This is a genomic window from Plantactinospora sp. WMMB782 (assembly GCF_049179135.1).
In the GTDB taxonomy this organism is placed as follows: domain Bacteria; phylum Actinomycetota; class Actinomycetes; order Mycobacteriales; family Micromonosporaceae; genus Plantactinospora.
The window spans coordinates 6,750,669-6,981,354 of sequence record NZ_JBMHMC010000007.1 but is presented as its reverse complement, the minus strand read 5'-3'; the positions used below and the strand labels follow the sequence as shown (position 1 = coordinate 6,981,354).

Genomic DNA, 230,686 nt, shown 5'->3' with positions numbered 1-230,686 from the left:
TGCCGCTGACCGTCAGCGCCACGGCGCAGGCGGCACCGAAGAGCAGCCGGATACGGCGCCTTCTCGGTCTGGTGGGGGTGTCGTTCATCTAGCTGCTTCCTCCTCGTGGTCGCTGGCCGCGGGCCAGCGGCGCGGTACGACCCGGCAGGGTTGTCAGCCCCCGGTAACGGGCACCGGGCGCCGGCGTCGTACGGCGCGGTGGTGGTGGGCCGGTCGTCGCGCGGTCGACAACCGGAGGAGCGGTACGTGGTGGTAAGCCATCGACAGTGGTGGAGGTCTGCCGATGGCGACAGTATTGGTCCGGTTCCGTTCACATGTCAACGCTTCCCGGAAATATTGCGGAAACCTTCTCATGGCAGGGATTTCCCCAGGAGTCGTTTCGGCTGGCCAGCGACTTGTCGACCCGATCGGTCCGATGATCTGTCGATCGGCACCTCGGTCGGGTACCCGGTCTCCGGGGTGGGGCCGCCGAAAGTTACGGAGAACTTCCGGACCATGGGGCCGGCCGATCAGGCGCGTTCGGTGGCGGTGCTCTCGTCGTGGCGGCGCCGGGCGGCCCGGATGTCGTCCCGGTGTGCGCTGGCCCATGCGTCGAGCGCGACCAGCGGCACCAGCAGGGTGCGACCGAGGTCGGTGAGCGCGTAGTCGACCCGGGGCGGGACGCTGGCGTGCACCGTACGGCTGACCAGGCCGTCCCGGACCAGGGCGCGCAGGGTCAGCGTGAGCATCCGCTGGCTGATCCCGTCGATCGCCCGGTGCAGCTCGGTGAACCGGTGGGTGCCCCGGCCGAGCAGCACCACGACCAGCACGCTCCACTTGTCGCCGACCCGGTCCAGCACCTCCCGGACCGGGCAGTCGCCGTCGGCGTCCGGGGTGAAGGGCACACGGCTGTGCGTAGCCGACATGGAAGTGCCTCCTTACCGCTGGCATCATACTGACGCACAATGGGGTTACGAACAAGGAGTAACTAGGGAGCCGAAATGAGTCTGACCAGGTCGGAGGCGGAGTCGGCGGCAGCCGGGTCGGCCAGCCGGGCGGCCACCGAACCGGACGTACCAGGTGACAAGCCGACAGAGCACGCACCGTTGCCGGCGGTCCCGGGCCTGGTGATGCTCGCCGCAGCCGAGGACGCCCCGGTCTGCGCGGACGGCGCCTGCCTTTAGAGCGAGGAGAAGACCAGTGCAACTCGAAGTATGGTCCGACATCGTCTGCCCGTGGTGCTACCTGGGCAAGCGGAGGCTGGAGACGGCACTCGGGCAGTTCGCGCACGCCGACGAGGTCGAGGTGGTCTGGCGCAGCTTCCAGCTCGACCCGTCGTACCCGAAGGGGGAGCCCCGGCCGGTGCCGGAGGCGCTGCGGGCCAAGCTCGGTGCCTCGCCGGCCCAGGTCGCCGCGATGCAGGGGCACGTGACCGCGCTCGCCGCCGAGGAGGGGCTGGACTACCAGCTCGACAAGTCGATCATGGCGAACACCTTCGACGCACACCGGCTGACCCACCTGGCCCGGGAGTACGGGCTCGGCACCGAGTTGCACGAGCGGCTGATGCGGGCCAACCTGGTCGAGGCGGAGAACGTCGACGACGCCGACACGCTGGTCCGGCTCGCCACCGAGGTCGGGGTGCCGGCCGACGCCGCCCGCCGGGTGCTGTCCGGCGACGAGTACGCCGCCGCGGTCGAGGCGGACATCGCCCAGGCCAGGGCGTTCGGCGCGAACGGTGTGCCGTTCTTCGTGCTGGACCGCAGGTACGGCATCTCCGGCGCGCAGCCGGTCGAGGCGTTCCTGCGCGCGCTGGACACCGCCCACCAGGAGTCGGCGGCCGGAGCCCGCTGAACCCGTCGGATCGCAGGGCGGGGCGGATCGCACGGCGGGGCGGCGCGGGGCGCACGGCGGTGCGACCCGGGGCTGCCCTGGGCGGGGTGACCTACTAGGGTCGACGGCCATGGGCGCTCTCAAGCCGTGGCATCTGCTGGCTCTGCTCTGCTGCATCGCCTCGATCGCGGTCGTGGTGGCCGTCGCCGCGTGGTTCGCCATGCGCCGTCGTTGACCGCCGGGCACCAGCGAGGACACGCGTCGAGCCGGTCACCAGGTCGAGGAGGCACCGTGCAGTCCCGCCGCCGCCCACCTGCCGCCACCGAGCGGCTGGCCTTCGCCGAGATGACGGCGGACGACCTGGACGACATAGCCGCGCTGCTCGGCGACCCGGGCGTGATGCGGTACTACCCACGTCCGAAGGACCGGGCCGAGGCGCTGGACTGGATCAGGTGGAACGAGGGCCTCTATCGGCGGGAGGGTTTCGGGTTGTGGGTGATCAGGTCGCGGGCGACCGGCGAGTTCGTCGGCGACTGCGGCCTGACGCCGCAGGAGGTCGACGGGGTGGTCGACGTCGAGGTCGGTTACCACGTCCGGGCCGACCTGCAGGGCCGGGGATTCGCCACCGAGGCTGCCGCCGCCTGCCGTGACCACGCGCGCGAGCTGCTGGGTGTCGATCGGCTGATTGCGATCATCCATCCGGAGAACATCCCGTCACAGCGGATCGCGGAGAAGATCGGCCTCCGCTTCGAGCGGACCACCACGTCGCGCTCCGGCGATCCGGTACGCGTCTACGCGGCCCGCCTGTCGACCTGACCGTCCGCCGCCTGTCGACCTGACCGTCCGCGGTCCGCGGTCCGCGGTCCGCCGTCCGCCGTCCGCCGCCCGCCGTCCGCCGTCCGCCGTCCGCCGCCCGCGGTCCGCGGTCCGAGAGGCTGGTCCGGGCTGACTCCGTCCTGGTGTGAACGCTAACCTACGGAAACCGGCGCTGGTCTATGCCAGGCCGGTCGAAGGTCCACACAGGAGTGCGGAGAACGCGGCGCCCGCCCCGCCGGTTACCCCACGCCGTGAGCACCCCGAGGAGCAGTTGGTGCTTCGATCCCCCAGTCTCGTCGCGGCCGTCGTGGTCGTGACCGTCCTGGCCGGCGTGCCGGCCCAGGCCCACCCAGCCCGGCCCGGCATCGGCCTCGACCGTGCCGAACGGCACCAGAAGATCGACGGTTTCGGTTACTCGATCGCGTTCCAGCGCACCACGCTGATCCACAACCTGTCGGAGCAGAACCGGGAACAGGTCCTCGACCTGCTCCTCGACCGCCGGACGGGCGCGGCCCCGAGCATCCTCCGGCTCGGCATCGGCTCCTCCTCGACCGACCCGTACGACTGGATGCTGTCGATCCAGCCGACCGACCCGGGCGGGCCGGACGCCACCCCGAACTACCAGTGGGACGGCTGGGACGGCGGCCAGGTCTGGTACGTCAAGGAGGCGCGCAAGCGCGGCATCGACCGGTTCTACGCGGACGCCTGGAGTGCGCCCGGCTACATGAAGGACAACGGAACCGACACCAACGGCGGTGCACTCTGCGGACTACAGGGCGTCACCTGCGCCAGCGGCGACTGGCGGGAGGCGTACGCGCGTTATCTGGTCCAGTACGCCAGGTTCTATCGGCAGGAGGGGATCAGGCTCGACGAGATCGGGTTCACCAACGAACCCGACTGGACCACCTCGTACGCCTCGATGCGGTTCACCCCGGCCCAGGCCGCCGAGTTCATGAAGGTGCTCGGGCCGATCGCCAGGCGGGCCGGGGTGGGCGTGGCCTGCTGTGACTCGTTCGGCTGGCAGCAGTCGGAGGCGTACGCGCAGGCGATCGAGGCGGATCCGGAAGCCCGGAGACACCTGAAGGTCTTCACCGGGCACGGTTACGCCAGCCCGGCCGAGCATCCGTTGCCGACCACGGCGCCGACCTGGATGTCGGAGTGGGCGGCGTCGAGTGTCCAGGACGGCTGGAACGAGGCGTGGGACAGCGGAAAGGGCACCGACGGCATCAGGCTCGCCGAGCGGATCCACGACTCGCTCGCGCTGGCCGATGCCAGCGCCTTCCTCTTCTGGCTCGGCGGTTCCCGGGGCGCGACGGCGGCACTGGTCCAGGTCGACGACGCCAACGACACCTACCGGGTGTCGTCCCGGCTCTACGCCTTCGCCGCGTACAGCCGGTTCATCCGTCCCGGCGCGGTCCGGATCGGCGTCGACAGCGGCGTGGCCGGGCTCAAGGTGTCGGCCTACCGGAACGCCGACGGCAGCGAGGTCGTGCAGATCATCAACACCGGCGAGCAGACGGTCACCACCGAGGTCGACCTGAAGCGGCCCACCGGGTACGTCACCGACGCCACGCACAACCTGGAGAGGGTGCCGGGAGTCGTCGCGGGGAAGGGCCGGCACTCGACGGTCACGCTGGCGCCCCGGTCGCTGACCACCCTGGTCAGCGAACGCCCAGGCCGGCACTGACCCGGCTGGTACCGACCCCGGCCGGCACTGACCCGGCTGGTACCGACGCCGGCCGGCACTGACCCGGCTGGTACCGATCCCGGTCAGCACCGACCCCGGCTGCCTCGGCCCGGACGGCATCGTCCGCTCGGGCCGGGGCAGCCCGGCGTTCCGGTACTACCGCGGGCGCCCAGGCGACATCGCGAAGGCTCGACCGGGGCGGTCCTTGTTGGTTAGTGTGCCGAGATGCCCCCTCGGCGTACCCTCCTGCCACGCTCGACACCGGCTGCCTCGGGGGTGTCGTCCCGTGCGATCTCCGCACTGCTGGACCGGTTCGAAGCGCAGTCCGTCGAGTGCCACTCCCTGATGATCGTGCGGCACGGCCACGTCGTCGCCGAAGGCTGGTGGGCGCCGTACTCGGCCGGGCGTCCGCACCTTCTCTACTCGGTGACCAAGTCGTTCACCTCGGTCGCCGTGGGTCTCGCGATCGCCGACGGGCTGCTCTCGCTGGACGACCGGGTGGTGGACGTGCTGCCCGACCACGTTCCGGCCGACATCTCCGAGCAGGGGCGTCGGCTCACCGTGCACCACCTGCTCTCCATGACGGCCGGGCATCGCACGGACAGCCTGGACGCGGCCTGGCGGCTGGAGCCGGGCGACCTGGTGAAGGGCTTCCTGCGGGTACCGTTCACCGAGCCCGAGGGCACCTGGCACGCGTACGACAATCCGACGACCTTCATCCTGGCCCGGATGGTCGAACGGGTGACCGGCCGGGGCCTGCCGGCACTGCTCGAAGACCGCCTGTTCGGGCCGATGGGCGTCGAGCACGCCGAATGGGACCGGGTGGCCAGCGGCGCCGTCCCCGGATTCACCGGACTGCACCTGCCGACCGAGGCCGTCGCCGCCTTCGGCCAACTGCTGCTGCGGGACGGGCGCTGGGGCGACCGGCAACTCGTCCCGGGCGAGTGGGTGCGGCTCGCGACCAGCCGGCACGTCGGGACGACCCAGATCGAGGGCTGGTCGGAGAACCCCGACTCGCTCTGCGGGTACGGCTACCAGTTCTGGATGTCCCGGCACGGCTATCGCGCCGACGGCGCCTTCGGCCAGTTCTGTCTCGTCGTCCCGCCGCACGACCTCGTGGTCGTGGTGACCGCCGCCGTGACGCAGGGCGAGGCGGTACTCGACCCCGTCTGGGAGTGCCTGCTGCCCGGTCTGGACGAGGCGGCGAGCACCCGGGACGACGGGATCCTCGCCGAGCGGCTGCGGCGGCTGTCACTTCCGCCGGTGCCGGGTTCGGCCGTCCCTGAGCGTGCCGTCAAGGCGGAACTCGACGCCTCTGCCGAGGACTCGGCGCTACCCGCCGGAACCACTGTGGTCGTCGATCCTGTCGACGGTGGCTGGCACCTGCGGCTCGGGTCGTCCCTCACCGTCGAGGTCGGCCACGGCACCTGGCGGGAAAGCTCACCGCTCGGTCGCCCGGTCGTCGCGACCGGCGCCTGGCAGGGCAACACCTTCGTCGCCGACCTCTACGTCATCACCACTCCGCACCGGGTCCGGCTGGTGGTCGACGCCGCTGCGGGAACGGCGGTCGCGAGGTGGCACATCGTGCCCCTGACCAGTCCCAGTCTGGAACTGCACCTTCGGTCGCCGTTGATGACCAGGCCCGATGTCGCGTAGACGGCGGCACCGTGCCGGCCGTCGGGCGATCCCGTGCCGGCCGCCGGGCGATCCCGTGCCGGCCGTCGGGCGATCCCGCGCCGGCCGCCTGGCGATCCCGCAGGCGACCGGATCAGGCGGGCCTGGATCAGGCGGGGGTGGTGAATCGAACTCGCCGTCCTTGGCACCGATTTAGGAACGCGTCCCACTCCTGTCGGGTGTAGACGATCACGGCTGCCTCCGGGGCCTTGCTGTGCCGTACGGCCACCCGGCCCGAGCCGTCCAGCAGCGGGCCGGCCTCGACACAGCTTCCGCCGTTGCTCGCGCTCTTCGTGCTGATGTGCCAGGCAACCGCCGGCAGGGATTCGCTCATCACAGCTCCTCCGCGATCGTCTCGATCAGCTTCGCCGACCGGACGGGTCGAGTGCGATGTCTCGCAACCGAGCGTACGCCTCCGCGTACCGTTTGGATTTCGGCGCTTCCATGAACAGTCTTCCGCCGAGGTGTTCGGCGTAGGCCACGTCCGGATACGGCTTCGGCATCTTGAATAGCCAGAACGAGCCGTCGAGGCCGGGGTGCAGGCCGATGGTGGCTGGCAGGACCCGGACCTGCACGTTGGGGCGGCGGAGCAGTTCGCCGAGGTGTGCGAGCTGGCCGCGCATCAGCGCCGGGCTGCGTGAGTCCGGTACGCGCACTGCGATCGATCGGCGGCACGATTCCGGAGAAGCGCCGGACACCGCCGAACCGGATCGCCGACCGGGTCTTCGAGGGACTACCCCGGGACGGCGTACCGGTGTCTCCCGAGCCGCCCGCCCCGGCACCCCGGTACGTCATCCAGCTACCCGCGACAAGTGCCGACCTGGCCGGCGCGGTCGACCTGGCGTACGCGCTCGCCCGGTCGCTCGGCTTCCTGCCGCAGGTCGACGCGGAGGCGGCCACGGTCTGCGCGGAGGACACGCCGCACGTACGCCATCGGGTCTGTTGTGGTCGGCCGCTCCCGGCACCCGGCCCCCGCTGCCTCCTCCGCACCGACCACGACGGTCCCTGCGCTCCCGACCCCACCGCCTGACAGAGCAGCGACCGCCCCGGATCGTCACGGCCGCCCTGGCGCGTCACGGCCGATGGTCACCTGGACACCAGAGGCGTTACCCCGGCCGGATAACGCCTCTGGTGTCCAGGTCGAGCTCGCCGACTACGTCGGGCGGTCAGGGGCGGGGGAGTGGAGGGGAGGGGGAGGGGGTGTGGGGAGAAGGGGCGGGCGGGGGGAGGGGGCGACGATTTGTTCGTAGGTTCGGGAGAGGCCGTCGATCAGCGCGTCCAGGCCGAGTGCGAAGGCGCCCTCGTCGACGCTGCGCTGGTGCTCGGCGAGCCGGTGCGCCTGGCTCAGATGCGGATAGTGCGCGGCGTAGAGCTGCGGGTCCTCGACGAAGCCCCGGGCGAACGAGCCGAGCGCCGAGCCGGCGACGAAATAGCGCATCAGCGCACCGATGTGGGTGGCCCGAGCCGGCGGCCAGCCCGCCCTGACCAGCCCGCCGTAGACGGCGTCGGCCATGGCCAGTGCCGCCGGGCGCCGCCCCGGCCCCTGGGCGAGGTACGGCACGATGTTGCTGTGCGCGACAAGCGCCCGCCGGTAGGAGTGCCCCCAGAGGCGCAGCGCGTCCCGCCAGTCGTGGGTGGCGAAGTAGGAGACGTCGACCTTCGCCGTGACGGCGTCCGCCACGGCGTCGAGGATCTCCTCCTTGTTGGCGAAGTGGTTGTAGAGCGACGGCCCGCGCACGCCGAGCGCGGTGGCCAGCCGGCGGGTGGAGAGCGCGGCCAGGCCCTCGGCGTCGATCAGCGCGGCGGCCGCGTCGACGATCCGTTGCCGGCTCAGCAGCGCCTGCCGGGGTCGCGGCATGCTCGCTCCGCCCTCCTTCTCACTGCGCTCAGGGGCTGGCTCACTGCGGTCGGGGGCTGGCCGCCTCGGTGCGTGCGGTCGCGGGGTTGGCGCCGCACTACCGTCGCGACGGGCGGCTGACTCGATCGGGGCTGGCGCGGGAAAACTTCCAGCGATAGTTTAACTGGCGACGGCCGGTCGTAAGGTCGTCCGGCCGTACGGGCTCGGGCTCAGGGTTACCAGGGTCGGGGCTGAGGCAGGCGTCGCAGAGCGAGGAGTGCAGCGTGGGCGTGGGTAGATTCGCCGATCGGGTCGCCGTGGTCACCGGGGCGGCCCAGGGGATCGGCGCGGCCACCGCCCGCCGGCTGGCCGCCGAGGGGGCCACGGTAGCCGTCCTCGACCTGGTCGCCGAACGGGCGCGGCAGACCGCCGACGAGATCAGCCAGGCCGGCGAGACCGTCCAGGCCGGCGGGACCGCTGTCGGGTACGCCTGCGACGTGACCGACGGTGCGGCGGTCTCGGCCACCTTCGACGAGATCGCCCAGGCGTACGGTCGGCTCGACGTGCTGGTGAACAACGCCGGGATCACCCGGGACAACCTGCTGTTCAAGATGCCGGCCGACGAGTGGGACGCGGTGATCACCACCAACCTGACCAGCATGTTCCACTGCTGCCAGGCGGCACAGCGGCACATGGTGCCGGCGAGGTACGGCAAGATCGTCAACCTCAGCAGCCGCTCCGCGCTCGGCAACCGGGGCCAGGTCAACTACGCGGCGGCCAAGGCCGGCGTGCAGGGGCTCACCGCCACCCTGGCGATCGAACTCGGTCCCTACAACATCAACGTCAACGCGGTCGCGCCCGGCTACATCGCCACCGCGATGACCGCCGCCACCGCCGAGCGGGTCGGCGCGACCCCGGCCGAGCACCAGAAGTACGCCGCCGAGCAGACCCCGCTGCGCCGGGTCGGCCTGCCCGAGGAGGTCGCCGCGGTGATCACCTTCCTGGCCAGCGACGACGCCTCCTACGTCAGCGGCCAGACGCTCTACGTCAACGGCGGCGCCCGCTAGCGCGGCGGTGCGGGAACGACCAGGCAGCGTCCGGTAGCAGCCGGCGAGGGAGGGACGGGACAGCACATGGACTTCTCGCTCGGCGACGAGGAACGGGCGATCCGGGACACCGCCCGCGCCTTCATCCGCAACGAGGTGATGCCGCTGGAGGCGGAGGTGCTGCGCCGGGAACGGGCACACCAGCCCGGACTGAGCGGCGACGAGCTGCGGGAACTCCAGCTCAAGGCGAAGGCGTTCGGCTTCTGGGGCCTGGACACCCCCGAGGAGTACGGCGGGATGGCGCTGCCGGCCGTCACCCAGTCGCTGATCTGGACCGAGATCGGCCGCAGCTTCGTGCCGTTCCGGTTCGGCGGCGAGGCGGACAACATCCTCTTCGAGGCCGACGCCGCGCAGCGCGAGGAGTTCCTGCTCCCGACCATCGCCGGTGACCGCACCTCCTGCTTCGCCCTCACCGAACCGGGCGCCGGGTCGGACGTGGCCAACATCCGGCTGCGGGCCCGGCGCGACGGCGACGACTGGGTGCTCAACGGCGAAAAGACGTTCATCACCAACGGCAACGAGGCGGACTTCGCCATCGTCGTCGCGGTGACCGACCCGGACCGCAAGGTGCACGACGGCGGCGCGACCGCGTTCCTGGTGGACCGGTCGATGGGCTGGACCTCCGCACCGATCCAGACCATGGGGGAGGGCGGGCCGGCGTCGCTGGTCTTCGAGGACGTACGCGTGCCGCACCGGAACATCCTCGGCGAGCTGGGCCAGGGCTTCACCCTCGGCATGCGGTGGATCGGCAAGGGCCGCTACCTGATCCCCTCGCACGCCCTCGGCATCGCCGAACGCGCCCTGACGATGGCGATCGAGTACGCCAACACCCGGCAGACCTTCGGCCGGCCGATCGGCGCCAACCAGGCGATCCAGTGGATGATCGCCGACTCGGAGACCGAGCTGGAGGCGGCCCGCTGGCTGGTGCTCCGGGCCGCCTGGACCGTCGACACCGGGCAGGACGCCCGACACGCGGTCTCGATGGCGAAGCTCTACGGGGCGGGCATGGTCAACCGGGTGGTCGACCGGGTGATGCAGGTGCACGGCGGCATGGGCTACACCAGGGAGCTGCCGATCGAGCGCTGGTACCGGCAGGTCCGGCTGCTGCGCATCTTCGAGGGCACGGACGAGATGCAACGACTGATCATCTCGCGGGATCTGCTCCGCGGGTACACGAAGCTCGGAGGGCACCTGGCATGAGGAAGTTCGCCTCGCTTACCGAACTCGCCGGGGCGGTCGGCGAGCAGCTCGGCCCCGGCCCGTGGCACCGGATCGAGCAGGACCGGGTGAACGCCTTCGCCGAGGCGACCGGCGACCACCAGTGGATCCACGTCGACCCGGAGCGCGCGGCCGCCGGCCCGTACGGCGGGACGGTGGCGCACGGATTCCTCACCCTCTCCCTGCTGCCGGTCCTGGTCCAGGATCTCTACCAGGTCGAGGGGATCCGGATGGGGATCAACTACGGGCTGAACCGGGTGCGGTTCCCCGCGCCGCTGCGGGTCGGCGAAGCGGTCCGGGTCAGCGCCGAACTGCTCCAGGTCGAGCCGGCGTCCGGCGGCGGGACGCAGGTGGTCACCCGGGTCACCGTCGAGCCGGAGCGGGGCGGCAAGCCGTGCTGCGTCGCCGAGACCGTCACCCGGCTCTACGCCGAGCAGTAGCCGCCAGCCCGGTGAAGAGGCCCAGCGAGCCGGCCAGCGGGTGAAGAGGTCGGTTCAGGCGTGCTCACCGGGTGAAGAGGTCGAGCAGGTCGCCGATGCTGTGGTCGGACTCGGCCGGGTGCCGGAAATGTCCAGAGCGGTGGACGGTGTACTGGTTCCGGCGCCCGACCCGGGCCCGTTGCAGGTAGCCCGCGGCTTCCAGGTCGGCGACGATGGCCTGGGCGGCGCGTTCGGTGATGCCGACGGTCTCGGCGACGTCGCGTAGCCGGGCGGTGGGGTCGCGGGCGATGGCCAGCAGTACGTGTGCGTGGTTGGTCAGGAACGTCCAGCTCCGTACGGCGGGCGTCGAACTCTGCTCCCCCGATGCCACCGACATGTGCTCTCCCGTGGTCGTCCGTCCCGGACGTCATCCGATCGACGTTCTGTCCCGTCTCGCGTCGGGACAGCTCCCATGCTCGCACGCACGCACGGCGAGACGCGAAAAGGAAATCGTATATTCCGGATCCGGTCGGTGCGACCGGCCGGATGAGCTGCGGGTTCCGGTTGACGGACGAAGCATGCTTCGTGAATACTGGAGCGTAGTTCGAGGGGGAGTACCCGACGCTCGACGCGCCGCCGTCAGTACGGACCCGGACCGATCCGGGTCTCGGTGGTGCAGCCACCCGATGGCCCGGGGAGACCTTCGACCAGTCGCGCCGCCCGCTGTCACGGGTCGGCCGGGTCGAAAGGTGCCTGCCGTTGTCTGTCTCCTGGTGGGTCTGGGCGGTTCTCATGCTGGCGGTCGCCGCCATGCTGGCCGTCGACCTGTTCATGCACCGCGACAACCATGTCGTCGGGTTCCGTGAGGCCGCCGCCTGGTCCGGGATCTGGATCGCCGCAGGGCTGCTGTTCGGCGTGATCCTCTGGGCGTGGCAGGGCGGTGAGGTCGCCGGCACCTACTACGCCGGTTATCTCATCGAGAAGGCGCTCTCGATCGACAACGTCTTCGTCTTCGCGTTGATCTTCAGCTACTTCGCCGTCCCCGCCGCGTACCAGCACAAGGTGCTGTTCTGGGGTGTCGTCGGCGCGCTCGCGTTCCGGCTGGTCTTCATCTTCGTCGGGGCCGAGCTGCTGGAGACGTTCTTCTGGACCGCCTACCTGTTCGGCGCCTTCCTGATCTACACCGGCTACAAGATGGCATTCCGGCACGGCGAGGAGAGCCCACCCGACCGCAACCCCGTGGTACGGCTGGTCCGCCGGGTCATCCCGACCGACCCGGATTACCACGGCGACAGGTTCTTCACCCGGGTCGACGGCAGGCGCCTCGCCACGCTGCTGTTCGTCGTCCTGATCACCATCGAGGCCAGCGACCTGATCTTCGCCATCGACTCCGTCGCCGCGATCCTGGCGATCACCACCAGTACGTTCATCGTCTGGACCGCAAACGCGTTCGCCATCCTCGGCCTGCGCAGCCTGTACTTCTGCCTGGCCGGGTTGCTGCGCCGGTTCGTGCACCTGCACTACGGCCTGGCCGTACTGCTGGCCTTCGCCGGCGTGAAGCTGATCCTGTCCGAGACACCGGTCGGCAAGCTGCCCATCCCGGTGACCCTGGGCGTCATCGTGGTCACCATCGCGGTCTCGATCGCCTGGAGCCTGCGCAGCACCCGGGACGGCAGCAGGGATCAGGAGGTCTCCCGGGCCGACGACCCGACGGACCCGCCCACGGCAGTGTCGCTACGCGGCTGACCAGGTCGTCAGGTCGTGGGGCGGTCGCGTTTGGGCAGCTTGGCGACGACCGCCGTGTAGGAGGCGTCGACCGCCTCCCGCAACTCGTCGTCGGGGATCCCGGCACCGAGCCGCAGCGTGTTCCAGCCGGAGCGGCCGATGTAGGCCATCACCGAGGCGTCCTCGGGATAGCGGTGCAACCACTCGTCGGCCACCTCCCGGTTCGGGCCGCACTTGACGCCGACGGTGGACCGCGACTCCTGGCCGAGGAAGGCGAAGATCTTCGGCCCGACCTTGACCACCACGTCGCCCTCCCACGGCTCGTCCTGCCAGGCGCCCGGCTTGGCCAGGCAGTAGGCGAGCATCTCCGTCCAGGTCACCGGCACCCTCCCCGTGGATCGGTCGGGTGTACATCCTGACAGACGATCCGGCCCCGGTGGGGCGTCCGGACCGTTTCGCGGCGCGGCCCGGCTCGGGCCGGAGTTCGGACCGTTCCGACGCCCGGCCCGGCCGGAATCAGTCGAGGAGCTTGTCCAGGGTGATCGGAAGTTCCCGGACGCGCCGGCCGGTGGCGTTGTAGACGGCGTTGCCGATCGCGGCGGCGACCCCGACCGTGCCGATCTCGCCGATGCCCCGGGCGCCCAGCGGGTTGAACAGCAGGTCCGGGTGGTCCAGGAAGTGCACGTCGATCGGCGGGACGTCGGCGTTCACCGGCAGCAGGTAGTCGGCGAAGTTGCCGTTGGCGATCCGGCCGCTGTCCGGCTCGACGACGGCACCCTCCAGCAGCGCTTGGCCGATACCGAAGACCACCCCGCCGATGATCTGGCTGCGGGCGGTCTTGGCGTTGATGATCGCGCCGCCGTCGATCACCGTGGTGATCCGGGTCAGCCGGGGCTCACCGGTCCAGCGGTTGACCCGTACCTCGCAGAAGTGGGCGCCGAACGAGGTGAAGGCGTAGCGGCCGTGATCGGGACCGGGTGCCGCGCTGCCGGTCGCCCCGACGCCGGGTGAGTCCACAGTGCGCAGCAGCTCGGGGAAGCCGATCCGCCGGTCACCGGCGACGAGTTCACCCCGCTCGTAGCGGACCTCGGCGGCGGGCCGGCCGTGCAGGGGCGAACGCTCGTCGGTCACCGCGAGGTCGATCAGCGCGGTCGTGGCGGCCTGCGCGGCGGCGGCCACCGCCGGGCCGGTACTCGCGGTCGAGGCCGAGCCGAACGAGCCGATGTTGGCCGCCAGGATGGAGTCGCCGAGATCGCTGCGGATCCGCGAGACGGGCAGGCCGAGCGCCTCGGCGCCGAGTACGGCCAGCACGGTCCACATTCCGGTGCCGAGGTCGGCGGTGGCGCTGGAGACCGAGACGTCCCCGTCCGGCCGGAACCGTACGTCCACCGAGGCCGGGAAGCGTTCGCCGGGGTAGTTGGCGGTGGCCGTACCCATCCCGACCAGCCACTCGCCCCGCTGCACCGCGCCCGGCGTCGGGTGGCGGCGGGCCCAGCCGAAGCGCTGCGCGCCGACCCGGTAGCACTCGTCCAGGTGCTTGCTGGACCACGGCACGTTCCGGCCCGGATAGACCGTGGCGTCGTTGCGCAGCCGCAACTCGACCGGGTCGATGCGCAGCTCGGCGGCGAGTTCGTCGAGCGCGGTCTCCAGGGCGAACGAGCCGGACTCCTGGCCGGGCGCCCGCATCCAGGTCGGCGGCGGCACGTCCAGCGTCACGATCTTCTGGTCCAGGTGCAGGTTCTCGGTCCGGTAGAGGTAGCGCGAGGTGGTGTGCGCGGAACTCTCGAAGATGCCGCCCGAGCCGGACTGGCTGGCCCACACCTGGTGCTTGACCGCGACCAGGGTGCCGTCCCGGCGGGCGCCCAGGCTGACCGTCTGCCGGACGGCGGAACGGTTTCCGGTGACGGTGAAGGTCTGCTCCCGGGTCAGCACCACCTTGACCGGCCGACCCAGGGTACGCGCGGCGGCCGCGGCGAGCAGCGAATGCGCCCAGGTGGCGACCTTGTTGCCGAAGCCGCCGCCGACATGCGGGCTGACCACCCGCACCTTCGCCGTCTCGACGCCGAGCGCCGCCGCCATCGCCCCGACGGTGAGCGAGGCGCTCTGGGTGCCGGTGTAGAGGGTGAGCGAACCGTCCTGCCAGGCGGCCACGCAGGCGTGCGGTTCCATCGCGCTGTGGTGCTTGCCCGGCTGCTGGTAGGTGCCGGAGACGGTCACCTCGCTGGCCGCCAGCGCCGCGTCGATCGAGTCGACCCCGTCGGCAAGGTATTCCAGCCGGGCCGGCTCGCCCATGATCGGGCCGGGGTCGGTGGCCGACGGGATGCCGTCGGGAAAGGAGACCGCCGCCGGCCGTACCTCGTAGTCCGCCCTGACCAGCGCGGCGGCGTCCCGGGCCTGCTCGAACGTCTCCGCCACGACCAGCCCGATCGCCTGGCCGTGGTAGTGCACCCCGGCGTCCTGCAACGGCAGCCAGCTGTGCCCGACGCTGAACGGGGTACCGCTGCCGAGCAGGGCCAGGGTGCGGAACGGGGTGTAGACCGCGAGCACTCCCGGGGAGGCTTCGGCGGCGGTGGTGTCCATCGCCCGGACGGTGCCCCGGGCGACCGTGCTGAGCAGCAGACAGCCGTGCGCCAGCCGCTCGGCGGGCTGGTCGGCGGCGTACCGGGCGCCGCCGGTGACCTTGAGTCGGCCGTCCACCCGGTTGACCGAGACCGTCCGTGCCGCACCGCTCATCTCGACTCCGCCAGGTTCGTCAGGGCGCGTACGACGGTGCGCCGGAGCAGGGTGGTCTTGAACCGGTTGTGCGCCAGCGGGCGGGCGCCCTCGACCGCCAGCGCGGCGGCCGACTCGAACACCTCCGGCCGGGCGGCCCGGCCGCGCAGCGCGTCCTCGACCGCCGGCAGCCGCCAGGGCCGGGTGCCGACCCCGCCGACCGCCAACCGGACGTCCCGGATTACGCCACCGCGCAGGTCCAGCGCCACGGCCGCCGAGGCGAGGGCGAACTCGTACGACTGCCGGTCCCGGATCTTCAGGTACGCCGACCGGGTGGCCCAGGGCAGCGCCGGCACGGTGACCCGGGTGACCAGTTCGCCCGGACGCAGGTCGTGCTCCCGCTCCGGCGTGTCCCCGGGCAGCAGGTAGAAGTCGGCGAGCCGGACCTCCCGGCTCGTTCCGCTCCGGCCGACCAACCGGACCCGGGCGTCGAGGGCGACCAGGGCCACCGCCAGGTCGCTGGGATGGGTGGCGACGCAGGAGTCGCTGGTGCCAAGGATGGCGTGCCCCCGGTTCTCCCCGTCGACCGCCGGGCAGCCGGAGCCGGGCCGGCGCTTGTTGCAGCCGGCGGCGGTGTCCCGGAAGTAGCCGCAGCGGACCCGTTGCAGCAGGTTGCCGCCGATGCTCGCCATGTTGCGCAACTGCGGCGAGGCGCTGCGCAGCAGGGCCTGGGCGAGCACCGGGTAGCCGTCGGCCACCAGCGGGTGTGCGGCGACGTCGCTCATCCGTTCCAGCGCACCGAGGTGCAGCCCGGTCCGGTCGGCCGAGACGCCGCGCAGCGGCAGCCGGTTGATGTCCACCACCTTGCCCGGGGTCATCACCTCGAGCTTCATCAGGTCGACGAGGGTCGTCCCGCCGGCCAGGTACGCCGTGCCGGCGCCGCCGCCGGCCAGGGCCTGCGACACGGTCTGCGCGGCCGTGTAGTCGAACGGCTTCATCGCCCCGCCCCGTCGTGTCGACCGGCCCCGTCGCGTCGGCCCGCCCCGTTCCGTCCGGCGGTCCGGACGGCGGCCACGATGTTCTCGTACGCCCCGCAGCGGCAGATGTTGCCGGACATGTGTTCGCGGATCTCGTCGTCCGAGCCGGTGTGACCCTCGGCCAGCAGGGCTACCGCCGACATGATCTGTCCCGAGGTGCAGAACCCGCACTGGAACGCGTCGCAGTCGACGAACGCCTGCTGCACCGGATGCAGCCGGTCGCCGTCGGCCAGCCCTTCGACCGTGTCGACCCGGCGACCGGCGGTGGCCGCGACCAGGGTCAGGCAGGAGAGCACCCGGCGGCCGTCGACGTGCACCGTGCAGGCGCCGCACTGGCCCCGGTCGCAGCCCTTCTTCGAGCCGGTCAGCCCGAGCCGTTCGCGCAGCGCGTCGAGCAGGGTGACCCGGGTGTCGAGTCGGAGCCGCTCGGTGCGGCCGTTGACCGTGACGGTGACCTCGGTGGTCGCCGCGCCGACGGGTTCGGGAGCCGGTGCCGCCATCGCCGGTCCGGCCGAGCCGGCGGCGACCGCCGGACCGGCAGCCGCGCCGACGGCCAGTCCGGCCGAGGCGACAGCGGTCCCGCGCAGCATCCCGCGCCGGGAGACCCCGGCGGGTGGGACGTCGTCAGGGGGCGAGTCCGATCCGGACCCACTGCTCATGGCACACCTCCGGCCGTGCCGCCGGCCGGTGCGGGAGCGCGTAGGGTTACGCGCGGTGCGCGGTGGGGCACCGGAACGCGGCCGGGGCCTCCCAGTAAATCAAAGATGATCGTCGATGTCGACGGTTGTTCGGGGTGGGTCGGCCAGGCTGGCGGTGCCCCGAGGGCTCCCCGGGGATTCCCCGGGTGGCGGCAACCATCGACATCTGTCATGCTCTTGCGCCATGGCCCGGCTGACTAAACGCCTTCCCCTCGTCCTCCTCACCGCCGTCGCGGTACTCGCCAGCGGCGGCGCCGCACAGGCCGGCGGCGGCCCGTCCGGACATGGCGGCGGTCAGTCGGGACACGGCGGCGGCCCCGGTGGCTGCGGTCCGCGTACGCTGCTGTTCTGCGAGGACTTCGAACGGCTGCCCACCGGTGGTGCCGCCTCGCTGGCCTGGGGAATCGACACCAGGGACGGCATCCTGACCGTCGAGCGGCACCGGCGCGACAAGGTGCTGCGGGTGCACACCGAGGGCAACGGCCGGGCCTTCCTCAAGGTGGACGACTTCGCCGCACCGGGAAACAGCTTCTACGGCCGGATCCGGTTGAAGGTGGACGCCTTCCCGACCGCGCCCGACTGGGCACACTTCACCCTCGTGGAGGCGACCGGCACCGGAAGCGCCGAGGTGGTCCGGCCGATCGGCGGCCAGTGGGCACCACCGCTGGCCGGGTCGTTCTGGGGCGTCGGCGCCGACGGCGGTCCTACCGGCGACTGGACGAACTGGCGGGAGTCGGCGCCCACCGTCGAGGACCGCTGGCAGTGCTTCGAGTGGCAGTGGGACGCCAGCGACAACCGGATCGCGGTCTGGATCGACGGCGTCGCCCAGCCGGAGATGACGACCAGCACCACCGAGCACGGTGGCAACCCGGTCGACTTCGTGCTGCCCCGGGCCGACACCGTGAAGATCGGCTGGCAGCTCTACCAGGGCAACCCCACCCCGGACCACTTCGACGTGTGGCTCGACGACATCGCCCTGGCCCCGCACCGGGTGGGCTGCGCCGGCTGAGCACGACACGCGTTCCGCCTCGACAGGGGCACCAGGGAAAGTCGATGGACGGGCTAACCTGAGGAGTCCGTCCCTCGACAACTACGGAGAGCTGACCCCGTGACCGCCCCCAACGACGGAGGGTATCCCGCCTTCCCGATCGACGTGCCGACCTCGGCCCGGATGTACGACTACTCGCTCGGTGGCAAGGACAACTTCCCGGCGGACCGGGCAGCCGTACTCTTCGTCAACTCGCAGGCCCCGTCCAGCCTGGACGTGACCCGGGAGAACCGGCTCTTCCTCTACCGCGCCGTCCGGTTCCTCGCCCGTGACCTGGGCATCCGGCAGTTCCTCGACCTCGGCAGCGGGCTGCCGACCCAGCAGAACGTGCACGAGGTGGCGCAGCGGTTCCAGCCCGGCGCCCGGGTGGTCTACGTCGACTCCGACCCGATCGTGCTGGCGCACGGACGCGCACTGCTGGCCGACGACGAGACGACCCGGGTGATCGCCGCCGACGTCACCGAGCCGGAGCACATCCTCGCCGATCCCGACGTCCGCAAGATGATCGACTTTTCCCAGCCGGTCGCCGTGCTGCTCCTGTCGGTGGGGCACTCCATCGTCGACGACGACAGGATCCGGCACATGCTGGCGGTGCTGCGCGAGGCGATGACGTCGGAGAGCTACCTCGGCTACTCGCAGTTGGCCGGCACCGACCAGGCCGGGGTGGACGCCGGCAACGAGATGGTGCACAAGATGGGCATCACCTGGAAGAACCGCATGGTGCACGAGGTGGCCGACTTCCTGCGCGACTGGGAGCCGGTCGAGCCGGGGCTGGTCAACGTCAAGCACTGGCGCCCGGATCCGACCCAGCCGCCGCTGGCGCCGGTCGACGAGGCGCTCCGGCCCTATCTGGGCAGGGGCGCCGAGGAGACCCGGTTCTACGAGTACGGCGGAGTCCTGCGCCGACCCTGACCCGGTCACCGGCCGGCAGGCGGCCGCACCAGGCCACCCGGCCTGCCGAGCCGGGTAGGCCACCGGCCGCAGCGGGGCCGCGACGTTCGGCCGAGCGTGCGGGGACGATGCCGGAGGGCCGTCCCGGCACGCTCGGCCGGATCAGAGCCGGGCGCAGTCGCCCGAGCGCTGCCCCCGGATCTCGTTGCGGGCGCCGAAGTCGGCGACCCTGCCGTTTCCGGTGCAGGTAAGCGACCCGGTGATCCGGTTGCCGACCAGCGCCAGCCCGTACTCCCCGGCGGCGTTGCCGGTCAGCCGGACGGCGCCGCTGAAGGTGCTGCCGGCACTGGTCACCGAGCCGGTCGTGCCGAGCAGCCGCACCGAGCCGCTGACCGTGGTGCCGAGGAACTGCACCACCGCCGCCCGGTCGGCGCTGATCCCACCGGCGACCGACCCACCGGAGACCACGAGCGAGGCACCGGGACGTACGGTGATCCGGCCGGCCACCCGGGCGCCGTCCAGGCAGGTCACCCCGGCCTGCACGGTCAGGTCGCCGGCCCGCTCGCCGGAGATCGTCCGGGTGCAGGCCGGCGCGGATCCGGGTAGTACGGTGGCCCGGAACTCGTCCGCCGGGCCGATGTTGCCGGCCGCGTCGATCGCCCGGTGCTCGACGGTGTGCGTGCCGTAGCCCGGTTCGGTCCGCTCGAAGACCGCCCGGGAGAGCCCGCCGGAGCCGAGGTTGCCGTAGACGAGCGACTTCACCACCGTGCCGGTCGGGGTGAACAGGAACGGCGTACCGGCCGGGGCGTCCGGCCAGCCGAAGTAGTTGAACCAGCCGTCCCGGTCGAGCCGGAACTCGCCGACGGTGAAGCCCGGCCGGTCGTCGGTCGGGTCCAGCCCCATGGTGAACCGTTCGAAGTAGACGTGGTGCGGAGTCTGGCCGGCCAGCGTGGCGACCGGGGTGGAGAGCGTCGCGGTGGTGCCTCCGGCCACGTTGTCGACGGTCCAGGTGAGGGTCTGCGTGCCACCGCCCGGGGCAACCGGGTCGGTCACCGGGGCAACCGGGTCGGTCACCGTGGCGGTCAGCCGGTAGCTGCCCGGGGCCAGCCGCAGCGCCCCCAGGTCGAGGTTGCGGCTGTTGTGCGGGTTCGGCAGCACCTTGCCGTCCAGCCGCCAGGTCACCGCCAGCACCCGGTCGACCGGGTGGGTCGGCTCGACGTACACCACGTCCTGGCCGCCGACCGGGCGCTCGGTCGGGGTGGCGGCGGTGAACCCGACCTGCACCGGCGTCGGCGGGGTCGGCTCGGCGCCGACGGTCCACTGCCGGCTCTGGGTCAGCGCCGGCCCGTTCCGGATCGCCGGGTCCCGGACGAATTCGGTCGGGTCCGAGACCGTCACCCGTACGACGTCGCCGGCCCGCACGTCGAGGTCGGCGAGCGGAAGGTTCCGGCTGTTGTGCGTGGCCGGCACGGCCACCCCGTTGACCTCCCAGTGCACGTCGAGCTGGTGGTGGACCGGGTGCTGCGTCTCCACCCAGAGCACGTCGGTGGGTCCGACCGGCCGGTCGGTGCGGGTCGAGGAGAGCGCCATCGCGTCGGTGTCCCGGCGGCCGGAGATCCGCTGTGTCATGATCTCCCGGCTCACCTGGTCGTAGTGGAAGCCGAGCCAGCGCATTATCGAGTGCTCGCTGGGCCGCCAGACGCCGGAGCTGGCGTACATGCCGCTCTCGTAGCGGCCGATCGTGCCGCCGGACTCGCTCTCCTCGCCGAGCCAGCGCCACCACTTCGCCTGCTGGGCGACCATCTGCTGCTCGGTGAGCCGGGTGTGGTGCCGGGAGCCGGGCTCGGCGCAGTCGTCGGTGCAGTACGGGCCGCCGGGGTCGGGCCGGTTGGAGTACGGGTACTCGTCCTGGAGCTGACCCAGCGAGTGACCCAGCTCGTGCGGGCTGATCAGCGGACCCTGCGGGGCGCCGCCCGAGGTGGTCGCGTTGGTGCCGCCGATCCCGCCGTACGTGTCGGTGTTGGCGATCGCCAGGATCTGCCGGTTGCTGGCGGTGACCCCGAGCGGGGCGACGAGCTGCTGGAGATAGCGGTTCAGCGCCTGCGTGCCGTACGCCTGGAAGGTGATGCCCCGGGCCAGCGGGTTGGTGCAGCCGTCCGCGTAGTGCAGGCCGAGCGGGGTGATCCGGTCCGGGTCCGGCGGGTCGTCGTCCGGGTCGCAGCGGATGCCGGACTCGCCGGAGACGATCTCGATCACGTAGACGTTGAAGTAGTTCCGGTAGCCGCGGTACGGCTCGATGCTCCACTGCACGTTCAGGTGCCGGTCCACGTCGGCGTGGAACTTCGGCAGCTCGGCCGCGGTGTAGCCGTCGCCGAGCAGGATCAGGTTCAGCCGCTCGCTGGCCGGGCCGGTGACCTGGAGCGGGACGAGCCGGGCGCTGCCCACCTCGGGATCGGCGGCGGCCGGGCCGGGTTGGGCCAGGCCGAGCAGCCCGGCCAGCAGGGTCAGCGGGGCGAGGACGGCGAGCCTCCGCCGGCCCACGCCGGCCCGACAACGATCGACATGGATCATCGGGGAAGGCTAACCCGGCACCGGTCGGCCGGTCATCCGTCAACTGCCGCAACCGAACCCGCTCGATTTCCTCCGCCGGTTCCTCCGCGACTAGCATCCACTGGTCGTCGTGAACGTCTGAGCTGCTGGAAGGGCCGATGAGCCGGTACGCCTTGTTGATCTCCCCGTCGTCGAACCGGGTCTACGCGGACGCATCGGTCGCGCTGACCCGGGCCGAGTTGGCGGTCTTCGACCGGGCCGTGCTCGGCGGTCGGCTCACCGACATCGCCGAGACCGTCTTCGGCGGTGCCCGCTACGTCACCTTCACCGCCGACGGGCTGACCGACCGCGACCTCGGATACCTGGCCAACCTGTCGTCGATCTACGTGCTCTTCGAGGTCACCGGCGACCTGCTCCGGCCGGTCGAGCTGCACCCGCTGGACCGGTTCGACGACGACCTGCTGACCATCCCGAAGTACCCCGGCAAGACCAACGAGCAGTTCACCAAGCTGCTGCTCAACGTGACCCTGCTCGCCTCGGACTTCGCCACGGAGATGCTGGAGCGCCGGTTCCGGGTGCTCGACCCGCTCTGCGGCCGGGGCACCACGCTGAACCAGGCGCTGATGTACGGGTACGACGCCGCCGGGGTGGACCACGACCGGGCGGACTTCGAGGCGTACGCGACGTACATCCAGACCTGGTGCAAGCGCAAGCGGATCAAGCACCGCGCCGAGTCCGGACCGGTACGCCGGAACCGGCAGGTGGTGGCCCGGCGGTTGCAGCTCGAACTCGCCCCGGACAAGGAGTCCTACCGGGCGGGCCGGACCCAGCGGCTGGACGTGGTGCAGGTGGACACCCTGCGCAGTGCCGAGTTCTTCCGCCCCGCCAGCCAGGACCTGCTGGTGGCGGACGCCCCGTACGGCGTACAGCACGGCAGCCGCAGTGCCGGGCGCGGGTTGGCGCGCAGCCCGCTGGCTCTGCTCGCCGAGGCGGTGCCGGTCTGGGCCGGGCTGCTCCGGCCGGGTGGGGCGCTCGGGATCGCCTGGAACACGAACGTGGCCCGCCGGGAGGAGGCGGCCGGGATCCTCGCCGACGCCGGCCTGGCGGTGCTGGCCGACGGCCCGTACCTGGACTTCGCGCACCGGGTCGACCAGGCGATCGTCCGGGACGTCCTGGTCGCCCGCCGCCCCTGACGCCTCCGGCGGTGTGCGGAAGGACCCCTGCTGCGACAGAAGACGACAGGAAGGGACCCTTCCTTACAGCTCAGTAGCTGCAGCCGGTGGTGGGCAGGCTGCTGGCTGCGGGTGGGGTGACACCGTCGTAGAGGGCGAGCAGGAAGTTCTGCGGGCAGCGCCGGGTGCTGCCGGTCCGGATGCCGAAGTGCAGGTGCGGGCCGGTGGAGTTGCCGGTGTTGCCGGTCGAGCCGATCCGCTGCCCGGCCGTGACGGTGGCACCTGACGCCACCGACCAGGCGGAGAAGTGGCAGTAGGTGTAGATCGCCCCGTCGGTGCCGGTCAGGTTGATGCCCTGCCCGCAGCTGCTGTCGTCGATCCGGACCACGGTGCCGGCCCGGACGGCGTACGCGGCGGTGCCGGTCGGCACCGGCAGGTCGATCGCCGGATAGTCGTGGTGCGGGTCGTCGTACTCGCTGCGCGGCAGCGCGGTCCGGGGCAGCGGCAGCGAGAAGGTGGTGCCGCCTCCGGTGGCGGTGGTGATCCGGACCGCGTCCGCGACGACGTAGCCGGTGCCGCTGGTCCACCGGCTGACCCCGACCGCGTTGTAGTCGCCGGCCGCCAGCGGGAAGGTGCCGAGGGCGACCCACCGGCCGCCGTTGCCGCGCTGGTCGACCGGGACGCTCTGGTGGCCGCCGGTGGTGGCGACGATGAACGGGGTTGCGTTGTTGTAGCCGGAGTCGGCGGGATAGAAGACCTCCACCAGATAGTTGCCGGCACTCGGCACGTTGACCTTGAACCAGGCCGCGTCGCTGGCGGTGGTGTCCGGGGTGGCGAACCGGTAGTCGGGGCCCTGCCGGTCGGCGGACCAGGTGGACGTACCCCAGTTGGCGCTGGCGGTGAAGCGGCCGGCGGTGGCGTTGTCGACGGTGACCGTCGCGGCGCTGGCGGGGGTGGCCGTGCACAGGATCGGGGCGGCGAGTGCCGCCGCGGCGAGGATTGCCAGGCTGCGGGCGTGTCCGGTTCTCATTCGGGATCCTCCGACGCGGGCGGGGCGGGCGGGGGTGGGGGATAGTTGAAGGTATTTAACCAATGCTCCGCCAGATTGGAAAGACTTCTACATCGACGTCCGACTGTGCCGCGCGGGCGCGGAGGCGGCGAATCGAATATGGCGCCAAATCTGGCTATCTCGGCATCCGGTGCCGGCGCTCGGCTTACAGTGGCGGGGTGGTCGGGCCGGTCACCGGCTCGACCGGTCGGCGTGCGGGCGGGGCCACGGGGGGCCGGATGAGCGACGAACTGACCAGCGAGGAGCCGGTCGGCCGGCTGGAGACCGTGCACACCTTCTCCGGCGCCATGCCCACCGGGGTCACCGTCTCCCGGCAGAGGCGCATCTTCGTCAACTTCCCGCGCTGGGGCGACCAGGTGCCGGCCACCGTCGCCGAGCTGCGGGACGACGACTGCGTGCCCTATCCCGACCAGGAGTGGAACACCCCGGACGGCGACGGCGACGCCGGCTCCCTCGTCTCGGTGCAGAGCGTCGTCGTCGACCCGACCGACCGGCTCTGGATACTCGACACCGGCAGCCCGATGTTCCGGCCGACCAGCCCCGGCGGCCCCAAACTCGTCTGCGTCGACCTCGACACCGACCTGGTCACCCGGACCATCGTCTTCCCCGCCGACGTGGCACTGCCCACCTCCTACCTCAACGACGTCCGGTTCGACCTGCGCCGCCGCTCGGCCGGGGTCGCCTTCATCACCGACTCGTCCAACTCCGGTCCGAACGGGATCGTGGTGGTGGACCTGGCCAGCGGCACCGCCTGGCGCCGGCTGCACGACCATCCGTCCACCAAGGCCGAGGGGTTGGCCACGTTCCGGCCGCTTGTCGAGGGGCGGCCGTTCCTGATGTGCCCGCCGGACGGGCCGCCGAGCCCGGTCAGCATGGGCGCCGACGGGATCGCGATCTCCGCCGACGGCAGCCGGCTCTACTACTGCCCGCTCGCCTCCCGCCGGCTCTACAGCGTCTCGACCGACGCGCTCGTCGACCGGGCGGTCGACGACGCCGAGGTGGCGGCGACGGTCCGGGACGAGGGGGACAAGGGCTCCGCCTCCGACGGACTGGAGAGCGACGACGCGGGCCGGCTCTACCTCACCGCGTACGAGCAGAACGCGGTGCTGCGCCGGCACCCCGACGGGCGCTTCGAGACCCTGGTACGCGACCCGCGGCTGCTCTGGCCGGACACCATGAGCATCGCCGCCGACGGGTACCTCTACGTCACCGCCAACCAACTGCACCGACAGGCCGACTACTCCGGCGGGGTCGACCGGCGGCGCCGCCCGTACGCCCTGTTCCGGATCGGCATCGACGCCGGCCCGGTGGCGCTGCTGCCCTGACCGGCCGCGTCCCGATCATCCGGCAATGATCAACGACAATGTCCACACCGGAACCGTTCATCGTGCGACATCGCGGGACCGTCCGGTGGCGAGACCGGCCCTTCCGATCCGGACCGACCTGATCGGATTGCGGTAACGACCTGTTCGGTCGGAGCGAACAAGCTCTTCGGTCGCATCTCCGGTGATTCCCGCTTCGTTTCCTTCCTGGAAAACTTCACTGTGAGCCCACCCGCAAATTCCACGAAAAGTGGTCGGCGGTGATCGGGAAGGGAGCCGGACTTGGCACAGCGAGACACCGTGTCGGCCGCCGTCCTGCGGGACCTGGCGGCGGAGATCTTCGAGGTCAACCCGGACGAGGTCACCGAGGGGGCGGCCTTCTACGAAGACCTCGGAATCGACTCCGTGCAGAAGGTCGAATTCGTCGTCCGGATCGAGCGGCAGCTCGGCGTACGGCTGACCGACGAGGAAGCGGCCGGCCTACAGGACTTCGGCGACACCCTCGCCGTACTCCGGGATCGGGGCATCTCCGTTGGACCGTGACCGGGCCGGCCGCCCGGCCGTGGTGGTCTCCGGAGTCGGCGCGGTCTCCGCCGCCGGCCTCGGCGCGGACGCGCTCTGGGCGGCGGTGACCGGGCGGCAGGTGCTCACCGGCCCGGTCACCAGGTTCGACATGTCCCGCTATCCGGCCCGGTGCGGTGCGGAGGTGCCGGCCGGCGCGGTGGCCGACCTGGACGGGACGGTGCCCGGGCACGAGTCGCTGGCCGCCCGGTTCCTCGCCGCGGCCACCCTGGAGGCGCTGCGGCACGCCGGAGTGCCGGAACGCGACCGGACACGCCGGTTGGGCGTCTTCACCGGCACCGTGATGGCCACCCGACCGCTCCTGGACCGGGGCATCGCGGCGGGTCGGCTGGACGTGCCGGGCAGTGGCTGGGCGACACCCGACCGGCTGCTGGACACCCTCCGCGAGGTGGTCGCGGTCACCGGCCCGACGGTGCTCTTCGCACCCGGCTGCGCGGCCGGGAACAGCGCGGTCGCCGCCGGGGTCCGGGCGGTCGCGACCGGCGAGGTCGACCTGGCGGTCTGCGGCGGCGTCTCCGAACTCTCCCTGGAGATCCTCGCCATGTTCACCTCGCTGCGTGCCCTCGCGGTCGACACCGTCCGGCCGTTCGACGTCAACCGGCGCGGCACCATCCCCGGCGAGGGCGCCGGGGTGCTGGTGCTGGAACGCGCCGACCGGCTCGCGGCCCGGGGCGGGCGGCCGCTGGCCCGGGTCCTCGCCTGCGCCGCCGCGGCCGACGCGCACAACCCCACCCAGCCGCACCCGGACGGCAACGGCCTGGTCTCGACAATCCACGGCTGCCTGGACCGGGCCGGGCTGACCGGCGACGACGTGGACTGGGTCTGTGCGCACGGCACCGGCACCCGGGCCAGCGACGGGATCGAGGCACGGGCGGTGGCGAAGGCGCTGGCCGGCCGGCGCCGTCCGGTGGTCTCCTCGGTGAAGGGGCAGTTCGGGCACGCCGAGGGGGCCGCCGCCGCCCTGGAGGCGATCGTCGCGGTGCAGGCGCTCGCCGCCGACGTGCTGCCGGGCAACGTCACGCTTGTCGAACCCGACCCGGCCTGCGGCGGCATCGACCTGGTCGAGCCGGCCGGTCGGCGGGCACCGGTCGGGGTGGTGCTCAGCCAGGCGTTCGGCTTCGGCGGCGGGGTGTCGACGGTACTGCTCGGAAAGGACTGACGTGTCCCCGGTCGACGACTGTCTCGCCGTACGCGGCCTGGGGCTGCGACTGCCCGGCGTGGCCGGGGCGGCGGAACTGGCCACGCTGGTGGCCGGGGCAGCCCCGCCACCGGCCCCGGTACGCCGCTTCGTGGCACCGGAGACCGACCTCGCCCCGCTGGACCGGCGCACGTACGCCCCGGTCGCGCCCCGGATCCCGGCCTCGGTCGCCGGCCGGGGGCTGCGCGCCCTGCCGGCGGAGTCCCTGCTCGCCCTCGCGGCGGCCGCCGACGCCGACGCGATGGCCCCGGGCGGTCCACCCGTCCCGTGGCCCGGCACCTTCCCACCCGACCCCGCGGGGGCCGACTCCGTCGAGCCCGATCCCGTCGGGGCTGGGCTCGTCGAGGCCGGGCCGGCGGCGGTGCTCTGGGCCAGTTCGAGCGCGGGCCTGGCCGAGTACGCCACCATCTGCGTCCAGGCCGCCACCATGGAGCCGGGGCTGAGCAGCCCGATCATCGGTCCCGCCTCGGCGTTCAACGGTCCGGCCGCGACCGTCTCCATCCGGCTCGGCCTGGACGGCCCGAACGAGACCACCACCGGAGGCTGCGCCGCCGGGCTGACCGCCCTGGTCGAGGCGGCCCGGCTGGTCGCGGACGGCGAGGCCGGCCGGGCGCTGGTCGGCGGCTCGGCGACGGTCAGCCGGTGGAGCCTGGCCGGACTCGCCGAGGAGTTCGTCGCCGCCGAGGGCGCGGCCTGCCTCGCCGTGGCACCGTGCCGGGACGGCGAGCCCGGCATCCGGCTGGGCCGGTTCCGCCGGACCAGCCTGGACCGCTCCGACCTGGCGGCACAGTGCCGCGCCCTGGTCCGGGCCGCCCGCCCCGCGGGATCGGGCAGGACGGCCGGACCGGTCCCCGCGACACCGCCGGCCCGCCGCACGCCCGAGCGGGCCACCCCGGCCGGCGGTGTCGCGGGCGGACCCGCCGGTGTCGCTCCGGTCGTCGTCTCCACCGTGGACAGCGAGCTGGTCGAGGCGCTCGCCGGGGAGGCCGGCCGGCAGGTCTGGCACCTGGAACGGTCGCTCGGGGACTTCGGGGCAGCCGGTGGCCTGCTGGCCGCCGCCTGTGCCGTGGCCTACTGCGCCAGCGTCCCGGCACCGGCGAGCCTGCTCGTGCTTGCGGTCGAACCATCCGGCAACGCAGCCATCCTGGAGGTCTTCTCATGGTCAGCGCCAACCTCGTCGAGCGGCTGGTGGGGCGGGCACTCGCCTCCGGTGGAGGCGAGCGGCTCGCATACCTGACCGGGGCGGGGGAGCGGCTCGGGTACGCCGAGCTTTACCGCGCGGTCCGCAGCTACGCGGCCCGACTGGCCGAGGCCGGAATCGGCCCCGGGACCCGGGGGCTGGTGGTGGCCGACGACGATCCGGCGACCGTGGTGGCGATCCTGGCCCTGTGGTGGCGGGGCGCCGTGGCGGTGCCGGTGAGCCCGATGCTGACCGGGGCGGAACTCGGCTTCATCGCCGGGGACTGCCGGGCCGGCTTCCTGCACGCCGACGACACCGGTTCGGCGCGGGCGGACCAGGCCGGCCTCGAGCTGCCCCGGGGCGGTCCGGAGTGGCTCTCGCCCGGCCCGACACCGTCACCGCCGCCGGTCACCCAGCCGCCGTCCGAGATACTGCTGATCCAGTACACCTCGGGGAGTACCGGCAAGCCGAAGGGAGTGTTGCACAGCGGGGCCGGAGTCGCCGGGGTGCTGGCCGGCTTCGGCCGGGTCCTCGACCTGCGCCCCGACGACCTGGTGCTCTCCACCGCCAAACTCTCCTTCGGGTACGGCTTCGGCAACTCGCTGCTCTTCCCGCTCGCCGCCGGAGCCGGGGTACTGCTCAACCAGGGGCCGCCGGACGTCTACCGGCTGGCCGCGACGATCGCCAGGCACCGGCCGACGGTGCTCTGCGCGGTGCCCCGGATCTACGCCGCACTGCTGGACCGGGCCGGGCAGGGCGACCCGACGGACCCGTCCGGCGTCCCCGACCTCGGCTCGCTCCGGCTGGCAATCTCGGCCGGCGAGCACCTGCCGGCCGGGCTCTGTGCCGACTTCACCAGCACGTTCGGGGTGCCGCTGGTGAACGGGCTGGGCGCGACCGAGGTGCTGCACATCGTGCTGGCCACCCGGGGCAGCCAGCCCGGCTCGACCGGCCGGCCGGTACCCGGCACCACCGTGACCGTCCGGGACGACGCCGGCCGGGCCGTGCCGGACGGTACCGACGGCCGGCTGCACGTGTCCGGCCCGTCGGTGGCCGCCGGCTACCTGGACCGTCCCGAGTCGGCGGCCCGGACCTTCGCCGACGGCGGCGCCTACACCGGCGACATCGTCCGGCGGGAGCCGGACGGGGAACTGCGGTACCTGTGCCGGCACGACGACCTGATCAACATCGGCGGCTACAAGGTCTCACCACTCGACGTCGAGGCGGCGGTCCGGGATCTCGACGGGCTCGCCCAGTGCGCGGTGGTCGGTGCCCGGGACCGGGCCGGGCTGGAGCAGGCGGTCGCCTATCTGGTGCCGGCGCCGGGCGTCGACCCGGGCGCGCTGCGCCGGTCCGCCCGGACGGCGTTCCGGGCCGGGCTGCCGCCGCACAAGCGCCCCGCCGTCGTCGAGGTGGTCGAGGCGCTGCCGACCACCTCGACCGGCAAGCTCGCCCGCTTCCAGCTGCGCAGCCGGGCCGGCGAGCCGGTCACCGTCCGGATGCGGGTACTGCGCGACGGTCCCGGCCGGACCCTGGTCTGCATCCCGTACGCGGGCGGCTCCTCCGGGGCGTTCACCCGGCTGGCCCGGCACCTGCCCGGCTCGTGGCGGGTGGTGGCCGGCGAGGCGACCTACTCCGACGGTGCCACCATCGCCGACGCCGCCCGCGCCTGGTGGCAGGCGGGCACCCCCTACCTGTCGGACGGTGCGGTGCTGTTCGGGCACAGCCTCGGTGCGGTGCTGGCCGCCGCGGTGGCGGACACCGCCGGGGACGGGCTGGCCGGGACCCAGGTGGTGCTCTCCGCCCCGCCGGTGCTGCCCGGTGCCGACCGGCCGGCCCTGGTCTCCACCGACGACGGGACCCTGCTGGCCGGGCTGCGCAGCACCGGGCTGCTGCCGGCCGGGGCACTCAGCTCGGAGGAGATCACCCGGCTGCTGCTGCCCCGGTTCCGCCGGGACATCGCGCTCGCCCCGGACGGCTTCCAGGGGGTACGTTCCCGGGCCGTGCACGTGCTGCTCGGCACCGACGACGGGCTCTGCACCCGGGACGCGGTGACCGCCCGGATCCCGGTCGACCGGCTGGCCAGCCTGCACATGGTCCCCGGCGACCACTACTTCGTCGCCACGAACCCGGCCCGGACCGCCGAGGTGCTGGCCACGATGTTCCGCGACTGACCACGCAGGAGCCCGTTGGCAAGCAAGCCGGCCTGTCCCACCAGGGAGGACGGTGCTCGAGCTCAGGCCGTCGCATCCCTCGAGGACCTCCTACGGCGCCGCCGGCAGGCGCTCGGCCCGCCGGGCGGCGTCCCGGGGCGGGTCAGAGCGCCGAGGACGTCAGGTCGTGCCGTTCAGCTTGTCCCGGATCACGGCTGCCTGCTGCTGGTCCAGCTCGTTGTAGATCTCCAGGGCCGAGTGCCACTCGGCTTGCGCGGCGGTCGGGTCGCCGGTGGCCTCGTAGGTGTCGCCCAGGCGGTCCTGCACGCCGGCCTGAAGAAAGCGTTCACCCACGTCCCGGCACAGATCGACCGCGCGCCGGCCACATGCGATCGCCCGGGCGTGGTCGCCGCGTTGGTGGTTGATGTGCGCCAGGCTGTCCCAGGTGTACGCCTCGCCGTGCAGGTCGCCCAGGCGTTGCATGAGGCCGACGGCGCGTCCGCAGTAGTCGAGCGCGCGACCGTGGTCTCCGAGCAGGCTGTGATACCAACCGATCGCGTTGAGTGCGCTGGCCTCACCGGATTCGGGACCGGCCTGTCGGTGCAGGTACAGCATGTGTCGGGCGTGTGCCAGGGCGTCGCGGTAGTGGCCCTGGCGCTCCGCCAACCAGCACATGTTGCTGTGCACGTGCGCCTGCCCGATCCGGTCCCCGACCTCGGTGTAGAGGTCCAGGGCATGCTCGTGGTGGTGTCGGGCGAGGTCGTAGTGCCCGAGCCGGGTGTGGGCGTTGGCGAGCGCGCCGTGACAGCGGGCCTCGGCCCTGCGGTCGCGCAGGCGTTTCGCGGCGGCCAGTCCCGTGCCTGCGACCGCGGCCCACTCGCGCCATCGGCCGCGCCGGTTGAGGAAGGTGGTGAGCGTCCAGGCGAGTTGCCAGGCATGTGTGTCGAATCCGTTCGCGACCGCCACGTCGACGGCCCCGAGGAGGGCACGACGCTCGAGGGTGAACCAGGCCAGCGCGGCGGCACTGTCCGTCGGTACCTCTGTGGTCACACCGGTCTGCGCAGCGGCGAGGTCGATACGGTCACGCCGGTGCGGATAGATCGTGCGGTCGCTGACGTAGGCGGTGTGGAGGTAGTGGTCGAGCATCCGTCGCTGTGCGGCGCGTAGGTCCTGCTCGGTCTCTTCGCTACGGAGCAGTTGGCGGGCATATCCGCGCAGGAGGTCGTGCAGCGCGTACCGGTCGTTCGAGCGCCGCTCGACCAGGTGAATCCGTACCAGGTCGGTGAGCCGCGGGTTTACCTGGTCCGGTGGAAGCCCGATCAGACTCGCGCAGGTCGAGGCGGCGATCTCCGGGCCGGGGTGCAGGCCGAGCAGGCGGAACAGGCGGGCGCGTCCAGGGCTGAGCGCGCGGTATGAGCCGGAGAAGACGGTCCGGAGGTCGGACCTCGGGTCTTCCTCGGCGAGGACGTCAAGGTTCTCCTCGGCACTGGCAAACGACGCGGCGATGGTGCCCAGCGAGAGCTGGGCATCGGTGGCCGCGCATGCCGCCGCGATGGCCAGGGCCAGCGGTAGCCCGGCGCAGCGCCGGACGATCCGATCGATGGCGTCCGGGTCGTCCGTGATCCGCTCGACGCCGAGCCGGCGGACCAACAACTCACGCGCATCCTCCTCGGTCAGCATGCCGAGTGACAGCGGGTGCGCCCCGTCGTTGGCGACGAGTCCGGTAAGCCGGTTCCGGCTGGTGACCACGACCAGACAGGACGGGTTGCCTGGCACCAACGGCCGCACCTGGGCCGCGTCGCGGGCGTTGTCGAGCACGACCAGGATCCGTCGATCGGCCAGTACGCTGCGGTAGAGGGATATCTGGGCGTTCAGCCCGGCGGGGATCCGGTCCGGTGGAATGTGGAGGGCGTCCAGGAAGTCCCGTAGGACGTCGGTGGGCTTCAGCGCGGCCGTTCCGTCAGGTTCGAAACCGTTCAGGTTCACATAGAGCTGCCCGTCCGGAAAGCGGTCGCGGATACGGTGCGCCCAATGGACGGCCACCGCCGTCTTGCCGACGCCGGCCTGGCCCACGATGGACAGGATCGTGCTGACCGGAGGGCCGGCCGAAGCGGTCGACAGGACCCCGTCGAGTTCGGCCAGGATACCGGCGCGGCCGACGAAGAAGGCGCCCGGCGGAGGAAGCTGGGCCGGAGGCATGGCGATCGCACCGGCGCCGGCCGGCAAAGTGGCGGCCTGGACGGTCGTCGAAGGGTCGAGCGGCTGGTCGTGGCGCAGGATTGCCTCGTGGGTCCGCCGGAGTTCGGTGCCGGGGTCGAGACCGAGTTCGTCGGCGAGCGTGGTGGCGACACGGTGGTACGCCTCAAGCGCCTCCGCTTGCCGACCACTCTGGTAGAGACCGGTCATCAGCATGGCCGCGAGACGTTCGCGCAGCGGATGTTTCGCCGCCAAGTCGGTCAGCTCGGCGATGACTGCTGGCCCACCGCCGCCGGCCAGCTCGCACCCGAGACACTCCTCGAGGGCGTCGAGCCGCAACTCCTCCAACACGGCTGCCTCACGCTCCAGCACGCTGCCTGTCAGGTCAGCCAGCGCCGGACCTCGCCACAATGACACCGCCGGACGCAGCACACGGGAAGCGGCAGTCCTGTCACCCAGCGCCACGAGCCGGCGCCCCTCGGACAGGGCATCCTTGAACCGGGCGAGGTCCACCCGGTTCGCATGAACCCGGAGCCGGTAGCCGCCGCGCTCACTGCCCAGCAGGTCCGCCGCGCCGTATCGGGCCAGTGCCTGACGCAACTGCCACACGCCACCGTGAATCTGGCGGCGCGCGGTCGCGGGTGGATCCTCATCCCAGATGACAGCGGTCAGTCTTGCCGTGGAGACCGTCTGGCCGGCGTGGAGCAGCAGCCCCGCCAGAATCCGTCGCTGCCGTTCGCCGCCCAGCTCGATGCTTCGACCGCCCGCGTGGACCTCCAGGGGCCCGAGTAACCCGAAGTCGATCGGTGCCGCCACGATGGACACACCCCCGTCGGAACAAATCGGCCCATATTATAGCCATAATAGCTAGAAGTGTCAATGTGTGCCTTCCATACACTTCGGAGACCGTTCGCGGACCGGGTACGCGCAAACTGGTATCCGCCAGAGACGGGGATAATGATCGAAGGAGTGCGACAGTGAGAACAAACAGAGCCGGGCGAATGGCAGTGGTCACTGCTGCGGGCATCCTTGCTTCAGTGGGACTGTTCGCCTCTCCCGCCTATGCCGTGACTTCTGAATGCACCTTCAGCGACCCTTCCTATGCCTGCCAGACGGGCAACATCGTCGCCAATTCGACCTACCACGCCGTCGCCGCGACCGCCACCGCCTACGCGTCCCCCGTCACCTGTTACGTCTACGACAGGATCACGCAGGCCGAGGTGGGCATCGTTCGGGATGACAACAAGGGCCTCTCGACCACCATCGTCATCCGCGGTCTCTACGGGACCTACTGGATGAACTGCGTTTCGTCGGGCGCCCAACGCTATGCCAGCGGCGCGCTCTCGAACGACAGCTGGAAGGTCGACTAGTCGTGGCGGGCGTCGACAGAAGACTGTCGACGCTCCGTGTGATCGCTCCGGACCGGGAACGGCAGCCCGTCCACGGTTGCCAGGTGGTCGAGCGGTCGACGAGGACCCGGCGAACCTCCGGCTCCCGCCGCTACACAGTGCGGGCGAGTCGGTGACATTCATTTCGGCATTGGGAGGAAACAGTGGCTCTAAACAGGAGGTCGGTCCGGATCCTGGCTGTCTCCGGCAGCTTCGTGCTCGCCGCGGCGCTCTGGGGATCACCGGCGCAGGCGCACGAGATGCGCGGCTACCACGGTCTGGACGAGGCCTGGGTCTACGCGAGTCATCTCGAGATGGAAGTCCGGGACGACGAATGTGACGGCCACAAGGTCTTCGCGGTGGTGAATCTCCGGGACGGGCGCAGCACCAGCATCGTCGACGACGACGGGTGCAGTGGCAACACCGGTGGCGGCCGCTGGTCGGTGGAGGTGGCCAGCTTCTACGTCTGTGAGGACCGGGAGGGGTGCGGTACCACGGTCCGGGTGTCCTGACGGCGACGACCGCGAACCCCCTCGCGCCCAGCGTGAGCCGACCGACGGAGCCGGACGACGGCGACCCGCCGCTGCGGCCCGTCGTCCGGCTCCGTCTTGTGGCCTCGCCACGCGCGCAGAGCAGCCGGGCCGGGGGTACGCCGTCAGTCGACCTCCTCCCGGACCCGGGCGACCAGCTGGGTCGGGTTGACGAACCGCAGCGCGACGACCAACAGCACCAGCATCATCGCGGTGTACATCACCGCCATCGCGTCGATCGACTGCTGTGCCCGGATGCCGGCCGCCGACATCGAGTAGTACAGCGCCACCACCAGGGTCTGGGAGTCCGGCCCGGCGGTGAGGAAGGTCAGCTCGAACATCCCGACCGTGCGGACCAGTACCAGGATCGAGGCGGCCAGGATGCCCGGGGTGAGCAGCGGGGCGAGGATCCGGACGAAGATCTGCCGGGTGCCCGCCCCGCACATCCGGGCCGCCCGCTCCACCGCCGGGTCGATCTGTTCGATGAACGGGGTCATGGTGAGGATCACGAACGGCACCGACGGCACCAGGTTGGCCAATACCACCCCGGAGAGGTGCCCGGCGAAGCCGTACTTGTAGAGCACCGTCGCCAGCGGGATGCCGTAGGTGATCGGCGGCATCAGGATCGGCAGCAGGAACAGCAGGTAGAGCAGCCGCCGGCCAGGGAAGGAGCGGCGGGCCAGCACGTATGCGGCGGGCACCCCGAGCAGCACCGAGATGCCGACCACCAGCAGCGACACCTCCAGGGTCACCAGCAGCACCTGGAACAGCCCGAACTCCCGCCATGCCTGGCCGTACCACCCGGTGGTGTAGCCCTGCGGCAGCCAGGTGTCGTACCACCGCTCGCCGAACGAGCTGACCAGCACCGAGCCGATCACGCCGGCGAGGTTGACGAAGAAGAACGCCACCACGCCCCAGACCAGCCAGGCCGCCGGCCGGGCGACCAGACGTCGTCGACGCCGCACCGGGTTCGGGCCGGGGCCGGTCGTCGGACTCGGGCTCGGGGCGGTTCCGGCAGCGGCCATCAGCCCTTCCCTCCCGCCGTCGACCCGGTGTAGAGCAGCGCCCGCCAGCCGAGCACAGCCGCGATGACCAGCAGCTCGACCAGCCCCATCAGCACCGCGATGGTGGCGGCCATCGGGTAGTCGTACCGGACGTACGCCGCGTCGTAGGCGGCGATCGAGATCACCCTCGTGGTGCCGGCCGGGTCGCCGACAAGCACCGCCGACGGAAAGACGCTGAACGCCAGCACGAAGGTGAGGCAGAACGTGGTGGCCAGGCCGGGCGCCAGCAGCGGCAGGGTGATCCGGCGGAACCGCTGCCACCAGCCGGCCCCGAGGGTGGCGGCGGCCCGCTCCAGCGACGGGTCGATCCCGGACAGGTACGACAGCACCAGCAGGAAGGCGAACGGGAAGCCGGTGATGACCAGGGAGAAGAAGACGCCCCAGTAGTTGTTGGTGAGCCGGACCGGTTCGTCGGTCAGCCCCACGTCGAGCAGGATCCGGTTGAACCATCCGGTCGGGCCGAGGAAGTTGAGCAGCCCCTGCGCGGTGAGCACCGTGCCGAGGGTGATCGGCACCACCAGTACCGTGGTGAGCAGCCGTTTTCCCCGGAATCGGCCGCGCATCCGGTAGGCGATCGGCACCGACGCGGCGACGTTGAGCAGCGCCGCCGGCAGCGACAGCCGCAACGTCGTCCAGATGGTGTCCCGCTGGTACGGGTCGGAGAAGAACTCCTGGTACGCCCCGAACGGCCCGCCCTCGGTCGGCTGGAACGACAATCCCACCCCGTACCCGAAGGGATAGATGAACAGCACCAGGATGAAGAGCGCGGCCGGGACGAGCAGCAGGAGTTGCCGGTCGATGCCACGCTCGGCCAGCCGGTGCCGCAACGCCACCCGGCCGGACGACCGCGACCCGGCCGGCCGCCCGCCGGGCCGGGGCGGGCTGGCGGTGCCGCTCACCGGGAGCCTCCGTCGGTGAGCGGAAAGACCAGCAGCCGGGCCGGGTCCACCCCGATCCCGATCCGGTCGCCCAACCCGGGACGCCGGTCGGTACGCAGGTTGAACTGCACCCCCTCGGCGGTACGTGCCTCGACCGCCACCTCCCGGCCCTGGTACTCGACCACCTCCACGGTGGCCGGCACCCCCTCGTCCGGCCCGGTGATCCGCAGGTCCTCCGGACGCACCCCGGCGACCACCTCGGCACCGTCGGCCACCCGACCGACCGGGGTGCCGACCAGCCGCATGCCCTGGCCGGTCACCACCACCTCGGCCCCACCGCCCACCTCGGCTCCACCGCCCGGCCCGGCCCGCAGCCGCAGCAGGTTGCGGTAGCCCATGAAGTCGGCGACGTGCCAGTTCGCCGGCCTGGTGTGCAGCTCCTCCGGGGTGCCGACCTGCTGGACCCGCCCCTCGCGCAGCACGACCAGCCGGTCGGCCAGGGAGAGCGCCTCCTCCTGGTCGTGCGTGACGTAGACCGTGGTCAGCCCGAGCGACTGGTGCAGCCGCCGGATCTCGGTACGCATCTCCAGCCGCAGCTTGGCATCCAGGTTGGACAGCGGCTCGTCCATCAGCACCAGCGCGGGCTCCAGCACCACCGCCCGGGCGATGGCGACCCGCTGCTGCTGGCCGCCGGAGAGCTGTCCGGGCAGCTTGCCGGCGTGCTCCTCCAGCCGGACCAGCCGGATCGCCTCCTCGGTGCGGCGCCGGACCTCGGCCCGGGGCAGCCGGCGCATCTGCAGGCCGAACGCGACGTTGCGGCGTACCGACATGTGGGGGAAGAGGGCGTAGTTCTGGAAGACCATCCCGAAGCCGCGCCGTTCGGCCGGCACCGTGTCGAGCCGGGTGTCGTCGGACCAGATGCTGCCCCGGGTCAGCGGGAGCAGGCCGGCGAGGCAGTTCAGTGCGGTGGACTTGCCGCAGCCGGACGGCCCGAGCAGGGCGATGAACTCGCCCCGCCGGACCGTCAGGTGCAGGTCGGCAAGCGCGTCGTGCCCGGCGAAGCTCCGGCCCACCCCGTCCAACCGCAACTCCGCGAAGCTCATCTGGCAACCTTGGCGCCGCCGATTTCGCGGTCCCACCGGCTGAACGCCTCGACCAGCGCCTTGGCGTCCAGCGGCACCTCCAGCGGGTTGCCGGCGATCAGCTGCTCGTACTCCGGTCGGCCGTACCGCTCGATCGCCTCCCGGCTGGCCTGCGGCGCCATCGACAGCGGTACGTCCCTGATCGCCGGCCCCGGGTAGAAGTAGCCCTGGTCGTACGCCTTCGCCTGCTGCTCCGGGGTCAGCATGTGCTGCAACAGGGCCAGGATCGCGGCCTGCTTGTCCGTGGAGACGCCCTTCGGCACCACCGCGTAGTGCGCGTCGGTGACCCAGTGGAAGCCCTCCAGGGTGCCGATCTTCGCTTCCTCCGGCACGGTGCCGAGCACCCGCGGGTTGATGTCCCAGCCCGTCGTCGAGACGATGATCTTCGCCGACCCGTTCGCCAGGTTCTTCATCGTCTCTCCGGTGCCGGACGGGTAGAGCCGGACGTACCTGTTCAGCTCGGCGAGGTAGGCCCAGGTCTTGGTCCAGCCGTTGACCGGGTCCTTCGGGTTCGAGTCGCCGAGCAGGTACGGCAGTCCCATCAGGAAGGTGCGGCCCGGTCCGGAGTTGGACGGCCGGGCGTACTGCACCGCGCCGGGGTTGGCCTTGGCGTAGTCGAGCAGCCCCTGTGCCGTGGTCGGCGGGTTCGGCACCTTCGACGGCAGGTATTCGATAAGCGGGCCGGAGGGGTAGTAGGTGACTGTCACGCCGTGGTCGCCGGCCAGCTTCTGCATCGCCGCCGCACCCGGCAGGTAGTTCGCCATTCCCGGCAGCCGGTCGGCGTGCGCGGGCAGCAGCGGAGTCCAGAGGTCCTGGTCGATACCGGCGGCGAGCCCGTCCACCCCGGTCAGCACCAGGTCGATCTCGACTCGGTTCGCCTGTTGCTGGGCCTTGACCTTGCCGACCAGTTCCGGCGCGGGCGACTTGGAGTACGTCACCTTCGACACGGTGTCGGAGTTCTTCCCGACGAAGTCGTCGATCATCGACTGGGTGAGTTGCAGGTTGCCGGCGACGTCGAGGATGTTCAGTACGACAGGCGAGCCGGGCTTGTCCGGCACCGCGCCGCCGGTCGGTCCCGGTGCGGCGCTCTCCGGCGCACCGCAGCCGGCGGCGACCAGGCTCAGCGCGGTCAGGGCCGTGGCGGCGAACGGTCGGCGTTGGCTTCGACGCATGGGCATTCCTCTCTCTCGCTTCGGTGATCTTATGCCGCGGCCGGCGATATCCGAGGGCGTCTGATGAACCTTTTCAACGGCTCGCCGTAGCCCGTCGTGGCCGCAGGCGGAGGCCTGGCCCCGGCGTCGAGGCGATCAGGATTGAATAGATTCAGCGAGTGTCCGGTGGTCCGCCCCGACCCCTTGCGGGCCGGGGCGGACCACCGGTGCGGCGGGTGTGCCCGGACCCGCCGCTCAGTGCCCGGTCCGCCGGCTGGCCGGCGGACCGAGATAGCTGTACGGCTGCTCGGCGGTCTCCACCACGAGCTGCTGCAACACGACGGTCGGATCGACCATCCAGAACTTCAGGGTGTGTACGCCCGGCGCGTCGACGGCGTGCGTGGTCGTCGTGACGTTGACGTTCTGCGAGGTGTTCCGCTCCCACTGCCGGTTCATCGAGGTGTCGTTCGCCCCGGTGGCGGCCGTGACGTTGACGACCTGCGGCGCGGCACCGTCGATCGAGACCGCGTAGCGCAGCCCCTCGGTCGGCAGCACGTTGTTGCGCGGCGACAGGTACGCCGAGACCTTCACCGGGCCGGGGGAGGTCAACGTCAGCTCGTACTCCAGGCGCGGGCCGTCTCCGCCCGGCGTCCGGCTGGCGGCGGTGACGGGGAACGGGGTCAGTCCGTCACCGGTCCGGCCCAGGTCCGGGATCCGCTTCCAGTACACCCCGCCGGTGTGCACGGCCCGGCTGTGCTGTTCGGCCGGGATCGAGACGTACCCGTTCGCCTCGACATGCCCCCTCGGACGCGGGCCCCGCGGATTGTCCACCACCGCCTCGACCTCGACCGTGGCGCCGTCCGGGCCGGTGACGGTGATCGGCACCGTGCTGCGGCCGGCCGGCGCGTGCCGCCAGTCGACCCGGACCTCGATCCGGACCTGGTCGGTGACCCGGCCGCCGGACCGGCTTAGCTTCAGCCACGGCGCCGCCGCCCGGACCGTGTAGTCGAACGGCACCGAACCCCGGTTGAAGACCTCGACGTACTGTCCCGGTTGGCTCTGGTACGGGCTGAACGTCGGCAACACCGCCGGCCCCGGCCCGGCCGGCCAGTACCGGTCCGAACCGTCGACCGCGACACCCAGCTCGGCGGTGGCCGGCAGCTCGATCCGGCGCAGGTGCGGATAGAAGGCGTCCGGCAGGGCCTGGTGGTTCAACTCGGGCTGCTGCCAGGGCGCGTTCGGGCCGTAGCGCGCGACGTCGCCGTACCCGATCTTGGGTTGGGTCTGGAAGCCCCGCCACTTCCCGCCGGCCAGCGTGTTGTTGTAGTAGTCGGACATCGCCTGGTCGGTGTCGAAGTGGCGCTGCGCGAGGTCGGCCATCGCGTTGGTGGCGGCCCGGCCCTGCGCGGCGTACAACAGGTTGGTGAACTGCGCCTCGCGCAGCGCGTAGAGGTTCGCCGTCGCCGCCACCTGGTAGTGCACGAGCTGGTAGTAGGCGTCGTCGTAGCCGTCCGGCAGCCGCTCGCGGACCCGCTGCGCCCGGGCGTGAAGCTCCGCCCACTCCGCCACCACCCGGCGCATCTCCTGGTAGGCGGTCAGGCTGTACGGATTGTCGTCGGTGTAGACCACCGCCGAGGAGTCGGTCGCCGGGTCCTTCGCCGGGTCCAGGGTGATCCGCCGGTTCAGCAGCTCCGGCTTGCGCCGCGCCTGGAGCCGGCCGTACTCGTGCAGGATCTCGCCGATCTCGTCGGCGTACCGGTCCGGGAAGTTCTGTGCCGCGTACCCGCGCTGCCAGTCGTCGAGCTTCTCGATCGGCAGGGCGTCCGGGTTCCAGGCGTAGTCGAGGAAGAACTGCAACGGCAGCTCCTCGTTCTTCATGTCGCCGACGTTCACCACCCAGAGCCGGTCCACCCCGTAGCGGTAGCTCAGGTGCAACTGCTCCCAGGTGCTGGCCAGGTTGATGGTGTCGACCCACTTGTAGTTCCGGCCGCCGCCGACGTAGTCGAAGTGGTAGTACATGCCGTAGCCGCCCGCGCGGGCCGGCAGGCTCCGGTCGGGCAGCTTGCGCATGTTGCCCCAGTTGTCGTCGCAGAAGACCACCGTGACGTCGTCGGGTGGACGCATGCCCCGGTCCCAGTAGCGCTGGACCTCCTTGTAGAGCGTGAAGACCTGCGGGATCTCGGTCAGCTCCCGGCCGCCGGACTCGGCGAGGATCTGCCGCTGGCTGGCGATGATGCTCTCCATCAGGTCGATTCCGTCGCCGTCGGGCAGGCTCACGTCGCCGTTGCCGCGCATGCCGAGCGTCACCACGCCCTCGAAGTCCTGCTCCGCCATCCGCTCGACGCCGTCCCGCCAGTACTCCTTCAGCGCCGTGCTGTTGCGCCGGAAGCTCCACTCGCCGGTCCCGCCGTACGGGTCGGTGCCGCCTGCGGCGTGCCGGTTCCACTCCTCGATGCCGCGCATCATCGGCGCCTCGTGCGAGGTACCCATCACCACGCCGTACTCCTTGGCGGTGGCGTGGTTGGCCGGGTCGTCCTCCGCGAAGGCCCGGCCCCAGACCGCCGGCCAGAGGTAGTTGGCCTTCAGCCTGAGCATGGTCTCGAAGACCTTGGCGTAGAAGTGCCGGTTGAACCCGCCCGGATAGCCGGGGGCCAGGCCGGGGCCGAAGAAGTTCGGTGCCCAGGTGCCGAGCGCCGGGTTCTCGTCGTTGATGAAGAAGCCCCGGTACTTCACCGCCGGGGTGCCCTGGCCGTGCCGGCCGGGCAGTACGTGCAACTCGTCGGTGCGCCGGGGCGGCACGTCGTCCCACCAGTACCAGGGGGACACGCCGATCTGCTTCGACACCTCGTACGTCCCGTAGATCGTGCCGCGCTGGTCGCTGCCGGCGATCACGAGGGCCCGGCGTACCCCGGGCAGCGGGTCGGTGACGATCTGCTGGAGCGACGTCTCCCACCGGCCGGCGACGCCGCGCACGTCGAGCCGGCCGGTGGCGACCAGCCGGTCGATCAACGGGCTCTTCCCGATGGTGCCGACCAGCACCACCTCGCCCCGGCTCGGCGCCTCGTCGGTGACGGGCGCCGGGCGTACCCCGGTGACCCGCTCGACGTCGGTGCGCAGGTCGCCGACCGCCCGGACCACGCCGGGATGGTCGCTGGTGCTCACCACCAGGGTGGCGGCCCGGCCCCGCTCGACCAGCGGCAGGCTGCCCGGCCTCGACCGGGTGGCGACGAAGGTCCCGGGCGCGGGCCGCCGATCGGTGCCGTGTCGGGCGTCGGTGCCGTGCCGCGCCTCGCCGCCGTGCCCGCCGGACGCGGCGGCGGAGGAGGCCGCGACGGCGGGTGCGGCCGTGACGGCCAGGGTCAGCGACAACAGCAGCCGCCAGGCCACCGGGCTGACGGGTCGACGGGGGAGGAGTGCCGGTGGTTTGGCGGGGGTGCTGGAGGACCTGCTCATTCCACTCTCCGGACCGTGCGGACGGGCGTGACCGGACCTGTGCCTGCGGAACATTTCGGGACTGTTCCGGAAGGGGGAATCTAACAGGTATCGATGTATGGTCGCAGCACCGGCCGTCAGTCGCTGCTGTTGGCGATCGCCTCCTCGAACTCGCCGCGCACCTTGTCGCCGCCGGTGCTGCGCCACCGCTTCACGACCTCGTCCCAGGCCGACACCGGCTTGCGTCCGCTGAGGATGTCCATCTGGGCGTCGTTGACGATCGTGCCGAGCTGCCCGGAGCGCCGGGACCAGGTGTCGGAGAAGAGCCCGAGCGTGGGGTCCTTCACCGCGGTCGGGATGATCGACTTCTGGTACTCGTAGGACTTGCGGGTCGCCTCCGGCTCACCCGGGACGAAGATCACGTCAGGGGCGTCCACGATGTAGCGGATCCCGAGTACGGTCTGGCTGACCCCGGCCTGGGTCAGCTCCGGCCCGCCGTCGGTCATCCGGTAGTGCACCCCGGCGACGCCGTACCGGCGCAGCAGCCACTCCTCGGTGCCGAACGGCGCGGCCAGCCAGTTGCAGACCTTCAACAGCGCGCGGATCCGGTCCTCGTCGGCCTTCTTGAAAGCGGTGAAGTTGTTCGTCGCCTGGGCCTGCCAGGTGGCCGCGAACCCGCCTCCGCCGTGCCGGGGCGGGCGCATCCCGCCGATCTCGAAGTCCGGCCCGGCGATGTTCTCGGCGAAGAACTGCGGCCAGGCGGTGTACCGGTCGGTGATCATCAACGCGCTGCCCGCGTTGAACCACTTCTTCGTCGGGGCGTTGTTGCTGAAACTGTCCGGATGCACCACTCCGTCCTTGACCAACCGGGCGGTGTCGGCGAGCGCCTGGCCGAACTCGTCGCTCTCGTACGCGCTGACCAGCCGACCGCCCTCCAGCCGCCACCGCCACGGGTTGCCGAGCATCTGCCGGACGAAATCCAGCGGTGCCTGTGCCAGTGCCCAGCGGTTCGCCCCGGCGTCGGTGACCTCCCGGCAGACGTCCCGGAACTCGGCGTAGCTGCCCGGCTGGAGCTTGACGTCGAGCTTCTTGAACAGGTCGTCCCGGCGCATCATCATGGTGCCGCCGATGCCCCGGGGCACCGGCAGGCCGTAGATGCCGCCGTTGTAGCGGCAGTCCCGCCAGGCTTCGGCGGGCAGGTTCGCCAGGAACGGGTAGTCCAGCACCGCGTCGCCGCCGAGGTACGGGGTGAGGTCCTGGCACTTCGCGGCGAGCCAGGCCGGCAGGTTCGCCGTACCCGCCGGCAGGCCGTTCGGGGTGAACAGCGCCGGCACGATGATGTCCGGCAGGTCGTCCCCGGCCACCAGGGTGGCGAACTTGGTCGGCATGTCGGGGTTGGGGACGATCGTCAGCCGCAGGTCGACGCCGAGCCGCCGGTTCATCTCCTGCCAGAACGGGTTCTGCCCGACGGCGGGCGGGACCGGCGAGTTGGTCAGCACGAAGGCGGAGAGTTCGCCGCCGTCGCCGGGCGGTCCGTCGGTGGCCCGCACCGGCGGGTCCGGATATTTCAGGAAGGCGTCCAGCAGACCCTGCCGGTTGCCCTTCAGGTCCGGGGTCACCCCGGTGTACGGCAGGTAGCTCGGCAACGGGGCCGAGCCGCTGGCCCGGTTCTGGTCACCGTTGCCGGTGGTGTCGCCGTCGCCGCAGCCGGCGAGCAGCCCCGGGGTGGCGATCATGGCGGCGGTGCCGAGCGCACCGGTGAGGAACTGTCGGCGGCCGATCGCCGGATGACTGGTCATCATGTGCTCCTTGGCATTCTGCCGGGGGAATCGGGGGAGGAGGAGCGGTTTCAGCCCTTGACCGCGCCGACCAGTACGCCCTTGGTGAAGTGCCGCTGCACGAAGGGGTAGACGACGAGGACAGGGACGATGGAGAGCACCAGGATGGCCATCTGGATCGCCTCCTGGGGCGGCAGTGCCGCGCCGGCCGAGCCGAGCTGGTCGACGCCGAGCTGGGTCTGGTTGACGACGTGGGTGCGGAGCACGAGCTGCAACGGCCACTTCGCGGTGTCGTTCAGATAGAGCAGGGCGCTGAAGAACGCGTTCCAGTACGCCACCGCGTAGAACAGCCCGATGACCGCGAGCACGGCCTTGCTCAGCGGCAGGACGATCCGGAACAGGATGGCGGCGTCACCGGCACCGTCGATCCGGGCACTGTCGACCACCTCCCGGGGCAGCTCCATGAAGAACGCCCGCAGGATGATCACGTTGAACGCGTTGACCGCGACCGGCAGGATCAGCGCCCAGTAGCTGTCCAGCAGGCCGAGACTCTTCACCACCAGGTAACTCGGGATGATCCCCGGGGCGAAGAGCAGGGCCAACAGCACCACCATCAGCAGCGGCCGGTGCGCCACCGACCGGGGACGGCTGAGCCCGTACGCCAGCAGGATCGTGGTGGCCATGCTCAACGCCGTACCGGCGACGGTCACGAAGATGCTGACCACTGTCGCCCGGGTCACCACACCACCGGAGAGGATCGCGGTGTACGCGGCGAAACTGACCTCGTCCGGCACCAGCACGAAGCCGCCGTCCCGGGTGATCTGGGCGTGCGTGGCGAGACTCGTCGAGACGATCCCGAGGAACGGTACGACCACCGCGGCGCAGCAGAGCGCCAGGACCACGCCCTTGAGCGCGCGTACCGGTCTCGACGGGGCGGCGACGCCCGCGATGGTGACCCGCCTGCTCATCGCTGGTAGACCCCCTGCTCTCCGAAGCGGTGGGCCAGCCGGTTGGCACCGAGCACCAGGAGCAGCCCGACCAACCCCTTGACCAGCCCGACGGCCGCGCTGACCCCCCAGTCACCGGCGAGGATTCCGTTGTTGTAGACGTACGTGTCGAGCACCTCGCTGGCGTCCGCCCCGACCGCCGGCTGCTGGAGCACGATCTGCTCGAAGCCGACGGTGAGCGCGTCGCCGAGCCGGAGGATCAGCAGCAGCACGATCAGGCCGCGCAACCCGGGCAGGGTGATGTGCCACAGCTGCCGCCAGCGGGTGGCACCGTCCACCGCGGACGCCTCGTAGAGTGTGCCGTCGATCCGGGCGAGCGCGGCCAGGAAGAGGATCGTCGCCCAGCCGGCGTCCTTCCAGAGCACCTGGCCGGTGACCAGGGCGAAGAAGGCGTCCGGGTTGCTGACGATGCTCACCGTGCCGAGGTCGTGGTCCCGGAGGAAGTTGTTGAGCAGGCCGCCGTCGCCGAGCAGCTGCATGAAGATCGCGACCACGATCACCCAGGAGAGGAAGTGCGGCAGGTAGAGGATGCTCTGCACGGTCCGCTTGAGCCGCTCGGACATCAGGCTGTCCAGCAGCAGGGCCAGGGCGATCGGGGCGGGGAAGACGACAAGCACCTGGAGCAGGGTGATGATCAGCGTGTTCGTCAGCGCGTTGAGGAACGCCGGGTCACCGTTGACGATGATCCGGAAGTTGGCCAGGCCGGTCCACGGGCTGTCGAGAATCCCGACGTACGGCTGGTAGTCCTTGAACGCGATGACGTTGCCGAGCCACGGCAGATAGTGGAACGTCAGCAGGAGCGCGACGCCGGGTAGCGCGGCGAGCAGCAGGATCCGGTCCCGCCGCACGCGGTCCCACCATGACAAGCCGGCCCACCCCATTCAGTTCCGCCGGATTCGACGCGTGGACACGATGGATCGCGACAGTGGCGGAAGTCGGCTGTGATATCCCGGTAAACCTAGGGTCGGCCCCGGTGGCCGTCAAGAAGTTGATCAATGCCGAGCCTGCCGGACAACCGCCGACCGTTCCCGACCGGCAGGGACATGTCGCTCGACCGTGATACCACGGTGTCATCACGACGACACCGTGGTATCACGGCTCAGGGGTATGTGCCCGCCAGCGGCCGGCAGATGCCCTGTCTCACGGCGCCGCGAAGTGACGGCAGCGCGGGTGGGTCGTCGCTATCGGACGATTCCACTCAGCGGGTCAGCACCGAGATCGCGGCGAGCAGGTAGAGGCAGCCGCCGAGGCTGACCGCGATCCCGGCCACCGCCGGCAGCCAGGCGGTCGCGGTGGCCGCCACCGGCCAGCGCCGGGCCGTGCCGGTCAGCAGGGCGAAGCCGCGGATGGTGAGCACGCCGACCCCGGTCAGTGTGCTGGCCATCCCGACGCCGAAGGCGAGCACCAGGACCAGCGCGTCCAGGGCCCGCCCGGTCAACAGGCCGCTGACCAGCACCAGGAACGCCGACGGCGAGGGCAGCAGGCCACCGGAAAGAGCCAGCACTGTCAACCCTCGCCGCGACCACGGATCGGTCGGCGCCGGTACGCCGTGCGCATGGCCGTGCCCGTGCGCATGGCCATGCCTGTGCCCATGCCCGTGCCCGTGCGCATGGCCGTGCTCATGCCCGTGACCGACGAGTACCCGGCCGTGGTCGTGCCCGTGGCTGTGGTCGTGATGGTGGGCGGCGCGGCCGGTCAGGTGACGCCAGCACAGGTGTGCACCGACGCCGATCACCAACAGCCCCGCCAGCACCTGCATCCAGGCCGTCAGCGTCTTCGTGCCGAGGCTCGCGGCGCCGCTGAGGCCGACCCAGGCGAGCGCCAGCACCAGTACCGAGCAGGTGTGCATCGCCGCGACGATCACACCGAGCCGGACGGCGTCCCGGTAGCGTCCCCGGGTGCCGACCAGGTACGCCGCCGTCACGCTCTTGCCGTGCCCGGGAGCGACCGCGTGCGCGGCTCCGACCCCGAGCGCCACCAGCAGGGCGAGCCAGAAGACTCCCCGGCCGTCGAAGAGCGCGACCAGCCGGCTCTCGAACCCGGTCACGACCGGCTCCGGGTGCCGTCGGGTCGCGCCGGGCGGATGCGGCCGGACCGGCGCAGCCGTACCGTGACCAGGGCCGCCGCTCCGACCAGCAGGGCGATGCCGACGCCGGCCAGGGCGCCAACTGTGCCGCGTGGCGGGCCGCCCGAGCCGGGGGTGAAACGTACCCGGTGGGTCTGCTCGGCGGCGGTGAAGAGCGCCCGCTCCGGGGCGGCCGGGGTGCGGCTGGTCAGCATCGTCCGGTACGCCTCGTCCAGGTCGGTGAGGGCCGCGACGGTGACGTCGAGGTCGACCACCTCGGCCGGGCAGTCGAAGCGCAGCCGGGCGCCCTCGTCGAGCAGCCGGTCCAGGGTGTCGAGCCGACCCCGGCACCGCGTGCCGTCCTGCCGCACCGAGATCCGTTCCAGCAGGTAGTCGTGCACCCGGGGGGAACGCTGGAGCTTCTGCTCCCCGGTCAGGTCGGTGGCGACGGCGCCGGGTGCCGGGTCCTCGAAGGCGCCGAGGGACTGGCCGAGCGCCACCCAGTCGTCCTCGGCGGCGACCCAGGCGAGTTCGACCCGGGAGCCGTGCACGCTTATCCGCGCGGTGGAGGGTGGGCCGAACGGGTGTGCGGCGGCCGGCGCCGCCGGGACGGCCAGCACGGCCAATGCGGCCAATGCGGCCAGGGCGGCCAGGGCGGCGGATTCGGCGGGCACCGCCAGCCGGGTGGGCCGGTCGGCCGGCGACGGAGTGCGGGCGATCAAGAGTTCTCCTGGGATACGGACCGGGCCCGGACCGCCACCGACGGCGACGGTCCGGGCCGACGGGCGGAACTACCTGGTCACCGTGATGACCGGAGAGGTGATCTGCTGGTTCTCGCTCTCCAGGTAGACCACGTGGGTGGTGTTCTTCCTGGCCGACGGCGGCAGCGCGAAGCTGTACCCGAGCCGGCCCAGCTCGTCGGCCTTCCGGTAGCCGATGAAGACACCCTTCCTGCCCGCGCCGTCCTTCGAGTCGCGCAGGTAGACGGTGACCTCCTCGCCCGGGTCGTAGCCGTAGGCGTCGACCCGGACCCTGCCCTTCGCCTCGACGACGGTCCTGTTCACCTTGACCTGCTCGCCGACGGTGTTCTCCGGAGTACGCAGCTCGTTCACGGTGCGCTCGCCGGCCGCGTTCTTCCGGATCACGACGCCGTCGTGGTGCTGGCCGTTGGCGTACCGGGCCTCGTAGCGGATGCTGTCGGAGGTGACGTCGACGAGCTGGTAGAGCTGCTTGTCCTCGGCCCGGCTCATGATGTCGGCGGCGTTGTCGGTCCAGACCGAGCCGTCGACGTCGTACATCTTGCCGCCGGAGACCGAGACCGCGTACACGGTGCTGTCGTGCACCGTCACCGACCGGCGCGACGCGCTGACGCTGCCCCGGCCGTAGGTGTGGTCGTGGCCCTGGAGCACCAGGTCGACGCCGTACTTCTCGAACAGCGGCCCCCACTGGGCCCGGACCACCGGGTTGTCGCGACCCTCCGCCGTGGAGTAGACCGGGTGGTGGAAGGTGACCACCGTCCACTTGTTCGGGTTGTCCCTGAGCAGCCCCTCCAACCAGGCGGTCTGTGCCGCCATCACGTCCGGGATGCCCTGCACGTTGGTGTTCAGCCCGATGAACCGGACACCCTGGTAGTCGACGGTGTACGCGGTCTTCGCCAGCTCCGCCGGCCAGCCCGCCGGCCCGTTGTCCGGGTACGGGAACTGCGGTGTCCAGAACTGCGACAGCACGCCACCGCTGTACTCGTGGTTACCGGGGATCGAGATGTTGTTGATCTGGCTGTCGACGAAGCCGCCGGCCTGGTACCACTGCCCCCACTGCTCCTCGCTGTTGGCGGAGTCGATGAGGTCACCGGCGTTGACGATCAGCCTGGCCTGCGGGCGGTCCGCGAACGCCTGCCGGAACACCCGGGGCAGCGCCGAGTCGAGATAGTTCTGCGCGTCGCCGTAGTAGATGAACGAGAACGGCCGCGCGTCGGAGGTGGCGGTGGTGAAGTCGGTCCAGGCGCTCCAGTTGGTGCCGTCGCCGACCCGGTACGTGTACCGGGTGCCCGGCTTCAGGCCGGCGAACTCGACGGTGTGGTAGGTCGAGGCGTACCCGAGGGAGGTGTTCACCGACTTCGTCGACATCGCCCTGACCACCGAGACGGTGCCGGCGGCGGGCACCACAGAGCCGAGCGCGGCGGGCGCCTCCAGGATCTCGGCCTGGGCCCACTCGCCGGTGGCCTCGGCCCGCCAGGTCACCCGCTGTGAGGTGGCCGGGGTGGTGGTCGGGGTGAGGATGATGCGGTCCGGCATCGGGGACGGCCGGTGGATCTCGGCCGCCGGGTGCTTGCCCGGTGCGGCGTCACCGAACGCCACCGGGCTGACGGCGAAACCGCCGACGAGCATGGCGGCGGCGCCGATCGCGGTGAGCCTGGCCCGCCGGGAGCCGGGAATCCAGGGTCTCTTTACGTCACTCACTACAGGAATCACCTTTCGGGTGAACGTGCGGACTGCCGCCGGGTGCGCAGCCGGTGGCCAAGCGCATTCACCCAGAGCCGGACGACCGGCGGTCGGCCGTCGACTGGCCGTCGGGTGAACGGGCCTGACCAGCGGATGAACTCATGATCAACAGGTCTCGGCCGCTGTCGGGCTTCATCCGGCGGAGACCGTCCGGCCACCCGCCGGGAACCACCAGTTCACCGTGCCCCACCTACCATCCGACCAGTCGAAGCCGCTGACCCGTACGGAGTGCGATGAAACTGCCGTCCCGCCGCTGGGCGGTGGTCGCCACCGTCGGCACCCTGGCGGCACTCGCCGCGATCGAGCCGACCGTCCCGCCCCCGGTCGCCAAGGGGGACGGTTTCGTCACCGCCCAGACCGCCGGCCTGCTCGGCATCGAGGGCGGCGAGTGCTTCTCCGACCCGGCGTACTCCCGCCGGGCCGCCGAGGTGGTCGTCCGGTACGAGCCGTGCGAGTCCGGCGCCGACAACCAGTCGTACGGCTTCCTGCGCGCGACCGACGGGCCGTGGGACCGGACCCGGCTGGCGGAGTTCGCCTGGCAGGGCTGTCGGGGGTACTTCGACCGGCGCTGGCCGGACCGGGCCGGCGGGACCCTCGACTTCTATCCGGTGCTGCCGACCCGGCAGACCTGGGCGGACGGCGACCGCACCGTGATGTGCGTGGTCTACCGGCCGCGCGGCCGGCTCACCGGATCGGTGCTGCCGGTGCGCTGACCGGACCGCCACGACCCGCCGGCATGCCGGAGGCGGCTGTTCAGGCGCGGAGGCCGCCGTCGACCGGCAGGCAGACGCCGGTGACGAAGGAGGCGCGGTCGCTGAGCAGCCAGGCGGCGGCCTCGGCGATCTCGTCCGGCGCGGCGGCCCGGCGCAGCGGGGTGAGCGCGTTCAGCCGGTCGACGGCGGCCGGCTCGTCGTCGGCCCACTGCTGGACCATCCCGGTCATCGTGGTGCCCGGTGCGATGGCGTTCACCCGGATCCCCTCCGGGCCGTACTCGACGGCGGCGGTCTCGGTGAGGCTGTTCACGGCCCGCTTCGCCGCCGCGTACGGGCCGAGTCCGGGTGCGCCGCGCAGGCTGCCGACACTACTGACGTTGACGATCGCCCCCGAGCCGGCGGTGGCCCGGATGGCCCGGATCTCGGCGGTCATCGAGAGGAACAGCCCCCGGAAGTTGACCGTGCTGACCAGGTCGAAGTTCTGCTCCGTCGCGTTCACCATCGGGCTCTGCGGGATCGAGACGCCACCGTTGTTGAGCGCCACGTCCAGCCGGCCGTGCAGTCGGATCACGCCCTCCACCGCCGACTGGATGCTCGCCCCGTCGGTCAGGTCGGCGAGCACGTAGTCGGCGGTCCCGCCGGCTTTGCGGATCTCTCCGACCACGTCGGCGAGTTCGGGCTCGGTCCGGGCGGCCAGCACGACGGCGGCGCCCTCCCGGGCGAAGAGCCGGGCGGCGGTCGCCCCGATGCCGCGACCCGCGCCCATCAGGAACGCGACCTTGTCACCGAGCAGGCCGGCCTTGCCGTCCGGGGCGTTCGTTCCGGTCATGAGGTCACTCTCTCATCACGCAACGGTGATCCGCAGGTACGCTCCGCATCTGCCCGCCTCGGATGCCCCGCCGCTGCCCGTCCCGGGGCCGGGCCGGTCATCCGGTTGTCAGCCGTACGTGGCCCTGGTCGCCGATCGCCTCCAGGTCCCAGCACTTGCCGAAGGCCTGCAACCGGCTGAGCCTCATCCGCCCCAGCTCGGCCGGCAGGTGCGGGTCGAGCCGCACCTCGCCGTTCCGGGCCTCCAGCCCGAGCAGGGTACGCAGGAACAGCGCCGGAGCGGCACTGGCCCAGGCCTGCGGGGTGCATGCGGTCGGGTACGGCACCGGCTTGCGCCCGTACGAGCGGTCGTAACCGGCGAACGCCTCCGGCAGCCGGTGCGCGGAGAAGTCCGCCGCCTCCAGCATTCCCAGGATGACCCGGTTCGCCTCCTCGCGGAAGCCGTACCGGGCCAGCCCGTACGCGATGAGCGAGTTGTCGTGCGGCCAGACCGTGCCGCTGTGGTAGCCGATCGGGTTGTAGCACCGGTCGGTGGTGGAGGTGGTCCGGATGCCCCAGCCGGAGAACATGTGCGGGGAGAGAAGTTGCCCGGCGATCACCCGGGCCCGGTCCGGCGGCACGATGCCGCTCCAGAGCAGCTGCCCCATGTTGGAGGTCATCGAGTCGATCGGGCGTTTGTCGCCGTCCAGGCCGACCGCGTAGTACCCGCCGCGCCCGTCGAGCCAGAAGTCCCGGTTGAACCGCTCCCGGAGCTGGTGTGCGTCGGCGCGCAGCCGCTCGGCCAGCTCCGGGTCGCGCAGCGGGCCGTCGGCGAGTTCGGCGACCCGCAGTTTCGCGTCGTAGGTGTAGCCCTGGATCTCGCAGGTCGCGATCGGCAGTACCGGAATGGCGCCGTCGGAGCAGGCGATCCCGTCGGCGGAGTCCCGCCAGCAGTGGTTGCCGAGCCCCTGCGGCGATCGGGTGGCGTACTCGACGTAGCCGTCCTGGTCCAGGTCGCCGTAGTGGTCGATCCAGCGCAGCGCGGCGTGCACGTTGTCCCGGAACCGGCGCACGAAGTCGTCGTCGAGCGTCCAGCGCCAGTACTCGGAGAGCACGATCAGCCAGAGCTGGGTGGCGTCCGAGGTGCCGTAGTACGGGTTGTGCGGCTTCTCGCCGGTCCGGGTCAGCTCGCCGCTGCGTACCTCGTGCAGGATCTTCCCGGGCTCCTCGTCCCGGAAGTCGTCCACCCGGCTGCCCTGGTAGTTGGCCAGCGACCGGAGGGCGCCCCGGGCCAGCCGGGGCCCCAACGACAGCGACTGGTACGCCGTGACCAGCGAGTCGCGGCCGAACACGGTGAGGAACCACGGCAGGCCGGCGGCCGGCAGCACGATCGTCTCGCCGCCGATGCGCTGCTCGATCCGCAGCGCCACCAGGTCCATCTTGGACTTGTGTAGCACCCGGTCGAGCAGGTCGGAGTCGAGCTGCTGGTCGGGGCAGTCGGCCTGCCAGCTGTGCGTCGGATCCTCGCCGACCAGGTCGAAGCCCCGGCCGAACCGGCGGTGCAGGGACGCCAGCTCGGTCGGCCGACGGGGCAGCGCCACGGCCAGCTCGGCCTCCCAGCGCAGACCCGGCTCCAGCCGCAGGTCCCAGATCAGGTCGTTCTCCTCGATCCGGTCGGCCGGTGGCGACACCAGGATCTCGGTGATCGCGGTGAACCCGGCGTTGCGGTAGCTGAAGCAGAGCCGGGAGCCGTCGGTCGAGTGCTCGCGGACGATGCTCGCCGAACGGTCCCGTACCCGCTGCTTGATCTCGAACAGGTCCGCGAAGTCGGTGCCGACCCGCAGCCGGAGCTGCACCGACGGCACCTCGTTGGCGAAGCACTCCAGCTCGATCCGCTCCCGCATCACGTCGCTGACGAACCGCTGCCGGCGTACCCCGACGCTGTTCGTCGGCACCTGCGGCAGGTCCGAGTTGGTCAGGAAGAAGGCCGCCGAGTCGTCGTCGACAAGTCCCGAGCTGAGAATCAGCAGCGGCGCCCCACCGAGGGTCAGCTCCCACTGGTTCAGCAGCCGGGTGTCGTCGTGCACCAGGCCGCCGATGGTGCCGATCGGTACGTCCCCGGCGGCGTTGCTCACCATGAACGACCGGCCCTCGACGACCGCGACCGCGTCCGGGCCGAGTTCCGGCGGCTGGGTACGCATCACCGAACTCGGGACGTCCGCGCTGTTCGCCAGGTGCGGGGCCGGGTCGGCCGGGGTGGGACGCCGGACAACATTCGTCACGGCAGCCCCCTTCGCCTCCGACCCAGCGCGGCCATGCTGTCGACGCCAGCCTAGGCACAGCCGGGTCGGCGGCGGTGCCGAACGCCGGAACCGACCCGCCGGGGCCGTCCGTCCGGGTACCGGCCGGGCGGATCCGGCCCCGACGTCCTGTTCGATCCCGTACGACCGGTCGTCCCCGTACTTCCGGGCCGGATCGCTTGTGGACGGTCAATAGCATCGGCCCATCCGACGGCCGCCGGCCGGGAACGCCGGCCCGTCACGACGGAGAGGACGCCGATGCGAGATCCCGAGTTCGTCGACGGAGGTATCCCGAGGGGCGGCGGTGCGGTGCTGTCCCGCCGGACCATGTTCCGGGCCGGCGCGGTCGCCGCCGGCGGTACCGTGCTGGCCGCCACCGCCGGGGACCCGGCGCAGGCCGCGCGGGCGGTGCCGGGCCGGGTCCGGACGCCGGTCCGGGCCAGGGCGTTGGTTCCCGGTGACCGGGTCCGGGTGGTGTCGCCGGGCGGCACCCCGAACCCCACCCTGATGGCCCGGGGGATCGAGATCCTGCGCGGCTGGGGCCTGGAGGTGGAACTGGGCGAGCATGTCTACGCCCGGTACGGCTATCTCGCCGGCACCGACGAGCAGCGGCTGGCCGACCTGGACGACGCGCTGACCGACCCGGGGATCCGCGCCGTCTTCGCCGCCCGGGGCGGCTACGGCACCCAGCGGATCGTGGACCGGGTCGACCTGTCCCGGTTGCGACGTGACCCGAAGGTGGTGGTCGGGTTCAGCGACATCACCAGCCTGCACGGCCGGCTGTGGCGGGAGGCCGGCCTGGTCGGCTTCTACGGGCCGATGGTCAACTGGAACGACGCCCGCACCGGGCCGGAGTCCGCCGAGGCGCTGCGCCGGGCGGTGATGACCACCGAGCCGGTGGTGGTCAACCGTGATCCGGCCGAGACCGCCGCCCCGGTGCTGGTGCCGGGCCGGGCCACCGGCCGGCTGCTCGGCGGCTGCCTGACCCTGCTCTCCACCTCGCTGGGCGCGAAGGACTTCCCGGACCTCGACGGTGCGATCCTGTTCTTCGAGGACGTGGACGAGGCGCCGTACAGCTACGACCGGATGTTGACCGAGCTGCGCCGGGTCGGCGTGCTGGACCGGGTTGCCGGGGTGGCGATCGGACAGGCCACCAACAGCGTCGGCAACCCGGGGGAGTGGAGCGTGGCGGAGGTGCTCACCGACCGCCTCGCCGACCTCGGCGTACCGGTGCTGGGCGGGCTCCGCCTCGGGCACGGCAACGGACAGCTCACCGTCCCGCTCGGCGCCCGCGCCACCATCGACGCCGTGGCCGGGACGTTGACAGTGGAGCCGGGCGTCCGGTAACGCTTTGTCGGCGAGTGCCGCCGACGGCCGGTGGCGGTCGTCCTCGGGGAGCGCGGGAGTGTCCGAGGACGCCGCCACCGGCGACCGGTCTTCGACTCCGGGACCGGTCCGGTGGGCCGTGGGGCTTCCGGTGGGCCGTCGGGCTAGAGCCGGCCGTCCGGATAGCGGGTCAGGTAGCCGCCCATGGTCCGGAAGTAGTCGTTGGCGGCGTACTCCCGGTCGTCGTCGGTGCGTACCCTGGTGACTGCCAGGCCGGGTCGGTGGCCGCGTCGCGCGTCGGCGCCGGCCACGATGACCACGCCGTCGCCCTCCCGGTAGAAGATCCGGCCGGGCGTGCCGCCGTAGCGCCCCTCGGAGACCCGGGCGGCCACGATCCGCAGTCGCGCACCGTCGTGGTGGGTGAAGGCGTTCGGGTACGGGTCGGACTGCGCCCGGACCAGCCGTTCGATCTCCTCGGCGGGCCAGCTCCAGTCGATCCGGCTCTCCTCGATCGAGCGCTTGTGGAAGAAGCTCGCCCTGGAGCGGTCCTGCGGGGTCCAGTCGGTGCGGCCGGAGGCGATCAGCGCCAGCCCGTCCACGGTGATCGGGCCGAACAGCTCCAGCGTGCGGTGGAACAGGTCGGTGGTGGTGTCGGTCGGGCCGACCGGTACGGCGCGTTGCAGCACGATGTCGCCCGCGTCCAGGGTCTCGTCCATCAGGTGCGCGGTGACCCCGACCTCACGCTCGCCGTTGAGCAGTGCCCAGATCAGCGGACTGAATCCGGCGTACGCGGGCAGCAGCGAGTCGTGCACGTTGAGCGTGCCGTACCGGGGCAGCGTGAAGATCTCCGGCGGGATCCAGGTGCGCCAGTTCGTCGCCACGATCACGTCGGGTGCGGCCTGCCGGAGCCGCTCCATCAGCTCGGGGTCGCCGGGGCGCTTGCGCAGCAGCACCGGTACCTCGTGCTTGCCCGCCAGTTCGGCCACCGAGTCGTCCCAGATCTTCTCGTAGGCGTGCTCGCTGGGCGGATGCGTGACGACGAGGGTCACCTCGTGCTCGGAGTCCAGCAGCGCCTGAAGGGTGCGGTGCCCCCAGGTCTGGTAGCCGAACATGACAACCCGCATCGACGGTCTCCTCTTCGCTGCACTGGCCGGGTGGTCGCTGCACCGGCCCTGTGGTCCATATTGTTCTTGACCTTGGTGTAGGTTAGCCTAACCTAAATGCCACGGATGGTCGACCGTCCGCGCCAGCCGCACCGGGTCCGAAGCGGGATCCAGTCCTCCACCACGCCGCCGACCGGCCGGCAGACTGATGGGACAGGTATGTCACTAACCAATCGCAGCGACGATCCGCACGTCCACGACCTCCTCGGCATCGGCTTCGGTCCGTCGAACCTCGCCCTGGCCATCGCCATCCGGGAGGGCACCGCCGGCCCCGGCGGAGTCGACAGCGCGGTCTTCCTGGAGCGCCAGCCCCGCTTCGGCTGGCACCGGGGAATGCTGCTCGACGACGCCACCATGCAGGTGTCGTTCCTCAAGGACCTGGTGACGCTGCGCAACCCGGCCAGCGGGTTCAGTTTCCTCTGCTACCTGCAGAGCCGGGGGCGGCTGATCGACTTCATCAACCACAAGAACCTCTTCCCGTCCCGCGTCGAGTTCCACGACTACCTCGAATGGGCGGCGGCGCAGGTCGACGACATGGTCCGGTACGGGCACGACGTGGTGGACGTACGCCCGGTCTGGCGCGACGGCGAACTCGACCACTTCGAGGTACTGGCCCAGGCCGGACCCTGCTCCGCCGCGCCGGTCAGCTACCGGGCCCGCAACCTGGTGCTCGGGGTGGGGCTGCGGCCGTACCTGCCGGACGGGATAACCGCCGACACCCGGGTCTGGCACAGCCGGGACCTGCTGTCCAACCTGCGTGGCCTGGTGCCGTCCGAGCCGACCCGGTTCGTCGTGGTCGGCGCCGGCCAGAGCGCCGCCGAGGCCGTCGACCACCTGCACCGCGAGTTTCCCGCCGCCGAGGTCTGCGCGGTCTTCTCCCGGTACGGCTACAGCCCGGCCGACGACAGCTCGTTCGCCAACCGGATCTTCGACCCGGCCGCCGTGCAGGAGTACTTCACCGCCCCGCCGGAGGTGAAGGAGATGATGCTCGCCTACCACGGCAACACCAACTACTCCGTCGTCGACGCCGAACTCATCGACGAGCTGTACCGGCGCGTCTACCAGGAGAAGGTACGCGGCGTCGAACGGCTCCGGATGCTCAACCTGACCCGCCCGGTCGAGACCGTCCGTACTCCGGACGGGGTGCGGATGGTGGTCGAGTCGCTGGTCAGCCGGGAGAGGACGGTGCTCGACGCCGACGTGGCGGTCTTCGCCACCGGATACCGTCCGGTCGACCCGTTCGACCTGCTCGGCGAGGTGGCCGAGGTGTGCCTGCGCGACGACACCGGACGGGCCCTGGTGGACCGGGACTACCGGCTGCGGACCCGTCCCGAGGTCCGGGCCGGCATCTACCTCCAGGGCGGCACCGAACACAGCCACGGCATCTCCTCGTCACTGCTCTCCAATACCGCCGTACGGGCGGCCGAGATCCTCGACTCGATCTCCAGCCGCTCCGCCGTCCCCGCCCCGCATCCCGAGTTCGTATAGGCACCGGGCCGGGCACCGGGCCGAGCCGCCGTCGCGGAACGTGCGGGTGTCGGCTCGCGCCGGGCGTGCGGGTGTCGGCTCGCGCCGGGCGTGCGGGTGTCGGCGGAAGTTCGCCGGGAGGTAGGCCGGAGCGGGGTGGGCGTTCACCTGCCCGGGTGAGCCTGCGCGGATGCGCGAGCACCTGGCACCGGTCCGGCCGCGGCGGAGGCTGTCACCGGCCCGGCTGCGCGGGTGGCTGTCACCGGCGCGGTCGTGGGGAGGGCTGTCGTCGGCGCGGCTGCGCTGGGCCGGGCTGCTCGGCGGTGTGCTGACGGCGGCCAGCGCTCACCTGGCCGGGCCGGCCGCCGGGCGGGGAGCCGGCTGGGCGGTCGGGGTCGGGCTGTGGCTGGCCGGTGCCGGTGGACTCACCGCCGCCTGGTGGCGACTGCGGCAGGCCGACGTCACCCCGGGCTGGCTGCTGGGCACCGGAGCGCTCTGGGCCGTACCGCTGCTGCTGGCGCCACCGCTGGGCAGTACCGACGTCTACGCGTACGCCTGCCAGGGGGAGATCGTCCGGGCCGGGCTGGACCCGTACGCCGTGGGGCCGGCGGAGCTACCCTGCCGGTGGCTGGAGTCGGTCTCGCCGATGTGGCGGGACGCGCCCGCGCCGTACGGCTCGCTCTGGCTGGCCGTCGAGGGCTTCGCCGCCAGCGTGGCGGACGGGGTCCTGCCGCTCGCCGTCACCCTGCTCCGGCTGGTGGCGGTCGCCGGGGTACTGCTGGCCACCGCCGCGGGTGCCCGGCTGGCCCGGCACTGCGGCGGGAACCCGGCCCGGGTGGTCTGGCTCGGCGCGATCGGGCCACTGCCGCTGGTACACGTCGTCTCCGGGGCGCACAACGACGCCTTCCTCGCCGGGCTGGTCGTACTCGGGCTGCTGGCCGCGGTCGAGCTGCGTACCGTCGCCGGCCGGATGGCCGTGGCCGGTGCCGCCTTCGGCGCCGCCGCCTCGGTCAAGGCCACCGCCCTGGTGGTGCTGCCGTTCGCGATCGCCGTGGTCCCCTGGGCGCGGACCGCCCGGCGCCGGGTCGCGGCCGGCGCGGTCCTGGCCGGGGCGATGATCGGCACCGTCCTGCTGCTGGCCGGCGTCACCGGGTACGGCCTCGGATTCGTCCGGAGCTGGCCGGCGACCGCCGGCAACGTCCAGTGGTTGTCCATCCCGACCGGGGTCGGGATGGCGGTCGGCTACGGCCTGCGGGCGGCAGGCCATCCCGAGGCGTTCGACGGCGCGGTCCAGATCGCCCGGCTGGCGGGCCTGCTGGCGCTCGGTGCCGTCCTGCTGCTCGCCTGGCGCCGGGCGGTGCTCGGCGGCGTCGCGGCCGCCGTACCCGCCGCCGGGGTGGCCCTGCTCGCCACCGCGCTGCTCGGCCCGGTCTTCTACCCCTGGTACGCCCTCGCCGCGATCGCCGTGCTCGCCGCCACCCGCACACCCCGAGGACGGCTGGGCACCGTGCTCGACGCCGGCTCCGCCGGGCTGGTCTTCCTCACCCTGCCGGACAGCCTCGGCCTGGCCACCAAGACCAAGGTCCCGGGTGCGCTGTTCGACCTGGCCCTGACCGGCTGGCTGCTGACCCGCCGGGCACGCCGGTTGCCGACCGGTCGGACACGTTGGTTGCCGACCGGTCGGACACGTTGGTTGCCGACCGGTCGGACACGTTGGCTGCCGACCGGTCGGACACGTTGGTTGCCGACCGGTCGGACACGTTGGCTGCTGGCCCGCCGGGCTCGGCGCGGTGGGCGACAGGTCAGCCGGTAGGGCCGGACGGGGACGCCTCGGTCGACGGGGACTCCCGCTCCGGGCTCCCTTCCCCGGCGCCGCTCTGCTCGGATTCGCTGCGGACCGGCGCCGGTGCGGCGGCACGGTTCCACTCGAAGGTGACCTTCATGTGTGCCTCGCCGGTGGTCTCGGCGACCACGAAGCCGCCCTTTGCGGCGACCTTGAGACCGAATTCGATCGCCACCCGGTCCGCCCCGCCCGCGTCCCGGGCCTGCGCCGCCGCGCTCCTGGCCAGCCGGTGGAACCGGTCGAACGCCTCGCCGAAGGTCTCCGTCAGCCGGGTCACCACCTCCCGGGGCCGGCCGGCCGGCGCGACCCCGGTGACCTGGTGGGTCACCTCGACCAGCACCGTACTGTCGTCGTCGACCGGAATCTCCACGTAGTAGGTCACAACGCCGTCCTCACCGGTCGCCCAACCAGGGACGGCCCAGTCTAGCGGCGCCGCGCCGACCACCCCGATGCGTTCCCGGTGGCCATCCCGGGCCCGACCGTCATCGAACGGGCGACTTGTCCGAGGTGGATACCCTCGAAGGTCCAGTTCGCCAACGCTGGAGTCCAGACCGGAAGGGACCGGATGCCGCGAGTACGGTCGTACACCCGCCGGGACGGCACGCGGGTGCGCGGACACTACCGGTCCCGCACCCGACGCTTCCGCACCCGACGCCCCCGCCCACGACGCCCGTACGCCCGCCGGGCCGCCAGCCGGACGCCGGACCGCTCGGGCTGGTGGCTCGGCGGTACGGTCGGCGGGCTGGTGCTCGGCTGGCTGGTCGTCGACTTCGTCCAGCGTCAACCGGTCTGGTCGGTTGTCGTCGCGGTGACCCTGCTGGCGGCCGGAGCGACGATCGTCGTCCTGCTGGTCCGGGCACGGTTCCGAGCCGACGCCGACGCGGCGGTACGCGCCTGCCGGGTCGAGGCGACCGACACGATGACCGGTGCGGAGTTCGAGGGCTGGGTGGCCGCGTTGCTGCGCAGGTCGGGCTTCTCCCGGGTGGCGGTCTGCGGTGGTGCCGCCGACCGGGGCGCGGACATCACGGCGATCTCCCCGGACGGCCGCCGGATCGTGGTGCAGTGCAAGCGGCACAGCCCGGCGAACCGGGTGGGCAGTGCGGCGATCCAGCGCTTCGCCGGCACCTGCCGCAGCATCCACCGGGGCGAGATCTGCGTGATCGTCACCAACGGGTTCTTCGCGGCCGGTGACGGGTTGCGGCTGGCCCGCGAGCTGGGAATCGGGCTGGTTGACCGGTCGGCGCTGGGGGAGTGGGCGTACACCGGGCGTCCGCCGGAGCCGCTGGGCCGGCATCGGGCGCGGTGACCTGTCGAGGCCGGCCGGAGCCGCTGGACCGGCAACGGGCAGGGTGACGTGTCAGGTCGGCCGACAGGGGGTGGCCAGCCGGGGCCGACCGGTGGCAGGGACATCGCCGTACGCCTGCCGCCGGTCCGGACAGCCCTCGACACCTCCGTCAGTCGGTGACCCAGTTCATGTGTTCGATCCAGTGGTCGAGCAGTGCCCGATCGCCGTGGATCTCCAGCTCGGTGGCCGCCGCCAGCGGACGACGCCTGCTGAGCACGAGCAGTAGTTCGGCGGCCGGGCCGCGTACCGCGACGTCCGCCTTGGTGTGGGCGCGTTCCAGGACGACCATGTCCGCTTCCCGGCGGGCCAGCCACTCTCCGGGGGCGTCGGTCGCGTGGAAGTGCAGGGTCTGGCCGCTGCCGCGCATCGCGGTGGCGAAGTCCGGCCTGTTCTCCCAGTAGCCGGGAGAGGTCATCGTGTCCAGCCAGTCCTCGATGGCCGCGACGGCGTGCTCCGGCGCCAGCTCGTACCGCAGGCCGAGCGCCGCAGCCGCGTCCGCGCGATGCACACACGCCTCGCCGAATAGCCGACGCGACCAGAACAACACGCCTGCGGCGGCACCGGACGGATCCCACACCGGCGTGTCGTCGGTTACCGATTCGAACGCCTGCTTCGCCTCCGCCGCGCCGTCGGTCAGCCACCCGCGCCACCGGGCCGAATCGGTCGGTGCCGGGGTGTAGCCGGCGAAAGCCCTGCTCGGCTCGGACATCCGCTCCGCCACGAGCATCGCCACCATGCGCTGCGTCGCACCGACGTGGTCGACAAGGTCGGCCAGCGTCCACTTCGGACAGGTTGGCACCGGGGTCGTCGCGTCCCTGCCCTGTACCCAGTCGGCAAACGTGTGTGTCTGTTCCACAACGGCGTTCAACAGCGCGGATTTGGCCATGCCGGTGAGGCTAGGAGCCCGTCCGCCACGCTCGCAAGTGCCGTGCCTGCCGGCGGGATTGCACCTTGGGCCATCCGGAGCGTCTAACGGAAAGATATTCAACAGACCACTTGTGCAAGGGATTGGTTGCGCATACTGTTCCGAGACGTGACAGTCGCCGACCACGTCGAGGACGAAGTCGAGCTGGACGCCGTCTTCGCCGCCCTCAGCCATCGGACCCGGCGGGCGATCGTGGCCCGGCTCGCCCGGGGCGACGCGACCGTGGGCGAGCTCGCCGAGCCCTTCGACCTGACGCACCAGGCCGTCTCCCGGCACGTCGGCATCCTCCGGCGCTCCGGGCTGGTCCGGCAGTGGGTCGACGGCCAGCGCCGGCCGTGCCGGCTGAACGTCGAGCGCATGCGGGAGCTGACCGGCTGGATCGACGAGCAGCAGCGGGAGTGGGAGTCCCGCCTCGACCGGCTGGCGGAGCACCTGGCGTCGGTGCGGACGGGGCAGCACCGATGACGACCGAGGTGAGCCTCGACGGCGACCAGTTGATCGCCCGTCGACATCTCGACGCCGAGCCCGCGCTGGTGTGGGAGGTGTTCACCACCCCGGAGCACCTGGCAGCGTTCTGGGGTGGCCGGCACGCCACGGTTCCGCGCGCCTCGGTGGTCGTCGACCTCCGGGTTGGCGGCACGTTCGAGCTGGAGACCGAGGGCGCCGACGGAAGCAGGCGGGCGCTCTGCTTCCGCTACGAGATCGTCGAGCCGCCGAGCCGGCTGGTGCTCGCCGAGTCACGCACCGGCATCACGACCGACATCCGCCTGCGCCCGAGCGGGCCCGGCACCACGCTGCTGGTCCACCAGCGGCGGCTGCCCCCCGGACTCCGGACCGAGCAGGCCCGCGGCGGCCTGGCCGGAATCCTCGAACGGCTCGACGCCGTGCTCCGCGAACTGCGCGGCTCGGCGAACTGAGCGCAGTTCGTGAGTTGACCAGCACCACCGACAGGGAGCGAACAGCAGTGACCCGACAGACGCAGCTCGTGCACCGCTACATGGACGGCTTCCGGCGCAGCGACCACGACGCGGTCCTCGGTTGCCTGGCCGACGACGTCGTCTGGCGGATCCACGGATTCCGCACCACGCGCGGCAAGGTCGAGTTCGACGACGAGATAGAGAATCCCGCGTTCGAGGGCAGCCCCGAGCTGACCGTCGAGCGCACCGTCGAGGCCGGCGACGTGGTGGTGGTGACCGGCACCGGCATCGGGCGGCACCGTGCGAACGGCCGGTTCCGGTTCGCCTACAGCGACCTGTTCACCTTCCGGGCCGGCCTGATCGCCGAGGTCGACTCCTACGTGGTCCCACTTCCCTGACCGCGCACCCCACCGGCCGCCCAGGCGCCTGCCCAGGGCGGACCGGAGCGGCGGACCGGACGCGGTCAGGTGCCGGCGGGCGGTCAGGTGCCGGCGGACACCATCGGTCGGGGATGGTGCCGGCTGGTCGGGATCACCAGCGGGGTACCGGTGAGCGGGTCGAGACTCACCTCACACCGTACGTCGAAGACCTCGTCGACCAGTTCGGCGGTGACCACCCGGGACGGCTCACCCTGGGCGACGATCCGGCCACCTTTCATCGCGATCACGTGGTCGGCGTACCGGCACGCCTGGTTGAGGTCGTGCAGCACCATCACCACGGTCCGGCCGTCCCGCCGGTTCAGGTCCACCACCAGGTCGAGTACGTCGATCTGGTGGGACAGGTCGAGGAAGGTGGTCGGCTCGTCCAGCAGCAGTACCGGGGTCTGCTGGGCCACCGCCATGGCGATCCAGGCCCGCTGGCGCTGCCCACCGGAGAGCTCGTCGACCGGCCGGTCGGCCAGTTCGGTGACGCCGGTCGCGGCGAGCGCCTCGGACACCGCCCGCTCGTCGTCGGTGGACCACTGCCGCCACCACGTCTGGTGCGGCGAGCGGCCCCGGCCGACCAGGTCGAGCACGGTCAGCCCGTCCGGTGCCACCGGTGCCTGCGGCAGGATCCCCACCTGCCGGGCCACCTGGCGGGTGGGCAGCGAGTGGATCGCCCGGCCGTCGAGCTGGACGCTGCCGGCCGTCGGGTTGAGCAACCGGGCCAGCGCCCGGAGCAGGGTCGACTTGCCGCAGGCGTTGGCGCCGACGATCACACTGATCCGGCCGGCCGGGACGACCAGGTCCAGGTCGTCCACGACGACCCGCTCGCCGTACGCCAGGCGCAGCCGTTCGGCCCGCAGCTCGGGGTGGCCGGCAGCGCTCGGCGGCGGGGTGTCGAGCGCGGTGTCGACGACGGTCAGGTCCAGGGTCATTGTCAGCCTCCAGAACCGGCACGATTGGTTCGGACGAGCAGCCAGAGCAGGAACGCCGCGCCGAGCGCCCCGGTGACCACGCCGACCGGCAGGTCGACGTCCGGGATCAGCCAGCGGGCCACCAGGTCGCTGGCCGAGACCATCAACGCCCCGGTCAGCGCGGACGCCAGCAGCGGCGGCGCGGAGAGCCCCACCAGCCGCTGCGCGATCTGTGGTGCGGCAAGTGCCACGAAGAGCACCGGCCCGGTGGCGGCGGTGGCGAACGCGACCATCGCGACGCCGACGACCACCAGGCAGAGCCGGGCCAGTTGCACCGGCGTACCGAGCCCACGGGCCACCTCGTCGCCCAGGTGCAGGGTCCGGGTCCACCGCCCGAGCAGCATCCCGGCGGGCAGCAGGATCAGCACCGCGACGGAGAGCGGGCGGACCGCCTCCCAACCGCGCCCACTGAGGTTGCCGACCAGCCAGCCGAGCGCCGCCTGCGCCTCGGCCAGCTGTGCCCGGGTCAGCAGGTAGTCGGTGGCGCTGGCGCACATCCAGGAGACGGCGATGCCGACCAGCACGATCCGGTAGCCGGTGGCACCCCGCCGCCAGGCGAGCAGGTAGATCAGGGCGGCGGTGCCCATCCCGCCGGCCAGCCCGAGCACCGGCAGGCTCAGCCCGGCACTGCCGAGCACGATCCCGGCCACCACGGCGGTGGTGGCGCCGGCGTTGATGCCGATCATGTCCGGACTGGCCAGCGGGTTGCGGGTGATGGTCTGGAAGACCGCCCCGGAGACGGCGAACGCGGCACCGGCGAGGACGCCGGTGAGCGCCCGGGGCAGCCGCAGTTCCCGCACGATGAAGACCTGGGCCGGGTCGCCGGAACCCCAGAGCGCGGGCACCACCCGCAGCGGGCTGACCGGGTAGTCGCCGGTGGCGATGCCGACGCAGAAGACCACGAACGTGGCGGCGACCAGCCCGAGGCAGCAGACCAGCAGCCGCCCGCGGAGTACGCCGGAGACGGGCGGCCGGCCCATCCGGAACGCGGTACGGCCGCCGGTGCGGCGCAGGTCGAGCAGGGTCACGGCGATCAGAGCTCCGCGAGCCGGCGGCGCCGGACCAGCATGATGAAGAACGGACCGCCGATGAACGCGGCGATGACGCCGACGCCGACCTCGCTGGGGCGGGCGACGACCCGGCCGACGATGTCGGCCAGCAGCAGCAGGCTCGGCGCGAGCACCATGGTGAACGGCAGCAGCCAGCGGTGGTTCGGTCCGGTGATCAGCCGGGCGACGTGCGGCACCACCAGACCGACGAAGACGATCGACCCGGCGACCGCGACCGCCGCCCCGGCGAGCAGGGTGACGGCCAGGGTGCCCTGTAGGCGTACCAGACCGACCCGGCGGCCGAGCGCGGCGGCGACGTCGTCGCCGAGGGCGAGGCTGTTCAGTGCCGGGGCGGTGGCCAGGGCGAGTACGGCGCCTACCGCCAGGAACGGCAGCAGCTGGCCGATGGTGCCGAAGTCCGGTCCGGAGAGCGATCCGGCCGCCCAGAACCGGTAACGGTTGAGCGCGTCCGGGTCCCGCAGCACGATCGCGCTGGTCACCGAGTTGAGCAGGAAGGTGACCGCCACCCCGGCCAGCGCCACCTTGACCGGGGTGGAGCCGCCCCGGCCGAGCCCGCCGAGCAGGTAGACCACCATGCTGGCCAGCAGCGCGCCGGCGAAGGCGAACCAGATGTAGCCGTAGAGCGTGGCGATGCCGAACGAGCCGATCGCGACGACGATGCCGAGTGCGGCACCGGCGGTCACGCCGAGCAGGCCGGGATCGGCCAGCGGGTTGCGGGTCAGCCCCTGCATCAGGGCGCCGGAGAGCCCGAGGGCCATCCCGACCAGCAGGCCGAGCACGGTGCGCGGCAGGCGTACGCCCCAGACGATCGCGTCGATCTGCGGGTCGGTGCCGCCTGCGGCCCGGTCGAGGAGGATCCGGACCACCTGGTCCAGCGGGATCTGCCGGCTGCCCACCGCGACGGAGAGCAGGCAGAGGACGACCAGGACGGTGCTGGCGACGGCGAAGAGCCCCACCGGACGGGTGGGTCGGCGGCGACCCGTCGCCCGGATGGGTGTGGGTCGGCGCGCCGGTGCTGCCTGCTCCGTTGTCACGCAAGCCTCATGTCTGGTCCGCCGTCGCCTCGTCCGTCGTCGTCGCGCTCACCGTCGTGTCCCGCCCTTGTCCGCCGTCGTGCTCGTCGTCGCCGAAAGCTCGTCCCTGATATGCAGCGTATTCGCTTCTTAGGGTAGGTATACCTTAGTTCACGGCGTCGATGCACGGCAGGTCCGCGCCGGGCTCGCGGGGAGTCCGTTCGGAGGTGGGGGCGGGACCGTTCCGGCGAGACGGTTGAAGTTAGGTAAGGGTTACCTTACTATCACCGTCATCGGAACCGGACGACGGTGCCGTACCCGACGCCCGGGCGCCGTTGCCCGACGTCGCGCGACCGCAGCCGACCCGCCGCGTCGCGACGGACGCACCGGAACCGCTCCGCCCACCAGATCCGCCCGACCGCCGGTACCGCGCGACGGGACGCTGAGAGAACCCGAAGAGGAGCCGATGTCCACGACACCTGCCCGCACCACGCGTTTCCGGCCGGTCGGCCGACTGGCGGCGGCGCTGGCCGTCCTCGTACTCGGCCTGGCCGGCTGCGGCGGTGGTGACGACGACGCGGAGCCGACGGCGTCGGCCAGCACCGGCGGCACGTTCCCGGTCACGGTCGAGCACAAGTACGGCAGCACCGAGATCACCAAGGCGCCGACCCGGGTGGTGACGCTCGGCCTCAGCGACCAGGACCCGGTGCTCGCCCTCGGCGTCGTACCGGTCGGCGCGATCGACTGGTTCCTGGAGCGGCCGTACGGCAAGTGGCCCTGGGCGCAGCCGCTCTGGGGCAGCACCCCGCCGGAGATCGTCGGCGAGCGGGACGACTACAACCTGGAGAAGGTCGCCGCGCTGCGACCGGACCTGATCATCGGGCTCTACTCCGGAATGTCCCAGGAGCAGTACCAGAAGCTCTCCCAACTCGCCCCGACCGTCGCCCAGCCGAAGGGCTTCGCCGACTACGCCGCGCCCTGGCAGGAGATGACCCGGCAGGCCGGCCGCGCGCTGGGCAAGGCCGAGCAGGCGGAGAAGCTGATCGCCGACGTCGACGCCCGGTTCGCCAGGGCCCGGCAGGAACACCCCGGCTTCGCCGGAAAGAGCGTCGCGGTGGTCGACCCGTACGAGGCGGGCAAGTACGCGGTCTTCGCGCCGAGCGACCCGAAGGTGGTCTTCATGACCCAGCTCGGCTTCACCGTGCCGGAGAACATCGTGCAGGCGGCCGGCAAGGAGTACGCCGCCGAGATCGGCTCCGAGCGACTGGACCTGGTCGACGTCGACAAGCTGCTCTTCCTCACCTCGGACGCCGGCGCCGAGCCCCGGGTGAAGTCGGACAAGGTCTACGCCACCCTGGAGGTGGCCAAGCAGAACCGGGCGGTCTTCCTGCCCTACGAGAACCCGCCGCTCGGTGCCGCGCTCTCGTTCAGCACCGTGCTCAGCGTCCCGTACGCGCTGGACCAGATCCTGCCGCTGCTCGGCGACGGCTGACCACCCGACCGGTTCCCCGGCGTCCACCCGCCCCGCTCGCCCCGCCCGCCCCGTCCGCACCGTTCCGACCCGCTCGCGAGAGGCGGTACTTCGTCGTGCCCACAAGTGACCTGAACCGCGCCGAAGCGGCACCACGTGCGGATGGCGACGCGACCGCCGACCCGACGACCGTCGAGTCGACAGCGGCCGGACCGGCCGGGGCGGAGCGGCACCGCATCCTCGTGGAGTGGAACGAGACGGCCCGGCCGGCGCCCCCGGCCACCTGGCCGGAACTCTTCGCCGAGCAGGTACGCCGGGCACCCGGCGCGATCGCGGTGGTCTGCGAGGACGTCGAGCTGACCTACGCCCAGCTCGACACCCGGGCGAACCGGCTGGCGCACGCGCTGCTCGCCCGGGGGGTCGGGCCGGAACGGGTGGTGGCGCTCTGCCTGCCCCGCTCGGTGGACATGATCGTGGCCGAGGTGGCGGTGCTCAAGGCCGGCGGCGCCTACCTGCCGGTGGACCAGGACTACCCGGCCGAGCGGATCGGCTTCATGCTGGCCGACGCCCGCCCGGTCTGCCTGGTCAGCACGGCGGAACTGGCCGGTGAGCTGCCGGCGAACCCGGACCTGCCCAGGCTGCTGCTCGACGAACTGCTCGCGGGCGACGGGACCGGTCCCGAACCGCTGGCGGGCGGCGGGACCGGGCCGGAGCTGCCGGCGAGCGATCCCACCGACGCCGACCGGGGCGGACCGCTGACCCCGGCCAACGCGGCCTACGTCATCTACACCTCGGGCTCGACCGGCCGGCCCAAGGGCGTCGTCGTGTCGCACGCCGGGGTGGCCAAGCTGGTCGCCACCCAGCGGGCCCGGCTCGGCGTCGGGCCGCACAGCCGGGTCCTCCAGTTCGCCTCGCCCAGCTTCGACGTGGCGTTCTGGGACCTCTGTCTCGGGCTGCTCTCCGGCGGCCGGCTGGTGGTGGTGCCGGCCGAGCGTCGGGTGCCCGGACCGGCGCTGACCGAGTACGCGCACCGGCACGGCGTGACGTTCATGATCCTGCCGCCGGCCCTGCTCGCCGCGATGCCCCGGGAGCTGGCCCTGCCGGCCGGGGCGACCCTGCTGGCCGGTACCGAGCGGGTCTCCCCGGAACTCGTCGCCCGGTGGGCACCGGGTCGGCCGATGTTCAACGCGTACGGGCCGACCGAGGCGACGGTCAACTCGACGCTGGGGGAGTGTGACCCGGACACCCCGGCCGGCGGGGTGGTGCCGATCGGCCGCCCCGACCCGGGCACCCGCTGCTACGTGCTGGACGCGGCCCTCCAGCCGGTGCCGGTCGGCGCCACCGGCGAGCTGTACCTCGGCGGCACCGGGCTGGCCCGGGGCTACCTCGGGCAGCCGGGGCTGACCGCCCAGCGCTTCGTCGCCGACCCGTACGGTCCGGCCGGCGGGCGGCTCTACCGCACCGGTGACCTGGTCCGCTGGCTGCCGGACGGGCGGCTGGAGTTCCTCGGCCGCGCCGACGACCAGCTGAAGATCCGGGGATACCGGATCGAGCCGGGCGAGATCGAGTCGGTACTCGCCCAGCATCCGGCGGTCGGCCAGGTCGCCGTACTGGCCCGGCCGGGGCGGGACGGCCAGCCGCGGCTCGTCGCCTACGTCGTACCGGCAGTGGACCGGCCGGGGGACGCCGGGGTCGAGTCGGCCCGGGTGGACGACTGGCAGCGGCTGCACGAACTGCTCTACACCGCCGGGCGTACCGAGCGGTTCGGGGAGAACTTCACCGGCTGGAACAGCAGCTACGACGGGCTGCCGATCCCGCTTGCCGAGATGCGGGAATGGCGGGACAGGACCGTCGAGCGGATCCTCGCGCTGCGCCCGCGCCGGGTGCTGGAACTCGGTGTCGGCAGCGGCCTGCTGCTGGCGAAGGTGGCACCGCGGGTGGAGTCGTACTGGGGTACCGACCTCTCCCCGGCGGCGATCGAGGCGCTGCGCGAGCAGGTGGCGGCGGTGCCGGAGCTGGCCGGCCGGGTCGAGCTGCGCGCCCAGCCGGCAGACGTCGCCGACGGGCTGCCGACGGGCTTCTTCGACACCGTCGTGCTGAACTCGGTGGTCCAGTACTTTCCGAGCGTCGACTACCTGGCCGAGGTGCTGCGCCGGGCGGTCGGGCTGCTGGCGCCGGGCGGCACGGTATTCGTCGGCGACGTGCGCAACCTGCGGCTGCACCGCACACTGCGCGCCGCGGTCGAGGCGGGCCGCCGCCGGCCGGATGCCGACGGCCGGCGGGCCGCGCTGGCCGCCGTCGAGCAGAGCCTGCACTGGGAGGGTGAGCTGCTGCTCGACCCCGATCTCTTTCCGGCGCTGGCCGGCGGGTTGCCGGCGATCGCCGGGGTCGACCTGGTGGTGAAGCGCGGCCGGGCGCACAACGAACTCACCCGCTACCGGTACGACGTGGTGCTGCGTACCGCAGCCGACGGCGACGCACTTCCCACAGTGGAGCAGACGGCCGTCGGGCAGCCCTGGGACGGCGACCTCGGCGGGCTGGCCGAGCGACTCGACACGCAACGGCCGGCCGCGCTCCGGGTGACCGGGGTACCGAACGCCCGGCTCGACGCCGACCTCGCCGCCTACCGGCAACTCACCGCCGCCCCGTCCTCGCCCGTCGCCCCGCCTTCGCCCGTCGACCCGCCTCCGGCCGCCGCCCCGTCCTCGCCCGGGGCGGCGGGAGGTGTGCCGGGCGTCGATCCGGAGGCGGTTTACGAGCTGGCCGCCCGGCACGGCTACCAGGTCGAGGTGACCTGGTCCGCCGGTGCCGACGACGGCCGTCTCGACCTGCTTCTCACCCGCCCGGGCGCGGCACCCGCCGGCCCGGCGTACCGGTCGGACGGTGCCGAGCCGACCGACCTGGCCCGGTACGCCAACCGGCCGGCGCCGTTCCGGGACGTCACCGCACTGCTGTCCGAGCTGCGCTCGTACGCGCGCAGTTGGCTGCCGGACCACATGGTGCCGGCCGCCTTCGTGCCGCTGCACGAACTGCCGGTGCTGCCCAGTGGCAAGCTGGACCGGGCCGCGCTGCCGGCGCCCGACTTCGCGGCGCGCAGCACCGGTGCCCGGCCCCGGGACGCCCGGGAGGAGGTGCTCTGCGCCCTCTACGCCGAGGTGCTGGGGCTGCCCGAGGTGGGGGTCGAGGACGACTTCTTCGCCCTCGGCGGGGACAGCATCGTCTCGATCCAACTCGTCATCCGGGCCCGGCAGGCGGGTCTGGTGGTCACCCCGCGCCAGGTCTTCCAGCGGCGTACCGTCGCCGAGCTGGCGCCGGTCGCCGAGCCGCTGTCCCGCGAGATCGTCGACGATCCCACCGCCGGGGTCGGCGAGTTCCCGCTCACCCCGATCATGCGCTGGCTGGACGGCTGCGGCGGGCCGATCGACGCGTTCGCGCAGTGGCTTGCGGTCCGGGTACCGGCCGAGGTGACCGCCGAGCGGCTGGCCGCCGCGTTCCAGGCGGTGCTGGACCGGCACGACGTACTCCGGTCCCGGCTGGTCCGGGCCACCCCGCAGGCCCCGGGCCGGCTGGTGGTGCCGGCGCCCGGCACGGTGCGGGCGGCGGACCGGCTGCACCGGGTCGACGTGACCGGGCTGACCGACGAGGTGCTGCGGGACCGGATCGGCACCGCGGCCGAGTCGGCCGGCGCTCGGCTGGACCCGCAGGCCGGCGTGATGGTGCAGGCGGTCTGGCTGGACGCCGGCCCGGACCGGCCCGGCCGGCTGGTCGTGCTGGTGCACCACGCGGTGGTCGACGGTGTCTCCTGGCGGATCCTGCTGCCCGACCTGGCCTCGGCCTGGTCCGACGTGCTGGCCGGCCGGACACCCCGGCTGGAACCGGTCGGCACCCCGCTGCGCCGCTGGGCCGAACTCGTGCACGCCGACGCGGCGGAGCGGACCGCCGAGCTTCCACTCTGGACGGAGCTGCTGCGCGGCGACGACCCACCGCTGGCCGACCGCCCGCTGGACCCGGTCGGCGACCTGGCCAGCGTCCGCCGGCTCACCCTGCGGCTGCCCGCCGAGCAGACCGCGCCGCTGCTGACCAGTATCCCGGCGGCGTTCTCCGCCGGGGTCAACGACGTGCTGCTCACCGCGCTGGCGCTGGCGCTGACCGACTGGCGCCGGCGCCGGGGGACCGGGACGCCGGGACCCGCGCTTGTGGCGCTGGAGGGGCACGGCCGGGAGGAGCAGGTCGGTGACGGTGTCGACCTGTCCCGCACCCTCGGCTGGTTCACCAGCATCTTCCCGGTCCGGCTCGACCCCGGACCGGTCGATCTCGACGAGGCGCTGGCCGGCGGCGACGACGCCGGCCGGGCACTGAAGCGGATCAAGGAAGGGCTGCGCGCCATCCCCGACCACGGACTCGGGTACGGGCTGCTGCGCCACCTGAACCCGGAGACCGCGGCCGTACTGGCCGGGCTGCCGCAGCCACAGATCAGCTTCAACTATCTCGGCCGGTTCGGGGTGGACTCCTCGCCGGACGGCTGCTGGACCGCGCTGCCCGGTCTCGGCCTGCTGGCCGGTGGCTTTGACGCGGGCATGCCGGTGGCGCCGTACACGCTGGAGGTGAACGCCTTCACCGAGGACCGGCCGGAGGGACCCGGGCTCGGCGTGACCTGGGCCTGGCCGGCGACGCTGCTGTCCGAGGCAGACGTGGCCGAGCTGGCGCAGGGCTGGTTCTCCGCGCTGGAGGCGCTGGTCCGGCACGCCGCCCGGCCGGGCGCCGGCGGGCCGAGCCCGTCGGACTTCCCGCTGCTGGCGCTACGCCAGTCCGACGTGGACACGCTGGCCGCCAGTGTGCCGGCGATCGCCGACGTGCTGCCGCTGACCCCGTTGCAGGAGGGGTTCTACTTCCACGCGGTCGCCGCCGGGGCGGAGCGGGACCCGTACCGGGTGCAGCAGGTGGTCGAGCTGCACGGGTCGGTGGACGCCGCCGCGCTGGGCCGGGCCGGGCAGGACGTGCTGGACCGGCACGCCCCGCTGCGGGCCGCGTTCCCGCAGCTCGCCGACGGGCGGCCGGTGCAGCTGGTCGCGGACGGGATCGCGCTGCCATGGCGCGAGGTCGACCTGACCGGGTACCCCGAACCGGAGCGGGCGGCCGAGTTCGAGGCGCTGGCCGAGGCGGAACGGGCCGCCCCGTTCGACCTGACCCGGCCGCCGCTGCTGCGCTGCGTACTGGTCCGCTGGGCCCAACGGCGGCACAGCCTGCTGCTCACCCACCACCACATCGTCACCGACGGCTGGTCCGCCGGGGTCACCCTGCGGGACCTGTTCGCCCGGTACTCACCGGACGGCGAGCCGGACCGGTTGCCGCCGGTCACCCCGTACCGGCGCTATCTGGAGTGGCTGGCCGGGCGGGACCGGTCGGCGGCGGAAGGCGCCTGGCGGAACGCGCTGGCCGGGCTCGACGGCCCGACCCGGATCGCCGCCGAGGCGGCGGAGGGCTTCGACGGGATGTTCCATCCCGAACGGGCCGCCGTGGAACTGCCCGCCGAGGTGGCCGCCGGGCTGGCCGGTCGGGTCCGGGCGGCCGGGCTCACCTTCGGCAGCCTGCTGCACGCCGCCTGGGCGGTGGTACTGGGCCGTCGGCTCGGCCGCCGGGACGTGGTCTTCGGCAGTACCGTCGCCGGCCGGCCGGCCGAACTCGACGGTGTCGAGGCGATGGTCGGGCCCTTCATCAACACCGTGCCGGTCCGGCTGCGCTGGAATCCGGCCGAGCCGCTCGTCGACCTGGCGGGCCGGCTCCAGCGGGAGCAGGCCGAGCTGCTCGACGCGCAGCACCTCGGGCTGCCGGCGATCCAGCGACTGGCCGGCGGCGGCGAGCTGTTCGACAGCCTGGTGGTGCTGGAGAACTATCCGGTCGACGCTGGTCCGGGTGGTCCGGGTGGTCCGGGTGGTCCGGGTGGTCCGGGTGGTCCGGGTGGCCTGGCGCTGGCCGGTGTGGAGTTCCGGGAGGCGACGCACTATCCGGTCACCCTGCTGGTCTCGCCGGCCGGCGAGACGGTGGCGCTGACCCTGGAGTACGACCCGGAACGGGTGGACCCGGCGACCCTGCGACTGCTGCGTACCGGCCTGGCCGAGGTGCTCGGCACCTTCGTCGCCGAGCCGGGCCGACCGGTCGGGCGGATCGACCTGCTGCCGGCGCTCGAACGCGGCACCGCGCTGTCCCGGCTCACCGGTCCGGACGCGCCGGTGCCGCCGCAGACCCTGCACGGGATGGTCGCCGCACAGGCGGCCCGGACCCCGGATGCCGTCGCACTGCTGGACGGCGAGCGCCGGATCGGCTACGCCGAGTTGGACCGGCGGGCCGCCGGACTGGCCCGGCGACTGGCCGACCGTGGGATCCGGCCCGGTGACGTCGTCGCCGTGGCGGTGCCCCGGTCGGCCGAGCTGGTGGTGGCACTGCTCGGCGTACTCAAGGCGGGTGCCGCGTACCTGCCGCTGGACGTCGGGCATCCCCGGGAGCGGCTCGCCGCCGTACTCGCCGACTCCGGTGCGCGGGCGATCATCAGCACGGTGGAGGTACTGGCCCGGCTGCCCCGGCCGGCCGGGGTGGCGCAACTGCTCGTGTCGGCCCCGCCCGCAGACCTCGCCGAGCCCGCCGAGCCCGCCGAGCCCGTCGAGCAGGGGCGGCGGTCGGAGCCGACGGGCGCGGTCGGCCGGGACGCCGGCACCGGACCGGACGGGCCGGCCTACCTGATCTACACCTCGGGCTCCACCGGCCGGCCCAAGGGGGTACTCGTCGGCCACCGCGCGATCGTCAGCCAGCTCGCCTGGTCGCAGCGGCGGTTCGGACTCGGCACCGCGGACCGGATGCTGCAACTCGCCCCGGCCAGCTTCGACACCTCGGTCTGGGAGATCTTCTGGCCGCTCTCGGCCGGTGCCGCCGTGGTGCTTCCCGGCGAGGACGCCGCCGGCGACCCGACCCGGCTCGCCGGGCTGGTCCGCCGGCACCGGGTCACCGCGGTCACCTTCGTACCCTCGCTTGTCGAGGCGTTCCTGCTGGCCGACGAGCTGACCGCCGACCCCGGCTGGGCGGCCACCCTGCGCTGGGTCTCCTGCGGCGGCGAGGCACTGTCGCCGGAACTGGCCCGGCGCTGGCAGGCGGCCACCGGCACCGCGCTCGACAACTTCTACGGCCCGACCGAGACGGCGGTGCAGGTCACCTGGTGGGCCAACGACGGCGCCGCGGAGCGGACCGTGCCGATCGGCCGCCCGGTCGCCAACACCCGGCTGTACGTACTCGACGACTGCCTCCGGCCGGTCCCGCCCGGCGTACCCGGCGAACTGTACGTCGCCGGCATCCAACTCGGGTACGGCTACCACGCCCGGTCCGGGCTGACCGCGCAGCGATTCGTCGCCGACCCGTACGGGCCGGCGGGGCAGCGCATGTACCGCACCGGTGACCTGGTGCGGTGGCGTACCGACGGGGTACTCGAGTATGTCGGCCGGGGCGACGACCAGGTCAAGATCCGGGGGCACCGGATCGACCTCGGCGAGGTGGAGGCGGTGCTCCGGACGGCGCCGGGGGTGGCCCAGGCGGTCGCCGCCGCCCGTGCCGACGCCCGGGGGCGGACCGGGCTGGTCGGCTACCTGGTGCCGGTCGCCGGGGTCCGGCCCGATGTCGAGGCCGTTCGCGCGGCGGTCCGTGCCGGGCTGCCCGAGTCGATGGTGCCGGGCCAGTTCGTGTTGCTGGACGCGTTGCCGCTGACCTCGAGCGGCAAGCTCGACCGGGCCGCCCTGCCGGCACCACAGCCGCTCACCGGCAGTACCGCGGCCAGTTCCGCACCAACCCCGTCCGGTGTGGAAAGTCCGACCGCTCGGGCCGGCGCGTCCGAACCGGACCCGGCCCGCTGGGACGACCGGGGCGGGGCGGCCGAGCGGCTGCTCCGGGAAGTCTTCGCCGAGGTGCTCGGCCTGCCCGAGGTCGGTGCCGACGGGGACTTCTTCGCCCTCGGCGGCGACAGCATCCTCTCCATCGCGGTTTCCAGCCGGGCCCGCCGGCACGGCCTGGCGCTCACCCCGCGCGACGTGTTCCGGCACCGCACCCCACGGGCGCTGGCCACGGCGGGCGGCGGCGACGCCGCCCTGTCCGACAACGGTTCGCCGGCCACTCCCGCCTCGACCGGGGGCGCGGCGCCCGCCGGTCCGGTCGTCGGTCCGGAGGCCACATCGGTCGCTGGTTCGGAGGTCGGTCCGGTCGCCGGTCCGGTCGTCGAGTCGCCCGGTGATCCGGACGAGTTGGGTGAGGTGCCGCTGCTGCCGATCGTGCACTGGCTGCGAGAGACCGGACTGCCGATCGACAGGTTCACCCTGAGCACCCTGCTGGTCGTACCCGCCGAACTCGACCTCGGGTCGCTGACCGCCGTCCTCGCGGCGGTGCTGGACCGGCACGCCGGGCTGCGGTTGCGACTGCGCCGGATCGCCTCCGTGCTCTGGACGCTCGCGACGACTCCGGCCGGCACCGTTCAGGCGGCCGACCTGGTGCACCGGGTCGACGTGGCCGGACTGGACGACGACGCCCTGCGCACCGTGCTGGCCGCCGAGTCGGCCAGCGCCACCGGTCGGCTCAGTCCGGACGAGGGGCGGATGCTCCAGGCGGTCTGGTTCGACGCGGGCGACCGGCCCGGCCGGCTGCTGCTGGCCGCGCACCACCTGGCGGTCGACGGCGTCTCCTGGCGGATCCTGCTGGCCGACCTCGTCGCCGCCTGGACGGCGGTACGGGCCGGACGGCCACCCCGGCTCGCCCCGGTCGGCACCTCGCTGCGCCGGTACGCCCGAGCGCTCGGCGAGCACGCCCAGCGCCCCGAACGGCTGGCCGAACTGGCGCACTGGGCCGGGACACTCGCCCCGGGCGCCGAACTGCTGCCGGCACGGTCCGGCCCGGCGGCGGCCACGACGGCGACCGAACAGACCGGCGTCGGGTCGCCCCGGCAGCACGTCGTACACCTCGATCCGGCGCGGACGCTGCCGCTGCTCACCGCCGTACCGTCGGCGGCGGGTGCCGAGGTCACCGCGGTGCTGCTCACGGCACTGCAGCTCGCGGTGACCCGTTGGCAGGACCGGCACGGCCGCGACGGTGCCGCCGAACTGCTCGTCGACCTCGAACGGCACGGCCGGGAGGAACTCGAACCCGACCTCGACCTGTCCCGCACGGTCGGCTGGTTCACAAGCGTGCAGCCGGTACGCCTGCCGACCGGCACCGACCCGCTCGCGTTGCTGCGTGCCGTCGACGAGCGGCTGCGGGCGGTCCCGGACGGCGGCCTCGGGCACGGGCTGCTCCGGTACCTGAACGCACAGACCGCGCCGATCCTGGCCGGGCTCTCCCGGGCCCAGGTGCTGTTCCACTACTACGGCCGGTTCCCCGGCGGCACGGGACAGGAATGGACGCCGGCCGCCGAGTCCGACGCGATCGCCGTGCCCAACGGCGGGCTGGGCCTGGCCCACCTGCTCCAGATCGACGCGGTCGCCACCGAGACCCCGGCCGGTCCGGCGCTCACCGCGACCTTCAGCTGGCCGGAGGGCGTGCTCGGCGAGCGCGAGGTGGCCGGGCTGGCCGCCGAGTGGCTCGACGCGCTGCACCGGCTCACCGCCGCCACCACCGTGGCCACCGATGTCGACCTCGGCGAAACCATCGGTCCCAGCGCCGGCCCCAGCGCCGGCCCCAGCGCCGGCCCCAGCGCCGGCCCCAGCGCCGGCCCCAGCGCCGGCCCCAGCGCCGGCCCCAGCACCGGCCCCAGCACGGGCGCCGTGCACGAGGGCACGGGCACGGGCGCAGTGCGTGACGGGAACGGCCCGGTGGTTGCCGGCGGGCTGTCGCTCGGTGCGGACGAGATCGAACGGGTCGAGCGGACCAGCCCGGTGCCGGTGGCCGAGATCTGGCCGCTCTCGCCGTTGCAGGAAGGGCTCTACTTCCACGCCAGCTACGACACCTCGGCGCCGGACGTCTACACCGCGCAGGACGCCTTCGACCTCGGTTACCGGCTGGACCTTCGGCGGCTGCGCCGGGCCGGCGCCGCGCTGCTGGCCCGCAACCCCGGGATGCGGGCCGGGTTCGCCAGCGTCGGGCTGCCCCAGCCGGTGCAGTTCGTCGGGGTCGCCCCCGAGCTGCCGGTGACCGAGGTGGACCTGACCGGCCTCGACCCGCAGGCCCAGGATGCCCGGGTGACCGAGCTGATGGCCGAGGACCGGCGTACCCGGTTCGACCTGACCCGGCCGCCGCTCTGCCGGCTGCTGCTGCTCCGGCTCGGCGACGACCGGGACCGGCTGGTCGTCAGTCACCACCTGGTGCTCTGGGACGGCTGGTCGGAGGAACTCTTCGTCGAGCAGCTCTTCACGCTCTACGAGAGCGACGGCGACGACCGGGGCCTGCCGCCGGCCGGCTCCTACCGCGACCACCTGGAGTGGCTGGCCGGGCAGGACGCCGAGCGGGCCGGCGCGGCCTGGCGGGACGCCCTCGCCGGGCTGGCCGAGCCGACCCTGGTCGCCCCGGAGGCGACCCTGGCCCCGGTGGTCCCGGACCGGGTACGCGCCGAACTGCCGGCCGCGCTCGGCGACCGGCTGCGCGGACTGGCCCGCCGGCACGGGCTGACCCTGAACACCCTGCTCACCGCCGCCTGGGGGCTGGTACTCGGCGGCCACCTCGGCCGTACCGACGTGGTCTTCGGGATGACCGTCGCCGGCCGGCACGCCGACGTGCCGCACGTGGAGAACATCATCGGGCTCTTCCTGAACACCGTGCCGGTACGCGTCACCGCCGAACCCACCGAATCCGTGCTCGGCCTGCTGCGCAGGCTGGGCGAGCAGCGGATCGAGTTGATGCCGCACGACCACCTCGGACTCGGTGCGGTGCAGCGGGCGACCGGGCACGCCCGACTCTTCGACACGCTCTACGTGTTGCAGAACTTCGTCGACGAGGCGGAGTCGGCCCGGCTGCGGGACCGGCACGGGATCGCCGCCGTCGACGGGGTGGACGCCACGCACTACCCGCTGACCCTGGTGGTCACCCCGGCCCAGCGGCTCCGGGTGGCCCTGGACCACCGCCCGGACGTGATACCCGGCATGGTGGCGCGCGGCCTGCTGGACCGGTTCGTGGCGCTGCTGGCCCGGCTGGTCGCCGAGCCCGAGACCCCGGTCGGCCGGCTCGACCTGCTGACCTCGGCGGAACGGGCCGAACTGGTCGGGGAGTGGGCGGCCACCCGGCATCCGATCGGCACCGAGTCGGTCGCCGACCTGCTGGCCGCGCAGGCTGCCCGGACCCCGGACGAGATCGCCCTGGTCTTCGCGGGGCGGACCCTGACGTACGCCGAGTTCGACGCCCGGATCAACCGGCTGGCCCGGTTGCTGGTGGCCCGGGGTGCCGGACCGGAGCAGGTGGTCGCGCTGGCCCTGCCCCGCTCCATCGAGATGGTGGTCGCGCTCTTCGCGGTGCTGCGCACCGGTGCCGCGTACCTGCCGCTGGAGCTGGACCATCCGGCCGAGCGGCTGGCCTTCGTGCTGGCCGACACCGCGCCGATGTGCCTGCTGACGGTCGCCGGAGTCCGGTCGGGGCTGCCGGCCGCCGACACCCCGGCGGTGCTGCTCGACGACCCGGAGGTACTGGCCGAGCTGGCCGATCTCGACGGCGGGGCGCTTCCCGACGCCGAGCTGCCGGCCGGATTCGCCCGGACCGATCCGGCCCGGCTCGAACATCCGGCGTACCTGATCTACACCTCCGGTTCCACCGGCCGGCCGAAGGGGGTGGTGACGCCGTACCGGGGGTTGACGAACATGCAACTCAACCACCGGGAGGCGATCTTCGACCCGACCGTGGCGGCGGCCGATGGCCGGCGGCTGCGGATCGCACACACCGTCTCGTTCGCCTTCGACATGTCCTGGGAGGAGCTGCTCTGGCTGGTCGAGGGGCACGAGGTGCACGTCTGCGACGAGGAGCTGCGCCGGGACGCGCAGGCGCTGGTCGGCTACTGTGACCGGCACCGGATCGACGTCGTCAACGTGACCCCCAGCTACGCGCACCACCTGATCGAGGAGGGCCTGCTCGACCGGGACGGCGAGTCGGACGCTGCGCTCGGCCGGGACGGCGAGCCTGCTGGTGTACCCGGCCGGGACGGTGCCGGGGGCGCGGGTGGCCGGCACCGGCCGGTGCTGGTGCTGCTCGGGGGTGAGGCGGTCTCCGACGCGGTCTGGAGCCGGCTGCGGGACACCGAGGCGACGACCGGTTACAACCTCTACGGGCCGACCGAGTACACGATCAACACCCTGGGCGGGGGCACGCTGGACAGTGCCACCCCGACCGTCGGGCGGGCGATCTGGAACACCCGGGCGTACGTGCTCGACGCGTACCTGCGGCTGGTGCCGCCCGGTGCCCCCGGCGAGCTGTACATCGGCGGGATCGGGCTGGCCCGGGGTTACCACCGGCGGCTCGGGCTGACCGCCGAGCGTTTCGTCGCCGACCCGTTCGGTGCGCCGGGGCAGCGGATGTACCGCACCGGCGACCTGGTCCGGCGCCGGCCGGACGGTAACCTGGACTTCCTCGGCCGCACCGACGACCAGGTGAAGATCCGGGGATACCGGATCGAGCTGGGCGAGGTGGAGAGCGCACTCGCCGAGCACCCGATGGTGGCGCACGCCGCCGTGGTCGTCGACTCCTCGACCGACCCGACGGTACGCCGCCTCGCCGGCTACGTCGTCCGGTCGACACCGTGGACGGTGCCAGAGGGCGGCGGTGCGGGGGTGCCGGACGACGACGCGGTGCTCGCCGGGATCCGGGCCGATCTGAAGCGGCGGCTGCCGGACTACATGGTGCCGGCCGTGCTCGTGCCGCTGGACCGGTTGCCGCTGACCGTGAACGGCAAACTCGACGTGGCGGCGTTGCCGGCTCCGACCGTGCGGTCCGGCGCGGCCGCCTCCCGCCCGCCGGCCACCGCCGTCGAGGAGGCGTTGCGCACCCTCTTCGCCGACCTGCTAGGCGTGCCGGAGATCGGCGTCGAGGACAACTTCTTCGACCTCGGCGGGCACTCCCTGCTGGCGATCCGGCTGGTCAGCCGGGCCCGGGTGGTGCTCGGTGCCGAGCTGGCGATCCGCGACCTGTTCGAGGCGCCGACCGTCGCCGAGCTGGCCGCCCGCCTCGACGCCGCCGACCCCGTCAGCACCACCGGCTCTCCCGGCGCCGCCGGCGCTTCCAGCGCCACCGGCTCTTCCAGCGCCACCGGCTCTTCCAGCGCCACCGGCTCTTCCAGCGCCACCGGCTCTTCCAGCGCCACCGGCCCTTCCAACGCCACCGGCCGGCTGGACGCCGCCGGTCGCCTCGACGCGACCGCCCGGTCCGGTGCCGGCGGGACCGACGGTGCGTCCGGTGGGACCGGTCGAGTCGAGCCTGTCCGGGCCGCACTGGTCCGGGTCGAGCGTCCGGCCGAGCTGCCGCTCTCCTTCGCCCAGCAGCGGCTCTGGATGATCCAGCAGCTCGCACCGGAGTCGGCGGCGTACAACTTCCCGATCGCCGTACGGCTGCGCGGGAGGTTGGACGTGTCGGCGTTGCGTACCGCACTCGCCGATCTGGCCGGGCGGCACGAGACACTGCGGACCGTGATCGGGGCGCGGGACGGCCGGCCGTACCAGCGGGTGCTGCCGGTGGACGAGACCCGACCGGGGTTGGCGACCGTCACCGCCGCTCCGGACGAGGTGGCCGGGATCGTCCGGGACGCGGTGCGCCGACCGTTCGACCTGACCGCCGAACCACCGCTGCGGGCCACGCTCGTCGCCGTCGGCCCCGAGGCGGGGTACACCGAGGAGCACGTCCTGGTGCTGGTACTGCACCACATCGCCACGGACGAGTGGTCGGACCGGCCGTTCCTGCGCGACCTCGGCACGGCGTACGCGGCCCGGCGGGCGGGACGGGCACCGGACTGGGCGCCCCTGCCGGTGCAGTACGCCGACTACACGCTCTGGCAGCGCCGGCTGCTCGGCGACCCGGCCGACCCGGGCAGCCTGGCGGCGCGGCAGCTCGACTACTGGCGTACCGCGCTGGGCGGGGCGCCGGAGGAACTGCTGCTGCCGACCGACCGGTCCCGTTCGGGGCGGCCGGATCCGGCCGGGGCGGAACTGTCGGTGGTGCTTCCCGCCGAGCTGGGCGCGGGGCTGCGCCGGCTCGCCTCGGCCAGCGGTACCAGTCTCTTCATGGTGGTGCACGCGCTGGTCGCGGCGCTGCTGCACCGGCTCGGCGCCGGCACCGACATCCCGCTCGGCGCCCCGATCGCCGGGCGGGGCGACGAGGCCCTCGACGACCTGGTCGGGTTCTTCGTCAACACCCTGGTACTCCGCACCGACCTGACCGGCGACCCGAGCTTCACCGAGCTGCTCGCCCGGGTCCGGGAGACCGACCTGCACGCCTTCTCCAACCAGGAGGTGCCGTTCGAGGCGGTGGTCGAGGCGGTCAACCCGGCCCGATCGGTCGCCCGGAACCCGCTGTTCCAGGTGATGGTGGTGCACCGGAACCGGACCGCCGGCTGGAGTGGGCTCGCCGGGCTGGCCGTCACCGACGAACCGGTCGACACCCCGGCCGCCAAGTTCGACCTGGTATTCGACTTCGCCGAGGCTGACGAGCCGGATGCCACGGCCGGTGCCGCCGGCTCGATCGCATCTGGTGCGGCCGAACCCGGCGCGGCCGGATCCGGCGGCGACGAGTTGAACTGCCTGCTGAAGTACCGGACCGACCTGTTCGACTCCGAGACCGTGGCGCTGCTGGGGGAGCGGCTGCTCCGGCTGGCCCGGGCGGTGGTCGCCGACCCGGGGGCGCCGCTCGGTCAGGTCGACGTCTTCGTCGGCGACGAGCGGGACCGGGTGCTGCGCGACTTCAACGCCACCGGGCGGGCGGTGTCCGAGGAGACCCTGCCGGCGATGTTCGCCCGCCGGGTGGCGGAAACGCCGGACGCCGTCGCCGTGGTCGACCGGGATCGCGTCGTGTCGTACGCCCGGCTGGACGTCGAGGCGGACCGGATGGCGGAACTGCTCGCCGGGCACGGCGTCGGGCCGGAGAGCGTGGTCGGGGTGGCGGTGCCGCGCTCGCTGGAGACCGTGGCGACGGTCCTCGGGGTACTGCGGCTCGGTGCCGCCTTCCTGCCGTTGGAGCTGAGCCATCCGGGCGACCGGTTGGCGTACATGGTGCAGGACTCCGGAGCCGGAACGGTGGTGACGACGCCGGAGGTTGCCGAGCGGCTGCCGGAGCTGCCCGGGGTGACCCGGCTGCTGGTCGAGCCGATCCGGCCGGAGTCACCACCGACCGCGCGGACCGCACCGGCCGCACCGACCGCGCGGACCGGGTGGACCGCACCGGCCGGGCTCGACCACGCGGCGTACGTCATCTACACCTCCGGCAGCACCGGCCGGCCCAAGGGGGTCGTGGTGTCGCACGAGGGGATCGGCAGCCTGGTGGCGACCGCCGTGGACCGGATGGGAGTGGACGCCGACGCCCGGGTACTCCAGTTCGCCTCGACCGGCTTCGACGTCTTCGCCTTCGAGCTGTCGATGGCACTCTGCGCGGGTGGCCGGCTGGTGGTGGCCCCGGACGAGACCCGGGCACCCGGCCGGCCGCTCGTGGAGTTGCTGGAACGGGAACGGGTGAGCCACGCGATCCTGCCGCCGTCACTGGTCTCCGCGCTGCCGCCGGACTGCCAGCTGCCGGCCGGGCTGGTCGTGCTGGTCGGCACCGAGACGGTACCGCCGGACCTGGTTAGACGGTGGGCGCGGCGGTTGCGGCTGCACGCCGCGTACGGGCTGACCGAGGCGACCGTCAACTCGACACTCTGGCCGGCCGAGCCGGACTGGTCCGGTCCGGTGCCGATCGGGGTGCCCGACCCGAACACCCGGGCGTACGTCCTGGACGAGCGACTCCGCCCGGTCCCGCCCGGGGTGGCCGGCGAGCTGTACGTCGGCGGGCGTGGTCTCGCCCGTGGCTACCTGGGCCGTCCGGGGTTGACCGCCGGGCGCTTCGTCGCCGACCCGTTCGGCCCGCCCGGGGCGCGGATGTACCGCACCGGCGACCGGGCACGCTGGCGGCCGGACGGCATCCTGGACTTCCTCGGCCGGGTCGACGACCAGGTGAAGATCCGGGGCTTCCGGATCGAGCTGGGCGAGGTGGAGGCGGTGCTGGCCCGGCACCCGGGCGTACGCCAGGCCGCGGTGGTGGTGCACCGCACCGCCGACCTGACCCGACTGGCCGGATACGTCGTGCCGGCCGCCGGACCGCTCGCCGGACCGCTCGACCCCGCCGAGGTACGCGCGCACGCCGCCGGACTGCTCCCCGACTACATGGTGCCGAGCGCCATCCTGGTGCTGGCCGGGCCGCTGCCGCTGACCCCGAACGGCAAACTGGACCGGCGTGCCCTGCCGGCGCCGGACTGGGCGGCGCTGACCGGCGAGGACGCCCCGGTCACACCGGCACAGCAGGTCCTCGCCGACCTGGTCGCCGAGGTACTCCGGTTGCCGAGGGTCGGGATCTCGGACGACTTCTTCGCCCTCGGCGGGCACTCCATGGCGGCGATGCGGCTGCTCGGCCGGGTCCGGGCGACCCTCGGCGTCGACCTGGCGGTCCGGGACATCTTCGAGGCGCCGACGGTGGCCGGGCTGGCCGACCGGCTCGCCGGGGCGGTGGCGGAGCGCCCGCCGCTGCGCCCGGCGGAGGACGCCACCGCGCCTGTCGCGGCCCCGGTGCAGCGGATCTGGTGGGACCTGCACCGAGCCGCAGCCGGGCGGGACGCCGCCGACCGGACCGGCTGGGACCTCGCGCTCGTGATCCGCCCGGACACCGGCCCGGCCGACCGGACGGACCGGGGACCGGACGAGCAGACGGACGCTGGACCGCGCGACCGGACGGAGCGGGGACCGGCTGGGCAGCCGGATGCTGGACCGGCCGACCGGACGGGTCGTGCACCGGGCGAGACGCCGGAACTGGACGTACCGGCACTGGCGGCGGCACTGGCCGACCTGGTGCGGCGGCACGAGCCGCTGCGTACCGCGCTGGCCGGCGGTGTCGACGGCGAGCCGGTACCGGTGCCGGTGGCCGAACGCACGCTGCTGGAGGTGCTGCCGGCGAGCCGGGTCCCGCTGGACGACCTCGTCGCCGAGCTGGTCGGCGGCGGTGTGGACCCGACCCGGGAGCCGCCGCTGCGGGCCCGGCTGCTGACCGGCCCGGACGGCGACCGGGTACTGCTGCTGACGATGCACTATCTCGGCGTGGACGAGTGGTCGGTGGTGCCGCTGGCCCGGGACCTCGGCACCGCGTACGCGGCCCGGGTGGCGGGGCGGTCGCCACAGTGGACGCCCCTGCCGGTCGGCTATCCGGACTACGCCCGCTGGGCGGGCACCCTGCTCGGCGATCCGACCGACCCCGGCAGCCGGTACGCCCGGCAGTTGGACTGGTGGCGGGAGGCGCTGGCCGGCGTACCCGATCGGCTGGCGCTGCCGGCGGACCGGCCGCGACCGGCGGTGCTCTCCGGACGCGGTGGCCGGATCGAGTTCGTGCTCGACGAGGCGGCGCACCGGGCCGTCGACGAGTTGGCCCGGCAGACCGGTACCAGCATGTTCATGGTCTTCCAGGCCGCCCTCGCGGCGCTGCTGCACCGGATCGGGGCCGGACCGGACCTGCCGATCGGCACCCTGGTGGCGGGCCGGACCGAGGCGGCCCTCGCCGACCTGGTCGGCTGTTTCGTCAACCCGCTGGTGTTGCGCACGGACGCCGGTGGCGATCCGACCTTCGCCCAGCTGCTCGGTCGGGTCCGGGAATCGGACCTGTCCGCCTTCGACCGCCAGGACGTCCCGTTCGACGCGGTGCGCCGCCTCCTGCCGGCCGGCTGGGCGCTGCCGCAGGTGATGCTCGTGCACCACGAGGAGGCCCGGCTGGACGGCGACGGCCCGGACGGCCCGGCGGTGCTGCGGTTCGCGCCGGTGCCGACCGGGACGACCCGGACGGAGCTGACCGTCAGCTTCTACGAGCCGGTCGGCGACGGCCCGGTGCACGGCGAACTCGAGTACGCGGTCGAACTCTTCGACCCGGCGACCGCGCACCGGCTCACCGAGGACCTGCTCGGGCTGCTCGCCTCGGCGGTAGCCCGACCGGACCTGCGTCTCTCGGCACTCGGACCGGACATCGCCGCCCAGGCATCTCCGCCGCCCACCCGACCCGGCGGCGCTGCCGCCGACAGTCCTGAAAGGATCGCGAAATGACCACCAACCCGTTCGAGGACCCGGACGGCCTGTACCTCGTACTCGTCAACGACGAGGGGCAGCACTCGCTCTGGCCGTCCTTCGTGGACGTTCCGGCCGGCTGGACGGTGGCGTTCGGCGCGGACGGGCCGCAGTCCCGGGATGCCTGCCTGGCGTACGTGGAGGAGAACTGGACCGACCTGCGGCCCCGCAGCCTTCGGGAACGGATGGCGTCCGCCACCGCCGAGCCGGAACGCTGACCGGTCGGCGCTGTCGGAGGCGGCAGCGGTCCGCCGGCCCGGATGGTGCCGCTCAGCTCCGCGTTCCAGCAGCGGCGAGGACACAGAACTCGTGGCCGTCCGGGTCGGCCAGGCAGGTCCACGGGACGTCGCCCTGGCCCGCGTCGAGGTCGGTGGCGCCGAGAGCCCGCAACCGGGCCACCTCCGCCACCCGGTCGTCCCCGGAGGACGGCAGCAGGTCGAGGTGGACCCGGTCCGGCCCGGTCTTCACCCCGGGCGTCCGGAGGAACTCGAGGTACGGCCCGACGCCGCTGGCGGAGCGCAGCACCGCATGATCGTCGGCGGCGTCGTGCAGGGTCCACTCCAGCGCCTCGTCCCAGAACCGGGCCATCGCCCGGGGCTCCGTGCAGTCGACCACCACCGCGGCGATCGGTCCGGTGTCCCGGTAGACCTCCCGAGGCTCCAGTACGCAGAACTCGTTGCCCTCCGGGTCGGCGAGGACCGTCCACGGCACGTCCTGCTGGCCCACGTCGACGGGCGTCGCACCGAGCGCCCGGAGGCGTGCGGTCAGCTCCGCCTGGTGCGCCACAGAGCTGGTGGCAAGATCGATGTGTACCCGGTTCTTGGTCGTCGTCCTCGGGTCGGGAACGGGAACGACGTTGACACCGACGGCGACCGGGTCCGGCCAGACGAGCCCGCCGCCGGGGCCGACGTAGGTCGTCTCGCCGGAGTAGGCGGTCCAGCCGAGCGCCTCGGCCCAGAACCGGCCGACCGCCGGGGCGTCGAGAGCCTTGATGTTCACCTGGACCGGTCGCAGCGCCATGCCGGCGATCCTATGCGCCGCCGTGCGCCGGCGGATGGTGATGGCAAATGCGGGCCCGCGAACCAACGTCGATCAGCACGCCGCCGTGCGCCCCACAATCGGCAAGGGTTTTGTGGCTTGATTTTGATGACCGAGCGGCCAATGCGATCATGCGCCGACGCATCGAAGAATCTCATTATCCCGCCAGAGCTAACTTGTTGCCGCAGGGAGAAGCATGCGAAAAGTCAACTGGCTCCGCCGGCTCGGCGTCGTCTCGGCGGTGGTGGCGGTCGGCCTGTCGACCGCGCCCACAGCCGCACGCGCCGATGGATACGACACCCCTCGCAGCGCCACTGCCGACGGCGCGGGCAACACCTATGCCGCCGGGGTCAGCTCGGCGCAACAGCGGGCCCGGGCGGCCGTACTCGCGGCCGGAACGGACTGTACGCCCGGGGACTACTACAACCAATTGATCTATATGTCTCCCGGCGGCGGGACATGGGTCTTCAGATCGACTCACCAAGCGATGTGCGTCGACTGATCAGGTTCGAACGCGACTTCGGGGCGGGCGGCGGTCAGCGGTCCGCAAAACCTCTTGGTCCCACAGCTTGCTGGAAGCCCGATCGACGGTGTCGGGCGTCGGCGGCCCGGGGAACGGGCCGCCGACGCCCGGGGCTCAGTCGGCCCGAGTCAGCCGGATCATGTTCCAGGACAGCGCCGGCAGCACGACGTTCAGCCGTCCGCCTTCGACCCTGGGCTCGGCCAGCCGGCTCGGCGTCACCCGCTCGGGCGCCTCCGCGCTGTTCGTCGCCTCCGGGTCCGGGTCGGCCAGCACGACGTGCTCGCCACCGACCAGGTCGCCGCAGGCCCGCAGGTCGACGTCGAGGGCGAGCGGTTCGCGCTGGTCCCGGTTGACCGCGAACAGCGTGACCGCGCCGGACTCCTCGTCCCGGACGGCGGTGGCGGTGACCGTAGACACCTCGCCGTGCCGGGTGGTGTCGTGCCGCGGCCCGGTCGGCTCGACCCGGAGCACCGTGCCGCGCCCGTGCCGGGAGGTCAGCGCGAACGGGTGGTAGGTCGGCTGCACCCAGGCCGCCCCGCCCGGCTCACTGCGGATCGGCGCGATCACGTTGACGAGCTGGGCCAGGCAGGCGATCTTGACCCGGTCGGCGTGCCGGAGCAGCGAGATCAGCAGGTCGCCGACGACCACGGCGTCCACCACCGAGTAGGTGTCCTCGATCAGCCGGGGCGCCTCCGCCCAGTCGAGCTTCTCCTGGCCGACGAACCGGCTCTGGTACCAGACGTTCCACTCGTCGACCGAGAGGTTGATCCGCTTGCGGTGCTTGCCGACCGCGCGTACGTGGTCGCAGGTGGCGACCACCGACTCCACGAACCGGTCCAGGTCGACGGCGCTGGCCAGGAAACTGGCCCGGTCGCCGTCGTGCTCCTGGTAGTAGCTGTGCACCGAGACGTAGTCGACCAGGTCGTACGCCTCCTCCAGGACGGTCGCCTCCCAGCTGCCGAAGGTCGGCATCCCGCTGCCGGAGCTGCCGCAGGCGACGAGTTCGATGGACGGGTCGACCTGGCGCATCGCCTGGGCGGTCTGCGCGGCGAGCCGGCCGTACTCCCGGGCGGTGGTGAACCCGGTCTGCCACGGGCCGTCCATCTCGTTGCCGAGGCACCAGAGCTTGATGTCGTACGGGTCAGGGTTGCCGTGCTTGCGTCGCAGGTCCGACCAGTACGTCCCGGACGGGTGGTTGGTGTATTCCAGCAGGGTGCGGGCGGCGTCCACCCCTCGGGTGCCGAGGTTCACCGCCATCATCGGCTCGCTGCCGACCCGGCGGGTCCAGCCGACGAACTCGTCGACGCCGATCTCGTTGGTCTCGATCGACCGCCAGGCCAGGTCCAGCCGGCGGGGCCGGGACTCGCGCGGCCCGATCCCGTCCTCCCAGTTGTAACCGGAGACGAAGTTGCCGCCCGGATAGCGCAGCACCGGTACCCCGAGCTGCCGGACCAGCTCCGCGACGTCCCGGCGGAACCCGTGCTCGTCGGCGGTCGGATGGCCCGGCTCGTAGATCCCGGTGTAGACGCAGCGCCCGAGGTGCTCGACGAACGAGCCGTAGAGCCTCGGATCCACCTCGTCGATCCGGAACGCGGGATCGATTGTCAACGCGGCCTGGTGCACGAAACCTCCAACAACCTTCGGAGCGGGTGCATGTTAACGATCACACTGGCCCGATTGTGGCCGTTGGACCTGCGCAGCGTCAATCGCCCGACGGCCGTCCGGCCGGCTCAGGACGCAGCGTCCGCAGCCGGGCGCCCCGTGTGCCGCCGGCGTCAGGCCGCCTCGTCCGCCGGCGTCAGGCCGCCTCGTGCGCTGCCGGCCTCAGGGCGCCTCGTCCGCCGGCGGCCGGGTGCCGGTCCAGGCCGCCCAGAGCGCCGCGTACCGGCCGCCGGCGGCGACCAGCTGGTCGTGCGTGCCGGTCTCGGCCACCCGTCCGGCCTCCAGCAGGATGATCCGGTCCGCGGCGGCCGCCTGGGTCAGCCGGTGCGCCACCACCAGTCCGGTCCGCCCGTCCAGCGCCCGGGCGGCCGCCGTCTCCAACTGACGGGCGCCGGCACTGCCGGCCTCGGCTGTCGCCTCGTCCAGGATCGCCACCGGCGGCGCGGCCAGCACCAGCCGGGCCAGCGCGAGCTGCTGGGCCTGTGCCGCCGTCAGTCGGTGCCCGCCGTCGCCGACGACCGTGGCCAGTCCGTCCGGCAGCGCGCGCACCCAGCCCAGCGCGCCGACCCGGTCCAGCGCGGCGAGCAACTCCTCGTCGTCGGCGTCCGGCCCGGCCAGCCGCAGGTCCTCGGCGAGCGGACCGGCGAAGACGTGCACCTCCTGGCTGACCAGCGCGACCGTGCGGCCGGCGACGGCGGTGCCGAGGTCGGAGATGGGTACGCCGCCGAGCCGGATGCTGCCACCACTCGGCGGATGGATCCCGGCGATCAGCTTCGCCAGCGTGGTCTTGCCGGCCCCACTCGCCCCGACCAGCGCGACCCGCTCCTCCGGCGCGACGCTGAACGTGACGTCGTGCAGTACGTCGTGCCCCGGCAGGTACGCGTGCCGCAGCTCCTTCGCCTCGACCCCACCGTGCACCGGCACCGGCCGCTGCTCGGGCTGCCGGGGCGCCGGCAACCGGGTGACACCCACCAGCCGGACCAGGCTGGCGGCGGCCGACTGGGCGTCGTCGACCAGGCTCAGCGCGGCGTTGAGCGGGCCGAAGAGGTTGTGGAAGTAGAGGGCGGCGGCGGAGGCCGTGCCGACGGTGACCGCGTCCGCGCGCACCAGCAGGAAGCCGGTCAGCAGCACGGCGGTGAGCCCGACGAACTCGGCCAGGTTGAGTCGCCCGAAGAAGCCGGTCATCAGCCGGATCCCGCGCAGCGTCAGCTCGACCGCCGCCGTCGAGCTGCCGGAGACCCGGTCCAGGTGCGGCTCGGTGAGCCGGAAGGCGCGTACCGTCCGGGCACCGCCGACGGTGTCCAGCAACTGCTGCTGCTGCGCGCCGTGTGCGATCCGCTGGCTGGCATAGAGCGGCTGGGCCCGGCGGGCGTACCAGCGGGCGGTGTGCAGTTGGATCGGCACCGCGAGCAGCGCGGCGAGCAGGAACCGCCAGTCGAGTACGGCCAGCCCGACCAGGGTCAGCCCGATGGTCAGACCGGAGCGGGCGAGCTGCGGCAGCGCGGTCCGGACCGCCTCGGCGATCACGGTCACGTCTCCGGTCACCCGGGCGGTCAGGTCGCCGGAGCCGGCCCGCTCGACCTGGTCCAGCGGCAGGTCCAACACCCGGTCGATGAACCGTTCCCGCAGGTCCGCCAGCATCCCCTCGCCGAGCCGGGCGACCTGGGAGAGCCCGAGCGCCAGCGTGATTCCCTGGACGACCGCGACCAGGCCGAGCAGTACCGTCGGGGTGGTGATCGCGCCCGGCGGCCGACCGGCGACGACCAGGTCCACGATGTGCCCGAGCAGCGGCGCGGTGAGCAGCCCGACGGCGGTGGAACCGACCAGCAGGCCGAGGGCGCGGACGGCGAGGAACCGGCGCGGCCGCAGCAGCTCCGCCAGGGTGGCCCGGACCTGGCGCCCGGTCGCCGTCGGCAGCAGCTGCCGGGCCGGTCGACCCGCTCGGGCGGCTTCGCTCATCGGTGGGCTCTCCCTGTCAGCCGGCACCCTGCCACGGCGGCGTGCACCGCAGCGCCGATGTCCTCGACACGTGCGACGGCGGGGCTCACCGGAGCGCCGATGTCCTCGACCGGTGCGACGGCGGGGCTCACCGGAGCGCCGATGTCCTCGACCGGTGCGACGGCGGGGCTCACCGGAGCACCGATGCCCGGTAGCCGTCGTCCCGTCGGGCCAGGTCCGGATGGCTGCCCTCGGCCCGCACGGCACCGCCGTCGAGCAGCACGACCCGGTCGGTGACGGCCAACAGCGTCGGGCTGGTGGTAACCAACAGGGTGGTCCGGCCCTGCCGCAGCTCCCGCAGCCCGGCCGCGATCCGGGCCTCGGTGGCCGCGTCGACGGCCGTGGTCGGGTCGTGCAACACGAGTACCGGTGCGTCGGCGGCCAGTGCGCGAGCCAGGGCCACCCGTTGGCGCTGCCCGCCGGAGAGCGAGCGTCCCCGCTCGGTGAGCAGGGTGTCCAGCCCGTCCGGCAGGGCGCGGGCAACCTCGTCCACGTCGGCGGCGCCGAGCGCCCGGCGTACCCCCTCGGTCCCGGCGAGTGCCGGGGCCGCCACGTTCTCCCGCAGGGTGCCCTCGAACAGGTCGGCGTCGTGCGGCGCGACCAGGATCGCGGCGCGCAGCCGCTCGGGGGCCAGGGTGTGCAGCCCGACACCGTCCAGCTCGACGGTGCCGGCCGCCGGGTCGACGTCCCGGGCCAGGCAGCGCAGCAGGTCGTCGGCGACGGCCGGATCGGTCGCCACCACGCCGAGCAGTTCTCCCGGAGCGGCGTGCAGGCTGACGCCGCGCAGCGTCCCGTGTCGGACGTCCCGCAGCGCGACCCGGCCGACCACCGGAGTGGCGGGGGAGCCGTCCCCGTCGGGCGTCGAGGCTGCCGCGCCGAGTACCGAGGCGATCCGGTCGGCGGAGGCGCGGCCCTGGGCGAACTCGGCGGTCACCCAGCCGAAGGTGGCCAGCGGGCCGAGCAGGAAGAGCGCCAGACCGACCGCCGCGACGAGCTGCCCGACGGTGAGTTCGCCGGCTGCGGCCAGCCGGCCGCCGAGCAGGCCGACGGCGGCCACGAAGAAGCCGGTGATGACGAGCAGGGTGCCGTCGTACCACGCCTGGGCCTGGGCCGCCCGGACGGTGGCGGCCAGCGCCTCCCGGCTGGTCCGCCGGTAGCGCCGGGCCGCCGCCGGTGCCGCACCGAGACCCTTGAGCACGCGCAGACCGGCCACCAGGTCCGCGGCCACCCCGGAGGCGTACGCCGCCTTCTCCTGTTCGGCGTGGCTGCGCCGCTCCAGCGGCCGGCCGAGTCGATGGGCGAGCCAGAGCAGCAGCGGTGCGCCGACCAGCACCAGGAGCCCGAGCGGCACCGAGACCACCAGCAGGGCGACGCCGCCGACCAGCAGACCTGTCGTCGCGCCGATCGCGGTGGCGAGGGCCCGGTTCACCGCACCGACCCGGTCGGCGTCCCCGGTGGCGGTGGCGACCAGCGCGCCGGGCAGCCGACCGGTCTCCGCGCCGCCCCGATGGTCGAGAATTCGTCGGGTGAGTGCGAGCCGCAGCCGGTGCGCGGCCTGCTCGACGGCGCGTTCGCCGGTACGGGCGCTGAACCGGAAGCTTGTCGACAGCACCGCGAACACCACGCCGAGTACGCCGATCCAGCCGATCAGGTCGACCAGGCCGCCCCGCCCGACGGCCCGGTCGATCACGACACCGATCAGCACCGGTACGAGCGCCTCGCCGGCCTGGTGACTGGCGCTGAGCCCCGCACTGGCCAGTACGTGCCGGAGCTGACCGGTGATGGCGCCCGTCAGCACGGTACGCGCCGTGGGGCTGCCGGTCCGCACGCTCGGCTCCTTCGCTCGACGGGCCTGGAGTAGTCAGGACGGTTGGAGGTTAGGCTAACCTATCGCCTGGCTCGTCCCGACTTCCGTGACCCGTCGCCGCCACCGGATCGTCGGGCGGCGACCCTCGCCCGGACCGTCGGGCCGCCGCCACCGCTGCCGGATCGTCAGGCCAGGAAGAGGATCGTGATGCCGATCACCACGTCGACGACCCCGCACCACTCGGAGAAGCCGCGCGGGACCACCCGGTTGGCCCGGTGGTGGGCGTAGTCCCATCCCGCGTGGGCGAGCCAGCCGGCGCCGACGAGATAACGGCCCAACTCGTCCGGCGTCAGCAGCGCCGCACCCACCAGGAGTAGGTAGAAGGCCAGCCCGGCGAGTTGCAGCGCGAGGACCCGCCGGTCACCGAACTGCCGGCGTACCGCACCGATCACCAGGTAGGCGACCGGGAGGATCAGCATCACCCAGGCGTCCAGGACGGCGGGACCGGTCCAGTTGTCGATGGTGAACAGCAGGGCCAACCAGGTCGGCCAACGCCGCTCCAGCCAATCCACGACCCGCCCCGTCCGGCCGGCGGCCGCGTGACCGGCACTCGCGTGACCGGCGGCAGCGTGACCGGCAATCGTGTGACCGGCGGCGTGCGCGCCGGTGTACTCGGACAGCCGGCGGAGCATCACGAGCAGCATGGCGGGCAGCATCAGCAGGTGACCGGCCATCGTCACGAACCCACCGTCCACCACCCCGGCCCAGTACGGCGGCAGGAAGAGCAGGAACGGCAGGTACATCGCGGCGCCCATCTCGGCGACCGGAGCCCACCGGTGGCCCCGGTGACGCATCCAGACGGTCATCGCCAGCGTCATGTTCGTGGCCATCACCAGCGCGTCGACGTCGGGGCGGTCCAGCATCCGGGTCATGTCGAGTCCGGTGGCGGCGTCGACGGCGCTGGCCAGCACCTCCCACGCCGGACCGAGCAGCAGCATCCCGAGGACCATCGCGACGACCATCTCGGCGAAGTGTCGGAGAAAATGCCAGGTGGAACGCCGGCGGGACGCACCTGAGGTGCCGGCCGCCTCGGGTGCGGTGGCGGTGGTTTCGGTTGTCCGGACCGTGCCGTCCGGGATCGTCGATGTCATGGATCCAGGCTGTCGGCGCCGCGGCTCGACCGGCAGGCGTGCGCCGCACGGTTCGACCATGCGGATCGCATGGTCCGACCATGCGGCACCCGCCGGCGATCTGGGGCCGGGCGTGCGCCCGGAACCGGTGCCGGTCGGGCGGGCGCGTCGGCTCTCTCGGCAGCCAAGCCACTGCTTTACTATGATTCTAGTGAAGCAGTAGGGAGCTACCGTGTTCGTCTTCCGGCTCGACACCCACTCCGGCGTACCGCCGTACCTGCAACTCGTCCAGCAGGTCCGCCAGGCGGTGCTGCTGGGCTTTCTCCGACCCGGTGACCGCCTCCCGCTCATCCGCGAGGTGGTCGAGGACCTGGCGATCAATCCGAACACCGTCGCCAAGGCGTACCGGCAGATGGAGCAGGAGAACCTGGTCACCGGCCGGCCCGGTCAGGGCACGTTCGTCAACGAACAGCAGTCGGCCGCGATGTCGGCATCGACGTACACGTCGCTGCGCCGCGGCCTGGCGACCTGGCTGCGCCGCGCCTACGCGGCCGGCCTCGACGAGCAGGCGGTCGACGCGCTTTTCACGTCCGTCCACCAGCAGACGAGGAATGAGGAAGTGGCGTGACAGCGACCGGGTTCGCGCTGCGCACCGACGGTGTGGGCAAGCGGTACCGGAGGGGCTGGGCGCTGCGCGACTGCACCCTGGCCCTGCCGGCGGGCGGGGTGATCGCCCTGGTCGGGCCGAACGGCGCGGGCAAGACCACGCTGCTGCGCCTGGTCGTCGGGTTGCTGGCCCCGAGCACCGGCACGGTGGAGGTCCTCGGCCACGACGTCACCGCCAGCACCCCGCAGACCCTGTCCCGGGTCGGGTTCCTGGCCCAGGACCACCCGCTGTACAAGCGCTTCACCGTCGCCGAGATGCTCCGCTTCGGCCGGGCCTGCAACCTGCGGTTCGACCAGGGGCTGGCCGAGCGCCGGCTGGCGAAGCTGGGCATCCCGCTCGACCGCAGGGCCGGCACGCTCTCCGGCGGCCAGCAGGCCCAGGTCGCGTTGGCGCTGGCCCTGGCGAAGCGGCCGGACCTGCTCGTCCTCGACGAACCGGTGGCCAGCCTCGACCCGTTGGCCCGGCACGAGTTCCTGCAGGTCCTGATGGGCGCGGTGGCCGAAGGCGGGGTGACCGTCCTGTTCTCCTCCCACGTCGTGCACGAGCTGGAGCGCGTCTGCGACCACCTGGTCGTGCTCAACCACGGCCGGGTCACGCTCACCGGTGACATCGACACCCTTCTCGCCGAGCACCGGCTGCTCGTCGGCCCGCGCACGGGCACCGACCTCGACCGGGCCGGCACCGTCGTGCAGGCCGTGCACAGCGACCGGCACACGACCCTGCTGGTACGCGACGGCGCGATCCCGGCCGCGCCCGGCTGGCAGGCCCAGCCGGTCGCGCTGGAGGAGCTGGTGCTGGCGTACCTGCGCCGGCCGTCCGAGCCGAGCGCCGCGGTCGGATCTGGGGTGGCGGCATGACGTGGTTGATCTGGCGCCAGCACCGGACCGAGGTCTGCGTCCTGGGGCTGCTCGTCGGCATCTTCGGCATCGCCCTGCTCGTGCTCGGGACGCAGGCCCACGACCTGTTCCCCGGTGGTCCCGCCCGGTGTGCGGGAGAGGCCGGTGTCAACGAGGCATGCGCGGCCTCCTTCCGCCGGCTCGACGAGGAGTACGGGTACGTCGAGAACCTCCTGGCGGGCTTCTTCCTGGTCCCCGTCGTCATCGGTGCGTTCCTCGGTGCGCCGCTGCTCGCGCGGGAACTGGAGGACGGCACGTGGCAGCTCGCCTGGACGCAGGCCGTGCCGCGGATGCGCTGGCTGGCGGCCAAGCTCGCGGCACTGGCCGCCGTCACAGTCGTGCTCACCGGGATGTTCACCGCGGTGCTCACCTGGTTCCGTCAGCCGTTCGACGCGTGGGAAGGGCGGTTCCAGTACGACGCCTTCGACGTGGAGGGGCTTGTTCCGGTGGCGTACGCGCTGTTCGCGTTCGGCGTCGCCACCGCCGCCGGGGCGATCCTGCGGCGCAGCCTGCCCGCGTTCGGCGTCGCGTTCGGGGCGTTCCTCGCCGCCCGGATGCCGGTGGCGCTGTTGGCCCGTCCCGCGTACGCCACCCCGCTCACCACCATGGAGCCGGTCCCCGTCGGGGGCTCGGACGACCAGGCGGGCCACCGGCCCGTGCCCGGCAACGCTTCCTGGACAATCGAACACGGCTACGCAGACGCCACCGGGCGCAGGCTGAGCTGGACCGAGTACCACGAGCTGGAGGACGCCGCCAACCGGGCCGGCAGCAACCTCAACCAGTTTCTGCACGCGCGGGGCATCCAGCAGTTCGGGGTCTACCACCCGGCCGACCGGTTCTGGACGTTCCAGCTCATCGAGGCGGCCCTGTTCGTCGCCGTCGCGGCGGTCCTGATCGGTGTGGTGGCGTGGCGGGTACGGCGCCGTGTGATCTAGCTTGAGCCTGACCTGTGGACCCCGCCCTGGCCGGGCTGGCCGGGCTCGCAGGCCGGGCCGGGTTCGTCGGCCTCGGGCTCGTCGGGGCAGCCGACCGCGTCCAGGTAGGAGTTGACGAGTTCGGTCGGCGCGCCGGCCTCGAGCAGCAGGTCGACAGCGTTGATCGCGAACCAGTTGTCGGCGACGGCGTGCATGGCTGCGGCCCGGGCGAGCAGGTCGGGGTCGGCGGCGAGGTCGGCGAGCTCGGCTAGGGCGGTGGCCCGGACCAGGCCCTCCCGATAGCCACCGGCGTAGTCCGTGGCGATCCGGTGCACCCGGGCGAGGACGAGTCGGCGGTCGGTGGGCTGGTGGGCGGCGAGGCGGGCGGGGCCGCCGGCCTGGTCTCGGCTGTCGTACACCTCGATATTCTATCGTACATGTGTTCGAATCGGGTGCCCGGAAGCGGCGGCGGCGCACCGTGTCCACACTGGCCCCGAGGGCGTCGAGGCACAGCTCAGAGCCGCTGTCGCAGCCGCTCGACGAGTTCGGTGAAGCGCTCCGGTGCGGCGCCGTCGTCCGGCGCGGCCACCTGTAGGGCCAGCATGTCCGGGCGGAGTCGGTCGACCAGCGATCGGCAGAAGTCGAGGAGTTGCCGGGGCTCGCCGATGCGCCGATAACCGGCCAGGATCGCCTCCCGGCCCATCCGGTCGGCCCGCTGGCGCAGCTGCTCGGGGCTGGACGCCGACAGCCGACCCGGAGTACGCAGCCCGCGCCAGGGGCGGAGCGCCCGGATCGCCTCGTCGTCGTTGTCGGCGAGTACGACGAAGGTGCTCAGCACCACCCGCGGTGGCGTACGTCCCGCCGCGTCGGCCGCCGCCCGTGCCACGTCCACCACCTCCCGGCCGGTCCGCTCGGGGTCCTTGACCGAGCTGACCACCCCGTCGGCAAGCCGGCCGGCGGTGGCCGCCGAGCGGGGACCGGCCGCCGCCAGGTACACCGGCACACCGGTCAGCGGCGGACTGTGCAGCCGGAACGACGGGACGGGATAGTACGACGCGTCCGGCCGCCGGACGGTCTCGCCGGCCAGCAGCGGCCGGAGCAGTCCGAGCGCCTCGGTCATCCGGGCCAGCCGCTCCGGGTACCCCGGGAACCGGCCCAGCGGCGCCTCGTTGATCCCCTCCCCGGTGCCGACCCCGAGGGCGAACCGGCCGCCGGAGAGCCGGTCGAGCGTGGCGGCGGCCTGGGCCACCAGCACCGGATGCTGACGGAACAGCGGGCAGGCGACCGCGGAGACCAGGGTGGCCCGCCGGGTCGCCGCGGCGATCGCGCCCAGCGTGGTCCAGCCGTGCCCGGCCGACCCGACGTCGTCCACCCAGGGCTGGAGATGGTCGGAGACGAGCACGGCGTCGAAGCCCGCCTCCTCGGCTCGCCGGGCCTGGGTCACCAGCGACTCGGGTTGCCACTCCTCGTGGCCGAGGAACCAGCCGAACCTGGTCACCATGCTCCTTCAGTCGCAGTCGCAGTCGCAGTCGCGGTCGCGGTCGCGGTCGCGGTCGCAGTCGTGCTCGGCGGTGGCGGTCGTGGTCGCAGTCGTGGTCGGCGGTGGCGGGCACGGTCGGCGGTCGGGCCAGCGGTGGCGGGCACGGTCGGGGCCAGAGATGGCGGTGGCGGTCGGCGGTCGCAGTCGCGGCAGCACGGCGATCCGGGCCCGGCGGCGGTGTCGCGGTGCCCGCGAACGGCTCGGGCGACCTCGGATCCCGACGGCAGCGTCCCGATGTCGCGCCGGTTTCCACCGTCCATGGTCGAATCGCTGCCGGAACGGGCCGGACGGCCGGGACCGAAAGCCGGATCGAAACCATATCATCATCGATGTAACAACCTCGGTGAGTGGCGTCGGCGTGGTGCATCGGCCGGGCACGGGCCGGTTCGGCAGCCGCCTACCCTGGACCTACCTTGATCAATGCAAAGTCCGGGAGCAGACCATGAGATCCCACAGCCGCGACCTCGGAAGGCCCACCCTGAGCGAGGTCGCGGCTCGCGCGGGCGTCGGGCGGGGCACCGCGTCCCGGGTGGTGAACAACTCCTCACAGGTCAGCCCGACGGTCCGGGCGGCGGTGTTGGCGGCGGTTCGCGAGCTGGGGTACGTGCCGAACCGTGCCGCCCGGGCTCTGGTCACCCAGCGGACCGACTCGGTCGCGCTTGTCATCTCCGAGTCCGGTGAGCGGGCCTTCGGCGAGCCGTTCTTCGCCGGTATCGCCCGAGGAGTCAGCGCCGGCCTGGCCGACACCCCGCTGCAACTCTGGCTCTCCTGGATCCAGTCGCCCGGCGGGCGGGAAAAGATGGAGGACCAGCTCACCGACCAGCACGTCGACGGGGTGATGCTGATCTCGCTGCACGACGCGGATCCGCTGCCCGGCCTGCTGATGCGACGCGGGCTGCCGACCGTCCTGGGTGGACGTCCGGCCCGGATGCTCGCCCCGGACGCCCAACCGGCGTACTTCGTCGACGTCGACAACGCGGGTGGCGCCCGGCAGGCGGTCGAGTACCTGCTCGGGATCGGCCGGCGGGCGGTCGCCACGGTGGCCGGGCCGCAGGACATGGGCGCCGGGGTGACCCGGCTGGTCGGTTACCGGGAGGCGTTCGCCGCGCACGGTCGCCCGGTCCGCGAGGACCTCATCGAGTACGGCGACTTCAGCGCGAACAGCGGCCTGGCCGCGATGCGCCGGCTGCTGGAGCGCCGGGCCGACCTGGACGCGGTGTTCGCCGCTTCCGACCTGATGGCCCTCGGGGTGATGAAGGCGCTGCACGAGGCCGGCCGGCGCATTCCGGAGGACGTGGCGGTGGTCGGCTACGAGGACTCGTCGCTGGCGCGGCACGCGAACCCGCCGTTGACCTCGGTGCACCAGCCTGTGATCACGATGGGCACGGAGATGGCGCGGCTGCTGGTGGCGCAGATCCGGGGCGACGAGATTCCTTCGCCGGCCGTCTTCCTGGACACCCACCTGGTCCGCCGGCAGTCGGCCTGAACCGGCCGTGCCGAAGGGGTTTCCGGGGATCGGTTACCGTCGGGCGATGATTCCGGACGTGGACGCCTGGCAACCCTGGCCGCCGTCCGTGGTCGCCGACCGGTTGGCCGACCTGGACGTGCCCTGGTGCGTCGCGGCGGGCTGGGCGATCGACCTCTGCCGGGGTGAGCCATCCCGGCCGCACCACGACCTGGAGATCGCCGTTCCGGCGGACCGGTTCGACGAGGTGCGGGAACGTTTCGCCGACTGTGACTTCGCGGTACCGCAGGACGGCCGGCTGATCCCGCTCACCGCCGAGTCGATGCGGACCGGTCACCAGACCTGGGCCTACGAGCGGGGGATCGGGCGTTGGCGGGTGGACGTGTTCCGTGAGCCGCACGACGGGGAGGTCTGGATCTGCCGGCGCGACCCGCGTATCCGCCGCCCGTACGCCGAGATCGTCCGGCGCGATCCGGCGGGGATTCCGTACCTGGCGCCGGAGGTGGTGCTGCTGTTCAAGGCGAAGGCCGCCCGGACGAAGGACGAGCTGGACTTCGCCACCACCCTGCCGCTGCTGGACGACGCCGCCCGGCGCTGGCTCGACGACGCGCTGACCCTGGTGCACCCGGTCCATCCGTGGCGGGCGAGACTCCGCACCGGCTGACTCACGCTCGCCGACCCCGCAACCTCGTGTTGGCCGACCCCGTAACCGACTGACCCGCACCGACCGGCGTCGTACCGGACGGCGGCGGACGGCCGAGCGCCGGCCCGTGCGGTGTGGTGCTACCACACGGGCCGGCGCGGGATGGTCGGTCGCTATCCGGCGGTGCAGGATCTGACCTGCGGTCGGGCGCCGGAGTTGCCGTTCATCATGGTGGTGAAGCCGAACGTACTGCCGCTGCCGTTGGAGCGCATCGTCAGCACGGTGTTGTTGCTGCTCAGGCTGGCACTGCCGCTCCAGGTGGTGCTGATCGACTGCGGCGAGGTGACCGCCACGACCACGGTCCAGCTGCTGGCACCGCTGACCGTGACCGAGGTGTTGTAGCGGTCGCCCCAGACGGTGCCGGCGGTTACCGAGGTGGTGCAGCCGCTGCCGCCCGGCGGAGTGGTCGGGTTGCCGGTGGGCGGGGTGGTGCCGTTGTTCAGCGCGGCGAGCACCGCGTCGTACGCTGCCTTCTTCTGGCCGCTGCCGTTGAACAGCAGCGGGCTCTCGCCGGAGCGCCACGAGTCCGAGTCGCGGATGCCCCACACCGTGATGCCCTTGCAGCGGGACACCGCGAGGCAGTCGTTCGTCACGTTCCGGTACGCGTCGGACGGCGCGTTGCGGATGTCCAGCTCGGTGATGTGCACGTCGACGCCGAGGGCGGCGAAGCTGGACAGCGTGGTGCGGTAGTTGCTCGGGTAGTTCGAGCCGCCGGTGAAGTGCGACTGGAGGCCGACGCAGTCGATCGGTACGCCCCGGGACTTGAAGTCCTGGACCATCCGGTAGACGGCCTGGGTCTTGGCGTCGTTCCAGTTGTCGATGTTGTAGTCGTTGTAGCAGAGTTGCGCGTTCGGGTCGGCGGAGTCCGCGGCCCGGAAGGCGGCCTCGATCCAGTCGTTGCCGGTGCGCTGGAGGTTGGAGTCGCGGCGGGCACCGCTGCCGCCGTCGGCGAACGCCTCGTTCACCACGTCCCACCACGCGATCTGGCCGCGGAAGTGGGTGGCGACCTGGGTGACGTGGTTGACCATGGCCTGGCGCAGGGTGCTGCCGGACATGCTCTGCATCCAGCCCGGCTGCTGGGCGTGCCAGGCCAGGGTGTGGCCCCGCACCTGCCAGCCCCGGCTGCGGGCGTACTGGACCATCTGGTCCGCGGTCCCGTAGTTGAACCGGCCCTGCTGCGGCTGCAGGGCGTCGATCTTCATCTCGTTCTCGGCCGTGATCTGGTTGAACTCGCGGTTCAGGATGGTCGTGTACGCGCTGTCGTTGAGCTTGCCCGCCGCCACGGCGGTACCGAAGTACCGGCCGCGCTCGGCGGCGGAGGCGCCGAGGGTGCTGGCGGCGCTGGCGGTGTTGGGCAGCGCGATGGCACCGGCGGTGGCGAGCATGCCGACCATGCCGAGGACGAGCGCGAGTCGGGTCCGGTAGCGCGGTCTCGGGCTCCTGGCGCCGTCGGTGGAACTCCTGATCATCTCTGCCCTTTCTGGCGAGTGGCCGGACGGGCACATGGTGGTGGATCCGTCCGGGCGGCACGGTGTGCGAGGGTCGAAGTCACCTGGCTCCGCCGCGCGATCTCTGACGGGCGGTGTGGTGTCAAATCGACCTTAATGGATTTATAGTTTTACAGCAGTCGTCCCGGAGGGTCAATGTTTCCGGAACGGTTCCGGAGTGTTACCGCGCATCCGGATTGGCTGGAGCATCGCCTTTTACCAGGGCATTCACCGTACGTTCGAGAGGTGAGCGCTGACCGAGCGAGAGGATCGCAGGTCAGGGCGGAGTGCGGGATCCCGAAATTTACGGTGCCGGTCGACCGGTCCCGGTCCCGGTCTCGTTCCCGGTCCCGGTGTCCCGGGTGGTTCGCCGGGCGGCGAGCAGTGCGCTGCGGACGACCGCCGTCGCGACCACCGCGGTCGCCACCGCGGAGAGCGCCAGCGGACTCAACAGCGGTCCGAGCGGACCCAGTGCGACCAGCACGCCGACGGCGACGAGGAGGACGCGGGAGCGTATCCCGAGGATCGCTCTCTTGAACAGCAGGAAACCGGCCAGGAAGAGCGCCGGACCACCGAGTACGGTGCTGATCACCGCCACGTCGGCCGTCCCGGTCGGTTCGTGCAGGGTGAGGTCGTCCCCGACCGCCGTGACGATGATGCCGGCCACCATCGGGATGTGCAGATAGGTGTACGCCGACCGGCCGAGCCGGCCCGGCTCCTCGGCCGCGACGATGACGGACCGGGCCGCCTCGGCGCTGCGGTCGAAGTAGATCCACCACAACGCCACGCTGCCGAGGAAGGCGCTGACCAGCGCGGCGAGGGGGGCCCAGCCGTGCCGCAGGGCGCCGAAGTCCGTTCCGGCGACCAGGATGGACTCGCCCAGCGCGATGATCACGAATAGTCGGGCGCGCTCGGCCAGGTGCGAACCGTGGATCACCCACTCCGTCGGTCTGGACCGGCCCCACCCCGGCACGTAGAAGTCGCAGGCGGCCGCGCTGGTGTCCACGACCACTGCCGCCACCCACAGGCCGAGCCGGAGCGGACCGGAGGCGAAGCCGCCGGCCAGCCAGAGCGGCGCGGAGGAGGTCCGCCAGACCAGCACCCGCTGGAAGTTGCGGTGCAGGCTGGAGCGGGGGGTCAGGGCCGACGCGACGAAGACCGTACGCCCCACCGCCAGTGCCACGTACGCCACGGCGAACCAGAGCCCCCGGTCGCCGTACGCCTCGGGCACCGCCGAGGACATCACCAGGCTGATCCCCATCAGCGCGATCAGGAGTACCCGTACCCGCGGCTGGTCCGGGTCGAACCAGTTGGTGATCCAGGCGGTGTCCACCCAGGCCCACCAGACGGCGAGCAGCAGCACGGCGGCTCCGGCGGCGCCGGCCGGGTGCAGCCGGTGCAGCAGCAGTTCGGTCAACTGGGTCACGGCGAGCACGTAGACCACGTCGAAGAAGAGTTCGATGGCGGTGACCCGGGAATCCTCGGGCCTGCGCAGGACGTCCGGCCGGCCGGACGGGCTGGTCAACCTGCCTCCATCCGATGAATCGTCCGGCTCGCTGCACCTGGCCGGGAGCGGATGCCGACGAAGACACCAGGAATCTACCTGCTTTAACGATGAAATGGGCGACTATGGGATGAGTCGGACTCTCCGGACAGCCGGTGCACCGGCTCGTCGGGCGGTGCCCGGGCCGGAGCGCGCGCGTCGTTTGGGGTCGGTCCGGACGGGGATGCGAGCACTCGATCGCCGGAGTACGCCAACTCTCGTGACACCGGGGCTCCAAGAGGTCGTACGAGACGGGGGAGGCCCCAGCGGAGGAGACATGCCCGTACTTGCCAAGAAGGTCCTCACCTGGCTCTTCGTGGGTTTCCTGATTTTCTTCGTCGCGTTCCGGCCGGACGGCGCCGCCGAGCTGGTCGAGACGATCGGGGCGATCCTGATGGCGATCGCACAGGGAATCGGCGACTTCCTGACCCGCCTGATGGCCTGACCCGCGCTCGGCCGGACCGATCGGGTGGCTCCCTGCGGCCTCAGCCCAGCGTCGCCAGTGTCTCGGCGGCGACTTCCAGATCCTCCCGTGGTCGCACGACCAGCACCGGCACCCGGGCGTCGGCGGCCGAGACGATCGCGTCGGCGTCCGGGTTGCCACCCCGTGGCGGCGTCACGCCGAGCAGGCCGAGCCCGGCGCAGACGTCGTGCCGCACCTCGGGCTGGTCCCAGCCGATCTCGCCGGTGAAGACCAGCGCGTCCAGCCGGTCCAGGCTGGTGGCCGCGGCGGCCAGTTCCCGGCGTACCCGGTGGGCGTAGACCGCCAGCGCCAGCGCCGCCGCCGGATCGTCTCCGGCGGCGGCGACCAGGTCGCGGGTGTCGTCGGAGCGACCGCCGGAGAGGCCGAGCAATCCGGAGCGGGAGTTCAGCCCCTCGGTCAGCTCGGCCAGGCTGAGCCGGTCGTCCGCCAGCAGCCAGAGCAGCATCCCCGGGTCGACCGCCCCGGAACGCTTCGACATCGGGATGCCGTCCAGCGGGGTGAAGCCCATCGAGGTGTCGACGCTGCGGCCGTCGCGCACCGCGCAGACCGAGGCGCCGCCGCCGAGGTGGGCCAGCAGGAGCTGGAGCCCGCCGGCCGGCCGGTCGAGCAGCTCGGCGCCGCGGCGGAGGGCGTACGAGTACGACAGGCCGTGGAAGCCGTACCGGCGCAGTCCCCAGCGTTCCCGCCACGGCGCGGGCAGCGGATAGGTGGCGGCCGCCGTCGGCAGGTGGGCGTGGAAGGCGGTGTCCGGGCAGAGCACCTGCGGCACATCCGGCAGTTGTTCCCGGAGCCGGTCCAGCAGGTGCAGCGCGGGCGGCAGGTGCAGCGGGGCGAGCGTGGCCAGCGCGTCGAGCCGGGCGCGGAGCGTGTCGTCCACCCGGGTCGGAGTGCGGACCAGGTCACCGCCGTGCACCAGCCGGTGACCGACGGCGTGCGGCGGGTCGTGGGCGGCGAGGAAGTCGCGTACCGTCCGATCCCCGTCGGCCGAACCGGGTGGCTCGGCGCGGGCCAGGCCGTCGACGACCTCGCCCGCCCTGACGTAGTCGAGCCGGAGGCTTGACGAACCCGCGTTCACGCTCAGTACCACCGGCGGGCCGCCGCCCGGCCCCCTCGTTCCGGTCGGCATCCCTGCCCCTTCCGCCGGTCCGCGTCGTCGGTGCCTACCGTTACCCGGCCCGCCGGGGTCCACGCCCGCGCGATCCGCCGATCAACGCTCTCCGGCCCCGGTCACTCGAATACGGCCGTTACGAACGTTACGAACGTTCCGGCCGGTACGACCGGACGGCCCCGGCCCCGCCGGAGGTCTGCGGTTGGTGCCGGGGCGGGTACCCAGGGGTACGGGTTGTCGGTGGTGCCGCCCCGTGTGTGACCATTGCCGCCGGAGCAGGGAGGCGCACCATGACCGAGCAGTCGGACGAGCGATCGGACGCACGGTCCGACGTGCGGTCGGGCCCGGAGGTGGGCGGCGACGATCGGCAGCAGGCCTGTTCCGGCGAGCATGTCCGGGCCTGCACGGTGCGCGAGGTGCTGGACCGGGTGGGCGGCAAGTGGAGCATCGGGATCATCATCCAGGCGAGCCGGGGCCCCGTCCGCTTCACCGAGCTGGAGCGCTCGATCGAGGGGATCAGCCGGCGGATGCTCACCCTCACCCTGCGCAACCTCGAACGCGACGGGCTGCTGGTCCGGACCACCTACCCCACCGTCCCGCCCCGGGTCGAGTACGTCGCCACCGAGATGGCCCGGGAACTCTACGACTCGCTGCTGGTGCTGACCGGCTGGGCGGAACGGCACCGGCAGGCGATCGCCGCCGCCCGGGAGGCGTACGACAGGCGCACCGCCGGCACCGCCTGACCCACCCGCCGCAGGAGCGCCCGTCCCGTCCGCTCGCCTCCGGTGCCCCCCGCGCCCGGCCAATTCGATGCCCGCATCCGGCCAATTCGATGTCCCGCGCTCGGCCGGTCGGTGCCTCAGCGTTCGTTCGGGTCGATCCGGGCGCGTACCTCGGCGTGTTCGGCCAGCAGGTGCAGCAGGTTGGAGCCGTCGATCAGCTCCAGCGGCTTGCCGGAGGCGAACTCGAACGAGTCCGGCCCGTAGCCACTGGTGGTCACCAGGATGCCCTTGGTGGCCCCCTCGCCCAGCACCGTGCCGAAGAGGTCCCGCACCGCCGAGACGTCCATGCTGCCCCGGTGCCGTCGGGCCTGGATGACCACCTTGCCGCCGAAGATCGGCCGCGGGTCGAAGGCGACGCAGTCGATGCCGCCGTCCGGCGCGGCCCGGGTGGTCCGGATCTCCAGGCCGAGTCGGCCGAAGAGGTTCCGGATCAGGTCCTCGAACTCGGTCCGGCTCAACTTGTGCAGGTTGGGGCGCTGGTCCAGGTCGGCCAGCACGTCAACCTCGTCGACGAAGCGCTTGTCGACCACGTCGAACTCCAGCACCGGATGCACCGGGACGAGTTCCTCCGGCCGGGATGACAGGGTGGCCCGCAGGTGCCGCAGGCAGGCCGCCGGGTCGACCTTGGCCAGGTTGATCGCCGTGAAGGCGTCCCGGCTGGTCCGCAGGGTCACCAGGCAGGGCCGGACCGCCTGTCCGGTGCCCGGGTGGGTGGTCTCGACGATGCCGTTGAAGACGATCGTCTCCACCAGCCGGGTACGGTCGGCCTCGAACAACTCGTGCACGGTACGCAGCGCCACCTGGGTGATCACGTCGGCGTACCGCCGCTGGACCTCGTCGGCCGAACGGGCAACGGTCTGCACCTCGTCACCCGCCTTGTCGTAGCGGTACTCCCGCACCTTCGGCACCACCGCGACGGTCGGCAGCAGGTACTCCACGACGATCAGCCGGGAGTCCGGGACGTAGGCGAGCCGGTAGCGCTGCGGGAAGTCCTCCGGGTACACCGAGTTGCCGAGTACCAGCCCGAAGTACTTCACCACGGCGTTCGGCTCGGCGGCGGCCAGCGCGGCGCCGAAGCTGTCGATCTCGGCGTTGTGGCTGGTGACCTGGGCGTCGAGTTGCTGACAGTGCTTGTCGTACTTCCGCCGTGCCTGGGCCAGTCGCTGCTGCCGGGCCGCCTCGCCGGCCGCGTGCTTGGCCTTGGCCTTCTCGAACGCCTGTTCCGCCTCGGTCAGCAACTGCTGGTAGCGGCCCTCGCCACCGAACATCTTGCCGATCGCGTTCGGCTCGGGCGGGGCGAACCGGCGCCAGTCCGGCGCCCGCAGCGGCATGCCCAGCTCCCCGGGGTTGAACTCCGGATAGTCGGCCTGCTTCTTCAGCCGTTGCAGGTCGATGTGGTCGTCGATGGCGAGGGTGGTCCGGAGCAGGTTGTCCAGCTCGTCCAGCTGGGACTGGAGGTTGGCGTTGGCGGCCTTGACCCGGGCCGTCCGGGCTTCGACGTAGAGCCGCCGGCGTTCCCGCTCGTCCGCCTCCGCCGCCCGCTCGGCGGCCCGCCGGGCGTGCTCGGCCTCCCAGAGCATCTGCTGGTGCTGCTGGTACGGGGTGGTGGATGCGCGTTGCCGCGCGTGCACCTGCTGTGCGTGCGCCCGCTGCATCTGCCCCATGATGCCCATGTACGTCCCCGATCAGCGTCCAGCACCGTTCACCATGGGTGATCGGTGGCGTCCCGTCCCCCGAGCTGACGTTTCTCTGCTGCCTTCCTGCCGTCGACGACCGTCGCTCGATGCACATTTTGGTCCCAACGCGACGGCCGCGTCCAGCGGGGAGCCCAGGGTAGCGTGCCGGGCGAAACGCCGGTCCGGGGCGGAAACGGGCCTGGTGACGGCGGGGTGGTCGGACCCGGTGGCCCGGGTGGGCGGTGCTAGGGTGCCCCGGGTGACCGACGCAGATGTGCACCTCGTCGCCCAGCCACGCCTCGACACCGTCGTGACGGAGTTCGTCACCGACGCGCGGCGGCTGCGCAGCGACTACGCCGGGATGGCCTGGATCGGCGACCGGCCCGATCCGGAGAGCGGCCAGCTGGGCCCCGACTACCGGCAGCGTGGCGTGGACTCGCAGCTCTTCCTGCCCGACACCCACTGGTACGACGTCGACGCGCTCGACGACGTCGAGGTGCAGGTTAGCGTGGGTCTGCTCCAGGTCGCGGGTACGGCACTGCGGACCCAGGGCCTGGTCGGGGCGATCGCCGACCCGGTGGTCGAGTTCTTCGAGCACCCGGAGGGCCTGCCCGGGGTGGGCCTCTGCCTCGGCCTGACCGGCCAGATCTTCTCCAACCTCGGCCTTGCCTACCGGGTGACCGTGCTCTGCGCGCCCGAGGCCGTGCTCCGACGCGGCGACACGGCACAGCCCGACACGCGGTCCGACGCGCAGGGCGACCCGGGACAGGCCGACGCAGAGCCCGGCGACGGGTAGCTCTCCGCACACCAGGCCGGGTCCCACCGCTCCGGCACGGCCACCCGTCGACCGCGACGACGTGCGGATTGTCCCCCTCTGTGGCGGACCTGACGGGGTGGTCCGCGCTTCGACGGCGGGCGTTCACCTGGGCACCGGGCTCCGGTCAGGACCCGTCGTTACGTTCCTCGGACCCCCCACACGAAGGAGCGTCACGATGGATCGACGGAACATGCTACGCAGCACGGTGCTCGGCGCCGGTGCGCTGGCGCTGCCGTTCACCACCTGGTCAGCGGCGTACGCGGCGCCGGCGCAGAACGCCACCGGCCCGTACGGTCCGCTCCAGGCGGCCAACGCGCACGGCATCCAGCTTCCGGCCGGCTTCACCAGCCAGATCGTCGCCCGTTCCGGCCAGGTCGTGGCCGGCACCTCGTACACCTGGCACAACGCGCCCGACGGTGGCGCGGTGTTCGCCAACGGCAGCGGCTGGATCTACGTGTCCAACTCCGAGACCAGCGCCGGTTCCGGTGGTGGTGCGTCCCGGATCGTCTTCAACTCCAGCGGAGCCGTCACCGGGGCGTCCCGGATCCTCTCCGGCACCAACAACAACTGCGCGGGCGGCAGGACGCCGTGGAACACCTGGTTGTCCTGCGAGGAGGTGAGCCTCGGCCGGGTCTGGGAGACCTATCCGCTCGGCGGCACCGCGGTGGTCCGTCCGGCGATGGGCCGGTTCAAGCACGAGGCCGCCGCCGCCGACCCGGACCGGAAGGTCGTCTATCTGACCGAGGACGAGAGCAACGGGAAGTTCTACCGGTTCATCCCGAACACCTGGGGCGACCTCTCGGCGGGCAGGCTGCAGGTCCTGGTCGCCGGCAGCGGCACCGCCGGCTCGTTCAGCTGGGCCGCCGTCCCCGACCCGGACGGCTCGCCGACCGCGACCCGTTCGCAGGTCTCCGGCGCCAAGTCGTTCAACGGCGGGGAGGGCTGCCACTACGCCAACGACACGGTCTGGTTCACCACCAAGGGTGACAACCGGATCTGGCAGCTCGACCTCGTCGACAGCACCTACGAGCTCGCCTACGACGACAGCCTGGTCAGCTCCGGCTCGGCACCGCTGACCGGCGTCGACAACATCACCGGTTCCGCCTCCGGCGACCTGTACGTCGCCGAGGACGGCGGCAACATGGAGATCTGCCTGATCACGCCGGACGACAAGATCTCCGTGTTCCTGCGGATCAGCGGCCAGGGCTCCTCGGAGATCTGCGGACCCGCGTTCACGCCGGCAGGGAACCGGCTCTACTTCTCCTCCCAGCGCGGGACCTCGGGCTCCTCCTCCGGCGGCATCACGTACTGCGTAACCGGCCCGTTCCGCTGATCCCGGGCCGGCGGAGCTACTCCCTCAGCCGCCAGGCCCGTCCGCCGCCGGCCGGCCGTCCGCCGCTGGCGGCCCGGCTACCGGCTCGTCCGTCCTGGGCCGCCGGCCGGCCGCTGCCACCCGCCGACTCGCTCGCCCCGTCCGGACCGCTCGCCTCGTCCGGCCCGCTCGCCCCGTCCGGACCGCTCGCCCCGTCCGGACCGCTCGCCCCGTCCGGACCGCTCGCCCCGTCCGGACCGGTCGCCTCCTTCGGACCGCTGGAGCCGGCACTGTCCGACGCGTCGGGTCCGGCGGCCCGGGGGCGGCGCAGGTAAAGCCAGGCGGCGACGGCCAGGCCGAGGATCAGCCCGGCGACCAGACCGGTGGTCAGCGAGCCGAAGCCGGAATCGCCGTCGTCGTCCGCCGCCTCCCGCTCAGGTACCGCCGCCCCGGGCGCCGCCGGCCCGGCGGGGTCCGGCACGGCGGCCGGCGGGGCAAGGGCCAGCACCGGGGCCGCGAACTCCGGCTGCGGGACCTCGGCCGAGGGCGGCTGGTTCCAGTTCGTCACGTGACCGTCGGAGTACGTCTGGACCAGGTGGAACGTCATCTGGTCGGTCTGCGGCATCGGGCCGAGCGAGACGACGAGTTCCGCCGGCCCGCCGCCCGGTGCCGGTGCGCCGGCCCGGGTCCAGACGATGCTGGCCACCACCTCGGTGACCTGCCCGTGGTGGATCCCGCCGAGCGACTGGTCGATCTTCCGCATCGTCATCCGGGGCGCCCACTGCGGGTCGGACATCGGGTACGTCTCCGCCACCGGCGCCGACTCCGGCATCAGCAGCTCGATCCTGGTGGTGTACGCCGGTGCCCGGTCCTCGGTGACCCGGAAGGTCAACTTCGCCGGACCACCCTGTACGGCCTCTTCCGGCGTCATGGTCACGTCGGCGCTCACCGCCTGGACGCCGAGGGTGGCGCCCGCGAGCGTGGCGGTGACCAGGGCGACGATCCAGCACACTGCCCGGTGACGCACAGCGAAGTCCCTTCGTTTGGCCGCTACCTGTGTAGTTCGGAGTCCAAGCGAGAAAGGTTCAACCAACGGGCCGGTATGTTACGCCGTCGGCCCGGGGTGACCCGGCGGCCGGTCGGCAGTTATCTTCCAATAGACCCGACTTCATCGGATAGTTGCCGGTCAGCCCGGATCCTGGGCGGAGGCCCGACGTTATGAAGAACGTGCATCGACGTGTACGCCGCTTCGGCATCGTGGCCGCCTCGCTGGCCACCATCCTCCTCGGCACCTCCTGCGGGGCCGATCCGGACGCCGGCTCCGTTCCGACGCCGCGGACCTCGTCGGCCGACCCGCACGGTGCCGGGCACGGCACCGTCGACGTCCCACCGGCCGCGCCGCTGCGCTCCGGCGAGCGGTTCGTCGAGCTGGGCATGCCGCGGCCGTACCGTCCGTCGGCGCGCGACGGGGGCACCGACGAGTACCGCTGCTTCCTGGTCGACCCGGGCCTGACCGAGCCCGCGTTCCTCACCGGCAGCCAGTTCCTGCCGCAGAACGGCGCCATGGTGCACCACGCCATCTTCTTCCGGCTGGACGCGGCGGCGGTGGCCTCGGCCCGCGAACTCGACGCGGCTACCACCGGCGACGGCTGGACCTGCTTCGGCGACGCCGGGATCGGCGACGCGGCCTGGGTGGCGCACTGGGCGCCGGGCGCGAACGAGACGCTGCTCGCCCCCGGTGTCGGCTATCCGATGCCGCCCGGCAGCCAGCTCGTGATGCAGGTGCACTACAACCTGATCGACGTGCGTCCCGGTGACGACACCGATCGGTCCGGCATCCGGTTGCGCCTCGTCGGCGGCGGCGAAGACGTCGATCCGCTGCACACCGAGCTGCTGCCGGCCCCGGTCGAGCTGCCCTGCGCGGCCGAGGAGCGTGGGGAACTCTGCCGGCGCGAGGCGGCGCTGCGGGACCTGGGGCGCCGGTTCGGTGCCGAGTCCGGCGGGCAGCCGGAGCGGCTCAACCGGTACTGCAACCGGGGGCGTGCACCGGTTGCCGGCAGTACCCAGCACTGCGACCGCCCGGTCACCGAGGCCGGCCTGGTGCAGGCGGTCGCCGGTCACATGCACCTGCTCGGCAGGGCGATCCGGATCGAGCTGAATCCCGGCACCCCGAGGGAACAGGTGTTGCTCGACATCCCGACGTACGACTTCGACGAGCAGGCCAACCGGGTGCTGCCGCGACCGGTCGCGGTCCGGCCCGGTGACGTCTACCGGGTCACCTGCACCCACGACGTGACGCTGCGCCAGCGGGTGCCCCAGCTGCGTAACCTGCCGCCCCGGTACGTCGTCTGGGGCGAGGGCACCAGCGACGAGATGTGCCTCGGCATCGTCGTCCTGTCCCGACCGGACTGACCCGCCGGCCCACCACTCAGGCACCGACCCGCCCGCCGACGCACTGGCCCACCCACCGCCGGGGCGCGACGGCGGGGGCGTCGGAACCCGGCGAACGCCGTCCGGTGTAGCCGGTCCGGCGACGCGTGACCGGTGGTGGGTTTCCTACCATGGTGGGGATCTGCCGCCGGACGGGCGGTGTCGGAGGCGGCGAGCGGATGTTACGGACCAGGGGACAGACGGCACCCAGCGGCGGCGACGGGCGTGCGCCCGGGCGATCCACCCGGCTTCCGGCCGAGCCGGCGGCGGGCGACGGCGGGTTCGAGCGGGCAGGTCGGGTCGTCCGGCCCGGCCAGCGGCTCGGCCAGCTCGTGCCGCGCCGGCCCGAGGGGATCACCGGTAACCAGTGGAACGCGGCCAGCCGGCACACGTTCGACTTCGTGGTCTCCGATCCGGCCGGTCCGGCGGCGCCGTTCGCCGTCGAGCTGGTCGACGCGAGTGTGCGGACCGCGCAGACGCAGCGGGACGACCGGGCGAGGCACGCCGTCTGCGAGGCGGTCGGCCTGCAACTGTTCCGGATCTCCTCGGCGACGTTGCAGCCGGCCACCCACGGCCGACGGATCGTCGAGTACGTCGTGGACGCCCGCGCCTTCCTGGCCGCCACCGGCGATCCGGCCGAGTACGCCGAACTCGCCCCGGACGCGCCGCGCAGTTACCGGGACATCGTCGGCCGGCTGCCGGACGGCAGTAGCGGGCACGTGAACGACCTCGGTGCGGGCGCCCGGACGATCGCGGTGGACGCCTACGTCAACCGGGAACTTGTCGACCCGATCCTGCGCAGCCTGCGCCTGGACTGGCGGGACGGCCCGGCCGAGGGCTGGGCCTGGCTCCAGGTGCGCCCCGGGGCATATCTCTTCGAGCGGGTGGTGATCTGGCAGCACCGCTTCTCCTGCGGCGTCGAGCCGGGCCGGCTCGCCGAGGATCTGGCCACGATGGCGGTGGGGGAGCGGCTCCGGCTGCGCGAGAGCGTCGAGTTGCCGTTGACCGACCGGGACCGGCTGGCCGGCGAACTCGACGGGTTGCACCGCCGCCGGGGCGAGCTGGTCAACCCGTACGCCTTCGCACACGTCTCGTTCGACTGAGACCGGGCACCATCCGGCGGTCCGGGCCGGTCCACCGTGCCCTCCGGGACGCGCACCCGGCCGGGTCGGCGAGTGCACGCCGCCCGGCCCGGTGCCCGGGCGCCAGCGCCAGGGGTCAGGTCGCGGTGCAGGTCAGTGATGGTACGGCGTTGCTGCCGGTCTGCGACGCGAGGAACCCGAAGGTGGTGCTGCCGCCGGCACCGAGACTGCCGTTGTAACCGGCGTCCCGGGCGGTGACGCTGGATCCGCTGGTCGTGATCGTCGCCCCCCAGGAGTTGCTCACCTGTTGACCGTTGCCGAACGTCCAGCTCACCGTCCAGCCGGTGATCGCGGCGCTGCCGGCGGCGACCCGTACCTCGGCCTGGAACCCGCCGGACCAGGTGCCGGTCACGGTGTACGTCGCCGAGCAGCTGCCCGGGCCACCCGCCGGCGGGGTACGGGTCGGCGTGCCCGTCGGCGGCGCGGCGGTCCGGGTCGGCGTCGGGGTGGGGGTACGGGTCGGGGTGGCGGTCGGCTGCGGGTTGCCGGTGCCGCCGAAGTTGACGTCGCTGCACCAGTAGTAGTTCTGGTCGGAGTGGCTGGCCTTCCAGATCACGAAGACGATATGCCGGCCGGAGCGTCCGGGCGCGCTCACCGGCATGGTGATGGAGACGCCGTTCAGCACCGGGTCGCCGGTCTCCCGGGTGCCCTCGCCCGGGGCGTACCGGCCGGTCTCCCGGACCAGTTCGAGGTCGCCCCAGCCGAGTCGTTGGGTCAGCGGGTTGAACCCCTGCCGGGTGACGTAGATCCGGAAGTAGTCGGCCCCGTGCAGTGCCTGGTCGTGCACCGTGACGTTGAAGTTGGTGCCGACGTTGGTGGCCTGCCAGTTGCCCGGGTTGTCCAGTGCGGCGTACCGGACGCCGCCGGTCTCGCCGGCACTGCACAGCTGGCCGTTCGGTACGGCGGCCTGGTGGTTACCGTTCACGCCCTCCCGGAAGAGGCCGTTCCAGTTCCACATGGCGCTCGGGTCGGCCTGCCAGGCCTGCCAGCACATCGGGTCCTGGGTGGCCATCGCCGGGTTCTGGAAGTCGTTGCCCCAACGCTTCCAGCAGCCGTAGTTGCGGGAGGCCGGGTTGATCGTGGAGCCGTGCGCGTCCGCGGCGTCCCGTGAGACGGCGAGGGCGGTGGCGAGGAGGACGGCGGCGGTTGCCGCGACCGCGAGGATCCGCAGGACCATCGGGGCGCGGCCGCGAGCCGGATTCGGATTTTGGGCGAGTAAAGACATGGGATCCCCAGACGTCGGTTGCACGAGCGAGTACGCGGGAGGCTTGCCCGGTGCTCCCGCACCAACCACCCGGCTCCGGCGGCGGTGTCCCTGGACAGAGATTCACATCGCTGGGTAGTGCTTGTCAATAGTTTGGGTGTCCAACTAAGGCCCCAACTGGCCGGCCGGTGGCCGGGTCGGCGTATTCGGTTCGGGGGCGGGGCGGGCACGGTCTCGGCGGATCCGCTCGCGTACCTCGTCGAGGTGCTCGTTCATCGCCTCGACCCGGGCGGCGAGGGCCGGATGGTCGGCCCGGAGATGCTGCTCGGCGTCGGCGAGCGGCCGGAGCAGCGCGTTCGGATCGGCGCCGCCGAGGGCGTCGTGCAACCGGTCCAGGCTGGGGCGTGCCGCCGTGTCGAGGTCGGTGAGTGCGGCGATCTGCCCGGCGAGCTGGCGCAGGTCGGCGCCGTTGTCCCGGGCCCAGCGGGCCGTCGCGCGGTCGCCGGCCCGGCGGTCCCGCTCGGCGCGCACCCGGTCGTCCCGGGTCCCTGCGCCGGCATTCTGCCCGGCGGGGCGCAGTCGCAGGTAACGGCGTTCGGCGGCCTGCCGGCTCGCCACCCCGAGCGCGGGCGCCAACTCGGCCCAACTCGCCCCGCGCTGCCGGGCGGCGGCGATCAGGCGCGGCTCCCAGGACTCGAGTTCGGCGCGGAGCTGCCGGAGCAGGACGAGGGCGTCGAGCACCTGGTCGACGGTCGCGTCGGTATCCTCCGCCGGCACCCTGCCGACGGACGGCACCGGCTGGCCGGCGCCACGCGGTGCAGGGGCACTGGAGACGCCGACCTGGCTGGCGACCGCCTGGACGCGGTCGAAGGCCGTGCCGGCCGGTGTAGCCGTGCCGCCCGCCGTGGCGTTGCCCGGTGTCGTCGTGCTGTTGGCCGCCGTCGCCGTCGCCGTGGCGCTGGCCGCCGTCGCCGTGGTGTCGGCCCGGGTGGGCGCACGCGGTGGCCCGGACTGCTCCCGCTGGTCCATCCGTACCCCATCTCCGACATCCGTCGTCAGTGTGATGACGCATCTTCTTGTCATCGTTCCGATGACATGGTACAACCGAGGTGTCGCGCATTGACAACCTGTCGACCAGGCACGGAAACCGGTCCGGCGGTTCGCCGGACCCGGGAACGTTCGACGGCGGGGGGTGCAGCGGATGCCCAGCGGCGTACTGGACGAGGTCTCGACGACCCGGTCGGTCCAGGAGGCGTTCCTCGAACTCCTCGTCCGGGACGACGAATTCGTAAGGGCGGAGTTCGAGGCGCTCGTCGACGCGTGCTGGAACCAGCCGCCACCCCCGCCACCGGCCCGGCCACGGCCGGGGCCACGGCCTCCGCAGTGGCCGGTCGGGCCGCCCGACGGCGTCCGGTTCGTCGCGGTCGAGGCGGCTTCCACGGGTAACCGGTGGTGCCGGCAGCGCGGCCCTCCGGGCGAGCCCGCGTCCGGCATCCGTACCGGCCCGGCCCGCGATGCGTAGGCCGGGCCGGTACCTGTCCGCCCGGTGTCGAACCCGGCCCACGATGCGTAGGCCGGACCCGCACGTGTGCGCCCGGTGCCGAGCGGCCGTGCCGGAGGTTCCGCCACCGCGGGCTGGCAGGTGCGCCGACCGCCACGGAGCGGGCGGAACCGATAGGGTGGCAACGTGCGCCTGGTGCTGATGGCGGACACCCATGTGCCGAAGCGGGCTCGCGACCTGCCCCCGCAGCTCTGGGCGGCGGTCGACGAGGCGGACGTGGTAATCCACGCCGGTGACTGGGTGCACGAGCCGCTGCTCGACGTCCTGGAGTCCCGGGCCGCCCGGCTGGTCGGGGTGCACGGCAACAACGACGGCCCACGACTGCGGGCGCGGCTGCCGGAGGTGGCCCGGGTCGAGCTGGCCGGCCTGCGGGTCGCGGTGGTGCACGAGACCGGCCCGGCCGCCGGCCGGGAACGCCGCTGCGCGGAGCGGTTCGGCGACGCCGACCTGCTGGTCTTCGGGCACTCGCACATCCCCTGGGACAGCGAGGCGCCGGGCGGGCTGCGGTTGCTCAACCCCGGCTCGCCGACCGACCGGCGCCGCCAGCCGTACGCCACCTACCTGACGGCGGAGATCTCCGACGGCCGGCTGCACGACGTCGTACTGCACAGGCTGCCGCGCCGGTCCTGAACTTCCGAGGGCGGCACCCGCGGCGGTGACCCAGGGGGAGGACACATGCGCGACGACCTGGTCGGGTACGCACGGCAGGTGCTCGGACCGGTCCGGGTGGTCGCGGACCGGTCCTGGCCGCACGGGGTGGCCGGCGTGCTGGAGGTGCGCGACGGCGAGGGTGTCACCTGGTTCGTGAAGGGGCACGGCGATCCGGAGCGCTACCGGCAGGAACTCTCGGCATACCGCCGCTGGGTGCCGGGGCTCGGCGGGCGCGCACCGAGGCTGCGGGCGTACGACGACGGGCGGCTCGCACTCGTGCTCTCGGCGGTACCGGGTGGGTCCGGCCTGCCGTACGCCACCGACCCGGAGGTGCAGTACCGGGCCGGCGTACTGCTGCGCCGGCTGCACGACAGCGGGACGCTGCCGCCCTGGACCGACCTGGCCGCCGAGAAGCTCGACGAACTCGACCGGCTCGCCGCCCCGGCGCGGGAACTGCTCGAACCCCGGGAGCTCGACTTCGTCCGGGCCGGGCTGCGCGCCCTGGCCGGCGTCCCGGCACCGGCCCGGGTGCCGTGCCACCTCGACTACGGCCCGCGCAACTGGTTGGTGACCGGCGACGGGCGGGTGCACGTCGTCGACTTCGAGTGGGCCGGTCCGGAGGTGTGGGTCAACGACCTGAACCGGCTCTACTTCGGCCCGTGGCGGGACCGGCCGGACCTCGCCGAGGCGTTCCTGGCCGGCTACCGGCGTACCCTCGGCGACGCCGACCGGGCGGTGCTGCACGCCTGCGGGGCGCTGACCGCGGTCTTCGTCGTGGTCTGGGCGCACGGTCGCGGCGAACCCGGTTTCGCGCAGGCGTGGCGGCAGAACCTGCACCGGTTGATGGACGGACGTCGGTGAGTTCGGGACGACCTCCGGTAACCGGCCGATCGGCCCCGCGCGGTCCGATCTCCGGCCTGCCAGACTGGTGGGGTGCATGACTTCGACGTGCTCGTGATGGGTTCGGGGCCGGGTGGTCAGAAGGCGGCGATCGCGGCGGCCAAGCTCGGCCGCCGGGTGGCGGTGGTGGAACGGCAGCACATGGTCGGCGGGGTGTGCATCAACACCGGCACGGTGCCGTCCAAGACGCTGCGCGAGGCGGTGCTCTATCTGACCGGGCTGAGCCAGCGGGAGGTGTACGGCCAGAGTTACCGGCTCAAGGACGACATCACCGTCGCCGACCTGACGGCGCGGACCTCACACGTCATCGGCCGGGAGGTCGACGTGGTCCGCAGCCAGCTGGCCCGCAACCGGGTACGCCTGATCACCGGGACCGCCCGGTTCGCCGACCCGCACACGGTCGCGGTGACCGACCCGGCCGGCCGGGAGTCGAAGGTCACCGCCGAGAAGATCATCATCGCCGTCGGCACCCGGCCGGCCCGACCGGCGAGTGTGGACTTCGACGAGCGGACGATCATCGACTCGGACGGCATCATCAACCTGGAACGGGTGCCGAACTCGATGGTCGTGGTCGGCGCCGGGGTGATCGGTATCGAGTACGCCTCGATGTTCGCCGCGCTCGGCACCAAGGTCACGGTGGTCGAGCGGCGCGACCACATGCTCGAGTTCTGCGACCTGGAGATCGTGGAGGCGCTGAAGTACCACCTCCGGGACCTCGCGGTGACCTTCCGGTTCAGCGAGGCGGTCGCGGCGGTGGAGCGGCACGCGCGGGGGGCCATCGCGGTGCTGGAGAGCGGCAAGCGGATCGCCGCCGACACCGTGATGTACTCCGCCGGCCGGCAGGGGCTGGGCAGCGAACTCGACCTGGAGAACGCCGGGCTGGCCGCCGACAGGCGGGGTCGGATCGAGGTCGACCCGGACTTCCGGACGACCGTGCCGCACATCTACGCGGTCGGGGACGTGATCGGCTTCCCGGCGCTCGCCTCCACCTCGATGGAGCAGGGCCGGCTGGCGGCGCACCACGCCTGCGACGAACCGGCCCGGGCGCTGTCCGAGGCGCAGCCGATCGGCATCTACACCATCCCGGAGATCAGTTTCATCGGGCGTACCGAGGACGAGCTGACCCGGGACAAGGTGCCGTTCGAGGTGGGCATCTCCCGGTACCGGGAACTCGCCCGGGGCGCGATCAGCGGCGACTCGTACGGGATGTTGAAGTTGCTCGTCGCGCCGGAGAGCGGCCGGCTGCTGGGAGTGCACATCTTCGGCACCGGGGCCACCGAGCTCGTGCACATCGGACAGGCGGTGATGGGCTGCCACGGCACCGTCGACTACCTGGTCGACGCGGTCTTCAACTATCCGACCCTGGCCGAGGCGTACAAGGTCGCCGCCCTGGACGCGATGAACAAGATGCGGCACCTCGCCCGGCTGCGGGACTGACGACGGCGAGGCGGATCGTTCCGGCTGTACGCAACTACTCTCTGTCCACGATCCGTCAGCCGACTGTCGTGCCCCGGCTGGCGTACGCCCAGTTGAACCGGGTGACGGGCATCGGCCGGGTTGGACCGGGGAGGCGCGATGATGATGATCCGACGATGGTACGGCGCGGTGGCCTCGGTGGTCGCCCTTCTCGTCGCCGGAGCGGGAACGGCCAGGATCGCCCTCGAGAACGCCGACCGCAACGAGGACGAGCGGGACCGCTGGGGAGTCGTCCGGGAACGGCTCAGCGGTTACCAGGAGGACCCGCTGGCGATCTCGACCACCGGCAACGGCGGCTTCAGCCTGGCCATCGACGAGGAGGACGCGGAACTGACGTACCGGCTCAGCTACGACGCGCTCGCCGGCGACGTCACCCAGGCGCACATCCACTTCGGCGGCCGGGCCCAGAGCGGCGGGATCAGTGCCTTCCTCTGCACCAACCTCGGCAACGGGCCGGCCGGCACCCGGCCCTGTCCAGCCCCGCCGGCCATGCTCAGCGGGACCATCCGGCCGGCCGACGTGATCGGGCCGACCGCGCAGGGCATCGCGCCCGGAGAGTTCGGCGAACTGGTCGCGGCGATCCGGGCCGGTACGGCGTACGTCAACGTGCACAGCTCGCGCTATCCCGGTGGCGAGATCCGCGGCCAGCTCGGCCGGCACTGGCACTGAACGCCGGGACGCCGACCCAGGTGCCGGAAAGGGTCGGGCTGCGCCGATCGGTCCAACCCGGACCCCGACCCGGTCCATCTCGGCCAGCAGCTCGGGAACCGACAGCCGTGAGTGCTCTCCGCCGCCAGCCGACCCGGTGCGGATCGACGGTCGCCGGCCCGATGCTCTTGACGGAACGTTGCGCCCTGGTTAATGTCCGGTAACTTTGTGAGCCGCGCCACAACCGGAAGCCGGGGGTTCCCGGATGCTGCAGGTGCGCAATCTCGAGGTCGTCTACGACGACGTGATGCTGGTGCTGCGCGGGGTGAGTCTCGCCGTACCGCCCGGCGGGATCGTCGCACTGCTCGGCGCGAACGGCGCCGGCAAGACCACCCTGCTGCGGGCGATCAGCGGCCTGCTCGACGTGCACGACGGCGCGGTCACCAAGGGCACCGTCACGCTCGACGGGGAACCGATCCACCGGCTGCGACCGGCCGCCGTGGTCCGGCGGGGCGTCTGCCAGGTGATGGAGGGCCGCCGGATCTTCGCCGAGCTGACCGTCGAGGAGAACCTGCGGCTCGGCGGCCACACGGCGTACCGGCAGATCCCCGCCCGGCTGGACCACGTCTTCGGGCTCTTCCCGGTGCTGGCCCGGCGCCGCCGGGACGCCGCCGGATACCTCTCCGGCGGCGAGCAGCAGATGCTCGCGATGGGCCGCGCGCTCATGGCCCAGCCGCGCTACCTGCTGCTGGACGAGCCCAGCCTCGGTCTGGCACCCCGACTGGTCGACCAGGTCCGGGAACTGATCACGGCGGTCAACGCGACAGGTGCCGGAGTGCTGCTGGTCGAGCAGAACGCCACGATGGCGCTCTCGCTGGCCACCCACGGCTACGTGCTGGAGACCGGGCAGGTGGTGCTGGACAAGCCCGCCGCCGACCTGCTGGCCGACGACGACATCCGGGAGTTCTATCTCGGTCTCGGTGCCGCCGCCGCTGGCCGGCGGTCGTTCCGGGAGGTCAAGCACTACCGGCGGCGCAAGCGGTGGTTGTCGTGACGGCGACGGCGCCGGCCGGCTCCGCGACCGGGCGGGACGGCGCGGACCCGATCCTGTGGTTCGAGGACGTCCGGCTGCACTTCGCGGGCGTACGCGCCATCGACGGGGTGAGCTTCACGGTCGGCCGGCACGAACTCTTCGCCATCATCGGACCGAACGGCTCGGGCAAGACCTCCATCTTCAACGTCCTCTCCGGCGTCTACCGGCCGCAGACCGGTCGGGTCGTCTTCGACGGAGTGGACCTGGTCGGGCGCCGGCCGCACGCCATCGCAGCGCTCGGGATGGCCCGGACCTTCCAGAACGTCGAACTCTTCGGCAACCTCACCGTGCTGGACAACCTGCTGCTCGGCCGGCACCACCACATCGGCTACGGACCGCTCGCCGCGATCGGCTGGTTCGGGCGGGCACGCCGGGCCGAGATCGCCAACCGGGCCGCGGTCGAGGAGATCGTGGACTTCCTCGAACTGGAACGCTGGCGGCGGATGCCGGTCGGTCTGCTGCCGTACGGGGTGCAGAAGCGGGTCGAGCTGGGCCGGGCCCTGGCGATGGAACCGAAACTGCTGCTGCTGGACGAACCGGTCGCCGGGATGAACCTGGAGGAGACCGAGGACATGGCCCGGTTCGTCCTCGACGTCCGCGACGAACTGGACATCCCGATCGTGCTGGTCGAGCACGACATGGGCCTGGTGATGGACCTGGCCGACCGGGTGCTGGTGGTCGACTTCGGCCAGGTGGTCGCGACCGGCACCCCGGCGGAGATCCCGCACAATCCGGACGTCGTGCGCGCCTACCTCGGCGCGAACCCGCCAGTGGCGGAGGGAAGGCCGTCCGCACGGTCCGGCGGTGAGGCGCGGTCCGGCGGTGAGGCGCGGTCCGGCGGTGAAGCGCGGTCCAGCGGTGAAGCGCGGTGGGACGGCGAAGCGCGGTCGGGGGACGGTGGGCAGCCGGGGGACCTGGCTCGACGGGAGGAGCCGCGATGACCGAGTCGGCCGCGACCGCCGCCGGCACCGCGAGCGGCGTCGGCTCGGTGGGTGTCGGCCCGGGCGGCCCGGCGGCGGAGCTGCCGGCAGGTGCGGAGCCGGTCCGCACCCTCGCGGTACGGGTCCGCGACCGTGCCCGGGAAAGTCCGGACGCGGTGGCGATGCGGGAGAAGGACCGGGGCATCTGGCAGGAGGTCACCTGGGCCGGCTACTGGGACACCGTGCAGACCGTTGCGCACGGGCTGCTGGCGCTCGGCGTACAGCCGGGCGACCGGGTGGCGATCCACGCCGAGAACCGTCGGGAGTGGCTCTTCACCGACGTGGCGACCGTGGCGCTGCGGGCGGCGACGGTCGGGCTCTACCCGACCAATCCGGCCCCGGAGGTCGGCTACCTGCTCCGGCACTCCGGTGCCCGGGTGCTGGTCGCGGAGGACCAGGAGCAGGTCGACAAGGCGCTGGCAGTGCTCAGCGACTGCCCGGAGCTGGAGCGGATCGTCTATCTCGAACCGCGCGGCATCCGGCGCCGCTACCAGCATCCCGCGCTGCTCGGCTGGGACGAGCTGCTGGCGGTCGGCGCCGAGCACCGGGCGGCCGAGCCCGGCGCGGTCGCCGCCCGGATGGCGTCGGCGACCGCCGAGGACGTGGCCACGCTGATCTACACCTCCGGCACCACCGGCCCGCCGAAGGGGGCGATGCTCAGCGTCGGCAACGTGGACTTCGCGATCCGGACGCTCGTCGACGGCGGCGGCTTCACCGATCCACCACCGGGGCCGTACGACCTGCTGCTGTCGTACCTGCCGCTCTGCCATGTCGCGGAACGGATCTTCACCACCTGGTTCAACGCCGGTGCCGGGGTGCAGGTGGCGTTCGCCGAGTCGATCGACACCGTGCAGGCGAACCTGCGCGAGGTGCAGCCGACGATCCTGTTCGGCGTACCCCGGATCTGGGAGAAGATCCTGGCCGGCGTGACCATCCGGCTGGCCAACGCCTCCCCGGCCAAGGGGTGGAACGCCCGGCTCTGGCTGACGGTCGCCGACCGGATCGCCGGCACGCTGGTCCGGACCGGCGGGCGGCACACCGTCGGCACCCGGCTCGGGTACGCGCTCGGCTGGCTCTGCTGCTACCGGGCGCTGCGGGTGCGGATCGGGATGCGCCGGGTCCGGTACGCCGCCTCCGGTGCCGCTCCGATCGCCCCGGACGTGCTGCGCTTCTTCATGGGCATCGGCGTGCGGATGCACGAGGTGTACGGGATGACCGAGAACACCGCCGTGGCCACCGGAAACCGGCCGGGCCGGGTCCGGCTCGGCACGGTCGGCGAACCGCACCCCGGCGTCGAGCTGCGGATCGACGAGTCGACCGGGGAGATCCTGACCCGGCATCCGGGCGTCTTCGCCGGCTACTACCGCGATCCGGCGGCGACGGCGGCGGCGCTCGACCCGGAGGGCTGGCTGCGCACCGGCGACATCGGCGAGTGGGTCGACGGCACCCACGTGCGGATCACCGACCGGGCCAGGGACATCATGATCACCGCGGGTGGCAAGAACGTCGCCCCCTCCGACATCGAGAACGCCCTCAAGACGTCGCCGTACGTCAAGGAGGCGGTCCTGGTCGGCGACCGCCGGCCGTACCTGACGGCGCTGATCGGGATCGAGCTGGAGACGGTGGGGGAGTGGGCGCAGCGCCGGGGGCTGGCGTACACCACCTATCGGGACCTGGCCGGCAAGCCCGAGGTCCGGGCCCTCGTCGAGGGGCTGGTCGCGGCGGTGAACGCGGGACGGGCCCCGGTCGAGCAGGTCCGGCGGTTCACCCTGCTGCCCAAGGAACTCGACCACGACGACGGCGAGCTGACCGCCACCCAGAAGGTGCGCCGGGCCGCCGTCGCCGACCGTTTCGCCGACCTGATCGACGAGCTGTACACCGGCGCCGCGCGCCCGACCGGCTCGACGCAGCCCGGCTCGACGCAGCCCGGCCCGGCGACGTCCCGTCCCGGGGAGGTGGCCAGATGACTGAGCTGGCCGAGAGCCTGCTGCGCGGGCTCGGCACCGGCAGCGTCTACGCCCTGCTGGCCCTCGGGTTCGTTATCGTCTACAAGGCCACCAGGGTGATCAGTTTCGCCCAGCCGGCCTTCATGCTGGCCGGCGCGGTACTCGTCACCTACCTGGCCGGTCCGCTCGGCTTCTGGCTCGCGCTGCCGGTCGCCGCCGTCGGAACCGCGGGGCTGGCGCTCGGGGTGGAACGGGTGGCTGTCCGCCCGATGGTCGGCCGGCCGGCGTTCACGGTCGCCATCATCACCCTCGGGGTGGACGTCGCCGTCCGGGTGGTGGTCAACGGGTTCATCGGGCTGGACGTCCGGCACGTCGGCGACCCGTGGGGGCTGCGTACCGTGCCGCTGCCCGGCACCGGGATCGACATGCAACAGCGGCACCTCGCGGCACTGCTCGCCACCGGTGTGCTGGTCGCCGGACTCTTCGCCTTCTTCCGGTACACCCGGATGGGGCTGGCGATGCGGGCCGCCGCGTACGACCAGGAGGCGGCACTGGCCCAGGGCGTCTCGGTCGGTGCGGTGTTCGCGCTGTCCTGGGCGCTGGCCGGCGGGCTGGCGGCGGTGGCCGGCACCTTCGCCGCCGCCGGAGCCAGCGTCGACGGTGCGCTCTGGCTGGTCGCGCTGACCGCCCTGCCGGTGATCATCCTCGGCGGACTCGACTCGCTGCCCGGTGCGGTGGTCGGCGGACTGGCGGTCGGGACGATCCAGGAACTCGCCGCCACCTACCAGCAGCACGCGCCCTGGCTCGGCGGCAACGTCTCGGTGATCAGCCCGTACGTGCTGATGCTGCTGGTCCTGCTGGTCCGCCCGTACGGGCTGTTCGGCACCCGGGAGGTGGAACGGGTTTGAGGACCACCGGCAGGCGTACCCGACCGCGCGGGCGACCCGGGTTGCACACCTCGTACGCCGACGAACTGGCCCTGTTCGACACCCCGACGAAGCGGATGGCGATGGCCGGGCTGCTCGCCGTCGCTCTCGCCCTGCCGCTCCTGCTCACCGACGAGGTGCTGCAACTGCTGGCGCTGGGCTGCGTGGCGGCGATCGGGGCGATCGGGCTGGGGCTGGTCACCGGCTACGCCGGGCAGGTCTCGCTGGGGCACGCGTTCTTTCTCGCCGTCGGCGCGTACACGGCGGCGGCGATCTCCGGCGACCCGGACGGCCGGGTGATCGGTTTCGGGGTCACCGACATCCTGGTCTGGTTGCCTGCCGCCGGTCTGGTCGCCGGGCTGGCCGGGGTGCTGGTCGCCCCGCTGGCCACCCGGTTGCGCGGGCTCTACCTGGCGATCGTCACCCTCGGCCTGGTCTTCATCGGACAGCACGTGTTCAGCGAGTGGTCGGCGCTGACCGGCGGTGCCGGCGTCGGCCGGCCGGCGGCCACCCTTGAGTTCTTCGGCCGGCCGATCGCCGTCACCGGTCCGCTCGGCACCCGGGACCAGAAGCTCTACTGGCTGATGCTGCTGCTCCTGCTCGGCTTCGCGCTGGCCGCCGCCAACCTGGCCCGCTCGAAGGTGGGACGGGCGTTCACCGCGATCCGGGACCGGGACATCGCGGCCGGGGTGATCGGGGTGAACCTGGCCCGCTACAAGACGATCGCCTTCGCCGTCTCGTCGGCGTACGCCGGCTGCGCGGGTGCACTGCTCTACACGATCACCGGGTTCTTCGACCCGGGCTCGTTCAGCCTGCTGCTGTCGGTGCAGTACATCGCGATGGTGCTGATCGGAGGTGCGGGCACGATCTCCGGCGCGATCGCCGGGGCGTTCTTCCTCACCCTGCTGCCCCGGTTCATCCGGGAACTACAGGCGTGGCTGCCGTTCCTGAACGCCCAGCCGAACGAGGTACCGAACGTCTTCCAGGTGGAGACGATCCTCTACGGCGTACTCCTGGTCGTCTTCCTCATCTTCGAGCCCCGGGGCCTGTTCGGCATCTGGATACGGGTCCGCAACTACTGGAAAACCTGGCCGTTCTCCTACTGACCGCCGTTCTCCTGTTGCCGCTGCTCCCACCGACCTGCGAGGTAGCCATGGGAAGGAACAGACCGTCCGGACCCGCACCGCGCCGGATCGCCGCCGCGACCGTCGCCCTGCTGCTCTGCGCCGCATCCGCCGCCTGTCGCGGCGGGGACACCGAGACCGACGCCTCCGGGGTGAAGACCGACGTCGGGGTCACCGCCGAACCCTGCCCGGAGGCGGTGGACCGGAACAAGGGATGCATCTACCTCGGCATCATCTCCGACCTGACCGAGGGACCGTTCCGGGCGCTGGCGGTGCCGATCACCGACGCACAGAAGGCGTTCTGGAAGCGGGTGAACACCGCCGGCGGGATCGGCGACTACGAGGTCGACGTGACCCGGTGGATCCGGGACAACAAGTACAACCCGCAGACGCACAACCAGGTGTACCAGGAGATGAAGCCGAACGTGCTGGCCCTGGCCCAGACCCTCGGCTCGCCGACCACCGCCGCGATCCTGGCCGACATGAAGGCGAGCAACGTGGTCGCGGCGCCGGCCGCCTGGACCTCGGCGTACGCCTTCGAGGACGTGATCGTCGAGTCCGGCGCCAACTACTGCCTGGAGTCGATGAACGCGCTCGACTACGCGCGGGAGGCGCACGGGGTGAAGTCGGTGCTGGCGGTGCACCTGGCCGGCGACTACGGCGACGACGCGGCGGCCGGCGCCAAGCTCGCCGCGCAGAGCCTCGGGATGAGCTTCACGGCGGTGAAGACCGACTCCGGCGCGGACAAGCAGGCCGGTGCGATCCAGGCGGTCCTCTCCGGCCGGCCGGACCTGGTGATCCTTACCATGGGACCGGCCGACGCGGCGGCGATCGTCGGCCAGGCCGCCGCCCGGGGCTTCACCGGCCGGTTCATCGGCACCAGCCCGACCTGGAACCCGGCCCTGTTGCAGAGTGCCGCCGCGCCCGCCCTGCTGGCCCGCTACGAGCAGACCGCGCCCTGGGACGCGTGGGGCAGCGACACCCCCGGGCACCGGGCGCTGCGCGAGGCACTCGGCGAGATCACCCCGAACGACGGGTACACCGCCGGCTGGGTCTGGTCGTATCCGCTGAAGGCGGCGCTGACCAGGGCGGTGGCCGACGGTGACCTGACCCGGGCCGGGCTGCTGGCCGCCGTGAAGTCGCTGACCTCGGTCGACTACGAGGGCATGCTGCCGGCCGGTGCCGGCAACTACGCCGCCGGGCCGGCTGACGGTGCCGTGCGGGTCTCCGCGGTGTACCGGCCGGACCGGGCCGCCCCGACCGGGGTGGTCCAGGTGCGGCCGTTGACCGCCGGCCCGACCGCGCAGGCGTACAACCTGGACCGGCCCTGCTACGAGAAGCTCTGACGGTCGCGGTCGCGGTCGTGTCTGCGGTGGGGGTCGCGGTCGCGTCCGCGTCTGCGGTGGGGGTCGCGGTCGCGTCCGCGGTCGTGTCCGGAGTCGCGTCCGCGGTCGAGATCGGGTCGTGACCGTGGGACCGGCCGACCGACCGGGATTCCGGGGTGGGCCGGGGAGGGGGTGAGCAGCCGCGGTCGGCCGGTCAACGGGCCAGCCGGTCGACCGCGGCCACCACCGCGCCGGCGCCGTCCTCGGTGGCCAGCCGGTCGGCGAGGCGGCGGGCCCGGCGCCGCAGGCCCGGTTCGGTCACCGCGGCCCGGATCGCGTCGGCCAGCCCGGCCTCGTCGAGCCGGCGCAGCGGCAGCACTCCGGGTGCGGCGCCGACGGCGGCCAACCGGGCCGCCCAGAAGGGCTGGTCGGCGAGGACCGGCACCGGCACCGCCGGCACCCCGGCCCGCAGGCCGGCCCCGGTGGTGCCGCAGCCGGCGTGGTGGACCAGCGCGGCCATCCGGGGGAAGAGCCAGTCGTGCGGTACGTCCCCGACGGTGAGCACGTCCCCCTCCCGGTCCGGGCCCACGCCGGCACCGGGGCGTCCCTGCAACACCCCGCGTACCCCGGCCCGGCGCAGCGCGCCGACGACCAGGGCGTGCAGTCCGTCCCCGGTGTCGGTGAGGCTGCCGAAGCCGACGTAGACCGGCGGCGGGCCGGCGGCGAGGAAGTCGACCAGTTCGCCCGGCGGACGCCAGCCGGCCCGGCTCACCGGCCACCAGTAGCCGACCACCTCCAGCCCGGCCGGCCAGTCGGGTGGCCGGGGCAGCACGGCCGGGCTGAACCCGTGCAGCACCGTCCAGCCGTCGGCGGTGGCCAGCCGCTCCAGCCGGCCGAGGCCGACCGGCGGCAGACCGAGCCGGGCACGCAGCCGGCGGGAGGCGTCGGCGTAGACCCGGTCGGCGAGCCTGCGGCCGAGCCACCCGGCGAGCCGGTTCCCCCAGCCGCCGAGCGTGCGCACCCCGAGCACGACCGGCGGGAACGCCCGGGTGGGTGCGGTCGGCTGGAGGAAGACCCCGAGGCACGGGATGTCGTGGTACTGCGCCACCGAGTAGCCCAGCGACGCGGTCGTGCTGGACAGCAGGAGGACGTCGGTCCCTGTGCCGGCCGCGGTCACGATGCCGGTGCCGAGTTCGCCGACGAACCGGCGGCCGAGCCGGACGAAGTCGAGCAGTCCGGGGGCGCCCGGAACCGACCACCCGGGACGGCGTTCGGCGGTGCCGGCCCGGAGCGCGGCCAGGTCCCCGCCGATCGGCCGGAACTCCAGGCCCGCTCCGGAAACCAGGCCCGCGTAGGCCGCCGGGGCGGCGATCGTCACCCGGTGCCCGGCGGCCCGCAGCCGGGCACCGAGGCCGGTGTAGGGCGCGACGTCACCGAGCGAACCGGCGGTGACGATCAGGACCCGCATGGCGCCCTCCCGCCGGGCCGGGGCTGTCGGTGCGGAGGCGGCGGGCCGGCCGCGACCCGGCACCCGACCGGGCCGTGTGCCGCACCCGAGTCGTCCGTCGACCCCGACCCGGCACGGGAGCGGGTGTCGGCCGGCCGTCGCGGGGTACCCGGAGTCTACGTCCGTACCGGCGTCGGGCCGGGCCGGTTGTCCGGAAGCGGGCCCGGCGAGCTGGTCCGCTCCCGGCCGTGGACGAAGCAGTACGGCGCTTCGAGGATTCTTCGCACCTCCTGCGGGTAGATGGCCGGATGACGTTCAGATCCGGACGGTACGACGCGAACCGCGGGGAGGTGTCCGAGCCGTCTGCCAGCCGGCTCGGTGAGCGGCGTCCGCGCGTGGTGATCATCTACGCCAGCGCGGGAGCCGGGCACGACGGCGCGAGCCGGGAACTCGCCGGCCGGCTGCGCGACCGTGGCCTGCTGGCGGAGTGTGTGGACCTGGCCGACATCTTCCCCTGGGGACTGGGCCGGCTGCTGCGCGGCACCTACCACGGGATGCTGAGCCGGCTGCCGTGGATCTACGGGCTGCTCTTCGCGATCGGCGGCAACTTCAGCCGGGCCGCACCGATCACCCGGGCACTGCTGCGACCGGTGTGGTCCCGGGTACTCCGGACGCTGCCCCCGGACACCCGGGCGGTGGTCTCCACGTACCCGGTGGTCAGCCAGATCGTCGGGCCGCTGCGCCGGGAGGGGCGGCTCGCCGTACCGGTGATCACCTATCTGACCGACTTCGCGGTGAACCCGATCTGGGTCTCGCCCGGCATCGACGTGCACTGCGCGGCGCACCGCACCACCCGGGCCGAGGCCAGGGCGCTCGGTGCCGGTGAGGTCCGGGTGGCCGGCCGGTTGGTCTCGGCCGGTTTCCGTCCGGGCTCCGCGGCGGAGAAGCGGCGCGCCCGGGAACGCCTGGGGCTGCCCGTCGACGCCCGGCTCGCCCTGCTGGTCGCCGGCTCCTGGGGGGTGGGCGCGGTGGCGCGGACGGCGGCCGAGATCGCGCGTACCGGTGTGGCGGTGCCGGTGGTGGTCTGCGGGCGGAACGAGGCGCTGTTCCGCAGGTTGAGCCGGCGCGGCACCGGGCACGTCTTCGGCTGGGTCGACGACATGCCGGAGCTGCTGCGCGCCGCCGACGTGCTGGTGGAGAACGCGGGTGGGCTGACCGCACTCGAGGCGATGGCCTGTGGCCTGCCGGTCGCCACCTACCGACCGATCCCCGGGCACGGCCGGGCGAACGCGGCCACCATGGCCCGGGCCATGGTGGCGAGCTGGGTGCGCCGGGCCGCCGACCTGGGGCCCACCCTGGTCGAGTTGGCCGAGGGTACGGTCGGCGAGCGGCAGCGGGCCGCCGGGCTGGCCCTGTTCGAGACCGATCCGGCGGCGGTGGTCGCCGACGTCGCCCGGGGCGGCGCACCGACCGAAGCGGCGACGGTGACGGCTCCGGCCGGCTACGGTCCGCCGACGCCCGGCGGCCCGGTCGGGCTCGCCGGGCGGACGGTGCCGGTCGGTCCGGAGCTGCCCGCCGAGGTCCCGGCGGGGGTGGCCGCCGTGCCGTCCCGCCGGACGCTGACCCGGTGGGTGGGGCTGCGGGCCGGCGTGGCGAGACTCCGGATCGGTGCGGACCGACCCCGGACCGACGGCAGTCGCCCGGGGAACCGTCCGGACCGGCAAGGCTGAGGTGCCGATCCGGTCTCCTGCCGTCCGGACCGGCAAGGCTGAGGTGCCGATCCGGCCTCCTGCCGTGCGATCCGTCCTGGGGACGCCGCCCGGGTGGCTCGGCACCAGGCCGGTCCGGCGGGCCGATCCGAAAGGTACGACCCGGTGAACGGCATCGCCATCGCGCTCGGACTCGCCTCGGCCGGCTTCTTCGCGGTGAGTTCGGTGCTGGAGCAGCAGGCCGCCAAACGTGAACGGCCGACCCGGACCATCGACCCGCGGCTGCTGATCCGGCTGCTGCACCGGCGGCTGTGGCTGTTCGGCTCGACCGCGGACGCGTTCGGCACCGTGCTCCAGGCGCTGGCGCTGCGGTTCGGCGCACTCGCCCTGGTCGAACCGCTGCTGGTAAGCGGCCTCTTCATGGCGATACCGCTGGAGGCGGCGATCGAGCGGCGCCGGCCGCACCGCCGGGACATCCTGGTGGTACTGCTGGGGGTGATCGGGCTGACCGGATTCCTGCTCGCCGCCAACCCGCGCGGCGGGGTGGCGGAGCCGAAGACATGGGCCTGGGCCGCGGTCGGCGCGGCGGTCGGCGCGCTTGTCACCATCTGCCTGCTGGTGGCCTGGCGCACCCAGGACGCGACCCGGGGACTGATGCTCGGCATCGCCACCGGACTGCTCTACGCGATGGCGGCCGCCCTGGTCAAGACCGTGATCGAGAAACTGCCGGAGCAGCCGGGCGAGATCTTCACCGACTGGCACGTCTACGCCCTCGTCCTGGTCGGCGGCACCGCGTTGACCTTGAACCAGAACGCGTTCCAGGGTGGCCCGATCGCCGCACCGCTCACCGCGATCGCCCTGCTCGACCCGTTCGGCGGCGTGTTGATCGGAGTCTTCGCCTTCGAGGAGAAACTCTCCCTGGAGGGGCCCCGGCTCCTCCTCGGCCTGGTCGCCGTGGCGGCGATGGTGATCGGCATCTGGATGGCCCGGCGTACCCGGTCAAGATGACACGCCGACCGGTGACGATCGGCTCTCCGTGCTGGTCGGCCCGGTCGGGGCCACCCCGACACGGGCCGTCGAACACGCCGAGAGGAATTCGGCAGGCCGCACCGCCCAGCGTGGGAATTTCGGTACTCTCGGTGAAGATTACTGAGCGCGAGTGGTGGGTTACGACCGATCCGGCGCGGCGGTCTGGCGCGGCCCCGCTGAGCCGACTGGACCTCGCGAGAGGCGGCAGCGTGCTTCATCTGACCGACGATGCCTCCGACCATCCGTCCGCGGACCGGCCGGGTGGGCGGCGGCAGCCGGACACCGTACTGGCCGGCGAGAACTTCCCGGTCGCGCTCCGCGTCCTGCCGGCCCGGATCCGCCGGCACCTGCTCGCCCTCTACGGGTACGCCCGGTACGTCGACGACCTCGGCGACGAGCCGGACGCCTCCGGGCGGGACGAGACACCGGCGGCCCGGCTCGCCGGGCTGGACCGGTTCGACCGGGAGGTACGCGCCCTCTACCACGGTCGGCTGCCCCGGCATCCGGTGCTGGTCCGGCTGGCGCCCACCGTCGTCGACTGCCGGCTGCCGGTCGACCCGCTGCTGCGGCTGATCGAGGCGAACCGCCGCGACCAGGTGGTGAACCGCTACCCGACCTTCGGCGCCCTGGTCGACTACTGCCATTACTCCGCCGACCCGGTCGGCGAACTGGTGCTGCACGTCTTCGGTGCCGCCTCGCCGGACCGGATCCGGCTCTCCGACCGGATCTGCACCGCGTTGCAGGTGGTCGAGCACCTCCAGGACGTCGCCGAGGACCGCCGCCGGGGCCGGATCTACCTGCCGACCGAGGAGTTGGCGGCGGCCGGGGTGGCCGAGGAGGACCTGGACGCGCCCCGGGCCGGCGACCGGCTCCGCGCGGTGGTCCGGCGCCAGGCACGGCGGGCCACCGACCTGCTCGACGCGGGTGCGCCACTCGTCGGCGACCTGCACGGCTGGGCCCGGCTGGCGGTCGGCGGCTACCTCGCCGGTGGCCGGGCCGCGCTCGCCGCCCTGGCTCGGGCCGACCACGACCCGCTGCCCGGCCCGCCGAAGCCGACCCGGGCCGGCGTCGCCGCCGCGTGGCTGCGGTCGTACCGGCCGTTCCGGGTCGCGCTGCACCCGAGCGGGGCGCGCGGATGACCGCCGACGCCGGGCTGGAGCGCGCCTACCGGGAGTGCGCCCGGGTGACCCGCAGCCAGGCCCGCAACTTCTCGTACGGGATCCGGCTGCTCCGCCCCGACCGACGCGCCGCGCTCTGCGCGGTGTACGCGGTCGCCCGCCGCATCGACGACATCGGCGACGGGGACCTGCCCGCCGCCACCAAGCTGGCCCGGCTCGACCAGGTCCGGGCGGCCCTGCACCGGCTGCCGGAGACCGGCGGCGACCCGGTACTCGTCGCCCTGGCCGACGCCGCGGCCCGGCTGCCGATCCCGGTGGCCGCCTTCGACGAGCTGGTCGACGGCTGCGTGGCGGACGTCCGGGGCGTCGACTACGAGACCTTCGAGGAACTGGTCGGCTACTGCCGCTGTGTCGCCGGGTCGATCGGCCGGCTCTCGCTCGGCGTCTTCGCGCTGCGCCCCTCGGTGGACCGGGCGGCGGCCGCCGAACTCGCCGACACGCTGGGCATCGCGCTGCAACTGACGAACATCCTGCGGGACATCGTGGAGGACGCTGCCGCCGGCCGGACCTACCTGCCCCGCCGGGACCTGGAGCGGTTCGGCTGCACCCTGGAACTCGGTCCGGACGGCGGGCTCACCGACCCGCCGGACCGGCTCGCCGGACTGGTCCGCTGGCAGGCCCGCCGGGCCGAGCGGTACTACCAGACCGGGCTGCGCCTGTTGCCCCTGCTGGACCGGCGCAGCGCGGCCTGCGTGGCGGCGATGGCCGGCATCTACCACCGGCTGCTGGCCCGGATGGTGGCCGACCCGCTGGCGGCGACCCGGCAGCGGATCTCGCTGCCCGGCTGGGAGAAGGCGTACGTCGCGGCGCGGGCGATGACCCGGAGCGCGTCGTGACCGACGGGGGGGTCTGCGTGGTCGGGGGTGGACTGGCCGGCATCGCCGCCGCGGTGCGGCTACTGGACGCCGGGCACCGGGTCACCCTGGTGGAGGGCCGTCCGGCGCTCGGCGGCGCCACCTACTCGTTCCGGCGCGGCGAGCTGACCGTGGACACCGGGCAGCACGTCTTCCTCCGCTGCTACCAGCAGTACCGGGACCTGCTCGTCCGGCTCGGCAGCGCCGACCGGGCGGCCGTGCAGGACGGCTTCGCGGTGCCGATCGTCCGGGTCGGCGGGCCGCCGCACGTACTGGCCCGCAACCGCCGGCTGCCGGCTCCGGCCCACCTGCTGCCGGCGCTGCTCGGCTACCGCCCGCTGCGGGTCGGCCAACGGCTGGCGGCGGTCCGGGCGGCGGCGGCGCTGCGCCGGATCGAGCCGGACGACCCGGCCGCCGACCGGGTCAGCTTCGGCGCCTGGCTGGCCGCGCACGGGCAGGACGCGCCGACCGTCGCCCGGCTCTGGGAACTGATCTGCACCGCCGCCCTGAACGCTCCGCCGGAGCGGGCCTCGCTGGCGCTGGCCGCCCGGGTGTTCCGGACCGGCCTGCTCGACCGGGCCGACGCGGCCGACATCGGCCGGCCGACCGCGCCACTCGCCGACCTGCACGGTGCCCCGGCTGCCGTACTGCTCCGGCGACGCGGTGCGACGGTCCGGACCGGGGTGCGCGTCCAGCAGATCCGTCCGGACGGCGGCCGGTTCCAGGTCACCGGGGACGGCGTCGAGCTGACTGCCGACGCGGTGGTACTCGCCGTGCCGCATCCGCAGGCGGCCCGGCTGGTGCCGGCCGAGGCCGCTCCGGACCGGGCGCGCTGGGCCCGCCTCGGTGCCGCGCCGATCGTCAACGTGCACGTGCACTACCAGCAGCGGGTCACCGAGCTGGAGTTCGCGGCCGGGCTGGACACCCCGGTGCAGTGGGTCTTCGACCGGACCCCGTCGGGCGGCTCCGGGCAGTACCTGGTGGTCTCCATCTCCGCCGCCGAGCAGGTCCTCGCGGTCCGGGCGAGCGACCTGGTGCGGACCCACCTGACCGCGCTTGCCGAACTCTTCCCGGCGGCCCGGCGGACCCGGGTCCGGGACGCGTTCGTGACCCGGGAGCCCCGGGCGACGTTCCGGCAGGGGCCGGGGTCCCGCAGCGCCCGGCCGCCGGCCCGGACCCGGGCACCGGGGCTGGCCCTGGCCGGCGCGTGGACCGACACCGGCTGGCCGGACACGATGGAGGGCGCGGTACGCAGCGGCCACCGCGCCGCCGACGTGGTGCTCGGCCACCTCGGGTCGACATCGAATTCGGCGGAGGCACCGGCATGACCGAGCGCAGCGAGGAGACGACATGACCGTGATGCTGCCCAGCGCCCTCGCCCAGGTGGACGAACTCGTCCAGCCCGAGATCCGGGCGGCGCTGGAACGGATCGACGAGCGTACCCGGCTGGTCGCCGGCTACCAGCTCGGCTACTGGGACGCCTCCGGTGAGCCCGCCGGCCGGGGCGGCAAGGGGTTGCGACCGGCGCTGGCGCTGCTCTCCGCCCAGGCCGCCGGCCAGCCGGTACGCCGGGGCCTGCCGGCGGCGGTCGCGGTGGAGCTGGTGCACAACTTCTCGCTGCTGCACGACGACGTGATCGACGGCGACCGGGAGCGGCGGCACCGGCCGACGGCCTGGGCGGCGTTCGGGGTCGGGCCGGCGATCCTGGCCGGGGACGCCATGCTCAGCCTCGCCGACGAGGTACTCGCCGACGACCCCGACCTGGACGTCCGGGCCGGACTGACCACGATGCACACGGCGGTACGCCGGCTGATCGCCGGCCAGGCGGCCGACGTGGCGTTCGAGTCCCGTTCCGACGTCACGCTCGACGAGTGTCTGTCGATGGCCCGGGACAAGACGGCCGCGCTGCTCTCCTGCTCCGCGACCCTCGGGGCGGTGCTCTGCGGCGCACCGGCGGCGCTCGTCGACGGCCTGGCCCGGTACGGCGAACGGCTCGGCCTGGCCTTCCAGCTCGTGGACGACCTGCTCGGCATCTGGGGTGAGCCGGCGGTGACCGGCAAGCCGGTGCTGGCCGACCTGCGGGCCCGGAAGAAGTCCGTGCCGGTGGTCCGGGCCCTCACCTCGGGCGGTCCCGCCGGGGAGCAGCTCGCCGACCTGTACGCCCGGCCGGACGAACTCTCCGACGCCGACCTGGGCCTGGCTGCCACGCTGATCGAGGAGACCGGCGCCCGGGACTGGACCGAGAAGCAGGCCGACCGGCTGCTCACCGAGGCGCTGGCCGAAATCGAGGCGCTGGCCGAGCTGGACCGGTTGGCTGAGTCCGGCACGGCCGGGGGCCGCTCCGGCGTGCACGCCGACCTGGTGGCGGTCGCGCACTTCATGACGGGACGGGACCACTGATGGCCTCGACACTCTCCACCGACGACGGCAGCCAGACCCTCGCGCCCGAGGGGCCGGCCGGAGGCACCGTCCGCCCGGCGGACGCCCGGCGGGGGACCCTCTCGTCCGTCGCGGCGGCCCTGGAGCGGGCCCGGGACCTGCTGCTGGCCCGCCAGCAGCCGGGCGGCTGGTGGCAGGGCGAGCTGGAGACGAACGTGACGATGGAGGCCGAGGACCTGCTGCTGCGGGAGTTCCTGGGCATCCGTACCGAGCTGGAGACCGCGCCGACGGCCCGGTGGATCCGGTCGAAGCAGGGCGCGGACGGTGCCTGGGCGACCTTCCACGGCGGGCCGGGCGACCTCTCCACCACCATCGAGGCGTACGCGGCGCTGCGGCTCGCCGGTGACCCGCCGGAGGCCGAGCACATGTGCCGGGCCCGGGAGTTCGTACTCGCGCACGGCGGGATCGAGCGGAGCCGGGTCTTCACCCGCCTCTGGTTGGCGCTGTTCGGAGAGTGGCCGTGGCAGCGGCTGCCGGCGATCCCGCCCGAGGTGGTTCTGCTGCCGTCGTGGTTTCCGCTGAACGTCTACGACTTCGCCTGCTGGGCCCGGCAGACAATCGTGCCGCTGGCGGTGGTCCGCTCCCTGTGCCCGGTACGCCCGCTCGGCTTCTCCCTCGGCGAGCTGCGTACCGGGCTGCCGGCGGAGCGGGCGACGGCGACCGGCAGGACGCGCTGGATGCACCGCCTGGACGGTGTACTACGCGGCTACGAGCGCCACCCCGTCGGCCCGGTACGCCGCAACGCGCTGCGCCGGGCGGCCGAGTGGATCGTGGCCCGGCAGGAGGCGGACGGCTCCTGGGGCGGCATCCAACCACCCTGGGTCTATTCGCTGATCGCGCTGCACCTGCTCGGCTATCCGCTCTCCCATCCGGTGCTGCGCAGCGGGCTGGCCGGGCTGGAGCGGTTCACCGTCCGGGAGGAGACCCCGGCCGGCCCGGTACGCCGGCTGGAGGCGTGCCAGTCCCCGGTCTGGGACACCGCGCTGGCGGTGGTGGCGCTCGCCGACGCCGGGCTGCCGGCGGAGCATCCGGCGCTGGCCACCGCCGCCGACTGGCTGCTCGCCGAGGAGGTCCGGGTGCCCGGCGACTGGTCGGTCCGCCGGCCCCGGCTCGCACCGGGCGGCTGGGCGTTCGAGTTCGACAACGACGGCTACCCGGACACCGACGACACCGCCGAGGTGCTGCTGGCGCTGCGCCGGGCCGGTGCCCCGCCGGCCATGCGGCCGGCGATGGAACGCGGCGTCCGCTGGTTGTGCGGGATGCAGTCCGCCGACGGCGGCTGGGCGGCGTTCGACGCCGACAACACCCGGGGGATCGCCCGCGACCTGCCGTTCTGCGACTTCGGCGAGGTGATCGACCCGCCGAGTGCGGACGTCACCGCGCACGTGGTGGAGGCGCTCTGCGCGGAGGGGCTGGCCGGGTCGATCCCGGTCCGCCGGGGGGTGGCCTGGCTGCTGCGCCACCAGGAGGCGGACGGATCCTGGTTCGGCCGCTGGGGGGCCAACCACGTCTACGGCACCGGCGCGGTCGTTCCGGCGCTGGTCGCCGCCGGGGTACGCCGGGACGACCCGAGGATCGTCCGGGCGCTCTGCTGGCTGCACCGGCGGCAGAACGCCGACGGCGGCTGGGGCGAGGACATGCGTTCCTACCGCGACCCGGCCTGGCGCGGGAAGGGCGCCTCGACCGCCTCGCAGACCGCGTGGGCGCTGCTGGCCCTGCACGCCGCCCGCTCCGGCGACTCGGCGTCGATCCGGCGCGGGGTGGACTGGCTGGTCCGTACCCAGCGGCCGGACGGGGGCTGGGACGAGCCGCAGTACACCGGCACCGGCTTCCCCGGCGACTTCTACATCAACTACCACCTGTACCGGCTGGTGTTCCCGGTCAGCGCGCTCGGCCGGCTGCTGCACGATCCGGCCGACGTCGCCGGGCTGCGCGAGCCTGCTGACGTCGCCGGGCTACCCGGGCCGGGCGAGGCGGCCCGGTCAGGTACCGAGCCCGGAGCGCCCAGTTGAGCGGGGACAGCTGGGTGCTCTTCGCACCGATGCGGGCGGAGGCGCACGCGCTGCGCCGCGGCCTGCCACCGGGCGCACCGCTGCGGCGTACCGGCAGGGGACCGGCCCGGGCCACCCGGGTGGCCGCCGGCCACCACGACACGGCCGCGCTGGCGGTCGCCGGCATCGCCGGCGGCCTGGTGCCGACGCTGCGCACCGGAGACGTGGTGGTGGCCACCGAGGTACGCCGGGCCGGCGTGCTCGGCGGCGCCCCGGTGCTCTGCCCGGCCGCCCCGATGATCGCGGCGGCGCTGCGCCGGTACGGCCTGACCGTCCACCTCGGACCGGTGGTGACCAGCCGGCGGATCGTGGACGGCACGGACCGGATCCGGCTCGCCGGCACCGGCGCGATCGCGGTGGACACCGAGTCGGCCGCGCTGCTGGCCGGTGCCGCCGGCCGCCCCGTCGCCTGCGTACGGGTGATCGCCGACGTGCCGCCGCACCCGCTGTACCGGCCGGCGACGCTCGGCCGGGTGATCGCCGCGCTGCGGGTACTGCCCCGGCTCGGCCCGGCCCTTGTCGAGTGGGCGGCGGCGACCACCGCCCGGCAGGTGGTGCTGGCCGCACCGCGGTCGTTCTGCGCCGGGGTGGAGCGGGCGATAAGCGTGGTCGAGCAGGCGCTCGACCGGCACGGTCCGCCGGTCTACGTCCGCAAGCAGATCGTGCACAACCTGCACGTCATCGCCGATTTGCAACGCCGGGGCGCGATCTTCGTCGACGAGCTGGCCGAGATCCCGGACGGCGCGACCACTGTCTTCTCCGCGCACGGGGTGGCGCCGGCCGTCCGGCAGGCCGCCGCCGACCGGAAACTGCCGGTGATCGACGCGACCTGTCCACTGGTGACCAAGGTGCACAGCGAGGCCCGCCGGTTCGCCGGCCGGGGCAACACGGTGCTCTTCATCGGGCACGCCGGACACGAGGAGACCGAGGGCACCCTGGGCGAGGCGCCCGGCCGGATCGCCCTGGTGGAGTCGGTCCGGGACGCCGAACGGGTCGAGGTGGCCGACCCGGACCGGGTCTCCTACCTGGTGCAGACCACCCTGGCCGTCGACGAGGTGGCCGGGGTCCTCGACGTGCTCCGGCGGCGCTTCCCCGCGCTGACCGGACCGGGCTCGGACGACATCTGCTACGCCACCACGAACCGGCAGGCGGCGTTGCGCGAGGTGGCCGCCGTCGCCGACGTGGTGCTGGTGCTCGGCTCGGCCAACTCCTCGAACTCGCGGCGCCTGGTCGAGGTGACCGAGCGCGGCGGCACCCCGGCCCATCTGGTCGACGACGTCGGGCAGGTCGACCTGCGCTGGCTCGCCGGGGTGCGGACGATCGGCGTCACCGCCGGAGCCTCGGCGCCGCCCTGGCTGGTCGACCAGACGGTGGCGGCGCTGGCCGGGCTCGGCGCCGACGCGGTACGGGAGCACACCACCCGGACCGAGGACGTGCACTTCACCCTTCCCAAGGAGATCCGAACGCCATGACGGGGACCAGTACGCGCAGCGTCGCGCGGGACGGCCGCGCGCCGATCGACAGGCCGACCGGGAAGGGGTGCTGAAGATGGGCATGCCACTGCGCCAGAGCCTGCGGGTCGGCCGCTACCTGATGGAGCAGAAGCTGCGCCGGCGGGCGTACTTCCCGCTGCTGGTCGAGCTGGAGCCGCTCTTCGCCTGCAACCTCGCCTGCGCCGGCTGCGGCAAGATCCAGCATCCGGCGGACGTGCTGAAGCGGCGGATGCCGGTGGAGCAGGCGCTCGCCGCGATCCAGGAGTGCGGGGCGCCGATGGTCTCCATCGCCGGTGGCGAGCCGCTGATGCACCCGGAGATCGACCGGCTGGTCGACGAACTCGTCAAGCGCCGCAAGTACGTCTTCCTCTGCACCAACGCGGCGCTGCTGCGCAAGAAGCTGCACAAGTTCACCCCGTCCCGGTACTTCTCGTTCGCGGTGCACATCGACGGGCTGCGGGAGCGGCACGACGCCTCGGTCTGCAAGGAGGGCGTCTTCGACGAGGCGGTCGAGGCGGTGAAGGAGGCGAAGCGGCGCGGTTTCCGGGTCACCAGCAACACCACCTTCTTCTCCACCGACACCCCGCAGACCGTGATCGAGGTCCTCGACTACCTCAACGACGACCTGGGCGTCGACCAGATGATGCTCTCCCCGGCGTACGCCTACGACAAGGCGCCGGACCAGGAGCACTTCCTCGGGGTGGCGGAGACCCGGGCGATGTTCCGGAAGGCGTTCGGCGAGGGCCGTCGGAAGAAGTGGCGGCTGAACCACTCGCCGCTCTTCCTGGACTTCCTGGAGGGCAGGGTCGACTTCCCGTGTACCGCCTGGGCGATCCCGTCGTACTCGCTCTTCGGCTGGCAGCGCCCGTGCTATCTGCTGGGCGACGGCTACGCGCAGACGTACCGGGAGTTGGTCGAGACGACGGACTGGTCGGCGTACGGCCGGGGCCGGGACAGCCGCTGCGCCAACTGCATGGCGCACTGCGGCTACGAGCCGACCGCCGTACTCGCCACGATGTCCTCGCTGCGCGAGTCGATCCGGGCGATCCGCGCCAACTGACCCACACCTCAGCCGAACCGGTCGGCGAGCCGGCGGTAGGTGGCCGGCAGGGTGGCCCGGACCGCGATCGGCAGCACCGTCCAGCGGGGCAGGTAGACCTCGTGCCGGCCGGTGAGCATGCCGGTGAGCAGGGCGTCGGCGGCCCGTTCCGCCGGCACGGGCCGGGGTCGGCGGCGGGGGTACGGCCGGCCCCGCCGGTCGAAGAACGGGGTGTCCACCACGGCGGGGACGAGTTCGGTGACCACGATGCCCCGGCCGGTGGTCTCCTTGCGGAGGCTGTCGGCGAAGACGCCCAGCCCGGCCTTGGTGCCGGCGTAGACCGCCTCCTCGCGTACGCCGAGCCGGCCGGCGATGGAGCCGACGAAGCCGAGCCGGCCGTTGCCCCGGGCCAGCATTCCGGGCAGCACCGCCCGGGCGAGCAGCATCGGGGCGGTCAGGTTGGCCGCCACCAGCGCCTGGATCTGGGCGTCGGTCATCCCGGTCAGTGGCCCGGCGAAGCCCTGGCCGGCGTTGTTGACCAGGAGGTCCACCCGACCGGCGGTGTCCAGCACCCGGGCGGCGAGTTCGGCCGTCCGGTCCGGGTCGGTGAGATCGCACGGGATCGCCGTACCGCCGGAGTCGGCGGCGACCGCTGCCAGCCGGTCGGGATCGCGGCCGGTGAGGAAGATTCGGGCGCCGGCTCCGGCCAATCGGCGGACCGCGGCGGCGCCGATTCCGGAGGACGCGCCGGTGACCAGGGCGACGGCGCCGGCCAGGCGACGGGAAGTCATACCGGTAGTGTCACCCATCCGAGCCGCCCGAACCGGGTGCAGCGCTGAACCGGGTGCAGCGCCGGGCGCGGGTCAGGACGTGAGGTCGGCCAGGATGGCGCGGAGGAAGGCCGGGGTCTCGGTCGGCGGCACGGCCTCGACGCAGAGGCGTTCCATCGCCGCCGCGTAATAGTCGACGTCGTCGCGCTTGTCCAGGTAGAGCGCGCTGGTGAGCTGTTCCATGTAGACGACGTCGGGGAGTTCCTGGTCGGGGAAGCGGAGCAGGCTGAACGCGCCACCGGCGGCGGCGTGTCCGCCGGCCCGGAACGGAATCACCTGGACGGTGACGTTCGGCAGCTTGCCGGCCTCGATCAGATGCTCGATCTGGCCGCGCATCACCTCGGGCCCACCGATCGGCCGGCGCAGCGCCGCCTCGTCCACCACGGCCCAGAGCTGGGGCGCGCCAGGTCGGGTCAGCACCTTCTGCCGGTCCATCCGCAGCTCGACCCGGCGGTCGATCTCGTCCGGCGGCGCTCCGTCGTGGGCGAGCAGCACGACCGCCCGGGCGTAGTCCCGGGTCTGCAACAACCCGGGGATGTACTGCACCTCGTACGCCCGGATCAGCGCCGCCGCGGCCTCCAGCCCCAGATAGGACTGGAACCAGTTGGGCAGCACGTCACCGTACCGGTGCCACCAGCCGGGGTTGTTGGCCTGGCGAGCCAGCGAGAGCAGGGCGTTCCGCTCCGTCTCGTCGGTCACCTGGTAGAGGGTCAGCAGATCGGCGACGTCGCGTTCCTTGAATCCCACCCGGCCCAGCTCCATCCGGCTGATCTTGGACCCGGACGACCTGATCTCCCAGCCCGCGTCCTCGCGGCTGACGCCCCTGGCCTCCCGCAGCTTGCGCAGCTGGCTGCCGAGCAGGATCCGCAGCACTGTGGGGCCGCCCGACATCCCGGGGTCGGCGGCTCCGCCCGCGAAGACCGGCCCACCGTCGACGAGCGGTTCGCCGTCGGCGACCTCGCCGTCCGGGACCGATCCCTGGCCGGATGGAGCCATCGTCACGTGTCGCCTCCACACATGCTCGACGCAGCCCACCGAAGGCTGGGCCAAATCCGTCGGTAAGCATGCCATGGCTGGACGGTGAGGAGGGTAGACCCAACGCGCTATTTTTCTCGACCCTTGTCCAGTCGGGATCATGGGAGCGTGTCGGAGCGGTGGCGAACGGTGGTGGTGGGGTGCCGGACGCCGGTGGCGGGGTACCGGACGTCCTAGGTACCGCCGGTTCAGCGGATGAGGTTGTCGAAATCGCCGTCCCGGGCACCGAGGATGAACGCGGTGATCTCGTCGGTGGTGTAGATCAGTGCCGGCCCGTCGGGGTCCCGGGAGTTGCGGACGGCGAAACCGGCGCCGCCGGGCAACTCGGCAACCTCGACGCAGTTCCCGCTGGGGTTGCTGCGGCGGCTCTTCTGCCAGGCGAGGGCGGGCAGTTGGCCGGTGGGCATGCCGTTGTACGTCTGAAACATCGCCAGTCTTTCTGGAGTTCCCGTAAGGGCTGGAGGCGGTGGGCGTCGCGTAGGCCCGCTACGTACTGATTTCCTCCCCGTGGACGCGTCCTCAGCCGTGCGGTGCGGAGCACCGCGTCCGGTCATCTCTGCATGACCATCTGCACGTGCATTCGCTCTTGCGTCTGCACCTGACAGCGAGCATGATAGCGCGGTAAGGGTGTGTCCGTTTGTTCACTTTTCGTGATGGAGGCGGAGGGCCGTTGCCAGCGCAACCGAAGCGTCGGGGACCAGGCAAGATCGCTGGCGTGCCCGCCTGCCTGGGCGAATGCGCGCCAACGCATCGCAACGGCTCGGTTCCGGCCCGTGCTGGCGTACGCGAAGATGGATCACGGACCGTCACCGTCTACTCCCCGCCACCGCCCTTCGGACAGGGATACGGTCCGGCCCACGACCCGTTCCCGAGCCGGGTCTCCTGAAGGGACACGGCACAGTGGATCCCTTCACCCTCGCGGCCGGGGCCGCCGCGGTCGCGGGACTCGGTGCGGCCTGGCAGATGCGTGGCCGGGTCCGGACCGTCCAGGCGGAGGTGGACCGGCTTCGCGAGGAGTTGCAGGCGGAACGGCACGCCGCCACCCACGACCCGCTGACCGGCCTGCTCAACCGGCGGGCCTTCTTCCAGATCGGCGCCGCGCTGGTCGCCGACCCCGGCCGGCCGCCGCTGGTCGCGGTGGTGCTGGACCTCGACGACTTCAAGCAGGTGAACGACCGGTTCGGCCACGCCGTCGGCGACCAGGTACTCGTCGCGGTCGCCTGGCGGTTCGCCGCGTACGCCGGCAACAACCTGGTGGCCCGGCTCGGCGGCGACGAGTTCGCCGGCCTGCTCGCCGGCACCCGCTCCGACGGACGCTGGCTGCACCAGTCCGCGCGACGGCTGGCGGAGTTGCTCGCGGCGCCGATCCAGGTCGCCGAGCGGGACCTGCGGGTCACCGCGTCGATCGGACTCGCCCCCGTGCACGGCTGTGTGCAACTGGCCGAGGTACTCGACCACGCCGACGCAGCGATGTACCGGGTGAAGACCAGACGGGCCCGGCTCGCCCCGGCCGACGTGGATCTCGCCGGTTGCACCAACCCGATCACGGGGTACGTGCAGAACCAGGCACACCTCGGCCTGCCGAGCGGTACGCCCGGCGAGACCACCGGCACACCCCGTGTGCCGCGCGAACTGATCGAGACGACGACACCCGGTGCCGAGTCAGGAGGGCAGTGACGACATGCCAGTACCCAACGTGGATCCGCACCGACGCGACCCGGCGGAGATCGACCCCACCGCCAGCTACCGGCCGACCGACCCGGTCTGGGTCTACCGGTCCGGCACCTGGCGGGCGGGAGTGGTCGAGGCCGCCTCGGCGCTGGCCGCCACGGTCACGTACCGGCCGAACAGCGCCCGGGGCACCGGGGTCGACACCCTGACCGCGCAGTACATGATCCGGCGGCAGGAGCCGGACCCGCTGCTCGACGGCGAACCCGTCGGGCTGCGTTGACGATGCCGGACCCTGCTGCTCGACGGCGAACCGGTCGGGCCGCGTCGACGATGCCTGCCGGTTCCGGCCGCACCGACCGGTCAGGCCCGGCGGTGCGGTGCGCTCAGCGGGAGCCCGACCGCCGGCCCGCGTAGGCGCCGAGCGCCGCGACCAGGCCGGCGCCGAGGGCCGAGCCGAGCGCCACCAGCACCGCACCGACCACCCAGAGCCCGTCGGCGTCCGGATCGGTGGCGGCGTCGACCGAGAAGGCCACGGTGAGCACCGCCGGCACGACGACACCGGCCAGCCACGGCCGGCCCCGGCGCCCCGTCTCGAAGACCAGCAGGGCCAGGACCAGCCCGAGGCCGACCACCTGCCACGCCGAGTACGGCCCGGTCTGCGCCCCGGTGACCGGGTCGGTCTCCTTCTGCTGGTCCCAGCCGAGGAACGCAAACCAGGCGAGCGCGGTGAGGGCGGCGAGCCCGACGATCCACAGCGGGGTCTGCCGGGTGTTCCCCGGCTGCCGTTCGGTCATACCGAGACTCTCCACCACCGGCCGGGCCGGGGCCCGAGTACCCCTACTCAGTCTCGCCGGGCAGGCTCAGCCCTTCAGACCGGAGGTGGCCATGCCCTGCACCAGGAACCGCTGGAAGAACAGGAAGAAGAGGATGACCGGCACCAGGGCCAGCATGGACATCGCCATCAGTGCGCCGTAGTCGGAGACGGTGGTCTGGTCGATGTAGAGCTGCAGGGCCAGCGGCAGCGGGTACTTCTCCGGCGTGCTCAGATAGATCAGTGGGCCGAAGAAGTCGTTCCAGGTCCAGATGAACGTGAAGATCGCCGTGCTGACCAGCGCCGGCCGGGACAGCGGCAGCACGATGTGCCAGAACGTGGCCCAGTGCCCGGCACCGTCGAGCCGGGCCGACTCGTCCAGCTCGGCCGGGATGGTCCGCATGAACTGGACCATCAGGAAGACGAAGAACGCCTCACCGGCGAGGAACTTGCCGACCAGCAGCGGCAGGTAGGTGTCGACCAGGCCGAGCCGCTGGAAGACCGCGTACTGCGGGATGATCAGGACGTGGAACGGTAGCAGCAGGGTCGAGATCATCAGCACGAACATCGTCGTCCGGCCCCGGAAGCGCAGCCGGGCGAAGGCGTAACCGGCGAGCGCCGACGAGGCCACCGTGCCGGCCACCGAGAGTACGGCGAGCAGCGCCGAGTTCGCGAAGAACCGGAGTACGCCGATCCCGGCCAGCCCTTCGCCGGCCCGCCGGTAGTTCGCCACGGTCGGCTCGGTCGGCAGCAGTTGCAGGCCGGCCAGGACGGACTGGGACGGCTTGAACGAGGCGGCCACCAGCCAGGCGACCGGATAGAGGAGTACGGCCAGGATGGCCAGCGCCCCGAGGTGCCAGAGCAGGCTGCCCCACCGGCGACGGGTCCCGCCCCGCCCGCCGGCCGGTGCCCTGCCAGGTCCGGCCGGTGCCGCGCCGGGTCCGGCCGGTGTGCTGTCGGTCGGGTCGGTCCGGGGTGTGTCGGTGCTGGTCATCGCTGGTCTCCGGCGTAGTGCACCCAGCCGCGGGTGGTCCGGAACAGGAACGCGGTCACCAGGCCGACACCGAGCAGCAGCATCCAGGCCAGCGCCGAGGCGTACCCCATCTGGAAGTCGGCGAAGCCGCGGTCGTAGAGGTGGACGGTGTAGAAGAGGGTGGAGCCGGCCGGGCTGCCGTTCCGGCCACCTATGACGTACGCCGAGGTGAAGATCTGGAACGAGTTGATGGTCTCCAGCAGCAGGTTGAAGAAGACCACCGGCGAGATCATCGGCAGCGTGACGGACCGGAACCGCCGCCAGGGGCCGGCCCCGTCGACCTGGGCGGCCTCGTAGAGTTCGGCCGGCACCTGCTTCAGCCCGGCCAGGAAGATCACCATCGGCGCGCCGAACTGCCAGACGGCCAGCAGCACCAGCATCGGCAGCGAGAGGTCGGGATTGCCGACCCAGCCGCCGATGTCGATCCCGACGGTCCGGAGCAGCCGGTCCACCACCGCGTCGTCGTTGAACAGCGCGCGCCAGACGATCGCCACACTGACGCTCGCCCCGATCAGCGACGGCCCGTAGAAGGCCGCCCGGTAGAAACCCTCGCCCCGGCGCCGCCGTCGGAGCAGCAGCGCCACCGCGAGCGCGGCGGCCAGCTTGACCGGTACGGCGATCAGCACGTACCAGCCGGTGACCCGGACCGACTGGAGCCAGCGTGAGTCGTCGAACATCCGCCGGTAGTTCTCCAGCCCGATCCAGCGCGGGGCGGTGAAGAGGTTGTAGTCGGTGAACGACAGGTAGAGCGAGGCGGCCATCGGCCCGACGGTGAGCAGCAGCATGCCGAGGATCCACGGCGACAGGAACAGGTAGCCCGCCGGCCCGTCGCCCGGTCGCCGCGACCGCCGGCCCGGTCCGACGCCGGTCCGGCGCTCATCTGGCGTCGACCCGGCCGGCTCGTCCCGACGTACGGCTGTCCGGCTGGTCGTCATCTCCGGCCGCTGCTCCTTCGCTGCGTGCCCCCGCCCGGCCTGGCCGGTGGTCATCGGGCTCGGTCCGACGCCGGCTCAGGAAGCGAGCTTCTGTTCCGCCTCGGCGAAGAACTCGTCCACCGCCTTCGCGACCGGGATCCGGCCGTAGCCGAGTTCCTCGCTGATCCGGACGAAGGTCGCCTCCACGCTGCCGGCGCCCTTCGGCGGTGCCGGGGGAGCCTTGGTCAACTGGTCGGCGATGCTCTTCTCGTAGGCGGCGACCTCGGCCAGCGGACCCTGGAGCTGGGCGGCGGCGCGCTGGGCGTTCGTGGCGGGCAGGCCGCGGTTGCCGCCGAAGATCCGGCCGACCTCCGGGTCGTTGACCAGGAACGAGATCAGCTTGGCCGCCGCGTCCGGGTGTTCGGTCCGGCTGGAGGCGCTGAGCAGCATGGCCGGCTTCAGGTACTGGCCGAGCTGCCCCGGGTTGTCGGTCGGTACCGGAGCCAGTTTCAGCGGGGTCTTCACCTCGGCCGCGTACCGGACCAGGAAGTTGTCCCAGCCGAGTTCCGAGGCGATCAGGTCGTCGACGAAACCGGAGCGGGGCTTGATCTGTAGTGCCTTCTCGACCGGCAGCACCACCCCGGCTCTGATCAGCTCCTGTCCCTCGGTCCAGAAGGCGGCGAGCTGCTCCCGGCTGAAGCCGAGCTTGCCGTCCGCGGTGAAGAGCTGCCCGCCCTGCTGGCGCAGCCGCACCTCGAGGTTGTAGATGATGCCGGTGTAGTTGCCGCCGCCGTAGCTGTCGGTCGCCTCGGTGATCCTCGCCAGGCTGGTCCGGTAGTCCTGCCAGGTCCAGCCCGCGGCCGGCTCCGGCGCGCCGGCCCTGGCGAAGAGGGCGGGGTTGTAGTACATGCTCCAGGTGTTGCCGCCGACCGGCACGCCGTACAGGGCGCCGTCGACCTCGCCCGCGCCCCGGAAGCCGGGGAGCAGGTCGTCGAGGACCAGGTTTCCGCCGGTCTGCTTCTTCAGGTCGTAGAGCACGCCCCGGTCGGCGTACTCGCGCAGGTAGGAGAAGTCCATCTGGAGTACGTCCGGGGCGTTGCCGCCGGCCGTCTCGGTGGCCATCTTCTGCCAGTACGCCTCGTACTCCTGGAAGCTCGGCGTGATCCTGATGTTCGGGTTCCTGGACTCGAAGAGCGCGATCGCCTGTTTCATCAGGTCGGCCCGTTCGGCATTGCCCCACCAGGAGTACCGGAGCGTGGTGGGGCCGGACTCGGAGTCACCGCTGCCGCAGCCGGTGAGCAGGGCACCGAGGCAGGCCAGCGCCGCGCTTCCGGCGACGAGCATGCTGAAACGTTTCATCACGAGTCGCGAAACCTCCCGGACCGGCACGCCGATGCGGCGTCGAACGAAGGGCAAGGAGTGGGTCGGCGAAACAGGAGCGGCGCTGCGAAAACCTGCCAGGTACGTTAGGAGATCGATCTACCTTCGTCAATGGTGCCGACGCTGGCGTCGACGGTCCGGGAATGGGACGTTCCAAGGAAAGCCCGGCTCGATGCCTGCCGCTCCGACCCGCCTGGAGCGCAGCTCCGTATCCCTGCGGGGGAGCAACCGCAGTATGCGGATTTTTCGGGTTTACCGGGTGTTACGGTCAGAACCGGCAGCGTTTTTCGGGGTCACACCGAAGCCCGGGAGAGAGCGCGACAACCTGCCGCGGTTCCGTTACCGGCGCCCGGACTTCCTTACCGCACTGGGAGGTTGACTGCCATGTCCGGCATCGTCCTGCTCCTCGGTTCCGGCGCCGATCGCCGCACCTTCCACCGGATGATGGCGGAACTCACCCCGCGCGGCGACCTCGCCGAGACCCGGCTCGGTCCCGACCTGCTGGCCGGCGTGCAGCGGCTGCGGATCGTCGACCGGGAACGGGCGGCCCAGCCCTGGTGCTCCGCCGACGGCCGGTGGCTGCTCTGCTACAACGGCGAGGTCTACAACCATCGGGAACTCGCCGCCGACCTGGCCAGGCTCGGCCGGCCGCCGCGCACCGACAGCGACACCGAGGTGGTGCTGGAGGCGTTCCTGGCCTGGGGGCCGGAGGCGGTCACCCGGCTGCGCGGCGAGTTCGCCCTTGCCATCGCGGACACCGTCACCGGACGGCTCTACCTGGCCCGCGACCCGCTCGGCGTGCGGCCGCTCTACTGGTCCCGGCACCTGCGCCGGCTGCACGTCGCCTCGGAGGTCAAGGCGCTGGCACCGGTCGGCGCACCGATCTCCGAGCTGCCGCCCGGCCAGCACGGCTGGGCCGACGCGACCGGCGGACCCGACCTGGTGCCCTATCTGGACCTGGCCCGGCTCGGCACCGGGCAACCGCCGCTGCGGGACGTCGAGGAGGCGGCGGAACTGCTCCGCACGGCCGTCCGGGACAGCGTCCGGGCCCGCGTCGACACCGACCTCACCGTCGGGGTACTCCTCTCCGGCGGCCTGGCCAGCACCCTCGCCCTGCTGCACGTCCAGCAACTGCACCACGACTGCGTGGCGTTCACCGTCGGCGCCGCGGACAGTCCGGACGTGCGGTACGCCCGCCGGCTCGCCGCCGAACTCGGCGTGCACCACGAGGTGATCGAGGTGCGGCCCCGGGACATCCAGCTCGACGACGTCCGGGCGGCCATCCGGCTCTCCGAGCTGACCGAGTACGCCGACCTGATCGACGCGGTCGTCTCGGTGCCACTGTTCCGGCGGGTCCGGGACCTCGGCGTCCGGGTGGTGCTCACCGGCGACGGTGCCGACCACCTCTTCGGTGGACATCCGGGCTCGGACCGGGTCGGCCCGGAAGCCGCCGGCCGGCTCTTCCGACACCGCATCCGCAACCTCTGCCGTACCGGGTTGCAGCGGGTGGACCGGACCGGGTTCGGGCACGGGGTGGAGGCCCGGCTGCCCTTCCTCGACCTGTCGCTCGTCGAGTTGGCGATGCGGCTGCCCGCCGGGCTGGAACAGCGGGACGGGCGGCGGAGCTGGATCCTCCGGCACGCGTTCGCCGACCTGCTGCCGGAGTACGTCCGGGACCGGCCGGCGGAGCAGCTGGCGTACGCCTCGGGGTTGTACGAGGGAGTGCGGCCGTACCGGGCGATCTTCGCCCGCCAGTACCGGGCGTTCGGCTACGAGCTGCTGGAACCGGTACGCCGGGACTTCGACACCGTACTGCGGCGCTGCGGCCACGACGTCGACCGCGCGGTGGCCACCGGCACGACCCGGCCGGACGTGCTCGACCACGCCCGTGACCTGGCCGGGATGGCGAGGTGGAAGGTCGGCCCGGCCTGGCGTCGGCTGACCGGCTCCGCCCGACACGGCTGAACCGCCGCCGAGTCGACGCCCCGGCGCATCGGGATGTCCCCCGGACGTCACCGGCGTCCTGGATCGGCGTCGCGCCGCTCGACTCGGCGCGACCGGACCGCCGCCAGCCGGGCGGGGCGGCACCTCGACGCTCAGCTCGGCAACGGCGTCGACCGGGCCGGGAACCCGGCGGCCCGGTACGCTCCGGCCAGCCGGCGTACCGCCTCGGCCAACGTCTCCGGGTCACACATCGAGTAGGACAGTCGCAGGTGACGGTGTCCGGTGTCGGCCACGAAGAACTTCCGACCGGGCACGTAGCCGACCCCGGCGGCCTGCGCGTACGGCAGCAGCGCGGTACCGGCGTGCGGATGCGGCAGCCGCAGCCAGAGGAACCAGCCGCCGCCGGGTAGCCCGAACTCGGCCTGCGGCAGCTCCTCGCGTACGGCGGCCACCAGCGCGTCACGCTGCCGGCGGTACCGGACCCGGATCGCCGCCACGTGCCGCCGGTACGCGCCGCCGGCCGCGAACTCGGCCATGGTCAGCGCGCTGGCGTGGTTGACCCCGCCGCCACTGTCCACGTACCCGCGCTCGGTCACCGCCCCGACCGTCGACCGGGCCCCGGTCAGCCAGCCGAGCCGCAGTCCCGGCGCGACGCTCTTGGCGAACGACCCGATCCGGACGACCGTCCCCGGCTCGGCGGCGCTGAACAGCGAGGGCGGCGCCGGCGCCGGGTAGGCGAGTTCCCGGTAGGTGTCGTCCTCCACCACCGTCACCCCGGTGCTCGCGGCCATCGCCAGCAGGGCGGCCCGGCGCTCCGCCGGCAGCGACCGCCCGGTCGGGTTGTTGAAGGTCGGCACCAGGTAGAGCATCGCGACCCGCCGACCCTGCCGGGTGATCGCCCGGATCAGGTCGCCGGTGGCGGCCGGGTCGATCCCGTCCTCGTCGGCGGGGGCGGGCACCGTGTCGACCCGGTGGTCGGCGATGACCCGCAGCGCCAGGTGGTAGGTGGGCGAGTCGACCAGGACGACGTCGCCGGGGCGGCAGAGCACGGCGGCGACGAGGTCGAGCGCGTGCGACGCACCCGCGCTGACGAAGACCTGGCCGGGCTCGGGCGGTACGGCGTCCACCTCGCCCAGGCGTTCGCAGAGCCACTCGATCAGTGGCCCCGGCCCGGCCGCGTGGCCGTAGGTGAGCGCGGCGGCACCGTGGCGGCGCAGTGCGGACCGGGTCGCCTCGGCCCAGGCGTCCACCGGCAGCGCGGCCGGGTGCGGGTGCCCCCAGCCGAGGTCGATGCTCCCGGCCCGGCTCCGGAACTGCACGACGGGCAGTACGGGTGGGCGGGGGGCCGTCATCCGCTCACCATAGTCAGCGCCACCGGCCCGGCACGACGCTCTGCGGCGCCGGATCCGGCGACCGAACGCTCGGGCGGGACGAAGCCGTGGGTGAACGGGTACCTCCGAACGTGTAACGGGTACCTCCGATCGTGTCGTAGGCCGACCCGGAGTACCGGGTGCGCCATGATAGACACTGCGTTACGCTACCGTTCCTGTCCGCCGAATCGAGGAGTGCCTTCGCGACATGGCCGTGGTCTCAGCAGTCCGGCACGTGCCGGGTCCGGGCCGACCGGACCCGGGGCGGCGAGCCGTCCGACTGCTGACCAGAATCGCCCTGCTCAGCGGCGGTGCGCTGGCCGGCTACGTCCTGCTGGCCACGCTGGACGGGCCGGCATTCGCCGGGGAAGGTGCCGCCTCGGCATCCCGGCCGCAGCCGCTCGGCACGATCGTCGAGTCGGTCGCGCCGGGGCTGCCCGCCCTCGTCGACGGTCACGTTCAGTTGACTCCAAAAGCGACACCTGAGACCGATCGCCACGCATCGCGCCCGGGGCGCGCCGCTCGGGAGCATGCCCGTCCGGAGCGTGCCCGTCCGGAGCGCGTCCGTCCGGAGCGTGCCCGTCCGGAGCGCGTCCGTCCGGAGCGTGCCCGTCCGGAGCGCGTCCGTCCGGAGCGTGCCCGTCCGGAGCGCGTCCGTCCGGAGCGCGCCGGTGCTGAGGTCGGCGGTCCGGGGCGGATCCGTCCGGAGGGGATCCGTCAAGAGCGGGTCGAGGTTGCCCGGCCCGGCCCGGAAGGCGTGCGCGCGGCGTCCCGGTCGGAGGGTCGGAGCGTCCCGCTCCGCCCCGGTCGGGTTCCGGTCGACGCGACCGGCCCGGCCGCCACTCCGGATGTGCCCGCGCCCGACCCTGTGCCCGCGCCAACCTCCCGGTCCCAATCCCGGTCCGCGCCTCTCGGCGCCGTGTCCGGCGTACTGACCGAACAGTCTCCGACGGCGGTCACGTCCACGCTCGGCACCGTTGACGTCGTGCCGGACGTGCCTGCGGTCGTGCCGGCAGCGGTCGGCGACCTGCCCGAGGTGGTCGGGGTCGTGCCGGCGGCCGTCCGTGGCGTGCCCGAACTGGCCAGGGTTCCATCGCAGGTCGTCGGCGGTGTGCCGAAGCTGCTCGGGGGTACTGTGTGGACCCTCGGCAGCCTGCCCGAGCCGGTCGGATCCGTGCCCGAAGTGGTTGGCGCCGTGCCGGGGATGGTGGCCGAGGTGCCGGGGATGGTCGCCGAGGTGCCGCACCGTGGCTTCCGGGGGACACCCGCACCCAGGGTCGTGACGAACCAGCCCGGCGGATGGGCTCCCCGTCCCGGCCCGGCACCGCTGCCGTTGCCGCTGCCGGTGCCGGCCCAGCAGCCCACGTCGGTCCCGGTCGCCGCCCAGCCGCCCTGGACGCCCTCGCCGCTGTGGCAGTCGTTCCATCCGGACAGCGAGGCCATGGCGGATCCGAACCGTCCGTCGGTCCGGCGTGCCGTGCTCCGGACCGCCGCCCCCGGCCTGCCGACCACTCCCGACTCGCCCGTCGAGACCGGCGCCCTCGGTCAGCAGGCCGGGTCGGCGCAGTCCGGTGGGGGACAGTCCGTCGCGCTGCCGGCCACGGTCGGCTGGCAGCCGCCGGCCAGATCTCTGTCGACTCTTCCGCACGCGGACGCCGGTCCCACCGGCCGGTCGCCGGGCGTACCGGCGTTGCCTGGCTGACCCGCTCCGGCGGCCGTACTCCGGTCGCTCTTCCTTCCCGCCGTGGCCGCCCCTGACCTGTGGGCCCGGTGGAATCCCCGTCGGTGCAGTGGGCACCGCCGTACCCGTCCAACCGGCGGGCCCGGCCGACGGTGCCGTACTCGATCGTGCTCTTGATCGACGCCGGGTCGGGTGGTGACCCGCCTGGGCGTCGCGTTCTCGCTCAGTCTGTGTACGAGATCGGAGTGACCTCGTGATCCGCATTGTGATCGTGGAGGAGATGGGTTTGTTACGGGGGGCGTTGCGCGCGGTGTTGTCGAGTGAGGAGGACCTGGACGTGGTGGCGGACCTCCACGAGCCGGGTGAACTGGTCACCATCGCCCGCCGGAGGAGGCCGGACGTCGTGGTGGTCGACATGGAACTGCCGGGTGCCGACATGCTGGAGGTGGTGGCGCGGCTCGGAACGGAGGCGCCGGGCAGCGGGGTGCTGGCGTTGAGCACCCAGCTGACGCCGGAGGCGCTGCAACAGGCGATCCGGGCCGGCGCCCGGGGCTTCGTCGACAAGAACCTGCCGCCGGCGGAACTCGCCCGGCTGGTCCGGGCGGTCGCGTTCGGTGAGCGGGTCTTCGATCCCGTCGCCGCCGTCGCCGCGCTGAACCCGCCGGAGAGCCCGCTGACCAAGCGGGAGCTGGAGGTGCTGCGGGCGGCGGCCGAAGGTCTGCCGTTGAAGGAGATCGCCGGTCGGCTCTTCCTGGCCCACGGGACGGTGCGCAACCACCTGTCGGCGATCCTGCGCAAGACCGGTGCGCGTAACCGGCTGGAAGCGGTCCGGCAGGCGCAGCGTGCGGGCTGGATCTGACCATGACGGGCCGGCCGCTCCAACGGGCGCGGTCGGCCAGCTCGTGTTTGAATGTTCACGCGGGGTGATCTAGCGATGACAAGTAGCAGGGGGGAACGTGATCCGAACGCTGCTCGCGCTGAACGGCGCTCTCGTCCGTGGCGCCCTGGCCTTCGTACTGACCACTCAGGACGACATCGAGGTGGTGGCGGAGGTCGATCGAGCCGAGGACATCGGCGTGGCGCTGCGGATGCAGCGCCCCGACGTGGCCGTCGCGGACCTGAAACTCTTCGGAGCGGGGATACTCTCCGGTGCGGTCGCGCCGTCCGAACCGCCTCCGGTGCTGGTCCTGGTGGACCCGCGCCGGCCGCGAGTGCTGGGCAACGCCTTGCGGGCCACCTGCCAGCGACTCGGGTTCCTGGGCAGCGACGTCGCCCCGGAACGGGTGATCGAGGCGGTCCGCCGGCTCGCCTGTGGGGGGTCCGTGGTGGACTCGGACCTGGTGGTCGCGGCGCTCAACCGCGACAACCCGCTCACCGAACGGGAGGTGGAGGTGCTGGAGATCGCTGCCGAAGGATGGCCGGTGGTGGAGATCGCCAGCAAGCTGTCCCTGTCCGCCGGTACCGTGCGTAACCATCTGTCCCGGATCGCCGGCAAGACGGGAGCGCGTACCCGGATCGAGGCGATCCGGATCGCCCGGGAGAAAGGCTGGATCTGACCCGAGGCCGGGCCGCCGGCTGCACCGCCGCCCCAGCTGGCTGCCATAGCTGACCGGTGGGTTGTGGACCGGTGGCGTCGTGGACCGGCGGCGATGCTGATCGGTGGCGGGTGGGACGTGCGCGTCCCACCCGCCACGAATCAGCTTTGCCGGTTCAGGATTGCCGGGGTGACCGGGCCGGGGCGAACGCCTGCTGGTTCCAGTTCGGATAGGCCGGTGGCAGGCTGCTCACCTCGTCGAGTTCGGCGAGGTCCCGGGCGTCCAGGGCCAGCTCGGTGGCGGCGATGTTGTCCGCCAGCTGGTCGACCCGGCGGTACGCTCACAGCACCGGTACCCCGGTCCGGGCGCTGAACCGCCGGGCGTCCGACACGTCGTTGACCAGCGGTTCACCCTTCAGGTTCAGGCTCGTGTTGAGCAGGATCGGGCAGCCGGTTCGCCGCTCGTACTCGCCGAGCAGGTCGTAGAGACCGGGGTGCTGGGCCCGGGTCACGGTCTGCACCCGGGACGTCCCGTCCACGTGCACGATGCCGGGAAAGGCCCGTGGATCCCGGCACCGGGCGGTGAACTGCATGTACGGCGACGCCTCGACCGGCATGTCGAAGTACCGTCCGGCCAGTTCCTGCCGGACCACCGGGGCGAACGGGCGGAACGGCTCCCGCCCCTTCACCTGGTTCACCCGGTCCCGGCTGTCGGCGGCACGCGGATCGGCCAGCAGCGAGCGGTTGCCCAGCGCCCGGGGACCGAACTCGGCACGACCGCGCGCCACCCCGACCACCGCCCCGGCGGCCAGCGTCTCGGCCAGGGCGGCGACCGGATAGGCACCGCCGATCAGGGTGCCCAGGTACGGCCCGGCCCAGTTGAGCTGCTGCCGCAGGACCGCCGCCGCCGCGCCGAGGCTCGACCCGGCGTCCCCGGGGTTCGGCAGCAGGGTGACCCGGTCGAAGCCGCTGTGCCGGGCGAGCAGCTCGTTGGCGACGCAGTTGAGACCCAGTCCGCCCATCACGGTCAGCGTCCCGGCATCGACCCGGGTACGTAGCCAGCGCGCCGCCGTGAGCAGGACCTCCTCGGTCAACACCTGGATGCTCGCGGCCAGGTCAGCCGGATCGGCCCGGGGCTGCCAGTCGCCGATTCCCCGGTGCACGTTGCGGCGGAGCCGGAAGGTGGGCGGGGTCAGTTCGATCAGATCCTCCTTGAGCTGCCTGACGTGCCGGGGCCGGCCGAGCGCGGCCAGCCCCATCACGATGAACTCCTCCTCGTTCGGGGTGAACCCGCAGCGCCGGGTGAAGGCGCTGTAGAGCAATCCGAGGCTGTGCGGATAGCGGCAACGGGCGAAGACCCGGTAGACGCCGTCCCGGAACTCGCCCAGGGTCAGCGTCTCGAACTCGCCTATCGCGTCGGCGGTGAGCACCGCCGTGTGCCGCTCGCCGCTGGTGAAGTACCCGGCGGCGGCGTGCGAGTGGTGGTGCCCGACGTACCGGACCGGGACGCCGCGCAGCTCCGGCAGGCCGAGCCGGGTCAGGTGTCGGCGGGGCAGGTCGTCGACGGCGACGGCGTGCCGGAACTGCCCGGCGCGTACGTGCCGGAGCTTCTTGCGCAGCGGGCGCTCGTACCAGGCGACCAGGTCGGGGCGACCCCAGGAGAGCGCCTCGGCCAGCAGGCCGGGGGCGAGCTCCGGGTCGTTCTTCCGGCGCGAGTACCGCTCGGCGTGCCCGGCGAAGAGGATCTCGTCGCCCCGGACCACACACGCCGACGCGTCGTGCGACAGCGCGCTGAGACCGAGTACGTGGGTAGCTCCCATCGAGGTAACTCTATATAACGGGTGCCGTTCTATGTAGCGGTTGCCTCGGCGGAAACCGGCCGGCCCTGCCAGTGCCCGACCAGCTCCCGGTAGGTCGCCGAGCGGGTCAGCAGCTCGTCGTGCCGGCCGTGCAACGGGACACCGCCGTCGAGGATCAGCACGTGCCGGGCGCGCAGCGCGGAGCTGATCCGGTGGGCGACCACCACCAGCGCACCCGGTCGGCTGCCGAACGCCTCCTCGACCGTCGCCTCGGCCACCGGGTCCAGGTGGCAGGTCGCCTCGTCCAGAACCGCCAGCGGTGCGGGGGAGAGGTAGGCGCGAGCCGCCGCGACGAGCTGCCGTTCACCGGCGGAGAGCGTGCCGGGATCCAGCGTCGCGGATAGCCCGCCGAGGCGGCGTACCAGCGGCAGCAGGCCGAGCCGGTGCACCGCCGCGTCGACCCGCTCGTCCGGCGCCTCGGGATGGAGGTACCGCAGGTTCTCCAGCAGGGTGCCGGTGAAGACGTACGCCTCCTGCGGGATGAGCACCCGGTGCCGGGCCAGGGTCGCCGGGTCGGCGGCACCGACGGGTGTCCCGCCGAGCAGCACCGTACCGGCCTGCGGATGGAGCAGCCCGGCCAGCAGCCCGGCCAGGGTGGACTTGCCGGCGCCGCTCGGCCCGACCACCGCGAGGTGCGCCCCGTCGGCGAGGGTGAGGTCGAAGCCGTCGAGGACCGGGCGGGCGCGTGGACCGTACCGGAAGGTCACCGCGCGAAGTTCGGCCCGGACCGGCCTAGGACCCCGAGGAGTGTCGGGCCGGGCCGTGCCGGCGGGTCCGGTCCGGAGTGTGCCGCCGGGTGCGGTCGGTGGCGCGGTGCCCGGGTACCGCGGGGGTGTGCCGGCCGATCCGGTCGGTGGCCCGGTGCCGGGGGACCGCGGGGGTGTGCTGCCGGGTGCCGTCGGAGGTGCGGTGGCGGCGAGGATCCGGTGCAGGGTCACCGCGAACCGGAGACCGCCGCCGGCAACACCCTGCACCAGGGCGTGCAGGGCGGGCTGGAGGCCGGTGGCGACGTACACCAGGGCGCCGAGCACCGCACCGGCGGTGAGGCCGCGCCGGACCAGCCAGGGTGCGGCCAGCAGCAGTACCGCCAGCGGCAGCCAGCCGCCCACCGCCAGGCTGAGGCTGCGCAGCGCGGCCATCCGGGCCAGCGCGTGCTCGGCACCGGCCTGCCGGTCCACCTGCCGGCCCACCCGCTCGGCGACGGACCGCTGCGCGCCGCAGGCCACCACGTCCCGGTGTCCGGCGAAGGCCGCCCCGGCCGCCTCGCCGAGTTGCTCGTCGGCGTGCACGTAGTCACGCTGCCGCGACACCATCGCCGGCAGGGCCGCGGCGAAGAGTGCCAGGCCGGCGACCAGCGGCACCGCCACCACCGCCGCGACCAGTGGGTCCAGCGAGTTCAGGCCGATCAGGGCCGCTCCGGCGCTGAACAGGAACCCCCGGACCACCATCACCAGTCCGGCGAAGGTGTCCCGGACGATCTCCACCTGATGGGTCAGCCGGGCCACCGCCGCGGTCTCCGGCCGGGCCCCGCTGGAGGTCGACCGCTGCAGCGCTCCGGCGACCACCCGCTGCGCCAACTCGTCCCGGAACGGCTCGACCACGTCGCCGAGCCGGGCGTACGCCCGGTTGGTGCCGACCGCGCCGACCAGCACCGCGACGGCCAGTACGCCGAGCCAGGCCAGCCCGGTGCCCGGCCGGCCGGCCAGGAACCCGTCGTCCACGGCCCGGGCGGTCAGGTGACCGGCGAGCAGGACCGGCAACGCCTCGGCGACCGACCAACCGGCGAGCCGGCCGAGCGGACCCGCCCGGCGACGCAGCGCGGCGGCGGTGAACCGGACCACCCTCTTCATCGGACCACCCCGTTCACCGCACCGCCCTGATCGTGACTGCCGGCTCCGCCGTGGGCGTCGGCTCTGCCGGGTCTGTCTCGGGTGTCGGCTCTGCCGGGTCTGCTCTGCTCGCCGGCTCTGCCGGGGCCGTCGCGGGCGGTGCCGGGGCCGCGAAGACCGCCCGGTAGTCCGCGTCCCGCCACAGCTCCCGATGCGGGCCGAGGTCACGCAACCGGCCGCCGTCGAGCCAGGCGACCAGGTCGGCGGCGGCGGCGGTGGTCACCCGGTGGGTCACGACCAGTCGGGTACGTCGATCCGGGTGCGCGGCGACCGCCGCCGCGATCCGGTGCTCGGTCGCGGTGTCCAGGCTGGACGTCGCGTCGTCGAGGATCAGCAGCCGATCGGCGTGCAGCGCCCTGGCCAGGCCGAGGCGTTGCGCCTCACCCCCGGACATCGGCGTCGCGTCCAGACGACTCTGGTAGCCGTCCGGCAACCGCTGCACGAACTCCTCGATCGCGGCGGCCCGGACGACTCCGGCGACCTGCCCGGTCCCCGCCTGCCCGGTCCCCGGCTGCCGGGCCCCCGGCTGCCCGGTCTCGGCGGGCCCGAGGTCCGGCCGTCCCAACGTGACCGCCTCCGCGATCGTGTCGCCGATCAGCACCGGCCGCTCGAAGCCGTACCCGACCGCGTGGTGCAGGGCGGAGCGGCTCAGCCGGCGCAGTGGTGTCCCGTCCAGCAGCACCTCGCCGGTGTCCGGGTCCCGGAGCCGGCCGGCGAGCGCGGCGAGAGTCGACTTGCCGGCCCCGGACGGGCCGACCACGGCAACCGTGGCGCCGGGTGGTATCCGCAGGTCGATCCCGTCCAGCACCGGCCGGCCGTCGTCGGCGTAGACGCTCACCCCGGCCAGGACCAGCCGACCGGTGCCCGGAGGCAGCGACGCCGTCCCGTACGACCGGGGCGGTTCGGCCAGTACGGCGGCGACCCGGCGCGCCCCGGCCCGGGTCCGGACCAGCCGGTTGAGAGTGGCGACGATGCTGCCGAGGCCGGCGCCGAGCGCGGCGTACTGCATCGCGGCGAAGAGTTGGCCCGGGGTGAGCCGGCCGTCGGCCACCGACCAGCCGCCGACGGCGACGATCGCCAGTTGCAGCAGCGGGGCCACCGCGGCCGTCCGACCCGACGCCCGGGCCAGCGCGGCCCAGGTGCCGGTACCGTGTGCGCGCAGCAGCGGCAGCGGTGCCAGCACCCGGTCGATCTCGGCCCGGACGGTCCCGGCGGCGGCGATCGTACGGGCACCGTGCAGCGCCTCGGCGAGTCGCCCGGCGATCCGGCCCTGCACCCCGAGGTAGCCGACGGCGGCCGTCGAGGCGTCGGTGACGAAGGCGCGCAGGCCGACGGCCAGCAGCAGCAGCCCGGCGCCGAAGGTGACGGCGAGGCGCCAGTCGAGCAGCAGCAGCGCGACGACGCTGCCCAGCGGGGGAAGAGCGGCGGTCACTCCGGTCACGACCGTGGCACCGGCCTGCCCGGTGTCGGCGGCCTGTCCGGCCAGCCGGCCGACCAGGTCGCCCACGGGATAGCGGGCCGCGCGGCGCGGGTCGAGCGCGAGCACGTGCCCCAGCAGCCGGTGCCGCAGCCGCGCGGTGGTCCGGGCGGTACCGGCGCCGCCGGCCAGGTTGCCCAGCGTGTCGGTGGCGACGATCAGCACGACCAGGCCGCAGGCGGCGAGCGGCCACCACCCGTCCGCCTCGCCGAGCGCGGCGTCGACGGCCAACCCGAGGGCGGCCGGTAACAGCAGTTCGGCCGCCGCGCCGAGCAGCGCGGCGGCAGCGAGGGTGACGGTCCAACCGCCGCCGTACGCGACGGCCTGCCGGAACAGTCGGTTCCCGTCCGCTCCGGGCAGTCGGTTCCCGTCCGCTCCGGGCAGCCGGTTTCGGTCGGGGGCCACGCGTACCACCCTCCTTCGGACACGGGGTTGCCCTGGGTGGGGACGTCTGCCCACCCAGGGCCCCGATGCTGACCTGATCAGTCGCAGGTCGTCACGGACAGCGAGCTGTCGCCGCACAGCAGCAGGCTCGCGCGGCTACCGCCGCCACCGCCGCCACCACCGGTGCGGTCGGTCAGCTCCATCCCCTGAAGGTCCAGAAGCGCCATGGTTGTTCACCTCCTTCTAGATGTCGGTCCGAAGTGCCCCTCACCGCAGCGAAGGGTGTGCCCCTCGCGGCAGCGAAGGGAGTCTGGTCGCGCCGGTCAGCGGCGCGAGGAAGGGCAGTGTCACCGGCTCGTCGTGCCAGGCCGCCGCGGTGCCGAGCAGTACGCCCGCGCTTCCGGTGGCCAGGTCCATCGACAGCCGGAGCAGTTGCTCGCCGGGGAAGGCGAGGAAGCCGCGGTACGGCAGCGCGTGCCAGGCCAGTCGCCGCACCTGGCGGTCCAGCTCGGCCCGGTCCAGCTCGGCACCATCCAGCTCGGCACCATCCAGCTCGGCACCATCCAGCTCGGCACCATCCAGCTCGGCACGATCCGGCCGGCTCCGCCCGGCCGTCCGTGCGGCCAGGTAGGCGATGATGCCGGCCCGCCCGGCGAAGAGTCCGGACTGCGCGTAGAACGGGGCGCGGGCGGCCCGCCGGATGGCGGCGGCGGACTCGGCGAGTTCCGGGTCCGGCCGGTGCCGGAGATACTGGTCGAGTACGGCTCCGATGCCGACACTGCCGTGTGCCAGGTACGGCATCGTCCGCCAGCCCTCGTTGACCTCCAACGCCCCGTCCGGGCGCAGCACGCAGCGCCGCAGGTCGGCCCGGAGCGCGTCCCCGGCCCGGTCCAGCAGCTCGGTGTCCCCGCCGCACTCGTAGAGCCGGAGGAACATCAGGGCCGGGCCGCTGCGTCCGCGGGTCAGTCCCGCGTACGGGTGCTGGCCGCCGCTGACCTGCGGCACTCCGGCGCCGGTGCTGCCGGCGGTGTCGCCTCCGGCCGGCGCACCGGCGCCGTCGGCCGACCGGTCGGCGACCAGTTCGGCGGCGCGCCAGGCAGCCTGCCGTAACGTCGGTTCGCCGGTCCGGCCGGCCATCTCGGCGAGGTTGAGCGCTATGCCGGAGAGCCCGCTTACCAGGTCCTCGCCGAGTTCTTCCCAGGGCTCTCCGAGGCAGATGTCGAGTACGTCGAGCGCGTCCTGCCGCCGGCCGAGGTGCTCCAGGGCGTACGCCACCCCGTGCAGGCCGTCGTAGAAGCCGCAGCGGGTGCCGGAGGTCGGGTGCAGGGCCCGCCGCACCAGCCAGTCCTCGTGTTCCGGGTGCCGGCCGGCGCCGCTGGCGTGCAGGGCGTACAGCACTCCGGCCGCGCCGTAGCCGAGGTTCAGGCCGTCGGTGCGGAACTGCTCGATGTCGCCGGGGAAGAGCCGGTCGTCGCGCTCCGGTGTCGCGCTGGCCAGGATCGCGCCGGCAAGCCGGTCCCGCAGCCCCGGCCAGGCCGAACGGCCGGTGGCGAAGTCGTCGGCCCCGGGCACCGGGCGGTTCGTAGCTGCCTGCATCGGCTGCTCCGGTCGGGCTGCTGCCTTCGCGTCGGCGCGCTGGGCCGGTCGGTCGCCGGGACGGGCGGTACTGCCGGTGATCTCGGCGACCGCCGCGTCCAGGAAGTCGCGCGGCACCGGGAAGTGCGCGGCGACGACGTCGGCGAGGTGCCCGGCCTTCGCCGGAGCCAGCCGGACCATCTGGGTCAGCGGCAGGAACAGGGCGAGTCGGAGGCAGGCCAGGGCGTACCGGTCGACGGCGAGCCCGGTCCGGTCGCGCGGGGCGGCGAACGCCTGGTTGCGCAGGGCGGGTCGACCGGCCTCGCCGACCGGGGCGGCGACCTCGAAGTCGACAAGGGTGACCTCGTCGTCCGGCCCGACCATGATGTTGAACAGGTGCAGGTCGCCGTAGACGATGCCGTGTGCGGCGATCGCCCGCACGGTCCGCTCCACCTGGGCGTGGATCCGCAGCGCCCACTCCGTGTACTCGGCCAGCTCGGTCGGGGTGGCGTCGGCGTCGACGAGCGGGTACCGCTCGACGATCAGCTTGTTCAGCGCCCGTCCCTCGACGAACTCCAGGGCGAGGAAGTGGTGCTCGCCGAGGACGAACTCGTCGTGCACCCGGGCGATGCCCGGCACGTCGGCGAGCCGGCGCAGCATCTCCGCCTCGCGGTGCAGTCGGGTCATCGCGTCGGTGCCGTTGGCGTCCAGCCCGGCGTGCGGGCGGGCCTCCTTGAGCACCACCTGGGTGTCGGTGCGGGTGTCCCGGCCGACGTACAGGCCCCCGCCGTTGGAGAAGTGGATCACCCGTTCGATGCGGTACGGCAGGTCGCTCGTGGTGGTCGCGTTCCGGGCGGCGAGGTGCGGGCCGAGGAACTCCGGCAGGCTCACCCAGTCCGGTACGTGGAAGACCGGGTCGCGCCGGTCCGGTACCAGGGTGCCGGTGCCGTCCTCGACGGCGGGCACCACCTGGCCGTCGGCGCTGACGCAGTACCGGGCGGCGAATCCGCCGTACCGGACGTAGAGTGGGCCGGTGCCGTAGCGCAGGTCGCTGAGGATGTACGGGCCGGACTCGCCGTCGAGTCGCTCGGCGAGTTCCTTGCAGGCCAGTTCGAGTTCCGCCTCGTCCTGCGGATAGATGGTGACGAACTTGCCGCTGGAGCCGCGCCGGGCGTACTTCGAGTTGCGCATCAGCAGCATTCGCGGGCCACGGAGAAACTTGAACGAGATTCCCCGGGGTACGCAGTAGTCGAAGACGTTGTCCAGGATCCGGTCGGCGTTGTCCAGGCAGGCCGAGATGTGAATTTTCCAGCCCTGCTGGGGCAGCTTGCCGTCGACCGGACCGTAGACCAGCCAGTCGTCCTTGGGCTCGCGCTGCCAACCGACCGGCACGGGTCGGCCGGCAGCCGCGAACCCGCCGGAGGCGGTGGCGGAGGTCGTGCTGAGGGAGTCGTAGAACAGCGGATCGACCGCGCAGTACGCGTCGTACCTCTCGTCCATTGCGACTCCCTCGGATGGTCTCTGGTCGACCGGTGCTTCATCGACACATTCGAGTCTCCCGGTCGCATCCGAGGTGTTACTAGTGTGTTAAGTCATCCCTCGCGGTGCGTCGTGCACGGGTACTCATGACAAATGTCAGTGCCCATGAGGGGATCGCAATCATCTATATTGCTAAATCCGGATATATGAATCAACGCTCGTTCGAGGCGTCTGTTCCGGTACGTCCGCCGGGCGCGCGGCTCGCCGCTGCCATAATGCGGGGGGGATTGGTCCCGGTGGACCGGCTGGACAGTGAAATTCGCCTGGCCGATCGGCTTGGACTGTCCGGCCGCCGTCCGGAGGCGATCGCCGTACCGGCCTGCCGACAGCTGGGAGATCGCTCACCTGGTCGCCGGGGAACCGAACCCGAGTACCGGAGCCGACCGTCGAGCGGGCCGCCCGGACCCTCGGGGGCGCACTCGACGTACGCGTGGACGGGCCGGTCAGGTCCGTGGACGCGAAGCGCCGGGCCGACTCGGGTCGGCCCGGCGCGGTGTCGCCAGTGGGGTTACTGCGACGGCTCGGGCACGTCGCACTCGATCTCGGGGTTCAGCCCGACGTAGTTCAGCGGTCCGGCGACCACCGTCACGATGGTGGTGCCGACCTCGGCACAGTTGTCGTTGCTGCGGTCGAAGTAGCCGCGCTGGCCGGCCGCGATCGCGCCGATGATCAGCCATATCAGGACGATGACGCCGCCTATCGATCCGAAACGCATGAGAGCCTCCTCGGGGGTGGAATGCGGATCGACCCGGCCGGGGGCCGGCCGTGTCAACCTGCCGGACCCGGCTGGCCGGGGTGTTGCCGACCTGATACCCATCGCGCGAACACGCGCAAACGCCGCCGTGCCGGCCGCCGGGCGCACCGGACGGGCCGCCGCACTGCCGGGAGTCGCGCCGCTGCCTCGGCTGGGTGGCCGGCGGCGCCGGTCGCGGAACCGACTCCGGCCGGGAGCGGCTTGGCGTGAACCTTCGTTGAGGTTGCAGTCTGTGTCAGCGATCCCGACCGGGGCGCCGGGGCGTACCTTCCGGGAGTGGGCCGTGGATCAGGCGGACGACGGCCGGACGTGACCGACGTACGCCGTGCGGGCAACCCCGGGACGCCCCGGTGGTACTGCTCGAATGCCGCTGAACCGCCGACGCCCTCCGGACGGGCGGGACCCGGCGGGGCGGCGGACGGTCGGGTCGGCTACCGGACGAGCCGGCCGCGCAGCACCACCCTGCTCGGCCGGTCCAACAGTCCGAGGTCCCCGCGCGGGTCGTCAGGGTAGACGACGGCATCGGCGGGAGCACCTGGCACCAGACCCGGCAGTCCGAGATAGGCCCGGGCGGTCCAGGACGCGGCACCGAGCGCGAGGTGCGGGCGTACACCGGCGGCCACCAGCGCGCGCACCTCGTCGGCGACCCGTCCGTGCGGCCGGGAGTCGGTGCCGGCAAGCAGTGTCACCCCGGCCTCGGCAGCGGCTGCGGCAAGCGGTCCGTGCGCGGCGGCGCCGCCGACGGCCCAGCTCCGGCGCCGGGCGTCGGCGTCGTCGCGCAGCCGCCGCGGTATGCCGGCGATCACCGCCAGCGTGGGCGTCAGCGCGACGCCCTGCTCGGCCATCCGGTGCAGCAGGGTCGGGTCCAGGTGCATGCCGTGTTCGATGGAGTCCACTCCGGCGGCCACCGCCGCCGCACCGCCCTGCGCATGCTGGCTGTGCACCGCGACCCGGCCGCCGACGGCGTGCACCTCGGTCACCACTGCCCGGAGCACCTCCACCGGCAGCGGGTCGTCGCCCGGGAGCCAGTCGGCGATCACCTTGGCCCAGCCGGTTCGGGCGGCCTGCGCAGCGGCGATTCCCGGCAGGTCGTCGTGGGAGGCCCGCCGGCCCCAGTCCGGGAAGAACTGTCCGGGCTGGGCGATCCACGGTCCGGCGTGGAACGCACGCGGCAGTTCGGGGTCGGTGCCGAACCAGGACGGTGGCTCGGCGGCCAGGCCCGGCGCGCGGACCAGGGTCACTCCGTGCGCGGCGTGCAGGCCCAGGTCGTCGCGGAGGAGTTCCTCGTCGAGTGGGTTGCCCGGCGCTGCGGCCCCGGGGTGGGTGTGTGCGTCGACCAGGCCGGGCAGCAACCAGCCTTCCGCGACCAGGTCGGCGCCGCCAACCGGATCGGTGGTCCAGCGGTCGCCGTCGGCGTACAGGTCGACCCAGTCACCGTCGGGGAGGGCACGTCCACGCACCCGGATTACGCTCACCGCGCCCGACCGGCACCCGGGGCGGAACCCGTCCGGAATCGCGCCGCCATGGTCCGCCACCCTACCCGCCGGGCGGGTCGCCTGCCGGCCACCATCCGGCCGGGCGCCGCACGGTGGACGGCGGCCTCGGGCTGGTCGCCCTGGTCGCCCTGGCGGGCCGCCAGGGGCTGGTGGTCCTGCGGCCGTTCCTGCCGTGCCGGTTCCGGGTGGCTGTCGACCCTGCTGATTTTCCCGATCATCGACCGAGCTGCACGGATACCACGTATAACGGGATCAAAAGGATGATTTCGGCGCCACTGATCCTCGGACGGCGGCGCCTCGACGCGCGAAAGGTCTGGTCATGCGACCGCTTCGGGTGCTGCGGGTCATCTCCCGAATGGCTGTGGGCGAGGCCGCGCCGCAGGTCGGCGCGCTGATGCGGGGGCTGGATCCGGACCGCTTCGAACAGCGGCTGTACGCGGGCCCGGTCGAGCCGGGCACCAGCGACTACCGCCGGTTGCGGGCCAGCGACGTACCGGTCCGGGTGCTGCCCGCGCTCCGGAGTCCGGTCCGGCCGGCCGACAACCTCCGGGCGCTGGCCGCGCTGGTCGCGGAGATCCGGCAGTTCCAGCCGGACCTGCTGCACAGCCACGATCTGCGGGCGGGCGCGCTGGGTCGGGTCGCGGCAGCCGCCTGCCGGGTGCCGATCCGGGTGCACAGCTTCCACACGCACCCGCTGGCCGACGCCGGCCGGGCGGTCGCGGCTGCCGAGCGGATGCTGGCCCGGACCAGCCACGCCCTGGTCGCGGTCGGTGCCCGGGTACGCGACGAACTCCTGGCCGCCTCGATCGGCCGCCCCGACCAGTACACGGTGATGCCACCGGCGGCGAGCCTGTCCCCGCTGCCCGAACCGGAGCACGCCCGGCAAACCCTCGGGCTGCCCGGTGACGGGCCGGTGGTGGCGTACGTCGGCCCGCTCAGCGCGGTCAGCCGGCCGGACCGGTTCCTCCGGGTGGCCCGGGCGGTCCGACGTACCCGGCCGGAGACCCGGATCGTGGTCTGCGGCGAGGGCGACCGGTTGGCCGAGACGGTCCGTACGGCCGCCGCCAGCCGGCTTCCGGTGATCTACCTGCCCTGGCGGTCCGACCTGGAGACGGTCTATGCCGCAGCCGACCTGGTGGTGCAGACCTCGGATCACGAGGGTACGCCGCTGACGCTTGTCGAGGCCGGGCACGCCGGCCGGCCGGTGGTGGCGACCGACGTCGGCGGTACGGCCGAGGTGGTCCGGAACGGCCGCACCGGGCTGCTCTGCGAGCGGCGGGACGTCGACGGACTGGCCCGCGCGGTGTTGCGGCTGCTGGCCGACGACGAGTTGCGGCTCCGGATGGGCCGGACCGCACAGGCCGAGACCAGGGAGGCGTTCGGTACGCCCCGACTGGTGGCCGCCACCCGGGACCTCTACCACCGGCTCGCGACGGCCCGGTGCCGCTGGCCGGCAGAACGCGTCGAGCCCGTCGGCGCCGTGGCCCGCGCCCGCTGACATCCGGTGGCCTGCGCCCCTGGCATCGGGTGGCCTGCGCCCCTGACATCCGGTGGCCTGCGCTCCTGACATCCCGTGGTCTGCGCCCGCCGGCCTCGGGTGGCCCGAACCCGTTGGCGCCGCGTGGCCCGTGGTTGTCGATGTCGGATAGCCCGGCCCCGTTGGCGCCGCCCGGCCCGTGCGCGTCGACGTCGGGTGCCCCGTGGGCGTCGACGTCGCGTGGTCCGCGCGGACCACCCCGGGCAGAGGCGGACAGGGGACGGGCTCAGCCCGGACAGGTCGTCAGAGGCGTTCGACAACCGGCCCGCGGCAGCGGTCGCGGCTGTCAAAGACGTACCGGGCGGTCCTCATGATCATGTCGTAGTCGAGCCCGTCGTGGTCCGTCACCACCACCACCGCGTCGGCGGCCCGGACCTCGTGCTCGGTCAACTCGACGATCGACAACGCGGTCGGTACGTGGCGGGGGTCGGCGTGCGGCTCCACCGCCCTGATCCGGGCGCCGAGCGCGTGCAGCCGGGCGGCCAGGTCGATCGCCGGGGAGTCCCGCAGGTCACCGGTGTTCTTCTTGTACGCGAGCCCGATCATCAGCAACCGTGCCCCGCGCAGTGCGCGGCCCCGGCTGCTCAGCCCGGCCATCACGCGCTGCGCCACGTACTCCGGCATGGCGTGGTTGATGTCGCTGGCCAGCTCGACGAACCGGAACTGCCGGCCGAGCCTGCGTTTGACCTGCCAGGAGAGGTAGCAGGGGTCGATCGGCAGGCAGTGCCCGCCGATGCCGGGGCCCGGCCGGAAGGACATGAACCCGAAGGGCTTGGTCGCCGCCGCGTCGATGGCCTGCCAGATGTCGATGTCGAGCTGGTGGCTGAAGGTCGCCAGTTCGTTGACGAGCGCAACGTTGACCTGGCGGAACGTGTTCTCGATCAGCTTGGTGAGTTCGGCGACCCGGGTCGAGTCGACGGGTACGGTCTGCCGCACGATCCGGCGGTAGAACGAGTCGACCCGGTCCAGGGCGGCCGGTCCCATCCCGGAGACCACCTTCGGGGTGTTCTCCAGCTTCCAGACCGGGTTGCCGGGGTCGATCCGCTCGGGACTGTAGCCGAGGTGGAAGTCCTCCGGGCTGTGCAGACCGCTGCCGGATTCGAGGAGTGGCCGGAGCAGTTCCTCGGTGGTGCCGGGATAGGTGGTCGACTCCAGGATCACGGTGCAGCCGCGCCGGACGTACGGGGCGAGGGCCGAACCGGCCTGCTCCACGTAGCTCAGGTCCGGTACGCCGTCCCGCAGTGGTGTCGGCACGCTGATCACGCAGACGTCGAAGTCCCGGGCGTCGGCGTAGTCGCTCGTCGGCAGGTAACGGCCGGTGGCGAGTGCGGCACCGAGTCGCTGCTCGGAGATGTCCTCGACGAATGACTCCCCGCTGCCGAGCCGCTTGATCCGGTCGGTGTCGAGGTCGAGCCCGACGACGTCCAGCCCGGACTCCACCGCGGCCATCGCGAGCGGCAGCCCGACGTACCCCTGGCCGACCACAACCAACTTTTCCCTGCTCATCCAGGCTCCCACCGTACTTTGACGACGGTGCACACCTTAGGAGCATTTATCGTTGATCACAGTCGAAACTGGATAAAGGAGGGTATTTCGCGATCACGTTCGACAGATCGCGCGGCCGCGCTCAACCGTTCCCGGGCTCGACCGGGCCGCCGCTACCTGGCGGGTCGGCCGGGCCGGTCGGCGGGTTGGTCGGCGGCGGGTTGGTCGGTGCCGCCGACCGGGTCGGCTCACCTGTCGGCTCCCCGTCCGGGGTTGCGGTCGGCTTCGCCGAGGCCGACGGGCGCGGTCGGGGGTTGTCCCGGGGACGTGGGGAGTCCGCCTCCTGCCCGCTCGGCACCGCCGCCGACGGCTGCTCCGGCACCTCGGCACCGACCGTCGCGGTGCTGTTCGGGGTCGGGGAGGGTGGTGCGTTCTTCGCCGGGGTGTCGCCGGACATCTGGAAGGCGATCACGAGGGTGACCACCGCCGCACCGACCCCGACCACGGCGGCCAGCCCGGCCAGGGTGAGCACGCCGAGCCCTGGCTCCCGGTCCCGGCCGCCGGAGCGGACCACCGGGTTGTCGGTCAGGGTGCCCGGTCCGTCGTCCCGCCCGGCACCACCGGCCAACCCCGCGCCGCCCGCGGCGGCCCGGACGCCGAGACCGGTCACCGCGGTCGGTTCCGCCGGGGCGATGCCGCCACCGGAGACCTCGCCGGCGGCCTCCGCCGCCACCACCGCCGGGTGCTTCGCGGCGGCCCGGGCCGCCCTGGCCAGCGCCGCCGCGTCCGGGTACCGGTCGGTGGGGTCCTTGGCCAGGGCCCGCCCGATCAGCGCGGCCACCGGCGCGGGTACGTCGGCCGGCAACGGGTCCGGGTCCTCGTGCAGGTGCTTGACCGCGACCTGCAACGGGTTGTCCCCGGTGAACGGCGGCTGCCCGGCCACGCACTGGTACGCCACCGCGCCGAGTGCGTAGATGTCGGTGGCCGCCGAGACGGGCTTGCCGGCGGCCTGCTCCGGGGCCATGTAGAGCGCCGTGCCCGGCACCGCGTTCGAGCTGGTGATGCTGGTGATGTCCACCGACCGGGCGACGCCGAAGTCGAGCAGCCGGACGGTGCCGTCGGCCTGCACCAGCAGGTTGCTCGGCTTGACGTCCCGGTGCACGATCCCGCCCTGGTGCGCGGCGTGCAGCGCCTGGGCGACCTGGGCCACCACGTGCATCGAGTCGACCACGCTGAGTCGTCCGCTGTCCTTGATCCGGGCCGACAGCGGCTCGCCGTCGACGTACTCCATCACCAGGTAGTCGGTGCGGCCGGAGGGGAGTTCGTCCTCGCCGTAGTCGAAGACCTGCACGATGCCCGGATGGTGCAGGGTGGCCAGCATCCGCGCCTCGGCCCGGAACCGGGCGATGAAGTCGGGGTCGGCCAGCAACGAGGGCAGCAGCACCTTGACGGCCACCCGGCGCCCGAGCACCACGTCGGTACCGCACCACACGTCGCCCATCCCGCCGGTGGCGACACGCTCGTCCAGGCGGTAACGCCCGCTCAGCAGGACTCCCGATTCCAGCACGTGCACACCGTACCCAGCGGTGCGGCCGGACACGCAATCGCGGCGTAACGAGGTGGCGGCGGTCGGCGGGGCGGCGCCGCACAGCGTACCCGCGAGGCAGCCCGACCGCGCCGGTGGGCCGTCGCCGCTCCCGCCCGCTCAGCCGGAGACGGTGATCGCGGTCGAGTCGGCCGGGTCGTAGCAGCGCATCCGGTCCGGGTCGACGGCGAGCCAGACCGGGCTGCCGGGACCGATCCGGAACGTCGGCGGCGCCTGCACCTTGAGCTGGCGGCCGGCCAGCTCCACGGTGAGCAGGATGGCCGCCCCGGTCGGCTCCACCACCTCGACCCGGGCGGCCAGCCGGCCCGGCCCGTCGGCGTCGAACACCTCGATGTTCTCGGCCCGCACCCCCACCGTCACGTCGGTACCGGGATGGTCGGCGAGCCCGGCCGGCGCGGCGGTCGACTGGTCGCCGATGCGCAGCCGGGGGGCGCCGTCGGCGCGCTCCAGCCGGGCCGGCAGGAAGTTCATCGGCGGGGCGCCGAGGAAGCCGCCGACGAACTCGTCGGCCGGGCTGTCGTAGACGTCGAGCGGCGGGCCGACCTGGGCGACCCGACCGCTGCGGAGCACCGCGATCCGGTCGCCGAGGGAGAGCGCCTCGGCCTGGTCGTGCGTCACGTAGACGGTGGTGGTGCCGAGCTTGCCGACGATCCGCTTCAGCTCGGTGCGGAACTCCATCCGGAGCAGGGCGTCCAGATTGGACAGCGGCTCGTCCATCAGCAGCACGTCGGCGTCGGTGACGATCGCCCGGGCCACCGCGACACGCTGCCGCTGCCCGCCGGAGAGCTGCGCCGGATAGCGGTCCAGGAACTCCGTCAGGTGCAGCAGCTCGGCCGCCTCGCCGACCCGCCGGTCGATCTCCGCCTTCGGGGTCTTCCGCATCGCCAGCCCGAACGCGATGTTCTGCCGCACCCGCATGTGCGGCCAGATCGCGTACGACTGGAAGACCATCGACAGGCCGCGCTGCCGGGCCGGCAGGTCCGTCACGTCCCGGCCGCCGATCGTCACCGTGCCGGAGTCCGGGGTCTCCAGCCCGGCGATCATCCGGAGCAGGGTGGTCTTGCCGCAGCCGCTCGGCCCGACCAGCACCAGGAACTCGCCGTCGCGCACCTCCAGGCTGATGTCGTCGGTGGCGGGGGTGCGGGTGCCCGGATACGTCTTCACCAGGTTCCGCAGCACGATCTCGGCCAACGCTCGTTCCTCTCAGCGGATCGTGGTTCCCCACATGTTCAACAGGTAGCGGCGCATGAACGCGATGAAGACCAGCGCCGGCACGACAAGCGCGAAGCCTCCGGCGAACCGGAACGCCAGCGGCGAGTCGGCGAGCGTCGAGAGCACCTGGGCCGGCAGGGTGCGCCGGTTCAGGGTGAGCACGGCCGCGCCGAGCACCTCGTTCCAGGAGGTGACGAAGGCGAAGATGGCGGCGGCGGCGATCCCGGGCAGCGCCTGCGGGAGTACCACCCGGGCGAAGGCGCGCGGTGCGCTGGCCCCGAAGACCATCGCCGCCTCCTCGTGCTCCACCGGCACCGCCACGAAGATCGCCGACGTGATCAGCACGGTGGTCGGCAGGGTCAGCGCGGTGTGCAGCAGCGCGACCGCGTACGTGCTGTCGTAGAGGCCGGTGGCCAGGAAGACCCGGGCCAGCGGCACCGAGAGCACCACGATCGGCAGCGCCCGGGTGAGCAGCAGGAAGAGCTGGTACGGCTCCCGGCCCCGGAAGGCGTACCGGGCCACGGCGTAGCCGGCCGGCACCCCCAGGGCCAGCGACAGGGCCAGGCTGAGCAGGCCCACCTCGACGGAGTTCTGGAACCCGCCGACCACCCCGGTGCTGTCCAGGAAGACCCGCATCGTCTCGGTCGAGACGTCGGTGGGCAGCAGCGAGAGCGGGAACCGGTTCAGCGACTCCCGGCTGGAGAGCGCGGCCAGCGCGATCAGATAGATCGGCAGCCCCATGAAGAGGGTCACCAGCACGCAAGCGGCCTGGATCGCGACGGTGCGCCGCCGGGCCGCCCGGGACCGGCTCACCGGCCACCACCGGTCGCCGCCGGATCGCGCAGCACCCGCAGGTAGACCACCGCGGTGCCGAGCGACATCAGCAGGATCACCAGGGCGATCGCCGCCGAGACCCGCTCGTTCTGCAACGTCACGTACCACTGGTAGGTCTCGCCGACAAGCAGCGGGAAGCTCCGCCCGGTGAGCGCCTGGGCGACCGCGAAGGTCTGCAACCCGAGGATGGTCCGCAGGATCAGCGCCACCTGGAGGCTCGGCCGCAGCTGCGGCAGGATGACGTGCCGCAGCCGCTGCCAGTAGGTCGCGCCGAAGACCGCCGCCGCCTCGTCGTAGTCGCGGGGGATGTTCTGCAATCCGGCGACCACTATCACGAGTACCAGCGAGGTGGCCCGCCACAGCTCGGCCAGCAGGATCGCCAGGAACATGGTGCCGGTGCTGTCGTACGACAGCCAGGCGTAGCCGTCACCGAGCCCGAGCTGGGCCAGCACCGAGTTGAGGTACCCACGGTCGGCGAAGATCGACAGCCAGACCAGCCCGGCGGCCAGGTCGCTGATCGCCAGCGGTACGCACCAGACGTAGAAGTAGAACGACGACAGCCTCGGCCGCTCCCGCAGCAGCAGCGCCATCGCCAGTGCGAAGGCGAACTGCAACGGGATCAGCACCACGATCAGCAGCGCGGTGTTCCGGGTGGCCGTCCAGAAGTAGGGGTCGTCGAGCATCCGGCGCAGGTGTGCCGTGGTGGGCCCGTCGGCACCGGTGAACGCCTGCCCGACGCCGACCACGATCGGCCAGAGGAAGAGCGCGGCCAGGAACACCACCGAGGGGGCGACCAGCAGGGCCGCCGTCGGCACCCGGGGCCGCCGGCGGGGGCGGCCCGGCTGGCGGGGCGGTGCCGCCGGTCCGGCAGGCGCCGGATCGGCCGCGGTGCTCACTGCACCCGGCACGGCTGCCCCGCCTCGACCGGGTCCGGGCGCCAGCACGGCACCTTCGTCTCGGCCAGGATGGTGTTGAGCTGCTGCGCCTGCCGGTCCAGGACCTGCTGCACGGGCCGGCGGTCCAGGCAGATCTCCTTGAAGCAGTTCTTGAAGATCTGCGAGACCTCACCGTCCTTGGCACCCAACCCGACCGGCGGCAGCGCGACCACGGCATCCCCGGCGTCCTGCTGCCGGCGGACCGCCTCGGCCTCCAGGGCCACCGCCGGCGGCAGGTCGTCCGGGAGGGTGGCGGAGACCACCGGGAAGAAGGCGTTGCGGCGCAACACCTCGAGCTGCACGTCCGGGGTGGTCAACGCCTCGATCACCTGGCGTGCCCGGTCCGGCTCCGGTGCCCCCTTCGGGATGGCCAGGCCGGCCACCACCAGCATGTAGCCGAGCCCCTTCGGCCCGCGCGGCGCGGGTGCCATCACCCAGTCGTCGGGCTTGTCGGCCGGGGCGTTGACCAGCCGGGCGACGTGGTCCCAGGCGATCAGCACCTCGCCGCGCTGCAACGGCTCCTGCATGTTGTCGTAGTTCGTCGACGCCGGTGCGGTCTGCGCCCACAGCTCGAGCATGTACTGCCAGGCCCGCACCGCGTCCGGGTTGCGGAAGGTGGTCATCTGGCCGCCGGTGAAGCTCGGCAGCAGGTAGCCCTGGAAGAACCGGTGGTAGAGCCCCTTGGGGCCGCACGGCAGGCCGAGGACCGGCTTGTTCCCGTTGGCCCGTCGGGCGTCGCCGACCCAGGTCAGGAACTGGTCGTACGTCAGGTTCTGCACGTCGGCGCCGCTGGGCAGCCACTGCAACGCCCGCTTGTTGACGGCGAGCACGTAGGACGCCTGCATCCAGGGCAGGTATGTGGTGGCGCCGCCGGCCAGCCTGCCCAGCTCGGCGATGTCGGTCGGGAAGCCGCGGTCGGCCAGCTTGCCGGCCAGCTCGTCGAGGTTCTCGAACTTGTCGGCGTGCGGGGCGAAGTCGCCGTGCAGCCCGCCGGCCAGGCTGACCTCGACCCGGCCGGCGCCCACCTGCGAGGTGATGGTCGAGGAGAAGATGTTCGGCTCGACGGTGTTGTACGCCACCGCGCCGCCGCCGACCTTGTCCCGGAGGATCTGCTCGAAGCGCTGCCGCTCCTCGACCGGGGTGAACTGGGTGGAGAGGAAGGTGATCGCCCCTTCGGCGTCGGACCCGGTGGTCGAGGCCCCGCCGCAGGCGCCCAGCAGCGGAGCGGCCCCGGCGGCGACGCCGAGCCCGAGTAGCCGCCGCCGGTCGAGCCGCAGGTCCAGGCCGGACGTGCCTGCGTGTCGTGCCATCGTGCCTCCCCGTGACGGTGGTCGCCGGCCCGGTTCGACTGCTGAGCGGGCACCGGTGCCGGCTGGTGCGGAGTGTCACAAGTGCACATATTCGCAAGCTTGGTGTCAAGTCGGGAGCGCCGCTACGGCTGCCGGTCGGCCTCCTCGGCCAGTTGCCGGGCGAGTGGTTCGATCCGGGCCCGCCAGGCGGCCAGCGCGGTCGCCCCGTTCCCGGCGGTGCCGGCCGGGCCGGTCTGTTCGAGTACCAGCCGGGCGCCGTGTCCGGTGCCCTCGGTCAGGTGCCAGCGGATCCGGCCGGCGGGTGCTCCGGCGGCTTCCCAGGCGTACTCCAGCAGGGTCGGGGCGTCCAGCGCGGTGACCTGCCCGGCCGGGAACTCGTCGGTGGTGAAGCCCGCCGGCGGCCGGCCCGACGCGGCGGTCCCACCCGGTGCCGCGGTCCCGTCCTGTGTGGTGGTCCCGCCCCTTGCCGCGGTCCCGCCGAGGACTGCCCAGACCGCCTCGGCGGGCCGGGTCAGTTGGCGTTCGAAGCGCACCCGCCAGCCGTCCCCGGTGGTCTCGACGACGCCGTCGGCCAGTCCGAACCGTTCGACGTACGACTCGTGCAGCCGAGCCGACGGGCGTAGCGAGTGGTCGGCCGCCCGGCCGTCCAGCAGCCCGTCCAGGGTCTCCAGGCAGATCTGCCAACCGGAGGCGAAGCTCGCCGCGCCGGCCCGGTCGTCGAAGACGTGGCTGAACACCAGCAGGCATCCGGGACCGTCCGGATGCAACTCGATCCGGAAGAGTTCCTCCTCCCAGCTGAAGGCGAAGAGCCGGGGCGGGTCGTACGCGTCGACCCGGCCGACCGACTCCGGCGCGTCCTCGGCGGCGGAGCCGAAGCTGAAGGTCATCCGGCCGCCGACCCGGGGGTCCAGCCGTACCTCGGCGGGAAACCACTCGCGGAGGTGCTCGGGCTCGGTGACGGCCGGCCAGACCTTCTCCGGCGGATGTGGCAGCCGGCGCTCGATGCGCAGCACCTGGCGCCCGTCCGCGGTCTTCAGACTCTCGTTCACGACATCTCCTCGGCTTGCGGCTGCCCGGGGCGGGTGGAAGTGTCGGACCCCGATGGCATGGTGTTCAGATGCTGTTCAAGCGCATCGAGCCGACCGGACCACATCCAGCGGTACGGTGCGAGCCAGGCGTCCAGCTCGGCCAGCGGTTCGGGGCAGAGTTCATACCAGCGACGCTGCGCCTCGGGGCGGACCCGGACCAGCCCGGCGTCGCGCAGCACCCGGAGGTGTTTCGAGGTGCCCGGCTGGGTCAGCCCCAACTGTTCGGTCAGTTCGCCGACCGAGCGCGGGCGTTCCCGCAGCAGGTCCAGGATGTGTCGCCGGACGGGCTCGGCGAGGACTTCGAACGGCGTGGCCATGACCGCGAACATACCGACTCAGTAATATTCCCGTCAAGGCATATGGCCTCGTCGTCGGCAGTACCCCGGAGGTTGGGCCGCCGAGATCCGGGTAAGGGGAGTCGGTTCCACGGAGGGAGGGACCCGCGCTGATGCCATCCGACCTGGACAGCGCCACGATCCTGCGGGCGATCGAGGACGCCGAGGGTTACGTCGCCAGGATCTGCTTCAAGACCGGACCACCCGCCCTCACCGGCGTGGAACTGGAATGGACCGTGCACGACGCGGCCGTTCCGAGCCGACCGGTCGACCCGGTCCGGCTGCGCACCGCACTCGGCCCGTACGCCCCGACGACCCTCGACCCGCACAGCCCCGCCCAACCGCTGCCCCGTTCGGGCACGGTAAGCGTGGAGCCCGGTGGCCAGGTGGAGATCTCCACCGCCCCGCGTCGCTCCCTCGGCGAGTTGCACGAGAGCACCAACTCCGACCTCGCCCACCTCACCCAGCTGCTCGGCACCGCCGGACTGGTTGCCGGCGACACCGGCATCGATCCGCACCGGCCGCCGACGCCGGTGGTCGACACCCCCCGGTACCGCGCGATGCGCTGTGCCTTCGACCGGCTCGGCGCCGCCGGCCGGACCATGATGTACAGCACCGCCGGCCTCCAGGTCTGCCTGGACGCCGGCACCGCCTCCGACTTCGCCGGGCGGTGGGCCGCCGCGCACGCGTTCGGTCCGGCACTGCTCGCGACCTTCGCCACCGCCCGCCGGCATGCCGGTCGGGACACCGGCTGGGCGTCGGCCCGGACGGCCGCCTGGCAGTACATCGACCCGGCCCGGACCCGTCCGGCCTGGTCACCCGCGTCGGACTCGGCGGACCCGGTCGACGCCTGGGTCCGTTACGCGCTGGCCGCCCCGCTGCTCTGCGTGCGCCGGGACGGCCCGGACTGGACCGTCCCGCCCGGGATCACCTTCCGGGACTGGCTGGCCGGCGCGCTGCCCCGACCACCGACCACCGACGACCTCGACTACCACCTCAGCACCCTCTTCCCGCCGGTACGCCCCCGGGGCTACCTGGAGATCCGCTACCTCGACGCGCAGCCCGGCCCGGAGTGGATCGCCCCGGTCGGCGTGCTCGCCGCGCTGCTCGGCGACGACCGGACCCGGGACGCCGCCCGCGCCGCCTGTGAACCGGTCGCCGGCCGGTGGTGGGCGGCGGCCCGGCAGGGGCTGCGCGACCCGCTGCTGGCCGGAGCGGCGAACACCCTGCTCGACCTCGCCCTGCGGTCGCTGGACCGCACCGGTCTGCCCCCGGCGACCCGCGAGGAGATCACCCGGATCGTGGCGCGGCGGCTCGCCGCCGCGCGGAAGGGATCACCATGACCACCCGATCGGACAGCCCACCGAGCGAGTCGCTGCGCGGCCGGATCGCCACCGAACTGACCCGGGCCCGGGAGCGCAGCGTCCGGCTCACCGAAGCGGTCGACGACGACGACCTGGTCCGGCAGCACTCGCCGATCATGTCCCCGCTGGTCTGGGACCTCGCCCACGTCGGCAACCAGGAGGAACTCTGGCTGGTCCGCGACGTCGGCGGTCGCGAGCCGGTGCGGCAGGACATCGACGACCTCTACGACGCCTTCAAACACCCCCGCCGGGACCGGCCGGCCCTGCCGCTGCTCGGCCCGGCCGAGGCCCGACGCTACGTGTCGACGGTCCGGGACAAGGTCTTCGACCTGCTCGACGGCATCCGCTTCGACGGCAGCCGGCTGGTCGCCGACGGGTTCGCCTTCGGCATGATCGCCCAGCACGAGCAGCAGCACGACGAGACCATGCTCGCCACCCACCAGCTCCGGGCCGGCCCACCGGTGCTCGCCGCACCCGCACCGCCGGCCGCGGCCGTGGCGGTCGGCGGGGAGGTGCTGGTTCCGGCCGGTCGGTTCGACATGGGTACCTCCACCGACCCGTGGGCGCTGGACAACGAGCGTCCCGGGCACCCGGTCGAACTGCCGGCGTACGCCATCGACGCGGCGCCGGTGACGAACGCGGCGTACCTCGCCTTCGTCGCCGACGGCGGTTACGCCGACCCGCGTTGGTGGAGCGAGCCGGGCTGGCAGCACCGCTGCTCGGCCGGGTTGACGGCGCCGATGCACTGGCGGCGTGACGGCGCCGGTTGGGGCTACACCCGGTTCGGCCGGTTCGCCCCGCTGGTCCCGGACGAGCCGGTGGTGCACGTCAGCTTCCACGAGGCCGAGGCGTACGCCGCCTGGGCCGGCAAGCGGCTGCCGACCGAGGCCGAGTGGGAGAAGGCCGCCCGCTGGGATCCGGTCAGCGGCCGGTCCCGCCGCTATCCCTGGGGCGACGAGGACCCGACGCCGGAGCACGCCAACCTCGGGCAGCGGCACCTCGCACCGGCACCGGTCGGGGCGTACCCGGCGGGTGCATCACCGCTCGGCGTGCACCAGCTGGTCGGGGACGTCTGGGAGTGGACCTCCAGTCCGTTCGTCGGCTATCCCGGGTTCGCCGCCTTTCCCTACCCGGAGTACTCCGAGGTCTTCTTCGGCTCCGGCTACCGGGTGTTGCGGGGCGGTTCCTTCGGCACCGACCCGGTCGCCTGCCGGGGCACGTTCCGCAACTGGGACCTGCCGATCCGCCGGCAGATCTTCAGCGGCTTCCGCTGTGCCCGGGACGCCCGGCCGGACGAGACCGCGTGACCGGTGCCGACCCCGCCGACGGTCCGGACCGGGGCGGTGTCGTGGCCTCCGGGCGGGACGGGGTCCGCTGATGTGCCGACACCTCGCCTATCTCGGCCCGGCACTGCCGCTGGCCGCGCTGCTGTTCGACCCGCCGCACTCGCTGGCGCGGCAGTCCTGGGCGCCCCGGGACATGCGCGGCGGCGGCACGGTCAACGCCGACGGCTTCGGCCTCGGCTGGTATCCCGGGGACGGCCCGCCGGTGCGCTACCGGCGGGCCACCCCGATCTGGTCCGACGCCGCCCTGCCGGCGCTGGCCGCCGCGACCTCGGCCGGCGCGGTACTGGCGGCGGTGCGCTCGGCCACCGTCGGCATGCCGGTGGTGGAGACCGCCGCCGCCCCGTTCGGCGAGGGACGGTGGCTGTTCAGCCTGAACGGGGTGGTGGCCGGCTGGCCGGACTCGGTGGCGAGCCTGGCCGCCGGGCTGCCGACCCGGGACCTGCTCACCCTGGACGCCCCGACCGACGCGGCCCTGCTCTGGGCCCTGGTCCGGCACCGGTTGCGGGCCGGGGCCGACCCGGCCGAGTCGGTCGGACGGACCGTCCGGGAGGTGGCGGCCGCGGCTCCCGGCTCCCGGCTGAACCTGCTGCTCACCGACGGTCGTCTGGTGGTGGCGAGCGCCGGCGGGCACGCGCTGTCGGTCCGGGCCACCGGCGGGTCGGTGCTGGTCAGCTCCGAGCCGCTGGACGAGGGACCGGGCTGGCGACCGGTCCCGGACGGCCACCTCGCGGTGGCCACCGCCGACCGACTCGACCTCGTCCCGACCGGCGCACGGCCGGCGGACGACAGGTGAGGCGGTAGCTGGAAGCGGGGTGACCGCAAGGAAGACCGGCCGGACCCGGAGAGCTGGGTCTGCCCGGAGGCAGGACCGCCGCCCGGGGCGGCAGTGTCGAGGGAGGGGAGTGCAGGGTGACCGCGGATCCGTTGGAGATCTACCTGGAGGCGGGGGAGCTGGACCGGGCGCTGCGGACGGACGTCCGTACCGGGCTCGGCGCCAGCCCCCGTTGGCTGCCACCGAAGTGGTTCTACGACGCCCGGGGCAGCGAGCTCTTCGAGGAGATCACCCGGTTGCCCGAGTACTATCCGACCCGGGCCGAGCGGGCCGTGCTGGCCGCCCGGGCCGGGGAGATCGCCCGGATCACCGAGGCGAAGACCCTGATCGAGCTGGGCTCGGGTTCGTCGGAGAAGACCCGCCTGCTGCTCGACGCGCTGACCGCCCGGGGCAGCCTGGGCACTTTCGTACCGCTGGACGTCTCGGTCAGCGCGCTGGAGCAGTCGACCGCGGAGATCGCCGCCGCGTACCCGGGGCTGCGGGTACGCGGCATCGTCGGTGACTTCACCCGGCACCTGGACCGGCTGCCCACCGGTGGCCGGCGGCTGGTGGCCTTCCTCGGCGGCACCATCGGCAACCTGCTGCCGGCCGAGCGGGCCGGCTTCCTGGCCGCACTCCGCGCGGCACTGGAGCGGGGCGACTGGCTGCTGCTCGGCACCGACCTGGTCAAGGACCCCGGCGTGCTGGTACCGGCGTACGACGACGCGGCCGGGGTCACCGCCGAGTTCAACCGCAACGTGCTGCGGGTGCTCAACCGCGAGTTGGGTGCGGATTTCGAGGTGGACGGGTTCGACCACGTCGCGCTCTGGGACCCGGACGAACGCTGGATCGAGATGCGGCTGCGGGCCCGCCGCCCGATGCGGGTCCGGGTCCTCGACCTCGACCTGGCCTTCGCCGAGGGGGAGGAGCTGCGCACCGAGATCTCGGCGAAGTTCCGGCCGGCGGACATCGACGCGGAGCTGGCTGCCGCCGGTTTCACCGGACAGGTCCGGTGGACCGACGGCGACGGTCTGTTCGCGGTCACGCTCGCCCAGGCCGGCTGAGCACCACCGCCGACGCCGACGCCGTTGCCGACGCCGACGCACACCGTCGCCGTCACCGGCGGCACGAGGGTGGGCCGTTCGCCGCCGCCGACCCGCTCGGGTAGGCTCGTCGGCAGCGAAGGGGAGTAGCTCCCAACGTCGTGGTCGACACACTGGTGCACGCGTGTTCGTGCACCCGGCCACGCGGCCTCACCTCAGGTGGGGCGGGCGAGACCTTCGACTCAGGCAGCAATGCCGGGTCGAGGTCGCCCACACCCTCGCCCGGCGTCGACCGGGAAAGGGTGACATGGAGGACTTCGACACCGCCCTGGCAATCAGCTTCGGCGTCATCTTCGTGGCCGAGTTGGGCGACAAGTCGCAGTTGATGGCGCTCACCTTCGCCACCCGGTTCAGGGCGCTACCGGTGATCATCGGCATCACGGTGGCGACCTCCGTCGTCCACCTGGCCTCGGTCGCCCTCGGCGTCGGTTTCGGCTCCGTGCTGCCGACGGGGTGGATCGCCCTGGTGGCCGGGCTGGCCTTCCTGGGCTTCGGGATCTGGACGCTGCGCGGCGACTCGCTCACCGAGGAGGAGCGGCGCAGGGCGGAACGGACCCGCCGTTCCGCGATCATCGCCGTCTCGATCGCGTTCTTCCTGGCCGAACTCGGCGACAAGACCATGCTCGCGACGATCACCCTGGCCACCCGGTACGGCTGGTTCGGCACCTGGCTCGGCTCCACCGTCGGGATGGTCGCGGCCGACGCGCTGGCCATCATCCTCGGCCGGGTGCTCGGCCGCCGCCTGCCGGAGCGGACCATCCGGTACGGCGCCACCGTGCTGTTCGGGATCTGCGGCGTGTGGCTGTTGGTGGACGCGGTCCACCAACTGACCTGACGAGCGCTGGCGGGTGTGGGAGGGCCGGGATCCGGGTAGCCGTCCCGGTGGCCGGCGGTCGGGCGGGTCGGCCGGCGGCCCGAACGGAGGATCACTGCATGACCAGGCACGATGAGCCGAACGAGTACGGGTTCGCCGGCGACGTGACGCTGCCCGAGCCGGAACGGCCGCACAAGCGCGACGCGGTCGAGGAGGAGGCCGAGGAGGTGGCGGTCCCCGGCTCGGACCTGTCGCGCGAGTTCCGGGAGGCGCTCGCCGACTCGGACCAGGTGGACGACGCGGACGACGGCAGGCCCGGGTCCCCGTCGCGTTAGTCGCGGCACCGCCGACGGCGCCGACCCCGCCCCGGGGTCGGCGCCGTCGGCGTTCTCCGGGTACCGCGGCTCTGCTGCGCAGGGGTGCGCGGACCCCACGGTGGGGGAACCCCGGTGGTACTTGTCGACAGGATTGTGCGGGACTGACGCTACTCAGGGCGTTCAGTCATCTACATTCGGTAGGAACTGTCTGCGACAAGTGGGGTCTTTTCATACTGTCGCACGTTTTCCGATCAAATGAAGGTCTTTTGCACCCCGACCGGATGGTGCTGAGACGGAAGGCCGGGGCTGATGGATCTGCAGACTTACCTGCGCGCACTGCGTCAACGCTGGTGGGTGGTGGTGGTGACCGTGATGGCGGCGCTGGGCGCAGCCGGGTTCGTCACGGTACGGGCGACCCCGCAGTACGCCTCGTCGGTGACGTTCTTCGTCACGGCCGGCTCCGGCACGGTCAACGCGTACCAGGGAAACTTCCTCCTCCAGCAGCGGGTCAAGTCCTACGTCGACCTACTGACCAGTGACCGGCTGGCCCAGAGCGTCGTCGCGGAGGAGCGGATCGGGCTCACCGCGGACGGGGTACGTTCCCGGGTCAGCGCGCGGGTCGAGGCGGAGACGGTGCTGCTGGCAGCCACCGTCACCGACAGCGACCAGACCAGGGCCCTGCGGATCACCGAGGCGCTGGCGAAGCACTTCATCCGGTTGGTGCAGGCCATCGAGACACCACCCGGCGTCAAGGACCCGGCGATCAAGATCGAGGTGGTCGGCGGTCCCCGGGTGGAGGCCCAGCCGGTCTCGCCACGCCCGGTCCGCAACCTCGTGCTGGCCGGCGCGCTCGGCCTGATGCTGGGCATCGCGCTCGCCCTGCTGCGCAGGCTGACCGACACCACCCTGCAGAACGGCGAGGCGCTGGAGAAGGTCGCCTCGGCGCCGCTGCTCGGCAGCATCCCGTACGACGGGCAGGCCCGGTCGAGCCCGCTTATCGTCGGTCCCGCCGCCCAGACCGCCCGGGCCGAGGCGATGCGTAAGCTCCGCACCAACCTGCGGTTCGTGGACGCCCAGGAGCCGGCCCGGGTGATCGCGGTGACAAGTGCGGTGCAGGCCGAGGGCAAGTCGACGCTCGCCGCCAACCTGGCGATCACGCTGGCCGAGGCGGGCTGGCAGGTGCTGCTCGTCGACGCGGATCTGCGCCATCCCCGGGTCGCCGGCTACCTCGGGCTCGGCTCCGGCGCCGGCCTGACCGACGTGCTCATCGGCGAGGTAGCGGTCGAGGACGTACTGCAACCGTGGGGTGACAAGTCCCTGCTCGTCCTGCCCGCCGGCTCGGTGCCGCCGAACCCGAGCGAGCTGCTCGGTTCGAAGGCCATGGCCGACCTGCTGCTCTCGCTGCGTGAGCTGACCGACATCGTCATCATCGACACCCCGCCGCTGCTGGCCTTCACCGACGGCGTGGTGGTCGCGGTGCAGGCCGACGGCGCGCTGCTGGTGGCCCGGCAGGGCAGGACCCCGAGCGCGCAGACCGCCGCCGCCGCCCAGGCGCTGCACTCGGTCTCCGCCCGGGTGCTCGGCTGTGTGTTGAACATGTCCAAGGAGAACCGGGTCGACGTCGAGCAGTACCGGGCGTACCGGCGCGGTGCCCCGGCGGAGACGGTCCGCACCGCCCGGACGGAGGAGCCGCCTGCTGCCGTACCGGCCCGGGTCCCCCAGAACGGCACCGTGGCCGCCGCGGTCGCGGACAAGACGGAGGAGCTCGACCGGGTACCGCGATGACGCGGGCTCGCCCGGTCGCGGGGTGATCGGGGGATGAGAAATGAAGATCGGCGTTATCTCGTACTGGTTCCCGCCGGAGCCGGCGTTCATACCGGGCTGCCTGGCCGAGGAACTGGCCGCCCGCGGTCACGAGGTGCGGGTGCTCACCGGGTTCCCGAACTATCCGACCGGCCAGGTCTATCCCGGCTACCGGCAGGGGTGGCGGCACCGCAGCGAGGACGGCGGGATCACCATCCGACGGGTGCCGGCGTACGCCAGCCACGACGGTACGGCGGCCCGGCGCGCGGCCCGACAGCTCACGTACGCGCTGAGCAGCGCCCTGGCCGCGCCCGGCTTCCTCGCCGGGGTGGACGCGCTCTACGTCTACTTCCCGCCGGCCGGTGCCTACGCGGCGGCGGCCCTGCTCCGGATGCTGCGCCGGGTACCGGCGGTGGTGCACGTGCAGGACATCTGGCCGGAGGCGGTGACGCCGCCGGCCGGGGAGTCGGGTCGGGAAGCCCAGGGCGGGTTCACCCGGGGGTTGCTGGACCGGACGATGCGGACCATCTACCGGTCGGCGGCCGGGATCGCGGTGATCTCGCCCTCGATGCGGGACGTGGTGATCGAGCGGGGTGCCGACCCGGAGCGGGTGCGGGTGGTGCTCAACTGGACCGACGAGCGGCTGTTCCGGCCGATGGGAACCACTCCGGCGGCCCGGCGGGCGATCGGACACCGCGGGCACACCACCGTGATGCACGCCGGCACGATGGGTCCGTTCCAACGGGTCGACACGGCGGTCCGGGCCGCCGCGGCGGTCAACGGCAAGGTCGACCTCGACCTCGTACTCGTCGGCTCCGGGCCGGAGGAGGGGCAGACCCGGCGGCTCGCCGAGGAGCTCGGCGCGACGAACGTCCGGTTCCTCGGCTGGCGGCCACCGGCCGAGATGGCCGACCTCTACGCCGCAGCCGAATACCAACTGGTCATGCTGCGCGATCTTCCGGTGCTGCGCGGGTCGGTGCCGGCGAAGCTGCAGGCGGCGCTCTCGGCCGGGGCGCCGGTGGTGGCCTCTGCCAGCGGGGACACCGTCGACCTGGTGGAGCGGGCCCGAGCCGGCCTCTCCTGCCCGCCGGAGGACTGGCAGGCGCTGGCCGACCGGTTCGCCCTGGCCGCGCTCATCCCGAACACCGCTCGGGCGGAGATGGCCCAGCGGGCCCGGGACAGCTACCTGTCCCGGATGTCGTTGCGCGCCGGTGTCGACCAGATGGAGCAGATGCTGGCCGAGGCGGCCGGCCGACGACGGTGGCGCTGATCGGCCGGCGCTCTCCGGGGTGGTACCGGCCTGTTTGCGAGGCTTCTTCACCATAAAAAGCTTGTAGCACCATAACGGCGTTGAAAAGCGAACAGCGAACTCTCGGGCGTGCTATAGAGATATAGGACACAAATAGCATTCTGCCCGGTTCATCCGAGTTGACCGAAAGCGGTGGTGGCGGTGGGGGAGCAGTCCCCGGTGCGGCGGACGAGGAGTCGCCGGGCGGTTCGGCGCAACCTCCGCCGAATCCTGCTCACCACGCTCGTCGTGGGCTGCCTGCTGGCCCTGCTCGGCGGCTGGCTCGGGCTGCGCGGCTGGCAGGCCAGGGGACATCTGGAGAACGCCGCCAGCCTCGCCCAGGACCTCAGCCGGCAGGTGCTGGACGGCGAGACCGCACAGGCCCGCCGCACCCTGGAGGCGCTGCAACAGCAGACCGCCGCCGCCCGGTCCCGGACCGGTGACGTCGGCTGGCGGGCCGCCAGCTCCGCGCCGTACGGCGGCCCGAGCATGTCGGCGGTCCGGGAGCTGGCGGCCGGGCTCGACGAACTCGCCCGGCGGGCGTTCCCGGCCCTGGTCGAGCTGAACCCCCGGACACTGCTGCCCAGCGAGGGACGGCTCGACCTGACCGCCCTGCGCGGCACGCTGCCGAGCCTGGTCGAGGCCGACACCGCGGTACGCGAAGTACGCGACCGGATCGCCGGCCTGCCGAGCGGAGACCTGGTTCCCTCGGTCGAGCAGGCGGTGACCCGGCTGCGGGTCGAACTGAACCGATTGGCCGCGGCAACCGGCGTCGCCCGGCGTGCCGCGACCCTGCTGCCCACCCTGCTCGGCGCCGACCACCCGCGGACCTACCTGGTGCTCTTCCAGAACCTTGCCGAACCTCGGGCCACCGGCGGGATATTCGGTGCCTTCGCGGTCGTCCGGGCCGAGAAGGGCGAGGTGAAGCTGGTCCGGCAGGGCGCCGCCACCGACCTGAACACCTTCCGGCGACCGGTGGTACCGCTGACCAAGCAACAGCGGGCGCTCTACACCGACCTGCTCGGGATCTATCCGGCGGACGTGAACCTGACTCCGCACTTCCCGACCGCGGCCAGGCTCTTCCGGGAGATGTACCTCCGGGTCGTCGGCGGCACCGTCGACGGCGTACTGGCCACCGACCCGGTCGCCCTCTCCTACCTGCTCAAGGCGACCGGACCGGTAGCGGTGCCCGGCTACCCGAAACTCACCGGGCCGACGGTGGTCCGAGCGCTGCTCTCCGACACCTACCAACGGATCGAGAAGCCGGCCCAGCAGGACCGGTACTTCGCCGCGTCCGCACGGGCGGTCTTCGACGCCCTGCTGAAGCGAACGCTGAATCCGCAGGCGGTGGCCCAGGCGGTCGACCAGGCCGTCACCGAACGCCGGCTGTTGTTCTGGAGCGCCCACCCGGACGAACAGCGTGAGATCGTCGACACCCGGTTGGCCGGCGTACTGCCGGAGCGGGAGACGGTGAGCAACGTCGGCGTCTTCCTCAACGACGGCAGCGGCGCCAAGCTCGGTTACTACCTGCACCGTTCCGCCGAACTCGGCGTCGGCGACTGTCGCGACGACGGCAGCCGCGAACTCCAGCTCCGGCTCACCCTGCGCTCCTCCGCCCCGGCCTCCGGGCTCAGCGAGAGCGTCCGAGGACTGGCGATGTCCGGCGACCCGTACACCATCCGGGTGCTGGTCTCGGTGTTCAGCCCGGTACGCGGCTCACCGTTGAACGCCCGGCTCGACGGCCGGCCGGTCCCGATGGGTGGTGGCGTCGAGCGGGGGCGCCAGGTCGGCGTGACATCCGTCGACATCGGACCGGGACGTACCCGCGTACTGGAGGTAAGCCTGCTGACCCCGCCCAGGAGCAGCGGCGAGGTCGGGTTGTGGCTCACTCCCGGCGTCACTCCATGGACCACCCGGGTCGGTTCCGCACCGGCGTGTGGCCGATAGGCACACGTCAAAGCGGGCCAGCCATTCGAAGTGAACACGACATGCGATTCGAAACGAACGTCATGCGATCAGTAGAGAGAGGTTCCGTCATGCGGCTATCCCGCATCATCGGCTCAGCCATGGCGATGCTCGCCATGGTGGGCACGTTCGCCGTCGCGGGCTCGCCCGCACAGGCACAACCACTGCCACAGCCGCCGTACCCGCCCCAGCCACCCACGCTGACCACCAGCGCCTCGACCGTGGTGGTGGGGGAGGTGTTCACGGTCTTCGGCAGCGGGTTCGGCGGGAACGAACCCGTCCAGGTCACCTTCACGTTCGCTCCGCTCGCCGCTCCGGTGCTCGGCACCCAGCCGAACGCCGCACCGAACTCCGGCGGAGTCGGTGCCATGCTGCGCAAGGACGGCAAGGATGACAAGGACGGCAAGGATGGCCGGCACAACGTCTGCCGCCGGGTGCCGAACGTGTACCGCGACCCTCGGGTCATCACGGTCCGGGCCAACGTGACCGGCAACTTCCAGTTCCGGGTCCAGTTCTGCCGCTCGGGTCAGCTGACCATCACGGCACGCGGGCTTGTCACCGGTCGGACGGCGAGCACCACGGTCACCGTTCTGCGGAAGCAACCCCCGCACCCACTGCCGGTCACGGGCAGCAGCACGGGCTCGCAGATCACCCTCGGCGCGACGCTGTTGGCCGTCGGCGTACTGCTGGTCCTGGTGGCATTCGCATGGCGGGCCAAGGCCCGTAGGCGTGGCCGGTCCCGGGTGTTGAGCCCGGTCGGCTGACGACCGCGGCAGCGCGGCGTCGACTGACGCGGTGACGGGCGCCTGCCGGACGAGCTACTCGTCCGGCAGGCGCCCGCGTCCGTACCCGGTGCCGCTCCCCGGGCGCTCCCAGGCTGGCCCGGTCCGATTCGGTTCCGACCGGCCCGGCCGCGCCAGGCCCCGGCTATGCCGGCCGGGGTGGTGTCGGCTGTGCCGACCCGGAGTCGATTCGGCAGCCGGGTCCCTGGACCAGTCGTTGGAAGTCGGGGCACTGGAGGAAGTCCGCCACCGGGCAGTCCAACGCGTGGTCGATCAGGTCCCGGGAGGCGGTGGCGACGGCGATCCGGCGGTCCAGTTCGTCGCGGTGCCGCTGGAGCACCGCCCGACGGTCCGCGCCGTCCTCGGCGCCGAGCATCAGCCGGAGCTGGTCGAGGCCGATGCCGACCTCGCGGCCGCGCATGATGAGCGCCACCCGGGTGAGGTGCGGGGTGCTGTAGCGGCGTCGGCCGTTGACCCGCCGGCCCGGCGTGAGCAGTCCGACGGACTCCCAGTGCCGCAGCACGTGCGTGGCCAGCCCGAACCGGGCGGCCAACTCGCCGATGGTCAGCTCGGTGTGGTCGGCACCGGCCTCTTCGGCCGGATCGGGACTTGACTTCATGTTGACATTAACATGCAGAGTAGGCCCCATGGTCAAGCGAGAGAACGCCCGCCGGGCCTGGGACCGGCGGGCCGCGAGCTACGACAGGGCCGGCGACCGGATGGAGCGGCTGACGATCGGCGACAGCCGGGAGTGGATCTGCGCGCGGGCCCGGGGACGGACGCTGGAGGTCGCGGTCGGCACCGGTCGCAACCTCTCCCGGTACGACGACGACGTCGAACTTGTCGGCATCGACCTGAGCCCGAACATGCTGACGGCGGCCCGGCACCGGGCGGCGGTGCTCGGCCGGCGGGTCGAGTTGCGGGAGGGTGTGGCGGAGCGACTGCCCTTCCCCGACGCGACCTTCGACACGGTGGTCTGCACCCTGGGGGTCTGCGCGGTCGCCGACCGGCACGCGGCACTGGCCGAGATGCGCCGGGTACTCCGGCCGGGCGGCCGGTTGCTGCTGCTCGACCACGCGGAACGGCGCTGGCTGAGCGGGCGTCCCGCCGACCTGGCCCTGCGACTCGGCTTCGTGGCCGAGGCCCGGGACCGGCTCCGGCTCGGCCTCATCGAACGGCTCGCCGCGCGTCGCCCGGCCTGAGCGAGCGGCTTGCGCGTGTCGCCCGGCCTGATCGAGAGGGCTGACGGCGGGCTGACGGCGGGGTGGCGGCGGTCAACCGACCTCCAACAGCGTCTTGCCCAGCGTCCGGCGGGACTGGATGGCCGCGTGCGCGTCGGCCGCCCGATCCAGCGGGAACCGCTGCCCGATCACCGGACGCAGCCGGCCTGCCGCCGCCTCGGCCAGCGCACGGCGGGACAGCTCCCGCAACTGTTCCGGTGACCGGGCCAGCGACCGCACGACGGCCGCCCCCCGTTCCTTCGCGACCTCGTCCGGGATCTCCGTCCAGCTCCCGCTGGCCAGACCGAAAGTGACCATGCGCCCACCCCGTTCGAGCAGGTCGAACGCCGACCGGCCCAGCGCGCCGCCCACGCCGTCGAAGACGACGTCGAGCCCGCCGACCCCGCCCCGGACCCGCTCCGCCCAGCCGGGTGCCGAGTAGTCGACCGCGAGGTCCGCGCCGAGTTCCCGGGCCAACTCCAGCTTCCGGTCGCCACCGGCGGCGGCCACCACGGTGGCACCCGCCGTACGGGCCAGTTGCACCAGCAGGCTGCCGACGCCGCCGGCCGCCGCCTCGACCAGTACCCGCTCCCCGGGGCGGGGCTCGGCGGTCTCCAGCAGCAGCAGCGCGGTACGCCCGTCCGCCAGCAACGCCACCGCGTGCTCCAGCGGCAGCCCGTCCGGCACGTCGATCAGCCCGTCGGCGGGAACCGCCGCGCGTTCGGCGTAACCGCCCGACCCGCCCGTGCCGCTGACCACCCGGCGGCCCCGCAGCGCCGGGTCGACGTCCGGGCCGACCTCGGCCACCACGCCGCCGACACCGTTGCCGGGGATCGTCGGCAACCGCATCGGGAACGGGCCGGTGCCGGCGCGCGACTGGGTCTCCACGAAGGTGATGTTGGCGAACTCGACGGCCACCACCACCTGTCCCGGCCCGGCGACCGGGTCGGGGGTCTCAGCCGCCACCAGGCGCTCCGGCCCGCCGAACTCCCGCAGCCACACCGCCCGCATCGCAACTCCCTCCGGCCCACCGGCACCGTCACGGCCAGTGAACAACCTCGACCACGGTCGAGGTCAACCCGGCGCCCGTTGGACCGGTGTCGGGAGCGAGTCCGGCGGCCCCGCCGTGCGGCGTAGGCTCGACCGGTGAGCATCACCGAGCCGATGCCGGGGGAGACGCTGCCACCGGGCACGGGGGCGGGCGCCGACACCGAGCCGACCAACCTGCTGCTGCCCGGTCACGACGTGCCGCTGGGCCGCTACACCACGGTGCGCCGGCTGTTGCCACAGCGACAGCTGCGCACCATCGGCGCCTGGTGCTTCGTCGACCACTTCGGCCCGGACGACGTGGCGAACCGGCCCGGCATGGGGATCGGCCCACACCCGCACACCGGGCTGCAGACGGTTACCTGGTTGGTCCACGGCGAGATCCGGCACCTGGACAGTCTCGGCAACGACCAGCTCATCCGGCCCGGCCAGCTCAACGTGATGACCTCGGGACACGGCATCGCACACGCGGAGTACTCGCCGCCCGAACATCCGCCCACCCTGCACGGCCTGCAACTGTGGGTGGCGCTGCCGGACGCCGCCCGGTCCGGCCCGCCCGGCTTCGCCCACCACGCCGACCTTCCGGTGCTTACCGAACCGGACCACTCGGTGACCGTACTCGTCGGGGAGCTGGCCGGGGTCCGCTCGCCTGCGGTGGTGCACTCGCCGCTGCTCGGCGCGCAACTCTGGCTGCCCGGGGGCGGCCCGGCCCGGCTGCCGCTGACCGCCGGCTTCGAGCACGGCCTGCTGGTGATGTCCGGCGCCGCCGAGGTCGACGGGGTCGCGCTGAGCCCGGGTTCGCTGCTCTATCTCGGCTCCGGCCGTCGGGAACTGGCGCTGCGGGCGACCGGCCCGACCCGGCTGATGCTGCTCGGCGGCGAGCCGTTCGACGACGCGCTGGTGATGTGGTGGAACTTCGTCGGACGTTCGCACGAGGAGATCGCCGAGGCCCGCGCGGACTGGGCGGCCGGCAGCCTCCGGTTCGGCCGGGTACACGGCGACGACTCGGACCCGCTGCCCGCCCCGCCGATGCCGACCACCCGGCTGAAGAGCCGCGACCGGCACGGACGTACGGTCGGCTGACCGGGACGCGCCACCGCCGGCCGCCGGTCGGTCTGCCGCATCGCCGGGCGGTTGGTCGGGCGGTCGGTGGACCGGCGCAGCGGCCGGTGGTGGAAAACCGCGGAGCCGGGAAGCTTTGGCCGGACCTGTCGTGGGTAGTCGCCGGCATGGCGACGACGACGGCGACGGCGAGCGTCGAGGACCGCAAGCGGATGGTCCGCCGGCTGGTGGCGGGCAACCGCGGCTTCGCCGAGGAGTACGGCTTCCAGGTCACGAACAATCCGGCCAACCTGTTCCAGGTGCTCTGCCTCGCGGTCCTGTTGCGTCGAACCGCTGACCTGCGGCGGGTGGTCGGGCCGGCCCGGGCGCTCCGGGACGCGGGCTGGGAGAGCGCGGCCCGGATGGCCCGGTCCCGTCCGGAGGCGCGGGCGGCGGTGCTGCGCGAGCACGGCCGGGGCGGCGACGCCGAACGGATGGCCGGCCTGCTGGGCGAACTGGCCGAGACGCTTGTCACCCGCTACCGGGGTGACCTGCGCCGGCTGCGGTCGGCCGCGAAGCACGCACCGGCGCGCGAGCGGGCACTGCTCGCGGAGTTGCCGGGCGTGGACACCGAGGTCGTCGAGCTGTTCCTGCGCGAGGTCCAGGCGTTGTGGGCGGAGACCGCCCCGGTAGCCGACCGGCGTGCCCTCGCCGCCGCCCGCCGGCTCGGACTCGGACGCTCCGCCGCCGACCTGGCCAGCCTGTCCGGCGGCGGGGAGTCGGAGAAACTCGCCTGGCTGGTGGGTACCCTGGCGAGGATCGATCTCGAGGACAGATACCACGAAATCGCCCCTTGAGCAGCTAACCAACGTGCCTTTCCGCACAGTTTCCCGGATTACTGGCCGAACGGTCCATCCCGGATCGTAGGATGGGTGCGCGGCGTCAGCCAGCCCGGTTCGGGCCGGCTCCCGCGATCCGGTGAGCGAGTCCGGTTCGGACGTGTGGCCTCACCGGAGTACTGGCGGACGTGGCGCCCGGCATACGTGCACAGCGCGTGGTCGTCGGGCGCCCCGTCCGGTGCTTCGCCCACGCCGTCCGGTGCCTCGGGCTCCGCGTGCTGCCGACCACTGCTCAGCGCGCCAACCCGGCCAGCAGGTTGATGGTCGCCGCGATGATGACCGCGCCGAACAGGTACGACAGCAGCGCGTGTCCGAGCGCCGTCATCCGCATCGTCTTGCTGGTCAGGTCGGTGTCGGAGACCTGGAACGTCATCCCGATGGTGAACGAAAGGTACGCGAAGTCGGTGTACCTCGGCGGCTCGTCGTCGTGGAAGTCCACCCCGCCGTCGTCGCCCGTGTAGTAGAGCCGGGCGTACCGGGCGGCGAAGACGGTGTGCACGACGGTCCAGGAGAGCAGCACGCTGACGATGCCGAGTCCGATGTGCAGTTCCCGGTCGAGGCCCCGGACCTCGTGGTCGGTGACGAGCAGGATGCCGATCGCCAACAGGCTGGCCAGGCCGGCCCCGAGCAGCACCGCGTCGCGTACCGGGCGACTCGGGTCCTCCCGGACGGCCAGCTCGGCGGTCTGCCCGGGGTCGCGGTACCACAGCACCGCCCAGGCCCACACCAGGTAGGTCACCGCCGCCGCGTCCCAGCCGATCACCGGTCCGAGCAGCGGCGACAGCACAAGTGTGCCCGGTACGCCGACACCGAGCCCGACCAGCGTGATCACGGCCATCTGGATCGAGGCCCGGGGCGGGTCGTACCAGGGTCTGCCCCGCATCTGCGGACCGGGCAGGTCAGATCTGGCGCATGTGCCGGGCGACCCGCTGGTGCGTCCGGTCACGGGTCTTGGCGGCCAGCTCCGCCGGGCTGGCGTCCGGGGCCAGGTCGGTCTTGGCGGACCGGGCCACCTCCTCGGTGTTCTGGTAGTCGACCGGCGGCATCCCGCGCAGCGCCTGGAGCACCTCGCGGGGTGCACCCGCGCGTTCTGCCTCCCGGACGATGTCCTCCTTCGGTGCCGGAAAGTCCATCGACTTCAGATACCGCAGTACGTCCGCGTTGGTCACCATGGGATCCCGCTCCTCGCCGGTCGTCCGGTTCACCGGCCGGCCGGATACCCGTTGTACGTGCCCTCACGCCTGACGAGGTTCTCCACCCCGCCCGGCCGCCGGGTGGAGTCCCGCCCGGCGTCGGGTCGCATCCTGGCCGGCGCCGTTCGATCGGCCCGCCCGGTATCGTCGGCGGGATGCGCGAAACACCCGTCCGGTACCGGTCCGGCGACGAGGACAGCGGCCGCTGGATCGACTTTCCGTTCCGCCCGGGTGACATCGTGATCAGCACCCGCTCGAAGAGCGGCACCACCTGGATGCAGATGATCTGCGCGCTGCTGGTCTTCCAACGGCCGGAGCTGCCGGCGCCGCTGGCCGGGCTGTCACCCTGGTTCGACTGGCTGGGTGAGCCCCGGGACGAGGTCGTCGCCGCGCTCCAGGCGCAGCCGCACCGCCGGTTCGTCAAGACACACACCCCGCTGGACGGCATCCCGATCGACGAGCGTGCCCGCTATCTCGTGGTGGCCCGGGAGCCGCTGGACATGGCGGTGTCGCTCTATCACCAGAGCGGCAACCTGGACCGGGAGCGGGTCGCGCGGCTCACCGGTCAGCCCGCACCGACCGGCCCGCCCCGGGTACGCCCGCCGGTCCGGGAGTGGCTGCTCTCCTGGATCGACCACCAGGCGACTCCGGCCGACGAACTCGACTCCCTGCCGGGGGTGCTGTGGCATCTCACCGACGCCTGGGCCCGCCGACACCGGGCGAACGTGCTGCTGGTGCACTACGCCGACCTGTCGGCGGACCTTTCCGGACAGATGCGCCGGATCGCCCGGTGGCTCGGCATCGAGGTGCCGGAGCAGCGCTGGCCGGCGCTGGTCGAGGCGGCCGGCTTCACCCGGATGCGGGACCGCGCCGCGGAGCTGGCGCCGGACCGGTCCGGGGTGCTCAGAAGTCGGGCGGCCTTCTTCCGGCGCGGCGGCACCGGTGCGGGCCGGGAACTGCTGCGCCCCGGTGAACTGGCGCACTACCGGCGCAGGCTGGCCACGCTCGGGCCGCCGGACCTGGTCGCCTGGCTGCACCGCGAGGACGCCGACCAGCCGTAGCGGCACCGATCCCGGCCGCGCGGTGCGGACTGCTTCCGGCCGCGCGGTGCGGACTGCTCCCGGCCGCGCGGTGCGGACTGCTCCCGGCCGCGCGGTGCGGACTGCTCCCGGCCGCGCCGTGCGGACTGCTCCCGGCCGCGCGGTGGGGGCAGCCGGGCGACGGCGGCGACCAAGCCAGCAGGCCACCAAGCCAGCAAGCCACCAAGCCAGCAAGCCAGCAAGCCAGTGTCTGGTGGCGAGACTGTCGAGCTGCCCCGTTTGTGCACCCGCCCCGGGCGAGGCGCGAGCGGCGCCGGGTGTCTCATCCGTGCGCCCAGCTCGACAGTCGGCGCTCGAGACATCTACCGGCAGCGGACGAGTCAGGGTTACCGAGTCAGGGCTACGTCTCAGGCCACGGCGCCGGTTGCGCGGAGTTCACTGATCCGGGCGGCGTCGAGCCCGAGTTCGGCCAGCAGTTCGTCGGTGTGTTCGCCGGGCTGCGGCGGCGGTCGGCGGATCGCCCCCGGCGTACGGCTGAACCGGGGCGCCGGGGCCGGCTGCTCGGCTCCGGCGTGGTTCACGAAGACCTCCCGGGCGGCGAGATGCGGATGGCGGGGCGCCTCGCGCCAGTCGAGTACCGGCACCACGCAGGCGTCGGTGTGCTCCAGCAGTGCGGCCCACTCGTCCCGGGTGCGGGTGCGGAACAGCCGGGCCCAGGCCCGGTGCAGCGCCGGCCAGTTCGCCGGATCGGTCCGGTCCAGCGCCTCGTCCGGCGGCAGCGGGAATCCGGTCAGCCGGACGAGTTCGGCGTAGAACTGCGGCTCCACCGCCCCCACCGCGAGGTGCCTGCCGTCGGCACACTCGTAGGTGTCGTAGAACGGTGCGCCGCCGTCGAAGATGTTCCGGCCACGGTCGTCACCCCACAGGCCCGTCCCGCGCAGTGAATGGATCATCGTGGCGAGCAGCGACACCCCGTCCACCATTGCCGCGTCGACCACCTGCCCGGTGCCGCCGCCCCGGACGGCGAAGAGCGCGCAGACCACGCCGAGGGCCAGCAGCATGCCGCCGCCGCCGAAGTCGCCGACGAGGTTCATCGGCGGTACCGGTCGCTCGCCGGGACGGCCGATCCCGTGCAGTACGCCGGTCAGGGCCAGGTAGTCGATGTCGTGCCCGGCGTACCCGGCGTTCGGCCCGTCCTGTCCCCAGCCTGTCATCCGGCCGTAGACGAGCCGGGGGTTGCGCGCCAGGCAGTCGTCCGGACCCAGCCCGAGCCGCTCGGTGACTCCGGGCCGGAAACCCTCGATCAGCACGTCGGCGGAACGGACCAGGTCCAGCACCACCTGCCGGCCCTCCGGCGTCTTCAGGTCGGCGGCGAGCGACCGGCGGCCCCGGTTCAGCAGATCGGGGTGCGGGGTGCCGAAGCGTTCCGGCCGGACCTCGGTGACCCGGTCGACCCGGACCACCTCGGCGCCCAGGTCGGCGAGGACCATCGCGGCGAACGGACCGGGACCGATCCCGGCCAGCTCGACGATCCGGACGCCGGCCAGTGGCCCGGCTCCGGCAGATGGAGGTGCGATCATCCGTGCACGATAGGCCACACCATCCCCTCCCGGCCGCCGGAGAACGTCCGCCGACCACGGACGTGGCGGGGGATGGCTGCCGGCCCGCCCACAGGCATGACAGGGGGCGGTTGCCCCGATCACGGCCCCGGCGCGGCGCGGTTGCCGGCTCTCGTCAGCGGCTGGGCTTATCGTCACGGCGTGAAGGCGCTTGGTCACTGGCGGTTGGTCGGCGCACCTGCGCCCGGCCGGGCGGAGCGGTTCGGCCGTCTGGTCGGGCTGCGCGTGCTGCGCATCCCCGGCGTACCCAGGGTGCTGGTCGTCGCCGGCTCCACCGACCGGCTCCGGGACCTGCTGGCCCGTCCCGTCTCCCTGCTGCCGACCAGCGGCGCGATGGTCCTGCTGGCGTACTGGCGGGCGCCCCGGCGGGGCTGGTCGGGCGGGATCGGGGCGTTGGAGCACCTGTGCCGGCACCGGGTGGCGCTGCCTCGTCGGGGCCGGGGGGTCGCCGTCGTCACCGTCAGGCTCGCCCGGCCGGTGCAGCTGCGCGAGGTACTGCGGGCGGCGCTGGCCGCGCTGGCTCCGGCCCGGCCGCTGCCGGCCCCGGCCGGACCGGACATGACCAGTCTGGCGACGCTGCCGGCGTACCTGGGGTCGGCTGGGACGGTGCTGTCGGGCGAGCTGGCCGGCAGACCCGAGATCCGGTCGCATGACGTGCTGCTGCGGGCGTCGGTCGGCACGACCCCGTCATCCGGCCCGTCCGGGCGCACTGTCGGCTGGTTCACCAGTCGGCACGGGATCGAGCCAGCCGACCCGTCCGGTTACGCGGTCGGCTGGTTCACCAGCCGGCACGGAGTCGAGCCGCCCGGGGCGGCCCCGGTGGTGCTGGTCGACGCGCTGCGGGTCAACCCGCGCGGCCGGCGGCCCGACTGCCACCACCCGGACGCGCCCCGGATACGCCTCGACTTCGTGCCGGCCGCGCGCCGCCGGGCCGGGGCGTACCCGCTGGACGGGCCCGGACTGACCGCGCCGGTGCTCGCCGCGCTGCGCCGGACCGGCGTGGTCGACTGCCCGGAGGTGCCGGACGCCGAGCCGGTGCCGGTGGCCGCGCTGCTGGTCCAGCTCGCGACGACCGGCGCGGTGCTCTCCGTACCGGCGTTGCCGCCGCGGGTCGCCGCGCTGATCGCCCCGGAGTTGCGGGCAGTGCTGGCCGCGCCGCTGCCGGAGAGCGGGACGTTGGCGCTGGAGGCGCGCAGCGTCCGGCAGCGGCGGGCAGCGCTGCGCGGGCACGCGGCCGGAATCGCCCTGCCCCGGCTCGCCTCGACGGTGTTTCCCGGGCTCGGTCCGGTGCCGTCGGTAAGCGCCGTACTGTCGACCCGGCGCCCCGAACGGCTGCCGGAGGCGGTCCGGATGCTGCTTGGGCAGACGTACCCGGAACTGGAGATCGTGCTCTGCCTGCACGGCGTGGAACTGCCGGAACCGGTCCGGGCCGCGCTCGCCGGCTCCGGCCGACCGTACGAGATCGTCCGGGTGCCCGCCGACGCCAGCTTCGGTACGGCGCTCGGTGCCGCCACCGGGCGGGCCCGGGGCACCCTGGTCGGCAAGTTCGACGACGACGACAGCTATGCCGCCGAGCACGTCTGGGATCTGGTGCTGGCCCGGCACTACTCCGGGGCGACGCTTGTGGGCAAGGGTTCCGAGTTCGTGTACCTGGAGAACCGGGGCGTGACGCTGCGCCGGCCGTCCGGCAGCGCCGAGTCCGACTGTGCGGTGGTGGCCGGCGGCACGATGCTTATCGCCCGGGGTGACCTGGCGGCGGTCGGCGGCTGGCGACCGGTGCCCCGCTCCGTCGACTTCGGACTGTTGGACCGGGTACGCCGGGACGGCGGCGGGATCTACCGGACCCATCCGCTCGGCTACGTCTACCACCGGCGGGGCACCGGGCACACCTGGGACCCGGGCGAGGAGTACTTCCTCGACAACGCCGTCGCGCACTGGCCGGGGCTGCCCGCCGAGGTGCTGGACGACGCCGGTCCGGCGCCCAGCCGTCCGGCCCCGGACCAGCGCACGGGACCGGCGGCCGGCCAACCGGAGCGGTCCTGACGGCCGCCGTGGTCGCCCGGATATCCCCGGTTGTAACCTGCGGTGCGGTCGGAGGTGGTAGGACTAGCGGGTGGGCATCGTGTCACCAGGCTTCCAGGGCCGACGTCGGCAGTCCGGGCCGAACCTGCCGCCGGGGCAGTACCTGACCGAGGACTTTCCCGTGCTCTCCGCCGGCCCCACTCCCCGGGTGTCGCCGACCGACTGGGAATTCGTGATCACCAACGAGACCGGTGCCGAGTTCCGGTGGAGCTGGGACGAGATGTGGGCGCTGCCCACCGAGACGCCGACGGTGGACATCCACTGCGTCACCCACTGGTCGAAGCTCGGCACCGACTGGGAGGGCGTCTCGCTGGACACCCTGCTGGAAAGCGTCGACACCGCGGCCGACTACGCGCTCGTGCACTCGTACGGCGGCTACACGACGAACCTGCCGCTCGACGACCTGCGGGACGGGCAGGCGTGGATAGTGCACCGCTATGACGGTGCCGACCTGCCGGCCGAGCACGGCGGTCCGGCCCGGCTGCTGGTGCCGCACCTGTACTTCTGGAAGTCCGCGAAGTGGGTGCGCGGCATCCACCTCGGCCTGACCGACGAGCCCGGTTTCTGGGAAACCGCCGGCTATCACGATTACGGTGACCCATGGCGCGAACAGCGGTACCAGGGAGACTGATGAAGCGGACCGGCTGGTGGGTCGGCCGGTTGGCCGACCGCCGGGACGAGACCGCCACGGCCGGCACGTTGGTGCTGGAGGTGCCGGACTGGCCGGGGCACCTGCCCGGCCAGCACGTCGACCTCCGGCTGACCGCCGAGGACGGCTACCAGGCGGCACGCAGCTACTCGATCTCGGCACCGGCCGACGGGAACCGGGTCGAGGTGACCGTCCAGCGGGTGACCGACGGAGAGGTCTCGCCGTACCTGCTCGACGGCCTGTCGGTAGGCGACCGGATCGAGGTCCGCGGCCCGGTCGGCGGGTACTTCGTCTGGCGGGCGACCGATCCCGCGCCGGTGCTGCTGGTCGGCGGCGGCTCCGGCATCGCACCGCTGATGGCGATGATCCGGGCCCGCCGGGAGGCGGAGAGCCGGGTGCCGTTCCGGCTGGTCTACTCGGTCCGCTCCGATCAGGACGTCTACTTCGCCGACGAGCTGCGCCGGCGGGTCCGGGACGACCGGGGCCTGGACGTCGCGTACGTCTACACCCGGAAGGTGCCGGAAGGGCTCTCCGCCCAGCCGCACCGGATCGCCGTCGCCGATCTGAACACCCACGGCTGGCCGGCACAGCTCGAACCGGTCAACTTCGTCTGCGGCCCGACCGGCTTCGTCGAGGCGGTCTCGGACGTCCTGGTCGCACTCGGGCACGAACCCCGACGGATCAAGACCGAACGGTTCGGTCCGACCGGCTGAGAACCGTCAAGAGCAGTTGGAGGCGGGATGACCGAGCAGCTCGGACCCGATTCGGGCCGGATGGAGTACCTGGACGGCAACGTGCTGGCCGGACCGATGCGGGACGTGTTCGCGGTGGACCTGACCACCGCGACCGGTCGGTGCGCCTCCTGCGGCCGGACCGGTCCGATGGCTTCGCTGCGGGTCTACGCCAACGCACCGGGGGTGGTCGCCCGCTGTCCCGGCTGCGAGCAGGTGATGCTCCGGCTGGTGCGTACCCCGAGTGCCGCCTGGCTGGACATGCGCGGCACGACCTTCCTACAGATCCCGATGCCGGCCGAACCGGCGATGATGCCGGGCCCGACGGCGATGTAGCCGCTGCCGCTGCCGCTGTCGTGCGGGATAACCGCGTGCGGCGGAAGATCATCGGTTGGTAGCTTCCCACCGTGGATCCCGTCGACGATCCAGCCGCTCGGCGCTACACCCGGATGCGCTGGAACACACCGCTGTCGGAGCAGCATGCCGACCTGCTGCTGGAACGGCTCGACATTCCGGCCGGCGGGTCCGTGCTCGACCTCGGCTGCGGCTGGGGCGAGCTGCTACTGCGGGCCGTCGCCGGCAGCGGACCGGCGCTCGGCGTCGGCGTGGACACCGACGCCGACGCCCTGGAGCGGGGCCGGCGGGCGGCCCGGGAGCGGGGCCTCGGGCACGTCAGCTTCGTACGCCAGGCGGCGGCCACCTGGCGGCAACCGGCCGACCGGGTGCTCTGCCTCGGCTCGGCACACGCACTCGGCGGTACGGCGGCCGCACTGGCGGCCCTCGCCGGCCTGGTCCGGCCCGGGGGTCGGCTGCTCTTCGGCGACGGCTTCTGGGAGCGGACGCCCTCGGCCGAGGCGGTGGAGATCTTCGGTGCCGACGTGCTCGGCCTGCCCGACCTGGTGGAGCTGGTCCGGGACACCGGCTGGCGGGTGTTGCACCTCTCCACCACGGACCAGCGGGAGTGGGACGACTTCGAGAGCACCTGGCGGGCCGGCCGCGAGGAGTGGCTGCTGGCACACCCGGACCATGCACGGGCCGCCGACGTACGCGCCGAACTCGACAGCCGGCTGCGGGAGTACCTGACCGTCTACCGTGGACTGCTCGGCCTCGGCTACTTCGTGCTGTCCCGCTGAGCCGCGGGTGTCGGTGGGCGGGCCTAGACTGCGGCGCCATGACGGTGCGGGACGGCGTCGACGCGACGACCACGAGCGGCGGCTGGTGATCGATGTCCGATGTGCAGCCGGAGACGATGTTCTCGGTGCCGCTCTCGCCGTACGCGGCAGGGCTGCTGCGCCTGATGACCGAGCCGGAGCGGGCGGAGCCCGTGGAGCCGGGGGCCGGGCCGCGTCCGGTGGAGCTGTCCCGGGTCGGCGACCGGGAGTTCGGGGTGCTGCTGGCGGTGGCGTCCGGCCTGCCACGCCGGGAGATGGGCGTCCGGCATCCCGGCTGGGCGGTGTGTTGGGAGGTCGAGCAGGCGCTGCGGCACCGGCAGCCGAGGTTCACCCCCGAGTCGTGCGCGGCGCTGCTGGCGGCACATGCGGGCCGGGCCGGAGCCGAGGGGCACGCCGTCAATCCACTGCTGGCCGCCGGCACCCTGCTCCGCTGTGACGGCCCCTGGCCGTCCTCGGCGGTCCGCTCGGCCGGGGTCATCGCCAGGGCTGCGGTCGGCGCCGCCCGGGACGACCAGCCGTACGCGGTCGCCGCGCTCGCCAGGCTGGCCGGCGGGCTGACCCGACCGATCCTGTCCAGACTCTTCGCCTGGTCGCTGCACTCGTTCGCCCGGGACGAGTTCGACCTGCTGGCCAAGCTCGGCGTGACCGCGCAACTCCTGGTCGCCGAGGTCACCTCGAACCGGTCCCACCTCGCCCCGCCGCCGCTGCCCGACGCCTGGCAGCGACTCGCCGCCATCCCGGAATACCTCTCCTTCGCCCGCCGGGCGATCGAGGCCGCGCAGGCCCGGATCGCCGCGATCCACTCGGGTGGGCTGCCGTACGCGGCGGACAAGGCGTTCGACCGGGCCGAGGTGGAGGTGCTCGGGCGGGCGACCCGGATCGCGCTGCTCCGCGACGAGCCGTGGCTGCCCGAGCTGCTGCGCCCGCTACTGCACGGCGTGGCGGTCGCGCCGACCAGCGCCAACACCCTGCCCTCGCAGGCACTGCTATTCGAGCTGGCCAGGGCTGCCGGCGAGTTTCCCACCCCGGAGGCGCTGGCCGCGTTGCTCGGCGCCCGGAAGGTGGTCCGGCACAGGGGCGTGCCGAGACAGCTCGACCGGATACTCGCCCGGGTCGAGCGCGGGCTCGCCGAGCAGCCCGACGCGGTGCTCCGGCTGCCCGATCTCGGCTTCGACGCCGACGGCGAGTGCGTCGTCCCGGTCGGCGACCACCAGGCCGTGCTGACCGTGTCGGCGGAGGTGCTGCTGCGCTGGCGCCGCGCCGACGGGACGCTCTCGGCGACCGTGCCGGCGGTGGTGCGGCGGGACCATCCGGACGCGCTGGCCGAGGTGCGTGCCCGGGTCAGGCAGGCCAGGGACCAGCTCACGGCGCTGGCCCGGACCCTTGAGGCGGGCTTTCCGGCGGCGTCGGCGCAGCCGTACCAGCGGTGGCGGGAGGGGCTGCCGGGCAACGGGCTCGGTTGGTCGGTGGCCCGGCGGTTGATCTGGGAGTTCCCGGACGCGTCCGGGCGCCTCCGGGCGGGGCTGCCGGACGACGGCTGGCGGCCGGGGGAGTCGGACCGGTCCGCCGAGCTGTTCCGGGACGTCGGTGGTGCGCCGTTGCCGCCGCCGGACCCGGCGGCGCCGATCCGGCTGTGGCATCCGGTCCGGGCCGGGGTGGACGAGGTGCGGGCCTGGCGGGACCTGGTCACCGACCGGCGGTTGCGGCAACCGCTGCGGCAGGCGTTCCGCGAGGTGTACCTGCTGACGCCCGCCGAGGAGGAGACCGGCGACCACTCGTTGCGGTTCGCCGCGCACGTCGTGCGGTACCGGCAGCTCTACGCGCTGTTGAAGGGGCGGGGCTGGACCGCTGCCCGGATGCTCGGCCCGTGGGACGGCGGGGACAGTGCGCAGGCGTGGCGGGTGTTGGCCGGCGGGGCGTGGCGGGTCGGGCTGCACCACGACTACCTGGGCGAGGAGCAGGGGGTGGAGTGTGCCGGTACCGGGCGGGTGTGGTTCGAGCGGATGGCCGAGGGTGCCTGGCGACCCGCACCGCTGAGCGAGGTGCCGGTGGAGCTGTTCAGCGAGGCGATGCGCGACGTGGACCTCTTCGTGGGGGTCACCTCGATCGCCGCCGACCCGCACTGGATCGACGGCGGGCGGCGGTACGCCGACTACTGGCAGGCCGAGAGCAGCCGGGAACTCGGCACCACCGCCCGGGTACGCCGGGAGGCGCTGGCCCGCGTCCTGCCCCGGACGAAGATCGCCGACCGGTGCACGCTCGCCGACCGCCATCTCGTGGTCCGGGGCGAACTGCGGACATACAAGATCCATCTGGGCAGCGCGAACATCCTGATGGAGCCGGACGACTCCTACCTCTGCATCCTGCCGGCCCGGCGGAAGGCGTCCGGCGACCTCTTCCTGCCCTTCGAGGAGGATCGGCTCGGCCTGATCCTCAGCAAGGCGTTCCTGCTCGCCGACGACGCCCGGATCACCGACCCGTCGATCGTGGCGCAGCTGCGCCGACGGGGCTGATCCGGGCGTCGCACGTCGGGTGGCGGATGCGCTAGATCCGTGAGGTGAAGGTGGAGAGGTACCCGTGCGCTGCCGGGCTGCCGGTGTTGTCGAAGCAGATCGTGTCGACCTCGGCGGCCGGTACGGCGCTGAACTTCCACGGCTGGGTCAGGTGGCAGTAGTGCGAGCCGGAGCCGTAGGCGGTGACCTGGGCGTGCGTCTCCTTCTCGGTGAGGAACGGATACGTGACCAGATAGCGTCCGGCCGGGAGGAGCGGGGTGGCCGAGTTGAAGCCGAACCCGCCGGCCGGATGGTTCCAGTTGGTCTGCCCGGCAGCGGCCGAGAAGAAGTACCCGGTGTACTTCGGCGGCCCGAACGAGCCGTAGACCGCCCGCTCACGGTGGTACGACAGGGTGAACTCGCTGTCCACCTGGGCACCCGCCTGGTCGAAGCAGGTGACGTACGCGATGATGTCCGCTCCGCTGGCCCCCCAGCGGACGATTTTGCAGCGGCGGGGTCCGGCGTTCGGCTGCACCGCCGTGACCTGGAGGTTGCCGGCGAGCATGCCGGCCACCCCGACCCCGCCGAGCCGGACCTGGTAGACCCCGACCCCGGCCGGTACGACGCTGACCCCGCCACCGACCGAGTTGTACGCCTGCACGATCGCCGCCGGCCCCCACTGGAGCCAGGCGTGGCTGCCCTCGACCGGTGGCACCAACCCGGAGCTGTACGTCCAGAGCACCGTGAACCGGGTGTCGTCGCGTTCCCCACCCGGCTTGTGGCACTGCACGTCGACGATCTCGTCCGCCCCCGACTGTCCCCAGCGGACGATCTCGCAGTAGTGCCCGGTCCGGTTCACCGGGGTGACGTGCACGTTGCCGCGTGAACCGGTGCCGACCTGCGGAAACTTGATCAGGTAGCGGCCGGGGGCCTGCCGCATACCTTCGGCGGACAGGCCGGGGAAGGCGGTCTTCCAGCTGCCCCACTGTCGGGTCGGGTCGAGCACGGTCCAGGCGGCCGGCAGGCTCGGGTCGTCCATGTACGCGAAACCGAACCGGTCGGCGGCGGCGGCCTGGCCCGGCGCGGGTGGGCCGAGGGCGGTGGCCGCCAAGGCGGCGACCAGGACGGTGGCGAGGATGCGGGGACGGAGTCGCATCTGACCTCCAATCGGGATGGTTCGATGTGTGCCTCGGAGTCTGCGATCCCGGCCACCCTTCCGCTGTCGGTTCCCCGGCAGTAGCGGCGCGGCAGCGCCAAAGCCCATGTGCGGGCGTAGCCGGAATATGCAGCGGTTTCCGGAACGTGGCGGGAGGGCGCTGACAGGTACCGGTTGCCGCCGGCATCTGCCACATCGGCGCCCTCCGGGTGGGCGGGGGCCACTCCGCTACGGGGGAAGCGGCGTGGCCCCGCTAGCCTCCGCGTGGCCCGGGGATGGTCCGGCGCGTCACTCGTTGGTGACCGGTCCCGGGTCCATCTGCTCGAACTCGGCGTCTTCGGGGCGGGTCGGGTGGCGGTGCCGGAACAGCTCCTCCAGCGCGGCGAGCCCGCCCACCAACAGGAGCAGCACCGCGAGCGCGGCCAGCGCCGGCAGCACGGTGGCCGGCGGCAGCAGGACGAAGCAGGCGGCGGCGACGGCGAGTCGCCGCCAGGCTATTTCCCGGCGCATCCGCCAGTGTGTGTAGGCGAAGGTGCCGAGGAAGAGGGCACAGCCGCCGACCAGTCTGGTCATCTCCCCGCCGCTGAGCGTTTCCAACGGTCCCTCCACCACGTCGGCCAGGCCGTCCGCGATCGCGATGATGGCCAGGCTGAACAGCAGGTGACCGTTGATCAGGACGGACCGCCGCAGCCGAGCCTGGTTCCCGGCCCGTTCCAGGGCCAGCCGGAACTCGTGCACGCCGTAGCCGAAGTACGTCCACCAGAGCGCGGCGGCCAGGGCGTACCCGGCGGCCAGCGCCAGGAGCCGGATGGGCGTCAGCGGGTGGTCGATGGAGACCGTACCGACCTGGATCACGGACTCGCCGAGCACGATGATGATCAACAGGCCGTACCGGTGCACGTAGTGTCGGGGCTGGACCCGGATCGTCCGCACCGGGCCACGCACCAGCAGGGGACTCGACACGTCGACGACGACGGCGACCGCCCAGAGCACGATCCGGGTCGTACCCTCCGTCAGGGCGCCCATCAGCAGCAGCGGGGCGGTCACCACGATCATCCCGTGCGGCGTGAGGAGGAAGCCCCGCCAGAGGGGGACGTTGCGCAGCGTGACGATGCCGAGCAGGATCCGGGCGCTCAGGGCGACGGAGACGAAGAGCAGCCCACGGTCGCCGTACGCGTCGGGGATGGTGATGCCCAGCAGCAGGCCGGCGAAACCGAGGGTCAGGATGACGATCCGACCGGACGCCGTGCCGACGCTCTGCCGGTCCGTGTAGAAACCGGTGCCGCCCCAGATCCAGTAGACCACGACGAAGAGGATCAGGGCCTTGCCGCTGCCCGCCCAGCCGTGGTCCTCGTGCAGCAGGTGGGCGAGCCGGGTGAGCGCGAAGACGAACGCCAGGTCGAAGAAGAGTTCTTCCCAGGTCACCGCCCTGTCGTTCGGCTGCTGCGGCCGCACCGTCACACCCTATCGAGATCGTCACTCGTTGGTGACCGGACCGGGGTCCATCTGCTCGAACTCGGCGTCTTCGGGGCGGGCCGGGTGGCGGCGCCGGAACAGCTCCTCCAGCACGGCGAGTCCGCCCACCAGCAGGAGCAGCACCGCGAGCGCGGCCAGCGCCGGCAGCAGGGTGGCCAGCGGCAGCAGGACGAAGCAGGCGGCGGCGACGCCGAGCCGCCGCCAGACGATCTCCCGGTGGATCCGCCAGTGGGTGTAGGCGAAGGTGCCCAGGAAGAGGCCGCAGCCGCCGAAGAGCCGAATCATCTCCCCGTCGTCGAGCGCTTCCACCGGCTCCACCACCACGTCGGAGAGGCCGTCCGCGACCGCGATGATGGCCAGGCTGAACACCAGATGGCCGTAGACGAGGACGGATCGGCGCAGTTGCCCCTGGTCTGCGGACCGTTCCAGGGCCCAACGGAAGTCGTGCACGCCGTAGCCGAAGTACGTCCACCAGAGCGCGGCGGCCAGGGTGTAGGCGGCGGCCAGGGCGAGCAGCCGGATCGGCGTCAGGGGATGGTCGATGGAGACCGTACCGACCTGGATCACGGACTCGCCGAGCACGATGATGATCAACAGGCCGTACCGGTGCACGTAGTGTCGGGCCTGGACCCGGATGGTCCCCACCGTGTCCCGGGCCAGCCAGGAACTCGACACGTCGATCGCGGCGGCGATCGCCCAGAGCACGATCCGGGTCGTACCCTCGGCCAGGGCGCCCGTCAACAGCATCGGGGCGGTCACCACGATCACCCGGTGCGGGCTGAGAACGAAGCCCCGCCAGGCCGGAACATTGCGCAACGTCACGCTGCCGAGCAGGATCCGGGCGCTCAGGGCGACGGAGACGAAGAGCAGCCCACGGTCGCCGTACGCGTCGGGGATGGTGATGCCCAGCAGCAGGCTGGCGAAGCCGAGGGTCAGGATGACGATCCGACCGGACGGTTCGGCGACGTTCTGCTGATCGGTGTAGAGACCCGTGCCGCCCCAGATCCAGTAGATCGTGACGAAGAGGATCAGGACCCTGCCGGCGCCTGCCCAGCCGTGGTCCTCGTGCAGCAGGTGGGCGAGCTGGGTGAGCGCGAAGACGAACGCCAGGTCGAAGAAGAGTTCTTCCCAGGTCACTGCCCTGTCGTTCGGCTGCTGCGGCCGCACCGTCACACCATATCGAGACCCTGGCCGGATTGAATTCCGTTCGCCACAGCTGCCCGGGCACCTGGCTATGACCGCCGGGCGGTGAACAGCAGCGGGCCGCGCACCCCGTGCCCGGCGCCGAGGTCGGCGAGGAACCCGGCCAGCCAGCCGAGCGCGTCCACCGACCACTCGGCGAGCGTCCCGTCGAAGGTCACCCGGTGCTTGGGCGGGCCGTTCCAGAAACCGTCGGCGAACGGCGGCCTGCCGCTCAGCGGATCGTGCTCGGCCAGCGAGTGCGACTCGCACTCGAAGACGTCCCGGGCCAGCCGGGCGACGGTTTCCCGCCGGTCCCGCTCCCGGCCGTGACCCCGCCGCCGATGTTCGCTGCCGGCGGCCGGCGGGGTAGGACGAGGTATCCGGATCCCTCCGCCCGATGCGCCGTCGGGGGATGGTTGGGCCAGGATGTCAGCGTTAGCTTATATAAGTGATATCCGGTACGGTCCCTGCTCGTGCCCGCGTCCGACATCCTTGGCGGCCCTCGACGCCAGCGCTCGCCGGTGCCACGCGCCGTCGAGGTCGCGGCGCTGAACGAGGGAGCGGTACGGCAGCCTGCTTTCCCGCACCTGGAAGGGTATTAGCGCCGTGAAGTACACCAACTCGATCGAAATCGACCTGCCGCGGGAGAAAGTGGTCCAGCTGCTCGCCGACCCGACACACCTACCGAAGTGGCTGCGAGGCATGGTGCTGCACGAGCCCGTGCACGGGATACACGGACAGCTCGGCACCAGATCCCGGGTCGTGTTGCAGTCCGGAAAGCGGAAGATCGAGTGCACCGAGACGATCACCCGCCGGGACCCGGCAGACCTGCACGGGATTCCCAGTGAGGTCGTCGTGCACTTCGACCGCGAGACCGTCGGCGCGGGCATGTGGAGCGTCGTGCGTGATCGGCTGACCGAAGCCACTCCAGAGACGACGCTCTGGGAGAGCGAGAGCGAATACCGGTTCAGCGGCCTGCTGATGCGGCTGGTGGCGCTCCTGATGCCCAGCGCCTTCCAGAAGCAGTCGCAACAGCACATGCAGGATTTCAAAGCGTTCGCCGAACAGGGGAAGGATGTCCGCGAGGCGAGGGACTGACCCGTCGAAGTCAGCAGCGGGAATCCTCGACGGCGATCGGCCGCCGCTCGGTGTGATCGGGCTCTGGCACGTGCGTGGCACGCCCGGTCCCAGGTGGGTGCCGGTGACGGGTTCCTGTCGTACCCGGAGGGCAGGATCGGGGCCGACCAGACGAGGGAGTGCACAATGATCGGCAAGCTGGAGATGGTGGTGCTCGACGCACCCGACATAGCGGGTCTCTCCGCGTTCTATCGAGAGCTGGCCGGATGGGCGGAGTCGGACGTCGACGACGACTGGATCACACTCGACACGCCCGACGGCTGGCAGATCGGCCTGCAACTGGCGCCGGACCACCGGTCGCCGCGGTGGCCCGGCCAGGCCCGACCGCAGCAGGCCCATCTCGACCTGCGGGTGCCCGACCTTGACGCCGGGCTCGACCGGGCGCTGTCGCTCGGTGGGACGCTGCTGGACAAGAACGAGACCTGGTACACGGTGGCCGACCCGGCCGGGCACCCGTTCGACCTCTGCCTCAGGGCCGAGGACCCGAACACCACCCTGATGGGGGTGATGCTGGACTGCCCGGACGCCAAGGTGCTGAGTGCCTTCTACGCCGAGCTGCTCGGCAAGCCGGTGACGTACGAGGCCGACGGCATGGCGATGATCGGCAACGACGGCGGGCAGCCGGTGCTCTTCCAGCAGGTCGCCGACTACACCGCGCCGCGCTGGCCGGATCCGGCATACCCGCAGCAGTTCCACCTGGACGTGCTGGTCGAGGACTTCGACCTCGCGGAGCCGGCCGTGCTCGCCCTGGGCGCGACGAGGCAGCCGGGCGGCGGCCGGACCTTCCGGGTCTACACCGACCCGGCCGGCAAGCCGTTCTGCCTCACCCGCCCGGAGTAACTGCCCGGAGTGTGCTCGGGCGAACGGTTGGGGCCGGATCTGTCGATCCGGCCCCAACCGTTACCCCATCCGCGAGGACTGCCGGCTATCGGTCAGCAGTACCCTTCTTCGTAGACGCCGTCGCCGTCGTCGTCCAGCCAGGTGTCCTGGAGATTGTCTCCGGACATCCAACCCGAGGTGGACGTGCCGGCGATGCGGCCGTACACCCACCAGTTGCCGTAGGCGTTCTGGTACCAGCAGTGGTAGTAGATTTCGGCACGCTGGGGAACGCTGGTGATGGTGCTGCAGTGCGAGTAGGGCGCCGACTTCAGGTTGTAGGTGCCCACCAGGATGCCCGAACCCTCGCCGTTGACGTTGTGGCTGGGGCTCGTGCACGATGGCGCGGCGGATGCCGGTGTCGGTGCCACCAGCGCCGACGCAAGTGCCGCCAGCAGGCTGACCAATGCGATGACACCGATCCGTGCGCGACCGATCCCGGGTTGTACGTACGTCATCTGTTTCCTCCCCGTGCGGACCCGTGACCAACGGTCAATCACCATTGGCCGCCAGACTTCTGTCGCATCCACCGAACGCAGGAGCCGATTCTCCGGCATATCGCCGGTCCTCAATTGCGGCCGGAACTGACGCAACACACGAACTCTCTCCCAAAAGGAGGGTCGGGACCACTGAGAATTGCACATACCGCATATCAGTCCGAGGAATACCCGCTGCCGTGCCAGCCGACCGGCGGCCGGAGGCGTCCAGCCAGGCCAGAGCGTCGACCTGGACAACCGAGGCGCTACCACGCCCAGGTAACGCCTCGGATGTCCAGGTCACCGGACCGCGACCGGGTAGGGCGTGCGGTGAGGTGGGGAGAGCGGGTCGGGGTCAGCTGTCTGGGGTCAGCTGTCTGGGGTGAAGAGGCCCTGTAGGCCGACGACGATCGCGATGATGCCGAAGATCGCGAGCAGCAGGGTCACGCCGGCGGTCGTCGTACTCTCGTCGGTCCGTGCCGCTGGCCGACCGGTCAGCCGGTCCCAGAGCAGCGCGAGACCGACGCCGATCCCCACCACCTCGAAGTGGAACACACGTGGCCCGGAGACCAGGTGGACGATGAGGTAGTAACCGCCCGCCACCAGCGCGACGATCCCGACGACCCAGCCGAACGGCGCGACCCGGGCGGCGAATCGTCCGAGGTCGTCGCCGACCCGGGGCAGCCGGCGCAGCAGGGCGACGGCGAGCAGGAAGCCGCCGACGATGTTGGCGAGGTCGAGTAACAAGGCCATGATCATTGATCGGCATCCTCCACTGACGGGTGGCACGCGAGCTGACGCGTGTCGATCGAGAGCATAGTGAAGATCACGCCGAGTCGCAGGGTTCGGCCAGCTCACCCGGTCCGGCCGGAGCTGGCCCGAACCCGGCGACGCGGCCGGGTTCTTCGCACGGCACCTGCGCTGTTAGCCCCGGCCGGGACCACCCGAGGTCCTCGGCGGGCGGCGGGGCAGCAGGCCCTCGGCAGGCGGCGGGGCAGCAGGCCCTCGGCAGGCGGTCGACCCTCGGCAGGCGGTCGACGACGCCGCCCGCCGAGGGCCGACCCGGCCGTCTCGATGGCGGTGGCCAACAGGTGCACGACCGTTCTGACCGCGGTGATGCCGGCGCAGCCGGTCAGGCCCAGCGGGGCAGTCCGGCCCGCGCGGCCGGGTCGGCGGGTTCGCCGAACCGCAGGTGGTTGCCGAACGGATCGGCGATGGTGAGCACCCTGCCGTCCCACTGGGCCCGCTCGACCTGGGGCGTCCAGACCGCCGGCCCCCAGACCGGCACCTCGGTACGCCGCCGGTTCAACCGCTCGCGCAGTTCGTCGACGCCGTCGATCCAGCAGAACACCGTGCAGCCCTGCCCCGCGTCGTACGCCGTCTCGGCGAGGTGCAGGGTGGTGCCGAGCCGGGACACCTGACCGTAGTACGGCGTGCCGGGGCCGGCGTTCGGTCCGCCGAAGTCGACGGTGAAGCCGAGGAAGTCCACATAGAACTGGATCGCGGGGTCGACCGCGAAGATCCGCAGTACCGGAATGGTGCCGTTGCGGGCGCCCCACGGAAACGCGGCCCGCGGCTCGCCGCCGGTACCGGGCGCGCTGGCAGTCGGGCGCCGGGCCGCGAGGATGTTCCAGTTGTCGACACCGTGCTGCCGGGCGACGATCTCCAGACACTCGCTGTGTGTCACCGTCAGGTCGAAGCGGGCGCGCAACTCACCCCGCAGCGCCCGTGCCATCGTCTTCGGCTCCGGCGTGCCGGCGATCGGACGGGTCGGCGACGCACCGGTCGCCGAATCGGACAGTCCGACAGCCGGCGCTGCCTGAGCGGCCGGCGCTGCCTGAGCGGCCGGCGCTGCCTGAGCGGCCGGCGCTGCCTGAGCGGCCGGATCGGGGGTCGACGTGCTCATCGAAACTCCAGACCGGCGGCCGTCGTGCCAGCGCTTGCGTTACCGACCTGGCCGCCGAAGGGGAGTCTTCGATGCGACAGTCACGGATCGAGCGATGCGTTCACCAAACCCCGACGGGCGCAAGCGGCCGGCCGCACCGCAGCCGGTGACAGCCTAGCCGCCCGACCCGCCGTCCGCCGACCCGCCGCCGTTTCCGCTCAGCTGCCGGGGCGGGGGAACGCCACCGGGCTGCGGTGCCCGGCGGTGTCGACCGCGCGTACGCCGAAGAAGACGTTGTCCTTCGACAGGTCGACGGTGGCCGTACCGACGTCGCCGACCGGGATCACGTGGGTCCACTCCGGGGCGGTGGTCTCCCGCCACACGATCTCGTAACCGGCGAGGTCAGGTTCGGTGCCCCGGGTCCAGCGCAGTTCCGTGTCGTTCGTCAGGTTGGTGGTGACGATCGTGACGCCCTTCGGCGTACCGGGCGCCTGGGCCAGGGACCAGAGCGCCGCCGCGTTCACCTTCGCCACCCGGGTGATGTACTCGAAGTCGCAGAACTCCGGCAGGTCTCCGTACTGCTTGCCGTCGACGACCCGGACATCCTGGTGCTGGTGCGCGAAGTCCTCGTTCGGCTCGGTGAACCGGCCGGCCGGGTAGCCCTGCTCCAGGAAGGAGATGTGGTCGCTGCCGCGCAGGTAGCGGTCCCGCCGGTAGATCACCCGGATCCGCATCCCGGTGCTGTCGTTGTCGGCCACGTCGGAGACGTACCGGGCGAGCTGCCGGCTCGGCGAGTCGTTCTCGCCGCCGACGGAACGCCTGGTGTTCGCCTCGGCCGGCGTCTCGGCCGTCGGTACGCCCTCGGCGAAGAGCCGCAGCGTACGCCGGTCCCGGGTGCCGTCGTCCGCCGTCGAGCTGCCGACGATGTCGTCGCTGAACATGCCCTGTACGTCGGCGCCGGCCGCCTTGAACTGCCGGGCCAGGTATCCCGAGCCGTAGAGGCCCTGCTCCTCCCCGGCGACCGCGGCGAAGACGATCGTCGCCTCGCTGCGCCGGGTCGCCATCACCCGGGCCAGTTCCATCGCCACCGCCACGCCGGAGGCGTCGTCGTCGGCGCCCGGTGCGTCGCTCGTCGCGTCCATGACGTCCGTGCACCGCGAGTCGTAGTGGCCGGTGACCACGTAGATCCGGTCCGGCGAGGTCTCGCCGCGCAGCGTCGCCACCACGTTGGTGATCCGGGTCGGCACCGGAATCCGGGAGGCCGGCTCCTGGACGTACGACTGGAGTTCCACGGTCATCCGCCCGCCGGACCGGTCGGCGTAACCCCGCAGCTGCTCGTGGATCCAGTCCCGGGCGGCGCCGATCCCGCGGACCGGGTCGTCCTGGCTGGAGAGGGTGTGCCGGGTGCCGAACGCGGCGAGCCGGCGGACGGTCGCCTCGATCCGGCGCTCGTCGATCTCGCGGAGCAGTTCCCGCAGTTCGCGGTCGGGGGACTGGGGCCGGATCGGCCGACCGGGCCCCGACGCACCTCCGCCGCCGGAGGCGGCGGCGGACGAGGTGCCGGCCAGCGGGGCGGCGACCGTGGCGGCGGCTCCGGCGGTGGCGGCGGACAGGAACGTACGGCGGCTGGGCCTCGTGGGTCCGTCGCCTCGGAAGTCCTGGGGTGTCATGCCAGGCATCGTCATCAATGTGAGCGGTGACTGTCAACGGCCATGATCGCCTTTGTCGTCCGATCTGCCCGAGCCGCCCCGGCCGGTACGCCTCCCGATGGGTTTGCCCGGCCGAAGTCCGGGAAGGGGCCTGGTCATGACGAAACCGCGCGTTGTGATCGTCGGGGCCGGGTTCGCCGGCTACCACGCGGCGAAGAGCCTGTCCCGGATCGCCAACGGTCGGGCCGAGATCGTGCTGCTGAACCCGACCGACTTCTTCCTCTACCTGCCGTTGCTGCCGGAGGTGGCGGCCGGGATCCTGGAGCCGAGTCGGGTCTCGGTCTCGCTCGCCGGCACCCTGGACGGGGTCCGGGTGGTGATCGGCGAGGCGAACCACATCGACCTGCCCGCCAAGCGGGTCGACTACACCGGCGCCGAGGGCGCACCCGGACAGCTCGACTACGACCGGTTGATCATCTCGGTGGGCAGCGTCAACAAGCTGCTGCCGATCCCCGGCGTCACCGAGCACGCGCACGGGTTCCGGGGCCTGCCGGAGGCGCTCTACCTGCACGACCACGTGGTCTGCCAGATCGAGCTGGCGGAGGCGACCGACGACCCGGCCGAGCGGGACGCCCGGACCACCTTCGTGGTGGTCGGCGCCGGCTACACCGGTACCGAGGTGGCGGCGCACGGCCAGCTCTTCACCGACGCGCTCGCCGCCCAGCACCCCCGGCTCGGCGTACGGCCGCGCTGGCTGCTGCTCGACCTCGCCGAACGGGTACTGCCGGAACTCGACCAGCGGATGTCGGCGACGGCACGTCGGGTGCTCGACGCCCGGGGCGTGGACGTGCGGATGGGCACCACGGTCAAGGAGGCGACGGCCGACGGGGTGAAGCTCAGCGACGGCGAGTACGTGCCGACCCGCTCGCTGATCTGGTGCGTCGGCGTACGCCCCGACCCGCTCGTGGCCGACCTGGGACTGCCGACCGAGAAGGGGCGGCTGGTGGTCGACGAGTTCCTCAACGTGCCCGGCTTCCCCGACGTGTACGCCTGCGGCGACGCGGCCGCCGTACCCGACCTGACCCGGCCCGGGGAGGCGACGGCGATGACCGCCCAGCACGCCCAACGGCAGGGGAAACTGGCCGCACACAACGTCGCCGCGTCCTACGGTCAGGGCAGGCGGCGACCGTACCGGCACCACGACCTCGGGTTCGTCGTGGATCTCGGCGGCACCGATGCGGCCGCGAACCCGGTGCGGGTGCCGCTGTCCGGGTTGCCCGCCAAGGCGGTGACCCGGGGCTACCACCTGCTCGCGATGCCGGGGAACCGGGCCCGGGTCAGCGCCGACTGGCTGATCGACGCGGCGTTCACCCGGCAGGCCATCCAGCTCGGCCTGGTGCCGGCGCACGCCGTACCGCTGGAGAGCGCCTCCCCGGAGCTACCGGTCCACCGGTAGCTCCCACCGCACCGGCGGCGGGGCTGCCCGCAAGCGGTGAGCTGCCCCGGTCAGGTCGCGTCCCGGCGGTGAGCCGGCCGTCGGTCTGGCATCATCAGTCGCGGGTCGGCGGCCGCGTCACGGGCCGAACCGCGGCCCGCTGCGCCGCTCCGGCGGCGCCGCCATTCCCGCGCTGACCTCGTCGATCGCGTCGTCGATCTGGTGCGCGAGCGCCACGTCCAGCGCGGTCACCGCGTCCAGTGAACGGGTCCGGACGGTGAGCACCACAGTTCCCGGCGACTCGCGGCCGACCGTCGGGCCCCGGCCGGTCTCCGGGCGCAGCCGGGCCAGCCGGCCCAACACCCGGTCCAGGTTCTCCGGCGGCAGCTCGATGCTGCGGGTCAGCTTCCGACCGTCCCCGGACCAGTAGGGGAGGCTCGCCAGCGCGTCGGCGAGTTCGTCGTCGGTGAGCGCGGCGGTGCCGCCGGTCGCGTCGACAAGTCCGCCGCCGGCCGCTGGCGGCCCGAGCAGGTCGCGCAACTCCGGCGGGAGGTTCAACGAGTCGACCAACCCGCCGTCCCGGGCGGCGAGCGCGCTCAGAGTCGCCTGCGCCTGGTACCGGGCCTGTTCCGGGCTGCGGTGGGTCAACCGGGCCACCTCGTCGAGGAATCCGGCGAGGTCGCGGTGCCGGTTGCCGGTCGCAAGCGCGCCGTCGTCGTGCAACTGGTTCGGTACGGCGTCCAGCAGCCGCTGCCGGTCGGCGGTCTCCAGCGCCCGGGCCAGCGCGGCGACGGTGGCTCCGGCGGCGGCTCGGGCCTGTTCGAAGTCGACCCCGGCCCGCCGCCCGATGTCCGAGACGAGATCCCGGTAACCGATCACGGGAGCGTCGGCAACGGTGGTGCCGACCAGCTCGTCGGGGCTGGGCACGGGCCGCTCGGCGGGTACCGGCGGTGGGGTGGCCGGGCCGCCGCGCTCGGCGTTCGGCTTGCGGTTCCCGGCCTGGGCCGGTCCGTCCCGGCGACCCCGGTCGAGGCTGGTGAGCTGCTTGTCCGCACCGAAGGTGGCGCCGACCTCGCTCGGCCGCCGGCCTCGTTGACGGGCCTGCCGGGCCAGGGTCCGGCGCCGCTGGTTGTCGCCTTCCATCTGCTTCCCGCTCATGCCGTCTCCTCGCTGCGCTCGTCGTCGTGGGCCCGGGTCGTACCGGCCGACCTGTCGTACCGGCCGACCGGCCACGGGCCCACCTCGGCTCGCTTCGCGTGTCGCCACCACCGGGCCGCACCGGCGCCGGCCGCCGCGTCGCGCCGGTTGCCGGTACGCCTGCGGCGCGATGAACCGCCTTCCCGAGCCGCCATCGACGAAACGCCCGCTCCGGCGGCCCGGGGTGTCCGGCCGGCTCATCCCGGCCGGGTGAGGACTGCTCACCCCGCCGGCGCCGACGATCGGATCGGCCGGAAACGTCGGGTACGGGCCGGCCGTGGCCGCGACCGTACCGCCGGAGGAGGGGCACATGAAGCGGATAGTCGAGATCGTCCCCGCCCGACCCGGCTGGTACGCCCGCTGGCGGCTCGCCCCGGACACCACCCGCTGCTACCCGGTGTCACTCTGGGCGCTGCTGGAGGAGACCGACGAGGGTGGCCGGGAGGTCATCGGGGTGGACGCCGTCGGCCAGTGGCCCGGTTCGGAACAGAACGAGACCGGTGGTGAGTTCGTCCGCTACCTGTTCCAGCCGCCGGAGAACGGTGCCCCGGAGGACGCCGCCCGCCCCGACGAGCTGGGCGTCGCCCCGGCCCGCCAGCCGGCCCGCATGAAGGCCGTCTGAAGACTGTCGACCTGCGACCACGGACGGCGTTCAGAGTAGTTCGAGCGGTCGCGGGCCGTCGGGTGCCGGGAACGCCTTGTCGAGTTCGGCCAGGTCCTCCTCGGTGAGGACCAGGTCGACGGCCGCCCGGTTCTCCCGGACGTGCGCAGGGGTACTCGCCCTGGTCACCGTGCAGACCCCGGCCTGGCGCAGCAGCCAGGCGAGTGCCACCTGCCCCGGGGTGGCACCGTGCCGCCCGGCGACCCCGGCCAGCGCCGGGTGTCCGAGCATCCGACCCCGCTCCAGCGGCGAGTACGCCATCACCGGCAGGCCGGCGGCGCGGCAGCGGGGCAGCAGGTCCCACTCGATGCCGCGGCGGGTGAGGTTGTAGGGGATCTGGTCGGTCTCCACCGCGGTGCCGCCCGGGATGGCGGCCAGTTCGACCACCTCCGGTACGTCGAAGTTGCTCACCCCCCAGTGCCGGATGAGTCCCTGGGTGATCAGGCTGGTGAACGCCTCGACCGTTTCCGGCAGCGGTGCGTCGCCGCGCTGGTGCAGCAGGTACAGGTCGATCCGGTCGGTGCCGAGCCGCTCCAGGCTGCGGGCGCAGGCGTCGGCGGTGCCGGTGACGGTCGCGTGTGCGGAGGAGACCTTGGTGACCAGGAAGACCTCCTCGCGCCGGTCGCCGAGTGCCTCCCGGACCAGGTTCTCGGCGCCGCCGTCGGCGTACACCTCGGCGGTGTCGATCAGGGTGAGGCCGGCGTCCACCCCGGCGCGGAGTGCGGCGATCTCGTCGTCCCGGCGCGCCGGGTCCTCCGCCATCCCCCAGGTGCCCTGACCGAGCGCCGGGATCGCCTCGCCGGACGGGAGGGTGACCGTGGGGACGGTCCGCTGGGACATCGGTTTCTCCTTCCTGACCAGGTCCGTTGCCGGCTGTCCGGTGCTGCGCGCCTTCCCTGCGCCATGTCCGGCAAACCGACCCGCCGGTCGGGGCGGCGGCACGGTCGTCGCACCGGTAACCTCGGGCCGCACGGACCCGGTGTCGGTACGCCGGCCCGGCGGCACGGTGAGGCTGGCCGGCCTCGATGTCGATCTAGCTGATGCGTATACTTGCCTGACTGCAAGTATTGGCGACGGCTGACCGGACGGAGGCGGGTGTGCTCTTCTCCGTCAGGCATGTCGTGCACCCGAAACTGGTGCGCCTCCACCTCGGCGGTGAACTCGACATCACCACCGCGCCGAAGCTGAGCGCGGAGATCGACCAACTGGTCGACGACGGGCACCGGCGCCTGCTCGTCGACCTGGCCGAGCTGACCTTCTGCGACTCCAGCGGCCTGGCCGCCTTCGTCCGCGGCGACGACCGGGCGGGCTCGCGCGGCGGCTGGCTCCGGTTGACGGGAGCGACCGGGCGGGTCGAGCGGGTGTTGCAGATCAGCGGCCTGGACGACTTGCTCCGCTATGACCGGGAAGGGCATGACCCGGCGGCCCTGGCGTGACCGTTGATCGGCTAGAGTTCGCACGCCGCGTCGACGGTCGACGGCTCGCCGGAGACCACATCACAGGGCTGGTGACGCGGGTGGCCGCCGCACCATCCCGACTACCAGAGGTAGGTACGCCGTGCACGCAGCCGACCCGAGCCCCGTACGCATCCTGGTCGTGGACGACGACCCGGGCGACGTACTGATGATCGAGGAGGCGCTGGCCGACTCGGAGGTCCCCAAGTCGATCGACGTCGTCGGTGACGGGGAAGAGGCGATGGAGTTCCTGTTCCGCGAGGGGCGGCACCGGGAGGCGAACCGGCCGGACATGATCCTGCTGGACCTGAACATGCCCCGGATGGACGGTCGGCAGGTGCTCGACAAGGTCAAGAGCGACGACAGCCTGCGCACGATCCCGATCGTCGTACTCACCACCTCGAACGCCGACACGGACATCCTCGGCAGTTACAACCTGCGGGCCAACGCGTACGTGACCAAGCCGATCGACCTGGACGACTTCAACGACGTGATCCGGCGGATCGACGAGTTCTTCGGCCAGGTGGTGGTGCTGCCGAAGCCGCCCGCGTCGGCCGGCTGATCGTCGAGCCGGTCCGACCGCGACCCGCCGGCCTCGACCGCACCCTGACTCGACCCGAGTCCCCGGCCGGCTCGACCGCATGCTGAACAGTTTTTCCGATCCGCCCCGGTGAGCGGCACCGGTTGACCAGGATTCCAGGTGTAGGTGACATCGGCTTCCTGGGGGCGAAGCATGGAGTTCTCCGTCGTCGAAATCGGTTACGACCAGGGCCAGGTCGACCGCTGCCTGGAGAATCTGGGTGCGCGGCTGGCCCGGCTGGCGGCGCGGACGGACGCCGCCGCACGGACGGATCCCGAACTGGCCCGGCTGCGGGCCGAACTGACCCGGCTGGGCGCGTCGCTGGGCGCGCGGCCGGTCCCAGACGACGGGCCGCCGTCGGAGCCGGTCGCCCGGCAGGTCGTGCTGACCGCCGAGCGGGAGGCGGCCCAGATCCTGGCCCGGGCGCGGGCCGACCTCGAGGCAGCCCGCGCGGAGGCCAGGCAGGTGCGGGACCAGGTCTACGCCGAGGCGGTGCAGGCCCGGCGGGATTTCGAGCGGGCGCTGCACGCGCGGCGGATCCGCGCCGAACGGGCGGACGAGATCATGCGCGGCGTGACCGGCCCCGGCGACCAGCGGCCGGGCGCGCACCGGTCGGCCACGCCGGACGAGGCGCTACCGGCCCCGGCCTCCTGAGTCCTCGGCGTTGGACGGGGCGACCCGGCGGGCCGACCACCCGGAGCACCCGCTCCGGCCCGCCCTGGCCGGCCTGCGGCTCGTCCTCTGGAGCACCCGCCCCGGCCCGGGCTGGCCGGCCTGCTCCTCCGGAGCATCCGCCCGGCCCGCCCTGGCCGGCCTGCTCCTCCGACCAGGAGGACCCGGAGCCGGCAGGACGTTCCGGCGGTGATCGACCCGCCCATCGGCCCCATTTTCGATCACGCCCTGTCGGTGGCGTGCGCGACCTTGTTACCGTCGGCGCCCAGCGGGATCGGAAGGAGCACGGGGCTTGAACGGGGCGACGGCGTACCTGGTGGCGGCAGTGGGTCTGCTGATCGCGGCGGCGGGGGTGCTGGTGGCGGTGGTGGCGCTGCGCGCCGCCCGGAAGCGCACCGGCGGGCCGTCCGGCGCGCCGGTGGGCGATCCCTTCCGGACCGTGGACGACGACGCCGACGCGCTGCGCGGCGACCCGCGCACCCTCAAGCCCGGCGACCTGGTGGAGATCCGGCACACCTCCTACGGCGTACGCGGCACCCTGCGGCTGCGCGAGGGCGGCTGGAGCTGGACGGAGCACCTGCTCGACGACGCCCGGGGCGGCAAACTCTGGCTCTCCGTCGAGGAGGACCCCGACCTGGAGATGGTGCTCTGGACCACGCTGCCGGAGGTCGGCGTCGACCCGGGGCCGGCCGAGCTGGAGATCGGCGGCCGGCGCTACCGGAGCAAGGAGTCGGGGCGGGCCGACTTCACCTCGCTCGGCAGCACCGGCCTGGACCCGACCGGCACGGTCCGCTACCACGACTATGCCGCCGCCGACGGCAGCCCGCTCTCCTTCGAGGCGTACGGCGACAGCGGGCGCTGGGAGGTCGGCACGGGTGACCGGCTGCACCGGACCGAGGTGCGGATCTATCCACAGCAGACGGACGCCGCCGACACTCCGACGGGACGGGTCGGCTGAACGATGCTCGTCAACCTGGACACCGCGTACGAGGACACCACCGCCGCCGAGCTGAGCCTGGCGCTCGACACCCCGGAACAGCCCGCGCTGCACCTGCTCGACCTCGGCCGGTTGACCCGGCTCGGCCGCCCCGGCACGCGACTCCAGCTCCGGCTGCTCGGCGCCTCGCACCAGGTGGTGCTTGACGGTCCGGACGGCGGGCTGATCGAGACGGTGGCCTGCCTGCCCGGCCGGCGCCCGGAACTCCCGGCGTCCCTGGCCGACCCGGCCACCGGCTACCGGTTCACCGCCCGGGTCCGGCAACTGGGCCCGGCCCGGTTGTCGGAGTGTGCGGCCCGGCTGCGGCGGGACCTGGCCGGCGACCCGTACGCCCTGGTCGGGGTCTTTCCCGGCGGCCCGGACGCGATCACCGCGCTGCGGGTGGGCCGCCCCGGTGGGCGGGACGCTGCCGGGGCCGGTCGGATCGGCTGGCGCACCTGGCACGCGTATCCGGGCAGTGGTGAAGTGGTCGAGACGGAGACGGTGGTGGCGGCGGTATGAGGTACCGCGGTTGGTTCCTGGTCGGTGGCGCGTTCGCCCTGGTCGGCGTGTTGCTCGCCGGCTTCGCCGTCTTCCACGGCAACTTCTCGCCGCGCGGGTACGTGCAGGACCGGTACCGGCGGGCGGCGGCCCAGGACATCGGCTCGGACGCGAGGGCGTACCGGTCGGACTCCGCGCCGAGCGTGGTGGCCGAGGAGATCACCGAGGCCTGGCGCCCGGCCGACGAGTACGTCGACGCCAGCGGCGTCTACCTGCGCTACGACGAGGACTCGGTGGTGATCCTGCCGCTGGCCGGCGGCTCGCTGATCCTGCTGGAACGCCTGGTCACCGCATATCCCCGCTATTCGAGCACGGTCGGCAACGCCTGGGGCTGGGGGCGCGGCAGTTCGGTCCGTGGCGGCGGTCCAGGCGCCGGCAAGTAACCGCTCCATCACACCCCCTTCTCCTCATCCCTCCGGAGCCTGATGTGTTGACGACCCTCGCCACCGACCTGCTGGCCACCCTCGCCTACGGGGTGGTCGGGCTCGTGCTGATGGCCGTCGGCTACCTGCTCGTCGACGTGGCCACCCCGGGCCGGCTGCACGACCTGATCTGGGCCGACCGCAACCGCAACGCGGCCCTGCTGCTCGCCTCGAACCTGGTCGGTGTGGGCGTCATCGTCACCACCGCGATCGTGGTGAGCCACGACGACTTCGTCGACGGGCTGGTGAGCAGCGCCGCGTACGGGTTGCTCGGTCTGCTGCTGATGGCCGGCTCGTTCCTGCTGCTCGACCTGGTCACCCCGGGGCGGCTCGGCGAGATCCTGGTCGACCCGGAGCCGCATCCGGCGGTCTGGGTCTCGGCGGTCGTGCACCTGGCGACCGGCGCCGTCATCGCGGCCGCGATCAGCTGATGGCAGCCGGCGGCAGGGGGAGCAGCGGACAGAGCGCGAACGCGCGCTGGGTCGCCGCCGGCCGGGCGAAGGCGGCCGAGCAGACCGCGAAGCGACTCAAGGCCGTCCTGGGGGTGCTGGTACTCCTGGCCATCGTGGGTTTCATCGCGCTGGGTGCGCTCAGCCCGGACGACGACAGCACGGTGGTGCCGGCGCCCGGGACGGTGGAGCGGACCGACACCGTCACGCTGCTCCAGCGGGCGTACGGCAGCCAGCAGATCTGCTACGGCTGGCGGCTGCGCACCGGCGGGGCGGCGTACGACGCCCCGCCGGTCAGCGTCGGCTCCAACCTCGGCGACAACATACCGGTGGACAGCGATCCGGCCCGCTGCCCGCGCTGGGTGGAGGTCGACGCGGCGGTCTGGTACACCTCGGCGAGCAGCGAGTCGGAGGACAGCGCCGTCTACCGGGTGAGCAGTTCGCCCGACCTGGCGCACGTCGACTTCGACCGGGGACTCACCCGGCTCGGCGTCGACGCGAAGCAGTTCGTCGACGAACCCGGCTGGGCGGTCTGCCGGGCCGCCGTCTTCCTGCCGCTGCTGGTCTCGGAGACCGGCTCCGGCCCGGCCTCCCCGCCACCGGCGGCGCCGGCCGCGGCGGCCGCGGGGACGCCCGCGCCACTGCCCGACGCCGGGAACGACTTCTGGCGCGACCGCTGGGTGCTGCTGCTCGGTGCCGCCGGGGTGCTGCTGCTCACCGCCATCTTCCTGGCCATCGGCGTCTTCGAGCGTCGGCGCCGATGACCGCTGTTCCGGCCGACCCGGCGGGCCGGCCACGGCGCCGGGCGGCCCGGACGGGGGTGCTGGCCGCCGTCTTCGTCTGTGCCGCCTGCGGCCTGGTCTACGAACTGGCCCTGGTCGCGCTCGGCAGCTACCTGATCGGGGACACCGTCGGGCAGGCGTCGATCGTGCTCGGCGTGATGGTCTTCGCGATGGGGCTCGGGGCGCTGGCCGCCAAGCCGTTCCAGCACCGGGCCGCCGCCGCGTTCGCGGTCGTCGAACTCGCGCTGGCGCTCTTCGGCGGACTCTCCGTGCTCGGCCTCTACGCCGCCTTCGCCTGGCTCGACCTCTACGCCCCGGCCCTGGTCTGCACCGCCCTGCTGCTCGGGCTGCTGATCGGGGCGGAGATCCCGCTGCTGATGGTCCTGCTCCAGCGGATCCGGGAACAGTCCGCCGGCAGCGCGGTCGCCGACCTGTTCGCCGCCGACTACGTCGGCGCGCTGCTCGGCGGGCTCGCCTTCCCGTTCCTGCTGATCCCCTTCTTCGGCCAGCTGCGCGGGGTGCTCGTGGTCGGGGTGGTGAACGCGCTGGCCGGGCTGGCCCTGGTCGGCACCGTCTTCCGGCGGGAGCTGACCGCCCGGGTCCGGGTCGCGCTGGCCGCCGGCACCGTCGCGGTCGGCCTTCTCCTCGGGTACGCGTACCTGTCCGCCGCCGACTTCGAGGTGACCGCCCGGCAGCAGCTCTTCCGGGACCCGGTGGTGTACGCCGAGCGGAGCGCGTACCAGGAGATCGTGTTGACCCGGTCGGTGCCGCTCGTCTCGCAGGGCGTCACCGACCTGCGGCTCTACCTCAACGGCGACCTCCAGTTCAGCTCGGTCGACGAGTACCGCTACCACGAGGCGCTGGTGCATCCGGTGCTGGCCGGCAGCCGGGGATCGGTACTTGTGCTCGGCGGCGGCGACGGGCTCGCCGTACGGGAACTGCTGCGCTATTCCGACGTCGGCACGGTCACCGTGGTGGACCTGGACCCGGCCGTGGTACGGCTGGCCCGGACCGAGCCGCAACTGCGGGCCCTGAACCGGGACGCCTTCGCCGACCCCCGGGTCCGGATGGTCGACGCCGACGCCTTCGCCTGGCTGCGCGGCCAGCCGGCCCGGTTCGACGCGGTGGTGGTGGACCTGCCGGACCCGGACGAGACGGCGACCGCCAAGCTCTACTCGGTCGAGTTCTACTCCCTGGTCCGGAGGGTGGTCGCCGAGCGGGGACGGGTGGTGGTGCAGGCCGGCTCGCCGTACTTCGCACCCCGCTCGTACTGGTGTGTGGCGGCGTCGCTGCGCTCGGCCGGGTTCGCCAGCGTGCCGTACCACGTCGACGTGCCCTCGTTCGGCGACTGGGGCTTCCTGCTCGCCGCCCCCGGCACCGTCGCGCCGGGGTTGGGGCTGCCGGCCGACGTACCCGCGTTGCGTTCTCTGGACGCCGGGACGTTGCGGGCCGCAACGAACTTTCCGCCGGACCGGCCGCGACTGGAGTTGCCGCCGTCGACCCTGCTGCACCCCCGGGTGCTGGAGTACGCCCGGGCGGAGTGGCGCCGCTACTGAGCGGGCCGGCGCGGGTTCAGACGAGTGCCTCGACCACGGTGCTGGCCCGCTGTTCGTGCTGGGCGTACGCGTCGGGGAAGGCGGAGATCTGCACCGACTGGGCGGCGGCGGTCACGCTCATCTGCTGCCAGCCGGGGATTTCCAGCAGGGCCGCGTAGAACTGCTCGGCCGCGTACGCCGGGCGCATCAGGTCGGCGACCGTGCCCCAGCCGGAGCTGGGCCGCTGCTGGAACAGCCCGACCGAGTCGTGGTCGTAGCCGACGCCCTGGTTCGGGTGGTCCAGTGACTCCGGTAGTGCGCCGCTGGCGAGGTTGTAGAGGTTGCTCTCCTGCATGGCGGTGGCGATCGCGACCACCAGCCCCCGGCGCGGGATGTCCATCTTCACCCCGACCTGGACGATCGTGTGTGCGTTGTCCATCTGCGTCTGGGTGAGCCCGGCGACCGGGGTCGGCCGGCTGGGCTTCCGGCTCGCCCGGGTCACCTTGGTCCTGGCCGTCGTCGGCCGGGCGGTCGGGGTGGCGGCGGGGGTGCTGCTCGGCGTGGCGGTCGGGGTCGGCGCCGGGGCGCGCTCGGTGGCCCGGGAGGCGGGCTGGCGGTCGGCGCTGGCGGCGCGCTCGGCGAGCAGGTCGGCCGGCGCGGGTCCGGCCGGCGTGGTGGCCGCCCTGGACTCGACGAAGACCACCGTGCCGAGGCAGCAGGCCACCGCGGCGACCGCGCCGATCCGTACCGGGCGGGACGAGAGCAGGGCCCGGGTCCGGCGCAGCCGTCGTGGCGCCGGCACCCGATGGCGGCCGGTTACCTGGGTGGTGGAGCCGGTATCGGCCGAACGGTCAGCCTGGGTTCCGGTGTCCTGTCCGGGATCATTCTGTTCCGTGTGATGCACCCGGCAGAGGTTAGGTAACGCCCAGCTGAATGGGGTAGCTCGGAACGGTGGCCTGCGCCACACTTTTGCCTGGTCAACCGGGCACTTGTCGGCACGGGGGACCGGGCGCGGCCGGACCGGACGGATGCGGTATGTCCGTCTTGCCGGGGTGGTGGGATCAGCCGGGCAGGTTTCCCCGCCAATGGTGGGATCACCGACGAAGATCGCCCGGGTCGGTCGTTCGGTCCAGCTCCACTGGTCCGTTCGGGCCGGGCCGGACCCGGCCCGAACGGTCGTCGGCCCTGGTCGACGGGTCGGTCCGCCCGGTGTGCCGGTCTCGACTTCGGACGGGACCGGCTCTTATACGATGCTTCTCGGTGGCGGAGAGCAAGATCAAGCCTGCGGATGGCGGGCCGGCCGGGCGGGGGCGGCGCCGGGACACGATGGTCCTGGTCGCGGCCGTGCTGCTGACCGCGCTGATGGCCGGGCACCGCCTGATTCCCAATGTGCGTGGCCTGGGCAGCCTGGTGGACAGCGGCGCGCCCTTCCTCGGCCTCGGCGTCCCGCTGCTCCTGCTCGCCGCCGGGCTGCGCCGTTCCCGGACCGCGCTGGCTGCCGCGCTGGTCCCGGCCCTACTCTGGGCGACCCTCTTCGGCACCGCCTGGCTGCCCGGCGGTGGCGGCGGCCCGGCGCGGTTGCGGGTGGCCAGCCAGAACCTGCGGGCCGGCAACCCCGATCCGGCCGGCACGGTGGCCAGCCTGGCCGACACCGACGCCGACGTGATCGGGTTGCAGGAGATCTCCGGCCAGACCCGGGGATCGGTGGCCGGGGCGCTGGCCGAGCGGTACCCCTACCGGGCGGACGTCTCCACGATCGCGCTGTGGAGCAGGTTCCCGATCCGCGAGGACATCGGCGTGGACACCGGGCTGGCCTGGACCCGGGCCCTGCGGGCGGTGGTGGCGGCGCCCGGCGGCGACGTGGTCGTCTACGTCGTCCACCTCGGCTCGGCGCGGGCCGGCGACACCGGCACCCGGGACCGCACGGTCACCGCGCTGGCCAGCCGGATCCGGCAGGACCCGGCCGAGCGGCTGATCGTGCTCGGCGACCTGAACACCGCCACCACCGACCGCATGATCGAGCCGTTGACCGAGTTGCTCAAGGACGCCCAGGCGGACGCCGGTCGGGGCCCCGGCTTCACCTGGCCGGCCGCGTTACCGGTCACCCGCCCCGACCACGTGCTCTACCGGGGGCTCACCGCGGCGTACGCCCGGGTGGTGCGCACCCCGGCCAGCGACCACCGGGCGGTGACCGCCGGCTTCCGGTAGCCGGCCCCGCGCCGACCGTCCCACGCTTCGGCGGTAGCGGGATCGGCCGGGGACGCCGGTAGCGGCCCGCGCCGGCGGACCCCGCCGGTTCAGCGGTAGCGGGGATCGGCCGGGACGACCGTGAGGGTGTGCCGGCCACCGTCGCTGGAGAACGGCCAGAGCCGGTCGGCGTACCGGGCCAGGTCGGTCAGCTGGTCCCGGTTCAGGCCGACCGAGGCGATGCTGGCCCGCACGTCCGCCCGGTAGCGCCCGTCGGCGTCCCTGGCCAGCCGTGCCTGGGCCCGGACCTGCACGGTGTGCGCCTCGTCGGTGATCCCGGTGGCCGCCTCGACCGCCGCGTGGTGCAGGCAGGAGGCGAACGCCGCCGCGAGCAACTGCTCGGGGGCGAGCCCGGTGCAGTGCGGTGCCAGCGGCGAGGCGAGGGTGGTGGAGAGTTCCCCGTCGTCGGTACGCAACCGGCCTCCTTCGGCCGTCGCGGTGGCCTCGTGCACCCAGGCATCCGATTCCGGCATCCCGCACCCCCCTGTGGTCCCCGGGCGGGCTACCCGGCAGGGCCGCCGGGAAACCCGCCACCGGACCCGGCCGACCGCCGCCACCGGCGTCAAGATCACGTCAAGATGTGCGGTGCCGGCGTAGCCGAACCGTCAGAACCGGCCACCCCGGGCCGACCGTCGGGTTTACCTGGATCGGGCGGCCGAGAACGGTCGTCCGGAACGCGCGCTGGAGAGGACGTTCGGTGATCGACGTCGTGTTCGTGCTGGTGACGTTGGGGCTCTTCGCGGCCCTGGCCCTGCTCGCCCGGGCGGTGGAGCGGCTGTGAGCGTGGTCAACCTCGTCGGCCTGGTCCTCGCGGCCGGGCTGGCCGTCTTCCTGTTGTTCGCACTCCTGTTCCCGGAGCGTTTCTAGATGGGTACGACGACCGCGGGCGTCATCCTCGTCGCCTCGCTCGCCGTGGCGCTGGTGGCGGTCTACAAGCCCTTCGGCGACCACCTCCACCGGGTGGTCTCCGGCAACCGGCACTTCCGGATCGAGCGGGGCATCTACCGGCTGATCGGCGTCGACGCGAAGGCCGAGCAGTCCTGGGGGACGTACGCCCGCAGCGTGCTGGCCTTCTCCCTGGTCTCCCTGCTCTTCCTGTACGCGTTCCTGCGGCTCCAGGACCGGCTCTGGCTCTCACTCGGCCTCGACGCCGTACCGGACCACATCGCCTGGAACACCGCGGTCAGCTTCGTGACGAACACGAACTGGCAGGCGTACTCGGGTGAGTCGACGCTGGGCCACCTGGTGCAGATGGCCGGGCTGGCGGTGCAGAACTTCGTCTCCGCCGCGGTCGGCATCGCGGTGGCGGTGGCGCTGGTCCGGGGCTTCGCCCGGAGCCGGACCGACCAGCTCGGCAACTTCTGGGTCGACCTGGTCCGGATCATCCTGCGGGTGCTGCTGCCGATCGCCGTGCTCGGCGCGATCGTGTTGATGGTCGGCGGGGTGGTGCAGAACCTCTCCGGCGGCACCGACGTGACCACGGTGGCCGGCGGCACCCAGACGATCACGGGCGGCCCGGTCGCCTCGCAGGAGGTGATCAAGGAACTCGGCACCAACGGCGGCGGTTTCTACAACGTCAACAGCGCCCACCCGTTCGAGAACCCGACCACCTGGACCAACTGGTTCGAGCTGTTCCTGATCCTGGTGATCCCGTTCAGCCTGCCCCGGGTCTTCGGCCGGATGATCGGGCAGAACCGGCAGGGGTACGCGATCGTCGCGGTGATGGCGATCCTGGCGATCGTCAGCATCACCCTGACAAACGTCTTCGAGCTGACCGGCAACGGTACGGTGCCGCAGGCGGTCGGTGCGGCGATGGAGGGCAAGGAGGCCCGGTTCGGGGTCGCCAACTCGGCCTCGTTCGCCGCGATCACCACGCTCACCTCGACCGGTGCGGTGAACTCGTTCCACGACTCGTTCACCCCGCTCGGCGGGATGATGCCGATGGTCAACATGATGCTCGGCGAGGTCGCTCCCGGCGGTGTCGGCGCCGGCCTCTACGGCATGCTCGTCCTCGCCGTGATCACGGTCTTCGTGGCCGGGCTGATGGTGGGACGCACCCCGGAGTACGTCGGCAAGAAGATCGGCGCCCGGGAGATCAAGTTCGCCTCGCTGTACTTCCTGGTCACCCCGATGCTGGTGCTGATCGGCACGGCGGCGGCCTTCGCCACCGGCAACAACTCGACGGCCCTGAACGTCGGCCCGCACGGCCTGTCCGAGGTGCTCTACGCCTTCACCTCGGCGAGCAACAACAACGGCTCGGCGTTCGCCGGCATCACGGTGAACACGCCCTGGTGGGACACGGCCCTCGGGCTCTGCATGCTGCTCGGCCGGTTCCTGCCGATCGTCTTCGTGCTCGGCCTGGCCGGCGCGCTGGCCGGGCAGCGGCCGGTACCCGCCTCGGCGGGGACGCTGCCGACGCACCGGCCGCTCTTCGTCGGGATGCTCACCGGCGTCACGGTGATCCTGGTGGCGCTGACCTTCCTGCCCGCGCTGGCGCTCGGCCCGCTGGCCGAGGGGTTGTGAGCGCGGTGCGGGTCAACGAAGGAAGGAAAGGGAAGATGACTGTCAGTCCGGTGGCGCCCGCCCCCGCAGGTGGGTTGCCGTCCTCCGGCCCGGCGCAGGGCCGGGTCGGCGGTGGGCTGCTGGACCCCCGGCAACTGCTCCGCTCGCTGCCGGACGCGTTCCGCAAGCTGGACCCCCGCACGCTCTGGCGTAACCCGGTGATGTTGATCGTGGAGGTCGGTGCGGTCTTCAGCACAGTGCTGGCCGTCGCCGAGCCGAGCGGCTTCGCCTGGGCGATCACGGTCTGGCTCTGGCTGACCGTGCTCTTCGCCAACCTGGCCGAGGCGGTCGCCGAGGGCCGGGGCAAGGCCCAGGCGGCGACGCTGCGCCAGGCGAAGCGGGACACCGTGGCGACCCGGCTGACCGGCTGGTCGCCGGGGACGGAGCCGGGTGCCTACCGCGACGAGGCGGTCGCCGCCACCGAGCTGCGGCACGGGGACATCGTGCTGGTCGAGGCGGGGCAGGTGATCCCCGGCGACGGCGACGTGGTGGAGGGCATTGCCAGCGTCGACGAGTCGGCCATCACCGGCGAGTCCGCTCCGGTGATCCGGGAGTCCGGCGGCGACCGCAGCGCGGTGACCGGCGGCACGAAGGTGCTCTCCGACCGGATCGTCGTGCGGATCACCCAGCAGCCGGGGCAGAGTTTCGTCGACCGGATGATCGCCCTGGTGGAGGGGGCGAACCGGCAGAAGACCCCGAACGAGATCGCCCTGAACATCCTGCTCGCGGCGCTGACCGTGATCTTCCTGATGGCGGTGGTGACACTCCAGCCACTGGCGATCTTCTCGAAGGGTTTCCAGGGCGCGGCACCGGACACCGCCGCGATCGACTCCGACGGGGTCACCGGGATCGTGCTGGTCTCGCTGCTGGTCTGCCTGATCCCGACCACCATCGGCGCGCTGCTCTCGGCGATCGGCATCGCCGGGATGGACCGGCTGGTCCAGCGCAACGTGCTGGCGATGAGTGGCCGGGCCGTCGAGGCCGCCGGCGACGTCAACACGCTGCTGCTGGACAAGACCGGCACCATCACCCTGGGCAACCGGCAGGCGGCGGAGTTCGTCCCGGTCGACGGCGTCGGCGCCGAGCAGGTGGCGGACGCGGCCCAGCTCGCCAGCCTGGCCGACGAGACGCCGGAGGGACGCTCGGTGGTGGTGCTGGCCAAGAACGCGTACGGGTTGCGCGAGCGGGAGCCGGGGCTGATCCCGCACGCCACCTTCGTCGAGTTCACCGCGCAGACCCGGATGTCCGGCGTCGACCTGACGCCGGATGCCACGGTGGACGGCGGAGCCGGCGGGCCGGGTCGGCGGATCCGCAAGGGCGCCGCGGCAGCGGTGCTGAAGTGGGTACGGGAGAACGGCGGGCACCCGACCGAGCAGGTCGGGGAGCTCGTCGACGGGATCAGCGGCGGCGGGGGTACCCCGCTGGTGGTCGCCGAGCACGTCGACGGGGAGCCGGCCCGCGCCCTCGGGGTGATCCACCTCAAGGACGTGGTCATGTCGGGCATGCGGGAGCGGTTCGCCGAGATGCGCCGGATGGGCATCCGGACCGTCATGATCACGGGTGACAACCCGCGTACCGCGAAGGCGATCGCCGACGAGGCCGGGGTGGACGACTTCCTCGCCGAGGCCACCCCGGAGGACAAGCTCGCACTCATCAAACGGGAACAGCAGGGCGGCCGGCTGGTCGCGATGACCGGTGACGGCACCAACGACGCCCCCGCGCTGGCCCAGGCCGACGTCGGGGTGGCGATGAACACCGGCACCACGGCCGCCAAGGAGGCCGGCAACATGGTCGACCTCGACTCCGACCCGACAAAGCTGATCGAGATCGTGGAGATCGGCAAGCAGTTGCTGATCACCCGGGGTGCGCTGACGACCTTCTCGATCGCCAACGACGTCGCCAAGTACTTCGCGATCATCCCGGCGATGTTCGCCGGCATCTATCCGAGCCTGGACGCGCTGAACGTCATGCGGCTGTCCAGCCCCTCCTCGGCGATCCTCGCCGCCGTGGTCTTCAACGCGGTCGTCATCGTGCTGCTGATCCCGCTCGCCCTGCGCGGCGTCCGCTACCGGCCGAGCAGTGCCAGCAGGCTGCTCACCCGCAACCTCTGGGTCTACGGCCTCGGCGGCATCGTCGCCCCGTTCGTCGGCATCAAAGTCCTCGACCTCCTCCTCTCGTCAATCCCAGGGATCTCGTGATGCGTCTACCCAGCTGGCTCGCCCGACACCTGGCCGCGTTCCGGGCCGTGCTGGTGTTCACCGCACTGCTCGGGCTGGCCTACCCACTGGTCCTGGTCGGGGTCGGGCAGTTGCCCGGCCTGCACGACCGGGCCGAGGGCTCGCTGGTGCGCGGCGTCGACGGCGCCGTCGCCGGCAGCGGCCTGATCGGCCAGTCCTTCACCGACGGCGCCGGGAACGCCATCCCGCGCTACTTCCAGTCCCGCCCGTCGGCGGCCGGCGACGGCTACGACCCCACCGCCACCGCCGCCAGCAACCTCGGGCCGAACAGCGTCGAGGACGTCCTGCCGGTGCCCGGCGCGGTCGACGAGGAGGGGAACCCGGACGAGGGCACCCCGAGCCTGCTCACCCAGGTCTGCGCCCGCAGCCGGGCGGCCGGGGAACTCGACGGCGTGGACGGCCGGCGGCCGTTCTGCACCCCGGACGGGGTCGGTGCGGTGCTCCGGGTCTTCCACCGCGACGGCCTGACCGGTCCGGTGACCCGGGCGGTGAGCGTCAACCAGGCCTGCCCGGCCACCCCGTTCGTCGGCAGCTATGCCGGGGTGGCCGTGGAGTGTGCCGTCCCCGGGCAGGACTACTCCGGCGGGCTGCTCACCCCGGTCCGGGGCGACGCCCCGGCCGAGCCGGCGGTACCGGCCGACGCGGTCACCGCCAGCGGCAGCGGCCTCGACCCGCACATCAGCCCGGCGTACGCGGCGATCCAGGTCGCCCGGGTCGCCCGGGAGCGGCAGACCAGCCCGGAGCAGGTACGGCGGCTGGTCGCCGAGCACACCGACGGGCGGGGGCTGGGTTTCCTCGGCGAGCCCCGGGTGAACGTCGTCGAACTCAACATCGCGCTGGACCGCGCCTTCCCGGCGGGCGGCTGAACGGTCCCGGGCGGCCCCGACGGATAAGGCAGGATCGGCAGCGTGGCACGCGGGCAACTGCGCATCTACCTCGGGGCCGCCCCGGGGGTCGGCAAGACGTACGCGATGTTGGAGGAGGCACACCGGCGGGCGGCACGCGGCACCGACGTGCTGGTGGGTCTGGTCGAGACCCACGGCCGCCGGCACACCGCGGCGATGCTCGGCGACCTGCCGGTGGTGCCACGCCGGACGGTGCGCTACCGGGGCAGCGACCTCACCGAGCTGGACGTCGACGCGGTGCTGGCCCGCCGGCCCGAGGTGGCGGTGGTGGACGAGCTGGCCCACACCAACGTGCCCGGCTCGCGCAACGGCAAGCGCTGGCAGGACGTCCAGGAACTGCTGGACGCCGGCATCGACGTGCTCTCCACGGTCAACGTGCAGCACCTGGAGTCGCTGAACGACGTCGTGCAGCAGATCACCGGGGTCGTACAACGGGAGACCGTGCCGGACGGCGTGGTGCGCGGCGCCGAGCAGGTCGAGCTGGTCGACATGACCCCGGAGGCGCTGCGCCGCCGGATGGCACACGGCAACATCTACCACCCGGACAGGATCGACGCGGCTCTGGCCAACTACTTCCGGATCGGCAACCTCACCGCGCTGCGCGAACTCGCC

General features: G+C 72.8%; 196 protein-coding genes and 2 pseudogenes (2 of these 198 only partly in view). 109 read left to right on the top strand and 89 right to left on the bottom strand.

Features of this window, described 5'->3' with window-relative positions; genetic code table 11:
- Positions 1-88 carry the beginning of a glycoside hydrolase family 11 protein gene (locus tag ACN28A_RS33200; RefSeq protein WP_421402196.1) on the bottom strand. Its footprint begins 929 nt before the window's first position, so only the first 88 of its 1,017 coding nucleotides appear in the window; the start codon lies at positions 86-88; its stop codon lies off the left edge, out of view.
- Positions 89-509: 421 nt separating this feature from the next.
- Entirely contained in the window at positions 510-905 is a 396-nt protein-coding gene (locus ACN28A_RS33195) for a winged helix-turn-helix transcriptional regulator (RefSeq protein ID WP_421402193.1), read from the bottom strand.
- Positions 906-980: 75 nt separating this feature from the next.
- Between ACN28A_RS33195 and ACN28A_RS33190 the strand changes: the two genes are divergently transcribed.
- The 5 genes from ACN28A_RS33190 to ACN28A_RS33170 all read left to right on the top strand — a co-directional run bounded on the left by ACN28A_RS33190 (position 981) and on the right by ACN28A_RS33170 (position 5,968).
- On the top strand, positions 981-1,163 hold the full coding sequence (locus ACN28A_RS33190; RefSeq protein WP_421402190.1) for a hypothetical protein: 183 nt from the start codon (positions 981-983) through the stop codon (positions 1,161-1,163).
- A 16-nt stretch (positions 1,164-1,179) separates the two neighbouring features.
- The gene (locus ACN28A_RS33185; RefSeq protein WP_421402188.1) at positions 1,180-1,830 is read left to right on the top strand and encodes a DsbA family oxidoreductase; all 651 of its coding nucleotides are present in this window, start codon (positions 1,180-1,182) and stop codon (positions 1,828-1,830) included.
- Positions 1,831-2,100: 270 nt separating this feature from the next.
- Positions 2,101-2,625, top strand: coding sequence for a GNAT family N-acetyltransferase (locus ACN28A_RS33180; RefSeq protein ID WP_421402186.1), 525 nt, complete (start codon positions 2,101-2,103; stop codon positions 2,623-2,625).
- Positions 2,626-2,899: 274 nt separating this feature from the next.
- Positions 2,900-4,312 (top strand): glycoside hydrolase family 30 protein, encoded by a 1,413-nt coding sequence (locus ACN28A_RS33175; protein WP_421402185.1) that lies wholly within the window; start codon positions 2,900-2,902, stop codon positions 4,310-4,312.
- Between the two features lie 225 nt (positions 4,313-4,537).
- A complete protein-coding gene (locus tag ACN28A_RS33170; protein ID WP_421402183.1) occupies positions 4,538-5,968 on the top strand; it encodes a serine hydrolase domain-containing protein in 1,431 nt (476 codons plus the stop codon).
- Positions 5,969-6,112: 144 nt separating this feature from the next.
- Here ACN28A_RS33170 and ACN28A_RS33165 read toward each other — a convergent pair.
- A pseudogene (locus ACN28A_RS33165) lies at positions 6,113-6,320 on the bottom strand (DUF397 domain-containing protein); the annotation flags it as partial.
- A 25-nt stretch (positions 6,321-6,345) separates the two neighbouring features.
- On the bottom strand, positions 6,346-6,609 hold the full coding sequence (locus tag ACN28A_RS33160) for a Scr1 family TA system antitoxin-like transcriptional regulator (RefSeq protein ID WP_421402180.1): 264 nt from the start codon (positions 6,607-6,609) through the stop codon (positions 6,346-6,348).
- A gap of 14 nt (positions 6,610-6,623) precedes the next feature.
- On the opposite strand from ACN28A_RS33160, the gene ACN28A_RS33155 reads away from it, so the two are divergent.
- Positions 6,624-7,016 (top strand): hypothetical protein, encoded by a 393-nt coding sequence (locus ACN28A_RS33155; RefSeq protein ID WP_421402177.1) that lies wholly within the window; start codon positions 6,624-6,626, stop codon positions 7,014-7,016.
- 123 nt (positions 7,017-7,139) lie between these two features.
- Here ACN28A_RS33155 and ACN28A_RS33150 read toward each other — a convergent pair whose 3' ends face one another.
- Entirely contained in the window at positions 7,140-7,844 is a 705-nt protein-coding gene (locus tag ACN28A_RS33150) for a TetR/AcrR family transcriptional regulator C-terminal domain-containing protein (RefSeq protein WP_421402174.1), read from the bottom strand.
- A 269-nt stretch (positions 7,845-8,113) separates the two neighbouring features.
- On the opposite strand from ACN28A_RS33150, the gene fabG reads away from it, so the two are divergent.
- From fabG to ACN28A_RS33135, 3 genes are all read left to right on the top strand, one after another.
- Positions 8,114-8,890 carry a 3-oxoacyl-ACP reductase FabG gene (fabG, locus tag ACN28A_RS33145; RefSeq protein ID WP_421404769.1) on the top strand — a complete coding sequence of 259 codons (777 nt, stop codon included), beginning with the start codon at positions 8,114-8,116 and terminating at the stop codon, positions 8,888-8,890.
- A gap of 66 nt (positions 8,891-8,956) precedes the next feature.
- On the top strand, positions 8,957-10,129 hold the full coding sequence (locus tag ACN28A_RS33140) for an acyl-CoA dehydrogenase family protein (protein WP_421402171.1): 1,173 nt from the start codon (positions 8,957-8,959) through the stop codon (positions 10,127-10,129).
- Positions 10,126-10,587, top strand: a complete 462-nt coding sequence (locus ACN28A_RS33135; protein ID WP_421402168.1) for a MaoC family dehydratase — start codon at positions 10,126-10,128, stop codon at positions 10,585-10,587. Before ACN28A_RS33140 ends, ACN28A_RS33135 begins: the two co-directional genes overlap by 4 nt.
- A 64-nt stretch (positions 10,588-10,651) precedes the next feature.
- Here the strand turns inward: ACN28A_RS33135 and ACN28A_RS33130 are convergent, their stop codons facing one another.
- Complete coding sequence (locus ACN28A_RS33130) at positions 10,652-10,963, bottom strand: helix-turn-helix transcriptional regulator (RefSeq protein WP_421402166.1); 312 nt, start codon at positions 10,961-10,963, stop codon at positions 10,652-10,654.
- Between the two features lie 362 nt (positions 10,964-11,325).
- Here ACN28A_RS33130 and ACN28A_RS33125 point away from each other — a divergent pair, with 362 nt between their 5' ends.
- Positions 11,326-12,312 carry a TerC family protein gene (locus ACN28A_RS33125; protein WP_421402163.1) on the top strand — a complete coding sequence of 329 codons (987 nt, stop codon included), beginning with the start codon at positions 11,326-11,328 and terminating at the stop codon, positions 12,310-12,312.
- An 8-nt stretch (positions 12,313-12,320) separates the two neighbouring features.
- Here the strand turns inward: ACN28A_RS33125 and ACN28A_RS33120 are convergent, their stop codons facing one another.
- From ACN28A_RS33120 to ACN28A_RS33105, 4 genes are all read right to left on the bottom strand, one after another.
- Positions 12,321-12,671, bottom strand: a complete 351-nt coding sequence (locus ACN28A_RS33120) for an MmcQ/YjbR family DNA-binding protein (protein ID WP_421402161.1) — start codon at positions 12,669-12,671, stop codon at positions 12,321-12,323.
- 136 nt (positions 12,672-12,807) lie between these two features.
- On the bottom strand, positions 12,808-15,024 hold the full coding sequence (locus tag ACN28A_RS33115; RefSeq protein ID WP_421402159.1) for a xanthine dehydrogenase family protein molybdopterin-binding subunit: 2,217 nt from the start codon (positions 15,022-15,024) through the stop codon (positions 12,808-12,810).
- Positions 15,021-16,001: an FAD binding domain-containing protein gene (locus ACN28A_RS33110; protein WP_421402158.1), complete on the bottom strand. Its 981-nt coding sequence runs from the start codon at positions 15,999-16,001 to the stop codon at positions 15,021-15,023. Before ACN28A_RS33110 ends, ACN28A_RS33115 begins: the two co-directional genes overlap by 4 nt.
- Positions 15,998-16,540, bottom strand: coding sequence for a (2Fe-2S)-binding protein (locus ACN28A_RS33105; protein ID WP_421404767.1), 543 nt, complete (start codon positions 16,538-16,540; stop codon positions 15,998-16,000). The genes ACN28A_RS33110 and ACN28A_RS33105 overlap by 4 nt, the downstream gene beginning before the upstream one ends.
- A 382-nt stretch (positions 16,541-16,922) precedes the next feature.
- Here ACN28A_RS33105 and ACN28A_RS33100 point away from each other — a divergent pair, with 382 nt between their 5' ends.
- A complete protein-coding gene (locus ACN28A_RS33100) occupies positions 16,923-17,747 on the top strand; it encodes a hypothetical protein (protein ID WP_421402156.1) in 825 nt (274 codons plus the stop codon).
- 99 nt (positions 17,748-17,846) lie between these two features.
- The gene (locus tag ACN28A_RS33095) at positions 17,847-18,698 is read left to right on the top strand and encodes an SAM-dependent methyltransferase (RefSeq protein ID WP_421402153.1); all 852 of its coding nucleotides are present in this window, start codon (positions 17,847-17,849) and stop codon (positions 18,696-18,698) included.
- Between the two features lie 141 nt (positions 18,699-18,839).
- Here the strand turns inward: ACN28A_RS33095 and ACN28A_RS33090 are convergent, their stop codons facing one another.
- Complete coding sequence (locus ACN28A_RS33090) at positions 18,840-21,248, bottom strand: M64 family metallopeptidase (protein WP_421402150.1); 2,409 nt, start codon at positions 21,246-21,248, stop codon at positions 18,840-18,842.
- 137 nt (positions 21,249-21,385) lie between these two features.
- On the opposite strand from ACN28A_RS33090, the gene ACN28A_RS33085 reads away from it, so the two are divergent.
- Positions 21,386-22,420, top strand: coding sequence for a TRM11 family SAM-dependent methyltransferase (locus tag ACN28A_RS33085; protein WP_421402148.1), 1,035 nt, complete (start codon positions 21,386-21,388; stop codon positions 22,418-22,420).
- Positions 22,421-22,490: 70 nt separating this feature from the next.
- Here the strand turns inward: ACN28A_RS33085 and ACN28A_RS33080 are convergent, their stop codons facing one another.
- The gene (locus ACN28A_RS33080; protein WP_421402145.1) at positions 22,491-23,429 is read right to left on the bottom strand and encodes a peptidoglycan DD-metalloendopeptidase family protein; all 939 of its coding nucleotides are present in this window, start codon (positions 23,427-23,429) and stop codon (positions 22,491-22,493) included.
- Between the two features lie 257 nt (positions 23,430-23,686).
- Between ACN28A_RS33080 and ACN28A_RS33075 the strand changes: the two genes are divergently transcribed.
- The 5 genes from ACN28A_RS33075 (at position 23,687) to ACN28A_RS33055 (ending at position 29,924) form a co-directional block, all read left to right on the top strand.
- Positions 23,687-24,793: an L-dopachrome tautomerase-related protein gene (locus ACN28A_RS33075; RefSeq protein WP_421402142.1), complete on the top strand. Its 1,107-nt coding sequence runs from the start codon at positions 23,687-23,689 to the stop codon at positions 24,791-24,793.
- A 279-nt stretch (positions 24,794-25,072) separates the two neighbouring features.
- Entirely contained in the window at positions 25,073-25,333 is a 261-nt protein-coding gene (locus ACN28A_RS33070) for an acyl carrier protein (protein WP_421402140.1), read from the top strand.
- On the top strand, positions 25,323-26,531 hold the full coding sequence (locus ACN28A_RS33065; protein ID WP_421402138.1) for a beta-ketoacyl synthase N-terminal-like domain-containing protein: 1,209 nt from the start codon (positions 25,323-25,325) through the stop codon (positions 26,529-26,531). The genes ACN28A_RS33070 and ACN28A_RS33065 overlap by 11 nt, the downstream gene beginning before the upstream one ends.
- A gap of 1 nt (position 26,532) precedes the next feature.
- Entirely contained in the window at positions 26,533-27,807 is a 1,275-nt protein-coding gene (locus ACN28A_RS33060; protein WP_421402135.1) for a beta-ketoacyl synthase N-terminal-like domain-containing protein, read from the top strand.
- Entirely contained in the window at positions 27,729-29,924 is a 2,196-nt protein-coding gene (locus tag ACN28A_RS33055; protein ID WP_421402133.1) for an AMP-binding protein, read from the top strand. Before ACN28A_RS33060 ends, ACN28A_RS33055 begins: the two co-directional genes overlap by 79 nt.
- 159 nt (positions 29,925-30,083) lie before the next feature.
- Here ACN28A_RS33055 and ACN28A_RS33050 read toward each other — a convergent pair whose 3' ends face one another.
- Positions 30,084-32,915, bottom strand: coding sequence for a BTAD domain-containing putative transcriptional regulator (locus ACN28A_RS33050; protein ID WP_421402130.1), 2,832 nt, complete (start codon positions 32,913-32,915; stop codon positions 30,084-30,086).
- A 221-nt stretch (positions 32,916-33,136) separates the two neighbouring features.
- Here ACN28A_RS33050 and ACN28A_RS33045 point away from each other — a divergent pair, with 221 nt between their 5' ends.
- Positions 33,137-33,469: a hypothetical protein gene (locus tag ACN28A_RS33045; RefSeq protein WP_421402128.1), complete on the top strand. Its 333-nt coding sequence runs from the start codon at positions 33,137-33,139 to the stop codon at positions 33,467-33,469.
- A gap of 182 nt (positions 33,470-33,651) precedes the next feature.
- Positions 33,652-33,999 (top strand): hypothetical protein, encoded by a 348-nt coding sequence (locus ACN28A_RS33040; protein ID WP_421402126.1) that lies wholly within the window; start codon positions 33,652-33,654, stop codon positions 33,997-33,999.
- 143 nt (positions 34,000-34,142) lie between these two features.
- Here ACN28A_RS33040 and ACN28A_RS33035 read toward each other — a convergent pair whose 3' ends face one another.
- The 11 genes from ACN28A_RS33035 to ACN28A_RS32985 all read right to left on the bottom strand — a co-directional run bounded on the left by ACN28A_RS33035 (position 34,143) and on the right by ACN28A_RS32985 (position 48,993).
- Positions 34,143-35,042 (bottom strand): ABC transporter permease, encoded by a 900-nt coding sequence (locus tag ACN28A_RS33035; RefSeq protein ID WP_421402124.1) that lies wholly within the window; start codon positions 35,040-35,042, stop codon positions 34,143-34,145.
- Positions 35,042-35,980: an ABC transporter permease gene (locus tag ACN28A_RS33030; RefSeq protein WP_421402121.1), complete on the bottom strand. Its 939-nt coding sequence runs from the start codon at positions 35,978-35,980 to the stop codon at positions 35,042-35,044. The genes ACN28A_RS33035 and ACN28A_RS33030 overlap by 1 nt, the downstream gene beginning before the upstream one ends.
- Positions 35,977-37,062, bottom strand: a complete 1,086-nt coding sequence (locus tag ACN28A_RS33025; protein ID WP_421402119.1) for an ABC transporter ATP-binding protein — start codon at positions 37,060-37,062, stop codon at positions 35,977-35,979. Before ACN28A_RS33025 ends, ACN28A_RS33030 begins: the two co-directional genes overlap by 4 nt.
- On the bottom strand, positions 37,059-38,273 hold the full coding sequence (locus tag ACN28A_RS33020; RefSeq protein ID WP_421402117.1) for an ABC transporter substrate-binding protein: 1,215 nt from the start codon (positions 38,271-38,273) through the stop codon (positions 37,059-37,061). Before ACN28A_RS33020 ends, ACN28A_RS33025 begins: the two co-directional genes overlap by 4 nt.
- A gap of 234 nt (positions 38,274-38,507) precedes the next feature.
- Complete coding sequence (locus ACN28A_RS33015) at positions 38,508-41,705, bottom strand: glycosyl hydrolase 115 family protein (protein WP_421402115.1); 3,198 nt, start codon at positions 41,703-41,705, stop codon at positions 38,508-38,510.
- 116 nt (positions 41,706-41,821) lie between these two features.
- Entirely contained in the window at positions 41,822-43,483 is a 1,662-nt protein-coding gene (locus ACN28A_RS33010; protein ID WP_421402112.1) for an extracellular solute-binding protein, read from the bottom strand.
- A 50-nt stretch (positions 43,484-43,533) separates the two neighbouring features.
- Positions 43,534-44,430, bottom strand: a complete 897-nt coding sequence (locus ACN28A_RS33005; RefSeq protein WP_421402111.1) for a carbohydrate ABC transporter permease — start codon at positions 44,428-44,430, stop codon at positions 43,534-43,536.
- Complete coding sequence (locus ACN28A_RS33000) at positions 44,427-45,317, bottom strand: ABC transporter permease (RefSeq protein WP_421402109.1); 891 nt, start codon at positions 45,315-45,317, stop codon at positions 44,427-44,429. Before ACN28A_RS33000 ends, ACN28A_RS33005 begins: the two co-directional genes overlap by 4 nt.
- 350 nt (positions 45,318-45,667) lie before the next feature.
- A complete protein-coding gene (locus tag ACN28A_RS32995) occupies positions 45,668-46,516 on the bottom strand; it encodes a nickel/cobalt transporter (RefSeq protein WP_421402106.1) in 849 nt (282 codons plus the stop codon).
- Positions 46,513-47,256, bottom strand: coding sequence for a hypothetical protein (locus tag ACN28A_RS32990; RefSeq protein WP_421402104.1), 744 nt, complete (start codon positions 47,254-47,256; stop codon positions 46,513-46,515). Before ACN28A_RS32990 ends, ACN28A_RS32995 begins: the two co-directional genes overlap by 4 nt.
- A 69-nt stretch (positions 47,257-47,325) precedes the next feature.
- Entirely contained in the window at positions 47,326-48,993 is a 1,668-nt protein-coding gene (locus ACN28A_RS32985) for a fibronectin type III domain-containing protein (protein ID WP_421402102.1), read from the bottom strand.
- Positions 48,994-49,268: 275 nt separating this feature from the next.
- Here ACN28A_RS32985 and ACN28A_RS32980 point away from each other — a divergent pair, with 275 nt between their 5' ends.
- A complete protein-coding gene (locus ACN28A_RS32980) occupies positions 49,269-49,748 on the top strand; it encodes a hypothetical protein (protein WP_421402100.1) in 480 nt (159 codons plus the stop codon).
- A 40-nt stretch (positions 49,749-49,788) separates the two neighbouring features.
- Here ACN28A_RS32980 and ACN28A_RS32975 read toward each other — a convergent pair whose 3' ends face one another.
- On the bottom strand, positions 49,789-50,577 hold the full coding sequence (locus ACN28A_RS32975; protein ID WP_421402097.1) for an SDR family NAD(P)-dependent oxidoreductase: 789 nt from the start codon (positions 50,575-50,577) through the stop codon (positions 49,789-49,791).
- A 97-nt stretch (positions 50,578-50,674) separates the two neighbouring features.
- Positions 50,675-52,837: a glycogen debranching N-terminal domain-containing protein gene (locus ACN28A_RS32970; RefSeq protein ID WP_421402095.1), complete on the bottom strand. Its 2,163-nt coding sequence runs from the start codon at positions 52,835-52,837 to the stop codon at positions 50,675-50,677.
- Positions 52,838-53,113: 276 nt separating this feature from the next.
- On the opposite strand from ACN28A_RS32970, the gene ACN28A_RS32965 reads away from it, so the two are divergent.
- Complete coding sequence (locus ACN28A_RS32965; RefSeq protein WP_421402093.1) at positions 53,114-54,202, top strand: S66 peptidase family protein; 1,089 nt, start codon at positions 53,114-53,116, stop codon at positions 54,200-54,202.
- A 143-nt stretch (positions 54,203-54,345) separates the two neighbouring features.
- Here the strand turns inward: ACN28A_RS32965 and ACN28A_RS32960 are convergent, their stop codons facing one another.
- Positions 54,346-55,305, bottom strand: coding sequence for a methionyl-tRNA formyltransferase (locus tag ACN28A_RS32960; protein ID WP_421402090.1), 960 nt, complete (start codon positions 55,303-55,305; stop codon positions 54,346-54,348).
- Positions 55,306-55,503: 198 nt separating this feature from the next.
- Between ACN28A_RS32960 and ACN28A_RS32955 the strand changes: the two genes are divergently transcribed.
- Both ACN28A_RS32955 and mptB read left to right on the top strand, forming a co-directional pair.
- Positions 55,504-56,832 (top strand): lysine N(6)-hydroxylase/L-ornithine N(5)-oxygenase family protein, encoded by a 1,329-nt coding sequence (locus tag ACN28A_RS32955; protein ID WP_421402088.1) that lies wholly within the window; start codon positions 55,504-55,506, stop codon positions 56,830-56,832.
- Positions 56,833-57,001: 169 nt separating this feature from the next.
- On the top strand, positions 57,002-58,624 hold the full coding sequence (gene mptB, locus ACN28A_RS32950) for a polyprenol phosphomannose-dependent alpha 1,6 mannosyltransferase MptB (protein WP_421402086.1): 1,623 nt from the start codon (positions 57,002-57,004) through the stop codon (positions 58,622-58,624).
- On the opposite strand, the gene ACN28A_RS32945 is transcribed toward mptB, so the two are convergent.
- Positions 58,614-59,036 (bottom strand): CU044_2847 family protein, encoded by a 423-nt coding sequence (locus tag ACN28A_RS32945; protein ID WP_421402084.1) that lies wholly within the window; start codon positions 59,034-59,036, stop codon positions 58,614-58,616. The genes mptB and ACN28A_RS32945 overlap by 11 nt on opposite strands.
- A gap of 183 nt (positions 59,037-59,219) precedes the next feature.
- Between ACN28A_RS32945 and ACN28A_RS32940 the strand changes: the two genes are divergently transcribed.
- Positions 59,220-59,960, top strand: a complete 741-nt coding sequence (locus tag ACN28A_RS32940; RefSeq protein WP_421402082.1) for a restriction endonuclease — start codon at positions 59,220-59,222, stop codon at positions 59,958-59,960.
- 148 nt (positions 59,961-60,108) lie between these two features.
- On the opposite strand, the gene ACN28A_RS32935 is transcribed toward ACN28A_RS32940, so the two are convergent.
- The gene (locus ACN28A_RS32935) at positions 60,109-60,885 is read right to left on the bottom strand and encodes a maleylpyruvate isomerase family mycothiol-dependent enzyme (protein ID WP_421402080.1); all 777 of its coding nucleotides are present in this window, start codon (positions 60,883-60,885) and stop codon (positions 60,109-60,111) included.
- 147 nt (positions 60,886-61,032) lie between these two features.
- On the opposite strand from ACN28A_RS32935, the gene ACN28A_RS32930 reads away from it, so the two are divergent.
- From ACN28A_RS32930 to ACN28A_RS32920, 3 genes are read left to right on the top strand one after another with little or no spacing between them, the layout of a single operon-like run.
- Positions 61,033-61,389, top strand: a complete 357-nt coding sequence (locus ACN28A_RS32930) for an ArsR/SmtB family transcription factor (RefSeq protein ID WP_421402077.1) — start codon at positions 61,033-61,035, stop codon at positions 61,387-61,389.
- Positions 61,386-61,841 (top strand): SRPBCC family protein, encoded by a 456-nt coding sequence (locus ACN28A_RS32925; RefSeq protein ID WP_421402075.1) that lies wholly within the window; start codon positions 61,386-61,388, stop codon positions 61,839-61,841. The genes ACN28A_RS32930 and ACN28A_RS32925 overlap by 4 nt, the downstream gene beginning before the upstream one ends.
- Before the next feature lie 47 nt (positions 61,842-61,888).
- Entirely contained in the window at positions 61,889-62,239 is a 351-nt protein-coding gene (locus ACN28A_RS32920) for a nuclear transport factor 2 family protein (protein ID WP_421402073.1), read from the top strand.
- Positions 62,240-62,322: 83 nt separating this feature from the next.
- Here the strand turns inward: ACN28A_RS32920 and ACN28A_RS32915 are convergent, their stop codons facing one another.
- The 3 genes from ACN28A_RS32915 to ACN28A_RS32905 are packed head-to-tail and all read right to left on the bottom strand — an operon-like array spanning position 62,323 to position 65,341.
- Positions 62,323-63,198, bottom strand: a complete 876-nt coding sequence (locus tag ACN28A_RS32915; RefSeq protein WP_421402072.1) for an ABC transporter ATP-binding protein — start codon at positions 63,196-63,198, stop codon at positions 62,323-62,325.
- Between the two features lie 2 nt (positions 63,199-63,200).
- Positions 63,201-64,265, bottom strand: a complete 1,065-nt coding sequence (locus ACN28A_RS32910) for a FecCD family ABC transporter permease (protein ID WP_421402070.1) — start codon at positions 64,263-64,265, stop codon at positions 63,201-63,203.
- A 5-nt stretch (positions 64,266-64,270) separates the two neighbouring features.
- Positions 64,271-65,341: a FecCD family ABC transporter permease gene (locus ACN28A_RS32905; protein ID WP_421402068.1), complete on the bottom strand. Its 1,071-nt coding sequence runs from the start codon at positions 65,339-65,341 to the stop codon at positions 64,271-64,273.
- Positions 65,342-65,786: 445 nt separating this feature from the next.
- Here ACN28A_RS32905 and ACN28A_RS32900 point away from each other — a divergent pair, with 445 nt between their 5' ends.
- From ACN28A_RS32900 to ACN28A_RS32890, 3 genes are all read left to right on the top strand, one after another.
- Positions 65,787-66,812, top strand: coding sequence for an iron-siderophore ABC transporter substrate-binding protein (locus ACN28A_RS32900; RefSeq protein WP_421402066.1), 1,026 nt, complete (start codon positions 65,787-65,789; stop codon positions 66,810-66,812).
- Between the two features lie 95 nt (positions 66,813-66,907).
- On the top strand, positions 66,908-85,048 hold the full coding sequence (locus ACN28A_RS32895) for an amino acid adenylation domain-containing protein (RefSeq protein ID WP_421402064.1): 18,141 nt from the start codon (positions 66,908-66,910) through the stop codon (positions 85,046-85,048).
- Entirely contained in the window at positions 85,045-85,287 is a 243-nt protein-coding gene (locus ACN28A_RS32890) for an MbtH family protein (protein WP_421402061.1), read from the top strand. Before ACN28A_RS32895 ends, ACN28A_RS32890 begins: the two co-directional genes overlap by 4 nt.
- A 52-nt stretch (positions 85,288-85,339) precedes the next feature.
- Here ACN28A_RS32890 and ACN28A_RS32885 read toward each other — a convergent pair whose 3' ends face one another.
- Positions 85,340-86,089 carry a VOC family protein gene (locus ACN28A_RS32885; RefSeq protein WP_421402058.1) on the bottom strand — a complete coding sequence of 250 codons (750 nt, stop codon included), beginning with the start codon at positions 86,087-86,089 and terminating at the stop codon, positions 85,340-85,342.
- A 214-nt stretch (positions 86,090-86,303) separates the two neighbouring features.
- On the opposite strand from ACN28A_RS32885, the gene ACN28A_RS32880 reads away from it, so the two are divergent.
- Complete coding sequence (locus ACN28A_RS32880) at positions 86,304-86,609, top strand: hypothetical protein (protein WP_421402055.1); 306 nt, start codon at positions 86,304-86,306, stop codon at positions 86,607-86,609.
- 135 nt (positions 86,610-86,744) lie between these two features.
- Here ACN28A_RS32880 and ACN28A_RS32875 read toward each other — a convergent pair whose 3' ends face one another.
- The 4 genes from ACN28A_RS32875 to ACN28A_RS32860 form a co-directional block, all read right to left on the bottom strand.
- The gene (locus ACN28A_RS32875) at positions 86,745-88,253 is read right to left on the bottom strand and encodes an alpha-N-arabinofuranosidase (protein WP_421402053.1); all 1,509 of its coding nucleotides are present in this window, start codon (positions 88,251-88,253) and stop codon (positions 86,745-86,747) included.
- Between the two features lie 201 nt (positions 88,254-88,454).
- Positions 88,455-90,251: an ABC transporter ATP-binding protein gene (locus ACN28A_RS32870; RefSeq protein ID WP_421402050.1), complete on the bottom strand. Its 1,797-nt coding sequence runs from the start codon at positions 90,249-90,251 to the stop codon at positions 88,455-88,457.
- Positions 90,252-90,420: 169 nt separating this feature from the next.
- Positions 90,421-92,118, bottom strand: a complete 1,698-nt coding sequence (locus tag ACN28A_RS32865; protein ID WP_421402048.1) for an ABC transporter ATP-binding protein — start codon at positions 92,116-92,118, stop codon at positions 90,421-90,423.
- A 164-nt stretch (positions 92,119-92,282) separates the two neighbouring features.
- Positions 92,283-93,248: a hypothetical protein gene (locus tag ACN28A_RS32860; RefSeq protein ID WP_421402046.1), complete on the bottom strand. Its 966-nt coding sequence runs from the start codon at positions 93,246-93,248 to the stop codon at positions 92,283-92,285.
- A gap of 211 nt (positions 93,249-93,459) precedes the next feature.
- Between ACN28A_RS32860 and ACN28A_RS32855 the strand changes: the two genes are divergently transcribed.
- The 3 genes from ACN28A_RS32855 to ACN28A_RS32845 are packed head-to-tail and all read left to right on the top strand — an operon-like array spanning position 93,460 to position 95,725.
- A complete protein-coding gene (locus ACN28A_RS32855) occupies positions 93,460-93,855 on the top strand; it encodes a GntR family transcriptional regulator (protein WP_421402044.1) in 396 nt (131 codons plus the stop codon).
- Positions 93,852-94,751: an ABC transporter ATP-binding protein gene (locus ACN28A_RS32850; RefSeq protein ID WP_421402041.1), complete on the top strand. Its 900-nt coding sequence runs from the start codon at positions 93,852-93,854 to the stop codon at positions 94,749-94,751. The genes ACN28A_RS32855 and ACN28A_RS32850 overlap by 4 nt, the downstream gene beginning before the upstream one ends.
- Complete coding sequence (locus ACN28A_RS32845) at positions 94,748-95,725, top strand: ABC transporter permease subunit (RefSeq protein ID WP_421402038.1); 978 nt, start codon at positions 94,748-94,750, stop codon at positions 95,723-95,725. The genes ACN28A_RS32850 and ACN28A_RS32845 overlap by 4 nt, the downstream gene beginning before the upstream one ends.
- Here ACN28A_RS32845 and ACN28A_RS32840 read toward each other — a convergent pair.
- Both ACN28A_RS32840 and ACN28A_RS32835 read right to left on the bottom strand, forming a co-directional pair.
- Positions 95,722-96,123: a hypothetical protein gene (locus tag ACN28A_RS32840; RefSeq protein ID WP_421402036.1), complete on the bottom strand. Its 402-nt coding sequence runs from the start codon at positions 96,121-96,123 to the stop codon at positions 95,722-95,724. The genes ACN28A_RS32845 and ACN28A_RS32840 overlap by 4 nt on opposite strands.
- A 95-nt stretch (positions 96,124-96,218) precedes the next feature.
- Positions 96,219-97,202: an LLM class flavin-dependent oxidoreductase gene (locus ACN28A_RS32835; protein WP_421402034.1), complete on the bottom strand. Its 984-nt coding sequence runs from the start codon at positions 97,200-97,202 to the stop codon at positions 96,219-96,221.
- 484 nt (positions 97,203-97,686) lie between these two features.
- Between ACN28A_RS32835 and ACN28A_RS32830 the strand changes: the two genes are divergently transcribed.
- Complete coding sequence (locus ACN28A_RS32830) at positions 97,687-98,730, top strand: LacI family DNA-binding transcriptional regulator (RefSeq protein ID WP_421402033.1); 1,044 nt, start codon at positions 97,687-97,689, stop codon at positions 98,728-98,730.
- A gap of 46 nt (positions 98,731-98,776) precedes the next feature.
- Positions 98,777-99,373 carry a nucleotidyltransferase domain-containing protein gene (locus tag ACN28A_RS32825; RefSeq protein ID WP_421402031.1) on the top strand — a complete coding sequence of 199 codons (597 nt, stop codon included), beginning with the start codon at positions 98,777-98,779 and terminating at the stop codon, positions 99,371-99,373.
- A 152-nt stretch (positions 99,374-99,525) separates the two neighbouring features.
- On the opposite strand, the gene ACN28A_RS32820 is transcribed toward ACN28A_RS32825, so the two are convergent.
- The gene (locus ACN28A_RS32820; protein ID WP_421402030.1) at positions 99,526-100,881 is read right to left on the bottom strand and encodes an endo-1,4-beta-xylanase; all 1,356 of its coding nucleotides are present in this window, start codon (positions 100,879-100,881) and stop codon (positions 99,526-99,528) included.
- 322 nt (positions 100,882-101,203) lie between these two features.
- Entirely contained in the window at positions 101,204-102,424 is a 1,221-nt protein-coding gene (locus ACN28A_RS32815) for a low temperature requirement protein A (protein ID WP_421402028.1), read from the bottom strand.
- A gap of 295 nt (positions 102,425-102,719) precedes the next feature.
- On the opposite strand from ACN28A_RS32815, the gene ACN28A_RS32810 reads away from it, so the two are divergent.
- Positions 102,720-102,887: a hypothetical protein gene (locus ACN28A_RS32810; RefSeq protein WP_278061999.1), complete on the top strand. Its 168-nt coding sequence runs from the start codon at positions 102,720-102,722 to the stop codon at positions 102,885-102,887.
- Positions 102,888-102,927: 40 nt separating this feature from the next.
- Here the strand turns inward: ACN28A_RS32810 and ACN28A_RS32805 are convergent, their stop codons facing one another.
- Entirely contained in the window at positions 102,928-104,052 is a 1,125-nt protein-coding gene (locus ACN28A_RS32805) for an acetate/propionate family kinase (RefSeq protein WP_421402025.1), read from the bottom strand.
- A gap of 272 nt (positions 104,053-104,324) precedes the next feature.
- Here ACN28A_RS32805 and ACN28A_RS32800 point away from each other — a divergent pair, with 272 nt between their 5' ends.
- Positions 104,325-104,777 carry a winged helix-turn-helix transcriptional regulator gene (locus tag ACN28A_RS32800; RefSeq protein WP_421402022.1) on the top strand — a complete coding sequence of 151 codons (453 nt, stop codon included), beginning with the start codon at positions 104,325-104,327 and terminating at the stop codon, positions 104,775-104,777.
- A 116-nt stretch (positions 104,778-104,893) separates the two neighbouring features.
- On the opposite strand, the gene ACN28A_RS32795 is transcribed toward ACN28A_RS32800, so the two are convergent.
- Positions 104,894-106,480 (bottom strand): restriction endonuclease, encoded by a 1,587-nt coding sequence (locus ACN28A_RS32795; protein WP_421402019.1) that lies wholly within the window; start codon positions 106,478-106,480, stop codon positions 104,894-104,896.
- Between the two features lie 271 nt (positions 106,481-106,751).
- Here ACN28A_RS32795 and ACN28A_RS32790 point away from each other — a divergent pair, with 271 nt between their 5' ends.
- On the top strand, positions 106,752-107,288 hold the full coding sequence (locus tag ACN28A_RS32790) for a hypothetical protein (RefSeq protein WP_421402018.1): 537 nt from the start codon (positions 106,752-106,754) through the stop codon (positions 107,286-107,288).
- Positions 107,289-107,484: 196 nt separating this feature from the next.
- Complete coding sequence (locus ACN28A_RS32785; protein ID WP_421402015.1) at positions 107,485-108,642, top strand: alkaline phosphatase PhoX; 1,158 nt, start codon at positions 107,485-107,487, stop codon at positions 108,640-108,642.
- Positions 108,643-108,658: 16 nt separating this feature from the next.
- Here ACN28A_RS32785 and ACN28A_RS32780 read toward each other — a convergent pair whose 3' ends face one another.
- Entirely contained in the window at positions 108,659-109,648 is a 990-nt protein-coding gene (locus ACN28A_RS32780) for a DUF1775 domain-containing protein (RefSeq protein ID WP_421402013.1), read from the bottom strand.
- Positions 109,649-109,839: 191 nt separating this feature from the next.
- Here ACN28A_RS32780 and ACN28A_RS32775 point away from each other — a divergent pair, with 191 nt between their 5' ends.
- Together ACN28A_RS32775 and ACN28A_RS32770 are read left to right on the top strand one after the other, a co-directional pair.
- Positions 109,840-111,033, top strand: coding sequence for a monooxygenase (locus ACN28A_RS32775; RefSeq protein WP_421402012.1), 1,194 nt, complete (start codon positions 109,840-109,842; stop codon positions 111,031-111,033).
- A 197-nt stretch (positions 111,034-111,230) separates the two neighbouring features.
- Positions 111,231-112,154: a DUF2726 domain-containing protein gene (locus ACN28A_RS32770; protein ID WP_421402010.1), complete on the top strand. Its 924-nt coding sequence runs from the start codon at positions 111,231-111,233 to the stop codon at positions 112,152-112,154.
- A 115-nt stretch (positions 112,155-112,269) separates the two neighbouring features.
- On the opposite strand, the gene ACN28A_RS32765 is transcribed toward ACN28A_RS32770, so the two are convergent.
- Entirely contained in the window at positions 112,270-113,370 is a 1,101-nt protein-coding gene (locus tag ACN28A_RS32765) for a lytic polysaccharide monooxygenase auxiliary activity family 9 protein (RefSeq protein ID WP_421402007.1), read from the bottom strand.
- A 192-nt stretch (positions 113,371-113,562) separates the two neighbouring features.
- Positions 113,563-114,426 (bottom strand): hypothetical protein, encoded by an 864-nt coding sequence (locus tag ACN28A_RS32760; RefSeq protein WP_421402004.1) that lies wholly within the window; start codon positions 114,424-114,426, stop codon positions 113,563-113,565.
- 172 nt (positions 114,427-114,598) lie between these two features.
- Between ACN28A_RS32760 and ACN28A_RS32755 the strand changes: the two genes are divergently transcribed.
- The 11 genes from ACN28A_RS32755 (at position 114,599) to ACN28A_RS32705 (ending at position 126,048) form a co-directional block, all read left to right on the top strand.
- Positions 114,599-114,919, top strand: coding sequence for a hypothetical protein (locus tag ACN28A_RS32755; RefSeq protein WP_421402001.1), 321 nt, complete (start codon positions 114,599-114,601; stop codon positions 114,917-114,919).
- A 165-nt stretch (positions 114,920-115,084) separates the two neighbouring features.
- Entirely contained in the window at positions 115,085-115,588 is a 504-nt protein-coding gene (locus ACN28A_RS32750) for a metallophosphoesterase family protein (protein WP_421401999.1), read from the top strand.
- 45 nt (positions 115,589-115,633) lie between these two features.
- Positions 115,634-116,470 carry a phosphotransferase enzyme family protein gene (locus tag ACN28A_RS32745; protein WP_421401996.1) on the top strand — a complete coding sequence of 279 codons (837 nt, stop codon included), beginning with the start codon at positions 115,634-115,636 and terminating at the stop codon, positions 116,468-116,470.
- A gap of 72 nt (positions 116,471-116,542) precedes the next feature.
- Positions 116,543-117,946: a Si-specific NAD(P)(+) transhydrogenase gene (gene sthA / locus ACN28A_RS32740; protein WP_421401994.1), complete on the top strand. Its 1,404-nt coding sequence runs from the start codon at positions 116,543-116,545 to the stop codon at positions 117,944-117,946.
- 141 nt (positions 117,947-118,087) lie between these two features.
- On the top strand, positions 118,088-118,654 hold the full coding sequence (locus ACN28A_RS32735) for a CHRD domain-containing protein (RefSeq protein WP_421401991.1): 567 nt from the start codon (positions 118,088-118,090) through the stop codon (positions 118,652-118,654).
- A gap of 244 nt (positions 118,655-118,898) precedes the next feature.
- Positions 118,899-119,687: an ABC transporter ATP-binding protein gene (locus ACN28A_RS32730; RefSeq protein WP_421401989.1), complete on the top strand. Its 789-nt coding sequence runs from the start codon at positions 118,899-118,901 to the stop codon at positions 119,685-119,687.
- Complete coding sequence (locus ACN28A_RS32725; protein ID WP_421401987.1) at positions 119,684-120,667, top strand: ABC transporter ATP-binding protein; 984 nt, start codon at positions 119,684-119,686, stop codon at positions 120,665-120,667. Before ACN28A_RS32730 ends, ACN28A_RS32725 begins: the two co-directional genes overlap by 4 nt.
- Complete coding sequence (locus ACN28A_RS32720) at positions 120,664-122,673, top strand: AMP-dependent synthetase/ligase (protein WP_421401984.1); 2,010 nt, start codon at positions 120,664-120,666, stop codon at positions 122,671-122,673. The genes ACN28A_RS32725 and ACN28A_RS32720 overlap by 4 nt, the downstream gene beginning before the upstream one ends.
- Positions 122,670-123,560 carry a branched-chain amino acid ABC transporter permease gene (locus ACN28A_RS32715; RefSeq protein ID WP_421401982.1) on the top strand — a complete coding sequence of 297 codons (891 nt, stop codon included), beginning with the start codon at positions 122,670-122,672 and terminating at the stop codon, positions 123,558-123,560. Before ACN28A_RS32720 ends, ACN28A_RS32715 begins: the two co-directional genes overlap by 4 nt.
- Positions 123,557-124,684: a branched-chain amino acid ABC transporter permease gene (locus ACN28A_RS32710; RefSeq protein WP_421401980.1), complete on the top strand. Its 1,128-nt coding sequence runs from the start codon at positions 123,557-123,559 to the stop codon at positions 124,682-124,684. The genes ACN28A_RS32715 and ACN28A_RS32710 overlap by 4 nt, the downstream gene beginning before the upstream one ends.
- Positions 124,685-124,731: 47 nt before the next feature.
- Positions 124,732-126,048 (top strand): ABC transporter substrate-binding protein, encoded by a 1,317-nt coding sequence (locus ACN28A_RS32705; RefSeq protein ID WP_421401977.1) that lies wholly within the window; start codon positions 124,732-124,734, stop codon positions 126,046-126,048.
- 193 nt (positions 126,049-126,241) lie between these two features.
- On the opposite strand, the gene ACN28A_RS32700 is transcribed toward ACN28A_RS32705, so the two are convergent.
- Positions 126,242-127,495, bottom strand: coding sequence for a glycosyltransferase (locus ACN28A_RS32700; RefSeq protein WP_421401975.1), 1,254 nt, complete (start codon positions 127,493-127,495; stop codon positions 126,242-126,244).
- A 329-nt stretch (positions 127,496-127,824) separates the two neighbouring features.
- On the opposite strand from ACN28A_RS32700, the gene ACN28A_RS32695 reads away from it, so the two are divergent.
- The 9 genes from ACN28A_RS32695 to hpnH all read left to right on the top strand — a co-directional run bounded on the left by ACN28A_RS32695 (position 127,825) and on the right by hpnH (position 139,287).
- Complete coding sequence (locus ACN28A_RS32695; RefSeq protein WP_421401972.1) at positions 127,825-129,204, top strand: glycosyltransferase; 1,380 nt, start codon at positions 127,825-127,827, stop codon at positions 129,202-129,204.
- A gap of 144 nt (positions 129,205-129,348) precedes the next feature.
- A complete protein-coding gene (locus tag ACN28A_RS32690; protein WP_421401970.1) occupies positions 129,349-130,191 on the top strand; it encodes a DMT family transporter in 843 nt (280 codons plus the stop codon).
- A gap of 230 nt (positions 130,192-130,421) precedes the next feature.
- Complete coding sequence (hpnC, locus tag ACN28A_RS32685) at positions 130,422-131,351, top strand: squalene synthase HpnC (RefSeq protein WP_421401968.1); 930 nt, start codon at positions 130,422-130,424, stop codon at positions 131,349-131,351.
- On the top strand, positions 131,348-132,226 hold the full coding sequence (locus ACN28A_RS32680; RefSeq protein WP_421401966.1) for a phytoene/squalene synthase family protein: 879 nt from the start codon (positions 131,348-131,350) through the stop codon (positions 132,224-132,226). The genes hpnC and ACN28A_RS32680 overlap by 4 nt, the downstream gene beginning before the upstream one ends.
- Entirely contained in the window at positions 132,223-133,572 is a 1,350-nt protein-coding gene (gene hpnE, locus ACN28A_RS32675; protein WP_421401963.1) for a hydroxysqualene dehydroxylase HpnE, read from the top strand. Before ACN28A_RS32680 ends, hpnE begins: the two co-directional genes overlap by 4 nt.
- Positions 133,573-133,594: 22 nt before the next feature.
- Positions 133,595-134,644 carry a polyprenyl synthetase family protein gene (locus ACN28A_RS32670; RefSeq protein ID WP_421401961.1) on the top strand — a complete coding sequence of 350 codons (1,050 nt, stop codon included), beginning with the start codon at positions 133,595-133,597 and terminating at the stop codon, positions 134,642-134,644.
- Positions 134,644-136,695 (top strand): squalene--hopene cyclase, encoded by a 2,052-nt coding sequence (shc, locus tag ACN28A_RS32665; RefSeq protein ID WP_421401959.1) that lies wholly within the window; start codon positions 134,644-134,646, stop codon positions 136,693-136,695. Before ACN28A_RS32670 ends, shc begins: the two co-directional genes overlap by 1 nt.
- 29 nt (positions 136,696-136,724) lie before the next feature.
- A complete protein-coding gene (gene ispH, locus ACN28A_RS32660) occupies positions 136,725-138,206 on the top strand; it encodes a 4-hydroxy-3-methylbut-2-enyl diphosphate reductase (protein WP_421404765.1) in 1,482 nt (493 codons plus the stop codon).
- A gap of 76 nt (positions 138,207-138,282) precedes the next feature.
- Positions 138,283-139,287, top strand: a complete 1,005-nt coding sequence (hpnH, locus tag ACN28A_RS32655; protein ID WP_421401957.1) for an adenosyl-hopene transferase HpnH — start codon at positions 138,283-138,285, stop codon at positions 139,285-139,287.
- Positions 139,288-139,295: 8 nt separating this feature from the next.
- On the opposite strand, the gene ACN28A_RS32650 is transcribed toward hpnH, so the two are convergent.
- The 3 genes from ACN28A_RS32650 to ACN28A_RS32640 form a co-directional block, all read right to left on the bottom strand.
- A complete protein-coding gene (locus ACN28A_RS32650; RefSeq protein ID WP_421401954.1) occupies positions 139,296-140,057 on the bottom strand; it encodes an SDR family NAD(P)-dependent oxidoreductase in 762 nt (253 codons plus the stop codon).
- A gap of 72 nt (positions 140,058-140,129) precedes the next feature.
- On the bottom strand, positions 140,130-140,987 hold the full coding sequence (locus ACN28A_RS32645; protein ID WP_421404763.1) for a helix-turn-helix domain-containing protein: 858 nt from the start codon (positions 140,985-140,987) through the stop codon (positions 140,130-140,132).
- A 332-nt stretch (positions 140,988-141,319) separates the two neighbouring features.
- Positions 141,320-141,559, bottom strand: coding sequence for a DUF397 domain-containing protein (locus ACN28A_RS32640; RefSeq protein WP_278061968.1), 240 nt, complete (start codon positions 141,557-141,559; stop codon positions 141,320-141,322).
- 472 nt (positions 141,560-142,031) lie between these two features.
- Here ACN28A_RS32640 and ACN28A_RS32635 point away from each other — a divergent pair.
- Together ACN28A_RS32635 and ACN28A_RS32630 are read left to right on the top strand one after the other, a co-directional pair.
- A pseudogene (locus tag ACN28A_RS32635) lies at positions 142,032-142,619 on the top strand (GGDEF domain-containing protein); the annotation flags it as partial.
- Between the two features lie 193 nt (positions 142,620-142,812).
- Positions 142,813-143,082 (top strand): hypothetical protein, encoded by a 270-nt coding sequence (locus ACN28A_RS32630; protein ID WP_421401952.1) that lies wholly within the window; start codon positions 142,813-142,815, stop codon positions 143,080-143,082.
- Between the two features lie 103 nt (positions 143,083-143,185).
- On the opposite strand, the gene ACN28A_RS32625 is transcribed toward ACN28A_RS32630, so the two are convergent.
- From ACN28A_RS32625 to ACN28A_RS32610, 4 genes are all read right to left on the bottom strand, one after another.
- The gene (locus ACN28A_RS32625; protein WP_421401951.1) at positions 143,186-143,596 is read right to left on the bottom strand and encodes a hypothetical protein; all 411 of its coding nucleotides are present in this window, start codon (positions 143,594-143,596) and stop codon (positions 143,186-143,188) included.
- A 66-nt stretch (positions 143,597-143,662) separates the two neighbouring features.
- Positions 143,663-144,607, bottom strand: coding sequence for a carbohydrate ABC transporter permease (locus ACN28A_RS32620; RefSeq protein WP_421401949.1), 945 nt, complete (start codon positions 144,605-144,607; stop codon positions 143,663-143,665).
- On the bottom strand, positions 144,604-145,635 hold the full coding sequence (locus tag ACN28A_RS32615) for a carbohydrate ABC transporter permease (protein WP_421401946.1): 1,032 nt from the start codon (positions 145,633-145,635) through the stop codon (positions 144,604-144,606). The genes ACN28A_RS32620 and ACN28A_RS32615 overlap by 4 nt, the downstream gene beginning before the upstream one ends.
- Positions 145,636-145,656: 21 nt before the next feature.
- Positions 145,657-146,919 carry an ABC transporter substrate-binding protein gene (locus tag ACN28A_RS32610; protein ID WP_421401944.1) on the bottom strand — a complete coding sequence of 421 codons (1,263 nt, stop codon included), beginning with the start codon at positions 146,917-146,919 and terminating at the stop codon, positions 145,657-145,659.
- Positions 146,920-147,324: 405 nt separating this feature from the next.
- Between ACN28A_RS32610 and ACN28A_RS32605 the strand changes: the two genes are divergently transcribed.
- Positions 147,325-148,905, top strand: a complete 1,581-nt coding sequence (locus tag ACN28A_RS32605; protein ID WP_421401941.1) for an asparagine synthetase B family protein — start codon at positions 147,325-147,327, stop codon at positions 148,903-148,905.
- A gap of 131 nt (positions 148,906-149,036) precedes the next feature.
- Here the strand turns inward: ACN28A_RS32605 and ACN28A_RS32600 are convergent, their stop codons facing one another.
- Both ACN28A_RS32600 and ACN28A_RS32595 read right to left on the bottom strand, forming a co-directional pair.
- Positions 149,037-150,236 (bottom strand): PLP-dependent aminotransferase family protein, encoded by a 1,200-nt coding sequence (locus ACN28A_RS32600; RefSeq protein ID WP_421401938.1) that lies wholly within the window; start codon positions 150,234-150,236, stop codon positions 149,037-149,039.
- A gap of 238 nt (positions 150,237-150,474) precedes the next feature.
- The gene (locus ACN28A_RS32595) at positions 150,475-150,711 is read right to left on the bottom strand and encodes a hypothetical protein (protein ID WP_421401936.1); all 237 of its coding nucleotides are present in this window, start codon (positions 150,709-150,711) and stop codon (positions 150,475-150,477) included.
- Between the two features lie 528 nt (positions 150,712-151,239).
- Here ACN28A_RS32595 and ACN28A_RS32590 point away from each other — a divergent pair.
- From ACN28A_RS32590 to ACN28A_RS32580, 3 genes are all read left to right on the top strand, one after another.
- A complete protein-coding gene (locus ACN28A_RS32590; RefSeq protein ID WP_421401933.1) occupies positions 151,240-151,956 on the top strand; it encodes a hypothetical protein in 717 nt (238 codons plus the stop codon).
- Between the two features lie 232 nt (positions 151,957-152,188).
- Positions 152,189-152,794 carry a response regulator gene (locus ACN28A_RS32585; RefSeq protein ID WP_421401931.1) on the top strand — a complete coding sequence of 202 codons (606 nt, stop codon included), beginning with the start codon at positions 152,189-152,191 and terminating at the stop codon, positions 152,792-152,794.
- Between the two features lie 97 nt (positions 152,795-152,891).
- The gene (locus tag ACN28A_RS32580; protein WP_421401929.1) at positions 152,892-153,491 is read left to right on the top strand and encodes a response regulator transcription factor; all 600 of its coding nucleotides are present in this window, start codon (positions 152,892-152,894) and stop codon (positions 153,489-153,491) included.
- Positions 153,492-153,810: 319 nt separating this feature from the next.
- Here ACN28A_RS32580 and ACN28A_RS32575 read toward each other — a convergent pair whose 3' ends face one another.
- The 7 genes from ACN28A_RS32575 to ACN28A_RS32545 all read right to left on the bottom strand — a co-directional run bounded on the left by ACN28A_RS32575 (position 153,811) and on the right by ACN28A_RS32545 (position 164,406).
- Positions 153,811-155,289 (bottom strand): carbamoyltransferase C-terminal domain-containing protein, encoded by a 1,479-nt coding sequence (locus ACN28A_RS32575; RefSeq protein WP_421401926.1) that lies wholly within the window; start codon positions 155,287-155,289, stop codon positions 153,811-153,813.
- Positions 155,290-155,318: 29 nt separating this feature from the next.
- Complete coding sequence (locus ACN28A_RS32570; protein ID WP_421401924.1) at positions 155,319-157,178, bottom strand: ATP-binding cassette domain-containing protein; 1,860 nt, start codon at positions 157,176-157,178, stop codon at positions 155,319-155,321.
- A 13-nt stretch (positions 157,179-157,191) separates the two neighbouring features.
- A complete protein-coding gene (locus tag ACN28A_RS32565; RefSeq protein WP_421401921.1) occupies positions 157,192-159,099 on the bottom strand; it encodes an ABC transporter ATP-binding protein in 1,908 nt (635 codons plus the stop codon).
- A 77-nt stretch (positions 159,100-159,176) separates the two neighbouring features.
- Positions 159,177-159,305, bottom strand: coding sequence for a SapB/AmfS family lanthipeptide (locus ACN28A_RS32560; RefSeq protein ID WP_278061952.1), 129 nt, complete (start codon positions 159,303-159,305; stop codon positions 159,177-159,179).
- A 40-nt stretch (positions 159,306-159,345) separates the two neighbouring features.
- Positions 159,346-162,153 (bottom strand): class III lanthionine synthetase LanKC, encoded by a 2,808-nt coding sequence (lanKC, locus tag ACN28A_RS32555; RefSeq protein WP_421401919.1) that lies wholly within the window; start codon positions 162,151-162,153, stop codon positions 159,346-159,348.
- A gap of 547 nt (positions 162,154-162,700) precedes the next feature.
- Positions 162,701-162,907 carry a hypothetical protein gene (locus ACN28A_RS32550; protein WP_421401916.1) on the bottom strand — a complete coding sequence of 69 codons (207 nt, stop codon included), beginning with the start codon at positions 162,905-162,907 and terminating at the stop codon, positions 162,701-162,703.
- Between the two features lie 470 nt (positions 162,908-163,377).
- Entirely contained in the window at positions 163,378-164,406 is a 1,029-nt protein-coding gene (locus ACN28A_RS32545; RefSeq protein ID WP_421401913.1) for an amidohydrolase family protein, read from the bottom strand.
- A 355-nt stretch (positions 164,407-164,761) separates the two neighbouring features.
- On the opposite strand from ACN28A_RS32545, the gene ACN28A_RS32540 reads away from it, so the two are divergent.
- Positions 164,762-165,940 (top strand): glycosyltransferase, encoded by a 1,179-nt coding sequence (locus ACN28A_RS32540; RefSeq protein ID WP_421401911.1) that lies wholly within the window; start codon positions 164,762-164,764, stop codon positions 165,938-165,940.
- Positions 165,941-166,222: 282 nt separating this feature from the next.
- Here ACN28A_RS32540 and ACN28A_RS32535 read toward each other — a convergent pair whose 3' ends face one another.
- The 8 genes from ACN28A_RS32535 to ACN28A_RS32500 form a co-directional block, all read right to left on the bottom strand.
- Entirely contained in the window at positions 166,223-167,485 is a 1,263-nt protein-coding gene (locus tag ACN28A_RS32535; RefSeq protein ID WP_421401908.1) for a nucleotide sugar dehydrogenase, read from the bottom strand.
- 121 nt (positions 167,486-167,606) lie between these two features.
- Positions 167,607-169,031 (bottom strand): serine/threonine-protein kinase, encoded by a 1,425-nt coding sequence (locus ACN28A_RS32530; RefSeq protein ID WP_421401906.1) that lies wholly within the window; start codon positions 169,029-169,031, stop codon positions 167,607-167,609.
- Between the two features lie 138 nt (positions 169,032-169,169).
- Positions 169,170-170,261 (bottom strand): ABC transporter ATP-binding protein, encoded by a 1,092-nt coding sequence (locus ACN28A_RS32525; RefSeq protein WP_421401903.1) that lies wholly within the window; start codon positions 170,259-170,261, stop codon positions 169,170-169,172.
- 12 nt (positions 170,262-170,273) lie between these two features.
- Positions 170,274-171,095 carry a carbohydrate ABC transporter permease gene (locus tag ACN28A_RS32520; protein WP_421401901.1) on the bottom strand — a complete coding sequence of 274 codons (822 nt, stop codon included), beginning with the start codon at positions 171,093-171,095 and terminating at the stop codon, positions 170,274-170,276.
- Complete coding sequence (locus tag ACN28A_RS32515) at positions 171,092-172,012, bottom strand: carbohydrate ABC transporter permease (RefSeq protein WP_421401898.1); 921 nt, start codon at positions 172,010-172,012, stop codon at positions 171,092-171,094. Before ACN28A_RS32515 ends, ACN28A_RS32520 begins: the two co-directional genes overlap by 4 nt.
- The gene (locus ACN28A_RS32510; RefSeq protein ID WP_421401896.1) at positions 172,009-173,361 is read right to left on the bottom strand and encodes an ABC transporter substrate-binding protein; all 1,353 of its coding nucleotides are present in this window, start codon (positions 173,359-173,361) and stop codon (positions 172,009-172,011) included. The genes ACN28A_RS32515 and ACN28A_RS32510 overlap by 4 nt, the downstream gene beginning before the upstream one ends.
- Positions 173,362-173,483: 122 nt before the next feature.
- On the bottom strand, positions 173,484-174,410 hold the full coding sequence (locus ACN28A_RS32505; protein WP_421401893.1) for an SRPBCC family protein: 927 nt from the start codon (positions 174,408-174,410) through the stop codon (positions 173,484-173,486).
- Positions 174,407-174,766, bottom strand: a complete 360-nt coding sequence (locus tag ACN28A_RS32500; protein WP_421401891.1) for an ArsR/SmtB family transcription factor — start codon at positions 174,764-174,766, stop codon at positions 174,407-174,409. The genes ACN28A_RS32505 and ACN28A_RS32500 overlap by 4 nt, the downstream gene beginning before the upstream one ends.
- Positions 174,767-174,897: 131 nt before the next feature.
- Here ACN28A_RS32500 and egtA point away from each other — a divergent pair, with 131 nt between their 5' ends.
- From egtA to ACN28A_RS32450, 10 genes are all read left to right on the top strand, one after another.
- On the top strand, positions 174,898-176,127 hold the full coding sequence (gene egtA / locus ACN28A_RS32495) for an ergothioneine biosynthesis glutamate--cysteine ligase EgtA (protein ID WP_421401890.1): 1,230 nt from the start codon (positions 174,898-174,900) through the stop codon (positions 176,125-176,127).
- Positions 176,124-177,455 (top strand): ergothioneine biosynthesis protein EgtB, encoded by a 1,332-nt coding sequence (gene egtB / locus ACN28A_RS32490; RefSeq protein WP_421401888.1) that lies wholly within the window; start codon positions 176,124-176,126, stop codon positions 177,453-177,455. Before egtA ends, egtB begins: the two co-directional genes overlap by 4 nt.
- A gap of 70 nt (positions 177,456-177,525) precedes the next feature.
- Positions 177,526-178,287, top strand: a complete 762-nt coding sequence (egtC, locus tag ACN28A_RS32485; protein ID WP_421401885.1) for an ergothioneine biosynthesis protein EgtC — start codon at positions 177,526-177,528, stop codon at positions 178,285-178,287.
- A 116-nt stretch (positions 178,288-178,403) separates the two neighbouring features.
- Positions 178,404-179,369 carry an L-histidine N(alpha)-methyltransferase gene (gene egtD / locus ACN28A_RS32480; protein WP_421401882.1) on the top strand — a complete coding sequence of 322 codons (966 nt, stop codon included), beginning with the start codon at positions 178,404-178,406 and terminating at the stop codon, positions 179,367-179,369.
- A gap of 286 nt (positions 179,370-179,655) precedes the next feature.
- Entirely contained in the window at positions 179,656-180,243 is a 588-nt protein-coding gene (locus tag ACN28A_RS32475; protein ID WP_421401880.1) for a TMEM165/GDT1 family protein, read from the top strand.
- 98 nt (positions 180,244-180,341) lie between these two features.
- Positions 180,342-180,557: a hypothetical protein gene (locus ACN28A_RS32470; protein ID WP_421401877.1), complete on the top strand. Its 216-nt coding sequence runs from the start codon at positions 180,342-180,344 to the stop codon at positions 180,555-180,557.
- Between the two features lie 291 nt (positions 180,558-180,848).
- The gene (locus tag ACN28A_RS32465) at positions 180,849-182,324 is read left to right on the top strand and encodes a polysaccharide biosynthesis tyrosine autokinase (protein WP_421401875.1); all 1,476 of its coding nucleotides are present in this window, start codon (positions 180,849-180,851) and stop codon (positions 182,322-182,324) included.
- A 40-nt stretch (positions 182,325-182,364) separates the two neighbouring features.
- Positions 182,365-183,612 carry a glycosyltransferase family 4 protein gene (locus ACN28A_RS32460; RefSeq protein ID WP_421401874.1) on the top strand — a complete coding sequence of 416 codons (1,248 nt, stop codon included), beginning with the start codon at positions 182,365-182,367 and terminating at the stop codon, positions 183,610-183,612.
- Between the two features lie 180 nt (positions 183,613-183,792).
- Complete coding sequence (locus tag ACN28A_RS32455; protein ID WP_421401872.1) at positions 183,793-185,577, top strand: DUF4012 domain-containing protein; 1,785 nt, start codon at positions 183,793-183,795, stop codon at positions 185,575-185,577.
- Between the two features lie 89 nt (positions 185,578-185,666).
- Positions 185,667-186,359: a hypothetical protein gene (locus ACN28A_RS32450; RefSeq protein ID WP_421401870.1), complete on the top strand. Its 693-nt coding sequence runs from the start codon at positions 185,667-185,669 to the stop codon at positions 186,357-186,359.
- 163 nt (positions 186,360-186,522) lie between these two features.
- Here the strand turns inward: ACN28A_RS32450 and ACN28A_RS32445 are convergent, their stop codons facing one another.
- Positions 186,523-186,996 (bottom strand): MerR family transcriptional regulator, encoded by a 474-nt coding sequence (locus ACN28A_RS32445; RefSeq protein WP_421401868.1) that lies wholly within the window; start codon positions 186,994-186,996, stop codon positions 186,523-186,525.
- Between the two features lie 28 nt (positions 186,997-187,024).
- Between ACN28A_RS32445 and ACN28A_RS32440 the strand changes: the two genes are divergently transcribed.
- Positions 187,025-187,579, top strand: a complete 555-nt coding sequence (locus tag ACN28A_RS32440; protein ID WP_421401866.1) for a class I SAM-dependent methyltransferase — start codon at positions 187,025-187,027, stop codon at positions 187,577-187,579.
- A gap of 72 nt (positions 187,580-187,651) precedes the next feature.
- Here ACN28A_RS32440 and ACN28A_RS32435 read toward each other — a convergent pair whose 3' ends face one another.
- A complete protein-coding gene (locus tag ACN28A_RS32435) occupies positions 187,652-188,608 on the bottom strand; it encodes a zinc-binding dehydrogenase (protein WP_421401863.1) in 957 nt (318 codons plus the stop codon).
- A 153-nt stretch (positions 188,609-188,761) separates the two neighbouring features.
- On the opposite strand from ACN28A_RS32435, the gene ACN28A_RS32430 reads away from it, so the two are divergent.
- Together ACN28A_RS32430 and ACN28A_RS32425 are read left to right on the top strand one after the other, a co-directional pair.
- A complete protein-coding gene (locus tag ACN28A_RS32430; protein WP_421404761.1) occupies positions 188,762-189,727 on the top strand; it encodes a pirin family protein in 966 nt (321 codons plus the stop codon).
- Between the two features lie 146 nt (positions 189,728-189,873).
- Complete coding sequence (locus ACN28A_RS32425) at positions 189,874-190,542, top strand: hypothetical protein (RefSeq protein ID WP_421401861.1); 669 nt, start codon at positions 189,874-189,876, stop codon at positions 190,540-190,542.
- Between the two features lie 274 nt (positions 190,543-190,816).
- Here ACN28A_RS32425 and ACN28A_RS32420 read toward each other — a convergent pair whose 3' ends face one another.
- On the bottom strand, positions 190,817-191,467 hold the full coding sequence (locus ACN28A_RS32420) for a DUF1345 domain-containing protein (RefSeq protein WP_421401859.1): 651 nt from the start codon (positions 191,465-191,467) through the stop codon (positions 190,817-190,819).
- Between the two features lie 16 nt (positions 191,468-191,483).
- Positions 191,484-191,789, bottom strand: a complete 306-nt coding sequence (locus ACN28A_RS32415; protein WP_421401857.1) for a DUF2795 domain-containing protein — start codon at positions 191,787-191,789, stop codon at positions 191,484-191,486.
- Positions 191,790-191,932: 143 nt separating this feature from the next.
- Between ACN28A_RS32415 and ACN28A_RS32410 the strand changes: the two genes are divergently transcribed.
- A complete protein-coding gene (locus ACN28A_RS32410) occupies positions 191,933-192,838 on the top strand; it encodes a sulfotransferase domain-containing protein (protein WP_421401854.1) in 906 nt (301 codons plus the stop codon).
- A gap of 386 nt (positions 192,839-193,224) precedes the next feature.
- Here the strand turns inward: ACN28A_RS32410 and ACN28A_RS32405 are convergent, their stop codons facing one another.
- Positions 193,225-194,397, bottom strand: coding sequence for a CaiB/BaiF CoA transferase family protein (locus tag ACN28A_RS32405; protein ID WP_421401851.1), 1,173 nt, complete (start codon positions 194,395-194,397; stop codon positions 193,225-193,227).
- Positions 194,398-194,577: 180 nt separating this feature from the next.
- Between ACN28A_RS32405 and ACN28A_RS32400 the strand changes: the two genes are divergently transcribed.
- From ACN28A_RS32400 to ACN28A_RS32375, 6 genes are all read left to right on the top strand, one after another.
- Entirely contained in the window at positions 194,578-196,479 is a 1,902-nt protein-coding gene (locus ACN28A_RS32400) for a glycosyltransferase (protein ID WP_421401849.1), read from the top strand.
- Between the two features lie 79 nt (positions 196,480-196,558).
- Positions 196,559-197,149, top strand: coding sequence for a molybdopterin-dependent oxidoreductase (locus ACN28A_RS32395; RefSeq protein ID WP_421404759.1), 591 nt, complete (start codon positions 196,559-196,561; stop codon positions 197,147-197,149).
- The gene (locus tag ACN28A_RS32390) at positions 197,149-197,880 is read left to right on the top strand and encodes a ferredoxin reductase (protein ID WP_421401847.1); all 732 of its coding nucleotides are present in this window, start codon (positions 197,149-197,151) and stop codon (positions 197,878-197,880) included. The genes ACN28A_RS32395 and ACN28A_RS32390 overlap by 1 nt, the downstream gene beginning before the upstream one ends.
- A 27-nt stretch (positions 197,881-197,907) precedes the next feature.
- Positions 197,908-198,234 carry a DUF6510 family protein gene (locus ACN28A_RS32385; protein WP_421401844.1) on the top strand — a complete coding sequence of 109 codons (327 nt, stop codon included), beginning with the start codon at positions 197,908-197,910 and terminating at the stop codon, positions 198,232-198,234.
- 71 nt (positions 198,235-198,305) lie between these two features.
- Positions 198,306-199,031, top strand: a complete 726-nt coding sequence (locus tag ACN28A_RS32380) for an SAM-dependent methyltransferase (protein ID WP_421401842.1) — start codon at positions 198,306-198,308, stop codon at positions 199,029-199,031.
- Positions 199,032-199,123: 92 nt separating this feature from the next.
- Positions 199,124-201,583, top strand: coding sequence for a DUF4132 domain-containing protein (locus ACN28A_RS32375; protein ID WP_421401839.1), 2,460 nt, complete (start codon positions 199,124-199,126; stop codon positions 201,581-201,583).
- A 31-nt stretch (positions 201,584-201,614) separates the two neighbouring features.
- Here ACN28A_RS32375 and ACN28A_RS32370 read toward each other — a convergent pair whose 3' ends face one another.
- From ACN28A_RS32370 to ACN28A_RS32355, 4 genes are all read right to left on the bottom strand, one after another.
- Complete coding sequence (locus ACN28A_RS32370; protein WP_421401837.1) at positions 201,615-202,718, bottom strand: hypothetical protein; 1,104 nt, start codon at positions 202,716-202,718, stop codon at positions 201,615-201,617.
- 288 nt (positions 202,719-203,006) lie between these two features.
- Positions 203,007-204,173 carry a low temperature requirement protein A gene (locus ACN28A_RS32365; protein WP_421401835.1) on the bottom strand — a complete coding sequence of 389 codons (1,167 nt, stop codon included), beginning with the start codon at positions 204,171-204,173 and terminating at the stop codon, positions 203,007-203,009.
- A 21-nt stretch (positions 204,174-204,194) separates the two neighbouring features.
- A complete protein-coding gene (locus ACN28A_RS32360) occupies positions 204,195-205,361 on the bottom strand; it encodes a low temperature requirement protein A (protein WP_421401833.1) in 1,167 nt (388 codons plus the stop codon).
- Positions 205,362-205,426: 65 nt separating this feature from the next.
- On the bottom strand, positions 205,427-205,555 hold the full coding sequence (locus ACN28A_RS32355; protein ID WP_421401830.1) for a hypothetical protein: 129 nt from the start codon (positions 205,553-205,555) through the stop codon (positions 205,427-205,429).
- A 427-nt stretch (positions 205,556-205,982) separates the two neighbouring features.
- On the opposite strand from ACN28A_RS32355, the gene ACN28A_RS32350 reads away from it, so the two are divergent.
- Positions 205,983-206,474, top strand: coding sequence for an SRPBCC family protein (locus ACN28A_RS32350; protein ID WP_421401827.1), 492 nt, complete (start codon positions 205,983-205,985; stop codon positions 206,472-206,474).
- A gap of 165 nt (positions 206,475-206,639) precedes the next feature.
- The gene (locus ACN28A_RS32345; protein ID WP_421401826.1) at positions 206,640-207,353 is read left to right on the top strand and encodes a VOC family protein; all 714 of its coding nucleotides are present in this window, start codon (positions 206,640-206,642) and stop codon (positions 207,351-207,353) included.
- A 92-nt stretch (positions 207,354-207,445) separates the two neighbouring features.
- On the opposite strand, the gene ACN28A_RS32340 is transcribed toward ACN28A_RS32345, so the two are convergent.
- The 4 genes from ACN28A_RS32340 to ACN28A_RS32325 all read right to left on the bottom strand — a co-directional run bounded on the left by ACN28A_RS32340 (position 207,446) and on the right by ACN28A_RS32325 (position 211,420).
- Positions 207,446-207,847, bottom strand: coding sequence for a hypothetical protein (locus ACN28A_RS32340; RefSeq protein WP_421401824.1), 402 nt, complete (start codon positions 207,845-207,847; stop codon positions 207,446-207,448).
- A gap of 387 nt (positions 207,848-208,234) precedes the next feature.
- Positions 208,235-208,624 (bottom strand): hypothetical protein, encoded by a 390-nt coding sequence (locus ACN28A_RS32335; protein WP_421401822.1) that lies wholly within the window; start codon positions 208,622-208,624, stop codon positions 208,235-208,237.
- Between the two features lie 373 nt (positions 208,625-208,997).
- Positions 208,998-209,771, bottom strand: a complete 774-nt coding sequence (locus tag ACN28A_RS32330) for a glyoxalase superfamily protein (protein WP_421401820.1) — start codon at positions 209,769-209,771, stop codon at positions 208,998-209,000.
- 197 nt (positions 209,772-209,968) lie between these two features.
- Positions 209,969-211,420 carry a M20/M25/M40 family metallo-hydrolase gene (locus ACN28A_RS32325; RefSeq protein WP_421401817.1) on the bottom strand — a complete coding sequence of 484 codons (1,452 nt, stop codon included), beginning with the start codon at positions 211,418-211,420 and terminating at the stop codon, positions 209,969-209,971.
- A gap of 136 nt (positions 211,421-211,556) precedes the next feature.
- Here ACN28A_RS32325 and ACN28A_RS32320 point away from each other — a divergent pair, with 136 nt between their 5' ends.
- Entirely contained in the window at positions 211,557-212,855 is a 1,299-nt protein-coding gene (locus ACN28A_RS32320) for an NAD(P)/FAD-dependent oxidoreductase (protein ID WP_421401816.1), read from the top strand.
- 117 nt (positions 212,856-212,972) lie between these two features.
- On the opposite strand, the gene ACN28A_RS32315 is transcribed toward ACN28A_RS32320, so the two are convergent.
- Both ACN28A_RS32315 and ACN28A_RS32310 read right to left on the bottom strand, forming a co-directional pair.
- Positions 212,973-213,992 carry a DUF2267 domain-containing protein gene (locus ACN28A_RS32315; RefSeq protein ID WP_421401813.1) on the bottom strand — a complete coding sequence of 340 codons (1,020 nt, stop codon included), beginning with the start codon at positions 213,990-213,992 and terminating at the stop codon, positions 212,973-212,975.
- Entirely contained in the window at positions 213,989-214,186 is a 198-nt protein-coding gene (locus ACN28A_RS32310) for a hypothetical protein (protein ID WP_421401811.1), read from the bottom strand. The genes ACN28A_RS32315 and ACN28A_RS32310 overlap by 4 nt, the downstream gene beginning before the upstream one ends.
- Before the next feature lie 155 nt (positions 214,187-214,341).
- Here ACN28A_RS32310 and ACN28A_RS32305 point away from each other — a divergent pair, with 155 nt between their 5' ends.
- A complete protein-coding gene (locus tag ACN28A_RS32305; RefSeq protein WP_421404757.1) occupies positions 214,342-214,653 on the top strand; it encodes a hypothetical protein in 312 nt (103 codons plus the stop codon).
- Positions 214,654-214,683: 30 nt separating this feature from the next.
- Here ACN28A_RS32305 and ACN28A_RS32300 read toward each other — a convergent pair whose 3' ends face one another.
- Positions 214,684-215,532 (bottom strand): aldo/keto reductase, encoded by an 849-nt coding sequence (locus ACN28A_RS32300; protein WP_421401810.1) that lies wholly within the window; start codon positions 215,530-215,532, stop codon positions 214,684-214,686.
- A 257-nt stretch (positions 215,533-215,789) separates the two neighbouring features.
- Between ACN28A_RS32300 and ACN28A_RS32295 the strand changes: the two genes are divergently transcribed.
- The 9 genes from ACN28A_RS32295 (at position 215,790) to ACN28A_RS32255 (ending at position 222,144) form a co-directional block, all read left to right on the top strand.
- Entirely contained in the window at positions 215,790-216,128 is a 339-nt protein-coding gene (locus ACN28A_RS32295; RefSeq protein WP_421401809.1) for an STAS domain-containing protein, read from the top strand.
- Positions 216,129-216,249: 121 nt separating this feature from the next.
- Positions 216,250-216,708: a response regulator gene (locus ACN28A_RS32290; RefSeq protein WP_421401806.1), complete on the top strand. Its 459-nt coding sequence runs from the start codon at positions 216,250-216,252 to the stop codon at positions 216,706-216,708.
- A 171-nt stretch (positions 216,709-216,879) separates the two neighbouring features.
- A complete protein-coding gene (locus tag ACN28A_RS32285; RefSeq protein WP_421401803.1) occupies positions 216,880-217,380 on the top strand; it encodes an ATPase in 501 nt (166 codons plus the stop codon).
- Between the two features lie 310 nt (positions 217,381-217,690).
- Positions 217,691-218,356, top strand: coding sequence for a DUF4178 domain-containing protein (locus tag ACN28A_RS32280; protein ID WP_421401800.1), 666 nt, complete (start codon positions 217,691-217,693; stop codon positions 218,354-218,356).
- 3 nt (positions 218,357-218,359) lie between these two features.
- Complete coding sequence (locus ACN28A_RS32275) at positions 218,360-218,896, top strand: DUF2617 family protein (RefSeq protein WP_421401798.1); 537 nt, start codon at positions 218,360-218,362, stop codon at positions 218,894-218,896.
- On the top strand, positions 218,893-219,318 hold the full coding sequence (locus ACN28A_RS32270) for a DUF4247 domain-containing protein (protein WP_421401795.1): 426 nt from the start codon (positions 218,893-218,895) through the stop codon (positions 219,316-219,318). The genes ACN28A_RS32275 and ACN28A_RS32270 overlap by 4 nt, the downstream gene beginning before the upstream one ends.
- A 47-nt stretch (positions 219,319-219,365) precedes the next feature.
- Positions 219,366-219,788: a DUF350 domain-containing protein gene (locus tag ACN28A_RS32265; RefSeq protein ID WP_421401794.1), complete on the top strand. Its 423-nt coding sequence runs from the start codon at positions 219,366-219,368 to the stop codon at positions 219,786-219,788.
- On the top strand, positions 219,788-220,570 hold the full coding sequence (locus ACN28A_RS32260) for a hypothetical protein (RefSeq protein ID WP_421401791.1): 783 nt from the start codon (positions 219,788-219,790) through the stop codon (positions 220,568-220,570). The genes ACN28A_RS32265 and ACN28A_RS32260 overlap by 1 nt, the downstream gene beginning before the upstream one ends.
- Positions 220,567-222,144 carry a polyamine aminopropyltransferase gene (locus tag ACN28A_RS32255; protein WP_421401788.1) on the top strand — a complete coding sequence of 526 codons (1,578 nt, stop codon included), beginning with the start codon at positions 220,567-220,569 and terminating at the stop codon, positions 222,142-222,144. The genes ACN28A_RS32260 and ACN28A_RS32255 overlap by 4 nt, the downstream gene beginning before the upstream one ends.
- A 16-nt stretch (positions 222,145-222,160) precedes the next feature.
- Here the strand turns inward: ACN28A_RS32255 and ACN28A_RS32250 are convergent, their stop codons facing one another.
- The gene (locus ACN28A_RS32250; RefSeq protein ID WP_421401785.1) at positions 222,161-223,027 is read right to left on the bottom strand and encodes a hypothetical protein; all 867 of its coding nucleotides are present in this window, start codon (positions 223,025-223,027) and stop codon (positions 222,161-222,163) included.
- A gap of 356 nt (positions 223,028-223,383) precedes the next feature.
- Here ACN28A_RS32250 and ACN28A_RS32245 point away from each other — a divergent pair, with 356 nt between their 5' ends.
- Positions 223,384-224,331 (top strand): endonuclease/exonuclease/phosphatase family protein, encoded by a 948-nt coding sequence (locus ACN28A_RS32245; RefSeq protein ID WP_421401783.1) that lies wholly within the window; start codon positions 223,384-223,386, stop codon positions 224,329-224,331.
- An 89-nt stretch (positions 224,332-224,420) separates the two neighbouring features.
- On the opposite strand, the gene ACN28A_RS32240 is transcribed toward ACN28A_RS32245, so the two are convergent.
- Positions 224,421-224,843: an OsmC family protein gene (locus tag ACN28A_RS32240; RefSeq protein ID WP_421401780.1), complete on the bottom strand. Its 423-nt coding sequence runs from the start codon at positions 224,841-224,843 to the stop codon at positions 224,421-224,423.
- A gap of 304 nt (positions 224,844-225,147) precedes the next feature.
- Here ACN28A_RS32240 and kdpF point away from each other — a divergent pair, with 304 nt between their 5' ends.
- The 5 genes in view from kdpF to ACN28A_RS32215 are tightly spaced (at most 42 nt apart) and all read left to right on the top strand, a layout consistent with a single transcriptional unit that may run on beyond the window.
- Positions 225,148-225,237, top strand: coding sequence for a K(+)-transporting ATPase subunit F (kdpF, locus tag ACN28A_RS32235; RefSeq protein ID WP_421401778.1), 90 nt, complete (start codon positions 225,148-225,150; stop codon positions 225,235-225,237).
- Positions 225,238-226,893, top strand: coding sequence for a potassium-transporting ATPase subunit KdpA (kdpA, locus tag ACN28A_RS32230; protein ID WP_421401776.1), 1,656 nt, complete (start codon positions 225,238-225,240; stop codon positions 226,891-226,893).
- 35 nt (positions 226,894-226,928) lie between these two features.
- Positions 226,929-229,130, top strand: a complete 2,202-nt coding sequence (kdpB, locus tag ACN28A_RS32225; RefSeq protein ID WP_421401774.1) for a potassium-transporting ATPase subunit KdpB — start codon at positions 226,929-226,931, stop codon at positions 229,128-229,130.
- Entirely contained in the window at positions 229,130-230,035 is a 906-nt protein-coding gene (locus ACN28A_RS32220; protein ID WP_421401772.1) for a potassium-transporting ATPase subunit C, read from the top strand. Before kdpB ends, ACN28A_RS32220 begins: the two co-directional genes overlap by 1 nt.
- A 42-nt stretch (positions 230,036-230,077) precedes the next feature.
- On the top strand, positions 230,078-230,686 hold the start of the coding sequence (locus ACN28A_RS32215; protein ID WP_421401768.1) for a DUF4118 domain-containing protein. It continues 1,932 nt past the right edge of the window; 609 of the gene's 2,541 nt are visible here — the first part of the coding sequence; it begins with the start codon at positions 230,078-230,080; its stop codon lies off the right edge, out of view.

Bases quoted from the DNA above. Each gene is read 5' to 3' on its own strand.
- ACN28A_RS33195 (WP_421402193.1), bottom strand. From the start codon at position 905: ATGTCGGCTACGCACAGCCGTGTGCCCTTCACCCCGGACGCCGACGGC.
- ACN28A_RS33190 (WP_421402190.1), top strand. From the start codon at position 981: ATGAGTCTGACCAGGTCGGAGGCGGAGTCGGCGGCAGCCGGGTCGGCC.
- ACN28A_RS33170 (WP_421402183.1), top strand. From the start codon at position 4,538: ATGCCCCCTCGGCGTACCCTCCTGCCACGCTCGACACCGGCTGCCTCG.
- ACN28A_RS33160 (WP_421402180.1), bottom strand. From the start codon at position 6,609: ATGCGCGGCCAGCTCGCACACCTCGGCGAACTGCTCCGCCGCCCCAAC.
- ACN28A_RS33150 (WP_421402174.1), bottom strand. From the start codon at position 7,844: ATGCCGCGACCCCGGCAGGCGCTGCTGAGCCGGCAACGGATCGTCGAC.
- ACN28A_RS33140 (WP_421402171.1), top strand. From the start codon at position 8,957: ATGGACTTCTCGCTCGGCGACGAGGAACGGGCGATCCGGGACACCGCC.
- ACN28A_RS33135 (WP_421402168.1), top strand. From the start codon at position 10,126: ATGAGGAAGTTCGCCTCGCTTACCGAACTCGCCGGGGCGGTCGGCGAG.
- ACN28A_RS33130 (WP_421402166.1), bottom strand. From the start codon at position 10,963: ATGTCGGTGGCATCGGGGGAGCAGAGTTCGACGCCCGCCGTACGGAGC.
- ACN28A_RS33115 (WP_421402159.1), bottom strand. From the start codon at position 15,024: ATGAGCGGTGCGGCACGGACGGTCTCGGTCAACCGGGTGGACGGCCGA.
- ACN28A_RS33110 (WP_421402158.1), bottom strand. From the start codon at position 16,001: ATGAAGCCGTTCGACTACACGGCCGCGCAGACCGTGTCGCAGGCCCTG.
- ACN28A_RS33105 (WP_421404767.1), bottom strand. From the start codon at position 16,540: ATGGCGGCACCGGCTCCCGAACCCGTCGGCGCGGCGACCACCGAGGTC.
- ACN28A_RS33100 (WP_421402156.1), top strand. From the start codon at position 16,923: ATGGCCCGGCTGACTAAACGCCTTCCCCTCGTCCTCCTCACCGCCGTC.
- ACN28A_RS33090 (WP_421402150.1), bottom strand. From the start codon at position 21,248: ATGATCCATGTCGATCGTTGTCGGGCCGGCGTGGGCCGGCGGAGGCTC.
- ACN28A_RS33085 (WP_421402148.1), top strand. From the start codon at position 21,386: ATGAGCCGGTACGCCTTGTTGATCTCCCCGTCGTCGAACCGGGTCTAC.
- ACN28A_RS33080 (WP_421402145.1), bottom strand. From the start codon at position 23,429: ATGAGAACCGGACACGCCCGCAGCCTGGCAATCCTCGCCGCGGCGGCA.
- ACN28A_RS33075 (WP_421402142.1), top strand. From the start codon at position 23,687: ATGAGCGACGAACTGACCAGCGAGGAGCCGGTCGGCCGGCTGGAGACC.
- ACN28A_RS33055 (WP_421402133.1), top strand. From the start codon at position 27,729: ATGGTCAGCGCCAACCTCGTCGAGCGGCTGGTGGGGCGGGCACTCGCC.
- ACN28A_RS33035 (WP_421402124.1), bottom strand. From the start codon at position 35,042: ATGGCCGCTGCCGGAACCGCCCCGAGCCCGAGTCCGACGACCGGCCCC.
- ACN28A_RS33025 (WP_421402119.1), bottom strand. From the start codon at position 37,062: ATGAGCTTCGCGGAGTTGCGGTTGGACGGGGTGGGCCGGAGCTTCGCC.
- ACN28A_RS33020 (WP_421402117.1), bottom strand. From the start codon at position 38,273: ATGCGTCGAAGCCAACGCCGACCGTTCGCCGCCACGGCCCTGACCGCG.
- ACN28A_RS33015 (WP_421402115.1), bottom strand. From the start codon at position 41,705: ATGAGCAGGTCCTCCAGCACCCCCGCCAAACCACCGGCACTCCTCCCC.
- ACN28A_RS33010 (WP_421402112.1), bottom strand. From the start codon at position 43,483: ATGACCAGTCATCCGGCGATCGGCCGCCGACAGTTCCTCACCGGTGCG.
- ACN28A_RS33005 (WP_421402111.1), bottom strand. From the start codon at position 44,430: ATGAGCAGGCGGGTCACCATCGCGGGCGTCGCCGCCCCGTCGAGACCG.
- ACN28A_RS32980 (WP_421402100.1), top strand. From the start codon at position 49,269: ATGAAACTGCCGTCCCGCCGCTGGGCGGTGGTCGCCACCGTCGGCACC.
- ACN28A_RS32975 (WP_421402097.1), bottom strand. From the start codon at position 50,577: ATGACCGGAACGAACGCCCCGGACGGCAAGGCCGGCCTGCTCGGTGAC.
- ACN28A_RS32965 (WP_421402093.1), top strand. From the start codon at position 53,114: ATGCGAGATCCCGAGTTCGTCGACGGAGGTATCCCGAGGGGCGGCGGT.
- ACN28A_RS32960 (WP_421402090.1), bottom strand. From the start codon at position 55,305: ATGCGGGTTGTCATGTTCGGCTACCAGACCTGGGGGCACCGCACCCTT.
- ACN28A_RS32955 (WP_421402088.1), top strand. From the start codon at position 55,504: ATGTCACTAACCAATCGCAGCGACGATCCGCACGTCCACGACCTCCTC.
- mptB (WP_421402086.1), top strand. From the start codon at position 57,002: ATGCGCGAGCACCTGGCACCGGTCCGGCCGCGGCGGAGGCTGTCACCG.
- ACN28A_RS32940 (WP_421402082.1), top strand. From the start codon at position 59,220: ATGCCGCGAGTACGGTCGTACACCCGCCGGGACGGCACGCGGGTGCGC.
- ACN28A_RS32935 (WP_421402080.1), bottom strand. From the start codon at position 60,885: ATGGCCAAATCCGCGCTGTTGAACGCCGTTGTGGAACAGACACACACG.
- ACN28A_RS32925 (WP_421402075.1), top strand. From the start codon at position 61,386: ATGACGACCGAGGTGAGCCTCGACGGCGACCAGTTGATCGCCCGTCGA.
- ACN28A_RS32915 (WP_421402072.1), bottom strand. From the start codon at position 63,198: ATGACCCTGGACCTGACCGTCGTCGACACCGCGCTCGACACCCCGCCG.
- ACN28A_RS32900 (WP_421402066.1), top strand. From the start codon at position 65,787: ATGTCCACGACACCTGCCCGCACCACGCGTTTCCGGCCGGTCGGCCGA.
- ACN28A_RS32890 (WP_421402061.1), top strand. From the start codon at position 85,045: ATGACCACCAACCCGTTCGAGGACCCGGACGGCCTGTACCTCGTACTC.
- ACN28A_RS32885 (WP_421402058.1), bottom strand. From the start codon at position 86,089: ATGGCGCTGCGACCGGTCCAGGTGAACATCAAGGCTCTCGACGCCCCG.
- ACN28A_RS32880 (WP_421402055.1), top strand. From the start codon at position 86,304: ATGCGAAAAGTCAACTGGCTCCGCCGGCTCGGCGTCGTCTCGGCGGTG.
- ACN28A_RS32870 (WP_421402050.1), bottom strand. From the start codon at position 90,251: ATGAGCGAAGCCGCCCGAGCGGGTCGACCGGCCCGGCAGCTGCTGCCG.
- ACN28A_RS32860 (WP_421402046.1), bottom strand. From the start codon at position 93,248: ATGACATCGACGATCCCGGACGGCACGGTCCGGACAACCGAAACCACC.
- ACN28A_RS32845 (WP_421402038.1), top strand. From the start codon at position 94,748: ATGACGTGGTTGATCTGGCGCCAGCACCGGACCGAGGTCTGCGTCCTG.
- ACN28A_RS32830 (WP_421402033.1), top strand. From the start codon at position 97,687: ATGAGATCCCACAGCCGCGACCTCGGAAGGCCCACCCTGAGCGAGGTC.
- ACN28A_RS32825 (WP_421402031.1), top strand. From the start codon at position 98,777: ATGATTCCGGACGTGGACGCCTGGCAACCCTGGCCGCCGTCCGTGGTC.
- ACN28A_RS32820 (WP_421402030.1), bottom strand. From the start codon at position 100,881: ATGATCAGGAGTTCCACCGACGGCGCCAGGAGCCCGAGACCGCGCTAC.
- ACN28A_RS32810 (WP_278061999.1), top strand. From the start codon at position 102,720: ATGCCCGTACTTGCCAAGAAGGTCCTCACCTGGCTCTTCGTGGGTTTC.
- ACN28A_RS32805 (WP_421402025.1), bottom strand. From the start codon at position 104,052: ATGCCGACCGGAACGAGGGGGCCGGGCGGCGGCCCGCCGGTGGTACTG.
- ACN28A_RS32800 (WP_421402022.1), top strand. From the start codon at position 104,325: ATGACCGAGCAGTCGGACGAGCGATCGGACGCACGGTCCGACGTGCGG.
- ACN28A_RS32795 (WP_421402019.1), bottom strand. From the start codon at position 106,480: ATGGGGCAGATGCAGCGGGCGCACGCACAGCAGGTGCACGCGCGGCAA.
- ACN28A_RS32785 (WP_421402015.1), top strand. From the start codon at position 107,485: ATGGATCGACGGAACATGCTACGCAGCACGGTGCTCGGCGCCGGTGCG.
- ACN28A_RS32775 (WP_421402012.1), top strand. From the start codon at position 109,840: ATGAAGAACGTGCATCGACGTGTACGCCGCTTCGGCATCGTGGCCGCC.
- ACN28A_RS32770 (WP_421402010.1), top strand. From the start codon at position 111,231: ATGTTACGGACCAGGGGACAGACGGCACCCAGCGGCGGCGACGGGCGT.
- ACN28A_RS32765 (WP_421402007.1), bottom strand. From the start codon at position 113,370: ATGGTCCTGCGGATCCTCGCGGTCGCGGCAACCGCCGCCGTCCTCCTC.
- ACN28A_RS32760 (WP_421402004.1), bottom strand. From the start codon at position 114,426: ATGGACCAGCGGGAGCAGTCCGGGCCACCGCGTGCGCCCACCCGGGCC.
- ACN28A_RS32755 (WP_421402001.1), top strand. From the start codon at position 114,599: ATGCCCAGCGGCGTACTGGACGAGGTCTCGACGACCCGGTCGGTCCAG.
- ACN28A_RS32745 (WP_421401996.1), top strand. From the start codon at position 115,634: ATGCGCGACGACCTGGTCGGGTACGCACGGCAGGTGCTCGGACCGGTC.
- ACN28A_RS32735 (WP_421401991.1), top strand. From the start codon at position 118,088: ATGATGATCCGACGATGGTACGGCGCGGTGGCCTCGGTGGTCGCCCTT.
- ACN28A_RS32730 (WP_421401989.1), top strand. From the start codon at position 118,899: ATGCTGCAGGTGCGCAATCTCGAGGTCGTCTACGACGACGTGATGCTG.
- ACN28A_RS32720 (WP_421401984.1), top strand. From the start codon at position 120,664: ATGACCGAGTCGGCCGCGACCGCCGCCGGCACCGCGAGCGGCGTCGGC.
- ACN28A_RS32715 (WP_421401982.1), top strand. From the start codon at position 122,670: ATGACTGAGCTGGCCGAGAGCCTGCTGCGCGGGCTCGGCACCGGCAGC.
- ACN28A_RS32705 (WP_421401977.1), top strand. From the start codon at position 124,732: ATGGGAAGGAACAGACCGTCCGGACCCGCACCGCGCCGGATCGCCGCC.
- ACN28A_RS32700 (WP_421401975.1), bottom strand. From the start codon at position 127,495: ATGCGGGTCCTGATCGTCACCGCCGGTTCGCTCGGTGACGTCGCGCCC.
- ACN28A_RS32680 (WP_421401966.1), top strand. From the start codon at position 131,348: ATGACCGCCGACGCCGGGCTGGAGCGCGCCTACCGGGAGTGCGCCCGG.
- ACN28A_RS32670 (WP_421401961.1), top strand. From the start codon at position 133,595: ATGACCGTGATGCTGCCCAGCGCCCTCGCCCAGGTGGACGAACTCGTC.
- shc (WP_421401959.1), top strand. From the start codon at position 134,644: ATGGCCTCGACACTCTCCACCGACGACGGCAGCCAGACCCTCGCGCCC.
- ispH (WP_421404765.1), top strand. From the start codon at position 136,725: ATGCGGGCGGAGGCGCACGCGCTGCGCCGCGGCCTGCCACCGGGCGCA.
- hpnH (WP_421401957.1), top strand. From the start codon at position 138,283: ATGGGCATGCCACTGCGCCAGAGCCTGCGGGTCGGCCGCTACCTGATG.
- ACN28A_RS32650 (WP_421401954.1), bottom strand. From the start codon at position 140,057: ATGACTTCCCGTCGCCTGGCCGGCGCCGTCGCCCTGGTCACCGGCGCG.
- ACN28A_RS32645 (WP_421404763.1), bottom strand. From the start codon at position 140,987: ATGTCGGGCGGCCCCACAGTGCTGCGGATCCTGCTCGGCAGCCAGCTG.
- ACN28A_RS32640 (WP_278061968.1), bottom strand. From the start codon at position 141,559: ATGTTTCAGACGTACAACGGCATGCCCACCGGCCAACTGCCCGCCCTC.
- ACN28A_RS32630 (WP_421401952.1), top strand. From the start codon at position 142,813: ATGCCAGTACCCAACGTGGATCCGCACCGACGCGACCCGGCGGAGATC.
- ACN28A_RS32625 (WP_421401951.1), bottom strand. From the start codon at position 143,596: ATGACCGAACGGCAGCCGGGGAACACCCGGCAGACCCCGCTGTGGATC.
- ACN28A_RS32620 (WP_421401949.1), bottom strand. From the start codon at position 144,607: ATGACCAGCACCGACACACCCCGGACCGACCCGACCGACAGCACACCG.
- ACN28A_RS32615 (WP_421401946.1), bottom strand. From the start codon at position 145,635: ATGACCACCGGCCAGGCCGGGCGGGGGCACGCAGCGAAGGAGCAGCGG.
- ACN28A_RS32610 (WP_421401944.1), bottom strand. From the start codon at position 146,919: ATGAAACGTTTCAGCATGCTCGTCGCCGGAAGCGCGGCGCTGGCCTGC.
- ACN28A_RS32605 (WP_421401941.1), top strand. From the start codon at position 147,325: ATGTCCGGCATCGTCCTGCTCCTCGGTTCCGGCGCCGATCGCCGCACC.
- ACN28A_RS32600 (WP_421401938.1), bottom strand. From the start codon at position 150,236: ATGACGGCCCCCCGCCCACCCGTACTGCCCGTCGTGCAGTTCCGGAGC.
- ACN28A_RS32575 (WP_421401926.1), bottom strand. From the start codon at position 155,289: ATGGGAGCTACCCACGTACTCGGTCTCAGCGCGCTGTCGCACGACGCG.
- ACN28A_RS32570 (WP_421401924.1), bottom strand. From the start codon at position 157,178: ATGAAGAGGGTGGTCCGGTTCACCGCCGCCGCGCTGCGTCGCCGGGCG.
- ACN28A_RS32560 (WP_278061952.1), bottom strand. From the start codon at position 159,305: ATGGCGCTTCTGGACCTTCAGGGGATGGAGCTGACCGACCGCACCGGT.
- lanKC (WP_421401919.1), bottom strand. From the start codon at position 162,153: ATGGACGAGAGGTACGACGCGTACTGCGCGGTCGATCCGCTGTTCTAC.
- ACN28A_RS32550 (WP_421401916.1), bottom strand. From the start codon at position 162,907: ATGCGTTTCGGATCGATAGGCGGCGTCATCGTCCTGATATGGCTGATC.
- ACN28A_RS32540 (WP_421401911.1), top strand. From the start codon at position 164,762: ATGCGACCGCTTCGGGTGCTGCGGGTCATCTCCCGAATGGCTGTGGGC.
- ACN28A_RS32535 (WP_421401908.1), bottom strand. From the start codon at position 167,485: ATGAGCAGGGAAAAGTTGGTTGTGGTCGGCCAGGGGTACGTCGGGCTG.
- ACN28A_RS32510 (WP_421401896.1), bottom strand. From the start codon at position 173,361: ATGGCACGACACGCAGGCACGTCCGGCCTGGACCTGCGGCTCGACCGG.
- ACN28A_RS32500 (WP_421401891.1), bottom strand. From the start codon at position 174,766: ATGGCCACGCCGTTCGAAGTCCTCGCCGAGCCCGTCCGGCGACACATC.
- egtA (WP_421401890.1), top strand. From the start codon at position 174,898: ATGCCATCCGACCTGGACAGCGCCACGATCCTGCGGGCGATCGAGGAC.
- egtB (WP_421401888.1), top strand. From the start codon at position 176,124: ATGACCACCCGATCGGACAGCCCACCGAGCGAGTCGCTGCGCGGCCGG.
- egtC (WP_421401885.1), top strand. From the start codon at position 177,526: ATGTGCCGACACCTCGCCTATCTCGGCCCGGCACTGCCGCTGGCCGCG.
- ACN28A_RS32475 (WP_421401880.1), top strand. From the start codon at position 179,656: ATGGAGGACTTCGACACCGCCCTGGCAATCAGCTTCGGCGTCATCTTC.
- ACN28A_RS32470 (WP_421401877.1), top strand. From the start codon at position 180,342: ATGACCAGGCACGATGAGCCGAACGAGTACGGGTTCGCCGGCGACGTG.
- ACN28A_RS32465 (WP_421401875.1), top strand. From the start codon at position 180,849: ATGGATCTGCAGACTTACCTGCGCGCACTGCGTCAACGCTGGTGGGTG.
- ACN28A_RS32460 (WP_421401874.1), top strand. From the start codon at position 182,365: ATGAAGATCGGCGTTATCTCGTACTGGTTCCCGCCGGAGCCGGCGTTC.
- ACN28A_RS32450 (WP_421401870.1), top strand. From the start codon at position 185,667: ATGCGGCTATCCCGCATCATCGGCTCAGCCATGGCGATGCTCGCCATG.
- ACN28A_RS32445 (WP_421401868.1), bottom strand. From the start codon at position 186,996: ATGAAGTCAAGTCCCGATCCGGCCGAAGAGGCCGGTGCCGACCACACC.
- ACN28A_RS32440 (WP_421401866.1), top strand. From the start codon at position 187,025: ATGGTCAAGCGAGAGAACGCCCGCCGGGCCTGGGACCGGCGGGCCGCG.
- ACN28A_RS32435 (WP_421401863.1), bottom strand. From the start codon at position 188,608: ATGCGGGCGGTGTGGCTGCGGGAGTTCGGCGGGCCGGAGCGCCTGGTG.
- ACN28A_RS32430 (WP_421404761.1), top strand. From the start codon at position 188,762: ATGCCGGGGGAGACGCTGCCACCGGGCACGGGGGCGGGCGCCGACACC.
- ACN28A_RS32425 (WP_421401861.1), top strand. From the start codon at position 189,874: ATGGCGACGACGACGGCGACGGCGAGCGTCGAGGACCGCAAGCGGATG.
- ACN28A_RS32420 (WP_421401859.1), bottom strand. From the start codon at position 191,467: ATGCGGGGCAGACCCTGGTACGACCCGCCCCGGGCCTCGATCCAGATG.
- ACN28A_RS32410 (WP_421401854.1), top strand. From the start codon at position 191,933: ATGCGCGAAACACCCGTCCGGTACCGGTCCGGCGACGAGGACAGCGGC.
- ACN28A_RS32405 (WP_421401851.1), bottom strand. From the start codon at position 194,397: ATGATCGCACCTCCATCTGCCGGAGCCGGGCCACTGGCCGGCGTCCGG.
- ACN28A_RS32390 (WP_421401847.1), top strand. From the start codon at position 197,149: ATGAAGCGGACCGGCTGGTGGGTCGGCCGGTTGGCCGACCGCCGGGAC.
- ACN28A_RS32385 (WP_421401844.1), top strand. From the start codon at position 197,908: ATGACCGAGCAGCTCGGACCCGATTCGGGCCGGATGGAGTACCTGGAC.
- ACN28A_RS32375 (WP_421401839.1), top strand. From the start codon at position 199,124: ATGTCCGATGTGCAGCCGGAGACGATGTTCTCGGTGCCGCTCTCGCCG.
- ACN28A_RS32370 (WP_421401837.1), bottom strand. From the start codon at position 202,718: ATGCGACTCCGTCCCCGCATCCTCGCCACCGTCCTGGTCGCCGCCTTG.
- ACN28A_RS32345 (WP_421401826.1), top strand. From the start codon at position 206,640: ATGATCGGCAAGCTGGAGATGGTGGTGCTCGACGCACCCGACATAGCG.
- ACN28A_RS32340 (WP_421401824.1), bottom strand. From the start codon at position 207,847: ATGACGTACGTACAACCCGGGATCGGTCGCGCACGGATCGGTGTCATC.
- ACN28A_RS32335 (WP_421401822.1), bottom strand. From the start codon at position 208,624: ATGATCATGGCCTTGTTACTCGACCTCGCCAACATCGTCGGCGGCTTC.
- ACN28A_RS32330 (WP_421401820.1), bottom strand. From the start codon at position 209,771: ATGAGCACGTCGACCCCCGATCCGGCCGCTCAGGCAGCGCCGGCCGCT.
- ACN28A_RS32325 (WP_421401817.1), bottom strand. From the start codon at position 211,420: ATGACACCCCAGGACTTCCGAGGCGACGGACCCACGAGGCCCAGCCGC.
- ACN28A_RS32320 (WP_421401816.1), top strand. From the start codon at position 211,557: ATGACGAAACCGCGCGTTGTGATCGTCGGGGCCGGGTTCGCCGGCTAC.
- ACN28A_RS32315 (WP_421401813.1), bottom strand. From the start codon at position 213,992: ATGAGCGGGAAGCAGATGGAAGGCGACAACCAGCGGCGCCGGACCCTG.
- ACN28A_RS32310 (WP_421401811.1), bottom strand. From the start codon at position 214,186: ATGGCGGCTCGGGAAGGCGGTTCATCGCGCCGCAGGCGTACCGGCAAC.
- ACN28A_RS32305 (WP_421404757.1), top strand. From the start codon at position 214,342: ATGAAGCGGATAGTCGAGATCGTCCCCGCCCGACCCGGCTGGTACGCC.
- ACN28A_RS32300 (WP_421401810.1), bottom strand. From the start codon at position 215,532: ATGTCCCAGCGGACCGTCCCCACGGTCACCCTCCCGTCCGGCGAGGCG.
- ACN28A_RS32285 (WP_421401803.1), top strand. From the start codon at position 216,880: ATGGAGTTCTCCGTCGTCGAAATCGGTTACGACCAGGGCCAGGTCGAC.
- ACN28A_RS32275 (WP_421401798.1), top strand. From the start codon at position 218,360: ATGCTCGTCAACCTGGACACCGCGTACGAGGACACCACCGCCGCCGAG.
- ACN28A_RS32270 (WP_421401795.1), top strand. From the start codon at position 218,893: ATGAGGTACCGCGGTTGGTTCCTGGTCGGTGGCGCGTTCGCCCTGGTC.
- ACN28A_RS32260 (WP_421401791.1), top strand. From the start codon at position 219,788: ATGGCAGCCGGCGGCAGGGGGAGCAGCGGACAGAGCGCGAACGCGCGC.
- ACN28A_RS32255 (WP_421401788.1), top strand. From the start codon at position 220,567: ATGACCGCTGTTCCGGCCGACCCGGCGGGCCGGCCACGGCGCCGGGCG.
- ACN28A_RS32240 (WP_421401780.1), bottom strand. From the start codon at position 224,843: ATGCCGGAATCGGATGCCTGGGTGCACGAGGCCACCGCGACGGCCGAA.
- kdpA (WP_421401776.1), top strand. From the start codon at position 225,238: ATGGGTACGACGACCGCGGGCGTCATCCTCGTCGCCTCGCTCGCCGTG.
- kdpB (WP_421401774.1), top strand. From the start codon at position 226,929: ATGACTGTCAGTCCGGTGGCGCCCGCCCCCGCAGGTGGGTTGCCGTCC.
- ACN28A_RS32220 (WP_421401772.1), top strand. From the start codon at position 229,130: ATGCGTCTACCCAGCTGGCTCGCCCGACACCTGGCCGCGTTCCGGGCC.